General features: G+C 42.4%; 207 protein-coding genes, 13 pseudogenes and 1 CRISPR repeat array (2 of these 221 cut by a window edge). Of the genes and pseudogenes, 131 read left to right on the top strand and 89 right to left on the bottom strand.

All coding sequences use genetic code 11. The features are described from left to right. A protein-coding gene (locus HEQ19_27675) for a PIG-L deacetylase family protein (protein ID WYM03662.1) crosses the window boundary here: on the bottom strand, positions 1-149 show its 5' portion. 634 nt of this gene lie to the left of the window's left edge; 149 of the gene's 783 nt are visible here — the first part of the coding sequence; its start codon is at positions 147-149; its stop codon lies beyond the left edge, outside the window. 332 nt (positions 150-481) lie between these two features. Further along, entirely contained in the window at positions 482-2,683 is a 2,202-nt protein-coding gene (locus HEQ19_27670) for a hypothetical protein (protein ID WYM02693.1), read from the bottom strand. 774 nt (positions 2,684-3,457) lie between these two features. Between HEQ19_27670 and HEQ19_27665 the strand changes: the two genes are divergently transcribed. Next, the gene (locus tag HEQ19_27665; GenBank protein ID WYM02692.1) at positions 3,458-4,627 is read left to right on the top strand and encodes a glycosyltransferase family 4 protein; all 1,170 of its coding nucleotides are present in this window, start codon (positions 3,458-3,460) and stop codon (positions 4,625-4,627) included. 34 nt (positions 4,628-4,661) lie between these two features. Here the strand turns inward: HEQ19_27665 and HEQ19_27660 are convergent, their stop codons facing one another. Further along, positions 4,662-4,919 (bottom strand): hypothetical protein, encoded by a 258-nt coding sequence (locus HEQ19_27660; protein WYM02691.1) that lies wholly within the window; start codon positions 4,917-4,919, stop codon positions 4,662-4,664. Between the two features lie 8 nt (positions 4,920-4,927). Between HEQ19_27660 and HEQ19_27655 the strand changes: the two genes are divergently transcribed. After that, positions 4,928-6,109 (top strand): glycosyltransferase, encoded by a 1,182-nt coding sequence (locus HEQ19_27655; protein WYM02690.1) that lies wholly within the window; start codon positions 4,928-4,930, stop codon positions 6,107-6,109. A gap of 276 nt (positions 6,110-6,385) precedes the next feature. After that, the gene (locus HEQ19_27650; protein ID WYM02689.1) at positions 6,386-7,237 is read left to right on the top strand and encodes a DUF3050 domain-containing protein; all 852 of its coding nucleotides are present in this window, start codon (positions 6,386-6,388) and stop codon (positions 7,235-7,237) included. 156 nt (positions 7,238-7,393) lie between these two features. Here the strand turns inward: HEQ19_27650 and HEQ19_27645 are convergent, their stop codons facing one another. Then, positions 7,394-7,657 carry a hypothetical protein gene (locus HEQ19_27645; GenBank protein ID WYM02688.1) on the bottom strand — a complete coding sequence of 88 codons (264 nt, stop codon included), beginning with the start codon at positions 7,655-7,657 and terminating at the stop codon, positions 7,394-7,396. 362 nt (positions 7,658-8,019) lie between these two features. Continuing rightward, a complete protein-coding gene (locus HEQ19_27640; GenBank protein WYM02687.1) occupies positions 8,020-9,636 on the bottom strand; it encodes a mechanosensitive ion channel family protein in 1,617 nt (538 codons plus the stop codon). Between the two features lie 484 nt (positions 9,637-10,120). Here HEQ19_27640 and ahcY point away from each other — a divergent pair, with 484 nt between their 5' ends. The 5 genes from ahcY (at position 10,121) to HEQ19_27615 (ending at position 14,373) form a co-directional block, all read left to right on the top strand. After that, a complete protein-coding gene (gene ahcY / locus HEQ19_27635) occupies positions 10,121-11,398 on the top strand; it encodes an adenosylhomocysteinase (protein WYM02686.1) in 1,278 nt (425 codons plus the stop codon). A 93-nt stretch (positions 11,399-11,491) separates the two neighbouring features. Next, the gene (locus HEQ19_27630) at positions 11,492-11,827 is read left to right on the top strand and encodes a hypothetical protein (protein ID WYM02685.1); all 336 of its coding nucleotides are present in this window, start codon (positions 11,492-11,494) and stop codon (positions 11,825-11,827) included. A 257-nt stretch (positions 11,828-12,084) separates the two neighbouring features. Further along, positions 12,085-12,351: a type II toxin-antitoxin system HicA family toxin gene (locus HEQ19_27625; protein WYM03661.2), complete on the top strand. Its 267-nt coding sequence runs from the start codon at positions 12,085-12,087 to the stop codon at positions 12,349-12,351. Beyond that, positions 12,348-12,569 carry a type II toxin-antitoxin system HicB family antitoxin gene (locus tag HEQ19_27620; GenBank protein ID WYM02684.1) on the top strand — a complete coding sequence of 74 codons (222 nt, stop codon included), beginning with the start codon at positions 12,348-12,350 and terminating at the stop codon, positions 12,567-12,569. Before HEQ19_27625 ends, HEQ19_27620 begins: the two co-directional genes overlap by 4 nt. Positions 12,570-12,813: 244 nt before the next feature. Further along, positions 12,814-14,373, top strand: coding sequence for an NAD-binding protein (locus HEQ19_27615; GenBank protein ID WYM02683.1), 1,560 nt, complete (start codon positions 12,814-12,816; stop codon positions 14,371-14,373). Here HEQ19_27615 and HEQ19_27610 read toward each other — a convergent pair. Next, positions 14,370-15,842, bottom strand: coding sequence for a transposase (locus HEQ19_27610; protein WYM02682.1), 1,473 nt, complete (start codon positions 15,840-15,842; stop codon positions 14,370-14,372). The two genes, HEQ19_27615 and HEQ19_27610, sit on opposite strands and share 4 nt — an antisense overlap. An 83-nt stretch (positions 15,843-15,925) precedes the next feature. Between HEQ19_27610 and HEQ19_27605 the strand changes: the two genes are divergently transcribed. The 3 genes from HEQ19_27605 (at position 15,926) to HEQ19_27595 (ending at position 17,683) form a co-directional block, all read left to right on the top strand. Further along, positions 15,926-16,102 (top strand): helix-turn-helix domain-containing protein, encoded by a 177-nt coding sequence (locus HEQ19_27605; GenBank protein WYM02681.2) that lies wholly within the window; start codon positions 15,926-15,928, stop codon positions 16,100-16,102. Positions 16,103-16,180: 78 nt separating this feature from the next. Next, a CRISPR array of direct repeats spans positions 16,181-16,582; the repeat unit is 36 nt; unit sequence GTTTCCAACTAATCCGATTTAACCTAATCGGTAGGG. Between the two features lie 346 nt (positions 16,583-16,928). After that, positions 16,929-17,348 (top strand): XisH family protein, encoded by a 420-nt coding sequence (locus HEQ19_27600; protein WYM02680.2) that lies wholly within the window; start codon positions 16,929-16,931, stop codon positions 17,346-17,348. Further along, on the top strand, positions 17,336-17,683 hold the full coding sequence (locus tag HEQ19_27595; GenBank protein ID WYM02679.1) for a XisI protein: 348 nt from the start codon (positions 17,336-17,338) through the stop codon (positions 17,681-17,683). Before HEQ19_27600 ends, HEQ19_27595 begins: the two co-directional genes overlap by 13 nt. A gap of 119 nt (positions 17,684-17,802) precedes the next feature. On the opposite strand, the gene aroF (HEQ19_27590) is transcribed toward HEQ19_27595, so the two are convergent. Continuing rightward, positions 17,803-18,672, bottom strand: a complete 870-nt coding sequence (gene aroF / locus HEQ19_27590; protein WYM02678.1) for a 3-deoxy-7-phosphoheptulonate synthase — start codon at positions 18,670-18,672, stop codon at positions 17,803-17,805. Positions 18,673-18,699: 27 nt separating this feature from the next. Here aroF (HEQ19_27590) and HEQ19_27585 point away from each other — a divergent pair, with 27 nt between their 5' ends. Then, complete coding sequence (locus tag HEQ19_27585) at positions 18,700-18,909, top strand: hypothetical protein (protein WYL98136.1); 210 nt, start codon at positions 18,700-18,702, stop codon at positions 18,907-18,909. Between the two features lie 130 nt (positions 18,910-19,039). Here the strand turns inward: HEQ19_27585 and HEQ19_27580 are convergent, their stop codons facing one another. After that, positions 19,040-20,299 carry a transposase gene (locus tag HEQ19_27580; protein WYM02677.1) on the bottom strand — a complete coding sequence of 420 codons (1,260 nt, stop codon included), beginning with the start codon at positions 20,297-20,299 and terminating at the stop codon, positions 19,040-19,042. 75 nt (positions 20,300-20,374) lie between these two features. Between HEQ19_27580 and HEQ19_27575 the strand changes: the two genes are divergently transcribed. The 9 genes from HEQ19_27575 to rpmA all read left to right on the top strand — a co-directional run bounded on the left by HEQ19_27575 (position 20,375) and on the right by rpmA (position 28,969). After that, the gene (locus HEQ19_27575; GenBank protein ID WYM02676.1) at positions 20,375-20,524 is read left to right on the top strand and encodes a hypothetical protein; all 150 of its coding nucleotides are present in this window, start codon (positions 20,375-20,377) and stop codon (positions 20,522-20,524) included. Positions 20,525-21,103: 579 nt separating this feature from the next. Further along, positions 21,104-21,628 (top strand): hypothetical protein, encoded by a 525-nt coding sequence (locus HEQ19_27570; protein ID WYM03660.2) that lies wholly within the window; start codon positions 21,104-21,106, stop codon positions 21,626-21,628. A 209-nt stretch (positions 21,629-21,837) separates the two neighbouring features. Then, a complete protein-coding gene (locus HEQ19_27565; GenBank protein ID WYM02675.1) occupies positions 21,838-22,485 on the top strand; it encodes a pentapeptide repeat-containing protein in 648 nt (215 codons plus the stop codon). 312 nt (positions 22,486-22,797) lie between these two features. Continuing rightward, positions 22,798-23,871 (top strand): ATP-binding protein, encoded by a 1,074-nt coding sequence (locus tag HEQ19_27560; GenBank protein WYM02674.1) that lies wholly within the window; start codon positions 22,798-22,800, stop codon positions 23,869-23,871. Between the two features lie 407 nt (positions 23,872-24,278). Next, positions 24,279-25,103: an NAD-dependent epimerase/dehydratase family protein gene (locus HEQ19_27555; GenBank protein ID WYM02673.1), complete on the top strand. Its 825-nt coding sequence runs from the start codon at positions 24,279-24,281 to the stop codon at positions 25,101-25,103. 47 nt (positions 25,104-25,150) lie between these two features. Further along, a complete protein-coding gene (locus HEQ19_27550; protein ID WYM02672.1) occupies positions 25,151-26,047 on the top strand; it encodes an alpha/beta hydrolase in 897 nt (298 codons plus the stop codon). Positions 26,048-26,163: 116 nt separating this feature from the next. Beyond that, a complete protein-coding gene (locus tag HEQ19_27545) occupies positions 26,164-26,895 on the top strand; it encodes a glutathione peroxidase (protein ID WYM02671.1) in 732 nt (243 codons plus the stop codon). Between the two features lie 1,159 nt (positions 26,896-28,054). Further along, positions 28,055-28,453: a 50S ribosomal protein L21 gene (rplU, locus tag HEQ19_27540; GenBank protein WYM02670.1), complete on the top strand. Its 399-nt coding sequence runs from the start codon at positions 28,055-28,057 to the stop codon at positions 28,451-28,453. A gap of 234 nt (positions 28,454-28,687) precedes the next feature. Further along, entirely contained in the window at positions 28,688-28,969 is a 282-nt protein-coding gene (gene rpmA, locus HEQ19_27535; protein WYM02669.1) for a 50S ribosomal protein L27, read from the top strand. Between the two features lie 106 nt (positions 28,970-29,075). Here the strand turns inward: rpmA and HEQ19_27530 are convergent, their stop codons facing one another. Further along, a complete protein-coding gene (locus tag HEQ19_27530) occupies positions 29,076-29,516 on the bottom strand; it encodes a hypothetical protein (protein ID WYM02668.1) in 441 nt (146 codons plus the stop codon). A 320-nt stretch (positions 29,517-29,836) separates the two neighbouring features. After that, positions 29,837-30,010 carry a hypothetical protein gene (locus HEQ19_27525; GenBank protein WYM02667.1) on the bottom strand — a complete coding sequence of 58 codons (174 nt, stop codon included), beginning with the start codon at positions 30,008-30,010 and terminating at the stop codon, positions 29,837-29,839. Positions 30,011-30,090: 80 nt separating this feature from the next. On the opposite strand from HEQ19_27525, the gene HEQ19_27520 reads away from it, so the two are divergent. The 3 genes from HEQ19_27520 (at position 30,091) to cruG (ending at position 33,868) form a co-directional block, all read left to right on the top strand. Continuing rightward, positions 30,091-31,374: a transposase gene (locus tag HEQ19_27520; protein ID WYM02666.1), complete on the top strand. Its 1,284-nt coding sequence runs from the start codon at positions 30,091-30,093 to the stop codon at positions 31,372-31,374. Between the two features lie 228 nt (positions 31,375-31,602). Beyond that, a complete protein-coding gene (gene cruF / locus HEQ19_27515; GenBank protein WYM02665.1) occupies positions 31,603-32,511 on the top strand; it encodes a gamma-carotene 1'-hydroxylase CruF in 909 nt (302 codons plus the stop codon). A 199-nt stretch (positions 32,512-32,710) separates the two neighbouring features. Next, on the top strand, positions 32,711-33,868 hold the full coding sequence (gene cruG / locus HEQ19_27510; GenBank protein WYM02664.1) for a 2'-O-glycosyltransferase CruG: 1,158 nt from the start codon (positions 32,711-32,713) through the stop codon (positions 33,866-33,868). Positions 33,869-34,038: 170 nt separating this feature from the next. Here the strand turns inward: cruG and HEQ19_27505 are convergent. Further along, positions 34,039-34,365, bottom strand: a pseudogene (locus tag HEQ19_27505) (transposase). 125 nt (positions 34,366-34,490) lie between these two features. Here HEQ19_27505 and HEQ19_27500 point away from each other — a divergent pair. Beyond that, positions 34,491-35,507, top strand: coding sequence for a sulfate/molybdate ABC transporter ATP-binding protein (locus HEQ19_27500; GenBank protein WYM02663.1), 1,017 nt, complete (start codon positions 34,491-34,493; stop codon positions 35,505-35,507). A 121-nt stretch (positions 35,508-35,628) separates the two neighbouring features. On the opposite strand, the gene HEQ19_27495 is transcribed toward HEQ19_27500, so the two are convergent. The 4 genes from HEQ19_27495 to purS form a co-directional block, all read right to left on the bottom strand. Beyond that, positions 35,629-36,213 (bottom strand): Uma2 family endonuclease, encoded by a 585-nt coding sequence (locus HEQ19_27495; GenBank protein WYM02662.1) that lies wholly within the window; start codon positions 36,211-36,213, stop codon positions 35,629-35,631. A 73-nt stretch (positions 36,214-36,286) separates the two neighbouring features. Beyond that, entirely contained in the window at positions 36,287-36,868 is a 582-nt protein-coding gene (locus tag HEQ19_27490) for a Uma2 family endonuclease (GenBank protein WYM02661.1), read from the bottom strand. A gap of 559 nt (positions 36,869-37,427) precedes the next feature. Then, positions 37,428-38,096: a phosphoribosylformylglycinamidine synthase subunit PurQ gene (gene purQ / locus HEQ19_27485; protein WYM02660.1), complete on the bottom strand. Its 669-nt coding sequence runs from the start codon at positions 38,094-38,096 to the stop codon at positions 37,428-37,430. Between the two features lie 45 nt (positions 38,097-38,141). Further along, the gene (gene purS / locus HEQ19_27480) at positions 38,142-38,420 is read right to left on the bottom strand and encodes a phosphoribosylformylglycinamidine synthase subunit PurS (protein ID WYM02659.1); all 279 of its coding nucleotides are present in this window, start codon (positions 38,418-38,420) and stop codon (positions 38,142-38,144) included. A 423-nt stretch (positions 38,421-38,843) separates the two neighbouring features. Between purS and HEQ19_27475 the strand changes: the two genes are divergently transcribed. Then, positions 38,844-39,251, top strand: coding sequence for a Fur family transcriptional regulator (locus HEQ19_27475; GenBank protein ID WYM02658.1), 408 nt, complete (start codon positions 38,844-38,846; stop codon positions 39,249-39,251). A 216-nt stretch (positions 39,252-39,467) separates the two neighbouring features. After that, entirely contained in the window at positions 39,468-41,276 is a 1,809-nt protein-coding gene (locus tag HEQ19_27470) for a porin (GenBank protein ID WYM02657.1), read from the top strand. 281 nt (positions 41,277-41,557) lie between these two features. Here the strand turns inward: HEQ19_27470 and HEQ19_27465 are convergent, their stop codons facing one another. Then, positions 41,558-43,621: a tetratricopeptide repeat protein gene (locus tag HEQ19_27465; protein WYM02656.1), complete on the bottom strand. Its 2,064-nt coding sequence runs from the start codon at positions 43,619-43,621 to the stop codon at positions 41,558-41,560. A gap of 723 nt (positions 43,622-44,344) precedes the next feature. Here HEQ19_27465 and HEQ19_27460 point away from each other — a divergent pair. The 3 genes from HEQ19_27460 (at position 44,345) to HEQ19_27450 (ending at position 48,776) form a co-directional block, all read left to right on the top strand. Continuing rightward, a complete protein-coding gene (locus tag HEQ19_27460; GenBank protein WYM02655.1) occupies positions 44,345-45,793 on the top strand; it encodes a DUF2157 domain-containing protein in 1,449 nt (482 codons plus the stop codon). Between the two features lie 101 nt (positions 45,794-45,894). Beyond that, on the top strand, positions 45,895-46,572 hold the full coding sequence (locus HEQ19_27455; protein WYM02654.1) for a GDYXXLXY domain-containing protein: 678 nt from the start codon (positions 45,895-45,897) through the stop codon (positions 46,570-46,572). A 173-nt stretch (positions 46,573-46,745) separates the two neighbouring features. Next, positions 46,746-48,776: an FAD-dependent oxidoreductase gene (locus HEQ19_27450; GenBank protein WYM02653.1), complete on the top strand. Its 2,031-nt coding sequence runs from the start codon at positions 46,746-46,748 to the stop codon at positions 48,774-48,776. Positions 48,777-48,853: 77 nt separating this feature from the next. Here the strand turns inward: HEQ19_27450 and HEQ19_27445 are convergent, their stop codons facing one another. Both HEQ19_27445 and HEQ19_27440 read right to left on the bottom strand, forming a co-directional pair. After that, positions 48,854-49,255: a hypothetical protein gene (locus tag HEQ19_27445; protein ID WZI67037.1), complete on the bottom strand. Its 402-nt coding sequence runs from the start codon at positions 49,253-49,255 to the stop codon at positions 48,854-48,856. 256 nt (positions 49,256-49,511) lie between these two features. Next, a complete protein-coding gene (locus HEQ19_27440) occupies positions 49,512-49,997 on the bottom strand; it encodes a hypothetical protein (protein WYM02652.1) in 486 nt (161 codons plus the stop codon). A 91-nt stretch (positions 49,998-50,088) separates the two neighbouring features. Between HEQ19_27440 and HEQ19_27435 the strand changes: the two genes are divergently transcribed. After that, complete coding sequence (locus HEQ19_27435; protein WYM02651.1) at positions 50,089-51,123, top strand: metallophosphoesterase; 1,035 nt, start codon at positions 50,089-50,091, stop codon at positions 51,121-51,123. Between the two features lie 77 nt (positions 51,124-51,200). Then, positions 51,201-51,695 carry an NB-ARC domain-containing protein gene (locus HEQ19_27430; GenBank protein ID WYM02650.1) on the top strand — a complete coding sequence of 165 codons (495 nt, stop codon included), beginning with the start codon at positions 51,201-51,203 and terminating at the stop codon, positions 51,693-51,695. Between the two features lie 96 nt (positions 51,696-51,791). Here the strand turns inward: HEQ19_27430 and HEQ19_27425 are convergent, their stop codons facing one another. Further along, complete coding sequence (locus tag HEQ19_27425) at positions 51,792-53,216, bottom strand: serine/threonine-protein kinase (GenBank protein WYM02649.1); 1,425 nt, start codon at positions 53,214-53,216, stop codon at positions 51,792-51,794. Positions 53,217-53,470: 254 nt separating this feature from the next. Between HEQ19_27425 and HEQ19_27420 the strand changes: the two genes are divergently transcribed. After that, positions 53,471-55,045 (top strand): ammonium transporter, encoded by a 1,575-nt coding sequence (locus HEQ19_27420; protein WYM02648.1) that lies wholly within the window; start codon positions 53,471-53,473, stop codon positions 55,043-55,045. A 670-nt stretch (positions 55,046-55,715) separates the two neighbouring features. Here the strand turns inward: HEQ19_27420 and HEQ19_27415 are convergent. Then, entirely contained in the window at positions 55,716-56,993 is a 1,278-nt protein-coding gene (locus HEQ19_27415) for a glycoside hydrolase family 10 protein (protein WYM03659.2), read from the bottom strand. Between the two features lie 543 nt (positions 56,994-57,536). Between HEQ19_27415 and HEQ19_27410 the strand changes: the two genes are divergently transcribed. The 10 genes from HEQ19_27410 to aroF (HEQ19_27365) all read left to right on the top strand — a co-directional run bounded on the left by HEQ19_27410 (position 57,537) and on the right by aroF (HEQ19_27365) (position 67,714). Further along, on the top strand, positions 57,537-58,037 hold the full coding sequence (locus HEQ19_27410) for a hypothetical protein (GenBank protein WYM03658.1): 501 nt from the start codon (positions 57,537-57,539) through the stop codon (positions 58,035-58,037). A 403-nt stretch (positions 58,038-58,440) separates the two neighbouring features. Further along, positions 58,441-59,304: a hypothetical protein gene (locus HEQ19_27405; protein WYM02647.1), complete on the top strand. Its 864-nt coding sequence runs from the start codon at positions 58,441-58,443 to the stop codon at positions 59,302-59,304. Between the two features lie 859 nt (positions 59,305-60,163). Beyond that, positions 60,164-60,874, top strand: a complete 711-nt coding sequence (locus HEQ19_27400) for an NYN domain-containing protein (GenBank protein WYM02646.1) — start codon at positions 60,164-60,166, stop codon at positions 60,872-60,874. A gap of 217 nt (positions 60,875-61,091) precedes the next feature. After that, entirely contained in the window at positions 61,092-61,802 is a 711-nt protein-coding gene (locus tag HEQ19_27395) for a response regulator transcription factor (GenBank protein ID WYM02645.1), read from the top strand. Positions 61,803-61,807: 5 nt separating this feature from the next. Continuing rightward, a complete protein-coding gene (locus tag HEQ19_27390) occupies positions 61,808-62,896 on the top strand; it encodes a HAMP domain-containing sensor histidine kinase (protein ID WYM03657.1) in 1,089 nt (362 codons plus the stop codon). 977 nt (positions 62,897-63,873) lie between these two features. Beyond that, on the top strand, positions 63,874-64,098 hold the full coding sequence (locus HEQ19_27385) for a hypothetical protein (GenBank protein ID WYM02644.2): 225 nt from the start codon (positions 63,874-63,876) through the stop codon (positions 64,096-64,098). Between the two features lie 312 nt (positions 64,099-64,410). After that, positions 64,411-65,544: a transposase gene (locus tag HEQ19_27380; protein ID WYM02643.1), complete on the top strand. Its 1,134-nt coding sequence runs from the start codon at positions 64,411-64,413 to the stop codon at positions 65,542-65,544. Positions 65,545-65,659: 115 nt separating this feature from the next. Further along, positions 65,660-65,929 (top strand): 30S ribosomal protein S15, encoded by a 270-nt coding sequence (gene rpsO, locus HEQ19_27375; protein ID WYM02642.1) that lies wholly within the window; start codon positions 65,660-65,662, stop codon positions 65,927-65,929. A 12-nt stretch (positions 65,930-65,941) separates the two neighbouring features. Then, a complete protein-coding gene (locus HEQ19_27370; protein ID WYM02641.1) occupies positions 65,942-66,412 on the top strand; it encodes a PAM68 family protein in 471 nt (156 codons plus the stop codon). Positions 66,413-66,655: 243 nt separating this feature from the next. Next, positions 66,656-67,714, top strand: a complete 1,059-nt coding sequence (aroF, locus tag HEQ19_27365; GenBank protein ID WYM02640.1) for a 3-deoxy-7-phosphoheptulonate synthase — start codon at positions 66,656-66,658, stop codon at positions 67,712-67,714. 137 nt (positions 67,715-67,851) lie between these two features. On the opposite strand, the gene HEQ19_27360 is transcribed toward aroF (HEQ19_27365), so the two are convergent. The 4 genes from HEQ19_27360 to HEQ19_27350 all read right to left on the bottom strand — a co-directional run bounded on the left by HEQ19_27360 (position 67,852) and on the right by HEQ19_27350 (position 71,280). Continuing rightward, positions 67,852-68,733, bottom strand: coding sequence for a hypothetical protein (locus HEQ19_27360; protein WYM02639.1), 882 nt, complete (start codon positions 68,731-68,733; stop codon positions 67,852-67,854). A gap of 110 nt (positions 68,734-68,843) precedes the next feature. After that, the gene (locus HEQ19_31420; protein WZI67036.1) at positions 68,844-68,987 is read right to left on the bottom strand and encodes a hypothetical protein; all 144 of its coding nucleotides are present in this window, start codon (positions 68,985-68,987) and stop codon (positions 68,844-68,846) included. A 17-nt stretch (positions 68,988-69,004) separates the two neighbouring features. Continuing rightward, complete coding sequence (locus HEQ19_27355) at positions 69,005-69,598, bottom strand: DUF1517 domain-containing protein (GenBank protein ID WYM02638.1); 594 nt, start codon at positions 69,596-69,598, stop codon at positions 69,005-69,007. 119 nt (positions 69,599-69,717) lie between these two features. Continuing rightward, on the bottom strand, positions 69,718-71,280 hold the full coding sequence (locus HEQ19_27350; GenBank protein WYM02637.1) for a pentapeptide repeat-containing protein: 1,563 nt from the start codon (positions 71,278-71,280) through the stop codon (positions 69,718-69,720). An 83-nt stretch (positions 71,281-71,363) separates the two neighbouring features. On the opposite strand from HEQ19_27350, the gene HEQ19_27345 reads away from it, so the two are divergent. Both HEQ19_27345 and HEQ19_27340 read left to right on the top strand, forming a co-directional pair. Next, complete coding sequence (locus tag HEQ19_27345) at positions 71,364-72,203, top strand: prephenate/arogenate dehydrogenase (protein WYM02636.1); 840 nt, start codon at positions 71,364-71,366, stop codon at positions 72,201-72,203. 762 nt (positions 72,204-72,965) lie between these two features. Further along, on the top strand, positions 72,966-73,712 hold the full coding sequence (locus HEQ19_27340; GenBank protein ID WYM02635.1) for a THxN family PEP-CTERM protein: 747 nt from the start codon (positions 72,966-72,968) through the stop codon (positions 73,710-73,712). A gap of 20 nt (positions 73,713-73,732) precedes the next feature. Here the strand turns inward: HEQ19_27340 and HEQ19_27335 are convergent, their stop codons facing one another. Further along, positions 73,733-75,064 (bottom strand): transposase, encoded by a 1,332-nt coding sequence (locus HEQ19_27335; protein WYM02634.1) that lies wholly within the window; start codon positions 75,062-75,064, stop codon positions 73,733-73,735. Between the two features lie 79 nt (positions 75,065-75,143). Here HEQ19_27335 and tnpA point away from each other — a divergent pair, with 79 nt between their 5' ends. Continuing rightward, positions 75,144-75,551: an IS200/IS605 family transposase gene (gene tnpA / locus HEQ19_27330; GenBank protein WYM02633.1), complete on the top strand. Its 408-nt coding sequence runs from the start codon at positions 75,144-75,146 to the stop codon at positions 75,549-75,551. Positions 75,552-75,807: 256 nt separating this feature from the next. On the opposite strand, the gene HEQ19_27325 is transcribed toward tnpA, so the two are convergent. Next, positions 75,808-77,034 carry a transposase gene (locus HEQ19_27325; protein WYM02632.1) on the bottom strand — a complete coding sequence of 409 codons (1,227 nt, stop codon included), beginning with the start codon at positions 77,032-77,034 and terminating at the stop codon, positions 75,808-75,810. Beyond that, entirely contained in the window at positions 77,012-77,656 is a 645-nt protein-coding gene (locus HEQ19_27320) for an IS607 family transposase (protein ID WYM02631.1), read from the bottom strand. The genes HEQ19_27325 and HEQ19_27320 overlap by 23 nt, the downstream gene beginning before the upstream one ends. A 302-nt stretch (positions 77,657-77,958) precedes the next feature. Between HEQ19_27320 and HEQ19_27315 the strand changes: the two genes are divergently transcribed. Beyond that, positions 77,959-78,228: a hypothetical protein gene (locus HEQ19_27315; GenBank protein ID WYM02630.1), complete on the top strand. Its 270-nt coding sequence runs from the start codon at positions 77,959-77,961 to the stop codon at positions 78,226-78,228. Between the two features lie 170 nt (positions 78,229-78,398). Here the strand turns inward: HEQ19_27315 and HEQ19_27310 are convergent, their stop codons facing one another. Beyond that, positions 78,399-78,581, bottom strand: coding sequence for a hypothetical protein (locus tag HEQ19_27310; protein WYM02629.1), 183 nt, complete (start codon positions 78,579-78,581; stop codon positions 78,399-78,401). A 51-nt stretch (positions 78,582-78,632) separates the two neighbouring features. On the opposite strand from HEQ19_27310, the gene psbU reads away from it, so the two are divergent. The 3 genes from psbU (at position 78,633) to HEQ19_27295 (ending at position 81,032) form a co-directional block, all read left to right on the top strand. Then, entirely contained in the window at positions 78,633-79,058 is a 426-nt protein-coding gene (gene psbU / locus HEQ19_27305; GenBank protein ID WYM02628.1) for a photosystem II complex extrinsic protein PsbU, read from the top strand. 157 nt (positions 79,059-79,215) lie between these two features. Then, positions 79,216-80,895 (top strand): L-aspartate oxidase, encoded by a 1,680-nt coding sequence (gene nadB / locus HEQ19_27300; protein ID WYM02627.1) that lies wholly within the window; start codon positions 79,216-79,218, stop codon positions 80,893-80,895. Beyond that, positions 80,892-81,032 carry a hypothetical protein gene (locus tag HEQ19_27295; protein ID WYM02626.1) on the top strand — a complete coding sequence of 47 codons (141 nt, stop codon included), beginning with the start codon at positions 80,892-80,894 and terminating at the stop codon, positions 81,030-81,032. Before nadB ends, HEQ19_27295 begins: the two co-directional genes overlap by 4 nt. 58 nt (positions 81,033-81,090) lie before the next feature. Here HEQ19_27295 and HEQ19_27290 read toward each other — a convergent pair whose 3' ends face one another. From HEQ19_27290 to HEQ19_27270, 5 genes are all read right to left on the bottom strand, one after another. Next, complete coding sequence (locus tag HEQ19_27290) at positions 81,091-81,357, bottom strand: hypothetical protein (GenBank protein ID WYM02625.1); 267 nt, start codon at positions 81,355-81,357, stop codon at positions 81,091-81,093. A gap of 577 nt (positions 81,358-81,934) precedes the next feature. Then, entirely contained in the window at positions 81,935-84,136 is a 2,202-nt protein-coding gene (locus HEQ19_27285; GenBank protein ID WYM02624.1) for a CHASE2 domain-containing protein, read from the bottom strand. 396 nt (positions 84,137-84,532) lie between these two features. After that, entirely contained in the window at positions 84,533-84,703 is a 171-nt protein-coding gene (locus tag HEQ19_27280) for a hypothetical protein (protein ID WYM02623.1), read from the bottom strand. Positions 84,704-84,773: 70 nt separating this feature from the next. After that, the gene (locus HEQ19_27275; protein ID WYM03656.1) at positions 84,774-85,763 is read right to left on the bottom strand and encodes a vitamin K epoxide reductase family protein; all 990 of its coding nucleotides are present in this window, start codon (positions 85,761-85,763) and stop codon (positions 84,774-84,776) included. A 158-nt stretch (positions 85,764-85,921) separates the two neighbouring features. Further along, positions 85,922-86,770 (bottom strand): BtpA/SgcQ family protein, encoded by an 849-nt coding sequence (locus tag HEQ19_27270; GenBank protein WYM03655.1) that lies wholly within the window; start codon positions 86,768-86,770, stop codon positions 85,922-85,924. A 657-nt stretch (positions 86,771-87,427) separates the two neighbouring features. Here HEQ19_27270 and rimO point away from each other — a divergent pair. The 4 genes from rimO to HEQ19_27250 all read left to right on the top strand — a co-directional run bounded on the left by rimO (position 87,428) and on the right by HEQ19_27250 (position 91,634). Beyond that, complete coding sequence (rimO, locus tag HEQ19_27265) at positions 87,428-88,789, top strand: 30S ribosomal protein S12 methylthiotransferase RimO (protein WYM03654.1); 1,362 nt, start codon at positions 87,428-87,430, stop codon at positions 88,787-88,789. 37 nt (positions 88,790-88,826) lie between these two features. Beyond that, positions 88,827-90,326, top strand: a complete 1,500-nt coding sequence (locus HEQ19_27260; GenBank protein ID WYM02622.1) for a DEAD/DEAH box helicase — start codon at positions 88,827-88,829, stop codon at positions 90,324-90,326. A gap of 242 nt (positions 90,327-90,568) precedes the next feature. Next, complete coding sequence (locus HEQ19_27255) at positions 90,569-91,129, top strand: Uma2 family endonuclease (protein WYM02621.1); 561 nt, start codon at positions 90,569-90,571, stop codon at positions 91,127-91,129. A gap of 235 nt (positions 91,130-91,364) precedes the next feature. Next, the gene (locus HEQ19_27250; protein ID WYM02620.1) at positions 91,365-91,634 is read left to right on the top strand and encodes a hypothetical protein; all 270 of its coding nucleotides are present in this window, start codon (positions 91,365-91,367) and stop codon (positions 91,632-91,634) included. A gap of 15 nt (positions 91,635-91,649) precedes the next feature. Here the strand turns inward: HEQ19_27250 and HEQ19_27245 are convergent, their stop codons facing one another. Together HEQ19_27245 and HEQ19_27240 are read right to left on the bottom strand one after the other, a co-directional pair. Beyond that, a complete protein-coding gene (locus tag HEQ19_27245; GenBank protein ID WYM02619.1) occupies positions 91,650-92,597 on the bottom strand; it encodes an aldo/keto reductase in 948 nt (315 codons plus the stop codon). A 121-nt stretch (positions 92,598-92,718) separates the two neighbouring features. Next, positions 92,719-92,979, bottom strand: a pseudogene (locus tag HEQ19_27240) (hypothetical protein). 366 nt (positions 92,980-93,345) lie between these two features. Between HEQ19_27240 and HEQ19_27235 the strand changes: the two are divergent. Further along, positions 93,346-94,362, top strand: coding sequence for a tetratricopeptide repeat protein (locus HEQ19_27235; GenBank protein ID WYM02618.1), 1,017 nt, complete (start codon positions 93,346-93,348; stop codon positions 94,360-94,362). A 125-nt stretch (positions 94,363-94,487) separates the two neighbouring features. Here the strand turns inward: HEQ19_27235 and HEQ19_27230 are convergent, their stop codons facing one another. After that, a complete protein-coding gene (locus tag HEQ19_27230; GenBank protein ID WYM02617.1) occupies positions 94,488-95,369 on the bottom strand; it encodes an Rpn family recombination-promoting nuclease/putative transposase in 882 nt (293 codons plus the stop codon). Between the two features lie 160 nt (positions 95,370-95,529). Continuing rightward, positions 95,530-96,387 (bottom strand): Rpn family recombination-promoting nuclease/putative transposase, encoded by an 858-nt coding sequence (locus HEQ19_27225; protein WYM02616.1) that lies wholly within the window; start codon positions 96,385-96,387, stop codon positions 95,530-95,532. Between the two features lie 362 nt (positions 96,388-96,749). On the opposite strand from HEQ19_27225, the gene HEQ19_27220 reads away from it, so the two are divergent. The 3 genes and pseudogenes from HEQ19_27220 to HEQ19_27210 all read left to right on the top strand — a co-directional run bounded on the left by HEQ19_27220 (position 96,750) and on the right by HEQ19_27210 (position 98,752). Further along, positions 96,750-98,183, top strand: a complete 1,434-nt coding sequence (locus HEQ19_27220) for a BCD family MFS transporter (GenBank protein WYM02615.1) — start codon at positions 96,750-96,752, stop codon at positions 98,181-98,183. A 174-nt stretch (positions 98,184-98,357) separates the two neighbouring features. Next, positions 98,358-98,633, top strand: a pseudogene (locus HEQ19_27215) (4-Cys prefix domain-containing protein). Continuing rightward, positions 98,618-98,752 carry a WD40 repeat domain-containing protein gene (locus HEQ19_27210; protein ID WYM03653.2) on the top strand — a complete coding sequence of 45 codons (135 nt, stop codon included), beginning with the start codon at positions 98,618-98,620 and terminating at the stop codon, positions 98,750-98,752. The pseudogene HEQ19_27215 and the gene HEQ19_27210 overlap by 16 nt, the downstream one beginning before the upstream one ends. Before the next feature lie 218 nt (positions 98,753-98,970). On the opposite strand, the gene HEQ19_27205 is transcribed toward HEQ19_27210, so the two are convergent. Continuing rightward, on the bottom strand, positions 98,971-99,597 hold the full coding sequence (locus HEQ19_27205) for a type I restriction endonuclease subunit R (GenBank protein WYM02614.1): 627 nt from the start codon (positions 99,595-99,597) through the stop codon (positions 98,971-98,973). A gap of 281 nt (positions 99,598-99,878) precedes the next feature. Here HEQ19_27205 and HEQ19_27200 point away from each other — a divergent pair, with 281 nt between their 5' ends. From HEQ19_27200 to HEQ19_27185, 4 genes are all read left to right on the top strand, one after another. Then, on the top strand, positions 99,879-100,148 hold the full coding sequence (locus HEQ19_27200) for a type II toxin-antitoxin system Phd/YefM family antitoxin (GenBank protein ID WYM02613.1): 270 nt from the start codon (positions 99,879-99,881) through the stop codon (positions 100,146-100,148). After that, entirely contained in the window at positions 100,135-100,416 is a 282-nt protein-coding gene (locus HEQ19_27195; GenBank protein ID WYM02612.1) for a type II toxin-antitoxin system RelE/ParE family toxin, read from the top strand. Before HEQ19_27200 ends, HEQ19_27195 begins: the two co-directional genes overlap by 14 nt. A 375-nt stretch (positions 100,417-100,791) precedes the next feature. Next, positions 100,792-101,091 carry a hypothetical protein gene (locus HEQ19_27190; protein WYM03652.2) on the top strand — a complete coding sequence of 100 codons (300 nt, stop codon included), beginning with the start codon at positions 100,792-100,794 and terminating at the stop codon, positions 101,089-101,091. After that, positions 101,091-101,381, top strand: coding sequence for a hypothetical protein (locus HEQ19_27185; GenBank protein WYM02611.1), 291 nt, complete (start codon positions 101,091-101,093; stop codon positions 101,379-101,381). Before HEQ19_27190 ends, HEQ19_27185 begins: the two co-directional genes overlap by 1 nt. A gap of 3 nt (positions 101,382-101,384) precedes the next feature. Here HEQ19_27185 and HEQ19_27180 read toward each other — a convergent pair whose 3' ends face one another. From HEQ19_27180 to HEQ19_27170, 3 genes are all read right to left on the bottom strand, one after another. Then, on the bottom strand, positions 101,385-101,963 hold the full coding sequence (locus tag HEQ19_27180) for a Uma2 family endonuclease (GenBank protein WYM02610.1): 579 nt from the start codon (positions 101,961-101,963) through the stop codon (positions 101,385-101,387). Positions 101,964-102,228: 265 nt separating this feature from the next. Continuing rightward, the gene (locus HEQ19_27175; protein WYM02609.1) at positions 102,229-102,903 is read right to left on the bottom strand and encodes a hypothetical protein; all 675 of its coding nucleotides are present in this window, start codon (positions 102,901-102,903) and stop codon (positions 102,229-102,231) included. Between the two features lie 409 nt (positions 102,904-103,312). Continuing rightward, on the bottom strand, positions 103,313-103,711 hold the full coding sequence (locus HEQ19_27170; protein WYM02608.1) for a transcriptional regulator: 399 nt from the start codon (positions 103,709-103,711) through the stop codon (positions 103,313-103,315). Positions 103,712-103,820: 109 nt separating this feature from the next. Here HEQ19_27170 and HEQ19_27165 point away from each other — a divergent pair, with 109 nt between their 5' ends. The 3 genes from HEQ19_27165 (at position 103,821) to HEQ19_27155 (ending at position 105,841) form a co-directional block, all read left to right on the top strand. Beyond that, entirely contained in the window at positions 103,821-104,627 is an 807-nt protein-coding gene (locus HEQ19_27165; GenBank protein ID WYM02607.1) for an inositol monophosphatase family protein, read from the top strand. 394 nt (positions 104,628-105,021) lie between these two features. Continuing rightward, the gene (locus tag HEQ19_27160; GenBank protein WYM02606.1) at positions 105,022-105,573 is read left to right on the top strand and encodes a hypothetical protein; all 552 of its coding nucleotides are present in this window, start codon (positions 105,022-105,024) and stop codon (positions 105,571-105,573) included. 13 nt (positions 105,574-105,586) lie between these two features. Then, the gene (locus HEQ19_27155) at positions 105,587-105,841 is read left to right on the top strand and encodes a hypothetical protein (protein ID WYM02605.1); all 255 of its coding nucleotides are present in this window, start codon (positions 105,587-105,589) and stop codon (positions 105,839-105,841) included. Here HEQ19_27155 and HEQ19_27150 read toward each other — a convergent pair. Next, positions 105,787-106,710 (bottom strand): ChaN family lipoprotein, encoded by a 924-nt coding sequence (locus HEQ19_27150; GenBank protein ID WYM02604.1) that lies wholly within the window; start codon positions 106,708-106,710, stop codon positions 105,787-105,789. The genes HEQ19_27155 and HEQ19_27150 overlap by 55 nt on opposite strands. Before the next feature lie 167 nt (positions 106,711-106,877). Between HEQ19_27150 and HEQ19_27145 the strand changes: the two genes are divergently transcribed. Then, positions 106,878-107,837, top strand: coding sequence for an alcohol dehydrogenase catalytic domain-containing protein (locus HEQ19_27145; protein ID WYM02603.1), 960 nt, complete (start codon positions 106,878-106,880; stop codon positions 107,835-107,837). 434 nt (positions 107,838-108,271) lie between these two features. Here HEQ19_27145 and HEQ19_27140 read toward each other — a convergent pair whose 3' ends face one another. From HEQ19_27140 to HEQ19_27115, 6 genes are all read right to left on the bottom strand, one after another. Then, positions 108,272-108,520, bottom strand: coding sequence for a toxin-antitoxin system HicB family antitoxin (locus HEQ19_27140; GenBank protein WYM02602.1), 249 nt, complete (start codon positions 108,518-108,520; stop codon positions 108,272-108,274). Next, positions 108,517-108,945, bottom strand: coding sequence for a putative toxin-antitoxin system toxin component, PIN family (locus tag HEQ19_27135; protein ID WYM02601.1), 429 nt, complete (start codon positions 108,943-108,945; stop codon positions 108,517-108,519). The genes HEQ19_27140 and HEQ19_27135 overlap by 4 nt, the downstream gene beginning before the upstream one ends. A gap of 179 nt (positions 108,946-109,124) precedes the next feature. Further along, complete coding sequence (locus HEQ19_27130; GenBank protein WYM02600.1) at positions 109,125-109,412, bottom strand: hypothetical protein; 288 nt, start codon at positions 109,410-109,412, stop codon at positions 109,125-109,127. A 70-nt stretch (positions 109,413-109,482) separates the two neighbouring features. After that, positions 109,483-110,529: a chlorophyll synthase ChlG gene (chlG, locus tag HEQ19_27125; GenBank protein ID WYM02599.1), complete on the bottom strand. Its 1,047-nt coding sequence runs from the start codon at positions 110,527-110,529 to the stop codon at positions 109,483-109,485. A 902-nt stretch (positions 110,530-111,431) separates the two neighbouring features. Continuing rightward, positions 111,432-112,532 carry an ArsA family ATPase gene (locus tag HEQ19_27120; protein WYM02598.1) on the bottom strand — a complete coding sequence of 367 codons (1,101 nt, stop codon included), beginning with the start codon at positions 112,530-112,532 and terminating at the stop codon, positions 111,432-111,434. A gap of 131 nt (positions 112,533-112,663) precedes the next feature. Then, entirely contained in the window at positions 112,664-112,858 is a 195-nt protein-coding gene (locus HEQ19_27115; GenBank protein WYM02597.1) for a DUF2862 domain-containing protein, read from the bottom strand. A gap of 217 nt (positions 112,859-113,075) precedes the next feature. Here HEQ19_27115 and HEQ19_27110 point away from each other — a divergent pair, with 217 nt between their 5' ends. From HEQ19_27110 to HEQ19_27095, 4 genes are read left to right on the top strand one after another with little or no spacing between them, the layout of a single operon-like run. Continuing rightward, complete coding sequence (locus HEQ19_27110) at positions 113,076-113,873, top strand: Uma2 family endonuclease (GenBank protein ID WYM02596.1); 798 nt, start codon at positions 113,076-113,078, stop codon at positions 113,871-113,873. A gap of 12 nt (positions 113,874-113,885) precedes the next feature. Continuing rightward, a complete protein-coding gene (locus HEQ19_27105) occupies positions 113,886-114,623 on the top strand; it encodes a Uma2 family endonuclease (protein WYM02595.1) in 738 nt (245 codons plus the stop codon). Positions 114,624-114,635: 12 nt separating this feature from the next. Next, entirely contained in the window at positions 114,636-115,310 is a 675-nt protein-coding gene (locus tag HEQ19_27100) for a Uma2 family endonuclease (protein ID WYM02594.1), read from the top strand. A 12-nt stretch (positions 115,311-115,322) separates the two neighbouring features. Next, on the top strand, positions 115,323-115,976 hold the full coding sequence (locus tag HEQ19_27095) for a Uma2 family endonuclease (protein ID WYM02593.1): 654 nt from the start codon (positions 115,323-115,325) through the stop codon (positions 115,974-115,976). Between the two features lie 504 nt (positions 115,977-116,480). On the opposite strand, the gene HEQ19_27090 is transcribed toward HEQ19_27095, so the two are convergent. Next, positions 116,481-117,587, bottom strand: a complete 1,107-nt coding sequence (locus HEQ19_27090) for a glucuronosyltransferase (protein WYM02592.1) — start codon at positions 117,585-117,587, stop codon at positions 116,481-116,483. Between the two features lie 447 nt (positions 117,588-118,034). Between HEQ19_27090 and HEQ19_27085 the strand changes: the two genes are divergently transcribed. The 3 genes from HEQ19_27085 to HEQ19_27075 are packed head-to-tail and all read left to right on the top strand — an operon-like array spanning position 118,035 to position 120,910. Then, positions 118,035-119,363: a nucleotide sugar dehydrogenase gene (locus HEQ19_27085; protein ID WYM02591.1), complete on the top strand. Its 1,329-nt coding sequence runs from the start codon at positions 118,035-118,037 to the stop codon at positions 119,361-119,363. Positions 119,364-119,373: 10 nt separating this feature from the next. Then, positions 119,374-120,336 (top strand): Gfo/Idh/MocA family oxidoreductase, encoded by a 963-nt coding sequence (locus HEQ19_27080; protein ID WYM02590.1) that lies wholly within the window; start codon positions 119,374-119,376, stop codon positions 120,334-120,336. Further along, on the top strand, positions 120,329-120,910 hold the full coding sequence (locus HEQ19_27075) for an acyltransferase (GenBank protein ID WYM02589.1): 582 nt from the start codon (positions 120,329-120,331) through the stop codon (positions 120,908-120,910). The genes HEQ19_27080 and HEQ19_27075 overlap by 8 nt, the downstream gene beginning before the upstream one ends. Positions 120,911-121,387: 477 nt before the next feature. Here HEQ19_27075 and HEQ19_27070 read toward each other — a convergent pair whose 3' ends face one another. Both HEQ19_27070 and HEQ19_27065 read right to left on the bottom strand, forming a co-directional pair. Next, complete coding sequence (locus tag HEQ19_27070; protein ID WYM02588.1) at positions 121,388-121,801, bottom strand: Imm1 family immunity protein; 414 nt, start codon at positions 121,799-121,801, stop codon at positions 121,388-121,390. A 257-nt stretch (positions 121,802-122,058) separates the two neighbouring features. Beyond that, positions 122,059-122,388 carry a hypothetical protein gene (locus HEQ19_27065; protein WYM02587.1) on the bottom strand — a complete coding sequence of 110 codons (330 nt, stop codon included), beginning with the start codon at positions 122,386-122,388 and terminating at the stop codon, positions 122,059-122,061. Positions 122,389-122,787: 399 nt separating this feature from the next. Here HEQ19_27065 and HEQ19_27060 point away from each other — a divergent pair, with 399 nt between their 5' ends. The 17 genes and pseudogenes from HEQ19_27060 (at position 122,788) to proC (ending at position 139,175) form a co-directional block, all read left to right on the top strand. After that, positions 122,788-123,168: a hypothetical protein gene (locus HEQ19_27060; protein ID WYM02586.1), complete on the top strand. Its 381-nt coding sequence runs from the start codon at positions 122,788-122,790 to the stop codon at positions 123,166-123,168. Positions 123,169-123,601: 433 nt separating this feature from the next. Further along, on the top strand, positions 123,602-124,408 hold the full coding sequence (locus HEQ19_27055) for an ABC transporter permease (GenBank protein WYM02585.1): 807 nt from the start codon (positions 123,602-123,604) through the stop codon (positions 124,406-124,408). A gap of 63 nt (positions 124,409-124,471) precedes the next feature. Then, positions 124,472-125,206, top strand: coding sequence for an ABC transporter ATP-binding protein (locus HEQ19_27050; GenBank protein ID WYM02584.1), 735 nt, complete (start codon positions 124,472-124,474; stop codon positions 125,204-125,206). A 208-nt stretch (positions 125,207-125,414) separates the two neighbouring features. Continuing rightward, a complete protein-coding gene (locus HEQ19_27045) occupies positions 125,415-126,329 on the top strand; it encodes a class I SAM-dependent methyltransferase (protein WYM02583.1) in 915 nt (304 codons plus the stop codon). A 104-nt stretch (positions 126,330-126,433) separates the two neighbouring features. Then, positions 126,434-128,296, top strand: a complete 1,863-nt coding sequence (locus HEQ19_27040; GenBank protein WYM02582.1) for a glycosyltransferase family 2 protein — start codon at positions 126,434-126,436, stop codon at positions 128,294-128,296. Positions 128,297-128,322: 26 nt separating this feature from the next. Next, positions 128,323-129,294: a glycosyltransferase family 2 protein gene (locus HEQ19_27035; protein WYM03650.2), complete on the top strand. Its 972-nt coding sequence runs from the start codon at positions 128,323-128,325 to the stop codon at positions 129,292-129,294. A 4-nt stretch (positions 129,295-129,298) separates the two neighbouring features. Next, entirely contained in the window at positions 129,299-130,405 is a 1,107-nt protein-coding gene (locus HEQ19_27030; GenBank protein WYM03651.1) for a glycosyltransferase family 1 protein, read from the top strand. Between the two features lie 397 nt (positions 130,406-130,802). Next, on the top strand, positions 130,803-131,204 hold the full coding sequence (locus HEQ19_27025) for a hypothetical protein (GenBank protein ID WYM03649.2): 402 nt from the start codon (positions 130,803-130,805) through the stop codon (positions 131,202-131,204). A gap of 51 nt (positions 131,205-131,255) precedes the next feature. Next, the gene (locus HEQ19_27020) at positions 131,256-131,843 is read left to right on the top strand and encodes a Uma2 family endonuclease (protein WYM03648.1); all 588 of its coding nucleotides are present in this window, start codon (positions 131,256-131,258) and stop codon (positions 131,841-131,843) included. A gap of 365 nt (positions 131,844-132,208) precedes the next feature. Beyond that, positions 132,209-132,559 (top strand): hypothetical protein, encoded by a 351-nt coding sequence (locus HEQ19_27015; protein ID WYM02581.1) that lies wholly within the window; start codon positions 132,209-132,211, stop codon positions 132,557-132,559. 266 nt (positions 132,560-132,825) lie between these two features. Next, the gene (gene der / locus HEQ19_27010) at positions 132,826-134,190 is read left to right on the top strand and encodes a ribosome biogenesis GTPase Der (protein ID WYM02580.1); all 1,365 of its coding nucleotides are present in this window, start codon (positions 132,826-132,828) and stop codon (positions 134,188-134,190) included. 161 nt (positions 134,191-134,351) lie between these two features. After that, complete coding sequence (locus HEQ19_27005) at positions 134,352-135,275, top strand: CbiQ family ECF transporter T component (GenBank protein ID WYM02579.1); 924 nt, start codon at positions 134,352-134,354, stop codon at positions 135,273-135,275. Between the two features lie 161 nt (positions 135,276-135,436). Then, positions 135,437-135,589, top strand: a pseudogene (locus HEQ19_27000) (chorismate-binding protein). A gap of 321 nt (positions 135,590-135,910) precedes the next feature. Further along, positions 135,911-136,189, top strand: a complete 279-nt coding sequence (locus HEQ19_26995; GenBank protein ID WYM02577.1) for a PipX family protein — start codon at positions 135,911-135,913, stop codon at positions 136,187-136,189. After that, on the top strand, positions 136,186-136,854 hold the full coding sequence (locus HEQ19_26990; protein ID WYM02576.1) for a YggS family pyridoxal phosphate-dependent enzyme: 669 nt from the start codon (positions 136,186-136,188) through the stop codon (positions 136,852-136,854). Before HEQ19_26995 ends, HEQ19_26990 begins: the two co-directional genes overlap by 4 nt. 459 nt (positions 136,855-137,313) lie before the next feature. Continuing rightward, a complete protein-coding gene (locus tag HEQ19_26985) occupies positions 137,314-137,910 on the top strand; it encodes a cell division protein SepF (GenBank protein WYM02575.1) in 597 nt (198 codons plus the stop codon). Between the two features lie 452 nt (positions 137,911-138,362). Then, on the top strand, positions 138,363-139,175 hold the full coding sequence (gene proC / locus HEQ19_26980; GenBank protein WYM02574.1) for a pyrroline-5-carboxylate reductase: 813 nt from the start codon (positions 138,363-138,365) through the stop codon (positions 139,173-139,175). A gap of 3 nt (positions 139,176-139,178) precedes the next feature. Here proC and HEQ19_31415 read toward each other — a convergent pair whose 3' ends face one another. Then, positions 139,179-139,307, bottom strand: a complete 129-nt coding sequence (locus HEQ19_31415; protein ID WZI67035.1) for a hypothetical protein — start codon at positions 139,305-139,307, stop codon at positions 139,179-139,181. Between the two features lie 183 nt (positions 139,308-139,490). On the opposite strand from HEQ19_31415, the gene HEQ19_26975 reads away from it, so the two are divergent. Continuing rightward, the gene (locus tag HEQ19_26975; GenBank protein WYM02573.1) at positions 139,491-142,160 is read left to right on the top strand and encodes an RNA helicase; all 2,670 of its coding nucleotides are present in this window, start codon (positions 139,491-139,493) and stop codon (positions 142,158-142,160) included. A gap of 78 nt (positions 142,161-142,238) precedes the next feature. Here the strand turns inward: HEQ19_26975 and HEQ19_26970 are convergent, their stop codons facing one another. The 4 genes from HEQ19_26970 to HEQ19_26955 form a co-directional block, all read right to left on the bottom strand. Continuing rightward, on the bottom strand, positions 142,239-142,907 hold the full coding sequence (locus tag HEQ19_26970; protein WYM03647.2) for a Uma2 family endonuclease: 669 nt from the start codon (positions 142,905-142,907) through the stop codon (positions 142,239-142,241). Positions 142,908-142,965: 58 nt separating this feature from the next. Further along, on the bottom strand, positions 142,966-143,646 hold the full coding sequence (plsY, locus tag HEQ19_26965) for a glycerol-3-phosphate 1-O-acyltransferase PlsY (GenBank protein WYM02572.1): 681 nt from the start codon (positions 143,644-143,646) through the stop codon (positions 142,966-142,968). Between the two features lie 122 nt (positions 143,647-143,768). Next, positions 143,769-145,049 carry a DUF3086 domain-containing protein gene (locus HEQ19_26960; GenBank protein WYM02571.1) on the bottom strand — a complete coding sequence of 427 codons (1,281 nt, stop codon included), beginning with the start codon at positions 145,047-145,049 and terminating at the stop codon, positions 143,769-143,771. Positions 145,050-145,415: 366 nt separating this feature from the next. After that, entirely contained in the window at positions 145,416-145,802 is a 387-nt protein-coding gene (locus tag HEQ19_26955) for a DUF3119 family protein (protein ID WYM02570.1), read from the bottom strand. Between the two features lie 182 nt (positions 145,803-145,984). On the opposite strand from HEQ19_26955, the gene HEQ19_26950 reads away from it, so the two are divergent. Beyond that, the gene (locus HEQ19_26950; GenBank protein WYM02569.1) at positions 145,985-146,317 is read left to right on the top strand and encodes a hypothetical protein; all 333 of its coding nucleotides are present in this window, start codon (positions 145,985-145,987) and stop codon (positions 146,315-146,317) included. 17 nt (positions 146,318-146,334) lie between these two features. On the opposite strand, the gene HEQ19_26945 is transcribed toward HEQ19_26950, so the two are convergent. After that, positions 146,335-147,132 (bottom strand): MlaE family lipid ABC transporter permease subunit, encoded by a 798-nt coding sequence (locus tag HEQ19_26945; protein WYM02568.1) that lies wholly within the window; start codon positions 147,130-147,132, stop codon positions 146,335-146,337. A gap of 546 nt (positions 147,133-147,678) precedes the next feature. Here HEQ19_26945 and HEQ19_26940 point away from each other — a divergent pair. From HEQ19_26940 to HEQ19_26920, 5 genes and pseudogenes are all read left to right on the top strand, one after another. Then, positions 147,679-147,975: a hypothetical protein gene (locus HEQ19_26940; protein ID WYM02567.1), complete on the top strand. Its 297-nt coding sequence runs from the start codon at positions 147,679-147,681 to the stop codon at positions 147,973-147,975. A 532-nt stretch (positions 147,976-148,507) separates the two neighbouring features. Further along, complete coding sequence (gene sppA, locus HEQ19_26935) at positions 148,508-149,329, top strand: signal peptide peptidase SppA (protein WYM02566.1); 822 nt, start codon at positions 148,508-148,510, stop codon at positions 149,327-149,329. 104 nt (positions 149,330-149,433) lie between these two features. Further along, complete coding sequence (aroH, locus tag HEQ19_26930; protein WYM02565.1) at positions 149,434-149,829, top strand: chorismate mutase; 396 nt, start codon at positions 149,434-149,436, stop codon at positions 149,827-149,829. 193 nt (positions 149,830-150,022) lie between these two features. After that, a pseudogene (locus tag HEQ19_26925) lies at positions 150,023-151,169 on the top strand (transposase). A 102-nt stretch (positions 151,170-151,271) separates the two neighbouring features. Continuing rightward, positions 151,272-151,496, top strand: a complete 225-nt coding sequence (locus HEQ19_26920) for a DUF433 domain-containing protein (protein WYM02564.1) — start codon at positions 151,272-151,274, stop codon at positions 151,494-151,496. Between the two features lie 146 nt (positions 151,497-151,642). Here the strand turns inward: HEQ19_26920 and crtR are convergent, their stop codons facing one another. Further along, on the bottom strand, positions 151,643-152,533 hold the full coding sequence (crtR, locus tag HEQ19_26915) for a beta-carotene hydroxylase (GenBank protein ID WYM02563.1): 891 nt from the start codon (positions 152,531-152,533) through the stop codon (positions 151,643-151,645). Between the two features lie 337 nt (positions 152,534-152,870). Here crtR and pyk point away from each other — a divergent pair, with 337 nt between their 5' ends. Together pyk and HEQ19_26905 are read left to right on the top strand one after the other, a co-directional pair. After that, positions 152,871-154,637, top strand: coding sequence for a pyruvate kinase (pyk, locus tag HEQ19_26910; protein ID WYM02562.1), 1,767 nt, complete (start codon positions 152,871-152,873; stop codon positions 154,635-154,637). Positions 154,638-155,196: 559 nt separating this feature from the next. Continuing rightward, a complete protein-coding gene (locus HEQ19_26905; protein WYM02561.1) occupies positions 155,197-155,811 on the top strand; it encodes a hypothetical protein in 615 nt (204 codons plus the stop codon). Positions 155,812-156,019: 208 nt separating this feature from the next. Here the strand turns inward: HEQ19_26905 and pheS are convergent, their stop codons facing one another. Beyond that, positions 156,020-157,012 carry a phenylalanine--tRNA ligase subunit alpha gene (gene pheS / locus HEQ19_26900; GenBank protein WYM02560.1) on the bottom strand — a complete coding sequence of 331 codons (993 nt, stop codon included), beginning with the start codon at positions 157,010-157,012 and terminating at the stop codon, positions 156,020-156,022. 21 nt (positions 157,013-157,033) lie between these two features. On the opposite strand from pheS, the gene HEQ19_26895 reads away from it, so the two are divergent. From HEQ19_26895 to HEQ19_26865, 7 genes are all read left to right on the top strand, one after another. Next, positions 157,034-157,201, top strand: coding sequence for a hypothetical protein (locus HEQ19_26895; GenBank protein WYM02559.1), 168 nt, complete (start codon positions 157,034-157,036; stop codon positions 157,199-157,201). A gap of 241 nt (positions 157,202-157,442) precedes the next feature. Beyond that, entirely contained in the window at positions 157,443-158,240 is a 798-nt protein-coding gene (gene surE / locus HEQ19_26890) for a 5'/3'-nucleotidase SurE (protein WYM02558.1), read from the top strand. Positions 158,241-158,521: 281 nt separating this feature from the next. Continuing rightward, the gene (locus HEQ19_26885; GenBank protein ID WYM02557.1) at positions 158,522-159,418 is read left to right on the top strand and encodes an MBL fold metallo-hydrolase; all 897 of its coding nucleotides are present in this window, start codon (positions 158,522-158,524) and stop codon (positions 159,416-159,418) included. 275 nt (positions 159,419-159,693) lie between these two features. Continuing rightward, positions 159,694-160,800 (top strand): bifunctional riboflavin kinase/FAD synthetase, encoded by a 1,107-nt coding sequence (locus HEQ19_26880; GenBank protein ID WYM02556.1) that lies wholly within the window; start codon positions 159,694-159,696, stop codon positions 160,798-160,800. Positions 160,801-160,969: 169 nt separating this feature from the next. Continuing rightward, the gene (locus tag HEQ19_26875; GenBank protein ID WYM02555.1) at positions 160,970-161,878 is read left to right on the top strand and encodes a MoxR family ATPase; all 909 of its coding nucleotides are present in this window, start codon (positions 160,970-160,972) and stop codon (positions 161,876-161,878) included. A 294-nt stretch (positions 161,879-162,172) separates the two neighbouring features. Further along, complete coding sequence (locus tag HEQ19_26870; GenBank protein ID WYM02554.1) at positions 162,173-162,430, top strand: hypothetical protein; 258 nt, start codon at positions 162,173-162,175, stop codon at positions 162,428-162,430. Further along, positions 162,420-162,782, top strand: a complete 363-nt coding sequence (locus HEQ19_26865; GenBank protein ID WYM02553.1) for a type II toxin-antitoxin system RelE/ParE family toxin — start codon at positions 162,420-162,422, stop codon at positions 162,780-162,782. Before HEQ19_26870 ends, HEQ19_26865 begins: the two co-directional genes overlap by 11 nt. A 320-nt stretch (positions 162,783-163,102) precedes the next feature. Here HEQ19_26865 and HEQ19_26860 read toward each other — a convergent pair whose 3' ends face one another. The 8 genes from HEQ19_26860 to HEQ19_26825 form a co-directional block, all read right to left on the bottom strand. Next, positions 163,103-165,109, bottom strand: coding sequence for an AAA family ATPase (locus HEQ19_26860; GenBank protein WYM02552.1), 2,007 nt, complete (start codon positions 165,107-165,109; stop codon positions 163,103-163,105). Further along, positions 165,106-166,392 (bottom strand): hypothetical protein, encoded by a 1,287-nt coding sequence (locus HEQ19_26855; protein WYM02551.1) that lies wholly within the window; start codon positions 166,390-166,392, stop codon positions 165,106-165,108. The genes HEQ19_26860 and HEQ19_26855 overlap by 4 nt, the downstream gene beginning before the upstream one ends. A 15-nt stretch (positions 166,393-166,407) precedes the next feature. Beyond that, the gene (locus HEQ19_26850; GenBank protein WYM02550.1) at positions 166,408-167,043 is read right to left on the bottom strand and encodes a 4Fe-4S single cluster domain-containing protein; all 636 of its coding nucleotides are present in this window, start codon (positions 167,041-167,043) and stop codon (positions 166,408-166,410) included. Positions 167,044-167,126: 83 nt separating this feature from the next. After that, positions 167,127-167,687 (bottom strand): IS630 family transposase, encoded by a 561-nt coding sequence (locus tag HEQ19_26845; GenBank protein ID WYM02549.1) that lies wholly within the window; start codon positions 167,685-167,687, stop codon positions 167,127-167,129. Further along, the gene (locus tag HEQ19_26840) at positions 167,648-168,073 is read right to left on the bottom strand and encodes a transposase (protein WYM02548.1); all 426 of its coding nucleotides are present in this window, start codon (positions 168,071-168,073) and stop codon (positions 167,648-167,650) included. The genes HEQ19_26845 and HEQ19_26840 overlap by 40 nt, the downstream gene beginning before the upstream one ends. Positions 168,074-168,086: 13 nt before the next feature. Continuing rightward, a complete protein-coding gene (locus tag HEQ19_26835; protein ID WYM02547.1) occupies positions 168,087-169,979 on the bottom strand; it encodes a hypothetical protein in 1,893 nt (630 codons plus the stop codon). A 14-nt stretch (positions 169,980-169,993) separates the two neighbouring features. Continuing rightward, on the bottom strand, positions 169,994-171,778 hold the full coding sequence (locus HEQ19_26830; GenBank protein WYM02546.1) for an Hsp70 family protein: 1,785 nt from the start codon (positions 171,776-171,778) through the stop codon (positions 169,994-169,996). A 75-nt stretch (positions 171,779-171,853) separates the two neighbouring features. After that, positions 171,854-172,462, bottom strand: coding sequence for a VWA domain-containing protein (locus HEQ19_26825; GenBank protein ID WYM02545.1), 609 nt, complete (start codon positions 172,460-172,462; stop codon positions 171,854-171,856). Between the two features lie 884 nt (positions 172,463-173,346). On the opposite strand from HEQ19_26825, the gene HEQ19_26820 reads away from it, so the two are divergent. After that, complete coding sequence (locus tag HEQ19_26820) at positions 173,347-173,880, top strand: cytochrome C (protein WYM02544.1); 534 nt, start codon at positions 173,347-173,349, stop codon at positions 173,878-173,880. 687 nt (positions 173,881-174,567) lie between these two features. Next, a complete protein-coding gene (gene secA, locus HEQ19_26815) occupies positions 174,568-177,360 on the top strand; it encodes a preprotein translocase subunit SecA (GenBank protein ID WYM02543.1) in 2,793 nt (930 codons plus the stop codon). Positions 177,361-177,622: 262 nt separating this feature from the next. Here the strand turns inward: secA and HEQ19_26810 are convergent, their stop codons facing one another. The 3 genes from HEQ19_26810 to HEQ19_26800 all read right to left on the bottom strand — a co-directional run bounded on the left by HEQ19_26810 (position 177,623) and on the right by HEQ19_26800 (position 182,637). Then, complete coding sequence (locus HEQ19_26810) at positions 177,623-178,384, bottom strand: DUF3226 domain-containing protein (GenBank protein WYM02542.1); 762 nt, start codon at positions 178,382-178,384, stop codon at positions 177,623-177,625. Then, positions 178,381-179,523 (bottom strand): AAA family ATPase, encoded by a 1,143-nt coding sequence (locus HEQ19_26805; GenBank protein ID WYM02541.1) that lies wholly within the window; start codon positions 179,521-179,523, stop codon positions 178,381-178,383. Before HEQ19_26805 ends, HEQ19_26810 begins: the two co-directional genes overlap by 4 nt. Positions 179,524-180,186: 663 nt before the next feature. Continuing rightward, positions 180,187-182,637: an ATP-dependent Clp protease ATP-binding subunit gene (locus tag HEQ19_26800; GenBank protein ID WYM02540.1), complete on the bottom strand. Its 2,451-nt coding sequence runs from the start codon at positions 182,635-182,637 to the stop codon at positions 180,187-180,189. Between the two features lie 297 nt (positions 182,638-182,934). Between HEQ19_26800 and HEQ19_26795 the strand changes: the two genes are divergently transcribed. After that, the gene (locus HEQ19_26795; GenBank protein WYM02539.1) at positions 182,935-183,231 is read left to right on the top strand and encodes a DUF3288 family protein; all 297 of its coding nucleotides are present in this window, start codon (positions 182,935-182,937) and stop codon (positions 183,229-183,231) included. A gap of 170 nt (positions 183,232-183,401) precedes the next feature. Here the strand turns inward: HEQ19_26795 and HEQ19_26790 are convergent, their stop codons facing one another. Continuing rightward, positions 183,402-183,686 (bottom strand): peptidase, encoded by a 285-nt coding sequence (locus tag HEQ19_26790; protein ID WYM03646.1) that lies wholly within the window; start codon positions 183,684-183,686, stop codon positions 183,402-183,404. Positions 183,687-183,830: 144 nt separating this feature from the next. Further along, positions 183,831-186,419 (bottom strand): cation-translocating P-type ATPase, encoded by a 2,589-nt coding sequence (locus tag HEQ19_26785; protein WYM02538.1) that lies wholly within the window; start codon positions 186,417-186,419, stop codon positions 183,831-183,833. An 875-nt stretch (positions 186,420-187,294) separates the two neighbouring features. On the opposite strand from HEQ19_26785, the gene HEQ19_26780 reads away from it, so the two are divergent. Further along, complete coding sequence (locus tag HEQ19_26780) at positions 187,295-188,038, top strand: DUF928 domain-containing protein (GenBank protein ID WYM02537.1); 744 nt, start codon at positions 187,295-187,297, stop codon at positions 188,036-188,038. Positions 188,039-188,131: 93 nt separating this feature from the next. Here the strand turns inward: HEQ19_26780 and HEQ19_26775 are convergent, their stop codons facing one another. Then, entirely contained in the window at positions 188,132-190,891 is a 2,760-nt protein-coding gene (locus tag HEQ19_26775; GenBank protein WYM03645.2) for a CHASE2 domain-containing protein, read from the bottom strand. A gap of 223 nt (positions 190,892-191,114) precedes the next feature. Here HEQ19_26775 and HEQ19_26770 point away from each other — a divergent pair, with 223 nt between their 5' ends. Continuing rightward, positions 191,115-193,064, top strand: coding sequence for an amino acid transporter (locus HEQ19_26770; protein ID WYM02536.1), 1,950 nt, complete (start codon positions 191,115-191,117; stop codon positions 193,062-193,064). A gap of 455 nt (positions 193,065-193,519) precedes the next feature. Here HEQ19_26770 and HEQ19_26765 read toward each other — a convergent pair whose 3' ends face one another. Then, a complete protein-coding gene (locus HEQ19_26765) occupies positions 193,520-193,957 on the bottom strand; it encodes a hypothetical protein (protein ID WYM02535.1) in 438 nt (145 codons plus the stop codon). Between the two features lie 293 nt (positions 193,958-194,250). Here HEQ19_26765 and holB point away from each other — a divergent pair, with 293 nt between their 5' ends. Further along, complete coding sequence (gene holB / locus HEQ19_26760) at positions 194,251-195,219, top strand: DNA polymerase III subunit delta' (GenBank protein ID WYM02534.1); 969 nt, start codon at positions 194,251-194,253, stop codon at positions 195,217-195,219. A gap of 12 nt (positions 195,220-195,231) precedes the next feature. Here holB and HEQ19_26755 read toward each other — a convergent pair. Further along, positions 195,232-195,603 (bottom strand): annotated as a pseudogene (locus tag HEQ19_26755) (hydantoinase). A gap of 106 nt (positions 195,604-195,709) precedes the next feature. Here HEQ19_26755 and HEQ19_26750 point away from each other — a divergent pair. Next, a pseudogene (locus HEQ19_26750) lies at positions 195,710-195,802 on the top strand (nuclear transport factor 2 family protein). A gap of 130 nt (positions 195,803-195,932) precedes the next feature. On the opposite strand, the gene HEQ19_26745 reads toward HEQ19_26750, so the two are convergent. The 7 genes and pseudogenes from HEQ19_26745 to HEQ19_26720 all read right to left on the bottom strand — a co-directional run bounded on the left by HEQ19_26745 (position 195,933) and on the right by HEQ19_26720 (position 201,393). Further along, a complete protein-coding gene (locus HEQ19_26745) occupies positions 195,933-196,397 on the bottom strand; it encodes a hypothetical protein (protein WYM02533.1) in 465 nt (154 codons plus the stop codon). Between the two features lie 221 nt (positions 196,398-196,618). Then, the gene (locus HEQ19_31410; GenBank protein WZI67034.1) at positions 196,619-197,098 is read right to left on the bottom strand and encodes a transposase family protein; all 480 of its coding nucleotides are present in this window, start codon (positions 197,096-197,098) and stop codon (positions 196,619-196,621) included. 165 nt (positions 197,099-197,263) lie between these two features. Beyond that, positions 197,264-197,470: a hypothetical protein gene (locus HEQ19_31405; protein ID WZI67033.1), complete on the bottom strand. Its 207-nt coding sequence runs from the start codon at positions 197,468-197,470 to the stop codon at positions 197,264-197,266. Positions 197,471-197,824: 354 nt separating this feature from the next. After that, a pseudogene (locus tag HEQ19_26735) lies at positions 197,825-198,400 on the bottom strand (ATP-binding protein). A 293-nt stretch (positions 198,401-198,693) separates the two neighbouring features. After that, positions 198,694-199,959 (bottom strand): tetratricopeptide repeat protein, encoded by a 1,266-nt coding sequence (locus HEQ19_26730; GenBank protein ID WYM02532.1) that lies wholly within the window; start codon positions 199,957-199,959, stop codon positions 198,694-198,696. A 29-nt stretch (positions 199,960-199,988) separates the two neighbouring features. Beyond that, the gene (locus HEQ19_26725; protein WYM02531.1) at positions 199,989-200,285 is read right to left on the bottom strand and encodes a hypothetical protein; all 297 of its coding nucleotides are present in this window, start codon (positions 200,283-200,285) and stop codon (positions 199,989-199,991) included. Between the two features lie 439 nt (positions 200,286-200,724). After that, on the bottom strand, positions 200,725-201,393 hold the full coding sequence (locus HEQ19_26720; protein ID WYM02530.1) for a 2OG-Fe dioxygenase family protein: 669 nt from the start codon (positions 201,391-201,393) through the stop codon (positions 200,725-200,727). A 339-nt stretch (positions 201,394-201,732) separates the two neighbouring features. Between HEQ19_26720 and sfsA the strand changes: the two genes are divergently transcribed. Further along, a complete protein-coding gene (gene sfsA / locus HEQ19_26715) occupies positions 201,733-202,482 on the top strand; it encodes a DNA/RNA nuclease SfsA (protein ID WYM02529.1) in 750 nt (249 codons plus the stop codon). 133 nt (positions 202,483-202,615) lie between these two features. Here sfsA and HEQ19_26710 read toward each other — a convergent pair whose 3' ends face one another. Next, positions 202,616-203,482, bottom strand: a complete 867-nt coding sequence (locus HEQ19_26710; protein WYM02528.2) for a class I SAM-dependent methyltransferase — start codon at positions 203,480-203,482, stop codon at positions 202,616-202,618. A gap of 508 nt (positions 203,483-203,990) precedes the next feature. On the opposite strand from HEQ19_26710, the gene rnhA reads away from it, so the two are divergent. Next, positions 203,991-204,899, top strand: a complete 909-nt coding sequence (rnhA, locus tag HEQ19_26705) for a ribonuclease HI (protein WYM02527.1) — start codon at positions 203,991-203,993, stop codon at positions 204,897-204,899. A 539-nt stretch (positions 204,900-205,438) separates the two neighbouring features. On the opposite strand, the gene HEQ19_26700 is transcribed toward rnhA, so the two are convergent. Both HEQ19_26700 and HEQ19_26695 read right to left on the bottom strand, forming a co-directional pair. After that, positions 205,439-207,001: a metallophosphoesterase gene (locus tag HEQ19_26700; protein WYM02526.1), complete on the bottom strand. Its 1,563-nt coding sequence runs from the start codon at positions 206,999-207,001 to the stop codon at positions 205,439-205,441. A 23-nt stretch (positions 207,002-207,024) separates the two neighbouring features. Further along, positions 207,025-207,123: pseudogene (locus HEQ19_26695) on the bottom strand (lipid kinase). A 316-nt stretch (positions 207,124-207,439) separates the two neighbouring features. Between HEQ19_26695 and HEQ19_26690 the strand changes: the two are divergent. The 6 genes and pseudogenes from HEQ19_26690 to HEQ19_26665 all read left to right on the top strand — a co-directional run bounded on the left by HEQ19_26690 (position 207,440) and on the right by HEQ19_26665 (position 214,299). After that, a complete protein-coding gene (locus HEQ19_26690; GenBank protein ID WYM02525.1) occupies positions 207,440-207,862 on the top strand; it encodes a lysozyme inhibitor LprI family protein in 423 nt (140 codons plus the stop codon). 605 nt (positions 207,863-208,467) lie between these two features. Next, on the top strand, positions 208,468-209,001 hold the full coding sequence (locus tag HEQ19_26685) for a hypothetical protein (protein ID WYM02524.1): 534 nt from the start codon (positions 208,468-208,470) through the stop codon (positions 208,999-209,001). 457 nt (positions 209,002-209,458) lie between these two features. Continuing rightward, on the top strand, positions 209,459-211,072 hold the full coding sequence (locus tag HEQ19_26680; GenBank protein ID WYM02523.1) for a DEAD/DEAH box helicase family protein: 1,614 nt from the start codon (positions 209,459-209,461) through the stop codon (positions 211,070-211,072). Next, a pseudogene (locus HEQ19_26675) lies at positions 211,002-212,215 on the top strand (DUF790 family protein). Before HEQ19_26680 ends, HEQ19_26675 begins: the two are co-directional and overlap by 71 nt. Positions 212,216-212,339: 124 nt before the next feature. Next, positions 212,340-213,479 (top strand): hypothetical protein, encoded by a 1,140-nt coding sequence (locus HEQ19_26670; protein WYM03644.2) that lies wholly within the window; start codon positions 212,340-212,342, stop codon positions 213,477-213,479. Positions 213,480-213,660: 181 nt separating this feature from the next. Then, on the top strand, positions 213,661-214,299 hold the full coding sequence (locus tag HEQ19_26665; protein WYM02522.1) for a fasciclin domain-containing protein: 639 nt from the start codon (positions 213,661-213,663) through the stop codon (positions 214,297-214,299). A 194-nt stretch (positions 214,300-214,493) separates the two neighbouring features. Here the strand turns inward: HEQ19_26665 and HEQ19_26660 are convergent, their stop codons facing one another. Continuing rightward, positions 214,494-214,748, bottom strand: a complete 255-nt coding sequence (locus HEQ19_26660; GenBank protein ID WYM02521.1) for a hypothetical protein — start codon at positions 214,746-214,748, stop codon at positions 214,494-214,496. A 78-nt stretch (positions 214,749-214,826) separates the two neighbouring features. On the opposite strand from HEQ19_26660, the pseudogene HEQ19_26655 reads away from it, so the two are divergent. After that, positions 214,827-215,340 (top strand): annotated as a pseudogene (locus HEQ19_26655) (transposase). A gap of 36 nt (positions 215,341-215,376) precedes the next feature. Beyond that, positions 215,377-215,544: pseudogene (locus tag HEQ19_31400) on the top strand (RNA-guided endonuclease TnpB family protein). Here HEQ19_31400 and HEQ19_26650 read toward each other — a convergent pair. The 3 genes from HEQ19_26650 to HEQ19_26635 all read right to left on the bottom strand — a co-directional run bounded on the left by HEQ19_26650 (position 215,541) and on the right by HEQ19_26635 (position 218,496). Further along, positions 215,541-215,963, bottom strand: coding sequence for a hypothetical protein (locus tag HEQ19_26650; protein WYM02520.1), 423 nt, complete (start codon positions 215,961-215,963; stop codon positions 215,541-215,543). The pseudogene HEQ19_31400 and the gene HEQ19_26650 overlap by 4 nt on opposite strands. Positions 215,964-216,307: 344 nt before the next feature. After that, positions 216,308-216,769, bottom strand: a complete 462-nt coding sequence (locus HEQ19_26640) for a BON domain-containing protein (protein ID WYM02518.1) — start codon at positions 216,767-216,769, stop codon at positions 216,308-216,310. Between the two features lie 140 nt (positions 216,770-216,909). Next, on the bottom strand, positions 216,910-218,496 hold the full coding sequence (locus HEQ19_26635; protein ID WYM02517.1) for a general stress protein: 1,587 nt from the start codon (positions 218,494-218,496) through the stop codon (positions 216,910-216,912). A 514-nt stretch (positions 218,497-219,010) separates the two neighbouring features. Here HEQ19_26635 and HEQ19_26630 point away from each other — a divergent pair. From HEQ19_26630 to HEQ19_26600, 8 genes and pseudogenes are all read left to right on the top strand, one after another. Further along, entirely contained in the window at positions 219,011-219,157 is a 147-nt protein-coding gene (locus HEQ19_26630; protein WYM02516.1) for a hypothetical protein, read from the top strand. A gap of 111 nt (positions 219,158-219,268) precedes the next feature. Further along, positions 219,269-220,039: a pentapeptide repeat-containing protein gene (locus HEQ19_26625; protein ID WYM02515.1), complete on the top strand. Its 771-nt coding sequence runs from the start codon at positions 219,269-219,271 to the stop codon at positions 220,037-220,039. 203 nt (positions 220,040-220,242) lie between these two features. Continuing rightward, positions 220,243-220,431, top strand: a pseudogene (locus HEQ19_26620) (Uma2 family endonuclease). Positions 220,432-220,685: 254 nt separating this feature from the next. Further along, entirely contained in the window at positions 220,686-220,790 is a 105-nt protein-coding gene (locus HEQ19_31395; protein ID WZI67241.1) for a hypothetical protein, read from the top strand. A 164-nt stretch (positions 220,791-220,954) separates the two neighbouring features. Next, positions 220,955-221,194: a hypothetical protein gene (locus HEQ19_26615; protein WYM02514.1), complete on the top strand. Its 240-nt coding sequence runs from the start codon at positions 220,955-220,957 to the stop codon at positions 221,192-221,194. Beyond that, positions 221,191-221,604, top strand: a complete 414-nt coding sequence (locus tag HEQ19_26610; GenBank protein WYM02513.1) for a putative toxin-antitoxin system toxin component, PIN family — start codon at positions 221,191-221,193, stop codon at positions 221,602-221,604. Before HEQ19_26615 ends, HEQ19_26610 begins: the two co-directional genes overlap by 4 nt. Before the next feature lie 519 nt (positions 221,605-222,123). Further along, positions 222,124-223,809: a dihydroxy-acid dehydratase gene (gene ilvD / locus HEQ19_26605; GenBank protein WYM03643.1), complete on the top strand. Its 1,686-nt coding sequence runs from the start codon at positions 222,124-222,126 to the stop codon at positions 223,807-223,809. 793 nt (positions 223,810-224,602) lie between these two features. After that, positions 224,603-230,686: the 5' portion of an ExeM/NucH family extracellular endonuclease gene (locus tag HEQ19_26600; protein WYM02512.1), read on the top strand. It continues 1,749 nt past the right edge of the window; the window shows 6,084 of its 7,833 coding nt (coding positions 1-6,084); its start codon is at positions 224,603-224,605; its stop codon lies beyond the right edge, outside the window.

Here is a 230,686-nt window from a genome sequence, read left to right as displayed (position 1 = left end):
ATCGCTGATTTATGGCTCAATGTTAGCGGCTTACTGCCATTTCCTAAAATCCACCTAAATAGTAAGCTGGCGTGCATATCCTGCATTTGCTCAAGCCAGGTATTCGGCACTAATGTTTGGATTTTTTGTAATTGTTTTTTGATATTCATCATTATCTATTGATAAAATAGTCAGCAATAAATCTTTCACCAAAATGAAGTAGAGTAACTGCCAGTTTTTCCTTGATTATCTAATTTTAGAATACCAGGCAATCAAAGTTACAATTAAAGAGTAGAGTATGTTCTTCGTAACATTGATAGATTTACCATATTTTGCTATGCAAAAATGTTATTTTAAAATCATATCATTATCTGGAATGCAATTGAGCTTTCGCTCCCATCTATTTTAGATAATAAATCATGATGATTATCATAGTTTATTATCTAAAACACGAATTACGAATTGGTATAAATCTAAAATCCAAAATTCAAAATTTATTACCTCACAGATGCAGCCGATACATAATTACCTTGGCTTTCCAATCTTCTTCTACAAATACTAGGTATTCACCATTGGAACGCTTCATGGCGCGGATACCATAGGGAATATCAATCCAGCCGCTTTCCCCTGCAACTTCTGGTCCTGGTTTTAATTTTTGTACAGAGGTTCCCGTCGCGGCTTTATAGATGTATACTTCTGCTGTTTTGACAGTAACAGCAAATACATAATCTCCCGCCACACTCATGGCTGCGGTTGAAATTTCGCGCTTACCAGTGGTGTCGTGAGGAACAACAATTCGCCAGCGGGGTGTGGAATTTCCCCGACTCCAATTGTCAAAACGTGCAATCTCAGAACCAACGACTCCAGTATCATCGCCTGTTGGGGGGTGATCTACAGTAAAGCCCGATAAATACATCGTATCGGTTGCGGGGAAATACTCGATTCGGCGCAAATCGGTAAAGAACTTTGGAGTCTTTTGTTTTTGCATGGAACTATAGTTATAGATGGGGTTCCCATTGCTATCTAGTCCCTGTAAAGGATAGCGACGGATACCAATCCCATCTTGAGTTCGCAAGGTTTTCCAAACATCGCCTTTGCTGTCTACCCACCATCCCCCCATGTAAGGATAATCTTCACTGCGATCATATTCACCCTTGTCAAAGGCGCCGTTACCATTGCGATCGCGCCAGATCCATTCGCCTTTTTCTGGTTGATGGGGTGGCCAATTACCACCGATAGATTTTTTACCTTCAGCATTGGTAGCGACAAACATTCCTGCTGGAATCGCAATTTTGCCATCTTTAGCTGAATTGAAACGATAAATTTGCAAATAACTACCATACATATCTGTCAGGAATAAAAAAAGCTGACCTTGAATGCGGCGAACAAAAGGCGCATCTGGAGATGTATGAAGACGTGGATCTTGAGGATATTTGAAAGTGTTTAAAGTGTAGCCTTTGTAAGTCCATTGCTTACCAGCAGGCCGACTGTAGTCCATCAAAAAGTGTTCTTGTTTGGTAAATAACTCTACTCCATCAGTTTTAGGGTCTGCATCAGCATTATCTATAAATAGTAATCCCAACAATTGCCACAGTTGTTTTGCTGACGGTGAAAATTTTCTTAAATCTGTTCCTGATTTATTGAAACCATTACTATTTATATAAAAATTACCATTCCCATCTGTACCCACTCCGGTAATCCCATAAAATTTCAAAGGTTTAACTTCACCAGGAATACCTCCATAAATACCGTTCTTGCTGCCGAAAGTCCCAACCTGCACAGGTTTATCTGTAATTTTGTAAATCAATATTTGCTGACTTACTCCATTTTCTGCCACCAAAAGTCTGCCTTGATTATCCACTGCGATCGCTGTTGGTTCAACAATATTTGTAATTTGTCGTGGCAATTTTTTTCCTGTTGGAGAATAATGCAAAATCTTGGCACTTTTCCCACCATTTTTTGTTTGAATAATCCACAGATTTCCTTGTTTATCAATAGTTATCGCTCCCGGATTAGCAACGCTAAAGTTGCGTAGTTCCTGCATCGTCTCAGTATTGTAGACGCGAATGCTATTGGTAACAGAATTACTCACATATAATTCTTTTCCCACTATTGCTAAACCAGTCACTTCACCTTGAGTGCTGGTAATTAACATACTTTTATCCCAACCACGACCCCCTTTAAACGGCGCAGGTTTTCCAGACAATTCATAGCGCCTGACACAGTACCAATTTGTTCCTTCTAGGGGATAGTCTTGATCTGTTTTGCCAATCGGTCCCTGGGTGATAGCAATGTAAATATAGTTATTATGAACCGTTACAGCTTTACCGCCAGTACGACTCCATCCGTGAGTATCATCAAGCATACCAATAGGTTTACCATCTTTATAGATTCCAGCTTCTCTTCCAGCTTCATCCCAGATGCTATTGGTATATACTGTGCCGTTGGGGGTAACATACATCGCCTCTATATTGTTTTGCACCCACTGTTTTCCGCCACCAAAACTATTACCTATCCAAGATGTTTTGTAGGTAAAAGTAGATTTTCCATTTACAGTCCAAGGCGGTGTAATACAAATACAAGTAATAATTATCCCAATGATCAGAAAAATGAAAAATCTAAAATATTTGATATTTTGAAATAACTGAATATTATTAATACTGTAGATGCTTCTTGGTACTTTCGGTAGCAATTTAGGCTTCATGACACTCCCTAATTTATTTATGGTGACTTTCAATCAATTTTGCTTTTATAGATAACCAATAATCATGATTTTTCAGATCTGCCAAACAGAACCTACATAAGCTTGGTATTGCCTAGCCTACGTATATTTCAAAGCATATAAGGAAATGGGGGTTCAAAGCCTCTTTCTGTGAACGGTTAGAGGTTTGGAGAGGGGTTATTCGCTAAACTTGGCAACTTGACAAACATCCTCCAAGAAGTCGCAAATCTTGTTTTCACAAATGATTTATGACGCCTATATATAAATGATAAACACTGAATGTAAAAATTTTAGTCTTCACAAAAATTTTATAAAAAAGTATGTTTTTTTGAAGTTTCTTATGGAATTTGTATTTTTATACATTAATAAGGCGTGAATATTTACTTATCTTTCACGCTAACTGTAAACTATCATACATTTTTATAAAAAAACTACTGATTTTTACTAATTAAAAAGCAGAAAAATCGGCAAATCCGTTAGAAATACATCAACACTTAATGATGAGTATATTATCTATCATTTATTGTAAGTAATAGTAAAAATAAACACTTATTATAAATAATTATTGACAGTAAATAATAAATGGTTTATAACAGAAACTCTGCCTAGACATAAGACTTTTTGGTGTGGTGTATCGTAATTTGGATTTAGTTATATTTAGGTTTTATTAGGTTGACACCAGGGAGCAAAAAAAGCTGTTGAGTTTGATGTGGAGACAAATATAACCACATTCAATTAACTATAGGAGAAAAATAGGTGGAAGGTAATAAAAAAAAATGTGTTCCAACATCCGCATCTATTCTCACACTAGGAATCGGCTGGTTTCCCAAAAATCCAGGAGGACTGGAACGGTATATTTATGAACTAACTCATAAATTAGCAGCGAATCAAGACCAGGTAGAATTATGTGGAGTTGGCTTACCAGAAGCTGAAGAAAATTCGCCCATAAAACTGACTAATTTAGCTTCTCCAGATAGCGCAATTTGGCAACGGATGTGGTCAATTCGTAATAAATTCAAAAACACAAGAGCAGGTAAACCAGACGCAATTAATCTGCATTTTGCATTATACAGCTTGCCAATTTTGGATCTTCTGCCCAAGGATGTACCAATTACCTTTAACTTTCATGGACCTTGGGCTTCTGAAAGTCAGCAGGAGACGGTTAATAATAAACTGAGTTTTTTGCTCAAGCAAAGGCTGATAGAACAAAGCACTTATAACCGCTGCGATCGCTTTATTGTTCTCAGCAAAGCATTTGGCAATGTTTTGCATCAAAAATATCAAGTTCCTTGGAGCAAAATTAACATTATACCCGGTGGAGTTGATATTAATCGATTTCCAGCTAACTTATCACCGCAAGAGGCGCGGACAAAGTTAGGCTGGCCTAATAATCGTCATATCTTATTTACATCTCGCCGCTTAGTGAATCGAGTCGGAGTTGACAAATTATTGCAGGCTTTAGCAATAATTAAGCCGAGAATTCCTGATGTTTGGTTAGCAATTGCCGGTCGTGGTCATTTACAAGCTACACTACAACAGCAGGCTAAAGAATTAGGACTAGATGACAACGTTAAATTTTTAGGTTTTCTACCAGATGAACAGTTACCATTGGCTTACCAAGCTGCTGAATTGACAATCATGCCCAGTCAATCTTTTGAAGGGTTTGGATTAGCAATTTTAGAATCTCTCGCCTGTGGTACTCCCGTTTTGTGTACTCCTGTAGGTGGAATGCCAGAAATTTTAACACCATTCTCACCAGATTTAATTACTACCTCACCTGAAGCTTCAGCTATTGCGGAAAAATTAGAACAAGCGCTGTTAAGACAGATACTTATACCTTCACGACAAACCTGTCGCCAGTACGCTACGACAAATTTTGACTGGCATAAAATAGCCCAGCAAGTGCGCGATGTTCTCTTAGCCTAAAAGGGATTAGGGATTAGGGACAGACCAATATACCTCAATCCGTTACAAATGACAAATGACAAAGAGTAATGAGTAATGAGTAATGAGTAATGAGTAATGAGTAATGAGTAATGAGTAATGAGTAATGAGTAATGAGTAATGAGTAATGAGTAATGAGTAATGAGTAATGAGTAATGAGTAATGAGTAATGAGTAATGAGTAATGAGTAATGAGTAATGAGTAATGAGTAATGAGTAATGAGTAATGAGTAATGAGTAATGAGTAATGAGTAATGACCAATGACCAATAACAAATGAATTTATGAAAATTCTATTTTTAGACCAAAGCGGTAAACCAGGCGGTGCAGAATTATGTTTAATAGATATTGCTAAACCCTATCGCGATAGCTCTCTTGTCGGCTTATTTGCAGATGGGGATTTTAAAAGTTTACTACAACAGAATCACATCCCCGTTGAAGTTCTCACAAATCAACCCATCCAAGTTCGTAAAGAAAGCAGTTTACTCAAAGGCTTAGGTAGTTTAGGACAACTAGTACCTTTAATTATTAAAGTAGCAAAAAAAGCTAGAGAATACGATTTAATCTATGCCAACACGCAAAAAGCATTAGTCATTGGCGCAATAGCTAGTTTTTTTGCCCGTCGTCCTCTAGTTTATCATTTACACGATATTCTTTCAACAGAACATTTTAGTCAAACTAATCTTCGCATTGCTGTTACCTTAGCTAATCGATTCGCATCATTAGTAATTGCCAATTCCCAAGCCAGTCAAACAGCCTTTGTGCAAGCGGGAGGACGCCCAGAAATTACTACTGTGGTTTATAACGGCTTTGAACCAAAAATTTATCAAACTTGTGAACCAGATGTCAAGCAATTGCAGCATAAATTAGAAATAGAAGGACAATTTGTAGTTGGACACTTCAGCCGGCTTGCACCTTGGAAAGGGCAGCATATTTTAATTGATGCACTTGCTAAATGTCCGCCAAATGTCACAGCAATTTTAGTTGGTGATGCCCTATTTGGTGAACAAGATTATGTCCAAAAACTGCACCAACAAATTGCAGCATTAGGACTGGAAAAACGCATCAAATTTTTAGGATTTCGCTCAGATATTCCTCAGTTAATGGCAGCTTGTAATTTAGTTGTCCATACCTCCACCGCTCCCGAACCCTTTGGTAGAGTAATTGTTGAAGCTATGTTATGCGGAAAACCTGTAATTGCAGCCAAAGCTGGCGGTGCAATTGAACTAGTAGAACATGGAATTAATGGTTTTCTAGTTACACCAGGAGAGCCGCAAGAACTGGCACAAGTGATTAATACCTGTTATCAAGAAATAGAACAAACTAAAATTATAGCAAATCATGCCAGGATTACAGCCAGTCAGCGCTTTGATGTCACAGCTATTAATCAGCAAATAGCCCAATTGCTCAAATCATTGGTCAAGGTAAATCAGATACTTGAGATATCACATCTTGATATGATGTGAGCCTTTTTTTGCTCTATTAAAAAAATATTTTACTTATTTTTTTAATAGAGAATTTTAGGAAAATATTTTAGTTATTTATTCCGTTTTAATTCCCGCATAAAATATCTAATATAGTAATATATATAGCAACTAGCTAAATGAAAAAATGCTTACCACGCTTTTGTGGTCAGCATCTTCCATACACCTACAGGTGAGCCAGAGGCTCGCCCTAGCCTTGTTTTGGCAAAAGTGGGATGCATCTGGATCAATTGTCCTTCATTTAATGAGTGAGCAATAATGACTATTTTTGATCTAGACCAGTTTCCCAGTGAAAAATCAAATACAAATCCACAGTCAGATATAGATGAAATAAACTCTCTGTATCTGCAACTTATAGACAATCTTGACTCCGCTCGTATTGCTCTTGTCAATCACCCAGTTTATCAACGATTGAATTCTCGTGCATCTTTACAGTTGTTTATGGAATCCCATGTATTTGCTGTTTGGGATTTCATGTCACTGATTAAAACTCTCCAAAACAGATTAACTTGCGTAGATGTGCCTTGGCTTCCACCAACAGATATTCTTTCAGCTAGGTTAGTAAACGAAATTGTTCTGGCTGAAGAAACTGATGAAATTTATCCAGGGTATTACATCAGTCATTTTCATCTATATCTCGAAGCCATGAATGAACTTGGTGCTGATACCAGTCAAATCCAAAATTTTATTTATGCTGTAAAGCAAGGATTTACTGTAGAACAAGCGCTGACTGATCTTGCAATACCTGAATCTACAAAAGCTTTTGTGATATCGACTTTAGCAACCACAAGTAAGTCAACTCACGAAGTAGCAGCAGCCTTTTTACTGGGACGAGAAGATATTATTCCGGCTATGTTTCGGAAAATTTTGGCAACTTTATCAAATTCTGATGGCTTTACTTTCGATGCTTTACATATTTACCTAGATCGACATAGTAATCTAGATGAACAACAACATGCTCCAATGGGACAGCAGTTGTTAAAAAATCTTTGTGGTAAAGACATCACCAAGTGGAAGCAAGCTCTAGATTCGGCGTTAAATTCACTCAAAGTACGTTATGCTCTTTGGGATGGTGTATTGCATTTGATGGAAGTACAACATGTTCGCTAATCTTGTTTGGCGCGAATAAACCTTAGTGGTAAGGGTCGTCATTTGTCATTGTTTTATGTAGTAGATTCTACATTCTATGTTTTTGGCGTTGTTCCATAGTCTGTAGGGGCGCAAGGCCTTGCGCCCCTACTTTATTTACGCTGACCTACGGAGAAACTACGCCGCTTCCCGCAGTTGCGAGGGGACAGATACCTCTGAAAATGACAGCGATAGTTGCTCTGCTGGCGCTACTGTAGCTTGTTCCAAAACTTTGACTTCGATATTAACACTCACCAAATAACTCCCCGTATCAGCATCCACCACCTCGGCGATTAATTTCGCAATGTCTGGGCGTTTTGCGGTCAATGGGTCACGTAAAATGCACCGATCCCATTCATGTTTAGCTGTCGGATTGAGGCTGAGAATGTAGTGCTTGAGCATAGGAGTAACCTTTAAATCCATCTTTGAGGGGCTGTCACAGAGTGGACGTTATCCTTATTTATAGTACATATGTACCAAGTTGGCAAGTGCATAGCTGTCAATTTGACCGAGTTATCCGCGCCGGGTAAGCCCCTAAATTCTATTTATGGGGGCTAGTCCCGCGATTTCAAACTATTTGTTTAGCCGGATAAATTTTCAGATACCCCTAAATCCACACGATATGATACCATCTGTAGGGGCACGGCAATGCCGTGCCCCCACTCGCTCCTACATGTGTCAGCGTTTTAGTGGTATTGTATAAGACTTTGAAAACACGTCCTAGGCGCGGGCGATTTTAATCGCCGTCCCCATTCCTCAACTAACTAATTTGTATTGCCATTATCTGGCAAATTCAACAAGTGATTATCATTAATCCAATTCGCTTGTTGAGGTACAGGAATGTGAATACCTGCGCGGTCAAAGACGACTTTCAGGCGGCGGCGATATTCTCGCGCTACATCCCATTGTTTGAGGGGTTGGGTTTTAATCCACAACCGAATCATTAAGCCGCGATCGCCAAAGGTTTCTATTCCTAAAACTTTAGGTGTTTCCAGGATTTTATGTTGCCATATGGGGTCTTGATTCATCTCTAAAGCGACATTTTCAATCAATTTCCAAGCTTCGTCTACATCGGTTTGGTAGGAAACTGGAATTGTTAAATCTGCTCGTGACCAGCGACTAGAAAGATTGGCGACAATTTTAATTTCACTGTTGGGAATTGTGATTAAACGCCCTTCAGAATCTCTAACTTGGGTCATCCGCAAATTGAGATTTTCGACTAAGCCGCCGACGGTACCGACGGTGATCATATCGCCTAAAGCGTACTGGTCTTCGAGAATAATTAAAAACCCGTTAATCGCATCTTTAATTAGGTTTTGTGAAGCCAGAGAAACCGCAACACCGACTAAACCTGCACCAGCTAGTAAGGGAACGATATCTATCCCCAATGATATCAAGGCTAGCAAAATTCCAACTCCCACAAAGCTGATCGTAGTAATACTTTTGGTCACGCCAGAAAATGTGGAAACTCGCAGTTGCAAACGTTCAGAGGTTTCTGGAGTTAGCAAAGCACTACTGCTGACGATAGTGGAGGTAAAGCGGTCAATCAAAGCATAACTCAAACGCACAGCTACATAAGTTCCCAGTCCGACGATACACAATTTCAAAGGAATTTGGGCGGCTGAGAGAATTCCAACTTGGAGCGCTCGCGTATATGGAAAAAGACCTAAAATCATAAAGGTGCCGCTTCCCCAAATCCCTGTTTGAGTTAGCTGAAACAGTCGTTTTTTGACTTCTTGTAAATGCTGATGTTGTTGTTGATTCAGTTGTTTTGTAATTAGTTTAGCTGTCGGTGAAGTCGAGGGTATGGGCTGTAATAAATCATATTTTAAGTGTCGTTGCCAACGACGTAACCCCCAACTTAGAAGCATCATCGCCAATAGACTCGCAGCTGCAATTGTACCTTGTTGGATTAAAAACTGAGTTTGTCGCTCTTGCTTTCCTAGTTGCAAATCTTCTTGCAAGACATTGGTGATTTGATTGGCTGATGTTAATAGACTCCCCTGGCGTAGTCTAGCATCTTCGGGAGTGATGGTCATTAAGTAGCGATTGTTGACGTAAATTACTGGTAATTCGTTTAGCGTCCGGACTTTAACCTTGATTGATGGTTCAGATGAGCGAAAGAAATTTTGGGTAATTTCATGCAAATTTTGTTGGATATTTTGTAAGCGCTCAGAAAAATTATTTTTCGAGTCCGCTATCTGAAACAACCGACGACCATCTAAATAAATCCAGCCAGAAACAATTTTATTGTCTGAGTCATTACTCAAACTGCTGGGAGTTTCCAAGTGAGGTAAAAAGGGAATTTGGGCTGTAGCTTTTGGTACAGACGCAATAGCAAACACCATTGAACCTGCGATGGCCAAAAATTTTAAGCGCACTAAAGCACCTCCTTGAGCAAAACTAACATTGAGTACTTCTTGAGCCGTCCTCGAAAATAAATTTGATAACTCTCTACCTTTAGACAGATGACATTTGATTTTATTTACTCTAACAACAAATGGCTAGAAGCATCTGAGATTATTCTCTAATCAAAGATAAAATAAAAATAAAAAAGCTGCAGACAAAGTTTACCAAAAAAACTGGGTCTAGAGCCGCCGTCCTTCTAGGACGGCTTTTTGGTAAAATAGTGGCAACAGGCAGGGCATTGTCTGTCGGGCTAGGTGATGTAAGACGGGCTATGCCTGCTATTGCTGTTTGAATCCAGAATCCCTGAACTTTCAGATCAGGGAGTATGTCAATGATATCCATAAATCATGGACTAAGTGTTTGGAGATTACAGCCAAAAATTGCTAGCCGTGGAATAATCTAGTAAAGTGCCTAAGAGATTAGGTACCTTTTGTGACTTTTTAGAGGTAATTTTTGATGACCGCAACTTCTCCCCGATTAAAGCACGAGGTTAAAGACCTCGCCCTAGCTCCCTTGGGAAGACAGCGTATTGAATGGGCCGGACGCGAAATGCCAGTATTAAAGCAAATCCGCGATCGCTTTGCTCAAGAAAAACCCTTTGCGGGGCTACGCCTTGTCGCTTGCGCCCACGTGACTACAGAAACAGCACACCTAGCCATTGCGCTCAAAGCCGGCGGTGCTGATGCTGTGTTGATTGCTAGTAATCCCTTGTCAACTCAAGATGACGTAGCTGCTAGCCTCGTCGTCGATCATGAAATTCCTGTCTTTGCTCAAAAAGGCGAAGATAACGCCACCTATAATCGCCACGTTCAAATAGCTTTAGATCATCGCCCCAATATCATTGTTGATGACGGTAGCGACGTGGTTGCAACTTTGGTACAACAACGCCAACACCAAATCGCTGATTTGATTGGTAGCACCGAAGAAACTACCACCGGTATTGTGCGGTTACGCGCCATGTTTAAAGAAGGCGTTCTCACCTTCCCCGCAGTCAACGTTAACGACGCAGACACCAAGCACTTCTTTGATAACCGCTATGGTACTGGTCAATCTACCTTAGATGGAATTATCCGCGCTACAAATATTTTGTTAGCTGGTAAGAACGTTGTCGTTGTCGGTTATGGCTGGTGTGGTAAGGGTACAGCCCTCCGCGCCCGTGGTATGGGTGCTAACGTCATCGTCACCGAAATCGACCCCATCAAGGCTATTGAAGCCGTTATGGATGGTTTCCGCGTTCTCCCAATGGCGGAAGCAGCACCCCAAGGTGATATTTTTATCACTGTGACTGGTAACAAGCACGTCGTCCGTGGTGAACACTTCGATGTGATGAAAGACGGGGCGATTGTTTGTAATTCTGGTCACTTTGATTTGGAACTTGATTTGAAATACTTGGCTGCTAATGCTAAGGAAATCAAGGATGTCCGTCCTTTCACCGAAGAGTATAAATTGACAAATGGTAAATCCGTTGTCGTTCTCGGACAAGGACGTTTGATTAATTTGGCTGCTGCTGAAGGACACCCCAGCGCAGTTATGGATATGAGTTTTGCTAACCAAGCTTTGGCTTGTGAATACCTGGTGAAGAATCACGGTAAGTTGGCTCCTGGTTTGCACTCTATTCCTGTTGAAGTTGATCAAGAAATTGCTCGTTTGAAGTTGCAAGCTATTGGTATTACCATTGATAGTTTGACTGCAGAGCAAATTGAGTATATCAATTCTTGGACTTCTGGTACTTGATACTTTGATTAGTTGATTTTTTGGGGGATAGGCGTTTTGCTTATCCCTAATTTATAATGGTGTAATCAATTTATAGAGTTTAATTGTCTTCTTATGAAGAAGAGACTTGTTGACTATGTTCAAAAAATTGAAGCTGGTTCTGAAGAAATTTTAAGCTGTGAATCTTCTTCCAAAAACACAACTGATGGTACAGGCAGCAATATAAATACTACAACTGTGATTTACAAATTTAAAGATGGAGTATCAATTGAATATGAACGAGAACATGATGATGGAAGTCCTTATCCAGGATGTCAAACATTTTTCTATACCTATAGGGTAATAAATACTAATAATTTTATTTTTGATGGAGAAACTACAGAAGTTTTTAGTAGTAAATCAGAATTTTGCACTTGGTTAGATAAAGCAAACAATAGCCAGACAATTTAGTGATGTAGTGATGTAGGTTGGGTTGAGGAACGAAACCCAACATCTTTATAATTTTATTGCGTTGGGTTGCGCTTTGCTTAACCCAACCTACGAATTATTACTAGGTAAAGAATAATGATAGTAGGATAAAATTTGATCTGAAAAAATGATAAAATACAGTAATGTCAAAAAAGCGTAAGTTATACCGTTTCACTTTAAGTATGATACAAATACGTTGCTAGGGGCACGGCAATGCCGTGCCCTTACGGGAAATCTATATGTATCAGAGTTTTGGTGAAATGGTATTACTAGAAAAAGTCCTTTCTGGCTCTAGAAATATTCAATTCGATGATTTGGTGACTTTAGTTGAAGCCTTTGGTTTTTCGTTATCACGTATCAACGGTAGTCATCACATTTTTACTCATCCAACTATCCCTGAACTTATTAACTTACAAAATCGCAATGGTAAAGCTATTCCTTATCAGGTTCGTCAATTTTTGATTTTGATTGAAGAATATGCACTCACTTTGGAGGATGAGCAATGAAGCACTATCACATTAATATTTTCTACAGTAAAGAAGATGAAGGTTATATAGCTGATATTCCTGATTTAAAATATTGTTCAGGATTTGGTTTAACTGAAGAAGAAGCACTGCAAGAAGTTCTGAAAGCTAAAGCTGTTTGGTTAGAAGCTGCGGAAATAGAAGGTAAACCGATTCCAGAAGCCAGATATAAACCTGTAATTTATCAGATAGCTTCATAGTAATTTTTCATGATTCATTCCTATTAGGACTTACGCATTGACAAAAAACACAAAATATGTGGCTCCAAAAAACCGGAGATGTCGTAGGGGTTTAGCATTGCTAAACCCCTACAACGCGGGTCTGTTTACCATCAAAGTAATAATTAATCAATACAAATGTACTATACTACAGGTAGTTTGAGACAAAACAGAGTGAATAAATGGCAACTTCTTCTGTACAATAAGTAATTATCAATGAGTGAAGGTGAACACTCAAGCAACTGACAAATCTGAACAGTCTTGTTTTTTAGTCTGTGGACTCGGCAGACTAGGACAGCATTGTGTATCTGTACTGAAAGAGTTTGATGTGATTGTCAATGCAATCAATGTCACGGATAACCCTCACTGGGAAATCCCAGAACTCCTTGATTTAATAGATCGGCTGATAATTGGTGATTGTCGTCAGCCGAAGGTTTTGCAACAAGCTAATATTGAGCAGTATCGAGCAGTCCTCATAGTCACCAGTGACCAGCGTGTGAATATTGAAGCGGCTTTCACAATTAGAAGGTTGAATCCCTATGCCCGTTTGGTGGTACGCTCAGATCAGGAGAGTCTCAATGAGTTGCTGCAGGAACATCTGGGTAATTACATTGCTTTTGAAGCTTCCCAACTCCCAGCAACTGCTTTTGCACTGGCTGCTTTAGGGGGCGAAATTCAGGGATTTTTCACCCTGGAACATTCTGTTGTGCGGGTAGTCAATGTCCAAATTCATGATAAGCATCGCTGGTGCAATATCCGCCTGCTGCATGAACTTAACAGTTTTAACCAGCGGATTCTGACCCACAATGGTCATACTACTGCAGATGTTGATTTTTATGAATGGGAGCCGGACTCCCGTCTCGTGGCTGGGGATACTGTGACTTATATTGAGATCACTGGACAAGTGACAAGCGTCTCGACCACAGTCGCCAAAGCCAATCGTCGTCAATTTTGGCAGGAAATTATCGGTAATTTGGAGTTGGTAAGGCTCAAGGGTCGGTTGCAGCAGGTTTGGCAAAGTATCCACCAAAATCAAACCCAGCAGGTGGCAATTCTCTCTGCGGGAATTATGGTCAGTCTGTTTTTGCTGGGTACTGTGCTGTACAAGTTGCAATACCCACATATTAGTATACAGGATGCTTTGAATGTGTCTCTAGTGCTAGCAATTGGTGGTTATGATAACTTGTTTGGGCAACTCAAACTACCTTTTCCTATTCCCTGGTGGCTACATCTTTATAGCATCAGCCTCACTGTAGGTGGTACAGTATTTGTGGGCATTTTTTACGCGATGTTAACTGAGCGTGTCCTATCTACCCGATTTCAACTTTTGAAACGTCGTCCCCCGATACCACGACAGGATCATGTGGTGCTGATCGGTTTGGGGCGATTGGGTCGCCGGGTCGCAAAGCTGCTGCAAGACCTGAACCAACCCTTAGTTGCTATTCATAGCAGCAGTACTGATGCCGATGTCCTACCCGAGTTGCCTTTGGTCATTGATCATTCTATCCCAGGCTTGATGAAGGCGAACATCGCCACGGCTAAAAGTGTCATGGTCTTGACTGATGATGAAGTGGCAAACCTGGAAATTGGATTACGCACAAGTACAATGAATTCTGTAGCGAATTTGGTGATTCGTACTTTTGATCCACTGTTCACCAAGAATATCTCCCGGTTACTTCCCCATGCCCGAATATTGCAAGCTTATCCGCTGGCTGCAGAAGCTTTTGCAGGATCTGCGTTTGTTGACACTCCCACACCTAGAAGGTGTGGGATTCTTGAAGACTAAGCCAAGTCCCCAATATCCCATAAACTCAATTGAGTTGGCGGGTTCCCAGGCACACTGCGTTTGCTCTTAAGAGCGCGGTGTTGTATCCTTTTACCCGTTGTTGATTCAACGGTGGGCGTTTCAAACAGTGTTAACTGTTTGGGTTTCGCAGAGTAAGAGCGTACCTTTTTAATTTTTTTGATAACAAGCTGGTTGTCTTTAACGGCTCTAATCTTGACGTTAAGAGCAGCTTGTTTGTCCGCGTGTGCTTCATGTCCGCATGATGTGCAAACAAACTTTTCTCCAAAGCGAGACAAGGCATCAACAACACCGCACTTAGAACAGGTGCGGCTTGTATTTTTCGGGTCTACCTTGAAAAAACTTTTTCCCGACTTTGCAGCCGCGTACTGAATTTTTTCTATCAAAGTTCCCCATGAAGCATCCGAAATGGAACGGTTCAATCCGCGTTTAGCAGATTGACCATTTTTGAGAAATCGACCTTGTTTGACATCATCAGGTTTGGGTTTACACTTTGCCTTCATCCCTTTGATGTTCAAGTCTTCTACGCTAATGGCATCAGCCTTATTGACTATCTTGTTGGCTACAAACCATTGATAAGCACTACGTTTATCAGCATGTTTTTTGTGGAGTCGAGCAACTTTTTGCGCTTGTTTGTGACGATTAGCGCTACCTTTTTTTTTCCTGGATAATCGTCGCTGCCTGATTTTTAAAGTACGCTTTCCCTTTTTGGAGGTACTAGGACGGGGATTGTCAAAGTCAGAACCATCTGAGCAATGAACAAGCTTTGTTAATCCCATGTCCAACCCCACAACAGTATTAACTTTTTTTGGAGTTGGATAATCGGGAACTGAATCATCCCTAATTAATATACTCGTGTACCAACCATCTGCTTTTTTTCGTAGGGTGACTGTACGAATTTGAAAGCCTTGGGGAATGGGGCGAGAATTGTAAAAACGCATCCACCCTATTGATGGCAGATATATTTTGTTGCCATCAAGCTTAACGTCACCTGGCTTGTACTGGAAAGAACGAAAGTTAGACCTGTTTTTGAATGAAGGAAAGCCACGACCATGTTTAAAGAAACCTTCCATCGCTGCATCAAGACGCTTAACCAGCATCTGCAACACGTTTGAGTGGATTGTTTTATACCAAGGTCTAGCTTGCTTCATTTCTGCCAGATAAGCATCTTGCATTAAACTGGCAGAACGCTTTTTAACTACTCCGTTTTTGTCTGGATTTTTCCAAGGATTGTGCAGGCTTGAGTTTTTGTTCAACGAACAAGTTAATGGGCATCGCTCAGATTTTGTTCTGATATCGCAATACTCACCCATGATAAAGGTTTGATAATAACCGTCAATGCGGTCAGCTAAAAACCAGTTGTACAAACTACGCTGCATATCTAGCCAAGAATCCATGACTTTTAGTTGACCTTGGTGAGGGCGCAATTTGTACTGGCAGCTAACTTGCATCTTGACTTATCTTGTTTATAGACCTAGTATTAGCTTAGTGTATCCAGCTAAAAATGTCAACACCAAGACCTAAAAAGAAAGCAATGAGAAACGAGCCTTTGTTTTATGATGAAGCAAAGGTTAGAAAAGCGATTTGGCTAACTCCTTCTACTTGGGATACTTTAAAACAAGTAGCCGAATCTGAAGGAGTCAGTGTTAGCGAATTAGTTGAAAGATGGGGACGGCACTTAAAAGTGCCTGCGGCTTCCTCCCACGCCTAAAGGACGTATGTGGGTTCCTTAGTCACCCACATACTCGTGGGCTTCCGCCTTTAACTATTGTGAATTTTCCATTAACAAGTTTCCAACTAATCCGATTTAACCTAATCGGTAGGGTCATGAAAAAACCAATCGTCAGTGGTTTGTTCGGTCTGTTTCCAACTAATCCGATTTAACCTAATCGGTAGGGGTATTTCAGGAAAAATCAGTAGCTTCCTCAATAGTTTCCAACTAATCCGATTTAACCTAATCGGTAGGGACGGCAGTAGAACCAACAACAGCAGCAAAACAGACTAGAGTGTTTCCAACTAATCCGATTTAACCTAATCGGTAGGGCAAGCAGACCCAGCAGGGTTTGCTTCAGATCGACTGCCTCGTTTCCAACTAATCCGATTTAACCTAATCGGTAGGGTTACTATTGAAGGAACCCAGATAGGCACCTTCAACGTTTCCAACTAATCCGATTTAACCTAATCGGTAGGGAGTTCGTCTAGCAGCCCAAGCCCCGTAAGGGTTTTAGCCTGCAAATCGACACCACTCAAAAAAAACTATAACAACTTGCGCCAAAAAGCACAACACACATACCTCAAATACTTGCTGTGTAAGCAATCGACACCACTCAACGAAAAATATAGGGTTTCAGCGATTTGGCGAGTGGTGTTGATAACGTTGATACAAAATCGCTCCTCAAAACTAACTTTGGGAAATAGCCATCACTTCTGTTACCACGGGGATATTGTAGCGCGATCGCGCGGAGCGCAGTGCCGTAGGCAATCGCTCTTTTGCTTGGTGTGATAGGTTTGAATAACACCTCTAGCTCGGATAATCTATTGTGGCCAAGGATCGTTTTCATCAAGTTGTTAAGACTGCTCTTGCTAAGGATGGGTGGAAGATTACTCACGATCCGCTTCAGATTAAAGTAGGTGGTGTAGATATGGAAATTGACTTGGGGGCAGAACGATTACTGGCGGCAGAGCGAGGAAATGAGAAAATTGCAGTGGAAGTCAAAAGTTTTTTGGCTAGTGCTTCGGCAATTTCTGAGTTTCATACAGCACTGGGGCAGTTTATTAACTATCGGGCTGCATTGCGTCGTGAAGAACCCGCTCGCATTCTCTATCTAGCCGTACCCGATCTAGTCTATAACAGTTTCTTTCAACTTGATTTTCCCGCCTCAATGCTGCAAGAAAATTCCGTAAAAATAATTGTTTACGATATTAAATTGGAGCAAATTTCACTATGGAAGGAGTGACGGATAAATTAACTCACTATCAGCAAATTGTGCAGCAATTGTTGATGGGTTATGCCCAAAGTAAGCCAGCTTATGGAGAGATTGAAGTTGAAACTATTTTTGATACGCAGCGCCATCACTATCAAATTGTGCATCTAGGTTGGCAGCATAAGCGCTGGGTGCATGATTGTGTAATACATCTTGATATTCGCAACGAGAAAATCTGGATTTTTTACAATTCAACAGAGCATGATATTGCAGCAGAGTTAGTCGAGTTGGGCGTACCAAAACAAGATATTGTGTTAGGTTTTCATCCTCCTTTCATGCGGGAAATGAGTGACTATGCAGTGGGTTAAAAGCAGAAGGTTGAAAGAGGCGATCGCGTTGTGGTAAAAATGGCTGTGATGAAAAATAAGCGATCGCACTCTTGCTTGTTGCTACCCCCTGCTTTTTCAAACAGGGAAATTAATTACATTCAAGCTGCACAATAAATGGGGGTAGATTTAAAACCTACCCCCATTTCTGATATATTCCGCCCAACGGCTGCAGCTAAAGGCTTTAAACTATCAACCAAATTCACCATATCTTCTAAAGACAAAGCTTGACGAGCATCAGAAACAGATTTTTCTGGTTCTGGGTGACATTCAATAATTAACCCATCTGCACCACAAGCCACAGCGGCTTTAGCCATTGGTGCTACCAGTTCCCGTTTACCGACGGCATGGGATGGATCTACAATCACTGGTAGGTGAGTAATCTGCTTGAGAGCTGCTACTGCGCCTAAGTCCAGCACATTGCGGGTGTAATTATCGAAACTGCGGATACCCCGCTCACACAGAACCACATCAGGATTACCGTGGCTTAAAATATATTCGGCTGCCATGACGAATTCTTCAATTGTCGCCGCGAAGCCACGTTTGAGCAATATCGGCTTACCAGCTTGTCCCAAGGCTTTAAGCAAGTCGAAGTTTTGCATATTGCGGCTACCAACTTGCAGCATATCAGCATGGGCAGCAACTACTTCAATTTGGGAAATTGTCATCACTTCAGTTACCACGGGGATATTATAGCGCGATCGCACTGCAGCCAAAATTTCTAATCCTTCCTCTCCCATTCCACCGAAGGCGTAGGGAGAAGTCCGGGGTTTGTAGACTCCACCACGCAAGGCCTGTACAGGTGCAGCAGCTAGGTTTTCGGCTACTGTCTCCATTTGTCCTAAGCTTTCTACTGTGCAAGGACCACCAATAATTACCAATTCTTCGCCACCGAAGGCGACTTTTTCTGTCAGTTTGACAATTGTCTGATGCTGAGGATGAGATTGTACTGTCAGTTTGGCATTAATCATGGTTCGATTCTCCTGAAAAATTAGATATTGGGGATTGGGGATTGGGGATTGGGGATTGGGGATTGGGGATTGGGAATTGGGAATTGGGGATTGGGAGTTGGGGATTGGGAGTTGGGAGTTGGGAGTGAGGAGTTGGGAGTTGGGAGTGAGGAGTTTGGAGTTATTATTCTCCCCAGTCCCCAGTCCCTAGTTCCCAGTCCCCAGTCCCTACTAACAAAAAAGCCCGGAAACTTTTAGTTCCGGGCGCGTTATGATTTATCGGCATGACGCTATTTACCCGGAATTTGCTCTGGGCCAAAAGTAAAAGCTTTGACACTCCCCCGACTGAACAAGTTTCGCATTGTCTAACGACACGCTTCGCGTTCGCTCACTTGTTCGGAAAGTCGGGGGATTCTTCATTCATCGTCAGAATTTGCTCTAGCAGGTTTACACCAACTAGCGTAGTGATTCCAACTCCTGAAGCGTTACTTTGCTTGTGCCCCAAGCTAGCTTTTGCAAGATTCAGAATATTTTTTGCAGCACTAACATCCCTCTGCAAACTACAGCCACAACTACATACATGGCTACGAGTTGAGAGGGATTTTTTGACAATTGTTCCACAATCCGAACATTTTTGAGATGTCATTCTAGGATTGACAGCAACAACAGTGCTGTTAAATTTAGCTGCAAAATATTCTAGCCAACGACGGAACAGTGCCCAAGAAACATCATTAATGCTCTTGGCTAAACAGTGATTTTTTACCATGCCTTTAACATTTAAATCTTCATAAGCTACTAAGGCGTTAGCCTTGCATACGCAGCGTCCTAATCTCTTAGAATGCTCATTACGTTGCCTACTTACTTTTAAATGCTTCCGTGCATATCTGGAGCTAGCTATCCGTCGTTTGTTTTTACCTTTCTCTTTTTTGTAAATTTGGCGTTGAGCGTGTTTAATTGCAATCTGTGCTTTTCTTAAAAATCTAGGGTTTTCTACATGATTACCATTTGAATCTGAGTAGAAAAACTCTAAACCAACGTCTAGACCTATTTCACCGTCAGCAATTCTAGACTCAGAGTCAACATCTACATCAATGCAGAATTGACAATAGAATCCATCGGCTTTTTTGAGAAGTCTAACACGCTTAATCAGTTTAACTGGGTAAGTTTGGATATCCCATTTACCAAGTAACTTGACTTCACCAATACCTTTTTTATCAGTAAATGTGATGCGTCTTTTAGTTGGATTTAACGACCATCCAGAGGTTTTATATTCCACCGAACGGTTATCTTTTTGAAATCGGGGATAGCCCTTTTTACCTGCTACTACGGCAGTTGCTCCACTTGGGGAGACCCCAAGACCGCACTGCCTCTTCTTCTTACAGTTCTGGTAGAACCTATCAATGGCAGACCATGCTCGTTCAGTTGCAGCTTGGCAAGCCATTGAGTTTAATTCCTCAACAAATTTAAACTCTTTGCGTAACGCTGTTGAGTAATTGTTTAAAGCAATTTTATTAATTTTGGCTTCTTTTGGGGAATCCATCCAGTAGCGTATAGCTTTATTTCTGATGAATTGAGTTGTACGGATAGCCTCATTAATTGCATCGTATTGATGCTTTTTAGCTTTGACTTTGTACTCTAAAACCAGCATTACTTAATCACCTCCTTGATGATTTTGTTAACTGTATATATGATAGGATGATTGTGTACACATAAAGTACATGATATGCCAAAAAAGCAATTACATATACTTTTACGCGAACGCAGAATTAATAAACTACGCTTATTAGCGGTGGAAGAAGATAAAACTATGACTCAAATCATAGAAGAATTGATTGATTCTGTACCTGAACCAAAAAGAAAAAATCACGTTTAATAAATTAAACGTTGGCGCTACATCCGGAGTCTAAAAGACACAGGGTTTTGCGCCTATCGGGTTACTTCTATGACGATGAAATTCTCCTGAAAACACAAAAACCGCAGAGTTTGCTCTGCGGTTCACCGGGCGGTCTCCATTAGGAAACTTAATTCACCCCCGGTGAACCGCCTTAAACCAAAAATAAAAGTAGGAACTGCTGCTGTACATTTCGTGGCGCGTTTAGTTAGTAAATTGAATGTAGACTTTATATGAAGCTACCATAACAGAGGCAGTCGGTTACGTCAAGACCCCCACAGCACGCAAAAAAGCGTTAAACTCAGTAATATTGTGGCAATCAAGACATATTCCTGAGTTGCGAAATTTTACATAAGTTTACATTCTCAGGTCATAATTTACACATAGACACGCAATCATCAGGGTTTCAGGGTAGTAACTCTAGGTAGAAACGACGCTTATTTCTAATATTCCCGGTTTTCAGGTCATTTTATATAGGGTATAGGGTTTTCATCCTGCCTTCTTTATAATTCATGATTGATAATTCGTAACTAGAACAATTTTTTAGTACCACTGAGCTTTATGTTGTCCAGTTCAAAAATCTTAGCCACATCTTTTAACGATCAAGGGGCTTATCCTTGCCCTGTGTGTCGCATAGGTAAAATTACTCATATGCCATTGATGGAAGCTATGGCTTGTGATTTCTGCCAAGAGATTTTTACTGTTAATCTAGAACAACAGCAAATTAAGATGCCTTCTAGGCAACCTCCTCTGATTTGGCGCTGGAATGGCTTTCATTGGACAGAAGCCCAGTTAGAGGGTGTGGAATTGGGTTGGGGTTATGGGTTGGCGGCGATCGCTTTTATCATTCTACCCACTACTCTGATTGGTATAGTAGCTTGCAATTTTCCCCCTAGTCTAGATGCTCCCATTACCTGGCTGCCATCTATCTGGACTATTTTAACTTTTTTGTTGCATTTAGCAATTATTCTTTGGATTTTTGTGGAGATTTATCAGATTCCACTGGCGGCTTATTTGCGGGCTATGAATCGATGGAGAAATGGGGAGACTGGTAGTGAGCGGAGCCGTTGGCGTACTGGTAGATAAGTATGGGGAGATAGTTGAATTCAGCTACGCCATATATTAAAGTATAGTTTTAATTTGGTGATATTTCTCAAATCATCACAAATTGTACAGAAAAATACCGAATTATATCTTATATGAAATTGCCCAAAATTACAGAGATTTAATTAAGGATTAAGTCCCTAGGGGGCGGTATGACTCATAATTAAGTTGATTGTCCACGAAAACATCCTATGAGCGAGTTGGAGCGGTATTATAGAATCTTGGAATTAGAGCCTGGTGCAACACTTGAGGAAGTGAACCAGGCTTATAAAGATTTGGTGTTTGTTTGGCATCCTGATCGCATTCCCAAGGAAAATCTCCGCTTACAAAATAAAGCACAAGAAAAGCTCAAAGCTATTAATGAAGCTCGTGATAAATTGCGTTCTTTTAAAGCCAACTATCAAACCACCTCTGATTCACAATCGTCTCAAGCAAAACAAACATCTCAAGCGACCTATCAATCACCAAATAATAACCCAGATTTAAGTGGGAAAGACTACAGTCGGGCAAATTTGAGCAACAAAGACTTATCTGGTAGAAATTTGAGTTATGCCAACTTGACTGGTGCTAATTTGAGTGATACTTTTATGCATAAGGTTAATCTTAGAGGTGCAAATTTATCAGAGGCAAATTTGTTTAGAGCCAACCTACTTTTAGCCGATTTAAGAGAAGCGAATTTGCGCTCTGCTAATTTGATTGGAGCTGATCTCAGTGGAGCCGACTTGCGGGGTGCGGACTTGACGGGAGCGCGTATTCGCTCTGGCGATCGCTTGCTTGTTAAACTGATTGGAGCTAATTTAGCTGGTGCAATCATGCCTGATGGTATGATTCATCGTTAGGTACTTCTTAAATAAAAAATAGTTGACCGTGCCAATTTTAGATTTTAAATTTTGGATTTTGGATTGTTATTTCGGTGCCTTGCAGATCCGGCTCTTCCGTACTTAGCGTGCTGAATTTATTAAAAAATCAGCTTGAAACCCTTGCAGAGCTAAGATAATAGCCATTATTTTCTGTATTTTATATCATATTGCTAAAAATTAAATTATGAACGCCTGTAAGCCTTACTTTTAAAGCAAATTTATAAACTTTAATTAATAATTAAGCACGCTAAGTACGCAAGAACCATAAGAGAAGAGATTATTAGTGTTAGTATGTTGCTGTCAGTGGCGATCGCTATTTTGTTAGCGACTTACACTAGTCGGATAATCGCTCGTCCACTAAAAGCTGTTACCAATATCGCCCGAAAAGTTACCCAAGAATCTAACTTTCATCTGCAAGCACCAGTAACCACCCGCGATGAGGTGGGAATATTAGCAATCTCTCTCAATCAACTAATTCAACGGGTAAACACTCTTTTGGAAGAACAAAAAGCGGAGAGTTCCCAACAGTTGATTCAGAGTGAAAAAATGTCCAGTCTGGGACGGATGCTAGCAGGGGTGGCACATGAAATCAACAATCCAGTTAACTTTATCTACGGCAATATCCAACATACTACCGCCTACTTTCAAGATCTCCTAGCCCTACTAGAAGCCTACGAAGCAAAAGCCAGCGATGATGTCATTCAAGCTCAATCTGAGCAAATCGATCTGGAATTTTTGCGACAAGACTTGCCTAATCTCTTACAATCTATGCAAGTAGGGGCTACCCGCGCACGGGAAATTGTCTTGAGTCTAAAGAACTTTTCTCGCTTAGATGAAACCGCACTTCATCCAGTAGATATACACGCTTGTATTGATAGTAGTTTACTAATTCTGAATAACAGAATTAAACAAGGTATAAAAGTTATTTGTAACTACGGTATATTACCAAATATTGACGGTTATGCAGGTTCGCTCTACCAGGTATTCATGAATATTTTATGCAATGCAATGGATGCTTTAGATGAGCAAACAAAAATCCATAAATCCAAAGAAATTGTTATTACCACACAACGTTTAGAAGAAACCTGGGTGCTGGTCAAAATAACAGATAACGGTTCTGGTATCTCTAAAGAAAATCTTGCCAAAATATTTGACTCTTTCTTCACCACCAAACCTGTAGGAATTGGCACCGGTTTGGGTTTATCGATTAGCTACCAGATTGTGGTAGAAAAACATGGTGGTAGACTAACTTGTGAGTCTGAGGTAGGTCAGGGGACAACATTTGCGATCGCACTCCCTATCAAGCAACCAAGTATTAGCAAAATATCTGCTCCCATACCCGTACTAGCTACTAGCTTACGTTGAACTGGGGATTGGGAGATTTGGGTTAAAGATCCGCCAGTAATTACGTTAGCTCCTATCTTGCACCAGATAGATCATGCACAACTTTAATCACTAAATATTTATAGATTTTCGCGGAAAAACAAATCCGCCAGGGACTGAAAGTAAGTAGGCAGAAATAAACCAAACTATGTTAAGAAAAGTAAACAAGCCTGAAACTCTTACTAATGACCAATGACAAAGGACAAATGACGACCCTCGACCGTACGGTTTATTTGCGCTGACCTACTTAGGTTGATCTGTCTAGAAACTAGACTTCAATGTGCAGTTTCACATAGAATTGGTATAAGTGCTTTTTCAGTCTGGGTCTAAATCCCCGTCTGATTTGAATTTTGAATGTTGAATTTTTTCTGATGGCTGTCTCAATACTCATGAATATAGCAATCATTGGTTGTGGTTACGTCGGTTATGCTGTTGCCAAATATTGGCAAGAAAAAACTAATTTTGTTGTCACTGTAACCACAACTACCCCTGAGCGTGTACCAACACTAAAAGCAGTAGCAGCAGAAGTTATAGTCACCCAAGGTAATGACCCAGAGGGACTAAAAGCCGCATTACAAAATCAAGATGTTGTGCTATTGAGTGTTGGTGCAAAAGGTGCAAATACTTATGAAGAAGCCTATTTGCAAACTGCCAAAACTTTAGTTTCTATTTTACCACAGATTACCAGTGTACGACAATTAATATATACAGGCAGTTATTCTGTTTATGGTGACCGAAATGGTGCGTTTGTCGATGAAGAAACACCAGTAGCACCTAGCAATCGCAACTCAGAAATTATGCGAGAAACTGAAGAAATTTTGCTATCGATATCAAACGCCAATCTCCGCATTTGTATCTTGCGCTTGGGAGGAATTTATGGACCGGGTAGAGAACTGGTAAAAATATTTGGTCGAGTCGCTGGTACAACCCGTCCGGGTAATGGCGACGATATCACGAATTGGATTCACCTGGATGATATAGTTGGTGCTATCGAATTTGCTCGTCAACAGGAATTGCAAGACATTTACAATGTAGTAGATGATGGTCATCTCATCAGTCGAGAATTGATTGATGGTGTGTTGAAAAAACACGATTTACCGCCAATTATTTGGGATGCTTCCCTCAAAAGTAACCGCCCATATAATCCTTGGGTATCAAATCAAAAAATCAAAGATGCTGGATACAAGTTAATATATCCACAGATAATTTTTTAGTTAGGCAGTGTCGTATTCTGATCCATAACGCACCCTACTTACCCGATATGACAACAGCTTCCACTCAGTTTTACACTTGGCAGAATTATCGCTGCGCCTACGAAGTTCATCACCCAACTGATTCAACGGCTGAGGGGATTCCTCTACTGTTAATTCATCCCATTGGTGTGGGATTATCACGGCAATTTTGGCAGCGATTTGTCCGCGAATGGTATAATACAGGGAATCGTCGTCCAATTTACAATCCAGATTTACTGGGATGCGGTGATAGTGATATGCCCCATGTGGCTTATACTCCTAGTAATTGGGCAGAACAATTGCATTACTTTTTACAAAAAGTGGTGCAACAACCTGTAATTGTCGTAGTGCAAGGTGCTTTATTACCAGTAGCATTAGAATTAGTTCAAAAAGCACCGAATTTAATTCATTCTCTCGTATTTGCAGGGCCGCCAGCTTGGGCTGTGATGACAAAAAAATCACCAACATGGCAACAAAAACTTACGTGGAATCTGTTAGATTCACCTTTGGGTAATGCTTTTTATCGCTATGCACGCACCCCAAAATTTTTGCGGTCTTTTTCCACTCGCCAACTCTTTGCGTCAGGCGATAGTGTCGATAGCTTGTGGTTAAATACTTTGGTCGCAGGTGCAGAAAAGACCGCCAATAGATATGCAGTGTTTTCTTTTTTAGCTGGGTTTTGGCGTCAAGATTATAGTACCGCGATCGCCGCTATTAAGCAAGCAACACTTGTAGTTGTCGGAGAAACAGCATCGAGTATTAGCCAAGAAGGTAAACGAGAGACACCAGATCAACGGTTGGCTGACTACCTCGCCCATTTACCTCACGGACGTGGAATTAAGTTACCGGGGCGAAATGTTTTACCCTATGAATCCACCGCTTTTTTTGTCGGGGCGATCGCGCCTTTTGTTAATGAAGTTGGTTAAAAGTTTGACTACATAGAAACGGTAATTTTTCATCCCCATCAACTCAACTGGTTGACAATTAGACCAGTTCTCCCCTCATATTAGCAATAGATTGACTACCTAAAAGAGGAAAATTCATGCTGCCCAATCGTCGAGGACAAAGAGTCCCCAGTGTTACTTTTCATACTCGTCAAAACAACCTGTGGGTCGATGTGACGACTGAAGATCTGTTCGCTGATAAGACAGTCGTGGTCTTCTCCTTGCCTGGTGCTTTTACTCCGACTTGCTCATCAACTCATCTCCCTGGTTATAATGAGTTGGCTAAGGCTTTTAAGGAAAACGGCGTAGACAACATTATTTGTATTTCTGTCAATGATGCTTTTGTGATGAACGAATGGGCAAAGGATCAAGAGGCAGAAAATATCACACTCATTCCCGATGGTAACGGTGAATTTACTGAAGGCATGGGGATGTTAGTGGATAAATCAGCAGTCGGCTTTGGTAAACGCTCATGGCGCTATTCTATGCTGGTGAAAAATGGCGTCATTGAAAATATGTTTATTGAGCCAGATGAGCCAGGAGACCCCTTTAAGGTATCCGATGCGGAAACCATGCTCAGATATATCAACCCCCAAGCTGTGAAACCTCAACTGGTGTCCCTATTTGCCAAAGTGGGTTGTCCCTACTGTGCCCGTGCGAAAGCTATGCTCAAAGAACATGGCATCGACTACGAAGAAATTACCTTGGGTAAGGATGTTACCACACGCTCGTTACGGGCAGTTACAGGTGCGACCACAGTTCCCCAAGTTTTTATCGATGGTAAATTAATTGGTGGTTCTGAGGCGTTAGCTGCTTACTTTGGCGTCTAGTAGGTGTATTAGTTCGTAGTAGCGTTTTAGCTTTCCCGACAGAAGCCCCACGCTCACTCGAATGAGCGTGGGATGAATGGCGCGTGAGTGACGAATTGACCAACGAGCGAAATTGAGCATAGCGAAATCAGCAATGTTGGTCGGTGAGGAATGAACACTTTCTTGTTTTTTTTTCAAAATAAATATTTGATATAATTTTAACCAGTAGGTGTAATCCAATTAAATGCTGAAAAGCAGCCTATTAAAATAAAAGCTAATTGTTTGGCTTAACCAAAGAACCGTGGTTAGCACAGTCTTAAAGCTCAGTCAATGTCTTCATAGAAGAGTCGCACAGAAGCCCACACTCACCTGAAAGGGAGTGTGTGGAGTACGTCACTGCTATCTTCATCATTAAAGCAGGGGCGCAAAGCCTTGGGCCCCTACTAGCAACCGCATGAATTTTTGGTTCTTGCGTACTTAGCGTGCTGAATTTGTTAAAAAATAAGTTTGAAACCCTTGCCTGGCTCCGATAAAAGCCATTATTTTTTGTATTTGAGCTACTGTTACTAAAAATCAAATTATAAACGCCTATAAGCCTTGTTATTAAAGCAATTTAATCGACTTTCATTAATAATTAAGCACGCTATACACGCAAGAGCCCAAAATCGTTCTTTCTTCAACTTCCCTTCTTTTCATATAAATTAAAATATCGGCATCTTAACTATAGTTTTTTCGTAAATTTTGTCAATGATCAAAAGTCAAGAGTCCAAAAGATCTTGACTTTTGACTCTTGACCAGCATAGCGGAAAATATATGTGCCCCCAGAGTAGGTCCTGCTTTATTTGCGCCCGACGTAATTAATAGAGAAAATCTGAACAACCGAATATTGTTGCTCAGATTTTTAGGTGCTGTTCTGTGTCTCAACTAACTACACCAGTACCAATTGACATTCCGCAAATCAAGTCGAATTTATTTGAGATTTAAAGACTAAATAGCTGAAACTGTTAATAACCTAAGATTTAAGCATCCAAATTTTATTATGGGTTGACTTAACACCAGTCAATGCAGTATCATCTTAGATCGTCTGTCTAATTCCTGCTCGGATCAGGTAGACATACTGCAAAAGCTGGCAAAAAACATCAAAGTCAGCTACCTGTACGGCAACCTCAAGGACAATTCCATGACTTACGCAATTATTGAAACTGGCGGCAAACAAATACGGGTGGAACCGGGTCGTTTTTACGACATCGAGCTGCTAACTGCCGCAGAAGACGAAAAAGTTACAATAGACGCAGTATTACTAGTGCAGCACAACGGCGAACTATCAATTGGACAGCCGCGAGTAGCTGGGGCGACTGTAGAAGGGACAGTGGTGCGGCATTTTAGAGGTCGCAAAGTCCTGGTATACAAAATGAAGCCGAAAAAGAAAACCCGCAAAAAGCGCGGACATCGCCAAGAAATCACTAGACTGATGATTGATTCTATTAATCTCAATGGTCAGGTATTTGTTGCTGAAGCAGGGGTAACCGCTGAAACTCCGGTCGATGATAACACCCCTGTAGAAGTCGCTGCTGAATAATCAAGCGGTCAGATTGACCGTGTTAGCCTGTGGACTGGATAGTACCGACACTTCCTAGTCGTTGCAGGAAGAAAAAGCGGACATTTGTTAGCATTTGTTAGCTTTTTTGGATCGGAAATTCCTAACAACCAATCGCCAAGAGTTCGGCGAGGCTCACTCAATCCGCTCAGTACAAATCCCCAATCCCTGTGATCAAGAAAAGTAGAGCAATCTCAAGCGAAACAAGAGGAAATTATGGCTCATAAGAAAGGAACAGGTAGTACACGTAACGGTCGTGATTCTAACGCCCAGCGTCTGGGTGTCAAGCGCTACGGCGGTCAAACTGTGCGGGCGGGAAATATTCTCGTGCGTCAGCGTGGAACTAAAATGCACCCTGGTAACAACGTGGGTATTGGTAGCGATGACACGCTATTTGCCTTAGTTGACGGCGTTGTTACCTTTGAAAGAAAGGGTAAAACCCGTAAAAAAGTCAGCGTTTATCCAGTTGTTGCTGTTGTTGAAGCAGTAGCTGGTTAGTAGTTAGGGTTGTTTGTAGTTGCGCTACCCTCCGGGAAAGCTGGGCTAATAGCGCTCTTAATTTTTGCAGCGCTAAAGCGGAACTACAAACAATCATGTGAATTATTCACCAGAAATGGCGGATAAATCCCAGATGTAAAGCTGCACCCAAGCCTAAACCCGCCAATGAGAAGATAGAAGTCATCCAAAAAGTGTGTACTTCTCTGAATCCTGCTGCTTGAAAGTCGATTCTCGCCAAGATAGCCGCAGAAATTACGAGTAAGCCATCAAGAAATACTCGAAACCAAGCAACCATCACAAACAACATGAAAGCTGCGAAGACAGCGACAATAAAAGTTCTGGTATTTGATTTAAACAGGACATTCCGAAACTGTGTCATACTCGACGAGGGAGTAGCCAAGCTGAAAAGCAAAAACAAGACAGCAAACACAACCGCCAGCCATACAACCCCAGATGCTTTAGTTTCAGATAGCACCCAGCCTAGGGTGCTGTAACTAAGCAGAACTAACACCAGGGAAACCCAAGGAACTCTTGGTAAAATCGACATGGGTTGGATTTCCAGTAGTGGATAAAGCTATTATTCCACAAATCATCAACATCAAGCTAGTTGGACTGTAACTGTTCCCAAGGATAAAACGGTGTTAGGGGACTGCCAAATTCAAAAATATCCAATCTGTAGGGTGCGTCAGGAGCGAGAAACCCTGGAAATGCCAATAACTTACTGGTACTGATGCAGCGTATCGCTAGTTCACACTATAAGTATGATAAAACTTTAAACAAAATATAGTCTAGCATAGTCAGATATAGTCTAAAAGACAGTCCTAATGAAATTATCTGATTATGCTAAAACCTTGGAGATTTCCTACCTTACCGCTTGGTGACATGACAAAGCAGGTAAAATACCATATCCAACAGAGCAACTTCCCACGGGTACGGTAATTGTTGATTACGACCCGAAAAAGATATCAGGGCAAAGCGCAAAACCGAAAAAATTGTAGAAGCCTTAAATTCTCCAACAGATTGATTAAGTTTTCTAGTCAAGCATATCTTACTGTATCTTGAATGATATACTAATTTCATTGCCAAAGTTGATCAATACTTTGACTACGCTCAGTATAAATATGCGTCAAGTAGAAAAGCACATAATCAAAGAAGGACATGACTGGTTTGATTATTGTAGTGACATTACCACTATTTCTCGGCAGCTTTACAACACTGCTCAATTCACTCAGCGTCAAGGTTTTTTTTACGGATGGGGAACTCAATCACAAGCTAGCTTAGACACTTTATTTAAACAAAACGAGAACTACAAAGCAATAAGCGCAAAAGTAGCTCAACTCGTATTAAAACAGAATGCAGATGCGTGGATTGCTTACTACAAAGCATTAGTGGCTTATAAACTTGAACCAACTAAGTTCACTGGTAGACCAAAACCACCTAATTATGTTGATGATAAGAACCTGATTAAGTTTAACAATCAAGCCATTGGCAAAAAAGAATTTAGTAAAGGTTCGGTTGTCCCGTCAATGTCGCCAATCAGAATCCCGATAAAGCCTGGACTAAGATTTGACGACTTGTGCGAAGTGCGAATTGTCCCAAAGACGGGATGTTTTGTGATCGAGGTAGTCTATGAAATTCTGCAAAAAAATGAGTTCTTCTGTAGTTTGAATCCTGAACTTAATGCGGCGATAGATATTGGTTTAGATAATCTAGCGACGATTGTTTTCAATGATCTAGCAATACAACCAATTATTGTAAATGGTAAACCATTGAAATCAGCCAACCAGTTTTATAACAAGCAGATTGCCAAGTTTCGAGGTTTTCTGCCTCATGGTAAAGGTAAATCAAGGCGAATCGCAAACATCGTCCGCAACCGTAATCAATTTATAGATTCATATTTGCATCAATCCACAAAAATGATTGTGGATGAACTTCTATCTCTTGGTGTAACTCACGTCTCAATCGGGAAAAACGAACAATGGAAAACACGTCTTAATTTAGGTAAACGTACAAACCAAAATTTTACTCAGATACCACACGCAATATTTATCGAAATGCTGACTTATAAATTAGTTAGAGTCGGTATTACCGTTAAGGTAGCAGAAGAATCTTACACAAGTAAGGCTTCAGCGATTGATTGGGACATCATCCCAACTTATCAACCTAACAACAAGATCAAGCATGTATTCTCAGGAAAACGTGTCAAACGTGCGTGGTATATCAGTAAAGATGGTTTGAAGATTCATGCCGACGTGAACGCAGGGTACAACATCGGCAGAAAAAGTAATCCTGAAGGGTTTGACTGTCTCCAGTCTATTCTAAGGGATAGGGGGTGTCTGGTAGTACATCCAAGGCGGATAACTCCACTATTTAAGCGTGTCCATGCTGAAAGTAGAGTCGCTTAAAGCTAAATTGCATAAGTCTGACTATATTTGACTATGTGATTTGGAACTATATAATTTTATCATTTATAGCGGCAATTAATCGGCTATGATGGTCTGTCAATCAAAAATAAACAACGAAAGCAGAGAATCACGGCACAAATTAGCATCGATTAGTTAAATTTGTTCTTAAACATTTGTAAACTATTAGCAGCCGAGTAGCCGCGTGTCACATCTTGTTAAGGAATTATCATGAGACAACTTGTTATTGCTGAACGCGTATGCATCATTGGTCATATTGTGTCAATGGTGTTCGGGTTGGTAGGGATACTGCTGGTCATACCTAACGCCGAAGTAATTTTGAACTTATCCGAAGTTGGCCAGACCGCCATGCAGTGGAGTATGGCTGGAGGCGGTGTAGTTTATATGATTTTGGGTGCAGCAGGGGTATTCCTTTATGGATTAAGGACATTAGGCTTGGGTCGCACCTTAGCGTTTATGCTCCCCTCAGTGTTTATTTCCTTAGCCAGTGAACTATCGGGAACCAGCACAGGGTTTCCTTTTGGTCACTATAGTTATTTGAGTGGCTTGGGCTATAAAATTGCCGGCTTAGTGCCATTCACAATTCCCTTGTCGTGGTTTTATGTGGGATGCGTTTCCTACTTGCTGGCGCGTGCTGGTTTAGAAGTTGACAAAAAACCCAACTTGTGGCGTCACATGGTGGCGATCGCCTTGGGTGCTTTGTTATTGACTTCCTGGGATTTTGTCCTTGACCCCGCGATGAGTCAAACCGCTCTCCCCTTCTGGTATTGGCAACAACCAGGGGCTTTCTTTGGTATGCCCTATCAAAACTTTGCTGGTTGGCTGGGTACTGGCTCAGTATTTATGACTGTAGCTGCACTGTTGTGGAAAAACAACCCTATTACATTAACGCGATCGCAGCTAAATGTACCCTTAGTAGTTTATTTAAGTAACTTCGGCTTTGCTACAGTTATGAGCTTGGCCGCTGGGTTTTCCATCCCTGTGTTACTTGGCTTATTACTGGGCGTAGCTCCCGCTGTGACACTATGGTGGAAAGGCACAACTATACAAGCCCCTGTGGCTGTGGAACCAGCAACCCAAGAAATTGCCGTAGCAAATGTCAAAGTTGCTTTGAAGTAAACTTGGGGAATGGGGAATGGGGAATGGGGACTGGGGACTGGGGACACTTCGGCAAGCTCAGTGCATCGCTGGGGACTGGGGAATGGGGACTGGGAGGACCAATGACAACTCCCAACTCCCAACTCCTAACTCCTAACTCCTAACTCATTACTCATTACTCCTAACTCATTACTCATTACTCCTCCACTCCCCAGCCCCCATGTCCTATTTTGCCGCTAGCCTATCGCTGTTATTACTACTTCTCCAACTTCCAGCAACGGCGATTTTGCTTTCACGCTTATTCAAGGGGCCATTCCGTCAACCCCCGATTCAACCACAACAGCCAACACCAGATATGTTGGGTATTGTTAGCGTTGTCGTTCCCACCCTCAACGAAGCGCTTCGGATTAGCCCCCTGTTGGCTGGCTTGAGTCAACAAAGCTACGAAGTCCGGGAAATTGTGGTTGTCGATAGCAACTCTCAAGATGGCACCCCCGAATTAGTCAAAGCGACACAGCAGCAAGACCCCCGCTTTCGCGTGATGACCGATGATCCCCTACCCTCTGGTTGGGTGGGGCGTCCTTGGGCGTTGCATAACGGCTTTTTGCATAGTTCAGAGGCGAGTGAATGGTTTTTGGGGATGGATGCAGATACAGTACCCCATCCTGGTTTAGTTGCTGGTTTGGTGCAGACAGCCGCAGCCCAAGGGTATGATTTGGTTTCCCTTTCACCCCAGTTTATCCTCAAATCTCCAGGGGAATGCTGGCTACAACCAGCGCTGTTGATGACTCTGCTTTACCGATTTGATCCAGCGGGTATAAATACAGACCAGCCAGAAAGAGTCATGGCCAATGGGCAATGCTTTTTATGTCGTCGCTCCGTTTTAGCCGCTGTCAATGGTTATACAAGTGCCCGTGGTTCCTTTTGTGATGATGTCACCTTAGCACGATATATTGCGGCTCAGGGCTTTAAGGTAGGCTTTTTAGACGGCGGCAAGGTGTTGAAAGTACGGATGTATGAAGGTGCAATAGAAACCTGGAAAGAATGGGGGCGCAGCCTCGACCTCAAAGATGCATCACCCCGCGCTCAAATTTGGGGTGATTTATGGCTACTTTGTGCAGTTCAAGGTTTACCTCTGTTAATCGTCCTCACCTACCTCTTCTTTTCTCCCTCACTCCTCTTACTGGGATTGAATTTATTTTTGCTAGTCATTCGCTTTGCGATGCTATTGGCGATCGCACCTGCTTATGATCGCCAAAGTGCTAAAGGCGGCTGGTTGTTTTGGCTTTCACCCTTCGCGGACCCTTTAGCTGTGCTGCGAATTTTCTTATCTGCATTCCGCACTCCACGACAATGGCGGGGGAGGGAATATAGTTAGGAGGAATCCCCACAGCACAGGGTAAAAAAGCTTAATCGTCACCGCGCAAGAACTTTTGATGCAACAGACAGCTTTTGATCTCTAGGATATCCCTATCGATGGTATCCAGTGGTCGATCCAACTCTTCCATTGACATCCTCACCGCCCTAAAAGTGCGGTGATTCCAAAGATCACTCTTTGGGTTTCCTCTTTCCGCGACTCGGCTTACATTGGGGAGTTTCCCCACCAATGCAGAGGTCGATGTCTCCAGAGGCGTTAAGCGTTCCCGTGTGCCCCACGGTACGTAGTCCAAGCTCTAATATATTCCGAGCAGCGTTCCAGTCTCTATCCAACACAAACCCACAATGGTGACATTTATGAGTTCTTGTACTCAAAGACTTTTTGACGACTTCCCCACAGTTAGAGCAATTGGCACTGGTGTAGTGGGGTGGAACAGCAATAGTTGCTACCCCGAACACTTTGCCGAAATACTCCAACCAATCACGGAAAGCCGACCATAGTGAAGGTGGGGACTTCCGCGATAGGTTAAATATTGTTCATCTACCAAACCATTATCTATGATATATGTACAAAACGGTAATCCTAGCAATTACTAGTAGATTAGTTGCAGAGGTAGGCGACAGTGGGCATATTAGTAGAGAATGTATCCAAGCAATTCGGCAGTTTTAAAGCGGTTGATCAGGTTAGCCTGGAAATACAGAGTGGTTCACTTGTTGCTTTACTCGGTCCGTCGGGGTCTGGTAAATCTACCTTGTTGCGGTTAATTGCGGGTTTGGATATGCCAGACACCGGCAAAATCTTCCTGACTGGTAAGGATGCGACAAATCAAAGTGTGCAAGAGCGGAATATTGGGTTTGTGTTTCAGCACTATGCTTTATTTAAGCATTTAACTGTGCGGCAAAATATTGCTTTTGGTTTAGAAATTCGCAAAGTAGCGAAAGCTAAAATCAAGGGGCGGGTAGAACAGTTGCTAGAATTGGTGCAATTGAGTGGACTAGGCGATCGCTATCCATCACAACTTTCTGGTGGTCAACGACAACGGGTAGCTTTAGCCAGGGCTTTGGCAGTAGAACCCAATGTATTATTGTTGGATGAACCCTTTGGCGCACTCGATGCCAAAGTCCGCAAAGATTTACGGGCATGGTTACGCCGCCTCCATGATGAAGTTCATGTTACCACAGTTTTTGTCACCCATGACCAAGAAGAAGCGATGGAAGTCTCTGATGAAATTGTGGTGATGAATCAAGGACGTGTGGAACAGGTGGGGACACCAGCCCAAATTTATGACCGTCCCGCCAGTGCATTTGTGATGAGCTTTATTGGTCCGGTCAACGTTTTACCCAGTAGTTCCAAAATTTTCCAAACTAGCGGCTTCGATTCGCCCAACCCGGAAACGTTTTTGCGTCCGCAAGATGTCATTGTCGAAAAGTCTGCTAACGGTGCCACTACCCCCGCTACAGTCAGTCGGGTAATACATTTAGGTTGGGAAGTTCAGGTAGAATTAATCTTCGATGATGGTCAAGTAGTGACGGCGCATTTAACGCGGGAACGGTTTGACGAGTTGCAGATCGAACCTCGAGAACGGGTGTATGTGAAGCCGAAGGATGCGAAATCTTTCCCACTTGATTATTCCATTTAGTCAGAATTTGGAAAAATATGCAAAGGATCGCTAAACCTGTCTGGACATCCAGTGGCTACGCGATCCCATGCTCCCGATGAAACGTCAAGTTCAAATTCAAACAGATACGAAAGATATTCATCTACAACTTGCTCACCAGTGGTAGCATATCAAATATCGCAATCTGCAAATCAGGAAACTGTAGTGGCGAAATAGTCCCATTTTCACCCAAAATCATTTCATTTTGATAACCATCTTCAGTGGGTTCTCGGAAGATATGTAGTTGACGATTAACCACATCTAATACCCAATAATCTCTAATTCCTGCTTGGGAATAAGCTTGAGCTTTAGTTTCACAATCTACTTTCAAACTGCTATCTGCTACTTCAATAATTAGATAAATTTCCCCAGGTGTAGGATGATGGTCTGCATAGTCCAGGGGGTCTACTTTTACCACAGCAATATCCGGTTCTGGTTCAGAGCGTTCATTTAACTTTACTGGGTCTTGAATGGATACCCAGGCCCGATCTCCTAACCGATTTTTCAGTAAATAATCTGTCCTCCCGACGGCTGACCGATGGGCTGTTCCTTTAGCACTCATCCAAATTATCTTTCCTGTTAACAGTTCCACTCGTTCATCACCACCAAAAATCCCAGCCTCCGCCATCCGATGGTATTCGTCAACTGTCCACAGGCGAAGTTTTAAGGTTGTTTCTGTGTTTTGCATGGCTGATTTCCCGTCAGGGGTAATTCAAATCCTAGCATTTTGACGCCCCCTGTAACCCTACTTTTAAGGTGGGCTAGTTTAGGTTTAGTGGTAGCATATCAAATATCGCAATCTGCAAATCAGGAAACTGTAGCGGCGAAATAGTCCCATTTTCACCCAAAATAATTTCATTTTGATAACCATCTTCAGTGGGTTCTCGGAAGATATGTAGTTGACGATTAACCACATCTAATACCCAATAATCTCTAATTCCTGCTTGGGAATAAGCTTGAGCTTTAGTTTCACAATCTACTTTCAAACTGCTATCTGCTACTTCAATAATTAGATAAATTTCCCCAGGTGTAGGATGATGGTCTGCATAGTCCAGGGGGTCTACTTTTACCACAGCAATATCCGGTTCTGGTTCAGACCGTTCATTTAACTTTACTGGGTCTTGAACACATATCAGAGCTAGATTCCTTAAACTATTTTGCAGTAATCTATCTGTCCTCGCGACGGCTGACCGATGGGCTGTTCCTTTAGCACTCATCCAAATTATCTTTCCTGCTAACAGTTCCACTCGTTCATCACCACCAAAAATCCCAGCCTCCGCCATCCGATGGTATTCTTCAACTGTCCACAGGCGAAGTTTTAAGGTTGTTTCTGTGTTTTGCATGGCTGATTTCCCGTCAGGGGTAATTCAAATCATAGCATTTTACCAGTTCAAATGGGTTAGAAGATTACCCAGTAAGCTTTATAGGGGCGCAAGGCCTAGATCCGCTACTTTAGGTATTAGCAATCAATTTATTGCAGATAGGACTTACGCACTGTACAAATTTGGCATGGTATGATTTTACCAAAATACGTTGTTTCAGGCTCAATACAGTTCAGTTAGACTCCAGTGGTATACAGTGTAGGGGCACGGCATCCAAAATCTTTTCTTCTAATGACAATTTTATTCGTGCCGTGCCCCTACGACAATTTTCCTTAACTGAACTGTATTGGTTTCAGGCTTTGATTAATTATTACTTTAATGGTAAACAGACCCACGTTTTAGGGGTTTAGCAATGCTAAACCCCTACAACATCTCCGGTTTTTTGGAGCCACATATTTTGTGTTTTTTGTCAATGCATAAGTCCTATCAGAGCGGAATTTCGGGCAAAACCTACGTAGTATTGCCACGGTACTGATTCCGATTCTCAAAGTGTTCATAGCCGCCCTAGAAGGAGGGGGTTTTAGACCCAAATTTCTAATAAACCCTGGAACAACCTCAAGCCGTCGCTACCGCCTAATATTGTATCAGACGCTCTCTCTGGGTGGGGCATCATTCCTAAAACATTGCCTTGACGGTTACAAATGCCTGCTATGTTGTTGAGTGAGCCATTGGGGTTATCCCCCTCATAGCGAAATACAACTTGCTCGTGATCTTCAATTTCTGTAAGAGTGACTGCATCAGCGTAAAATCGTCCTTCTCCGTGGGCTATGGGCACTGTGATAATTTCACCAGTGCTATAAGCTTGTGTCCAAGGGAGATTGGTACGCTCGACTTTGAGGGGGAGGCGATCGCAGATAAAATGCAAATCCCGATTTCTCGTTAATGCTCCTGGTAATAGTCCCGCTTCAGTTAATACCTGAAATCCGTTACAAATACCGATGACAAATTTACCCTTTTGGGCATGTCCGATCACCTGCTGCATCACAGGCGAAAATCGAGCGATCGCACCACAGCGGAGATAATCCCCGTAACTAAAGCCACCAGGGATGACCACCACATCCACATCAGCAATGTCCGTTTCTTGATGCCAAATCATGCGAGTTGGTTGCTCCAGCAAGTCTCTGGTAACATAAGCAACATCGCGATCACAATTAGAACCTGGAAAAACCAAAACGCCGAATTTTGTCATTTGTCAGTTGTCATTTGTCATTTGTCAACAGTTAACCGTCAACCATCAAAACACGCCGGTCTGTGTTTCGACTTCAATCAAATCAAAGCGATAATTTTCAATTACCGGATTTGCTAACATTTGGTCACAGATGCTATTGAGGTTTTGACGGGCTTTGGTTTCATCAGTCGAGATGATGGTCAATTCAATGTACTTACCAATCCTCACCTGCTCTACGTTGTCGTATCCGAGCTGCACTAGACCAGATTGTACAGCTACACCAGCAGGGTCTAAAACTGAAGGACGAAGAGTGACGAAAATTTTGGCTAAATACTTCCTTTGCACGGGCTTTTGCTGAATGCTGCGATCGCTATATTATAACTTTCTGTTCCAACTAAGTGAAAATAAAATCAGGAAACAGTTAAAGTTAATTTATTGGGACTGACGCATGAGCAACTCTAAATCAAGGGTTTGGGTCAATACAGTTCATTTAGACTCAAATGGTATACAGTGTAGGGGCACGGCATCCAAAATCTTTTCTTCATAATGACAATTTTATTCGTGCCGTGCCCCTACGACTGAACTGTATTGGGGTTTGGGTTGGATATAGGGTATGGGACATAGGGAGCGAAAAATTAACCAATGTCCAATGCCCACTTGCCCGATCTCCACAAATAGCCTAGTGCGTAAGTCCTATTTATAAGACAATATACTAAGAAACAGTTCCAAACCCTTATCCTTCAAACATGGGAATTTAAATCATTGCCTATGAGAGCCATACGCACCCGCAGTCAAGAGCGGATTTTGAACCTGCTGAAAACCATTAAACAAGGCATTTCCGCCCAGGATATTTACGTTGAATTGCGTAATCGGAATCAGAGCATGGGTTTAGCAACAGTGTACCGCTCCTTGGAAGCCTTAAAAATGGAAGGACTGGTGCAGGTAAGGACTTTGGCTAATGGTGAAGCCCTCTATAGCCTATCGCAACAAGATAAACACCACCTCACTTGCCTGCAATGTGGTGTCTCAATTCCGATTAATCAATGTCCTGTCCATGACCTGGAAGACCAGTTACAGGACAGACATAAGTTTAAAATTTTTTACCACACTCTTGAGTTTTTTGGTTTGTGTCGCCAATGTCAGCTTCATCAAGCGGCTGAGATTGGTCATCAGTAATTAGTCAGTTGTCATTTGTCAAAGAAACTTCCTGATCGCTTTGATGGAAATTGTCACCTTGAGCTTTTGATAAATCAAAAGTTTTATAGGTATATTAACTGAACTTATTGAGGCACTACAAGCTTAAACGAGTCTGTCCGAGGTTTTCATAGTTTTCAGTTAATAGTAGCTTCTTATACAAAATCAGGGATTAGAGCGATCGCCCCAGAAAAAAATATGCATACAATCAAAATCATTTCCTGTGCTTTGCTTTCTATCGCCTTTGGGAGTCTAAGTTATGCATCTGAGGGGGTGGAGTTAGTTTCTGCTGAGGAACCGGTAATTCCAGAAGTTTTGCAACAGCGATCGCCTGTGAGTACTCAAGCCAAAGATTTGCAGACAGAGGCGCCGCTAGTTGTTACTTCGGAAACCGCCAAAAAAATAGTACAACAACCATCGCCTGGTAGCACTCCCACCAAGGTAGAATCAGACAGACCGCTTTCCCCATTGCAACAACCACCAACCCAATTACATAATTTAGAAACAGCCAATCAGCTACCAAAGGGTGCATTTCAGGCGGAAGCGGGTTGGCTACAAGTTCTACCAACGGATGATTCTGTTTCGGGGACAGGTTTGGAAACCTATCAGTTGAGTTTTGACTGGGGAGTAACAGACAATCTGCAGATAGGTTTCACAGGTGATATATTCGATGATTATATACGATGCTCCGTCAGAAGTGAGTGTGTTGACTTTACAACTGTAAGTTATGGAACTAAATTAAAATATCGATTAATCAACGAAAATCGTTGGTCTGTAGGTGTTGCAGGCACAGCGCAGTTATTGAACGTATCTGGTAATGGTAAAATTTTTAACAATAGCCCCAATAAATCATTTTTAGCCGTTAATCCCGTCGGCGCTTTACATTTCCCCACTACCTATAAAGCATCTCCAAGTCTGCAACTGCATTTCACTCCTGGAGTTGTGTTCTTTCCTGATAAAATTGAGGGAGGGGATTTTTTTGGGACTTTTTTCAACATTGGTACAGGATTTAGCTGGCAAACCACAAAAAGAGTCAACTTATTTGCTAATATTCAAGCACCCTTGGGACCGGGAGGCAATGCTTATAGTTCCAAAGACGCCTCTATCTATCGCAAGTTATTGTGGACTTTTGGTGTAGATTACGCCCTGAATCCCAGAATGGCCGCCGAACTTTACGCTACCAACAGTTATGGTGCGACACCAACCACAGGCTTATTGGCGTTTATTCCTGATGGAAATGATTTATTGTTGGGAATTCGCTTTAAGCATGTTTTTGATTTTGGACAAGGGTATGCAGCAAATTTTACTGATAGTCCCCAAGCACCATTATCTGACCGCGACCGCACATTGCTTTTTGATGGATTGACACTTGCGAGTGCTAACACTCTCCAAACCAGCAAATTCCAAGTTAGAGGAGGACTACAGACACATGGTGGTTCTAGTTTCGCCCTAGCCTATGGCTTGACAAATGATGCACAGTTTGAACTGATTGTTGATCAATTTGCATCAAGCGGACGCTTTTCTATTCAAGATATATCAGGGCCTGGAGTCAAAATTGGCGGTGCGATCAAACTGAAGTTTTTAGATCAAGCACGAGGCGATCTTGTCACCCTTGGTTTTAAATTAGCAGGAATCAGCGACACAGCTTTGCAAGGAGGTGGTATCGTCGGTTCTGTGTATACAGAGTTACCTATCACCTATCAATTCAGTCCCCAAACTGCGATATTTATGAATCCCAAGGGAGGATTTTTTGGCAAAACTACCCGCAGTGGGGTGGGAATTGGAATTAACCAAGCTATCGGGGATAAGTTGCAATTGATTGGCGAATTTACGCCGATCTTTGAAGGAAAAACAGGTATTTGGAGTACTGGCTTGCGGTATTTACCAAATTCGGGATTAGGATTTGACCTGTTTGCTGGTAATGCAATTGGACGAAGTGGCTTAGGAACGGTAACAGCAGACCCCGCAGGTACTAATGTCGGATTCAGCATCAATTGGGGAATTTGAAAAAATATGTCTCTAGGTAGATGAACTCTATTCGATTAAGTTATATTCTTTTTTCAAGACAATGACACACTGCTAAACAATGCAACTGTGTCATTGTCGAAGGCTTTGCTCAGAGGTTGTTTGAAAAGTGGTAGCCTGTATCTTTGCACTAATAGATCCCTCCTAGCCCCCCTTAAGAAGGGGGGAACTGGAATCAAAGTCGCCCTTTTTAAGGGGGATAATGGCGGATATAAATCTGTCAGATACATCACTAAGGACTTTTAAAACATCCTCTCAAGTAATTAGGTGTCGGAAGCAATCAACTGTAGGAAGAGCGGATCAGCAGCAATATCATCGAAATCTATATCAGTTGCTGCTTCGTCTTTGTATCTGGGATTCAGGTTAATTGCCTGTCGCAGATTTTTTAAAGCTAATTCAACTTGTTTTTGCAGTGCATAACAGGCGGCTGTGTTATAATAGGCGCTGGCATGTTTTGGATTAATTTCTAGTGTTTTCTCAAAACTAGCGATCGCCTCTTCATCGCGCCCCAAGCGAACTAAGGTATAGCCTCGTTTATCCCAGATTTTCGCCGATTCTGGTTGGAATTGCAGCGCTTGGTCAAAGGAGTCTATTGCCTCTTCATATCGTTCTAATTCTAGCAGAGACAGACCACGATTTAACCAAGCAACGGCATCATCAGGTTTAATTTGGCTGGCTTGATCGAAAGCAGCAAAAGCTTCTTGATGTTTTCCTAAATTACCGAAAGCTACACCGCGATCGCACCAAGCTTGATGATAATCTGGTTTAATTTGAATAGCCTGGTCATAGGATGCGATCGCCTCTTTGTAGCGTTGCAATCTTACCAGACTTAAGCCCCGTTTTAACCAAGCAACAGGTAGATTAGGCTGGATTTTAACGGCTTTGTTATAAACGGCGATCGCTTCTTCATAGCGCTTTTGCGAGAATAGCATATCTCCCTGATTGACATAATCATCAGCAGTGACTTCCACCAGTGGGGATTCGGCTATTTTTTCAACAACTTCAGGGGTTACATCCTCCCGCATCGATGTAGATGTAATTTCCGCCAGTTCTTGAACAATTTCATCACTTCGTTGTTGAGCATCTATTTGTAAATCCGAGAGATGGGATACAAATTCTGTCTCTAATTTTTCTAATTTTTCCAGAATTTTAATTTTTTGTTGTTGAGCATGTAATTGCAATTCAGAAAATTGGGATGTAAACTCAGAACCAAATTTTTCTAAATCTTCAATAATTAGCTCTTTGCGTTGTTGAGCATCTATTTGTAATTCTGATAATTGCATCGCAAATTGTGACTGTAATCTACCTAAATCTTTAATAATGTTATCCTTTTCTTGTTCGGTCTCAGCTTGTAACCCAGATATTTGTGATTTAAATAAAGCCGCTAATTCTCCGAGATTTAACAGCGTTATCTCTTGGCGTTGTTGAGCATCTACCTGTAATTGAGAAAGTTGTGTAGCAAATTCCCTCTGCAATTTTTCTAAATTTCCTACAACTGTATCCTTTTTCTGTTGAGCATCTCCCTGAAATTGTGAAAGTTGATAACTAAATTCAGACCTGGATTTTTCCAGACTATCAATTTCTTGTTCAGCAGTTGACTCGTATTCAGACAGTTGAGATTTAAATTGCGCTGCTAATTTACCCAGATTGCTGACGGTTAAATTCCTTTGTTCTTCAGCATTTAACTCGTATTCAGCTAGTTGAGATTTAAATTGCGCTTCTAAATTTAATATATTATTTTGAATATTTCTAATTTCTGTTTCTAATTGTCGGCTGATATTCTCCTTAGATTGGGATAACTCAGATGTCAGTGTAGATATATTTTGCTGCTCAGTTTTTAACTTTTCTTGCAGTAAATTCGCTTCGGTTTCTAATTCATGGGAGATGTTTCTCACCTCTTGAATAGCATTTTCAGCATCTTGCTTAACCAGAGTTAGCTGATTTTGTAAATTTTCTAGCCCCTGTAGCTGTTCCATTGCTCGATCAACAATTTCCCGAATCGCGACACGGCGTAATAACCAAAATAAAGCAATTACAGCCACAGGAAATAAACTTAATATCACGAGCCAGACATTGAGTAACATCGTTGTCCGACCGAAAGCGCGATCAAAATCAGTTTGTACTTGCTCGCGGATGCGCTTTTCTTCTCGCAGTCGTCCCAATTCTTCCCGTTCCCGATTCGAGATTACCGTAGTAGAAGTCACCAGGGGGGAAACTGGCGGAGTTTGTCCACTACTCATCCCAGCAGACAACAACAAGGGCGAAAAGACAAGGGCGCTTTTCAAAATTAAGGCGAAGACGACTGGATTTTTGCTCTTTAAAACCATAACTCTCTGTTGCTCAGTTTTTCCAGCGGCGTGTCTATCTCCAATCTATACCAGAATTCTGTTTTAATAAGTTTTAAAATCTAGGACAGCGGTAGTCAGCAACGAATTCTCAATTTGTGTGTATAATTTTGCTTGACAAAAGCAACACTTTCGATATCTAATTAATTTTAGCCAAGACTTACTTACCAAAAAAACTGGGTCTAAAGCCCCGTCCTTCTAGGACGGCTTTTTGGTAAAATAGTGGCAACAGGCAGGGCATTGTCTGTCGGGCTAGGTGATGTAAGACGGGCTATGCCTGCTATTGCTGTTTGAATCCAGAATCCCTGAACTTTCAGATCAGGGAGTATGTCAATTATGTATCACATTTAAAGAATGGTGCGTGACGCCACAAGTCCTGGCGTTCAATATTTATCGAAGCGTCACGCACTCTAGGATTAGACCTATTGCAAAATTGTTTCTATGGTATAATTGAGGGTTTTAGATATGTTTGGTGTTCTTGGCGATAGCTACACTCGCCGTTCGCGGAGAGTCTCGTAGAGAAGGCATCGCTAATTCAAGCATCACCATGTAACTCTAACTTTTGGCTAAAACAAAGGCAAGCGCCTATTTTAACACAAAATTAATTCTGCAAGAGGTCTATTATTAATGTGCTTATTTCCCTGTTCCCTTTCATCAATGACTATCTGATTCCATGTCTTCCTCTATACCTACCCGGAAAATGTGATGTTATTTGATAATTTTCGCCGCCAGTTGCGACAAGAAGCACGAATATGGCAAGACGAAGGTATTATTGATGAGGAATTATACCAGCAACTCGCCCAACGCTATCAATTTAATTATCTAGAAACCGCTGCTCGTGAACGGTTCGTTTTTATTCTGATTGCAGTCGGAGTCATATTATTAGGCTTAGGTGTTATTACTTTTGTCGCAGCAAACTGGCAAGCTTTAAGCAGGGAAGTTAAGTTAACACTATTATTAAGTATATTCCTAGTCACAAATATTGCTGGCTTTAGCTTGTGGAAACAACCTAGAAGTAATAATATTGCCTCCAATAGCCAAAAACGCCGCCAACATATTTTGGGAGAAGGCTTGCTAATTTTAGGAGCGTTGACAATAGGCGCAAATATGGCGCTGTCGTCGCAGATATTTCATATTAGCGGTTCAATTTACGAACTGTTTGTAGCTTGGGGATTAGCTGTTTTGCTCATGGCGTACAGTTTGCGGTTAAGTTCCTTGGGTCTGCTGTCTCTGATATTATTGATGATAGGCTATTCCACATCATCCTCCTTTGGTTGGTCGGTGGGACTAGATGAATTTAACTGGACAAAGCTAGTAATGGAACATCTACCCCTAGTCTCAGGATTACTGTTTGTCCCCCTAGCTTACTGGTGTCGTTCCCGGTGGATTTTTAGAATAGCCGCGATCGCATTTATCATCTCATGGCAATTCCAGTTTAGATCCTTAGAAGTCCTGCAATATAGAGATGCTCCCTCCTGGCTGGTTATAGCCACTTTCACTATTCCCCCAGCATTATTATGGAGTTATGATGACTTGCTGTTTGGGCAAATCACTTCTAGGTTGTTTCAGCCTTTTGCACGGGCTTTAGCCTCAGTGGTTTTCAGCATCACGTTTTATCTACTGTCTTACCGTTGGTTGTGGGAAACTCGCTCTTCTGATTATCAAACAAGATTCGCCAGCAGTCCCCTAGCAACCTGGCTTCCCTTGATCGATGTAAGTATATTCGCCGTTGTAGCCCTATGGCAATGGTGGCATTTGCTACGCCAAACCCGCAACCGAGAAGCCAGGGGGATGGATATTAAGACTATAGTCATTGCTGGCTTAATTGTCACCACCGCTGTAATTATCTTCCTCCATCAAGCCATCACCCCCATTGCGATCATTCCCATCATCGCTTTTAACGTCCTTTTGGCAGTGTTCAGTTTCGGAGTGATTCTGGAAGCCCTAGAGTTAGGAAAAAGACGCGGCTTTTGGTGTGGTATGGTATTATTAACTCTACAAATTATGACGCGAATGCTGGAGTATGACACCAGCTTACTCTTAAAATCCCTTGTTTTTGTCTTGTGTGGTGTGGTTGTAATTGTTGCGGGACTATGGTTTGAACGCTATGTAGCATCATTAGGAACTACAACAAGTAATGGGAATCAGCGGTAGTTCCGGAGTTAGCAAGTAACTTTAGACGCAGAGGCGCCCAGACGCAGAGAGTAAGAGTTTGAGAGGTTGCGTAAGTCCTATTATTTTAAACATGAGATTTTATGGAAACTAACCAACTATTAGGGTTACAAACAGAATCTTCAATCAAGCCCATAGCCTGGTGGCGATTTGTTGTTCCCCTGGTAATTCAAGCAGGATTAATCTTAGCAGTACCAGCCCAATCGATTTACACATTAGTGACTGGTAAAACGCTGATTTTGCAAACAGTACCTGTAGATCCTTACGATTTGTTGCGCGGTTATTCAGTCACCCTCAATTATGAAATCTCGGATATAGATAAATTGAGAGAACTTCCTGGCTGGAATGAATTGGTGAAACAACATCCAGGTGGCAAAGAATATAATTCTACTACCAACAAACAATATCAGTCTTTGGCGCAAGGAACCAGCTTGTATGTCATTCTCCAACAGCAGAAATCTTCTGCTAAAACACCTACAGCTTGGAAACCAGTGGGAGTCAGTGGACAAACCCCCACGAACCTAAGCGCAAATCAGATTAGTTTGAAAGGTTGGTACCGTGGTTATAATCCCATAGATTACGGCTTAGAAACTTACTATATTCCAGAAGATCAACGGAACGATATTAATAACGATATTTCTAACGCTAGACCAATCAAACGAGGAGAACAGCAACCAATAGTAGTAGAAGTGAAAGTCAACGCCCAGGGTAATGCTATACCTGTAACTATGTGGGTACGCGATCGCCAATACAAATTTTAACAGGAACGACGTAGGCGGAGCCTTCCCGAAGTCTGGCAATCCCAGTGACAGTACACAGATTAATCAGGGTTTGAGAGGTTTTTTGCGTAAGTCCTCTGACAAAAACTTGAGACTATTGATTTGCAAATGCTACCGTCTACAACATAACTAGAAATTGTAGGTATTTTTCCACTATGCAGTGTAGACACACAGTAGCTCATAACCAGAAATCCCTGATTAGTCTGAGTTTAATATCTATCTTGCTTGTACCTGATTTAGCGCTAGCTACACCACCCAGAACCCCAGATAAAACCATCAGCTGTGAGATTTTAGTTGTCGGTGGTGGACTTTCTGGCGTCGCTACGGCTTATGAGGGGTTACTCGCAGGAAGAACGGTTTGTCTGACAGAAATTACCGACTGGTTGGGGGGACAAATTTCTTCTCAGGGAACATCAGCATTAGACGAAAGACCAACCCAGCGTGCGCGTCAATTCTATTCTCGCGGCTACCTGGAATTACGAAACCGCATTCAACGCCATTATGGTAGAATAAATCCTGGTGAGTGCTGGGTAAGTGACTCCTGCTTTCTTCCCCGTGATGCTCACACCATTCTTGCCCAGATGCTCAAAGATGCGGAAAAACAAGGCAGAGGTAAGTTGCAATGGTTTGGGAATACTGTAATTAAAGATTTAGAAATTAGTGCAGATGGGAAAATAATTAATAGTGCGATCGCCATTCAACATCAACCCGCAAAAGGCGCACCACCCCTCAACACCGTTCCTCTATCTCAAACCATTGACGATAGCTATCGTTACGAAAACTCCTCTCAGTTTACCAAAAATATCATCCGCTTCATCCCCAAACAAAGTCAAGGCAACGCCCCCAAATGGTATGTAATTGACGCCAGCGAAACAGGCGAAATTATTGGACTGGCTGATGTTCCCTACCGCTTAGGGATTGATCCTCTTTCCTACCTCGAACCTTCAGCTTCCAGCACCCAAAACGACGCTTATTGTACTCAAGGTTTTACCTATACCTTTGCAATGGAGGCAACTAAGGAGCCGCAACCGCAGACAATGCCCCCATTTTATTCAGAGTATTCACCATATTTTAGCTATGAATTAAAAAGATTAGCAAGCTTTGACCTAGTTTTCACCTATCGTCGTATCTGGAATCCCCAACCAGGTCCAAAAACCCTATTTGGCGGAGTGAGATTTACCGCTCCCACACCAGGGGACATCTCCATGCAAAACTGGACTTGGGGGAACGATTACCGCCCAGGCACCGCTGCCGATAATTTAGTTTATACTCAACAACAATTGCAAGCCACTGGACAGTTACAGCCAGGAGGCTGGATGGGAGGACTGCGGACAGAAACCCTCCGCAAAGGTGAAGAAAAATCCCTGTCTTATTATTACTGGCTGGTTGCGGGAACTACAGATTCTCAACTAGGGAAAGATGTCAAGCAGCCACAAACCAATAACCGCTTTTTAGCTGGTTTAAATTCCCCAATGGGGACAGTACATGGCTTATCGAAATATCCCTATATGCGCGAAGGACGGCGCATCATAGGTCGCCCAAGTTGGGGACAACCCACAGGCTTTACGATTTGGGAAATTGATATTTCTCGCCGTGACTACAATGATGAATATTACCGCAAAACCTTGCCCGCAGACATGTATCGCCAGTTAAAAGCAGCACTATCTGGATTGGAGGCAATATCAGTACTCACAGGTAAAACCTCACCAGAAACAGCCTTACGGCGGACTCGTTCTACCATCTTCCCCGACGCTGTAGGTATCGGTCACTACGCCATAGATTTCCATCCCTGCATGGAAAAAAGCCCACCAGAAGCCCCGGGAAACAAAGAACGTGCGGGAGAAAGACGCGGTGCTGGTCAAGCTTATCCCTTCCAAATAGCCTTGAGGGCGATGATTCCCCAAAAAATTGATAATTTAATAGTAGGTGGTAAAAGCATTGCTACTAGCCACATCGCCGCTGCAGCTTATAGAGTCCACTCCTTTGAATGGTCTGCAGGCGCCGCTGCGGGAACTGTAGCAGCTTTCGCCCTCAAAAATGCGATCGCACCCTATCAATTGGTAGATGAGTTACCCCAAGCGGAACCGCAACTCGAAGCCCTCAAGCGTCTATTAGAGCAAAATGGCAATCCTACCGCCTTTCCTGATACGTCGATTTTTAACCAAAATTGGAACGATTGGAGATAGATACAGCATAGCTTAGTGAGGCAGAGATTATTGTCAGTATTGTAGGGTGCGTTAGACGGAAGTCGTAACGCACCATCTCATCGGGTTTGGTGCGTTACGCTGTCGCTAACACACCCTACTACTTCTCTAAATCCTGCTTCAATTTCTACCTGTAGTTGATCAACATCTGAACTTTTATCGCGCTGTTTAAACTCATCCAATAAACTAAAGAAATATTCAAAACCAGCTTTTTCATCGTGACAGTAAAGCATAATCATCTTTGACCACGAACTTACCGTGGTTATTCCTAACTTTTTCTGCAACCAAGGTTGAAATTCTCCATAAAAATCATCTTCCTCTACAGTCGGTTCAATTCCTAACTCACTTCTGGAACATTCATAACCCACCAAAAACATAAATAAATCGCTCACTGAAGGACGACCCAGATACATTCCTGGCTTAGTTTTGATTTTTTCTAAAATCTCAAAAATTGCGCTCATCCTCTTGTTTTCCTAGGATATTCGTTGCGAATCGCACGCGCTACAAACTCATTGCGACTTTTTGCTTTTCCTTCACTAACAGTGCGATCGCCAGCAAGTCACAGCGATTTTCATTCATTTGAACCACAGATATTCGTAGGGGCGCAAGGCCTTGCGCCCCAAAAGCACAGATATTGGTAGGGGCGCAAGGCCTTGCGCCCCAAAAGCGTGGTCTATTTACCTGAAAATGGCTGTAAGTATTTATGGGAAAATGATATCACAGATGCTTGGCGATCGCCGCCAGTATTACCAGGAAAATAATTTCTAACAGATAACTGACAAAAACCGTGGGATTGAGGATACCATCCCAGAGGTAGCCTCGGCGCCTGGGTGTAGGGTTACGCTGCAAATAATGAGTCCAGCCGCCGTATATTTTGGGACTGCGTAGACCATAATCCTTGGTGAGAATTGACTCAATTTCGGCGACACGGGGATAAAAACCCCGCTGAAAGTGTTTCCACTGACTTTCTAGAATCCAAAAGAACACGGGAATTGAGCAACCAATTAAGGCGATCGCTCCTAATTTTTGCTGTATTGTTAAAGCTATCACCGCCCCAGTGCCGCTAATACCAAGGGCTTTGATAATCCAGATTTGCTTGTTGTAGTCTTCAATAGTAGTTTGCAGAAAAAGGTATTCTTTTTCCAACATGTTTAATTCAAATTCTTCTAAGGTATTAAATTTCTGGTTTTGTTGTAATTCCATATACAAATAATTTGGTTTAATTTACTTATACTAAAAAAGTATAAAGCAGAAAAATTTTCTACACCTGTAAAATAAAATCCTCATCCTGCGGATGTATATTCTTCACCTGTCTGATTTACATTTTGGTACTACCGATAATGCCAACCGCTGGCAAAGTCAGTTAGCAGAGGATCTGCGGTATGGACTCAACTGTGAGCATTTGGATGCGCTGCTTATCTCTGGTGATATTGCCAACAAATCAACCACTGAAGAATACGCTGCTGCGAAAGAGTTTTTAGACAACCTCCGCGAAGAATTTCCCATCAATCAGGAGAATATTGTGATTGTTCCTGGAAATCATGACCTCAACTGGGGACTGTCTGAAGATGCTTACACACCAGTAAAACGCAAGAACTATCCAGGTCAGCTAGATAATAGAATTATTGATAAAGGTGGAGATTATATAGAAGTTCGCAATGAGGAAAAATACCAACACCGATTTGACTATTTCAGTAAATTCTATGAAGATATCAAAGGAGAACCCTATCCTTTAAGAGATGACCAGCAAGGCATACTTTATCCTCTCACAGAACAAAAAATACTTTTTTTAGGGCTAAATTCTGCTTGGCAACTGGATCACAATGACACAAGAAGTGCCAGCATCAATCCCAATGCTCTAAGTAATGCCCTGACTAAAATTCGTAGAAATACAGAATACAATAATTGCTTAAAAATTGCGGTTTGGCATCATCCTCTTAACAGCAACTCAGAAGATCGCATTAAAGATCATGGTTTCATGGAACAGTTAGCAAAAGCTGGATTCCGTCTGGCTTTACACGGTCATATTCACCAAGCTGATAATAGTTTATATCGTTATGATCGCAGCGTTGGCGGCAGGAAAATAGAGGTGATTTCTGCTGGTACTTTTGGCGCTAATACTAGTGAATTAGTAACAGCTTATCCCTGGCAATATCAGCTGTTGAAGTTAGAAAATGAAAACAGCAAGCTAACAGTTTATACACGCAAACGCGAAAAGGCTAATGGTGCTTGGAAGCCTGATGGTCGCTGGACAACAGGAGATGAAATGACCACCTTGGCTTACTATGAAGTCCCTCTGGGGTCTGAAGAAAATATAAAAAAGTTCTAGCCCCCCAGCCACCTGGGGGTGACGTTAATGTTTTCGTTGGACGCACAAAAGAACTAGCCACATTAAAGAAATGGATTGTGAAGGACAAGTGCCGAGTAGTAGCATTGGTTGGTATGGGCGGTATTGGCAAGACTTCCCTGGCTGTTAAATTAAAAGAACAGATTCAAGGTGAGTTTGAGCATGTGATTGAGGAATCCTTAAAAAATGCCCCACCACTTCAAGAACTTCTGGGATCTTGGCTTAAAGTCTTCTCGAATCAGGAAAATAAAGATATACCAGACAGCATCGGTAATAGAATAGTTAGTGTGATGGATTTTTTAAGTAAAAATCGCTGTTTGTTGTTGCTATATGATGTTGATAAAATTTTGCAAGCTGGAAAATTGGTAGGGCAATATCGAGAAGGATATGAAGAGTATGATCAACTGTTTAAACGTGTAGCAGAAAGATCTTATGAAAGTTGTTTACTGCTGATCAGTCGTGACAAACCTCAAACTATAGAATCTTTGGAAAAGACTCAACTATTGGTTAAATGTTTGCAGCTACAAGGTTTAGATGATGTAGCAGCCAAGTAAATATTTAAGAGAAAAGGCTTTTTTTGCTTTTGGCTCAGAATCCCGATTGACCGAATTAATTAATCTTTACCAAAGTAATCCCTTCAAATTCTCCTTTCATGGAAACTGTTCCACTCTCATATTACCAACATAACTAATGCGATTCTGAATTAGCATCTGAATTTTATTTTCTAGCCTAGGACTGAGTGACGTATTACCTGGCAACTTTATATATATATTTAAGTTGCACTTATCCTGTGTCACCCGTACATATTGAATTTGCCGAATTTCTAGATCTTCACTGACTACCCTTTGATCGTTCAAAATTTGACGCGCCTCTTGGGCTAGTGCGTTTTCATCTGATACACCTCTGTCGGGACTGATTTTACATTTTAGATCGAATGTGGAAGTCGATGTAGGTGTAGGTGTAAGTGTAGGTGTAGGAAGATTTATTGGACTGCTATTCTGTCCATCTGGTCGTATGGTAATGCCTTTGTAAAACACAAATGCAGCTGCTAAAAACACTATAAACCCAAAAACTGTTTTAAAGTTTAGCAATTTTTTGACCTGTTCTTTACGTTTTAATTTGGCCTGTTCTTTACGTTTTAAATTGCTCTCAATTTTTTCTAGGCGTTGTAAAATTTCTGGTGCATTTTTAGGTCTATCCTTTACATCCCAAGCTATCAGGCTATCAATAAAATATGCAAAAGGTTTGGATAGGTTGTTCGCACTAGAACGCCAATGCAATGTGCTATTCCTGTCTTCATATAATTTATTTGGATTTTTACCTGTTAACAGATGCACAAATGTACGCCCCAAAGCATAGAAATCAGATTGTGGTACAACCCTACCTTTTTTTTGCTCTGGAGCCATGTAACCATCAGTACCAATTATTGTTGTAGTCTTTCCCTCCAAAACATGTTGAGTAATAGCCCTGACAGCATCAAGATCAATCAATACTAGTTCTGCATTATTTTCTCTCAGCATGATATTTGATGGTTTGATATCACGATGAAAAAACGGTTTTTTATGCAGGTTGCCTAAAATTGTTGCCAGTTGTTTTAACCAATTAATTGCTTGTTTTTCGGTGATAGGCTGATTATTTCGACTTTCTAGCCATTGCTGTAAATTGCTGCCTTCAATTTTCTCCATTACCAAACAATACACTAGCTTTTGAGTCGAAAGCTCAATATCGAAGTATCCATGTTTATCAACCCTAGGAATCCCTGGAACCCAATAATTAATTAAAACATCTGCCCCTCTATTAAAATGGGTAATTGCTTCAGGATCATCTGTGTACAAAACTTTTATAACTTTTGGCTTACTGTTCTCTTGAATATCAATAGCATTATAAAGGGTACACTCTCTATTTAGTCGTTGATTCAATACACCAATTACCCGATATCGCCCATTCAAGAGCAAAGGAGAACCACAAGCTTGGCAAGGATGCTCATCTCCAGGTCTTTCGCGATGTGGACAGTTTAGATTGATGCATCGGCAATTTTGCATATCGTTAGAGTGTTTAGGGTTTGAGCTTGCCATTCTTCTGCAAATAAACGAGTAGTAAAGTCTACTTATGAGGTCAGAATTTAACCAAAATTAAATCGATTTTAAATATATTTTTTATCTCTACAAAAAGAAAATAAAAAACTTTTATATGCCGATATTTTCCTTAAATTCTATAATTAATTCTGCAATTTTGATGTGCTTTATATTACTTTTAATTTACCAATAAAAGTATAAATTAGGTTATACGTAATTTACGTATATTTTCTTGATCAAAAAAAATATTCTCTATGCCTAAGACAAAATTTGAGCAAGTCAGGCTACAAAAATATCAATCATTAAGATATGTTTGCTTACCCCTTGTAGCTCTCATCATGCTGGTCTGGATATCTACTGCTCAAGCTGCTTCCCTAGAGACTCTGGAAGTTAGTCAAAATACCCAGTGGGTACTATTAACAGGGTCTTTAGTGTTCTTTATGAATGCAGGCTTCGCAATGTTAGAGTCTGGTTTTTGCCGCAGCGCCAATGCTATCACTGTCTTAGCCAAAAACCTAATTGTGTTTGCCATTGCTACCGTAGCCTTCTGGGTTTTAGGCTTCGGTTTCATGTTTGGTAACGGTGATCAATTCATCGGCTGGAGTGGTTTTTTGTTACAGGGTGCTGACAATAGCCCCTTAACAAATGATGCTTACCAAGGAGTCTTCAACTCATTAAACTGGACAGCTATTCCGCTTGCGGCTAAATTTTTCTTCCAGTTAACATTTGCTGGCACCGCCGCTACTATTGTTTCTGGAGCCGTTGCGGAAAGAATCAAATTTGGCGCATTTATCACGTTCAGTTTTTTCTTGGTGTTGAGTTATTCCATCACAGGTCACTGGATTTGGGGAGGTGGATTTCTCAAAGATTTGGGCTTTAGAGATTTTGCAGGTTCAACTGTGGTTCATTCAGTTGGTGGCTGGGCTGGTTTGATGGGAGCAGTATTATTAAAGCCACGTCTGGGAAAATATCGCAAGTTTAAACCACATGAAAAGCGCTTACCAAAGGAGACAAGTTTTTACGGCAAAAAAATCATTTCTATGCCGGCACATAACCTCAGCACTGCAACTCTCGGTTGTTTTATTCTTTGGCTTGGTTGGTATGGTTTTAACGCTGGCTCAACCCTAACAGCCAATTCCCAAGCTATAGCCCATATTTTATTAGTAACTCTCATGGCTGGTGCAATGGGTGGAATTGGTGCCACTTTTTGGGCTTGGCAATTTTATGAGAAACCCAGTCTCTCATTTATGATTAATGGCATCCTCGCTGGTTGTGTCAGTATTACCGCTTCTTGTGCTTTCGTGAATATTCCCAGTGCAGCTGTTATCGGTTTTGTGGGTGGGGCGCTGGTTGTTTATGCCACAATTTTATTAGACAAGTGCGAGATTGACGATCCCGTAGGTGCTGTTCCTGTTCACCTTGTTTGCGGAATCTGGGGAACACTGGCGGTAGGTTTGTTTAGTCGAGACCCTAGCACTTATGTTTGGTCTAAGGAATTTTTTGATCTTGATAAAGGTGGCTTGTTGTTTGGTGGTGGAGCAAATCTTTTATTTGCTCAACTCGTGGGAATTCTTTTGGTTGGTGCGTTCACAGTTGTATTTAGCGTGATTACCTGGATTGGCATTAGTTATTTCATGTATCGTATTTCTGATGCTCCTCACCCTGAATTTAAGGTGTTCAAATTTCTAAGAGTGTTACCTCAAGAAGAAATTATTGGTGTTGATAGTTTGTTTGCTGAAGGTAATGACATCGGTCAGCTAAAGCGAGAATACATCGAGAATCATAGACGCAAACTTTCTTCGCAACGAAAGCGCAACACCCGCAAATGATATCAAATCCGTTTCTATCGGAATTATTCCTCTTTCTAACTCGGCCTTCGCTTGGCCCCTTCGGGTCTACGTTCCTCAACCCAACCTACGTGGGTTAAGGTTTTTGGGCTTAACCGAGCAGTATTGGTTCCCCTCCTTAATAAGGGGGGCTAGTCCCGCGATTTCAAACTATTTGTTTAGCAGGATAAATTTTTAGATACCCCTAAATCCACACGATATGATACCAGCTGTAGGGGCACGGCAATGCCGTGCCCCCACTCGCTCCTACATGTGTCAGCGTTTTAGTGGTATTTCATAGGACTAGGACTTACGCATTGACAAAAACTACTAAATATGTTTTTCAGGAAAATTACATCTGTCGTAGGGGTTTAGCACTGCTAAACCCCAAAAGCGCGGATCTATAGCGGTTCTCGGTTGAGTCCAATACACTCGTAAGGGCACGGCAGTGCCGTGCCCCTACACGCGACAATATAATTTTGTATTGCATTCAATTGAGAACCGCTATATTTACCATCAAGCAATTATTCATCAAAGCTGGAAATGACCTATTTTGGTGACAGCATATCATGATTTATTTGTACAGTGCGTAAGTCCTAAAGACTTTGAAATCGCGGGACTAGGGGGGATCGAATTCTATGTAGCTTCATAAAAAATTGCTATCAGCACTCCCCTAGGGCTTCCACCCTGTGAGCAAATTTGGGTATCCTACTGGTGTGGGAAAGATTTTTTGGAAGGCTGTTTGACGCTCTTGGGGTTTTTCTTGGCTGATATTCCAGAGGGTTTCATAGAAAAAGAATGATACCCCGGCGAAGTTGCGATCGCGCACTTTTTGCACTTGTGTTTGTATCTGTTGCATTGGTACAGATCTGTTCTTCAGTCCTGTCAAAATACCGATGCTGACGGGAATATGACTCTTTGCTGCTTTTACTTCTGGGTACTCTAATTCGCTGATAAAGACATTGAGATCATTGCGATATACTTGTAACACCAAGTCTTCTACCAGTCCTAGGCGTTCCCATTTCTGCCAGTCTGCTAAAAAATAGTTGTAGGAGAATCGCTGGGGGTTAGGCGCAACGGAAACTAGGCAATCTTTTTTACTCGCTTTGATGGCTCTAAATACTCGCTTGAAAAATCCTGTGATTTTAGCAGCCCTCCACCGCAACCATTCTGGGTTTTGCGGGTTTTGGGATGGTGATTGACCACGATGTTCTTTTTTATATAGCGCCACTGTATAGGCATCGTAGCCCAATTCTGCTGGTAAGCCAAAATGGTCATCTACTTGAATGCCGTCGATATCGTAGTTTTTGACGATTTCAACAATTAAATCTTGCATGAATTGTTGCACATCTGGGCGAAAGGGATTTAGCCAAACTCTTTCATGGACGCCTTCTTTAACAATTTGCTTACCGTTACTCAGACTGGTTAGCCATTGGGGATGACGTTTGGCTAATTCGGAATCAGCAGGGGCCATAAAGCCAAATTCAAACCAGGGAATGACTGTTAATCCTTGTTTATGTCCCTCTTGGACAACTTCCTTGAGCATGTCTCGCCCTTGGAGTCCGGGTGTGGGGTCGAGCGATCGCCCGATCACATTGGCAGCAACTTTGCTAGGATATAATGTGTAGCCCCAATTCCACACCGTAGGATAGACGGTGTTGAAGTTGAGAGATTTGAGCCTTTGCAAAGAATTTTTCAGGCGATCGCGCTCAAATAGGACATCGCTATCAATATTAGTTAACCATACCCCCCTTAACTCCGATGCAGGCGATCGCGCCAGCCCTGACTTGTCAGTTCCTGCAGGAGAATTTTGAGCATACAAGGGAAACGATAGCATCAGTGTAGCTGTCATACTCAAGGCCAGCATGACGAAAAATAATACCCACTTTCTGCTTTGGCGAAATTGCCACCAACTCAACTCAACACACCATTCTACAAATCTTTTCATCATTGGGTACAGGCATCCTTACACACAAACTATGACTAGGATACCCGGACATAAGTTGCATTATACCCCTGGGAGGTAGGGAAGTGGGAAGTTGGGAGTACTCCTGTTACAGCCATTTTCAGGTAAATAGACCACAGGGTAGGGGCGCAAGGCCTTGCGCCCCTACGAAGATCTGTGGTTCAAATGAGTGAAAATTGCTGTAAGGTGAACATTTGTACTTTAGTACTTTGTTAGTACAAGTTAACGGGAGTAAAAAAAATTGGGAGTTGGGAATTTGGCGTTATTATTCTCCCCATTACCCCGTTACCCTATCTCCCATCACCCTTTCAGGCGATTTGAGTTTTTATTATTACAACATTATTTCACTATTACCGTAAATGTGGGGTGATACACCACATCCTTACTCTAGAAATCTTGCGTACCATTACGGCATGGACATTGATCATAACGTCATCGTAATTACTCAAAAATACTTTTGATTACTAATGTACGGTGCAATTAAACTTAAAGGACTCAGATAATTTTCAAAGCAAAGGTAGGTTGGAAATGCTTGGCTTGAGTAATTCGCAAGACAACATGGTAAGCACCGTAGCAGCCACTAAGAGATTAGCAAGGGCAATGATGGTTTCTACAGGCGAATTTTCGCTGATTTTGGCTTGTTGTAACTCTGTTAAGAAGCAACAGCAAATACTAAATTTGTTAACGGAATTTTCTTCAGCTAATATCCAAGAGGTACATCTCGCTCCTAGCGCTGAAACGCTGTATACCACAATTACAACTACAATTGATGTTTCTCAACCTGATGCTTTGATGATCAGGGGTTTAGAATCTGTTGTGGCGATTAATCAACTGATTATCAGCACCAATCTTATGCGAGATGAGTTTCGCAAAAAACTGCACTTTCCGCTGGTATTGTGGGTGAATGACGAAATTCTCCGCAAACTAGTCTGGCTAGCACCCGATTTGAAAGACTGGGCAGCTAGTACTATTAGATTTGATGCACCTAATAATAATCCCCTAGTTGAACGTCAGCCCGTCAGTGCTTGATACTAGATTGCGTTTTGAAAATTATATTTCCCTAGGTATATATCTCATATCTATGATGTGGTTAAAATTAGTCAATCACTTCATTGGATGGGATGATTTAAGATAATGGTATATAAATTTATTAGCATTATTAGCAAAATTACTATAAAAATCTCATAAAAATTCAGGAACAAATAATAAGCACACAAGCGTCTATATTCTCATCTCCCTGAGAATACGGGCGCTTTTGTGTTTACCATATATTTAGTACCTATATAATTACCGTTTTATCTGGGAAAAAACTCCGTATACCCAGACGCAAAATGACCAATGAAAAATGAGAAACAACTAGGAAGGTTTATTTGCACCGACCTAATTTAGTAGCTCATCAGTGCTGAATCATCATTTATCTTATTACTTGACTATGAAAAACCTAATGAGAGATTATTTGACCACCAATCAAGCAAAAATTATCACTGCTTTAGTGTTAACTGGAATTTTATCTGTTAGTAGCGGATTAACACTAATCAATAACTCCACTGCAAATGCAAATCCGTTACCAGAAACAACAAATGAGGTTATCAAAGAAAATCTCCGCGCCAAGGGCTTACCACGTCCAATAGTTAACGCAGTGTTACAAGATTTATCCCAGAAACAGGGAATTTCCCGAAAAAAACTGCAAATTGTTGACTATCGCCAGCAAACTTGGCGTAATGGTTGCTTAGAATTACCTCAACCCGATGAAATCTGTACCCAAGCATTAGTTCCTGGTTGGCTAGTTGTGGTATCTAATGGCCAAGAAAAGTGGATTTATCACACCAATGAAACAGGTTCCATCGTCAGACTAAATCAAAAGCCTAGCGGAATCACAACAAATACGATTGAACCTGTAAAAATTCCGCCAAATGAGTTACCACCACCTTTAGATAAAGGTGTAGTATTTCGCCAAATTTCTAGTGGTGGCTTAACTGGTAGAACTTATCAAACTGTCTTGCTCAATGACGGGACTTTAATTCGCGTGCGGATTGGTGATGCAAATGATTCTGAGCGCAGCGTTCACCGGATTTCTGTACAACAAGTAGAACAGTTTCAGCGATTTTTACAACGCTCCCGATTTGGTGATTTCAAGAATCTGAGTTACCCCGCACCCAGCGGTGCTGCTGATTACATTACCTATAGCCTCACTAGCCGAGAGGGTACAGTTCAATACAACGATATTTCCCTAGATAAACTACCCAAGAATTTACGGTCAGTCGTCAAAGCCTGGGGTCAAATTAGTAAAACTTAGGGACTTCCAAAAAATAACAAGACCTACTCTCGGTCCACATATATTTTCCGCTATGGTGGTCAAGAGTCAACAGTCAAGGGTCAAAAGTCCAGGTTTTTTTGACTCTTGACTTTTGACCCCTGACAAACTTCACGAAAAAACTATAACAGTCGGGGCGCAAGGCCTTGCGCCCCTACCCCCATAAATACTATCTTACAGCAGTTTTCAGGTATTTAGACCACACCCCGATATCTGTATTTCTTTGTTCCTTCCCTACGGGACGCTCCGCGAATGCGCCTTCTCTGCGAGACGCTCCGCGAATGCGCCTTCCCTACGGGACGCTCCGCGAATGCGTGAGATATAAAAATGTGGTTCATTTACCTGAAAATCGCTGTAATGTCTACTATAGATTTAAATCTATCCTCAACGAAATAGTTATTAATACTTGCGGTTAAATCCTTAAGAAAATCTTTTATTTGCTACCCACAATAGTCAGAAGAAACTTTTGATGATGCAAGGCTTACGCCCCATTATTTGCGCCAAATATCAAGGCATCAATATGTAAAAATAGTTTTGATGGAAGCTTATTTAAATATAGATGTACAATAAAAATATATGCCTCAGATCACTCAACTGCCTACCTGTGCTGGAATCTGCTTGCGTTTAGCCTGTACCTGATCAAAAGTCAATGAGAGTAGGTAACGAGTGGTATATCTGTAGGTGGCGGGAATATGGCGTTAAATCTGCACTGTCAACATGAGTTAAGTTCATTTGCAGCAAATCACCGAATACCACTGGCTGCTAGGCTGATTTATCAGCACGGATTTTCCATGACCTAGTTCCCAAGAGTTTTTTGAGATTTAAAATACCGAGGAATCTAATGACTATTTCTCCTTTTAGCAAAGAAAAAAATGAAGATAAACGTCTGAGCCAAAAACCGCATTGGCAAAGACCAATCTTAATGAAGAATAATATGGGGGGTGAAGGGACAAAAAAGCCAAACCCTGTAAACTATAGTGCCATTTTTGAGGGCATACATCGTGGGCGAATTGCAATTTTTATTGATGGTTTAAGCCTATTTCAAGCAGCTAGCCAACTGGGAATTGAAATTGACTATCTGAAATTTCTTTGTTGTTTAACTGATAGTTCCCGACTGCTACGTGCTTTTTTTTATACCATAACTGATATCTCACGACCACCATCTACACGTCTACGCTCCCATGAAAAACAACAGGGTTTTTTATTCTGGATGCGTCGGAATGGCTATCGTGTCGTCACTAAAGAATTTTCAGCTGTAGATAATTCTAAAAAACCCAATCTAAATGTAGAAATTGCTGTAGATATGATTACTTTATCTCCCTACTACGATACTGCGATTTTAGTTAGTGGAGATGGAGATCTAGCTTATGCTGTCAATGCTGTCACCAGTAAAGGAGCGCGGGTAGAAGTTGTCAGTCTGCGAACAATGACCAGCGATAGCTTGATTGATGTTGCTGACTATTTCATTGACTTAGATAGCATTAAAAAATATATCCAAAAGGATTCCACTGTAGGCTATAATTACCGCACGCTGTCTAATTCCAGTGTTTAAATGTCAATTGTCATTGGTAAGGATTTGGGGGATTTTTACGTACAGTAAATAGTTTTGTTAATTCGCGCTGACGGAGCGAGAATGACAAGATAGTTCCCCGTCTACTTCGCCGACAAGGAGGGGATAAAAATATTGCGGCTTCTACTCACAACTCAGAAATTAGTGCTATTTTCAAGTTAGGAAATTTCTCTGCGTATTTCGCTCACTCTTAATCAAGATGGATATTTTAATTGTTGAGGATGAACCAGAAATTGCTCAATTAATCCAACTTTCTTTACAAAAAGAAGGATTTGTCTGTCGCATTAGCCGTGATGGTGTGAATGCGTTGCGGATGTTTCAAGAGCAACCACCAGATTTAATTATTCTCGACTTAATGATTCCTAATTTAGATGGGTTGGAGGTTTGTGCCAGAATACGTCAAAAACCAGGTGCAAAAGACCCTTATATATTAATGCTCACAGCTAAGGGTGAAGAAATTGATCGGGTGATTGGTTTGTCTACTGGTGCTGATGATTATATGGTTAAACCCTTCAGCCCCAGAGAATTGGTAGCTAGGGTACGGGCTTTGTTGCGGCGTAGTCTCCGTCAAGGGGGACAATATCAGGTGAATCGTACTCAACATTTTATAGTAGATATAGACCAGCGCACTGCTAACCGCCAAATAAATTCCCAACCTCCAGAAATTTTGGATTTAACTACCTTAGAATTTAATTTATTAAGCACCTTTGTCAGCCATCCTGGTCGAGTGTGGAACCGTACACAGTTAATTGATAAACTTTGGGGCGATAACTTTTTTGGAGATGAGCGCGTGGTGGATACTCATGTAGCCCGGTTGCGGAAAAAAATTGAGCCAGACCCGGCTAATCCCACTTTTATTAAAACCGTTGTTGGGGTAGGCTATAAATTTGAAGATTCGCCGGTGATGTGAGCATGATGAAAATTGGCTTGCGATCGCGCTTATTATTCTCCCACCTAGTAGTAATGATTGTGGGATTGGTTAGTCTTGTAATTATCAGTAAAATCTCTTCTCCCCGTCTTTTTGTCTTGCATTTACAAAGACTAGAAAATGAAGGATTAGATTTAATTAATATCCGCACTGAATTAGTCGAAGGATTTGAAACTGCTTGGCGACGAAGCACTCTCTGGTCAGTGATAGTTGGTACAACCGCTGCTGGAGGATTAAGTTATTGGGTATCCAAACGGATCATGCTGCGGTTGACTGAAATGGAACAAATCACCCAAAAGTTTGCTGCTGGTAATCTTCAAGCACGACTACCCATGTCTGACATTCCAGAACTCAATCGATTAGGTGTTAGTTTCAACCGCATGGCCGCAAGTTTAGAAGGGGTGGAAGCGCGACGACGGGAACTAATTGGCGATATGACTCATGAACTACGAACACCGTTGACAGTTGTTCGTGGTTACTTAGAAGAACTCGCTGATGGCGAAATTGAACCTTCTGCGGAAATTTATCGGCGATTAGCAAAAGAAACTAAGCGCTTAGAGCGTTTAGTAAATGATTTGCAAGAACTTTCAAAAGCAGAAGCCGGTTATCTCCCAATTAATATCCAGCGGGTGAATTTGCGTCCTTTGTTAGAGTCGTTGGTGGAAAAATTTACCGACCAGCTCTTAGAAGATGGCCCAGTTCTGGGCTTAGAATGTCCATCCCCAATGCCAATGGTATCAGCCGATATGGAACGCACAGAACAGGTGCTGATAAATTTACTTGGTAATGCAGTACGTTACACTATTCAAGGCTCAATTACTATCCGTGTTTGGACGGAAGCATATCAACTCTGGATTGCAGTTATTGATACAGGTATTGGTATTGCCCCAGAGGATTTACCCCATGTATTTGAGCGCTTCTGGCGATCCGACCAATCCCGCGCTCGTCAATCTGGTGGCACAGGTATTGGTTTAACTATCTCTTGTCGGTTGGTGGAATTGCAAGGTGGTAAGATTCAGGTAGAAAGTGAGAAGGGATCTGGTAGTACGTTTCGCTTTTCCTTGCCTTTGGCTTAAATCGAATAAAAATCAGTGTATATACAAAGGATTGACACAAGGTAGTCATAGTTTTGTCATATCCACTTGTTAGTCTGAAATTACGACAATATGGTTTTGCTAATGTCTACTGTTTTCCTGGCAGGATTATTGGTTAGTTTACTAACTGTATCTGGTTACGCGGCGATCGCCTACCTTTTCCCTCCAAATCATTCCCAAGACTAAGTACAGGTTTTCATTACTTGGTAGCGTTCATTTTTGTAGTAGCACTAAAGCACTACTATAAGGGATAAATTTCATTTTCTCAAGATACGAACTTACGAAATCTTGTACTAGGTCAATCCCTATCAAGTTCTACCATCAAGCGTCATCCGTTGACCCTTGATGGTTTTTGTTTGTGATTTTACAGCTATTTACTTTCATATAGACCACAATCAAAGGATGTTACAGGTAAGGTTTATTCATATGTTTGAATTTCAGATATAGCAGTCCTAAATAATTTGATCAACTGTATACAGGCTATCAAGCCTGTCAATAATTTTACATATATTATTACCTTACCTGGGTACAAATTTATAGCAGTTCTCGCTGGAATCCAATACACTGGTAGGTACACGGCACTGTTCCCTAAGCCCCACAATATGATTTTTTATTGTATCCAACTCGGAACGGCTATATCTGCATCCATGTGCGTCCTACTATGGTTAATTCTTGATTCCTGTACCTCACCAGTGCTTGGGAATTTTGCTTAACATTTATTTTATTGCTAACTATCTCTATAATCTCGTATTTATTAAAGATATCAGCCGCCTGATAAAAAAATCTTCCATCGCCACAGTCAACCCTCAACTCAAATATATAAATTTCCCCAGATAAAACTATGTAAGACTTACATAAAAATATTGCCAGTAAATCCTCATACAACTTAAGGAGTGTTTTCAGTGAATCACATGCAATTGACTTTGGTGATTAGTTATCTAATAATGACATGCTATTTTTTGAGCAATTGGTTAATATTTTCCTTGCGCCATCCTAGTTCTCAGCCAGAAGATAAATTTTTATCTTTTGTCATGTGTTTGATCACAATCATGTTTTGGCCGTTGATTATTCCCATATCTTGCTTAGATATGCTCAAGAAGCAGAAACTCGAATTTAGCAGCGTCATTCCTGTTCTTTTAGCCATATTTTCCTTGAGCATCTCGTTCTATCTAAGTTATTTGTAAGTAGCTTGGCACAAATAAACAGTACAGGCTTTGGTCGTCATTTGTCATTGATAATGGTTTGGTAGGTAATATCAGATCCGGTTAAGTGAACACACAAACGGTAGGGGCGCAAGGCCTTGCGCCCAGGTCAGACCTACCTCTATATCCCGAAGGGGCTAGTTATTTGACAGTGAAGCCGATTCTACACAAGGCTTGAGGGTTAATCAACAGTAGCTGAAAAGCTAACAATTACTACCAATTAATCACTTATGCTCCGACGCCAAATCATCTGCTATGAGTAACTACTTTGGCATTTGGCTGTAAAATACAATCATGATACTAGGATTCAAGACACAACTGAAGGTAAACAAGCAACAACGTCTACTACTGGCACAACACGCAGGAGTAGCCAGACACGCTTGGAATCAAGGTTTAGCATTATGTCAACAGGTACTCATACATAATCGGACAAACCCTGACGAGAAAATTAAATTTCCTACAGCCATAGATTTACATAAATGGTTAGTAGCAGCAGTTAAATCTACCCATCCTTGGTATTATGAAGTATCAAAATGCGCTCCTCAGTACGCATTAAGATATTTGTCAGATGCCTTTAAATCTTTTTTCAACAAAGTTAAAGGGTTTCCCAACTTCAAGAAAAAAGGTAGAAATGATTCTTTTACATTAGATGGTGCAATTCACATTGACCATAAGAAGGTAAGAGTTCCAGTAATTGGGTGGTTGAAAACCTATGAAATTTTACCGTTTGGATATAAACCAAAATCAGTCACAATCAGTAAACAAGCTAATAAGTGGTTTATTTCCTGGAAAATAGAATTAGAAACCAGCGAAACCCCGAAAAAGGAAGAATTTGTCGGAGTTGACTTAGGTATAAATCATCTGGCAATATTATCAACAACAGAAGTATTTGATGGAGCAAAAAGTTATAAGAAGTCTGAGCAAAAACTAGCAAAAATGCAATACTTGAATCGACATAAACAAGTGGGTTCAAGTAATTATAGAAAAGCCCAAATAAAAATAGCCAGACTACACCAAAAAATAGCCAACATTCGGAAAGACACATTACATAAAATCACCACCTATATCAGCAAAAACCACGCAGTCATAGGGATAGAAGATTTAAATGTATCAGGGATGTTAGCTAATGGTAAGTTGTCTAAAGCTATAGCTGATATGGGTTTTTATGAGTTTCGTCGTCAGTTAGAATACAAAACTCAACTATATGGAAGCAAATTAGTCATTGTGGATAGATTTTATCCTAGCAGTAAAACTTGCTCTAATTGTGGTGAGAAAAAATCATCTTTGTCACTGTCTCAAAGAGTGTTCCAGTGTGATAACTGCGGTTTTGAGTGTAATAGAGATTTGAATGCTGCTATTAATTTAAGAAAAGAAGCGGTCAGATTGACCGTGTTAGCCTGTGGACTGGATAGTGCCGACACTTCCTAGTCGTTGCAGGAAGAAAAAGCAGACATTTGTTAGCATTTGTTAGCTTTTTTGGATCGGCTGTGATATTATGGGTGACTGCTGCATAAATTTAGAAAAACTACAAATTGAATCGATCATGGCTCTGACGCAACAGCGGAAACAAGAACTAATTTCCAGCTTTCAAGTTCACGAAACCGATACCGGCTCGGCCGATGTCCAAATTGCTATGTTGACTGAGCGCATTAACCGCCTCAGCGAACATCTCCAGGCGAATAAAAAAGACCATTCTTCCCGCAGGGGATTGTTGAAGCTGATTGGTCAGCGCAAACGTCTGCTATCCTATATCCAGCAGGATAGCCGGGAAAAATATCAAGCTTTGATTGCTCGCCTCGGGATTCGTGGTTAGGGACTACCGCTTATGCCTGCTGAAGAATCTGAACGCAGACCCTTGCCTTTTGAACCGAACAAAAAGCGCCCAAAACCAGTAAAGGCGACAACTCAACCACCAGCACCGGCAAAGACATCTGGGAAACAGTCCGACAAGCAGCCACCTTTCTCTAAACAAGAGATGGCCATTCCTCAGGTGGTCAGCCAGCGGATGATCCGACGAGTGGCTGGGTTCTGTGGCATACCAACGGCTTTAGGTATTACCACCTTGGTTGCTAGTTATCTGCTAGCCACCTATACCGACATCAAACTACCTCCCATCGCCGTGTTATTGGTGAACATGGGATTATTTGGTTTGGGGGTGTTAGGGATAACCTATGGGGTTCTCTCCGCCTCTTGGGATGAGGAAAGAGTCGGTAGTCTGCTGGGTTCAAGTGAGTTCAGCACTAATTGGGGACGGATGGTAGAGGTTTGGCGCGAAAGTCGCGAAAAGAAGGTTTGACTATCAGCGCTCAGTTATCAGAAGACTGCGATATTGGGTAGATTTCACAGTAAATGTTGAAGTTTAAATATAACTTTATAACTTCAACATTGCGAATTTAAAATTTATCATTCTTTTCTACACCCAATATGCAGTAATAAAACCACTGAGCGCTATATTTTTGATTCAATAGATTTTCGGATTGATCCATTCGCAATCAATATCTCGCTGAAGTATCCACTTTAAATAAATAGGAACTTTAACATGATTGTGGTAATGAAAATCGGTTCCCCGGAAGCGGAAATTAACCGCATTAATGAGGAACTAGCTAACTGGGGACTGACACCAGAGAAAATTATTGGTAAGCACAAAGTAGTAATTGGTCTAGTCGGTGAGACTGCTGATTTAGACCCCCTGCAAATTCAAGAAGTTAGTCCTTGGATTGAACAAGTATTACGGGTAGAACTACCTTACAAACGTGCTAGCCGCCAGTACCGTCACGGGGAAGCTTCTGAGGTAGTGGTTAACACTCCCAATGGTAGCGTTGTGTTTGGTGAACACCACCCCTTAGTAGTTGTGGCTGGGCCTTGCTCGGTCGAAAATGAAGAAATGATTGTGGAAACGGCTGTGAAAGTAAAAGCAGCTGGAGCCAAGTTTTTGCGCGGTGGCGCATATAAACCCCGGACTTCTCCTTACGCCTTCCAAGGACACGGCGAGAGTGCTTTGGAGTTGTTAGCAAAGGCGAGGGAAGTCAGCGGATTAGGCGTGATTACAGAAGTGATGGACGCCGCTGACTTGGATAAAATCGTAGAAGTTAGCGATGTGATTCAAGTTGGCGCCAGAAATATGCAGAATTTCTCCCTGCTGAAGAAAGTAGGGGCACAGCCAAAACCAGTATTGCTAAAACGGGGAATGGCTGCTACAATAGAAGATTGGTTGATGGCAGCAGAGTATGTGTTAGCTGCAGGCAATCCAAATGTGATTTTGTGTGAGCGGGGAATCCGCACCTTTGACCGCCAGTACACTCGCAATACCTTAGATTTATCGGTAGTGCCAGTATTGCGAAAGCTGACGCACCTACCAATCATGATTGACCCCAGTCATGGTACAGGTTGGTCAGAATTTGTACCTTCAATGGCAATGGCGGCGATCGCAGCTGGAACTGATTCTCTCATGATCGAGGTTCACCCCAACCCGAAAAAAGCTTTATCAGATGGACCACAATCTCTCACACCAGAGGCCTTTGACCAATTAATGCAAGAATTAGCAGTGATTGGTAAAGCCGTGGGACGCTGGCCGCAACCATCTGTAGCTGTGGCTTAGTACTACAGCTTTTTATGTTTGTAGTAGTAGGGGCGCAAGGCCTTGCGCCCCTACAGATCATCGAGCGCCGCCAAAAACCCCCACTATACACCTGATAACTGTTCGTTGACTACTGATTTCATAGGTGGGAGTGTCAATTAGCGGCGTCTGCTACCAAAGCCAGTTGAGCGACGACCTGAAGAACGTCCTCCACTACCAAAACTACTACCACTAGGATTGCGGTTGCTAGAATTGGAACTACCAGAGGGTCTAAGTTCACTGCTACCAAAACCAGAACCACTAGGACGGTTTCCCGTGGTGGTACGTGGTGTATTGCGTGTAGTAGAATCCCCAGGATAAGACCTAATATTCCCTGTAGTGCGGAAAGCCGTACGATTTCTCACGGCTGCAGGTGGCTCATTGTAGCGGCTGCGGTAGCTTTGAACCGCTTGGTCATAGTTGCTACCATATCCACCGTAGCCGGTTAACACTTGTCCGGGTTGATAGACAGGAGGTACATAGTACTGGGGTCTAAATAACAGACTACCAATGGCTTGACCCGCCAAGTTACCAGCCACAGCGCCAGCAAAGGGTGTCCAGAAGTTAGATTCTTGGCGAACTACTACTGTTTCTTGCTGTCCGGTTTGAGGATTAGTTTTTTGTTCGGTGACGTTATGGACGTACTCGATTTTAAAGTCTTCCGTCAGATATAGGCTTGGCTGTCCATTTTCCACATTCAGGTAAGTTTTCTTACCCTCCTTGATTTCATCATCCGTCAGCCGTGCCATTTGCAAATTCTCGGTTATGAAGGTTGGGGGCTTACTGTTGAGTAAAAACAGCGTATAGTCCCCAGTACCATCATTGTAAGTGGCTTGTTGTACCGGATACTGACCATCACTCAACTTAGTGGTGACAGAGTTTTGGTTAACGTTTCTAGCTGAGGGTGTAGTTTGGTTTGAACCCCCACAGGCGACAGTTGTCAAGCACAAACTTAGGGCTAAAAAAACAACTGTAAATCTACGTAATATGGTCATGATCATTGCACTAGTTTCCTATCTTTGAGCTTAACAAGTTCCCGATATACGTAGTAAGTACGGACTACCGACCAGTAAAACTAAGGGGATTGGGGATTGCACTTCTCTGCGAGACGCTACGCGAACGGCTCCGCTCTGTTACCAGGGATTGGGGATTCGGGATTGGGGATTAGCGATTGGGGATTGACAAATGACAAATGACAACTGACAAATGACAAATGACAAATGACAACTGACAACTGACAAATGACAACTGACAACTGACAACTGACAAAGGTTATAAAGGAATTAATTCTGGGTAATATTGTAATAACTGATCATTAGCCAGATCATCACCTAACTGTGCTGGTGAGAAATGGACTTGAATTGCCTTTAGTTTATGTTTGTAGTGTAAATTGATTAAGGCTTTGAAAGCTTCTTTCAGTGCCTGAATATTAGACAGATCAGTTTCTAGGTCTGCTACTTCTCCTTCATAAGCGACTGTAATCATTACAATTACGTTGCGCGTCACAGGTATAGATAAAGGCTCATTGGCTCCACGAGATGAACTTAAATCTAGTTCAGCCCCATATCGTTGAGCAGAGTCACTAAATAATTCATTGACATAATCTCCAGCCTCACCTTCATCCCAAAATACATCGCCTTCATTGGCTGCAGAAAGCCAGTATTCATCAGAACGCAACAAACTTTCACTGATTTCTACCAATGCTTCTCCCAAAACTTCTAACTCGCCATCAGCATCAATCGCTGCGCGTGCAGCACGATTTAATACTCCCAAAATTGGTGCTACATCGCTCCCCCCTAAATGTAGAAATAAGCGAAACACAACATAGCGAGTCCGTCCTATCATTCTATTAAATGTATCGCGCATTTTTTTCCTCCATAAATTTGTCAGTTGTCGTTTGTTAGTTGTCAGAAGTTCGGCGAAGCTCAGTCGAGCCGTTGTCAGCTACCAATGATGAATGACCCATGACCCATGACCCTTGACTATTATTCAAGGTAATGAAAAGTTTTGACAAAATCAATCACCATATTTAACGAAGGCAGTATCAAGTTGGCAGATTTATTAGATATATCATCAATTAAGGATGTATTGCTATCAGGGCGGTTAATAAATCGTTTACCAAAGCTGGGGTGATCATAGATAATCAAAGTTTGCGCTCTGGAATTTGTCAATATTGTCTGGGTGGGTGCCTTGAAGAAGTTTAATTTTGCTGTTATTGCCAAATTTTTTTCCATTTGTTGAATCATCTGAGCTTGATTCTTAGCTTGCTCGATCAAAGTATTTAATTCCTGCACCAGATGGGGTGTTTTTAGCCCCAATTGAGATATATCTTCGCTGGTGATCATTTCCAGCACGGCGTGAATATTTTGTTGTGTGTTAGCGCTATCTCGAAAGGGTAGAATCGCCAGATAAGCACTGGGAAATAAAGCTTCGTCGCTATCCACGCGGAAGGTAAATATAGTCCGACGACGCCCGATTTCAGTGGTGGGCGGTTGTCTCAGCCTCGAGTATTCGCGGAAAATTTGGTAATATGCGCCAGCAAGGGCAAAATTTGCTTCGTGTTCTAGGGCGGCATCAACGATAATGCGGATTGTGGGCGGGGTCTCATTAAAAAAGTCTCGTGAGTCTTCTGAGTTAAACTTTTGGATGATGGAGCGATCGCCTGTGGGACTGAGGTCAACCCATTCACAAGTTATACCTTCGGTTTTTAAGCCAAATCTGGAGGTGGCGTAAAGTTTGGCTCCAGTTAAAACTGCGCCAGTTAAGTCGGCGCCTACCCATTCGGCTTTAATTAATTTTGCCTGAGTTAAATTGGCGTGTACTAAACTGGCATTGGTTAAATTCGCATTGCTTAAATCTGCTCCAATTAAGTTAGCTCCACTTAATTTAGCACCGCTTAAATCTGCCCACCTGAGATTTGCTCCCACCAAATCTACCCACCGGAGATTGGCGCCACTCAGGTCTGCTCCACTGAGGTTAGCATGGCTGAGATTTGCCTGTCTGAGTTCAGCATCTCGCAAATTTGCCCCACTGAGGTCTGTACGACCTAGGTCAGAGACGTTTAAATTAGCTTGTTCTAAGTTGGCTCCTGTGAGGGAAGCGCCTCTCAAGGTTGCTTCACTCAAGTTGGCGCGTCGGAGATTTGCTTGGCGCAGTGTTGCTTCTCGCAGGTCGGCGCTGCTGAGGTTAGCCTCGAATAGATCCGCGCGACTGAGGTCAGCGCGAATTAACTCCGACCGGATTAATGAAGCACCCCTAAGTTGGGCACGATTAAGATCGGCGCGAATTAAGTTAGCTACATTGAGACTAGCATTGTTCAGGTTGGTGTTGGCAAGATGTGCGCCACTCAATCTAGCTACATTCAGCTTGGCATAGCTCAAGTTGGCTTCGGTGAGATTCGCACCACTGAGATTGACCACACTCAAATTGGCTTCACTGAGATTGGCTCCAGAGAGTTTGGCACTACTGAGATTGGCTTCAGAAAGGTCAACACCAGTAAAGTCTAACATTCCTGCCGCGTATTGTTCCAGCAATTCTTCTACAGTCATGAATGCTACCCCTCAGATGCCAACTTTAAAAGTTGGTAAATTATGCAAAAAATATGTAAGAGATGGACTAATCAAAATCAAAAATGAAAATTGGTATTTTAGGACTGGGACTGATAGGTGGATCTTTGGGCTTTGATTTGCGATCGCAAGGACATCAGGTCTTTGGGGTTAGCCGCCGACAATCAACCTGTCAAAAGGCGATCGCCCTTGGCAGTGTCGATCAGGCATCTGTGGATCTTAGCCTGTTAGCTGCTGCTGAGATCGTATTTATTTGTACACCTCTATCACTTATTGTGACCCAAGTTGAACAGTTAATCACTTATTTGTCTCCCACAACGATTTTGACTGATGTCGGTTCAGTAAAAGCACCGATAGTTAAGGCGATTTCTCCCCTTTGGGATCATTTTATCGGTGGACATCCAATGGCGGGAACCGCAGATAGTGGTATAGAAGCTGCACAACGAAATTTATTTGTGGCGCGGCCTTATGTACTTACACCCATTCCCACAACACCAACTGATACAATTGCCGTTGTCGAGAACATTGTGCGATCGCTTGGATCTAATATCTACCATTGTGAACCAGAACAACATGACCGCGCTGTTAGCTGGATTTCACATTTACCTGCAATGGTCAGTTCTTCATTGATTGCAGCTTGTATGAATGAAACCGACCTGGAGGTTTTAAAGTTAGCACAACAGCTAGCTAGTTCAGGGTTTCGCGATACCAGCCGTGTCGGTGGCGGTAATCCAGAGTTGCGCCTGATGATGGCGCGTTACAATCGTCAAGCATTGCTGGGGTCACTGCAACAATATCAGCAAAATTTGGCTGAATTGATTGACTTAATTGACCAGGAAAATTGGCCGGTTTTAGAACACAAGTTGAAATTAACTCAACAGGCGCGTCCTGATTTTGTTGATTAGCTAAGTAGGTCGGCTATTGAGTTGTTTTGTTTTTTCGCGCCGACTTACTTAGGGCGTTTCATTTTGCTCTGCTGCGAGATTAAGGATACAGAGTCGCGAATGGTAGGTATGACCCCTCACGGCACGCGAAAATCAGGGTTTTTGGCGTTGTTCGACGAGCTGTAGGGGCGCAAGGCCTTGCGCCCCTACCCCCTATCGTCCTCACAGAGCCGATAAAATTGGTCTTCCCCCCTGCGACAAATAACACCTATATTTATTAGACCTACAGGATTTTTTGTATAAAAATTTTCAAAATATCCTGATCTTTCTGCGTAAAAACTATGCAACTTCATGGAAGCTTAACATTTCCCATAAATTTGAAGAGGTAAGTATAAACATTGACGGATAAAGGTTTGGGATTTTTACTCAACTAAAAGTAAAAAAAGGCACTATGTGTTTTTGTGAAGAAAGCTAATAATGGTTGATTTTTGATTGATTTACAGGCATATTTAATCCTGTTAATACAACAAGTTTACCTGCGTCAAGCTACTTACGGGTTAGTCCAAGCCATATATATTGACGTTAAGTACATACTGTTGTTTATCTATTGCTAACAGTAATTACGGGTATTGTTAAAGACTGGATTAATAATCTCAGTGCCTACGTAAAACACTAATGCAATTAGTGTCAGATGTTGGTGCTATTGTACTGACAACCATACCCTTGATAACTGTTAACAGTTAAGTGATTTAACCTTTCGCTATTTCATTGAGAGATTAACTAATGAACAAAAAATTGAACGTTCTGGGCGTAGCTGCCACCTTGGCAATGTCCATCGGCTATACTGGTATGGCACAAGCTGCAACTGTCACCACTAGCGGTACTTGGACTTCCGCAGTTGGTACTCAAAGTCCTATCGGTGGGATTGGTACTAACCAGATTAGCTGGGGTACGGCTGCTACTGGGAATGGACAAAGCGGATACAACTTTACTGGTGAAAGTAATGTAACTGCGCCATTAAACGGTAGTTCTTTTTTACTAGGGACATTTACACACTTCAACTGGCCTATCACCGGTAACACTCTTGCCAACGCCAATTTAGGGGTCAATTTTACTGGTGCTTTCAATAAAACCTTCAACTTCGCGTTTAGCCACAACGAGACCCCTAATAACGTCCCAGGAACTGTGTGTCCTGCGACCCCTGGATATTCCGAACCCTGTCCTGATGTCGTTTCCATTCCCTCTCTGAGTTCTACAGAGTTGGTCAGCATTGGTGGGTTTGATTATAACCTGACTATCGAAGGGTTCAAACCAGACGCTAGCTCCAGCCCAGTCTCTCAATTCATCACCATAGAACAACGGGCAAACAGCGCTGGACTCTATGGTAAGTTGGTGCAAGTCCAAGCTACTCCTCCTTCTCCTAACGTTCCTGAACCTATGACCATTCTTGGTTCAGCTACAGCTTTGGTATTTGGTGGAGTTCTCAAACGCAAGCAGTCTCAGGCTCAAAAAGAAAAGGTTAATGCTTAAAAAGGTGAGAATTAAATGAACTACCCACAGTTGGCTTCGCCTGAACTGTGGGTTTCTACGTCCCTCAGTTCGTTTCTAGCAAAGCTTTCTGTAGATTTTTGACGCTTCTTTGCCCCTAGTTGCTTCATGCTTCCCGCTTTTTTACGAGTACATGAAGTAGAGCTAGATGGCTCTGCGCCTACGAAGCCAGTTCCTGACTCCGGTAGAGTGCCTTTAGCCCAGTAAAGCATTACCTCGGCAGCGGCGATATCTCGGTCTTGACGATATCCACAAACACTACACTCGTGAACTCTAACATCGAGTGTTTTCTTGTGCTGATGACCGCATTTGGGGCAGGTTTGACTAGGCCTTACCTTCAGGGTTGGAACTTCAACAAATACACCACCAATTTGCTCAACTTTGTACTTGATGGCACTGCGTAGCATTCCAAAACCTACGTCAAGTATTGACTTATTCAAACCTGCTTTTTGCTTTTTACGCTTACCTTTCTTAGCCGAACTTGTCATGTTCTTTACTTCTAGTTTCTCAGTTGCAATGAAGCTATTACCGCTGACAATTTCTGCTGCAACTTGATGTACCCAATTTTGACGCTGGTTAGCAACTTTACGAGTTAGTTTACTAACTTTATTTTGGGCTTTTTTCCATCTTCTAGAAGCCTTAATCTTCTTTTTTCTATTTGGTGCGCGTTTACGCCTCTTCTCCTTAGACGCTTTTTTGATTTGATGTTCTGCATTTCTCAAAAACTTGGGAGCTTCAATCTGTTGATGATTTAGACCATCAGTAATTGACAATGCTGAAATACAACCTAAGTCTATACCAATAGCACCTGTTGGTAAATTTTCTGGTTTGAGAACTTGGTCTAAAACATCAACGGTAATAGATGCGTACCATTTGTTATTTCTAAAAACAATGGTGCAAGTAGTAGGTGTTCCCCAATACTTAGCCTGACCTCGCATTTGAATGCGTCCAATCTTAGACAGATTCAAGTAACCGTTTTCGCCGTTAGATTCCACAGAATACCCAGTTTTAGCTGGATATGTCCAGCCAGAATAATGGCGAATTGACTTGTATTTAGGGCGTTTACCCAATCCTGCAAACCAGCGTTGGAAAGCAAAATCAACACGTTTCAAAGTTGCTTGTAGAGCTTGAGAATTGATTTCTTTATACTCTGTCCAAACTTCTTTGAACTCTGGCAAACAATTCTGTTGTTCAAAATAATCAACCTTGTGGTTGAACTTTTGATATTGAGTGAATCTGTTATAAATAGCAGCATTATACAAGTCTTTATGGAGCTTTCGGTGATACCGCAAAGACTGCTCTATCTGCTTATTTGGGTATAACCTGAAAGTCATCCGTCTTGTAGCCACTGATTTATTTGCCTCCTTTTTACATTTATTCTATTATATTAGAGTTGACCTATAGGTTTGTCAAGTGGTTCCCAGAAAAAGCTCTCATTCTGTTTTCTCTATTCACCTACATTTTGTGTTTGTAACCAAGTACAGACGCAAAACAATAACCGCTTCAATGTTGGAACGGTTGCAAAAAATATTTGCAAATGTCTGTATAAAAACCAAGTGCAGACTAATCGAGTTTTCAGGCGAAGTGGATCATGTTCATTTGCTAGTTGATTTCCACCCAGATAACAACTTATCCGTTCTTGTAGGTAGTCTAAAATCAGCATCAAGCAGAATTATTCAGAAAGAATTCTCAGAACATCTATCTAATTTTTATCGTCAACCTGTTTTTTGGTCTAGTTCATATTATGTCTCTTCTACTGGCGGCGCACCAATTGAAAAAATTAAGCAATATATACAATCTCAAGAATCCCCAAATGAATGAATGGCTACTCCTCATACATCCATTCCCTTATCAACCTTGCGGTCGATTTTGGTCATAGATGCAATCGTCGCAGCCCGCTATTCATCCCCACCTTGCGAGTACGCTGAAGGTGGGGACTTTCGCGCTTCGTTAACGAGGATCAAGAAAGTTAGGGGACGGCAATCCACTATCTATTCATTAAGTGATCGGTTAATTTTACTCACCGGGTTTATTTTACCACTGATATTATGTGCAACTTTTAAGCTAATCAAAACGCCTAAACGTGATTAACTATGGCATCCGTCAATTCCGTTCGCGTAGCGTGTCGCAGACACGAATCGGAAAGCACGATAGAATCATACGTCACGGTGAAGGCAGTTGCTTGCAAAGCACGCAATAAAATATTACGTGCGCCGTTCACATCGCGGCTAATTTGTATTCCGCAGTGAGGGCATTTAAATACTTTGTTTCCACCTAATTTATGGTGAATATGACCGCAATTACCGCATGTTTTAGAAGTGTAGGACTCGTTACATAAAACGATTATTACGCCTTTCTTTGATGCAGCTTGTTTAAGATGTTGCTCAAATTTGTAATGAGAAAGGGTAAGCATTTGGCGTACAGACTTACTGTTAATTTTACGTCTCTTCCCATTACGTTTTTTAATTACCATCTGACTAGAATCAAATGTTGGTAAGTAAATTACCTTGTAGGCATTAACAAGTAAATTAACAGCTTTGTTGTGTAAATCCTTAATTAAATTTTGGATTCTTTCTCTCACACGGTTAGCGGCAATACGCATCTTTCTACGTTTACGGCATGTTGTTTTGGTGGAACGACTAATTAGATTATCAAGGTGCTGACACAATCTTTGTATGCGTCCGATATCTCCCTTACCAATCTCTAAGACATTCTCTCCATCAAAACCAGTTAAGAAAGTACGATTACCAGGGTCAAGTGCTATCACCCTATCACTACCAGATGGGGTAACATCTTTGTACTGGGGAAAGCAACCAAACCATTTACCACGACGGTATACAAGCTCTGTACCATATTCACATTGGAAAGGAGTAGTTTGACCAATCGTAGTAAATTTCAAACCTTTGGTTGTATTGCAATACCAAGTGCCATTCTTGAAATTACCAACTTTAAATTGGATAGCTTGGCTTGTTGCTTTACAGCTTTTGAACTTAGCATTGCCACCCTGACTACGAGCTTGTTTAAATGCGTCAAATGCTTCAAAACACGCCTCTTGACGCTGATGTCCTGGTAATGTCTTGACCCATGCTGGCACATCCATTTTTTGAGCTATTTTATCCAACTCTTGGGCAGATATTTTAACTTCTTTTTCTTTGTTGGTTTTCTTGACAATAATTATTCGAGTCTGGGCATCATAATTCTTGTGAAGAAAACTAATACATTGATTGAAGTAATAGCGATAAGCAGCAAGCCAACGCTTCCAAACTTGATGTAGTTCTTTGCTAGGAAATAGCCTGATTTTCAATACACTGTTCGGTGACTGCTTTGTCGATGCTTTGTGCCTCGCTTTCTTTTTGTAACTCTTCAAAGATTGTTGATTTGTATTTTCTAAGTCCGTATAACCTGCTAGAGAAACAGTGAATGATGGACAACATATCTTGTACGAGTTCTTGCTCTGGAGAGAGTTTGCGGTCATTGAGAACCAAGAGTTCGCACTCAAATTTTGTGCATAACCACTTAACCAATTCAAATCCGAACCGGACAAGTCGGTCAGGGTGGGCAATGACAAGACGTTGGATATCGCCGTCGATGATTCGTTCCAAAATTGCGAGGAATTTTTTCCGTTTAAAATTGAGTCCGCTTCCAACTTCTGAAATGATTTCTGCCTCTGGGTGTCGCGTGCGTAAGTGTTCAAGTTGTCGTTGCAAATCGTCTTGCTGTCCATTAGTCGAGACTCGCCCGTAGCAAACAGTTCTAACTGTCCTGGACACTCCCGCGACTTTTTCAACTTCTTCGAGGACGAATCTCCTTTGACCGCCTGGTGTACGGATTGCTCTAAGCTTTCCTTCGTTCTCCCACCTTCTAAGACTGGAGACGTGGACACCAAGGATTTTAGCTGCTTCCTTGGGGGTGACATGTTGCATCAAAACCTCATTAACTCAACTACTTTTAGCATAGCGCGAGTTAATAAGGTTTACTCGTTTTAAGCAAATAATTTACAATTAGTTACACGTCCTATCCCCTGAGTTGTTCGCAAGGCGACGACAGGGGATTTTTTATGGAAAACTAACTAGCTGGGCGTAAAAAACTGTACTTTTGAGGTGGTTTCAACCTCTAGCGACAACTTAATACGTTTAGTGGTACAATGTTATATAATTTTAAGCAATATTGCTGCTGCTGTTTTAATAAATGTTTTGGAAACTAGACCAAAGAAAGACTTGGAGGTAGGATGAGCCAAGCCAGCCCCGACCGCCTAGACCGCATTGAAGCTATCCTTGAGCAAGTAGCACGGCAACAAGCTACCAATACTACCGCAATTGCTCAACTGACAGTGAAAGTTGATGGACTGACTGAAGATGTCGCCAGCGTCACTGACATCCTTATGCACTCCATCCAAATCGCTGAAGCCGACCGCGAAGTATTCCAGGCGGAAATTCGTCGCATCTGGGAATACCTGCTAGGACAACAGCGCAACGGGAAAGGACGGGGTGAAGGATGAAAAACGTCGCCATGTTAATCGGTCAATAGTTCTGGTAGAGTGCGTTAACCGCAAGTACGGTACCATGTTTATCGATTTATCGCGGTGCCGTAGTTTCAGCTAGAATCTTCTTCCCGAATTTTGAACTTAACAAAGAAAATTTTTCTCTTGTTGCTGGACACCGAGACAATTTACCAGGAACAGGAGAACTGCTGTAAAGTGAAACGGCTTTCTTCATTCTCTACGAAAGACTTGGCATTTGGTACTTCACAACGCTGTATATTAGTTTGTGATGACTGCTGTGTGTTGATTAAGCGAGCAGCTTGTGTCCAAAGTCCTTGGTATTTTCGCGAATGACCAATGACTCGTGACATCTGTCAGCTTAAAACTTTTATTTCATTTTGATTGAAAGAGGTACAAAAATCGTGAAAGGATTGGTACGTTTATTAACAGTATTTAGTTTGTTGCTGGGCTGCTGGGGATGGTTAGGCACAACTGGGCCAGCCCAAGCTGTCAGTTTCAACACTTTGGCGTTTCCTCAAGTCCCCGTGTTGGCGGTTGGTCAAAATAAGGCTGACGCCAAGCTAGGAACGGAATTCGGTAAAAAAATTGATTTGAATAACACCAACGTCCGCGCTTTTCAACAGTATCCAGGGCTTTATCCCACCCTGGCTAAGAAAATCATCAAAAATGCTCCTTACAAAAAGGTGGAGGATGTATTGAATATTAAGGGATTGAAGACTCGCCAAACAGAACTCCTCCAAGCTAACCTAGATAACTTCACGGTGACGGAAAAAGCACCTGAGTTCAACGAGGGAGACGATCGCTTTAACAACGGTATCTATAGATAACTGCATCGCCAGTTAATCTGCTCAATCAAAACGCACTCCTTTATCTAAGGAGCGAATTAATATATCATAAATGGGGATGGGTGACAAGGATAAAATGGGAAATATCTCCCCCTATCTCCCTCTCCCCCTCTCCCCCTCCCCCCCCCTCCCCCAGACTTTGCCTCAGATAAATATTCCTAACCAGTTTGATGTATTAGTAGTTGGTGCTGGTGCTGCTGGACTGTACACGGTGCTTTGTCTACCACAAAACTTACAAGTCGGTTTAATTACTAAAGAATCTGTTTCTTTGTCGGCTAGCGATTGGGCGCAAGGTGGTATTGCGGCGGCAATTGCCCCAGAAGATTCACCTGCAATGCATATTCAAGATACAATCAAGGCAGGCGCTGGTTTGTGTGATGTCACAGCGGTAGAATTTCTTGCCCAAGAAGCCCCTAAATGTATACAATCTCTGGTAAACTTGGGGGTAGCTTTTGACCGTCATGGTCAAGCTTTAGCTTTAACTTTAGAAGCAGCCCATTCTCACCACCGAGTTCTCCACGCAGCAGACACCACAGGTAGGGAAGTCATCACCACTCTGACAGCGCAAGTCCTACGACGCCAGAATATTCAAGTCATTCAACAGGCTTTGGCCTTGAGTTTGTGGATGGAACCCCAAAGTGGGCGCTGTCAAGGAATTAGTCTATTTTATCAAGGGGAAATTACATGGATTAGGGCTGGTGCTGTGGTACTAGCAACCGGTGGTGGTGGTCAGGTATTTGCCCAAACGACTAATCCTGCTGTGAGTACAGGCGATGGAGTGGCGATCGCTTGGCGTTCGGGGGCTATCCTCCGCGACTTAGAATTTATCCAGTTTCACCCCACAGCCCTCACCAAACCAGGCGCTGATCGCTTTTTGATTAGTGAAGCTGTACGCGGCGAAGGGGCACACCTAATTGATGACCAAGGACGCCGTTTTGCCTTTGACTACCACCCAGCCGGTGAACTCGCACCTAGAGATATAGTCAGTAGAGCAATTTTTAGCCATTTGCAACGCACCACCACAGATATTACCACAGCCAATGTGTGGTTGGATATGCGCCCCATACCCGCCGACAAAATTCGTCATCGGTTTCCCAATATTATCAAAGTTTGTCAGCGTTGGGGCATTGATGTTTTCACAGAACCCATTCCCGTTGCACCTGCAGCCCATTACTGGATGGGAGGAATTGTTACAGATCTTCAAAATCGCACGAATATTCCCGATTTGTACGCGGTGGGAGAAAGCGCTAGTACGGGCGTACATGGAGCAAATCGTTTAGCGAGTAATTCCCTACTCGAATGTATTGTATTTGGGGCACAGATGGCTAATATTAAGTTGGCCCCTGTAGCTTTAGAGTCAGAGACACCAGCGCTACCATTGCGGAAATATATCGCCGATGTCAGTGAATGGCACAAGCAACAAGCACAACTAGAAGAAATACGGTTGAAATTACCCCGTCTAGTGTGGCAAACTGCGGGAATATGTCGAGAACAAACTGGGTTAGAAACAGCGATCGCGACAATAGAATCTTGGCAACAAGATTTTGCTGCCTTACCTTTAACTCAATTTTTGCTGAGTTTAAGTCCCACAGAACCAGCTAGTTTAGATCTACCAGAGGTAGAACAACAATTGCGACTTTGGGCGCAAACCCGCAATTTAATAGATGTAGCCGCCTTAATTCTCAAAAGTGCTGCTTTTAGAACCGAAAGCCGAGGTGGACACTACCGCCTAGATTATCCTCACCCAGACCCTGATTGGCAAGCCCACACACTTATACAAAAATACCATTGGTGGAAATCCTCACTCTTGAATAAATGACGGTTGTCATTTGTCATTTGTCATTTGTCACTTGTCATTTGTCATTTGTCATTTGTCATTACTCATTACTCATTACTCATTACTCATTACTAATTACTCTTTGTCATTTGTCATTTGTTAGTGGTAACTACTATTGACTGTGGGCTCTGGACTCTGGATTCTGGATTCTGGATTCTGGACTCTTGCCTAACGATATTAGCGCGTGCCACTACCATGCTGACTATCAGGACCACCATAGTTTGGTGGGATATAAACTTTTAAACCCTCATGATTCAGCTTGGGGGTGGTTAAGCTTTGGTTGCTAGTAGTGCTGAACCCATTAGCGGTAAAAGTGTTGATAACCGCTGTCGCATCAGTAATTTTGGGTAGTAGCAAATACGCACTGACACACAAGATCACAACGCTTGTGATTCTCAAGTGAGTTTCCATAACCCTCGGTAAATTACCATGTGTGGTTTTCATGTAAGTACCTTGTTCCATATACGCATAATTACTTAAATAATTGCCGAAATAGATTAAATCTTTATGAAAGTTTTGGTGTTACGAGTTCAATAATTGAGCAAAAAATTGTTGTAACTCGGTTGTAAATCAGGCAGGAGGGTATTTTGGTTGAAACTGCTTAATGTATTAGGTATATAAACACTAATAAATTCTAAACATCTATCTAGAGATATATATTTTTGTTAATTCCCATAAGTAAATTGTCTTAATCAAAGTTCCTTAATTAAATTTTAATGTTTGAGCGTATAAATACTGTGTCAGCTAAAGAAAGAATCATGTACGACTCCGCTATTTTCGGAAGGATAACAGGGAAAATAACTAAATTTCACACAGCAAAGTTGCAATATTGTAGTTTTTGTATAATTTTACAATTTAGCAAATCCAGTAAAAATTACCAAATGTATAAGTTGTATACGAAATATACTTTTGATAAATATATATACTTAAGAATAACTCCAAGCTAAAATATGTCAGCTAGATGACTAATCAGGCGAACACTTAAGAATTATTACTGAAGTAAAGCTAATCAATGGACTAATCAAGCAAACTCATAACGGTTTTTACCGAGGCGCTTGGCAGTATACATGGCGGTATCTGCTTGTTTAATTAAAGTTTCAGTGTCTTGACTATTGAGTGGGTAGATACTGATGCCTATACTGGCGGAGACAGACGTAGTATATCCATCCAAAACAATTGGTTCGGTAATCGTGCATAAGATTTTTTCGGCAACTTTAGCAGCTACTTGCACGTTGGGAATAGACCGCAAAATAACGGTAAATTCATCGCCACCCAAGCGAGAAACCGTATCACTACCACGTAAAGAATTGCTGAGTCGTTGAGCGATAGTCACCAGCAAGCGATCGCCCATTTCGTGGCCAAGGGTATCATTGACTTGCTTAAAGCCATCGAGGTCAATAAACAGCAGAGCTAGCAACAAATTGTTAATTTGCGCCCAATGGAGGGACTCATAAATTTGTTCAGCAAAAAATTTGCGATTGGATAGACCGGTCAGGGGGTCGTGATATGCTATATAACGCAAGTGGTCTTCTTTGCGTTTTAATTCATTGTTAGAACGGAATAAATCGGCAGCAGTGCGCTTGAGTTGTTGTTCGATCAGCTTGCGCTTAGTAATATCGCGAATGACCCCAACTAAAAAGTAATTACCAGCAGCGTCTTTGTGGAGCGATCGCTTAGTCGCAATCAGATAGGTAATACCATTAGCATCAGTGAATTTTTCTTCATGTTCTCGCGATTGCTGAGTCTTGAAAACCAGCGAATCTTGTTGGCGAAACACATCAGCTTCATGTTTTGGGAAGAAGTCATAGTCTGATTTTTCAATTAACAGGCGATTTGGATAACCAATAAATTGACAATAGGCCTCATTTAAAACAATCCATTGATGTTGTTCATTTTTGACAAAAACTGGGTCAGCAATCGTATTGATCACTTGATGCAGAAACTCTTTGGAACGTTTTAACTCTTCCTGCATGTAGGCAATATAACAGGTCATCCAAATAGCGGAAGTACCAAAGGTAAGTAATGAAGGAATAATTGGTATCCACCAACCGGAGAGAAACGCTAGGTAAGAACTCCCAGCCAGCAACAAGCAAGAAAGCACAACCGTGAGAATACTCTTTTTTGGGTGTCTGATGCGCCAGGTTGTGACCGCACCTACATAAGACCAAGTAAAAATCCACAAATATTCCAGTAACTTAGACCAGACTTTGAGTAACGGTCGGCCTTGGACGGCAGATGAAATTAATTCACTGATAAAATAAGCTTGCAGCTCAATGCCAGCAACAGGCTTTGCCGTACCGATTAACTTGCTTGAGTGTGGGATAAAGACAAAATCTTGCAGACTGGGAGCGGTGGAACCAATCAATACAATGCGATCGCTGATCCAGCTTTTTGGTACTCTATTAGCTAGGACATCCCTCATGGATACCTGGCGATAATGAGAGGATTCTGTACATGACCTGCGACAGATGGGTTTGGGAAAGTTAGACAAAATTTGGTAGCCTCCAGCATCAGCTCCCACATAGGCACCATCTGCAGCGCGAAACGGAGTAAACACGGCCTTTCCCAACTGCAAATACTCAGGGTTGCTGGCTGCTGTTTTCGGAGTAATTCCGTAAGACTTTAAATACAATAAAGCTAGCTTGAGGGCAAAACTTTCGTGAGCCTGATTATCAATGTGCCAATACAACAAGCTGCGACGGATTTTACCATCAGGATCATACAACACATTGTTAAAACCCACTTTGTCAAGTTGATTCAGGACTGGTGGCGGTAAAACGCTGGCGTTCTTGTTATTTGCCAATTGTTCAATCCCAATCAAGTTTGGCATTGACCTAAAAGCATTCTCTAGCTCTTCATGACCAGGCTCTACTGGTAAATCTCGGTAGATATCTAAACCAAGAGCGCGGGGGTTTTGGGCTGTTAATTTTTGCAACAACTGGGCAATAACGCCATCTGGTATCGGCCAGGAACCTACTTCGCGTAAAGAAGCTTCATCAATCGCTACAATAGTAATACGTTCTTCTGGTGGTTCATTTGGACGCAAGCGAAATAATTGATCCAAAGCTGCCAACTCTAGAGATTGCAACAATCCAATAGAGCGTAAAAGTAAGATGCAAACTGCAACGCTGGTGGCCGTAATGAATTCTCTGTTACCTCTACCAAGCGGTTGTTTGCGTCCAAAAAAGAATTTCAGAAAAAACTTACCTAGCTGCTTACTCATTCCCATAACCTAATTGGGACAAATATTCTTGATTTTCTCTACCCAGCCATCGGGAGTCCTCCTCTAGCCACGAAGTCAGCAGGGAGTGAAAGGCGAGGGAATTTTGAAGATTAATTAACCGCATAGCGATTAGGGGTAAGTAAGAGAGTTGAGCAATTTTCAATATTTGCCTTGACCTCTGATGATCACCAATGATGATCAAATCACATAGCAACTAGGACTTGAATGCGTATTCACACAAGTTAAGTATAAATATTGTGTACAGATTTAAGCGTCAAGGGTCAATAGTTGGAAAGAAAATTAGACTCTAAACTCTGTTTTTGTCAGTAAAGCAAGGGTATCGCTTCATTTTATAGCAACCGCCAAAGTGCTTAGGACATTAACTGATGATAAAACCTAGACACAATCAGACTTGTAACCCAGTCCCCAGCGATGCACTGAGCGGTCGTTGTGTCCCCAGTCCCCTGCTATATCTAGACAAAACTTCCCCGGACTGCTAGCAGTCCGGGGATTAAGGGGTGGAGTAAAATGTTTGTGGGGCAAGCGTTGGAACTGAAGTTGATACAAATGGCGTCTGTCCCACCCATTAATCAGAGCGGGCTAAACGCCCACCGCACAAGAAAGTCGGAATTATTTTTTATTTGAAATATTTGAAGTTCCGAGAACCTGTATAGCCAGAAACTTTCGCCAGTTCTTCTAGGTTTTGGACTCCACCATAACTTTTACCATTGATAATCCAAGTCGGGAAGCCTTGTATTTTCGCTGCCTTACACAGTTCTGGTTGAGCCTTGAGTCCATCAGGAGCGCATTCTACCTTAACATTCTTGTTAATTATCTCGGCAGCTTCTTTACCAAATATCAGCTTTTGTTCGTGACAGTGAGGACACCAATAAGCAGAATATTCCTTAGCGCCAATTTTGACCAGATGATTTGCGAGGGCTATTTCCGCTTCACCAGAAGTGGTGGTGACTTCCCAACCAAATGCTGGGTTAGGCTCTACCTTGGGAGTAAAGCTAATTTGCACTGGTTTGCCAGAATTTGATTCCCCCGTCGAGCCAGCATTCACATTGGCAAAAATGGCTAATGTGCCAATCAGGGTAATCATCCCCACAATAATCGCGGTAAAGAAAATTTGCCCCAGATCTTCCCATTCATGACCGACAATTGTCAATACCAACAGACTCAGGGAAAATAAAGCCGAGGCAATACAGTAAGGACATAAAGCTTTGATTTGGAACGCCAGCAAATACATCAAGTAGCTGCTGAAGATCGACATAGCGATCGCCCCTACCAACAGCAACCACCTAGTTCCAGTTTCCAGCTGTTTGCGCTGATTATTGTCCTCTAGTTTCAATGCCAAAGGGGCTACAGCAAATATCAGTATACTTGTGTAGGCTAAAAACCCAAACAAAGCTAATGGCTGACCAAAAATCGTTGCCCAAGGACTGGAAAGTACATCATTACAGCCCCTAGCGCCAGCCTGTGCGACACAAGCTGCACTACCGCCCGTTAACTTTTCGTAGGTCAGATAACCTGTTGTCAAGGCACCAAAAGAGGCGATCGCGCCTATCAACGGACGCGACCATTTATGAATCCAAGGAGTAGGAGTAGAACGGCGGCGAATCATAAACTGCAATTGGGGATTGGGGATTGGGGATTGGGGATTGGGGATTCGGGATTGGGGATTGGGGATTGGGGATTGGGGATTGGGGATTCGGGATTGGGGATTCGGGATTGGGGATAACAAGGATTTCCTAGTCCCTAGTCCCCATTCCCCATTCCCCATTAAGAATGTACACTCATCGAAGAAATTGATTTAGTTTCACCCTTAGAGTTCCAAGTGCGACGTGCGGCTTCGACAAATTGACTAACGCGAATGGGGTCAATTGGTTGCTCGATCCGACCGTGGCGTTTGAGGGAACTGGAAACAATTACACCATCTGCTGCCTGCATAAGTGTACCAACATTTTCCCAATTTGCTCCACTACCAATGAACACGGGCGTGCCATTGGCCGCACCACAGGCCAGTTCTAAATCTTCTTGGTTAGGAGGACTACCAGTAGCCCAACCTGACAAGATTACCGCGTCTGCTAAACCCCGCTCGATGGTGTCTTTGACGGCGACCGTGAGATTTGGCGAACTTAAAGGACGGGCGTGTTTAACCAACACATCGGCAAAGATTTTGACATCACAGCCTAACTCCCGTCGATAACGAAGTAATTGATAGGCTTCTCCCTCAATTAATCCTTGGTCTGTAGCCATCACTCCTGTGAGGACGTTGACGCGGATGAATTGTGCCCCTACACAACTGGCGATCGCCATTGCACTTTTGCCGTCATTCCGCAATACATTTAAGCCAATCGGCAACGTGACCAGATTCTGTATTCGTTGCACTACCACAGTCATGGCACTCACAACTGCTGGATCGACTTGGTTTTTTGTAAACGGCGCGTCAAAAAAATTCTCTACAATAATGCCGTCAACCCCTCCACTTGCCAAGGCTGTTGCTTCTTGTTCGGCGCGGTCTATCACTGCTTTGAGGCTACCTCCCCAACGGGGCGAGGTAGGGAGTGGGAGTAGGTGAACCACTCCAATAACTGGTGTTCGAGTTTTAAATAACTGATATAATTCCACTTCTTTCATCCGCTGCAGGGAGCCAACAGTCTCTTGCCTCTTGCCTACTTCCTTGACCCTTGACTTTTGACTATACTAGTCAAGGTTGTTTTGTATGGGTTGTTTTTTTACCTCCCCCCTAAGGTGGAAATTAGCGTAAAACCTCCCATAAGATATGTTAAGATAAAACTTGGCTACAATAAGAGGAGTTTGCCACTCACAAGACGCGAGGCATCTTCCCAGATTTTAGGCGTGTCACTTACGCATCGTCGTAAACCAAGCCTGATTGCCTGGGTAGCATTACTGCTTGATTAGGCGTAGTCGCAAGTGCGATTTCCCTGAGGGTAGCGACTTCTCACAACCAGCCCTTTGGGCGGCTTCCCGATGGGTAAATTAACAAAAGACACGCTGCGGTAATGTAAAATACCAACAGGCGAATTGTTAAAAAAACATAAAAAGTGTCAAATGTACCCAAAGACACTTCATTTAACCCTGGGAAATTAATAAAGATATCATAGCATGACCTGAAATTGATTAAGGTTATGAGTTTTGGGACGGTTGCTAGCAGTGGTAATCTATCACGTGATGACTGTCTGGATAAGGGTGCTAATCACAAAAGAGCCAAGCAAGCACATTTAATGTTTGCCAAAGAGAAAAAACCGAAGATTTTTTGAAAATATGGGTGACAAGCCAACAATTGCCATTTCTCACCTGGGCTGCGAGAAAAATCGCATTGATACAGAACATATGTTAGGACTGCTGGTAGAAGCAGGGTACGGCGTAGATACGAATGAAGAGTTAGCAGATTACGTAATTGTCAATACTTGTAGTTTTATTGAAGCCGCAAGAGAAGAATCTGTCAAAACTTTGGTAGAGTTGGCAGAGGCAAATAAAAAAATCGTGATCACTGGCTGTATGGCGCAGCACTTCCAAGAGCAGTTATTGGAGGAGTTGCCAGAAGCAGTGGCCGTGGTAGGTACAGGAGATTATCACAAAATTGTAAATGTAATTGAGCGGGTAGAAGCAGGAGAGCGGGTCAAGCAGATTAGTGCCGAACCAACCTACATTGCCAACGAAACTACACCGCGCTACCGCACTACAACTGAGGGCATAGCTTACCTGCGAGTGGCCGAAGGATGTGATTATCGATGTGCGTTTTGTATTATTCCTTATCTACGAGGAAACCAACGATCGCGTACTATTGAATCCATCGTGGCTGAGGCCGAACAGTTAGCTAGTCAAGGGGTAAAAGAAATTATCCTAATTTCGCAAATCACCACTAATTACGGTTTGGATATTTACGGAACGCCAAAGTTAGCCGAATTACTTCGGGCTTTGGGGAAAGTAGATGTCCCGTGGATCAGAATGCATTATGCCTATCCCACCGGACTGACACCAGATGTCATAGCGGCGATTCAAGAAACACCTAACGTCTTACCCTACTTAGATTTGCCCTTACAACATTCTCACACAGAGATTCTCCGGGCGATGAACCGTCCCTGGCAAGGACGGGTAAATGATGGGATTATAGAGCGCATCAAAACCGCGCTACCATCAGCGGTGCTGCGAACAACATTTATTGTTGGCTTCCCTGGAGAAACAGAAGAGCATTTTGAGCATCTACTACAGTTCGTCCAGCGTCATGAATTTGACCATGTTGGTGTCTTCACCTTTTCACCAGAAGAGGAAACCCCTGCCTATAAGTTACCAAATCAGTTGCCCCAATTAGTGAAGGATGAGCGGCGACACCGACTAATGGAACTCCAACAACCGATTGCATGGCAAAAGAATCAACAGGAAATCGGCAAAATTGTGGATGTCCTGATTGAGCAAGAAAATCCTGAAACAGGAAAATTAATCGGTCGTTCAGGGAGATTTGCTCCCGAAATCGATGGACAGGTCTATGTCGTCGGGGTTCACGTTGGCGAAGCATCTGGTAGAGAAGCGTCTGGTAGAGAGGCGAAGTTAGGCACAATCGTGCCAGTAGCCATCCAAGACGCTGATACATACGACCTTTATGGTCAAATTGTCAATAACTAATCCAAAAATCCAAAATAAATAAAATCGAGGAGACTTGATGAATCTTTTGTTTCAAGAACTAGGTATTTCCCCAGAACGCGCTGATCAACTAGAAAAAATCGGCTTTACCACACCCACTAACATACAAGTGCAAGCAATCCCCCAACTGCTGGCGGGTCGTGATGTTGTTGGTCAATCACAAACGGGAACAGGTAAAACAGCAGCATTTTCATTACCGATTCTAGAGCGCCTGGATATTAATCAAAAGGCAGTACAAGCCCTAGTTTTAACCCCAACTCGTGAATTAGCAATGCAAGTTCACGACGCTATCGCCCAATTTATTGGTGACGAAGGATTACGGGTGTTAGCAATCTATGGTGGTCAATCAATTGACCGCCAAATTATGCAACTCAAACGCGGCGTTCACATGGTTGTGGGTACGCCAGGACGGGTGATTGACTTACTAGATCGGGGCTGTTTGAAGCTTGATCAAGTCAAATGGTTTGTGTTAGATGAAGCCGATGAAATGTTGAGCATGGGCTTTATCGACGATGTGATTAAAATCCTGTCGCAAGCACCTAACGACCGTCAAACAGCTTTATTCTCGGCCACAATGCCGCCATCGATTCGCCAATTGGTGAATAAATTTTTGCGATCGCCTGTGACAGTCACCGTCGAACAGCCGAAAGCCGCACCCAATAAAATCAATCAAGTAGCTTACTTGATTCCCCGTCACTGGACAAAAGCTAAAGCTTTACAGCCAATTCTGGAAATGGAAGACCCAGAAACAGCTTTAATCTTCGTCCGCACCAGACGCACAGCCGCCGAACTCACCAACCAATTACAATCCGCTGGACACAGTGTAGATGAATACCACGGTGACTTATCCCAACAAGCCAGAGAGCGCTTATTGAGCCGATTCCGCAATCGTCAGGTGCGCTGGGTGGTAGCAACTGATATAGCCGCACGGGGGTTAGATGTCGATCAACTGTCTCATGTAATCAACTACGACCTACCCGATAGCGTTGAAACCTACGTTCACCGAATTGGTCGGACTGGTCGCGCTGGTAAAGAAGGCACCGCAATCTCCCTAGTGCAGCCCTTTGAACGCCGTAAACAGCAGACATTTGAACGCCATAATCGCCAAAACTGGCAATTACTGACAATTCCCACAAGGGCACAAATTGAGGCGCGACACATTCAGAAACTGCAAGAACAGGTAAGAGAAGCTTTAACAGGCGAACGCCTAGCTTCATTTTTGCCGATAATCAGCGAACTGATTGAAAAATATGATCCGCAGGCGATCGCCGCTGCTGCATTACAAATCGCTTACGATCAAACCCGTCCCGCTTGGCTAAGTGCCGAAATTGACATTCCCCAAGAAGAAAACCTCCCCACCCCCAAACCCAAACTAATGAAGCGTCGCGACTCTGGTGGTGAACGTACCCGCTCCTGGGGGGGCAAATCCGACAGTAACAATGGCGACGACGAAAGACGTGGTAGCCCTAAGCCCAAACTGAAAACAAGCCATCGTGAGTCTTCACACAAGCTAGGTTAAGTTAATTAGTTACGAGTTAGGAATTAGGAGTTCTGTAGGGTGTGTCAGTCATACCTCAATTATGGCAACCATATCGGTGGATTCGTTTACTGACGCACACTACAAATTTAATCTAGCAGTTCTGTAGGGTGTGTCAGTCATACCTCAATTATGGCAACCATATCGGTAGCCTCGTTTACTGACGCACACTACAAATTCAATATTTGTGGGAAAATCGATAAAGATACATTCTTGGTATTGTTATGTTCACCATCACAGACTTAGAGCATCTTCAAACAGAGCATCCAGAATGGCAGATGGAATTGGTAGATGGGAATATACTTGTTATGGGTCCGTCAGATTTTGTTTCTGAAGAAATAGGTGTAGAGTTGGCGCGTCAGCTCGCCAATTGGGTACGTCCACGCAAATTAGGCAGAGTCACTGGTTCCAGCGCTGGGTTCATTTTACCTAGCTTAGAACCGGAAACCGGAAAAAGAAATCTTCGCGCTCCTGATGTGTCTTTTGTTCGTGCGGATAGACTCAAAAAAAGTCAGCGGGACTTTGTGGAACTAGTACCTGACTTGATGGTAGAAATTAGATCTAAAAGCGATCGCCTCAAACCACTAATAGAAAAAATTGAACTATTTCTACAGCTTGGCTCTACAGTTGGTATTATTATAGACCCGGATAAATTAACTTTAACAGTTTATCGACTTAATCAAGAACCAATAATCCTGCAAGATAACGACAAACTGACATTACCCGATTTACTACCAGGCTGGGAACTGACAGTATCCGAACTTTGGCCTCCTGTGTTTGAGTAATGTGAAGACTATTTTAAAATAAATCTTACAGCAATTTTCATTTCTTTGAACCACAGATACTCGTAGGGGCGCAAGGCCTTGCGCCCCTACCGCGTGGTCTATTTACCTGAAAAACGCTGTAAGTAGGGTGCGTTACAGCTTTAGCCTAACGCACCATGTTACGTGGCGGTGCGTTAACGAATCGCGGAAGTCCCCACCCTCAACTCGTGAGTTCGGTGGGGATAGGGAGTGGGGGATGAGGATTACATCTGGAATTGATTTTTTACCAGGTAAAAACAAATTCTGGATGGATGACGAATCCCTAGGATTTTCTGCTAATATATTTACTGTCTTGACCATCAATGCCATAAGCGAAAACCAAGCTAATAGGTATATGTCGCAAGAAGAAGATTTGGGTCTTGGGAATCAGGACTCCTGCCCTTGGAGGGAATGTCAGACCAAGAGAACTGCGGAGTTTTTGAGGCTATTCCTGATGAATTGGGAGAGCTACAGACTTCAGCCGTAGGCAAGTCTGAGTAGTTCACGTAAACGGACGGCTAACTTGTTCTAACTTGCTAACCTCATCATCACTCAATCTCCAGCCCAAAGCGCCTGCATTTTGTCGCACTTGTTGGGCTGTTTTTACCCCAGCAATGGGAATCACATTCCCCTGAGCAATTAACCAGTTAAGAGCAACTTGGGCTGGAGTACGTTCGTATTTATCTCCAAATTGTCGTAGCAAAGATATCACAGGCTCAATTTTTTGCAGCCCATCTTTACTAAATCGTGGGTCTATTCTTCTAGCACCACTAGGTGTTTGTTTACCATCGGTGGTGTATTTACCTGTGAGTAATCCCTGAGCCAAAGGACTATAGGCTAAGATGGTCACGCCTAATTCACGGGCTGTTTGGAAAATACCATTGCTTTCAATTTGGCGAGTTAGCAAAGAGTAGCGTACCTGATTCACCGCCAAAGGAACACCACGGGCGGCCAATATTTTCTGTACCTCTCGCATTTGCGCTGCCGAGTAATTACTGACACCAACTGCAGCAATTCTACCCCGTTTCACCTCATCCGCTAGGGTATTCAACAGCGTTTCTTGACTTAACAAGAATGTGAAAGGCCAATGGACTTGATACAGTTCAATGCGCTCTAATTGTAAGCGTTTGAGGCTATCTGTTAAAGCATCAGCTACAGCTTGACCTGTAAATCGCCAAGGCCAACCCCAATACTTGGTAGCAATTTGCACTGGTTGCTGCGTCTGTTGCAAAAATTGCCCCAAAAGTTCCTCACTCTTTCCCAGTCCATAAACTTCCGCTGTGTCAAAGAAAGTAACACCAGCCTCTAAAGCGGCTGTAAAGGCTGCTCGTAAATCTTCTTGACCGTAGCCATCGCCATAATTCCAAAACAGTTTATCACCCCAAGCCCAAGTACCAATGCAAAGAGGTGTAACTGCTGGACCATTTTGTCCCAATGTAATAGTTGTCACGTTTGTTAAAGTTAAATTTGTTTACATTTCTTTACTTTTATAGTGTACAGATATTCGTAGGGGCACAGCAATGCTGTGCCCCGGATGCATGGTATATTTGCTGGAAAATTGCTGGTCGATTCTATGTGCTTTGCTGTGCGGCGAGTTGGACTGCTTCTACATCAACCTTAAGCTGTTGAGCAATCTGCTCTATGGTCATCCCTGTTTTGAGTAACAAAGGTACGGTAAGTTTCAACATTTCAGCTTCCCGTTCTTCTCGACCTTGTTCTAGCCCTTGTTCTAGCCCCTCGGCTTTCGCGTCCTGATAAACCCTGGTTTGCTCTAAAGTTAGTCCTAGCATGGCTTCAACTTCCTCTCTACTCAACGAAGAAAATTTATAAACGAATCCTAACTTGGTTGATGCCTACTTGAACCGAGGTTTTTTAGCGTTGAGGGGAATATGAGCTTTTAATCCATGACAACGCTTCCCATTAAGATGGGGTACAACATTATATCGTGGGGCTAGGGGCACGGCAGTGCCGTGCCCCGGAGGGTGTACTGTTTGAACTCGATGAATGAGGCTTTGAACTCGGTGAATGAGCCTTTAAGCCACTACACAAATTGTAATTCTTTCGGGCGAGATTAATAAAATTTAATTAAGCACAAACTCACGACCCCGGTTTCTCAAAAAAATTTTTCATAAAATCGCTTTCACCCTACTGATAAGTAAATAGAGAAATCAAAATTCAAGATTTATTCAGAGGGTATTATGAGACAGTTTTCTAAATTTGTAGCCACAATTTCTGCGTTATCTTTAATTGCTTGCACTCCAATTTTGTTATCAGGTAAACCAGCAGGCGCTGTAGAGTCTACAGTTTTAGCATCAATTGTAATAGACATCTCAGGTACCCACTCAAATAAAGTAAATCCCTACATCAATCAGGGTTCTTTCCGCTTGTTGTCAGGAGATTATAAGGGAGCAATTGAGGATTTCACTCAAGCCCTGCGGATTGATCCTAAATCAGCAATAGCCTACAATAACCGCGCTTTTGCCCGCGTTCAGTTGGGAGATTATAAAGGGGCGATTGAGGATTATAACCAAGCTCTGAAGATTGATTCCCAAGATGTTGTTGTCTATATAAATCGGTGTTCTGCCCGCTCTCACTTGGGAGACTATAAGGGGGCAATTGAGGATTGCAACCAAGCTCTGAAGATTAATCCTAAAGAACGTGGTGCTTACCATAATAGGGGCATTGCTCGCTCTGAGTTCGGAGACCCTAAAGGAGCAATTGAAGATTTTAACCAAGCCTTGCAGATTGATTCCCAATATGCATCAGCTTATAAAAACCGAGGTCATGCCCGCGCTCGTCTAGGAGATGATAAAGGAGCAATTGAAGATTTTAACCAAGCTCTGCGGATTGATTCTGACTCTAGCAAAACCTACTTATTGCGAGGTGGTAGTCGCGCTCGTCTAGGAGATGATAAAGGAGCAATTGAAGATTTTAACCAAGCTCTGCAAATTCATTATAACTCTGCCTTAACCTCCTCAAAACTGAATCTCGGTGGGCGGGAAGATTATCGAGGCGTAATTGCGGATTCTAACAAAGTTCTACAGATCAACCCCAATGATGCTGATGCTTACTTAAATCAGGGAGTTGCTCGTTATCTGTCGGGAGATAAGCAAGGAGCGATCGCTGATTTGCAAACAGCGGCTAATCTATTTAAGCAAGAAGGAAAAACACAAGATTACCAGGATGCACTCGCAATGCTGACAAAGCTCAAATGAACTTCAGTAGTTATTTTGCACAAATCTGACAACAGACATCAGAGCAATTTTCAGATATTCGTAAGGGCACAGCAATGCTGTGCCCCGGATGCATGGTATATTGGCTGGAAAATTGCTGGTCGATTCTATGTACTTTGCTGTGCAGCTTGCTGGACTGCTTCTACATCAACCTTAAGCTGTAGAGCAATCTGCTCTATGGTCATCCCTGTTTTGAGTAACAAAGGTACGGTAAGTTTCAACATTTCAGCTTCCCGTTCTTCTCGACCTTGTTCTCGACCTTGTTCTCGACCTTGTTCTCGACCTTGTTCTAGCCCTTGTTCTCGACCTTGTTCTAGCCCTTGTTCTAGCCCCTCGGCTTTCGCGTCCTGATAAACCCTGGTTTGCTCTAAAGTTAGTCCTAGCATGGCTTCAACTTCCTCTCTACTCAACGACGAAAATTTATAAACGGCGATTGTGGTGATGATGTCTAGGATTTCGGTTTTCAGCAGTGTGTCCGTTGACTCTAATTGTACCCGTTCAATTAATAGACGGGCTTGCTGCGCCATTACCTCATCAGATGCTACAGTCAACTGCATCAAGTTGATACCTATTGGCTGCTGGTTAGCTTCGCCTAACTCGTCGAGATAAATTCGCTGTACTTGGTTGCTGTTGAGATATATTCGATGAGTTTTGCGATCGCTTGGTTCCAAGGAACGGGAGGGAAAAATTACCACACAAAACCAGTCATCATACCCAGAGCGATTCCGGTTCAGGTACATCATCGCCTCGGTAAAGAATCGATGATACAGTCCTTCATCTTTTTGGAATTGAACTTCCGCAAAATAGATTACTCTGGATGTTGCATCCTTTGGCGGTAAAAATACACCATCGATGCGAAACGCGGTTTCTTTTACCTCGACTGATTCAAATCGATAGTTTTGTGCTTGTTGTGGTGGGTGATCAACCAGTTGAAACAGTAACCCTGGAAAGCGTTTAAAAATTTGATAATAAATCGAGTCTCGTTTCACGAAAATATCCTAAAATTCTCTGGTCAAATGAATGAACTCCACTAGTTATTTTGCCAGAATCTGACAACAGACATCAGAGCAATTTTCAGATATTCGTAGGGGCACAGCAATGCTGTGCCCCGGATGCATGGTATATTTGCTGGAAAATTGCTGGTCGATTCTATGTGCTTTGCTGTGCGGCGAGTTGGACTGCTTCTACATCAACCTTAAGCTGTTGAGCAATCTGCTCTATGGTCATCCCTGTTTTGAGTAACAAAGGTACGGTAAGTTTCAACATTTCAGCTTTCTGTTCTTCTCGACCTTGTTCTCGACCTTGTTCTCGACCTTGTTCTCGACCTTGTTCTAGCCCTTGTTCTCGACCCTCGGCTTTCGCGTCCTGATAAACCCTGGTTTGCTCTAAAGTTAGTCCTAGCATGGCTTCAACTTCCTCTCTACTCAACGACGAAAATTTATAAACGGCGATTGTGGTGATGATGTCTAGGATTTCGGTTTTCAGCAGTGTGTCCGTTGACTCTAATTGTACCCGCTCAATTAATAGTCGAGCTTGCTGCGCCATTACCTCATCAGATACTACAGTCAACTGCATCAAGTTGATACCTATTGGCTGCTGGTTAGGTTCACCTAGTTCGTCGAGATAGATTCGCTGTACTTGGTTGCTGTTGAGATATATTCGATGAGTTTTGCGATCGCTTGGTTCCAAGGAACGGGAGGGAAAAATTACCACACAAAACCAGTCATCATACCCAGAGCGATTCCGGTTCAGGTACATCATCGCCTCGGTAAAGAATCGATGATACAGTCCTTCATCTTTTTGGAATTGAACTTCCGCAAAATAGATTACTCTGGATGTTGCATCCTTTGGCGGTAAAAATACACCATCGATGCGAAACGCGGTTTCTTTTACCTCGACTGATTCAAATCGATAGTTTTGTGCTTGTTGTGGTGGGTGATCAACCAGTTGAAACAGTAACCCTGGAAAGCGTTTAAAAATTTGATAATAAATCGAGTCTCGTTTCACGAAAATATCCTAAAATTCTCTCGTTATCCACTTTTTACTGGCTCGTTTAACTAATCCTAACTTGGTTGATGCCTACTTGAACCGAGGTTTTTTTAGCGTTGAGGGGAATATGAACTTTTAATCCATGACAACGCTTCCCATTAAGATGGGGTACAACATTATATCGTGGGGGTAGGGGCACGGCACTGCCGTGCCCCTACGGATGTACTGTTTGAACTCAGTGAATGAGCCGTTGACACTCGCGAAGCTCAAAGACGAAACTTAAACCAGGGCGGTTTGCTCGCAATTTGTCGCTGTCAGTCGCTGATTTCGGTTTATCGTTAGTTAATGAGAGACTAAGATTCCAGAGAAAAAAATTAGCTATGGCAAGCGGTGATGCATTTAATTCCCGAATAAACTCTATCGCTGTACCAAAGGTCAATCTGCTGACCATGTTCCAGCTAGGCTTGTTTCAAATGGGGTTGAGCATGATGTCTATCTTGACTCTGGGGGTATTAAACAGAGTCATGATTCAGGAAATAGCAATTCCGGCGACGTTGGTGTCATTAGTTCTAGCACTACCGGCGTTTGTGTCTCCTTCGCGGATCTGGTTTGGTCAGATATCCGACGCCAAGCCGATGTGGGGCTATCATCGTACAGCTTATGTCTGGGTAGGAGCAGCAATATTTGCGATCGCGGCGTTTTTAGCTGTACAAGTAATGTGGCAGTTAAATTTTGCTGCAAATCTTGCTGGTGGTTGGGCTTGGACTCCCGCAACAATTGGCTGGACTGCGGTTTTAGCTTTGGTTTTTGCTGTTTACGGTCTCGCACTTTGTGCTAGTGGTACTGCTTTTGCGGCGTTGTTAGTGGATATATCGGAAGAAGACAACCGTTCCAAAGTTGTTGGTGTGGTTTGGTCAATGCTGATGGTGGGGATTATTGTTGGGGCGATTATTAGTTCGGGGTTGCTGAAACAATTAACACCAGAAGCGACTACAGCCAGTTTGCAAGCTGCAGTTAACCAACTGTTTATGATTGTCCCAGCAATTGTGTTTGGCTTGGCAATCATCGCCACTTTGGGCGTCGAGAAAAAATATTCTCGATATACCAGTCGTTCTTCCTTGGTTAACCGAGATGACAGCATTAGCTTGGGTAAAGCTTGGAAAATCTTAACCGCTAGTCGGCAAACAGGTTTGTTTTTCACCTTTTTATTGGTGATGACTCTGTGCTTGTTTATGCAAGACCCAATTATGGAACCCTATGCAGGGCAGGTATTTAAAATGCCTTTAGCGGAAAGTACCAAATTGAATGTTTTTTATGGTACTGGCTTGCTGATTGCTTACGGCGTCACTGGCTTTTTGATTGTACCACGCTTGGGTAAACGCAGAACTGCACGCCTAGGCTGTGTATTGGTGGCATTCTGTTCCATATTATTGGGTTTATCGGGATTCTCTGCTAATCCAGTGCTGTTGAAAGTGGGTTTAGTTATGTTTGGTTTAGCTGCTGGTTTCTTAACTACAGCCGCAGTTAGCTTAATGTTAGATTTAACTGCAGCAGAAGCCGCAGGGACATTTATTGGGGCTTGGGGATTAGCTCAGTCTATGTCTAGGGGAGTAGCAGTAGTTATCGGTGGTGCTGTCTTAGATATAGGTCGTAAGCTACTACCCAGTTTGGAGTTAGCCTATGGGCTGGTATTTCTCCTAGAAGCCGTGGGGATGATTGTATCGATTTGGTTCCTGAATCGGGTCAATGTGACGGAATTTCAAACGAATACTAAACAGGCGATCACTTCTGTGTTGTCAAGCGATTTAGATTGAGGTCATGGGATATGGGGTATTGGGATTTCTCTATTCCCTATTCTCCATTCCCTGATTGTGCGGCGATCGCCACTGTATAATTATGTAATTTTTATTCATCAATAGTAATTAACTTGACATATAATTCTGAGCAAGCAAGTGATAATCAAGACATAAGCCACTCAAAGCAGAGTTATGACCCATATCTGCTGTCTAAATCCCGCTTGCTACAATCCCCAATCTCCTGATGGCACAAAATTTTGTGTTAACTGCGGTGTTCCACTGGTAATACTCAGAAACCACTATCGCCCGATAAAATATTTAGGCGGTGGGGGATTTGGCAAAACTTATCTGGCTGAAGATATTGACAAATTGAATCAAAAATGCGTTATTAAGCAGTTTGCGCCACAGGTACAGGGAACAGGCGCACTGCAAAAGGCTACAGAATCTGGAACTTGCAAACAGGAGAGTTGAAATCTACCCTCACTGGTCATTCCGACGCGGTTGGTTCCGTCGCCATCAGCCCAGATGGTCAGACTTTGGTGAGTGGGAGTAGGGACGGGACTATCAAAATTTGGCGGATGCCGTAGTTGCAGTACAATCTGCTTGGTGTTAGCGGATCGCAGTTAAGAATAATTGTAGGTTGGGTTGAGGCTCACCGCAAACCCAACAAATTCCGGAGGAATATTATAGCGCTTCTCAGTTGGATGCAATACAAAATTATATCTCGCATGTAGGGGCACGGCATTGCCGTGCCCCCACGAGTGTATTGGACTCAAACGAGAACCGCTATATCTGTAGGTGCTGACTACAACAAAATTAATTGACCAATGCGTTTTAATACACTTAGTACCTGTTGAAATTCTGCATCTCGTTCAATTGATAACGCATAAGAACGAGCATATTTTGGCTTTTCTTGCTGAACTAGCTTGACAAAAACAAACTCTCTACCGTTGACAAGTAATCCAAACGTTGGTTGTTCAATATTGGGAGTATCAAGCATATAAGCAAGTGCTTGAGGTAATGCGGTTAAGACATCAAATTTAGTGCTTTTAGATTCAATAACTAGTACCCAAAAACGTTTTTGAATTACTAAAACATCAATATTACCTTTGACTATTATGCTTTCATCTACAGCAGAAATCTCAGTAGATTTTTCAGTTTCAATTTCAAAAGGTGGCTGATAAAAACCTGCTAAATCTAGCAGTGGAGATAGCACTACCATCTTCACTGCTTCTTCTGACATTGGACGACGTTGACTTAAATTTAAATAGTTGCTTTTAACTCGTTCGAGCGATAAATTTTCTGCATCATTCAACGATGGTAAATCATTTGTCCATTCTGTGAAAAAATCAGCATTTGTAACCAATTGCAAACCAAATTTTTCTTCTAGTTCATAAAGGCTGATATCCCGCGCTGGGATTGTTTGCACCATAATTACCTTCGTCAATTATGAATATATACGTATTATAAGCAATACGGTTCAGTTAAGAAAAATTGTAGGTTAAGGTTTTTGGCTCTAACACCAAGCGTATTGATTTATTTGGTCCAAATGGGGAAGAAGTATTTGAAGCATACGTAGAGAATAAAACACCAGCCGCATTTAGAATGTTTTGGTACTACAGTCCTGGTCAAGGAGTGATAACAATCTTAGCAATTACTCCTCATCCTTCATGTTAAAATATAGTCAAAATGTCCAAAATAGTCAAAATTATTATGCAGACCTACACTCTCACAGATGCTCGTAACAAACACGGTGAGGTTTTTGACAAGGCTGCTATTGAGCCGGTGCTATTAACCAAGCAATCACGGCCTAGTCATGTAATTATCTCAGCAGAAAGCTATCAAAAATTAATTAATCGGCTGCAAGAATTAGAAGACATGCTTTTTGGTCAAGCGGCGGAAGCTGCTTTGAGTCAGTCGCAAATGGTTGGTACAGAAGCTTTTACCTCTGCATTGGAGCAGTTTGCTAATGGCGAGGCTTGATGGTCTAGGAACTGTTCTTGATTTTCTGAATGGTTTACAACCTAAAATAGCAGCACAGATTGCAAAAAAGGTTTTGGCTTTGAATGTTGAACCTTTACCAGCTGATAGTGAGCAGCTATCTGGTTATCAGGGTTTCTATCGAGTTGATAGTGGTGAATATCGAATTATTTACAGGTACTTTCCTGAGCAAGATTTAGTAGAAGTGATTTTAGTTGGTAAACGCAATGATGATGATGTATACAAAAGATTAAAGCGTTTATTGGGATAAATTTATTAGTTGCGTAGCTTTGTGTAGACACAAAGTGGTTCAATACGGTTCGATTAAGCCTGTCTACTACTCTTTCTCAGATACAAATGATCGCTTGACTTTTGAGACAGTCGCTACGATTTGATTCGCAGTCGGGAATTCAGATACGTAGATACGTAGGGTGCGTTAGCGCGGAGATTACGGCACCATCATCAAGGATTTGGTGCGTTACGGATTTCATCCTAACGCACCCTACGATACCTAATTTTGTTCAAAAATCAAATAGTAGTCCTATAGCAATACGGTTCAGTTAAGAAAAATTGTATCAAGGTTTTTGGCTTTAACTGAACCCTATTGAGTTATAATAGTAAAATGTAGATTTTTCACCATCAAATTATGATAATTACCAATCAAAACTTTCATGTAGTAAAAGAAGCTATCTTAACTACAGAAGAAGGAAACTTAACATTACCAGAAGTAGCCAAGGCAAAAGTTTACCGAGTTCTCACAAACGATGCTGGACAGATTCTATTAGACCCTGTGGACATAGAAAAGATTCCAGAAGAACAGCGCTGGTTGTGGCAAAATCCAGAAGCGCTGGGAATGGTACTACGTGGTATTGAACAAGCCGCGAGGGGAGAAGTTCATGATTTAGGTTCATTTGCTCAATACGCAGATCTGGAGATTGATGATTAATGCAATTTCATCTGCAATATTCGACTGAAGCCAGGGATGCATTGAACAATTTAGAGCAAACTGACCCCAAAAAGTATCGGAAAGTAGCCAAAACGCTGGCTTTGATGGAAAATAATCTGCGTCATCCCGGTTTGCAAACTCATAAATTTGATGATTTATGTGGTCCAAATGGGGAAGAAGTATTTGAAGCATACGTAGAGAATAAAACACCAGCCGCATTTAGAGTGTTTTGGTACTACGGTCCAGATCAAGGAGTGATAACAATCTTGGCAATTACGCCTCATCCTTAATATTTATCCCCAAATTTTTTGCATATTTAGTACAAAACCGGGTAAAACATTTTCCCCGGAAATAGTTTGAGGTAATTTTAAAAGTTCCACATCTTTTCCGGGACGATAAATTTCTACTTCCTGTTTTTTTCGGTTGAGCAACCAACCTAGACGACAACCATTTTCGATATACTCTTGCATCTTCATCTGAGTTTTTTTCAAGCTGTCATTAGGTGACATTATCTCGATAACAAAATCGGGACATAGGGGAATAAATTTTTCTTTTTGTTCTTTAGTCAAAGCATCCCAACGAGATTTTTCTACCCAAGAAACATCAGGAGAACGGTCAGCCCCTGAAGGTAACGTAAATCCAGTTGATGAATCAAAAACTTCGCCCAATTGATTTTGGTCGTTCCAGAACCATATTTGAGCGTTAATAGTAGAATTACTTTTTCCTGTTTCTCCTCCTGTTGGTGGCATTATAATTAATTCTCCTTGGGCATTGCGTTCTAATTTTAAATCTGGATTTTCTGCACACAATTGATAAAACTGGTCTTTTGTCAGTTTAATTACAGAATTGAGGTTTAATGTCAGTGCTGTCATAGGAGTATCTCCCGTTTTTGTTCGCGGACTGGGCTACAAACCTATATCCATTTTCACACTTTTGGGCGAAATATTTGGGTCTGATTTTTAGCGATGTCTATCACGGGCGTAGCTGCAGCATAAAAAACTCCACCCCCTTGTAGGTGGAGTTTACCAGTGCTTTCAATAAACCAGCCATAAAAACTGGAATTAAATAGCCCTGATATTTTCCCTTAGAACATTTTGCTTCTACTCAGCACAGAAGAGTCAAGTTTTCAAATTATAACTACCAAGGATTTGCATTTTGATCGTTAATCCTCACCCAATAGCGCATATTGGCAATGGGAGTGAGATTATCAGCTGGATGCGGACTCAAACCATTAAATTGCGAAGCAGCTTGCGCCCAAAAATTCCATCCTGGCCATGCACCAGTCCCATCATGAAACTCTGCCATTCTGAACCCAGATAAATTATAAGCACGTAGACCTTCTGTCTGGCATAGGTTATCTGCATATGCTTGCGATACCAAAGATGTACCGACAACGTTAGGAATAGCGAAGACTTGTCCACCAGACCAAGTGTTGGTAGATGCACCACCAGGGCTAATGATGGTGTAAGCATAAGATGGAATTGGATTGATTGTCAGGTCTGGTGATTTACGAATGCAAAGGAGTGATCTGGCTTCAGTTACATTTGTATCACCAATGTATCCATTTGATATATAATCAGTTCCAACAAAAATGTAAGTTTTTCCGCCAGATACGACGGGCGCATGTTTACTCGTCCAAGTCAAGGCTTTCTTTGCCTGAGCCGGGTATACAAATAGACCTGCATCCACTGTCTTATTAATATAGACAGTTCCTAATTCCAATTGCTCGGAGAAGTCTTGCGCTTGGGACGGGGATGCAACTGTTATCGTCAATAAACCCATAACAGCAACGAAAGCTAGTTTGTTTAACACAGGTAGATCCCTCTATTTGTTGGTGGATTACAATCTCATAAATTTTACGTTATTTGCAAATATGGCAAATAACTACTTGTTAGCTACGTAACCATAATAAGCTTGTGCTATTTTTGTTATTTGTAAACTTTAGCTTTTTAATTAAAACTTGATTTATTGAAATTACTCCAATGAAATAAAAATAAAAAGTTTACTAAAATTAATTTTTGTTTAATTACTGTCGATCCCACCATAAGCAGGATAAGGTGGGCATAGCCCTAACTACGGATACTTATATTTTTTCAAACAAAAATGGTTGCTACAGAAGCTTTTACATCTGTATTGGAGCAGCTTGCTAATGGCGAGGCTTGATGGTCTAGGAACTGTTCTTGATTTTTTGAATGGTTTACAAGCTAAAATAAAAGTCAAGCTAGGTAAATAAGCTAGCATCTACGTGAAAATAGTTTGCAAGTGCTTCTACTTCAGATTTGTTGATGGGGCGTAAGCCATTAATAATTTCTCGCACATCTTCCAATGAGCCAATTACCTCAGCTAATGCTTCGATTGTCATATCCCGTGCATCCATTAGATGCATTAGCATTAAATGGGGCGTACCTTGAGGGATTGGGTAATTACTTTCTTCAAATTTTTCGATTAATGTCACCAACAGTTCCAAAAGCATATCCTCTTCTGGTGTACGATTGGGGCGATGCTCTAAGTTTTGGGCGAGTGCGATCGCTTGTTCGTTTTCTTGGGCGTTAGTAATTGTTTTTGGTTTATATTCGGCTAGCAGTTTACCGTAAGATTCAGGATTAAAAGTACTGGTCATTTTTCCATATTAAAAAAGTGCAAGATATAAGGTAGGCAATTCAGTGCGGGACGAGGAGCGGGAATTAGTTAAGATATTTGAAGCCGCAGAACAACCCTGATAAACGCAGATGACTGATTTTTGGACAACGGTGCTTGAGTTTGCCCAAACTACTACTACCAGAGTGGGTAAGCAATTGATGCAGGATTTTGGACAGGTACAGCCTTCGCTCAAAGCTGATGGTAGTTTGGTGACGCAAGCCGATAAATGGGCCGATCAGGAAATTCGGGATGCGATCGCTTCTAATTTTGCAGGTTACGGAATTCTCACCGAAGAAAGCGAACGGGTGTTTCCGGGGACAGAATGGTGTTGGGTGCTTGACCCTGTGGACGGTACAACTAACTTTACACGGGGGCTTCCCATTTGGTCGATTTCCCTCGGCTTACTGTATCAAGGTACGCCGATTTTTGGTTATATTTACGTACCACCACTAGACCAAGCCTTTTATGGATTTTGGCAAGGTACATCTGGATTAGTAACGCCAACTGGGGCTTTTCTCAATCATCATCCCATCCACACTAGCAAAGATGCTCCCAGTAATCATCACTTTTTTAACCTTTGTTCCCGCAGTACCGGAGTGATCCAACCAAGCTTTCCCTGCAAAATTCGCATTTTGGGAGTTGCTAGCTATAACTTCCTGACTGTTGCGACTGGCGCCACCCTAGGGGGAATTGAAGCGACACCAAAAGTATGGGATTTCGCAGCAGCTTGGGCGATTGTCCAAGCTGCTGGTGGTACTTGGGTATGGTTGAAATCAGACCCATTTCCCTTAACACCAGGAGAAGATTATAGCGATCGCCCTTTCCCCACCCTTGTTGTCAGTCGCCCAGAATTGGTGTCTGTGTTTACACCATTTCTCGAAGGAGTAAAAATTTAAACCGGAATTGAAAACCGAAAATCGCCTGGGAAAGACAAAAAATTTTCCGGGCTATTTTGTCGATCTATCAGGAAATAAATTATTTCAACCGTATATATAAATACACAGTGTAAATTATCTCAGGCGGCGGGAAAGCTTTTTGTCTTTACACAGGCGATTAAAGTTACCAGCCGCCGTCAGTGGTTAATAGTCAATGGTTAGTTTTATTTCTGACCGTTGATAAATGACAACTGATTTTCAAGGGATGGGATGAGCTTATCTGTGGACTTAGGGAATTCCAAATAAAAAATATTTCATCGCAACTGTTGACGGTTGATCGTTGACAGATTCTAGTGGCTATTTTTCTTCTTGGGAGTTCCCTGATTAACTAATAGGTCATCTATTCTAAATAGCCATGTTGTCTAATTCATCATTGATCGAAGAATTTGTGAGGGACTCTATCGACAAAAAAGAAGTTTTATTATCTAACACTTCTTTAACAGCCGAAATGGTATATGATACCAACCAGCTAATAGCCAAAAAAGAGGGGGTAATTGCCACAAAAAAACTGACTAATAAAATATCTGAATTCTGGATTAATTCCAATTCATCATATAGAGACTTGATGAATGAAGCCTTAGCAAAATTCGGGTATGTATTTACAGCAGAAATAGATCAGCGAGGCTTCTGCAAATATCAATCTTGCTCAGTGCCTAAAGGTTATACAATGCAATGTACCAAATCAGTTTTATTGTGGCAAACTTGGTGGAAATATCGGAAATATCCATTAAGATTGGGAATCCCTTTGGAAGTTCTAATTCAAACAAGAGATTCATGGTATGGGATTAAAGATTTAACAATTAGCGATGGACTGTTCTATATCAAAACCTTGGTAAATGAGGTAGTATTTCACGCAGAAGATATGGTAATTTGGTTAAGTCGAATTGAGAGTAATCCTAAATTATGACAGGTATTTGCGCTTGAGCGGTGGGGTAATCAAGAGCGCTAAAGCGCAACTACAAACATCATTACTCATTACTCAACTCATTACTCATTACTCATTACTCCTTACTCATTACTCATTACTCATTACTCATTACTCATTACTCCTTACTCCTTACTCCTTACTCATTACTCATTACTCATTACTCCTTACTCCTTACTCATTACTCATTACTCATTACTCATTACTCAACTCATTACTCATTTGGAAAATAAAATCAGCGATCGCCTGATCTACTTTTGCAGAAATATCAGTTGGTGGACTGAGCAAGACAGAACGCTGAATCAGTTTTTTATCCTGAAGACGACGAGCGACACGGCTGGGAATACCGTAACCATAAATAATGTGTCCCTGACCAGCTAAAACGACAACTTGATAATCTGGATTAGCCCTGATAAACTTAGCAATAGAATCAGCCATTGTTTCATCCCACAAAACTTGCGCCTCAAAAAAGCGGGATGCATTAGCACTGTTACCATGACCAGCAGCTTGATGATTTTGAAAAGCTGCTAAAACCAGTTGGCGATATTGCTGATTATCTGTGCGAATTTCCGATATTGGCGGAATTTGCTCTCTTTGCGATGCTGTCAAACTGTTTAAACCTTTACGTGCAACTTGGCGAGTAATTTCGCTAGGAGTATTTAAAGCTAAAACCGCGAGTTGTTTTTCTTGAGCAAATCGCAAGATAGGGGCGTAATATTCCCAAGGAAAACCCCAGCGTTTTGCATACTCGCTTTGTTCTATAAGTTCTTCCTCAGTGATTTTTCCTGCGAGATATTGATTAATCACACCTTGATAGGGACGCTGAAACATTTCTAAAGCGATGACAATTTTTGAATTACCCTGATAAAGTTGCTGAATAATTTTGAGTTGATTTTGGTGGTCTTCGAGACTATCGTGAGTTTCACCCAAATACACCACATTCGCCTTTGCCAGTTCTGGTAAAATTTGTGCTAAACTATTAACGCATTTACTGGCAACAAAGACAGCACAGGGATTTTCTACTTCTTGAGCATAACTTGGTAACATCCAAAATAAAAAAATACCCAGAGACAAAGTAAAAACCTGGGTGGAAACGGAGTTGAGAAAATGAATTTTCATCTTTGTTCCAACCTAATTCATAATTCAATACAGGGATGTTAGACTCCAATGGTATACATTGTAGGGAACATCCAAAATCTTTTGTTCTAATGACAATTTTATTCGTGCCGTGCCCCTACGACAATTTTCTTAACTGAACTGTATTGATTCATAATTCATAATTAAAAATGAAAGGAATCTGGCTCGAAAACAACCAATTGCAATTTTGCACAGATATATCCATTCCCGAACCAGCGCCAGGAGAAGCCCTGGTGCGCGTTTTGCGTGCAGGTATCTGTAACACTGACCTAGAATTGCTCAGAGGCTACTATCCCTACACTGGCATTTTAGGACATGAATTTGTCGGCGTTGTCGAACAAGGTCCAGAAAACCTAATAAACCAGCGAGTAGTCGGCGAAATTAATGCTGTCTGCGGTCATTGTCGCTTCTGTCGTCGGGGACAACCGACACATTGCGAAAACCGTACAGTTTTGGGAATTGTCAATCGCCACGGCGCCTTTGCAGACTATCTCTGTTTACCTGTACAGAATCTGCATATTGTACCCGATAATGTCACCACAGATGTAGCGACTTTTACCGAACCTGTAGCAGCAGCCCTAGAAATTCAACAGCAGGTGGCGTTGAGTGCAGATGACCGGGTGGTAGTAATTGGCGATGGTAAACTGGGACAATTAGTAGCCCAGACATTAGCTTTAAGCGGTTGTGAACTGCTGGTAGTCGGGCGTCATCGAGACAAACTGGCTAACCTAGAAGCCAGGGGTATTAAAACTGGACTAGCCGACGCTGTAGTTGATCGCTATTTCGATATCTCCGTTGAGTGTACAGGAAATCCCGAAGGATTTGCGATCGCCCGCCGCGCCCTGCGTCCCCGTGGTACATTAGTCTTGAAAAGTACCTATGCAGGCAATCTCAGCCTAGATGCTTCTTCTTTAGTAGTCGATGAAATTACACTCATTGGTTCTCGCTGCGGTCCCTTTGCGCCAGCACTCCAGCTACTAGCTACAGGACAAGTGGATGTAAAACCCTTGATACATGCTCATTATCCCCTCAGCGAAGGGTTGGCTGCTTTTGAGTTGGCGCAGAAACGAGGAGTTTTAAAGGTTTTGTTGGAGATGGAAACAGCATAGTTTGTATTAGCCCGTAGGGTGCGTCAGAATGGTTAATTTTCGGATAAAGTTACTAATTTTCGGCTGCTGACGCACCCCACTTGATCCAATACTGCTCGGTTAACGAATGTAGAGACGTTACATGTAACGTCTAGACTTGGGTTTCACGCTTTGCGATTTTCAAAACCTACGCAGTATTGCCACTTGATCTAACTAGCAACTTAGGTTATTACAGCGTTTCTCGCCCTAGTGAGGTACATCGGTAAGGGCACGGCAGTGCCGTGCCCCTACATCGCGTGATACAATTTTGTACCTCATCTGAATAGGAAGTGCTATAGCAATTTATCATAACTTTTTTAATTTGCCTTTCATTCAAATTGTAGTGAGCGAAAATAAATTAAAACTAATTGTCTATAACGTTGGAATCTGCTGAAAAAGCCGGGCGTTTTGCAGCATTATTCGGGTGTCGGTAACTGGTCATAAGCTTCTGGCTCAACATCTGGGACTTTCGCCAAGACAGCTTCATATTTTTCTCGACTACCCCGTTTTGCCAACTCTTCTAAATATGTTTCAGTTGTCAAAGCGGCGATTTTTTCTGCAACTGCTGTGGCAATAAACTGATCGACAGAAATACCATCTTTTTCTGCAAGCTCTTGCAAACTTTTGTACAAAGAATCAGGAAGTTGAACTTTGAGGTTACTCATGGCAATGCTCCAATAGATTGTAGAAACTCAGCTGGTGTAACTGTTCTGATTCCAAAACGCTCGATGCCAACAAAGTCACGAGTGTTGTACGTCACTACACTATCACATCCTGCCTTAACTGCCAGTTCTAACACCATATCGTCTTTTGGATCGGGCAGATATGGTCGCCAGAGAAAAAATATTCTATGTCGTTTCGCAACCGAACAGTGAAACTCAATTAGTTGTTCAATATCTGTTGCAGTGACATACAAATTTGAAAGTTCTCGTGATAAAACCTCTTGATATTCCAAAACCAGGGGAACAGAGAGATTGATGTCAAATTGACCTGTACCTACCAGCGTCAGTAGACGGAAAGCACTGCCACGTTTAGAACGCAACCCAGAAACAATAACGTTCGTATCAAATACAACTTGCGGAATTGGCATAAAAGCATTATGCAAGTTTTTGATTTAATAATCAATACTGACTCAGACATACAATAATTTTCATTTCTTTGCACCACAGATCCTCGTAGGGGCGCAAGGCCTTGCGCCCCTACCGCGTGGTCTATTTACCTGAAAACTGCTGTAAGGTGTTTTGACACTCCCACCATCTCAGCATATTTCTAGTACAGATAAGGGTTGGTTTTGGCTTGGAAATCACCACAATGGATCGCCTCTTCTGTATTGGCGATAGATGGGTGTACAGTACATTTGAGACGGTAATCGGCGGTAAAAAATTGGCAGTTAGTACAGGGGATTTGATGCATTTGCTTGGCTACGGCTACACTGTCTCGCGCCGTCGTCCACAGACTCCAAACGACAAGAATCATTAAAGTCCAAGCAGCGACAAAGCAAACTGGGACTAAAAGCGGTTGAATTCCCCGAAGTATCAAATAAATGAGTTCTAACACAACAAATCTTGATAAAAGTTAGGAGTTAGGAGTTAGGAGTTAGGATTTACTCCTAACTTCTCAGTATAAATTAAATGCCAGCATGACCGAGGGCTAAACCAGCAACTAGCATTCCCAAAACTAGGAATGGTTGGGCGCTGGCTTGGTATTTCACGTCATTCTTTAGGGGGTCACGCAGGAAATACATATCCTGGAAGGTGATTTGGGGGATAATTAACAGTACAAGAATTGCTGCGTACAAATTCTCATGGATACTGACGAGATATGCGGCAATCAGTCCTTGAAATAAATCAATCATCACTACACAAATCAACGCTGCAGTTTGGACGCCAAACATTACTGGTAATGATTGTAAACCTAATTGGCGATCGCCTTCAACACTTTTAAAGTCATTGACAATCGCAATACCCAATCCAGCCAAGCTGTAAATCAGGGTGAGAATGGCAATTTTCCAATTGAGTTCGCCAAACAAAGCATGACCAGCCCACCAAGGTAAGGCGATGTAACTGGCACCTAAAGCATAGTTCCCTAACCAGCCGTTTTGCTTGAGTTTCAGGGGAGGCGCAGAATAGATGTAGGCGATGAATGAACCAAATACGGCGAGGGCTGTGACGTTAGGAAAGTCATGACCCGCCCAGACATCGAGAGTAAATGCCACGCCTATACCAGCCAAGAATAATACTATAATCTGCGTAATTACTTGGCCTTCGGAAATTGCGCCGGAGGGTATGGGGCGATAAGGTTCGTTAATGGCGTCTATTTCGCGATCATAGTAATCATTGAGGGTTTGGGTATAACCAGTCAGCAGCGGTCCAGACAGCAACATACAAAGCGCTGCTTTGAGGACATTTTCTAGGCTCCAGATATAGTTACCAGAAGAAGCTGCGCCACAAACTACACCCCAGATTAAGGGAATCCACGTAATCGGCTTCATCAGCTGCAAGCGGATTTTCCAAATTGAGGTTTCGCCAGTTGCAGCACCTTTCATGCCTAGCATCTGCCGAGTTTTCCCAGTGCGATCGCTCGTGACAGTGGCTCCATCAGGGGAATTAATTGCTACTGAGTCGATAGCCTCAGCAGGGTGGGAATTTGGGTTAATGGGGGTTGAATCAGACATAAGTTAATTAAATACTCAGGAGTTATGAATGAGGAGTTATGAGTGATGTGAATTAACAAATCTTATTTTCCTACATGGTATTACGCTTGAGCAAAACTCTGAATATATGACCTACTCTGGGGGCACAAACAATAATAATCGTAGGGTGCGTGACGCTGCGATTATTATTGTACGTAGTCACAAGACTTGTGGCGTCACGCACCATTCTTTAAATGTGACACGGAAGTAAGTCCTGATATATCTTCTGTTAAGTAGGTCGGCGCAAATAAACCGTATAGGACTTACGCACTGTACAAATTTGGCATGGTATGCTTTTACCAAAATACGTTGTTTCAGGCTTTGATTAATTATTACTTTGATGGTAAACAGACCCGCGTTCTCGGGGTTTAGCAATGCTAAACCCCTACGACATCTCCGGTTTTTTGTAGCCACATATTTTGTGTTTTTTGTCAATGCGTCAGTCCTACCGTACTAGCTTTGGTCGTCATTTGTCATTGGTCATTGGTCATTGGTGAAAATTTGAGACATATTTATATTTCGTAATATAGTTTTGTTTTTCGCGCCGACTTACTTATGAGGAATACTTTGTTTTAAGTTTGATTTAAACTTAAGTAGTAACGGTATTTTGGCTACGTAACAATGGGTAAAAACAATTTGAACGTCAGGATTACTGACGAGGAAAGACAAATTTTAAACAACTACTGTGATGCAGTCGATAGAACTCAATCGGATATCATCCGTGAGTTCATTCGATCATTGAAAAAGAAAACTAAGAAGAATCAAGATGTAGCATTACTAGGAAATAACTCCTAACTCCCAACTCCTAACTCCTAACTCCTAACTCCCAACTCCTAACTCCCAACTCCCAACTCCCAACTCCCAACTCCCAACTCCCAACTCAATTAGAAGGAAATTATCAAATAATTCTGCTGAAATTTCGCACCAGCGACACGTCTACCACTCAAAGCTGGGGGTAGGAGGATATTGCGACGCTGGTCGCCTGCTTCCACAGTGACTTCTGGTCCATATTGGGTGAGTTTGACCTGTTTTTTGTCGAATCCAGGTAAGAATAAGCGTACCTGCTGATTGTGGACATCGATGTCAATTGGTTTAGGAGCTTGTACTGCTTGTTCGACAAAGTTGGGTAGGGCGTCAATTAGCGGTTCCCAATCTCCGGTTGGAGTGTCAGGAATGACACTCACGCTGAGGGGGATAAATTCTTCTTTTAGGCTGACATTTGTATCATCAGACACTTGAAGCACGCCACCTACAGTCAGACCAACTTGTTGAGCGCTACCCCATAAATAACGGGTACTGGCGATTTCAATTGGCTCTGAGGTAGTCACCAAAAAGGCTGCAACGCGCTTGGGGTCAGCAAGGGCTGCTTTACCCTTTTCTAAAAAATTGTTGATTTGGTTGGTAGGTTGGGCGAAGTTATCTGTAGTCCAATTGAAATTGAAAAAGGAGCTAATTAGTGGTTGAATCAAGGGTGATTCTGCAATTGCCTTTCCTAAATCAGAGTTAACAAATAATTGCCGAAATCGCCGCACATACCAACTCAGAGATTCTGGCATCCCTAACATCCGCAGGGTGGTAGAATCACCAGTGCCATTGTAAACAATCGCGTCATATTTGCCACTGGCATCATATTCGCGAATAGCATTCAAGGCGAGGGCGCTGTCCATTCCTGGTAATACTACCAGTTCTTGACCAAAAACCTCTTTAAAGATGGGCGTGCGGAGGTATTGCGCCTCAAGTTTTTTGGCTTCTTCCCAGTTGCGTTCTAGGAGTACAGATGCTTGGAACTGTACGACCTGCAAATTGGGAGCAATTTCCTGGGGGTCTGCAGTTAAGGTAGTACCTAGCAGGATGGGTAATGCTGGTTCTGCATGTCCTGCTAGGAGTACGCGCTTCCCTTGGCTAGCCAACAATTTGGCGGCGGCGATCGCTATTTTGGTACGAGCGGTGCCGCTTTTGCCCAAAAATGTCAATATCAGAGACATTACTTAATTTATTCCAATTACCGCCGGTGTTTTCAACTCCAACTTAGCACTTGGTCAATCATGAAAGCTTCTGTCTTGAGTTCTGCTACATAAAATCTGGACAAATTGTGACACTAGCGTAAGTCCTGACTCTATTGCACGGGTTTGATTTCATCATCAAAAAACCAAGTCGAAAAATTGTCGTCAAACTTGACCACCACACCAACACCGCTACCATCGGTGACTTTGTAGCCTGCGATAGTACCCACTGCTCCGAGTTTGTTCACGATACGGCCAGAGACGCGATCGCGCAAACGATACACCTTAACCTTTTGTCCGATTTCCATGCCTACTTACAACGCAATAAACCAAATCTCAGTTTACCGGAATGCGTGACCCTTCTGTCAGAGATTTAAAGGATTGAGGGATAAGGGAAAAATAAGAATTGACAAATGACCACTAACCTAACATTAAAATTAAATCAAAATATTTGGGTTGGAAGGCGATCGCTAATTTCCCAATCCCCAATCCCCAATCCCCAACCCCCAACCCCCAATCCCCACCATGTATCAACCCAATCCACCGCGTCCACCGCATGAAACCCTACCGACGATGTATGATTTACCCAGTGAATTAATAGGAGAATCAGGGTTGCCAGATGAATTTCACCGCATTCAGGCTGAGTTACTCAGTGAAACTTGTCAGCCTCCTCAATATTCCCGTGAAGAAATTTTACTTGCTAGCGATTTAAACTTGTATTATGATCCTCGTCATCCTTTGTGGTATAAGCGCCCAGATTGGTATCTCGTTTTGGGTGTTCCTGGTGCTAATCAACTGCAAGACTTACGCTTGAGTTACCTTGTTTGGCAAGAAGGAGTTGATCCATTTTTAGTAGTTGAATTACTGTCACCAGGAACAGAACAAGATGACTTAGGAAAAACATTGCGGGAGGTGAATCAACCACCGACAAAGTGGGAAGTCTATGAAATAATTTTGCGGATTCCTTACTATGTTGTTTATGACCGCTATGAAAATAATTTACGCGCTTTTCAAATTATAGGCACTCATTATGAGGCAATTTCCATCACAGAAAACCGTTTTTGGTTGTCAGATTTAGAACTAGGATTAGGGCTATGGGAAGGTACTTATCAGCAGACCACAGGTTTATGGTTACGTTGGTATAATGCTGATGGTTGGTTGCCAACTTTGGCAGAACGGGCGCAACAAGAACGCCAACGCGCCCGACAAGAAAGCCAACGCGCAGAACTTGAACGCCAACGCGCAGAACAAGAACGCCAACGGGCGGATAAATTAGCAGAATATTTGCGATCGCAGGGCATAGATCCTGATAACCTACCCTAGGAGGAAATAGCGATGACTACCAGCATCAAAATAGTCAATCCCCGTATCGAATATCCTAGTTCAGATGGTGAACCCTTGGCTGAAACCTACCTACATCTCTACGCAATTCTGACGACGCTAGAAGTCATAAAACAATACCTCAATGGTAGACAGGCGACAGTCCTAGCAGACCAGTTTCTCTACTATGCTCAAGGTTTCCCCCGGCTACGAGTAGCACCAGATGTGATGGTGATATTTGATGTGGCTCCAGGAGGAAGAGATAATTATAAAATCTGGGAAGAAGGTCAAGTTCCCCAGGTGGTATTTGAAATGACTTCTCAAGGAACGCAAAAACAAGACCAAGAAGAAAAGAAAAACCTTTATGAACAATTAGGAATTTTAGAATATTGGTTATTTGACCCCAAGGGAGAATGGATTGTCGAAAAGTTAAGGGGATATAGATTAGACGGTGAGACTTATCAACCAATTACTGATGGAATATCTCAACCATTGGAATTGAGCGTGATAGTTGAAGGGGAACTATTGAGATTTTATCGCCTAGATACGGGTGAGAAGTTACTCATACCGACCGAACTAGCAAAACTAGCCCGACAAGAAAGCCAACGCGCCCAACAGGAACGCCAACGCGCCGAAGAAGAAAGCCAACGCGCCCAACAAGAACGCCAACGCGCAGAACAAGAACGCCAACGGGCGGATAAATTAGCAGAATATTTGCGATCGCAGGGCATAGATCCTGATAACCTACCCTAGGAGGAAATAGCGATGACTACCAGCATCAAAATAGTCAATCCCCGTATCGAATATCCTAGTTCAGATGGTGAACCCTTGGCTGAAACCTACCTACATCTCTACGCAATTCTGACGACGCTAGAAGTCATAAAACAATACCTCAATGGTAGACAGGCGACAGTCCTAGCAGACCAGTTTCTCTACTATGCTCAAGGTTTTCCCCGGCTACGAGTAGCACCCGATGTGATGGTGATATTTGATGTGGCTCCAGGGGGAAGGGATAATTATAAAATCTGGGAAGAAGGTCAAGTTCCCCAGGTGGTATTTGAAATGACTTCTCAAGGAACACAAAAACAAGACCAAGAAGAAAAGAAAAACCTTTATGAACAATTAGGAATTTTAGAATATTGGTTATTTGACCCCAAGGGAGAATGGATTGTCGAAAAGTTAAGGGGATATAGATTAGACGGTGAGACTTATCAACCAATTACTGATGGAATATCTCAACCATTGGAATTGAGGGTGATAGTTGAAGGGGAACTATTGAGATTTTATCGCCTAGATACGGGTGAGAAATTACTCATACCGACCGAACTAGCAAAACTAGCCCGACAAGAAAGCCAACGCGCAGAACTTGAACGCCAACGCGCGGATAAATTAGCAGAATATTTGCGATCGCAGGGCATAGATCCTGATAACCTACCCTAGGAGGAAATAGCGATGACTACCAGCATCAAAATAGTCAATCCCCGTATCGAATATCCTAGTTCAGATGGTGAACCCTTGGCTGAAACCTACCTACATCTCTACGCAATTCTGACGACGCTAGAAGTCATAAAACAATACCTCAATGGTAGACAGGCGACAGTCCTAGCAGACCAGTTTCTCTACTATGCTCAAGGTTTCCCCCGTCTACGAGTAGCACCAGATGTGATGGTGATATTTGATGTGGCTCCAGGGGGAAGGGATAATTATAAAATCTGGGAAGAAGGTCAAGTTCCCCAGGTGGTATTTGAAATGACTTCTCAAGGAACACAAAAACAAGACCAAGAAGAAAAGAAAAACCTTTATGAACAATTAGGAATTTTAGAATATTGGTTATTTGACCCCAAGGGAGAATGGATTGTCGAAAAGTTAAGGGGATATAGATTAGACGGTGAGACTTATCAACCAATTACTGATGGAATATCTCAACCATTGGAATTGAGGGTGATAGTTGAAGGGGAACTATTGAGATTTTATCGCCTAGATACGGGTGAGAAATTACTCATACCGACCGAACTAGCAAAACTAGCCCAACAAGAACGCCAACGCGCGGATAGATTAGCTGAATATTTGCGCTCTCAGGGAATAGACCCCGAGAATCTTCCCTAAAAATCAAATTATTGTATCACGCTGTGTAGGGGCACGGCAATGCCGTGCCCCTACGGGTGTACCTTACTAGGGCGAGAGCGCTGTATAATTTGCAACAGCCAGCATTTCTAGGGAGCGCCTAACGCACCATCTTGTTTTTTAGTGCGTTATACCAACAGGACTGACTTGCTTGTCAAATTTAAATAATGGTGCGTGACGCCACAACTCTTGTAACTACGTACAATATTTATCAAAGCGTCACACACCCTACGATTATTAGGGTGTGTTAGGCGCATGTTTCGATATAGCACTTCCCATTCAGATGAGGTACAAAATTGTATCACGCTGTGTAGGGGCACGGCATTGCCGTGCCCCTACGGGTGTACCTTACTAGGGCGAGAAACGCTATATAATTTGCAACAACCAGCATTTCTAGGGAGCGCCTAACGCACCTTCTTGATTTTGAGTCAGATGTAAATAGATGGTGCGTGACGCCACAAATCTTGTAACTACGTACAATATTCATCAAAGCGTCACGCACCCTACGATTATTCTGACTAATTCGTCCCAAGAATATATGTCATCAGTTTTGATTTGGGAACGGTCATATTTATGTGCTGAAATTAAGGCGTTTTGGATGCTGCTGGCTTCTCCTGGCTGATAGTAAAAAATATGACTTCTGGGAGATGACATGTAAGCTGGAGCAATGATTGGCAATTTGGAGTAAGTATATTGAATAATTTTTAGGCTATCTGTTAAAGATTCTATTCCTGGACTGTACGAACGTATTTGAAGAGCTATATCTGCATATTTAATGTAAGGAATTGTCGCTTTAAAAGGTAGCTCTCCGTAAGCAATGATGTTTTTTCTTTGAGGTAAATTTTCAATCGGTCCGATGATATGAAATTGCCAATTAGGGAATAATTGACTGGCTTGATCTAAAAAATTATAATCAAAATAAGAATTCCCGACAAAAATGATGTTGGGATTGTCTGCGGCTGAATAAGGGTTGGTAAGTTCCCGATCAAACAAGTCTTTACGAATACCATGTAGGTGCAATTCTAAATTAGGCAATTCTCCAAAGAGACGGTAAATATGTTGGCTAGGGACACTAACTAAATCAAACTTGGGAGCCATTTGTTCCTCAGTTTCTATAACCACTGAGTGGTTGCGTAACAGTCGCAAATCGTCGGAAACTCTATAGATAAATTTAGCTTGGGGATTGAGGCGTTTGCATCTTTCAAAAAGCAGCAATGCTGGTGTACTCTCAAAGATGAAAATATCAGCATTAACAAGCAAAGATTCTACTGCACCTAATGGGAGTTGACCGTAAAATCGGAACAGGGGACGGCTAAGATAATTGAGTAAATTTAAGCGGAGATTAGCAGGGTGCCAAAGCGTGAACCAGACGTAACTCCATAAATTTGGCTGTACCTGTTGGAGTTGATTGGCCTCTTGTAGCACAGGATAAGCCAAGCGGTAGTCTCGACGAATTACAGATAGCCAACTCAGAGCAGCAGTGACAAATACAACTTCCCAGCCTTGACGCCAAAGAGCATCAGCTAACCAGTGAAAACCCGCCTTCCGTTTAGAGTTCCAATAGTGACCAGTAATCAAAACTACACGCTTCATAACTTGTTGAATATCAATAAGTGTCCCAAGACTGCTAGACTAATACACTAGTGAAAAAAGTGAACGGTAGGGTGGGCTATGCCTAACCTACGAAATAATAAGGTTAGGGACTTTTTTTGGCAATTATGATGATGGTGCAAGATATCAGGATACCCTTTTGGGCGATTTAGGCTTTTAAGTCATAAATAAGACTTATGATATTTGTAGTCCAGCAAGCTTGCCCTTAATAAGGCTTAGGAGTAAATTCTTCCAAGTTATAGCACTTCCTATTCAGATGAGGTACAAAATTGTATCACGCGATGTAGGGGCACGGCACTGCCGTGCCCTTACCGATGTACCTCACTAGGGCGAGAAACGCTATAAGCATCTGTCTAAATTTTTTCTCCATTTCTTTAGTTTGGCAAGTACGCCCATGTTGACTATAGTCCAAATTTAATCGTTAAATTCATGACTGACAAACTTCAAATTTTGATTAATTTACAAGAAAAAATTAGGGCGCATACTGCTGTTGTTGGTGTTGTGGGATTGGGCTATGTCGGTCTACCATTTGCGGTGGAAAAAGCCAAAGTGGGTTATCGGGTGCTGGGAATTGAGCAAAATCCCCGAAGAGTTGAACGAGTCAACATAGCTGATAATTACATCTCTGATATTAAAGATGAAGATTTAAAACAGGTCGTTAGCAGTGGAAATCTCCAAGCGATTTTGGATTTTGAACAAGTACCAGAGATGGATGTCATCGTGATTTGTGTCCCCACACCGTTGACTAAAAATTTGACACCGAACTTGAGCTATGTCGAAAATGTCACCCATGCTATTGCCACATACTTACGACCAGGACAGTTAGTAACTTTAGAATCTACTACTTATCCGGGAACTACGGATGAGGTGATGCGACCTGTACTAGAACAGATTAGTGGTTTGAAGCAGGGAGAAGATTTCTTTCTCGCCCATTCGCCAGAGCGGGTAGACCCAGGTAATCAACGTTACACTACCAAAAATACAAATAAGGTAGTAGGAGCATCGGATACAAATTCCCTGGAAGTTGCTACATTATTTTATCAGCAGACGATAGATCATGTAGTACCTGTGAGTAGTGCTAAAGCTGCAGAATTGGTAAAGGTATTTGAGAATACCTTTCGGGCTGTGAATATTGCTTTGGTGAATGAGTTAGCTTTGCTGTGCGATCGCCTCGACCTCAATGTTTGGGAAGTCCTAGATGCTGCTAATACCAAACCTTTTGGCATTATGCCCTTTTATCCTGGCCCTGGGGTAGGCGGTCACTGCATCCCCATTGACCCTCATTACTTAGAATGGAAGGCAAAAGAAGTTAATTTCAACACTCACTTTATTGCTTTGGCTGGGGAAATAAACCGCTCGATGCCTTTATTTGTGAGAGAAAAAGCCCGCCGAGTACTGAATAATTTGGGTATCGCTCCCGCCAAATCTCAGGTACTGGTCATTGGTGCTGCTTATAAAAAAGATATTGCTGACTGGCGAGAGTCACCGGCAATTATGGTAATTAACTATTTATTAGAAGATAAAATTACGATTAGTTATCATGACCCTTACGTACCACAAATTGAGGTAAAAGGCAAGACTTTTGTTAATTTGGAACTCACAGACGAGAACATTAGCGCTGCGGACTTGGTAATTATTGCCACAGAACATAGTCAAATTGATTATGTCAATTTAGTCGCCAAAGCCAAAGCAGTTTTAGATACGCGGGGTGTGACTCGACATTTAAATTGTGCCAGTGATAAAGTAACTCTGCTGTAGGGATAGATAAGTGGTGATAAATTCGACAAAAGAACAAGTAATTGTAGTTGGCGCGGGGAATTGGGGTAAAAACCTAGTGCGTAACTTCCACGCTTTAGGCGCATTAGCTGGGGTTGCAGAAGCGCATCCGGGACTGCGAGATGCGATCGCCACAACTTACCCAGATATTACTACTTATGCTGACTTTACAGCAGCCCTAGAGACAGATGTACCAGCGTTAGTGTTAGCAACACCGGCGCCGACTCATTATGAATTAGCGATCGCCGCTTTAGCAGCGGGTAAGGATGTATTTGTCGAAAAGCCGATGACCCTGCGAACTGACCAAGCCAGAAACCTGGCGGAATATGCAGACCAGCAAGGGCAAATTTTAATGGTCGGTCATCTATTGTTATATCAGCCCGCAATCGCTTGGATGCGCGAATATCTCGCCAGTGGTAAAGCAGGTCAGGTGTTACACGTTGCTACCAGGCGCTTGAAATTAGGTAAAGTCCGCAAAGAAGAAAATGTTTGGTGGTCATTTGCACCCCATGATGTCTCAGTGGTTCTCGACCTATTGGGAAATCCGCAATTGCAAAGCGTCCAAGCCCAAGGCAACGCTATTTTACAACCAAACATCGAAGATTACGTACAGGTTGACCTCCGGTTTAAAAGTGGTCAATCAGCCCAAATTAATTGTTCTTGGTACTGGCCGCTAACTGAACGTAGTACAGTAGTCATTGCCGAAAAACAAATCTTGGTTTACGACGAAGTGCTACAAACGGTGACAATTCACCAGAAATATATTGACCAAGATTTAAAGCATTATGACCAGGGAAGTGAAATTGTCGAAGTAGCCGCATCTGAACCCCTGAAAATTGAATGTCAACACTTTTTGGATTGTGTGAAAACTCGGCAAAAACCCCGTTCTGATGGCTGGAATGGCGTAGCAGTTGTAGAAATTTTAGAGGAGGCGGAGAAGTTTTTACATGGTTAATTATTTTGTGCATGAATCCAGTTATGTGGATGAAGGTGCCCAAATTGGCGAAGGTTCCAAAATTTGGCACTTCTGTCATATTTTCAGTAAAGCGAAAATCGGTCGCAACTGCATTTTTGGTCAAAATGTTTTAGTTTCTAACAACGTAATTGTCGGTGATTTCTGCAAAATTCAAAATAATGTCTCCCTTTACGAAGGAGTAATTTTAGAAGACTACGTTTTTTGTGGTCCGAGCATGGTGTTTACTAACGTCAAAACACCCCGCTGTGAATTCCCCCGCAACACCAGCAACGATTACCACAAAACTTTGGTGAAACGGGGTAGCAGTATTGGGGCGAATGCGACCATAGTTTGTGGTGTCACCTTACATGAATGTGCTTTTGTCGCCGCTGGTGCTGTGGTGACAAAAGATGTACCATCTTATGCAATGGTCGCAGGAGTTCCCGCGAAAATAATTGGTTGGATGAGTGCTTATGGTGATGTGTTAAAGTTTGATGCAGATGGCTATGCAATAGATTCGACAAACACTAAATATCAACAAATTTCCGCAACAGAAGTTATTAGAATTTCATAAGCCAAACTGGCAATGCTGAGGGAGGTTTGATGATAAAAAAATATACAATTGTAGGGTGCGTCAGCAGCGAGAAACTCAAAACGTAGCCCGAAATTATTGGTAGTGACGCACCTACCGTGGATAATTTAATTTCTGGAAGTCCCTTATAGCGCAATACAGTTCAGTTAGGCTCTAATGATATACACTGTAGGGGCACGGCACGAGTAAAATTGTCATTAGAAGAAAAAATTTTGGATGCCGTGCCCCTACGACAATTTTCCTTAACTGAACTGTATTGCCTTATAGCGGTTCTCGGTTGAGTCCAATACACTCGTAGGGGCACAGCACTGCTGTGCCCTTACAGGCGACGATATAATTTTGTATTGCATCCAACTGACAACCGCTATAGGGTGCGTCAGCAACCGAAAATTAGTCATCTTCTTTGAAAATTAACCTGTCCTACTCTGGGCTACAGGCTACTCAAAATCTGGTTTTCAATTAGACAAAAGCTAATGATTTATCCTGTTCCCAAGTCAGCAATTCATCCAGTTTTCCCGATTCTGTAAATGTTCTTGCTGCTAACAGACAGCGCAATAAATCCACACATTGATTTGCTGGGTAATTTCCCCTTTGTCCACCAACAACTAAGGTTTGTATTTGTTCTGATTTTGTAGAATCAATTAAAATGTAAAAATCCAAATTATCAAAAGTCACTGTCACAACATATTGATTTGTTCCTCCTCCAATACTCATATAGCTATCTTCATTGATACCTAATGTGATTAAAGTTTGGCTTTTACCATCTAATTCTCTAATAGCTTTTTCGATTTGACTCCAGTTGGGATTTTCAATCACATCACCTTCGTTTTTATTGCCCAACCATTTTTCAGTTGTCATCTCTACAACAAACATTGCTATCTGCTATTTGCAAGCTGCTTTATATCATAGCAGTAGGCAATACTGCAAGGGATACGAATGTAGAGACGTTACATGTATAGCGTTTCTCGCCCTAGTGAGGTACATCGGTAAGGGCACGGCAGTGCCGTGCCCCTACATCGCGTGATACAATTTTGTACCTCATCTGAATAGGAAGTGCTATAACGTCTAGACTTGGGTTTCACGCTTTGCGATTTTCAAAACCTACGCAGTATTGTGGCCGTAGGGACAGATCATATCTTGCACCAGGTCGATAATGCACAACAAAAAAACGTTATATTAACTTTTGTAACAAAAATAAGTGCTTTCGTTACCAAGACAACTACTTTCGTTACCAAGACAACTACTTTCGTTACCAAGACAACTACTTTCGTTACCAAGACAACTACTTTCGTTACCAAGACAACTACTTTCGTTACCAAGACAACTACTTTCGTTACCAAGACAAGTGCTTTCGTTACCAAGACAAGTGCTTTCGTTACCAAGACAACTACTTTCGTTACCAAGACAAGTGCTTTCGTTACCAAGACAAGTGCTTTCGTTACGAAAAATGCATTTCGCACTCTGCGGAAAGCCGCAGAAGCGTCTACAGGATGACAACAAAGCTTTTGCGTAAGTCAGGTTAATTTTTTTAGCAAAAGTCTACGCAGTATTACTTCCCGCCCACTCAATACGGTTCAGTTAGAGCCAAAAACCTTGACCCATGTAGGTTGGGTTGAGGAACGTAGGTGCAGCCTTCTCGGAGAGTAACCCAACATTTGGCGGGTTTGTTGGGTTTCGTTCCTCAACCCAACCTACAATTTTCCTTAACTGAACCGTATTGCCCGCCCACTTACTTAATTACTGAGCTACCAGTCAAATTTTATGCAAAAAACACCTTTTATTTGGAAATTTTACTGAACCACTTCATTGTTCTATTGAGCGACTCTAGAAAGGTAAAATTTAGTAAAAGGTGTGCATTGATGCCACGCAAAAAAAGAACCTCTGCCGTGCTAGAAAAAACTGAACAGCAGATCATCGGATTTCAATCGATTGATCCGAGTCTTAATTTTGGTGATGCCATCAGTTTGAAGCATTTGACCGAGTTAAATGGGCAACTCCGCGACCAGGTGAACCAGTATAACATGATGTTAACCGCCCTCGACTCGGCAAGAGAAAAAATAGAAACCCTGGAAAAGAGCATTCGCGAAACTTCAGAACGCTTAGTCAGTGGTGTGGCGTTAAAGCATGGTAAAGACAGCCGGGAATACGAGATGACAGGCGCAGTACGCAAAAGCGATCGCATTCGTAAAGCCACCATCACCAGGTTAAAATCGACTGTAGTGTCAAAAGCCGCTTCTTGACAGACGGCCTAACAGGCGATCGCTTTGAAACCCAGGTCGGTGGCAATACGGTTCAGTTAGCCTCGAATGATATACACTGTAGGGGCACGGCATCCACAATTTTTTCTTCTAACGACAATTTTATTCGTGCCGTGCCCCTACTACGACAATTTTCCTTAACTGAACTGTATTGAGGTCGGTGGGGATTTCGGGAAAAACCTCAGCAAAGCGTGAAACCCTTGTAGAGACGTTACATGTAACGTCTCTACATTCGTTAACCGAGCAGTATTGGTTTCCCACCGACTTTTGATCAAGAAAATCCCCGAAATGCCTAAATTGTATTGAGTAGGGCTTTTTACCACAAAATTTTGGTGGTAGGCTAATGCAGAAAAATGCACTCCTATAGTATAGAATGCGCGAGTAGGTAAGTTGTGATGTGTAGTGGTGTTTGAGGATGACGCTGACGCTGAAAGATCGTTCAATTTGGTTACAAGTACAACGCTATTGGGAATTGCTGTACGTTTTGGTAGCGCGAACTTTGAAGGTGCGTTATCGCGGCTCTGTGCTAGGGGTTTATTGGTCGCTGTTGAATCCGTTGATTATGACAGGATTGTATACAGCGATATTTGGAGCCACTTTTGCATCGTATTACAATAATTCTATCCTGAATTATGTATTAGCAGCGTTTACAGGATTGGTGGTAATCAATTTTTTCTCAGCTTCTACTGCTCAGGCGTTGGTCAGTGTAGTAGCAAATGGTGCATTATTGAATAAAATTCGTCTCCCAGTCAGCGTTTTTCCTGTTTCAATGGTTGCAGCCAATGTATTTCAGTTTGCCATCGGAACATTGCCCTTGTTGGCGGTGATGACTTTAGTTAATTCCCACAACATACTGAATGTCCTGTTTCTTGTGTTTCCCTTTGTGTCACTAATTTTAGTATGTACAGGAGTCGGTTTTTTAGTTAGTGCTTTATACGTGTTTTTTAGAGATTTGCCTTACTTTTATGAATTAGTTACATTTGTAATTTGCATTAGTAGTCCTGTTTTTTATCCAGCAGATATTGTACCAAAGCAGGTAAAGCCGTTTTTAGCCTTAAATCCCTTATCACCGATTATTGAAAGTCTACGTCAGATTACTTTATCAGGAACACTACCGGATTTATGGTTAGTTGGGACTGCCTTACTTAGTGGCATAATTATCTTTTCACTAGGATTGGCTTGTTTTCAGATGTGGCGACATCAATTTATGGATTTGCTGTAAAGTAAATTTAATTTACCAGCAGCAAGGACAGCGACATTTAGCTATTGTTCCAAGTAGTGTGTGATGGAAGTAATTCGTTTAGATCAAGTTTCGTTATGGCGTCGGACACAAGAAGAGTTTTCTTATGACCTGAAGAAAACACTATTATCTATTGTGGAAGGAAAATATCGGAAACCAGCGAAAAAATTAGTGTTAGATAACATTGATTTAGTAGTTGACAAAGGTGAAAAAATTGGTATTATTGGATCAAATGGATCGGGTAAATCTACAATATTAAAAGTTATTTCTGGGATTCTACAACCCACGAGTGGAACTGTCAGGGTGCGTGGTCAAGTCGCTCCGTTGATTGAATTGGGTGCAGGGTTTGATCCAGAGATTTCTGTGATGGATAATATTTGGCTTTATGGGGTGCTGTTAGGGTTTTCTCGGGATGAGATGCGAGAAAGATCGCAGTCGATTTTAGAATTTGCGGAATTGCAAGATTATGCATTAGTCCCGGTGAAGGGTTTATCTTCTGGGATGGTAGCGCGGTTAGGATTTTCGATAGCGACTGATGTTCAGCCAGATATTTTGATTTTGGATGAGGTTTTGTCGGTGGGAGATGAGAGCTTTAAGAATAAGTGTCAGCAGCGAATTGATAAGTTTTGGGATGGGGAGGTGACAGTTTTAGTGGTGTCTCATGATTTAGGTTTTGTAAAGCAGTCTTGTGAGCGTGGGATTTGGTTAGATCATGGAAAATTACGTTTTATGGGAAATGCTGATGAAACTGTAGACTGCTATTTAAAGGGATTAAATTAAATATAAAACTAGAGTAGCTAACACTAATTACTTATCCTACAATAGCAATCTCAGAAGGATAATAAACTTTTTCATTTAGCTAAAAAATTATCACAGTATAAGGTGTTCAGCCCATATTTGTCAAAGCGAAACAGCAACCTTTACTAAAAAAAACTAGGCTTACTAGTTTCAGTAAGCAATATAATAAAATTTTCCTGGATTTATAGCTATGAATACCGATTGGGTAAAAGACTATCCTTTAGTTGAATCGATTACAGAAGAAGCTCTCGATGAAAACAACAGTTTAAAAAAAATGTTGACTTTAATAGGAGCCAATAAGCGAGTAGTAGACTTTGGTTGTGCAACTGGCTACTTTGCTCAGTTAATGAATCAGAAGGGGTGTACTGTAACTGGAGTAGAGATTAATCCAGAGGCTGCGAAGATTGCTGAAAAATACTGTAAAGAGGTAATAGTTGCTGATTTAGATTATGTGTCTGTTATAGACATATTACCTACCCAGGAATTTGATGTAGCAGTGTTTGGAGATGTTTTGGAACATCTGCGGAACCCCTGGAAAGTTTTGGAAGAAATCAAGCCGATTTTAAAAGAAGATGGATATGTAGTTGCTTCTATTCCAAACATTGCTCATGGGGCAATTCGCTTGGCTTTACTTCAAGGTAGATTTGAATACATGGAGTTTGGTATATTAGATAATACGCATCTCAGATTTTTTACAAGGAAGACAATAGAAGATTTATTTGAAAGTTCAGGATATTTATTAAATGCTGTTGATCGCACGAAAATACCAATTTTTGCAGATAATCTCTTAATACCTAAAAATAATATATATGAATTTAATACTGAAACTATTAACCGAATTCAACAAGATCAAAATTCTGACACTTTACAGTTTATTGTGCGGGCAGTTCCTATCACTGGAAAAGGAAAAGAAGCTGTGATAAATCACGAGTATTCAAAACTGCTTGACGAGTTGCAGTTATTGAAATCTCAATGGCAACAATCCCAGTCCGCATTGCAACAATCCCAAGCCGCTATCGCAGCAATGACAAGTAGTAAATTTTGGAAGATGCGAACAATATGGTTAAATTTGAAACATGCTCTGGGTTTAGATAGAGAAGGATAGTCAAATGCATAGAAATTTTTTGTCGGATTTAAAACACTTGTGGTCTGTTTTCAGATGATCTCGTTATAAACCAAACTATGTAAATAGGACATCAGAAAATACACGTGGATACATTAGAATTAACTTCAAATTTACCTTTAATTGATATTTCTATAGTTACTTATAATTCTGCAAAATGGTTAGAGAAATTTTTTCTCAGTATCTTGGAACAAAACTATCCTAAGAAATTAATCACTATTTTATTAACAGATAATCAATCTACAGATGATACAGTAGAATTATGTAATTCGTTTTTAGAAAAATATGGCGATTATTTTTATGGATTTCAGATATTTCAACGTCCTAATCTAGGATTTGGTTGTGGGCATAACTACAACTTAGTACAAGGCAGTTCTCCCTATTTTCTTGTTTCTAATGTTGATTTAGAGTTTGAAAAAGATGCTATTTCAAAAGCAGTAAATACTGCAATCACGGACGATGATGATGTAGCTTCTTGGGAATTTCGTCAAAAACCTTTTGAACATCCTAAATATTATAATCCTGTTACTCTAGAAACCTACTGGTCTAGTCATAGTTGTACTCTTTTTCGACGCTCTGCTATTGAAAGTGTCAACGGATACGAAGAAAAAATTTTTCTTTACGGAGAAGATGTAGAGCTTTCTTATAGATTGCGAGATAAGGGTTTTCGTATTAAATATTGCCCTGCTTCTGTATGTTGGCATTATACCTACGAATACCCTAATCAAATTAAACGTCTACAGTTTTTAGGTAGTACTTTAGCCAATAGTTATATCAGACTACGTTATGGATCTATAAGGCAAATAGCTGCCATACCTTTAATGTATTTAAAATTATGGCTTGCACCATCTTGTATTGAAAATCAACGCCAAGGGTTGCTAGGAAATATTTGGAAAATTTTACAAAACTTTATATATTTTTTAAGCACTCGTAAACAGACTGATAAACTATTTCCAATTAATAAGTGGGATTATGGGTTTGTTAGGGATGGGGCATTTTATCCTTATCCTTATGCTCATAAATTTAATGACTTCCAACCTTTAGTGAGTGTGATTATTCGTACTTATAAAGGCAGATTATTCTATCTCAAGGAAGCCATAACTTCTGTTTTAAACCAAACCTACCCTAATATAGAGTTAGTAGTTGTAGAAGATGGCTCAGATCTGGCAAAAGATTATATAGAACAAATAGCCAAAACTAGTCATCTAAAAGTCATTTATAAAGCCGAACCAAAACGTGGGCGTTGTCATACAGGAAATGTTGGGTTAGCTCAAGCAACTGGTAAATTTATAGTATTTCTTGATGATGATGATTTATTTTTTGCAGATCATATTGAAGTTTTAGCTAATGAATTGTTAGCTCATCCAGAAGTTGCAGCTACATATTCCATATCTTGGGAAGTTGCTACAAAAATAGTTTCCTTAGAACCTTTGCATTATATAGAAATTTCCCATAAAACTATTTATAGACAACGATTTTCAAGAGCCTTAATGTGGCATCATAATTACATTCCTATACAATCAATTTTATTTGACAGAAAATTGTATGATAATTATGGTGGCTTTGATGAATCTCTCGAAAATTTAGAAGACTGGAACCTATGGACTCGTTACTGTTTAAATAATGATTTTTTATTTGTTGAAAAAACAACATCTATCTATCGAATTCCCGATAATCTTAATGAATGGATAGCACGTAAACAAACTTTAGACTCTTATTATACAGCTGCCGTAGAAAAGCAGAAAGCCTTAACAATCACTGCTACAATTCCAGAATTAATGGAATGTTATCAAGATTTAGCAAGCTATGAGTGCATAACTCTCAATTATCAACCACCATCTTTTTTGAAACGTAAATTAAAGAATATTTTATTAAAAATATTCTTTTTTAAATTGTTCTATTATCATTTCACTAATATGAAAAGGCAAAAAATAAAAATTAAATATTAAGTATTTTTCCTGTTAATAAGCTTAGTTTGAAGATAAAAAAATTAAAAATTAAAGATATCAAGTTGCAGGCAAAAAAAATCAGGATATTTAAAATCATGAGATCATTCTCTGCTCCACCAATAATGCTTTGTAATTCTGTATCAATTATTTTAGTTAACTATAATGGCATAGATATTTTACCTAATTGCTTAAACTCTATAGAAAAATTTATTCATACACCTAATTACGAAATCATTGTTGTAGATAATGCCTCTACTGATGGTAGTCCAGAACTAGTTGCAGAGAAATATCCTCATATATCCCTAATTAGAGAGTCAGAAAATCGTGGTTTTGGAGCAGGAAATAATGCTGGTGCCAAAGTAGCTAAAGGTGAGTTTTTATTTTTATTAAATACTGACACAATACTTACAAATAACATTTTACCCCATCTTATAGAATTAATATCTACAAATTCAAATATAGGAGTTATTGGACCTAAATTACTTTTTCCAGATGAAAGCTTTCAAATTTCTTTTTCACCTGAAATTGGCATTAAAGGAGAATTTAAAGCGAGAAAATTACATAAACATGCCGATAATAATAATTTGCATCTTATAGAACAAGATTTTCAAGATATTAAAGAAGTAGATATTGTCGTCGGAGCAGCATTTTTTATTCGGGCAAATTTATTTAATTTATTAGGTGGCTTTGACGAAAAATTCTTTATGTATTTTGAAGAGTCTGATTTGTGTCAAAGAGTCAGAAATCAAGGGTATAAAATTCTATATACTCCCCATGTATCCCTAATTCATATAAGAGGACATTCTGTCAAAAAAATATCGAATAAAATGGCTGTAGAATATAGACGTAGCCAGATTTACTACTATCATAAACATCGTCCGATGGGGGAAATATTAATTTTAAGAATATATTTAATATTTAAATTTTTCTATGAATATCTCAAAACATCCAATCCTTATAGTTGGGAAATTATCAAATTAATTTTTATTTATAAATAATTGAATTGTGTCTTTACTAATTAATCTCTCATTCCTCCTAACTAAACCTACAGGTACAACCACCTACGCCCTTAACCTGCTCCCGCACTTACAACAGCTTCACCCCACACTGCTCGCAGCGCAAAACATTCCTGGCTACAATTGCTACCAAACTCCCCCAAACCAAACCGCCCAACAAGGGATAAAAGGACATTTACGCCGCCTAATCTGGACTCAATTTCAATTACCGCAAATCTATCAACAGCTAAAATCAAAACTAGTATTTTCCCCGCTACCAGAAGCACCGATATATACCAACTGTCGCTTTGTCGTGATGTTTCATGACACAATCCCATTGCGCTTTCCCAAACCTTTCTCACCCCTGACGCCTTACCATCGCTATTACACTCCCCAAATCCTCAAGCAAGCACAACATATTATCTGCAATTCTCAAGCCACTGCTAAGGACATTACCGATTTTTACCAAATTCCCCCCAGCAAAATTACCCCCATCCCCCTAGCGCACGATCGCACTCACTTCCGCCCTCTTAATATATCTGGCACGGCACATATATCTGGTAGGGGCACGGCATTACCGTGCCCCTACTTCTTGTACATTGGACGACAAGACCCATACAAAAATATACACCGACTAATTACCGCTTTCGCTGCATTACCTAACTGCGAAGATTATGAACTGTGGTTAGCAGGCCCAACCGATGGGCGTTACACCCCGACTTTAAAAGCGCAAATTGAGGAACTGGGTATTACTAATCAGGTGAAATTCCTTGACTATGTACCTTACAGCGAATTACCGAAAATTATTAATAGTGCGATCGCTCTTGTTTTCCCTAGTCTGTGGGAAGGCTTTGGTTTTCCTGTCCTCGAAGCAATGGCTTGTGGTACTCCCGTCATCACCTCTAATGTTTCCTCTCTACCCGAAGTTGCTGGCGATGCTGCAATTTTGATTAATCCCTACAATATTGACGAAATTACAGAGGCAATGCAGACAATTGTAACTGATGCCGAATTGCGATCGCATCTTTCCCACCAAGGTATAGTTAAAGCTAATCAATTCAGTTGGGAAAAAACTGGACTAGCTACGCTGGAAGTTTTAAAGCAATATCTTTGATTAGCTACTAGTTAATTGATATCTATCATAGGGCGTGTTTTCAAACTATTTGTTTAGCCGGATAAATTTTTAGATACCCCTAAATCCACACGATATGATACCAGCTGTAGGGGCACGGCATTGCCGTGCCCCTACGCGAAATCTACATGTGCCAGCGTTTTAGTGGTATTGTATAAGACTTTGAAAACACGCCCTAGCCCCCTCCTCGCTTGCTCTTAGGGGGTTGGGGGTGGGGTTCTTCGATAACCGCTATATTTAATAATAAAATTAATATAGCACCTCCCATTCAGATGAAGTACAAAATTGTATCACGCGGTGTAGGGGCACGGCATTGCCGTGCCCCTACGGGTGTACCTTACTAGGACGAGAAACGCTATATGCACATAGGAGAAAAATTATGTTGATGAAGACAAATGTAGAACTTCCTAGTGGTAAAATATTGAATATTGCTCGTTTTATTGCATTACTCCCAGTAAGCAACGCTCTAGATACTGGTTATCAATTAATTTTAGAAGGATACCCTACCCCCATTGATCTGGAATTATCAGATGCTCAGACTTTGAAGCAAATTCTGAAATTAGATCAAGATAAAATAGTTAGCAATAGTCAATCAGGATGGGATAAAGACAAGCAATTACAAAAAAACCAACGCGCCATAGAACTTTTGGCAGAACGTATTGAACGACATAAGAATATGTCTGATACTGAATCATTGCAGCGCCAAGAATTATTTGATGAATTCAAAAAAACTGTTGATGCACAAAGACTTCCAGGACAGAAATTATATTCAGACTTATGATAGTTTTTATCGCCAGTTAAATTTAAATTTACACCCGAATAATCAACCATGATACTTGTAGAAACTCCTCCTCAACAATCTACTATAGAAGAATACTTAGCACAGGAAGAAACTGCTGAGTACCGTAGCGAATATAGTAATGGGGAAATCATACCAATGACAGGCGGATCTATCAATCACAATCAAATCATTGTTAACTTGATAATTGCTCTGACCCTGGGACTGAGGGAGCAAAATTACCAACTTTACACAAGTGACTTACGCCTATGGATTCCTCGTTATCGGGAATACACATATCCAGATATTCTCATCATCAAAGACGAAGCCATTTTTCAAGAAGGACGCACGGACACAGTGGTAAATCCTAGCATTATCTTTGAGGTGCTGTCTAAATCTACTAGTAGTCGAGATCGAGGAGATAAATTTACTTATTATCGTTCCATTCCCCAATTTCAAGAATATATTTTAATCGACCAATATCAAATTCATATTGAACAATTTAGCAAAACTTCAGAAAATAAATGGCTATTCAGTGAATCCGACGATGAAGATGGTATTTTAACTTTAACATCTGCCAATAGCCAAATTACCCACCGCCAGATTTACGAACGAGTGACATTTGAAAATCAATCAGATTGACAGCAATTTTTAGTTAACTAAGTCGCCGCGAAAAAATACAACTATATTAAGAAACGTAAAAAGGAAAATTAGAGGTAATCTTGGACAGGTTCGGTAGTAATCTGTAACCAGGAATATTAAATTTTTATTAAAAATACTATACAGCGCTGAATTTATGCCTGAAACTCTTTAATAATACATCACACAATTGAATAAAAATTAGCACTCACAGGTTGCAAGTGCTAATTCTTGACAAAAGTTAAATGCCTGAAGTTGTAGAAGCAAATTCTACTTTTTCTAGATGGCAATTTGGAACTTTTTCCTGCATAACTTAGTCTAAAGATCTCAAGCTTCCATATAACTGATTAACAATTGGGAGGACTGGAATGAAATACACTTTTGACCTTGTAGGGGTATCTCCAGTTTTGCATTTTTTTAATCACCAACAGCAGAGTTGGGAAAAGCCACAGCAGCAAGGGGTGGAATACCTAGGAACACAGACCTGTACGCTTGATGCATTCATCGAATCCGTAGAAACAGTTCCAGCACAGTGGGGTTGGAATCTGGATCAAGTCGTAGACACGGTGATTCAGTTTTGGTTAAATAATTCAGATAGTATTCGCTATTGGAAGCATCGTTTAAATGATGCTGGTAAGGATAACTTGCTGGTTGCCAGGGTAGCAGATTTTAACGCTTTACAGGCAGAATTTGAATCCCTCCTGGGCAGAAAATGGTAAAATTGGCATTGAAAGCCAAAATCAATATTATGCAAGTCTTCAAGAGTCAAGAGTGAAAACAATTCTTGACTCTTGACCAGAAGCGGTTGCATGAAGACTGCAAGTGGTTAGAATGTAGATATAGCAACCGCCAAAGTGCTTAGGACATTAACTGGTGATAAAACCTAGACACAATCAGACTTGTAACCCAGTCCCCAGTCCCCAGTCCCCAGTCCCCAGTCCCCTGCTATATATGATATATTACGTTTCTACATTATCCTGGTTTTATGGGACTGCCAATTGTTGCAATTATCGGACGCCCGAATGTGGGCAAATCCACCCTGGTTAATCGTCTCGCCGGGGAACAAACGGCGATTGTCCACGACGAACCAGGTGTGACACGCGATCGCACTTATCTACCAGCTTTTTGGGGCGATCACGAGTTTTCAGTGGTAGATACGGGCGGTTTAGTCTTTCATGATGATACCGAATTTTTACCCCTGATTCGCCAACAAGCAATGACAGCCTTGGCAGAAGCGAGTGCTGCTATCTTTTTGGTCGATGGTCAATTAGGACTGACACCAGCCGATCAAGAAATTGCTGAGTGGTTGCGTCAACAACCAGTACCCGTCCTGCTGGCTGTGAATAAATGTGAATCCCCAGAACAAGGCTTAATCCAAGCTACTGAATTTTGGGAATTGGGATTGGGCGAACCATACCCCATTTCGGCGATTCATGGTAGCGGTACAGGAGATCTCCTCGACGAGTTAATTAAACACATTCCTCACGTCACGGAAGTACCGGAAACTAACGAAATCAAAGTTGCCATTATCGGACGCCCAAATGTGGGTAAATCAAGTCTATTAAATGCTTTTGTGGGCGAAGAAAGGGCAATTGTTAGTCCAATTTCTGGCACAACACGCGATGCGATTGATACCGTAGTTGAACGGGATGGACAAACCTATCGCTTAATTGACACAGCCGGAATTCGCAAAAAGAAAAGCGTCGAATACGGCACAGAATTCTTTAGCATTAACCGCGCTTTTAAAGCCATCCGCCGCGCCGATGTGGTTTTATTAGTATTAGATGCCTTGGATGGCGCCACCGAGCAAGACCAAAAATTAGCTGGGCGGATTCTGGAAGAAGGTCGAGCTTGCATCATCGTCGTCAACAAATGGGATGCAATAGAAAAAGACTCATACACAATCTACGACTACGAAAAAACCCTAGAAGGACGCTTACATTTTACCGAATGGGCAGACACGATTTTTGTCAGCGCCTTGACAGGACAACGGGTAGAAAAGATTTTAGAATTAGTTAATCAAGCCGCTGAAGCACACAAACGCCGTGTCAGTACCGCAGTTATTAACGAAGTTCTCGAAGACGCTATTAGCTGGCATTCACCGCCAACCTCACGGGGCGGGCGTCAGGGTAAAATTTATTATGGCACCCAAGTGAGCGCCCAACCCCCAAGTATTGCCCTGTTTGTCAACGACGCCAAACGCTTCAATGAAAACTACCGCCGCTACATTGAACGCCAATTCCGGCAACAATTAGGATTCAAGGGCACCCCCATTCGCTTATTCTGGCGAAGCAAAAAAGTCCGTGATGTCGAAAGTGGTAATCTCAATCGAGCAACTCGCGTGAAATAGTAGTGAATTGGGAGTAATGAGTAATGAGTAATGAGTAATGAGTGAGGAGTTAGCACCCCCATGCCCCATGCCCCATGCTTTCATTGCGGTGAATTATGAGTTATGAATTATGAGTTATAGCCAAAACTCCTAACTCCTAACTCCCAACTTTTAATCTTCTCATGGATTTACTGCGATCGCTACCACTGGGACTTTACCTAGAACAACCCCAAACTTGGCTGCATAAAATTGACCCCCGTGTCAAGTTTGCTTGGTTGATGAGCTTTCTGACCAGCTACATTTTTGCTAACAATGAATGGCGTATACTGCTGGTAGCATTCTTAATTTTTGTTACCTTCATCGCCAAAATTCCTCGGCGAGTATGGCAACAGCAAATGGGTTGGCTATTGATCCTGTCTTTTTTAGTCTTAGTGATTGCAGCAGTTAGTCCTGATGGATTGGGTGTCAGTTATCAGCCCCGTTTACCAGCTAATGAACAGATTTTAACCCAGTCAGAATTTAATAACACCTCCCAAGTCGTCCCCAAGTCAGTAGATGATGACAAAGACTGGTACACGTTGTTTAACAAAGGTCCAGTAAAAGTAACTCGCCGTTCTTTAGATTTGGCGGTACGGCTGAGTACAATTTTGTTTACAGTGATTTACAGTACCAATCTGTATCTGCTGACAACCGGACCGGAAGAAATCACCTCTGGGATGGAAAGCTTAATGCAACCCCTGAAACGGCTGAATTTACCCATAACCGAACTGACTTTGACCTTAACGTTGTCCTTGCGGTTTATTCCCCTAGTTTTGGAAGAAATACAGAATTTAATCCGTTCTGTGATGACTAGGGCAATAAATTGGAAAAAGCTAGGATTAAAAAGAGGCGTCAAAGTTTGGATGATTGTCGCAGAGCGACTGTTAGAAAATCTACTACTACGAGCAGCGCAAATGGCTAGTGCGATGACAGTACGGGGTTTCACAAGTGCTGACGAACACCGAGTACCGTGGCATGACTTACAGCTAAAAACCTGGGACTGGCTCGCTATTGCTACTTTAAGCCTATTTTGGGGATTGCGGCTGGTAATTGGAACAGCAGCCTAAAGAAATTTGTCGCGTTTGTAATAAACTTTTTGCAAAAATCCCCTAACACCCAATACAGTTCAGTTAAGAAAATTATCGTAGGGGCACGGCACGAATAAAATTGTCATTAGAAGAAAAGATTTTGGATGTTCCCTACACTGTATACTGCTCCCCTGCTTTTTGATTTAGGGCGAATTTCTGACTGGGGCAGCGTTTGTGTTGATGAATCGCTGACAATTGAGCGATATAGTCACGTTATGCACCTTGTCAGTAACGTCAAAAGTCGCTTAAGATGCGATTGTACTACCATTGATTCACTTCGTCCCCTCTTCCCTAGTACTCTGTCAAGATAAAAATGATGGACTGTAGCATCTTGCCCGCGTGAGCGAGACGCTCACACTACCAAAAATCCCTCAAAACAAAATTGACAGACTACTAGAGGTAAAATCACAGGTTGTCCCAAAGTCCCTACATCACCCCATCCCCTCACCTTCATAAAAAGTAGATCAAGGTCGTCACCACCGTCTGTAAAGGGCAACAACTCCTGAGTTTCGCATAACTTTGTAGAAATATTCTGGCGAAACCGAGGTATTATCGTCTGAATGTTTGTAATCAAAGGCGAAAAGATAGATATATCCGCCTACCTTGACTATTAAATGAATCCAGAAAACCCAGAAACCTACATAAATCATCCTACTTGGGGTTTACTCTACAAAATCTGTATGGTTGATGAGAACCAAGATCTGTTCACAACACTGTATGCCCAACGCTTATTTTTTTTGGTAACAAATGACGTTAAAGGTCTGAAATTTCAATCGATAGGACGCACTGAGGCGAGAATGATGTTGGAAAATCGTTTACGGACTCTGCGGCGCACGGGACAGTCTCAGGAGTACGATCAGCTTCAGAGTGTTTTCCAACGCACCTTCCAATGATCAGTCCGATTAGCGAACGTATTGCTCAAATTCGCTCCTCATTACCACCTGCAGTTCAGTTAATTGCGGTTAGCAAGACAGTTCCTGCACAGGTGATGCGCTTGGCCTATGACGCCGGGATTCGTGATTTTGCCGAGAATCGCATCCAAGAAGCTGCTAGTAAACAAGCCGAGTTACAAGACCTAGGCGATATTACCTGGCACTTTATTGGGCATTTGCAAAGCAATAAAGCCAAAAAAGCCCTGGAACAATTTGATTGGATTCACTCCGTAGATAATTTACAGCTGGCACAGCGCCTAAATCAATTGGCGCAACAGCTAGGAGTAAGTCCTCAAGTCTGTCTACAAGTGAAAATTCTGCCTGACCCCAACAAGTCTGGTTGGAGTGTGTCAGAATTACTAGCAGATTTACCGGCTCTCAATCAATGCCTGAATTTACAAATTCATGGTTTGATGACAATTCCGCCTTTAGGACTAGATGAGTCGGAGACATTAGATGTATTCACTGCTACATCTAATCTTTCTAAACAAATCCAGGCACAACAGTGGTCGCATTTGTCAATGCAACAGCTATCAATGGGCATGTCAGGAGATTATAAACTAGCAGTGCAAGCAGGGGCAACGATGGTAAGATTAGGAACTATCTTGTTTGGCGATCGCATCTAGTAATCTGTCACAGCAACGTTTACGGCTTGTTTGTAGTTGCGCTACCCTGCCCGAAAGCTGCGCTAATAGCGCGCTTAATTATCGGAGCGCTATAGCGCAACTACAAACAGTCGCTGATGACTGATCAGCTTTGGGTTACTGCACAAAAACTCTCGGAAGCAAATTCAGAAGATTTATCTAGCCAGTTTGTTGAATAGGTGTCATAAAGATATAGTATTGACAAAGGCAAACGCCAAAAAAAATATAGTGATCGGAACTTCCTTTCGGATCGACATTAGGATATAATCTTGACTCATTATTACGTCTAGGTGGTGTCCAAACGTTAAAAGAAACGTGAGTTCATCACTAAACCTTGTAATACAAGCTACAACCAGCAATAACATTGCTGAATAAATCAGGCTGACTAAATTAATTTACGGCTAGAGCAGGATAAAGGTAATTTGCACAGGAGCGCAGACAATGAACAATATATTTTCCAAACTCAGAGACTTTGTAGGTCTAAATGAGCCAGTCGAATACGAGTACTATGAGGAAGAAACCGATAGAGATCGCTACGAAAATGTGTATCAGGAAGAGAATCCCCAACCCGCCCCACCACAAGAACCCCCAGCCCAGAATCGACGTTGGCGGGAACCCATGCCTACAATGGAAAATGAAGTAGCAGCAACAGGTTCAAAGCCAATGGGGAATGTGATTGGTATGCCAGGAGCAATTAACGGAATTTCCGAAGTATTAGTACTTGAGCCACGCACCTTTGAAGAAATGCCCCAGGCGATTCAAGCTTTGCGTGAGCGTAAATCTGTGGTATTGAATTTAACAATTATGGACCCAGATCAAGCCCAGCGGGCAGTTGATTTCGTCGCAGGTGGCACCTACGCACTCGATGGACATCAAGAGCGCATCGGTGAAAGCATATTTTTGTTTACCCCCAGCTGTGTGCAAGTTAGCACCCAAGGTGGAGTTCTTCATGAAGTACCTCAACCACCAGCCCGCCCCTCACGTACCCCCGGTGTTAGCCAACCTTGGGGCAATGAAGCGAATCGCATGGCACAATAAAGTTAAACTAGTAATTGGTCATTTGTCCTTTGCGCCTGTTCTTTAGCTTTCCCGACAGAAGCCCCACGCTCACTCGAATGAGCGTGGGATGAATGGCGCGTGAGTGACGAATTGACCAACGAGCGAAATTGAGCATAGCGAAATCAGCAATGTTGGTCGGTGAGGAATGAACACTTTCTTGTTTTTTTTTCAAAATAAATATTTGATATAATTTTAACCAGTAGGTGTAATCCAATTAAATGCTGAAAAGCAGCCTATTAAAATAAAAGCTAATTGTTTGGCTTAACCAAAGAACCGTGGGTAGCACAGTCTTAAAGCTCAGTCAATGTCTTCATAGAAGAGTCGCTGAGAAGCCCACACTCACCTGAAAGGGAGTGTGTGGAGTACGTCACTGTTGATACTCAGGACAACTGACAAATGACTAATGACCAGTGACTAATGACTATTAACTAATGACTATTAAATTTGGTTTAATTGGCGGTGGGGTAATGGGAGAAGCGCTGTTATCCCGCCTTATTGTGCGCGGAATTTATCAACCATCAGAAGTCATAGTCAGCGAACCACAACCCTCACGCCAGAATTTTTTAAAGCAGCAGTACGACGTAGCTGTGACGACAGATAATCACCAAGTTTTCACACTCGCCAACGAAGTTATATTTTTAGCAGTAAAACCGCAGGTCTTCAGCGCGATCGCTCAAGAATTATCAGATATTCTGATTACAGAACACTCGCCTGTAGTGATTTCTATCTTGGCAGGTGTGCCCTTAAGTCAGCTAGAAGCGGCGTTTCCCCAATTACCAGTAATTAGAGCTATGCCCAATACCCCAGCCACCGTAGGGGCGGGAATGACGGCGATTTGTTGCGGTGCATACACTAATCCCCAGCACCACCAAATAGCACAGCAACTTTTTTCAGCGGTCGGGGAAGTGGTAGAAGTTTCCGAAAGTCTAATGGATGCGGTGACGGGACTATCTGGTAGTGGACCTGCTTACGTAGCGCTAATGGTAGAATCCCTCGCCGATGGCGGAGTCGCCGCCGGCTTACCCAGAACAATAGCCCATCAACTAGCTTTACAAACTGTATTGGGAACAGCTCTGCTATTACATGAATCGAAAATGCACCCAGCAGAACTCAAAGACCGAGTTACCAGTCCTGGCGGCACAACCATAGCTGGGATCGCCCAACTAGAACAAGCAGCATTTCGTTCAGCTGTAATAGAAGCTGTCAAAGCATCTGCCCAACGCTCTCAAGATCTGGGAAAATAATTATTATTGACCAATGACCAATGACCAATGACCAATGACAAAAAGTAATGAGTAATGAGTAATGAGTAATGAGTAATGAGTAATGAGTAATGAGTAATGAGTAATGAGTAATGACCAATGACCCTTGACCAATGACCCTTGACCCTTGACCCTTGACCCTTGACCCTTGACCCTTGACCAATGACAAATAACTAAGTTGACAAATAGCCGTTAATATTATAATTAACAATCTGGTTGCAAATCTCAGATTTTAATGCACCTTACCCCCATACATGAATGTAGGGGCTTCCACAGCGCGAGGACTTTGGTGATTGAGTGAACTATCCCGTACCATCCCCAGAAGTTGACCTAGGGTCGGTATTTCCCTTTGATCTGGATCAATTCCAGAAAGAGGCGATCGCGTCCCTGAATGCTGGACGCTCTGTAGTTGTCTGTGCGCCCACTGGTTCGGGCAAAACGTTAGTAGGGGAATACGCCATTTATCGCGCCCTAGCGCGAGGAAGGCGTGTGTTTTACACTACTCCACTGAAGGCGTTATCGAATCAAAAATTACGTGATTTTCGAGAAAAATTCGGTTTTGATCTCGTCGGTCTGTTAACTGGAGACGCCTCCATTAATAGAGATGCACCGATTTTAGTCATGACCACAGAAATTTTCCGTAACATGCTCTATGGCACACCCATAGGGCAAATCGGCATCTCATTAGTTGATGTGGAAGCTGTGGTGCTAGATGAGTGCCACTACATGAACGATCGCCAACGGGGGACTGTTTGGGAAGAGTCAATAATCTATTGTCCCCGTGAAGTGCAATTAGTAGCCCTGTCGGCCACGGTTGCTAACAGCGATCAGCTTACCGACTGGCTCAATCGAGTTCACGGACCGACAGACCTGATTTACTCTGATTTTCGTCCCGTACCCTTGGAATTTCACTTTTGCAATCCCAAGGGGTTATTTCCCCTGCTGAATGAGAGTAAAACCAAAATTAACCCCCGGCTGTCAAATCGCGGTAAAAAGAAACAAGCCGACAGAGGTAGAGCTGGGAGACCAGAACCACCCAGCATCATTTATCTCCTGAGCCAACTAGAGCAACGGGATATGCTACCTGCCATTTACTTTATTTTCAGCCGCCGGGGATGTGATAAAGCTGTGGCGGAGGTGGGTGATTTATGGCTGGTAAATAATGAGGAAGCCTACCAATTACGGGTACAGATTGACGAATTTTTAGCCCGCAATCCCGAAGCTGGACGTTCTGGACAAATTGCGCCCCTTTACCGGGGAATTGCTGCTCACCATGCTGGGATTTTGCCTGCTTGGAAAGTGCTGGTAGAAGAACTATTTCAGCAAGGGCTGATTAAAGTCGTATTTGCTACCGAGACCCTGGCAGCCGGAATTAATATGCCTGCCCGCACCACCGTAATTTCCACCCTTTCCAAGCGCACCGACAGCGGCCATCGCCTGTTAAACGCTTCGGAGTTCCTGCAAATGGCGGGGAGGGCTGGTCGTCGGGGAATGGATTTACAAGGGCATGTAGTGACTGTCCAAACCCCCTTTGAAGGTGGTAAAGAAGCGGCATATTTGGCTACATCTAAACCAGACCCCCTGGTTAGCCAGTTTACCCCTAGCTACGGCATGGTACTGAACTTACTGCAAACCCACACCCTAGACCAAACCAGGGAACTGATAGAACGCAGTTTTGGGCAGTACATGGCCACCTTGCATTTAAGACCAAATTATGATGAGATTGCTATCGTCCAAGCACAATTAGCCCAACTACAGGCAGAAATCGTCGCCATTGATCAAAAGGAACTAGCTATTTATGAGAAATTACGGCAACGCCTAAAAGTAGAACGTCAGTTATTGAAAACCCTGCAAGAGCAAGCACAGGAAGACAGACAAGCCCAATTAGCGATGATGTTAGAGTTTGCAGTGTCGGGGACGCTGTTGAGTCTCAAGGGTCCAAACATCACGGTTCCTACACCGATCACGGCGGTGTTAGTCGGAAAAACATCCGCTGCAAGTCTTGTTCCTACCTTGGTATGCTTGGGACGAGATAACCGCTGGTATGTAGCAAGTTCGGTGGATGTCGTCGATTTGTATGCCGAATTACCACGGGTTGAGGTGCCACCAGAAATACTACCGCCGCCTGATTTACTGTTGAAACCGGGACAGTCAAAGCGTGGTGATGAAGAAACAGCAGTTATTTCCCGTCGCATTCCCGATGCTGGGGCGTCGCTGTATTTGTCACCGGAAGTAGCAGAACAACTCAGTCGCGTTACCGCCATCCAAGCGCAAATAGAAGCTCATCCTTTACATCAATTAGGTCCGGCAGCTATTGTCAAACGCGAAGCACGCTGCATCGAACTAGAAGCCGAAATCGAAGAATTGCAATCTCACGTAGAGCAACAGTCCCAACGTCATTGGGAAGAGTTTCTCAGTTTAATTGAAATTTTACAGCATTTTGGCGGTTTGGATCAGTTAGTGCCCACAGCATTGGGACAAGTAGCTGCAGCCATCCGGGGCGAAAATGAATTGTGGTTGGGTTTAGTTCTGGCCAGTGGTGAATTGGATAACTTAGATCCGCACCATTTAGCAGCATGTGCAGCAGCTTTGGTAACAGAAACCCCACGTCCCGATAGCAAGGTGCGCTTTGACCTCAGTGACGAAGTGGGAGAAGCTTTGGCAAAATTGCGGGGAATTCGTCGCCAGTTGTTCCAACTACAACGGCGGTATAATGTGGCACTGCCCATCTGGCTAGAGTTCGAGTTAATTGCCCTTGTGGAACAGTGGGCACTGGGTATGCCGTGGGTAGAACTCTGTAATAATACTACTTTGGATGAAGGTGATGTGGTAAGAATATTACGCCGCACACTGGATTTATTATCCCAGATCCCCCACGTTCCCCATTTACCAGATGGCTTAAAGCGCAATGCTCACCGTGCTATGCAGTTGATTGATCGCTTCCCTGTGAATGAAGTCGTTGAATAAACTGTCCTTGTAGGGGCGCAAGGACTTGGGGGGCGCAAGGCCTTGCGCCCCTACGACGATTGTCGTCATATACCCAAATCAAATTAATTCCGCCTCTTGAAAAATTTGCCTAACTGTTAATTCCAAACCAGGCAATAGCGGATCTACAATCAGCATATTATCTGTGTAGATAAGACTGGTATCAGGCGAGAAAAATACCCTGACGCTCATAGCTTGCGGATCGACAACCCAAACCCGTGACACTCCTGCTGCAAAATAATCCTGTGCTTTGTCTTCAAATTCCTTCATGGTTTGGCCTGGAGATATAATTTCAATTACCAATTCTGGAGGAACCGGACAAGCTTCATTAAGTTGCCAACTTTTAGGTAAGCGTTCATAGGAAATGTAAGTTAAATCAGGTATAGGTGCCCAATCTTTACCTTTAAACTTTAAGATAATTGCCCACTCTGCAGCAACTCTACCTTTGCCTTTGCACCATGCATAAATCAGGAATAATAAAGCTCTTTGTGAGGCAGAATGAAAGAATTTTGGGGACACTTTAGCTACTGCATAACCATCCACAAACTCATAGTTTACATCCCCTTGTGGCAGGGACAGAAATTCTTGTAGAGTGAGTTTGTTTTCTGCACTTGCCTTAATCATGAGAAATCCACATATAGCAGGGGACTGGGGACTGGGGACACAACGACCGCTCAGTGCATCGCTGGGGACTGGGTTACAAGTCTGATTGTGTCTAGGTTTTATCATCAGTTAATGTCCTAAGCACTTTGGCGGTTGCTATAAATAAATAGCCCTTGGGATTGCTCTAAGCAGGTTGTTCTGGTTCTGTTGTGACATTTTGCCCGATTTTTGGCTCAGTACCTGCAAGCAGCCGCTCAACATTACCGCGATGTCGCCAAATCACGTACAACCCACCGACAACAGCATACAGAATGTAAGGTAAGGGTTGATGGAGAATTACCATGAAAATAGAAACAGCGATCGCACCCGTGATTGAACTTAAAGAAACAATCCGCGATATGGCGATGATAATAGCAAATACACCCAATGTTGCCAATCCTACTTGCCAATTAATCGCCAACAAAGTCCCCAAACCCGTAGCCACAGATTTACCGCCAGTAAACCCCAAAAATATTGATTTACTGTGTCCCAGTACCGCCCCTAACCCAGCTAAAATTACTAACCACGATTGCCATAATTTGACATCTATCGTTGGGGGGATGAAATCTTGGATAGGGGCAAAGTTGAATAACCAATACACAAGGGCGATCGCTAATATTCCCTTCCAGCAATCAATGAATAAAACGAACGCTCCAGGAACTTTACCCAAAGTTCTTAAGACATTGGTTGCGCCTGTGGAACCGGAACCAACTTGGCGAATATCAATACCCTTTAACTGTTTGACAGCGATGTAGCCAGTGGGAAAAGAACCCAGTAGGTACGCTACGACTAAAATTGCTCCGCACAAAGTTAACCAAATAGCCATAAAAATTCAAAAGTCCAAAGTCAACAGTCCAAAGTCAACAGTCAAGAGTCAACAGTCCAAAGTCAACAGTCAAGATCAATGACTTTTGACCCTTGACCCTTGACCTTTGACCCTTGACTCATTTAAAAGTCATCATCATAGTTTCTCATTGTTTTGGGGTCAGGGGCAAAGGCTAACCACAGGGGAAATTGCAACAGTGCTAGACTAATTTGCTCTTCCGAATCGTCAATGATAATCAAAGGTAGTTGATTTGCTTTTACCAAGCGGTCTGCTTTCTGAGCTAAAGCTCCTGCTGCTTCAAATAATACTACTCCCCGGTCTGGTCCGAAATCTGGGCGACCAATCCCCAAGCAGTCTTGCAAACCGCGCCGCCATTCACCCAAACGTTCTGGTGTGCTTGCTAGTACCAGTGTACGCAGGCGATCGCCATACAGCTTGTATAATATAGAAGTCACTGCTGAAGAAATCAGGATATTCTGCAAGCGGCTACCCATTGTCCGTAAAGCACCCCGTCCCCCTTGGCTAAAAAACCAGTTAGAGACTCGTTCTGCGTGGACTGGCTCAAAGGTACGGCGCAATTGCCAAGTAGGTCCATAGTAATCCGGTTGGCTACGGTATTGGTCAATCAGACGGCGAATTTGCTTTGTATTATCTTGAAACTGTTGTGAGGCAAATTGTGGTATGCCTAGTTCAGGTTCAACTGGCTTGACCTCTTTAATAGATGGTCTTTCTCGTTCTTTTACAGGTGGAACCAATTGCAACTGCTCGGCAGCGGCGGCCAAATCTTGTAAACTACCCGTGAGATAGTCTTTAAAACCCTGCACCCGAATAGCCAAATCTTGGGATGTACCCGCGAAAGTGGTTCGCATTTCGTTGCGGATGCGTTCTTGACGGCGTTCAAGTTGTTCTACAGAAATTTGCAGCGTTTGTTTGCGTTGTTCTAACTGCGCCAGCGACTCTTGCACGAATCGTCCTAGGGTCAGTTGGGTTTCACTCAATTGTGCCTGAAGGGTATTATAAGTTGCTTGCAGGTTGGCTATTTCTGTTTTTAGCGCTTCTTTGGTGCTTTGTAACTCTGCTACTTGTTGCGCTGCTTGTGCGTATAGTGAATTATCTTGTGATTCTGCCCTCGGCGTTACAGTTTCTGGTACTAACTGCGTCACCAATTCGCCAGTTGACTCTACTATTGGTTCAGATGTAGTAGTTATTACTACTCGATTAGAGATGGGCTGTTCTAAAGATGCGTCCTCTAGTTTTGTCTCAACTAATAAACTATCCGCTTCTGTTTGCGCCACCGGCTTAACAGACGGGTTTTGTGGAACTTGAGATGAATTACTCTGTTCTTCTATTTGCTCTAACCACTCATCAATTTGTTCTGGGGTTTGAGATTCCTCTGGGTTCATAAATAATAGTGTAATCCCTATGGCGCGAATAAATAGCTTTCAGCAATATACAATTTTCAGTTGTCATTGGTCATTTGTCATTGCTCATTTACCGAAAGCTTGGGTCTAGAGCCGCCGTTTTTCTAGGACGGCTTTTTGGTAAAATAGTGGCAACAGGCAGGGCATTGTCTGTCGTTGCTCAGTGATGTAAGACGGGCTATGCCTGCTATTGCTGTTTGAATCCAGAATCCCTGAACTTTCAGATCAGGGAGTATGTCAACATTGAAACTCCAAACTCCTGTACGGGCGGGTCTATGAAGAATGTAGTCTACCCACAGATTTACTCGTTAAACCCGCCCCTACACACTCCAAACTGCAAACTCCTCACTAAATACGTGGACAACGTTGTTCCAGACAGCTTTGTAAGGTTTTGGGGTCAAATAAAATCGGTAAAAAGTGAATGCTTTTGATTTCTTTGAAGTAAAAGAGTATGGGAATACCATTCCAGAAGATCCGCCAGTTTTGCCATTCCTGATAGGGAAAGCGCCGAATTAATTTTTCGCCTCTATAAATATCTAAGTCGGTGGCGGTAAATTGCAAGCGCAGTGTTACAGCCTGAAACATGAGAAACAAGCCAAACAATCCAATCACACCTCCTACCACTGGTTGAACCAGCAGCAGTGGAATGGAGGCTATGACCAACACTACAGGGATATTGTAACTAGGTTTGAGTTCCACGGTTGATGTGGAATTAGGGGCAAATGAACTGGTCACAGTTTTACATCCTGCTTTATTTAGTAGACAACTAGTAGTCTGTCAATTTTGTTTTGAGGGATTTTTGGTAGTGTGAGCGTCTCGCTCACGCGGGCAAGATGCCCGCACTACAGTCCATCATTTTTATCTTGACAGAGTACTAGGAGATTGCTCTTATTTTAGGATTTGGCAGGAGTTAGGAGTTGGAAGTTGGTGTTCCGAAGGCGAATGTTGGTGTTCCGAAGGCGAATGTTGGTGTTCTGAAGGCGAATGTTGGTGTTCCGAAGGCGAAAGTTCGTGTTCCGAAGGCGAATGTTGGTGTTCCGAAGGCGAATGTTGGTGTTCCGAAGGCGAAAGTTGGTGTTCCGAAGGCGAATGTTGGTGTTCTGAAGGCGAATGTTGGTGTTCCGAAGGCGAATGTTGGTGTTCCGAAGGCGAAAGTTGGTGTTCCGAAGGCGAAAGTTGGTGTTCTGAAGGCGAAAGTTGGTGTTCCGAAGGCGAATGTTAACAATTTTTTTTCAACTCCTGATTCCTGACTCCTGACTCAGCCCTGTTATATCCCCGGTAGGAATGCACCACCGGCACCTTGAAACATTAGCCAAGAAAGAAAAAAGTTAATCACAAATATAATTAGCAAGGCGGTAACAACGGCACTTGTGGTTGATTGTCCCACACCTTTGGCTCCTCCTGTTGTTGTTAAGCCCCAACCGCAACCAATGACGGCGATTAGAACACCAAAGCAAAAGGCTTTAATCATGGCGCTACAAATATCCCAGAAGCCCAGGAAGTTACGGGCTGAGTCAAGAAATGCCGTATCGGCTAGGTTGTATATATTTGTTGCTACTATCAATCCTCCTAACATCCCTGTTACTAAACATAGGAGGGTCAAAATCGGCAGCATTAAGCAGCAAGCCAAGACGCGGGGAATAACTAGGTAATCTATGGGATCGGTTTTTAACATCAACATGGCATCAATTTGTTCTGTTACCCGCATAGTGCCGATTTCCGCTGCAAAGGCGGAACCTACTCGCCCTGCCAAAATCACTGCTGTTAAAACAGGTGTGAGTTCTCTTGTCAAGGCTAGCGCCAGCACGCCGCCGACGATATTTCCTGCTCCAAAGTTGATAAATTCCCGCGCCACTTGAATTGTAAACACCGCGCCGACAAAGACAGCCGTTAATAGGGCAATCAAGAGCGAATCAGGCCCAACTGCTGCCATTTGATCTTTGGTGTTCCGCCAATGGATTTTGCCCCTCAGTAGGTGAACTAGTACTTGCCCACCTAAGAAAATCGCCGCCAGCAACCGCTGACTCCATACTCCGAAACTGGTTTTGAATATAGTCTCGCTCAATGTTCTGCAGCTAACTCGGTAACTGCCTTAAGAATAGCGAAAGTTAATGGTCATTTGTCATTTGTCATTTGTCATTTGACGGTTCGTCTCGTTCCCAGCCTCCAGGCTGGGAATGCAGTCTCATAGGCTCTGCCTCTTGTCAAGCTACTGGAGGCCCTGACTGGTTAAGAGCCTAGAGGCTCTTAACCAGTCAGGGCAAAGGCTGGATCTTAACTTAGTGCTATTCGACTCTGGACTCTTGACCCTGTTAATTTGGATGAAATATTAACTTATTTTAAAAGGACTCTCACAAAATTAAGACCTTTTCCAGCGGTTCTTCATGGGTTAAACAAGGAGCTTATGAGGTGAAAGCTAGACGCTGCAAGGGTTTTGTCTATGTTGTCTCTTGTCCATGCTTACAGCATCTGGTTGAAGTATTTACCGATTTTTTTAATGAAAACTTAAGATTTTTGACATATTGACTATTCCGAAGCAATCACAAGTATTGTAGAAAATGACATCTAGCTTTCCAGCTATTATCCTGTTTACTCACGGAGCTTGCCTGAAATGACTCTTTTTACCAACTTTGTGCGTTCCTTGGTAATCACCATTATTTTTAGCTTTGTCGCCCCTATGTTTCTAGTCGGCGGCTTTTTGCTCTTAATCTCTTGCTTGGGCTACATTCCCTGTTTACAAGCAATGACTGAGGCGATCGCTACTCAGATTATGCATTTTCTTGCCACTTTTGGCAGCGGTACTCCCCTACGCGGCCTCTTGGTAATTAGTTTTACTTGCAGTTTTGTCGGTGCGCTGTTTGATAGTTACGCCTATTACAGGTATCAAATCTTACGGATTGATTCCTAGTAATGAAGATTATGATCTCAGGTGTTTACGGTCTACTAAAGCGATGAAAATCCATCTTTGCAAAACAGCAAGATACTATTAATCCTGACCTATATAGGAATTAGCATTGCTGTGTTTTGCATAATTTTACTTAAAATACAATTTATTATTTAACTAATTTTTGCTCAGTAGTCGTCATTGAATACGAACTATAAACTTTGCTTGTCAAGATTTTGCTTGCCAAGGAGAATTTCCTGAAAACACAAAGCAGACAACAGAGCATGTTTAGCCAATGCTCTGAAGACTCAGTTAGAGTTTTGCATTTTGTTGCGGCGGTGTTTTTTTAGCAATTACTTTGCTATGTGATGAGAATAGCAAATAAACATATACACAAAACCTAAAAAAATAATTAAAATTCATCATAGTGCAATGACTGCTCATTTATATAACGGTTGACAGTTGACGGTTATCTCGCCATCCCCCAAAGGCAATAGCAGTCATTTAAAGGTTTAGCATTTTATATTGAATGTATTATGAGGTTTTATAATTGCTTATGGTTTGGCCTTTTAAGCGGAAGTTTACTAAACAAATTGCTCGCATTGAAATTACTGGTGCGATCGGCAGTGGTACTCGGACACGTGTGTTAGAAGCACTGAAAACTGTAGAGGAAAAAAAGTTTCCCGCTTTGCTGCTACGGATCGATAGTCCTGGGGGTACGGTGGGAGATTCTCAAGAAATCTACAGTGCCCTGAAGCGTTTACGCGAAAAAATCAAAGTTGTCGCTAGTTTTGGTAATATTTCGGCTTCTGGGGGAGTATATATTGGTATGGGAGCCGAACACATCATTGCTAATCCAGGTACAATTACCGGGAGTATTGGTGTAATTTTGCGTGGCAACAACTTAGAGCGCTTGCTAGAAAAAATTGGTGTTTCCTTCAAAGTAATTAAGTCTGGTCCTTACAAAGACATTTTGGCCTTTGACCGGGAACTGACCGAACCGGAACAAGGTATCCTGCAAGAATTGATTGATATAAGTTATCAGCAATTTGTCCAAACGATAGCTGATGCACGTTCTTTGGCTGTAGAAACTGTGAAAACTTTCGCTGATGGTCGGATTTTTACAGGACAGCAAGCCTTAGAATTAGGAATTGTAGACCGTCTGGGAACAGAGGAAGATGCTCGTCGCTGGACAGCAGAATTAGTTGGTCTTGATCCCGAAAAAACACCCTGCTATACACTAGAAGAACCTAAACCTTTATTAAGTCGTATTCTGCCGGGGAGTCGTCAAGTGTCATCAGGACTTGGGGCTGGTATTGATTGGCTAGAATTTGAAATGTCTACCAGTGGTCTACCCCTGTGGTTGTATCGACCTTAGTAGGAGTTATAAGTTAGGAGTTAGGAGTTACAACTTCCGAATGTAACTCCTAAAATTTCATTTTTCTATTTCTATCTATTTCTATTTTATAGGAGGATTTTGGCGTGGAGTGGCAAATGCGGGCTATTCGTGGAGCAACAACCGTTTCCGCAAATACTGTGGAGGCGATACGAGAAGCGGTAACAGAACTGCTAGACGAACTGGAACACCGAAATCAACTCCAGCCAAAGGATATTATTAGTGTAACATTCTCAGTTACACGAGATTTGGATGCTATTTTTCCAGCGGCGATCGCCAGGCCACGTCCTGGTTGGGATAATGTAGCAATGTTGGATGTGCAGCAAATGCACGTTGAGGGTAGTTTACCACGCTGTATTCGGTTTTTAATCCACGTCTACCAGCCGACTTCTGTCCCCCTTTACCATACCTATTTACGTCATGCTGCTAACTTGCGTCCCGACTGGAGTTTTACCGAGTCGTTACCGAAAAACTGGGTCTAGAGCCGCCGTCCTTCTAGGACGGCTTTTCTTCCTGCATTCTATCAATCCAGTCTTCAATCAGTTGAGTCATTGTCTTGCGTTTCTGTTTGGCAACCCTTCTTAATTTTTCAAGCCTTTGGGGGTCAACTCGTACACTCAATCTTTCCTTCATTGTGCTATCCACTGGCTACCCGCTTATGGTATCATGGATGATATGAAAACACTGAAGTTCAAGCTATACAGCCATAAAAGAAATAGACACCTTAAGCGCACAATTAACGCTGCTGGGGTGATTTATAACCATTGCATTGCCCTACATAAGCGGTACTACCAGATGTTTGGCAAGCATTTGAATTGTGCAAAACTTGGCTAACGCCACGCTACGCGAACAGTCACATATTGCCAAGTGAAGGAAGCGTAATTCTTTCTGGCAGTCGGTAGGTTCTCAAGCAGTCCAAGATATTTGTCAACGCATCGAGAAAGTCTACCAATTATTCTTTAAACACAACAAGAAAGGAGTTAGACCACCGGGGTTTAAGAAGGTTAAAAAGTACAAATCTTTCACCCTTAAGCAAGCAGGTTATAAGTTTTTAGGTGGGAACCGAGTAAAAATTGGTAGTCGAATATATCAATTTTGTCAATCCAGAGAGATTGAGGGAACAGTCAAAACTCTAACTATTAAACGCAATCCATTGGGTGAATTGTTTATGGTTTTGGTTGTTGACGATGGTAGCAATCCAGAAGTTGAAATCAAGACAGGTAAAATCGCTGGTTTTGACTTTGGATTAAAGACATTTCTCACCTGCTCGGATGGTACTAAAATTGAGTCTCCCCAGTTTTTCAAGCTGTCTATAAACGCCATTAAAAAAGCAAGTAAGCAACACTCTAAAAAGCTTAAAGGCTCGTCCAATAGAGAACGAGCAAGGAAGAACTTAGTACGCAAGCATGAGGATGTTTCCAATCGTCGGCGTGACTGGTTCTGGAAGTTAGCCCATGAATTGACGTTAAAGTTTGATGTTCTCTGTTTTGAGACTTTAAACCTCAAGGGAATGCAACGACTTTGGGGGAGAAAAATATCAGACTTGTCCTTTGGTGAGTTTCTGCAAATCCTAGAATGGGTTGCCAAAAAGAAACATAAACAAATAGTATTTGTGGAGCAGTGGTATCCATCCACTAAAACCTGTTCTCACTGTGGGCATATTCTAGAAAAAATTGATTTGTCGGTTAGAGAATGGCGTTGTCCATCCTGTCAGTCGGTGAATGGTAGGGATGAGAACGCCGCACGTAATATTCAAATGGTTGGGGCATCAACCATCGGGTTAGGTGATGTAAGTCAGGCTACGCCTGCAATTGCCGTTTGAGCCTAGAATCCCCACCCTTCAAGGGTGGGGAGTATGTCAAAAGCATCACAACAAGTAATTGAGTCAAAAGTTTAAAAGTCGCTATCTTAAGACTAAATCCCTATGCCAGATTTACTTGAAAGAATTACAGTTAATCCAAAACAGTGTGGCGGTCGTCCCTGTATCCGGGGTATGAGAATTCGTGTATCAGATGTGCTGGACTTGTTTGCAGCAGGACTGAGTGCTGAACAAATTCTTGAAGAGATTCCCGATTTGGAAATGGATGATCTCAAAGCAGCACTTCTGTACGCCTCACGTAAACTAAATCATCCGGTTTTGGTAGCGTGATCATCTGGGTAGATGCACACCTATCTCCTGCTATTGCTGTCTGGATTAATCTTTTACGAACAGGGGAGACTTTAGTAGAGATTAGAGGAGATTAGCGCATTTTTCAGTAACAGTGCCAGCATTTTAGATTGATCATCGAAAATCGTCTATTCTTGATGCTGATGAAAGCGAATCCCTAAAAAGATGTCGTAGACGAACTCAAAGAAATCTTTTTTCTGCAATAACCCTGAAGTTTGATAACAGCCTTTCTCATCTAACAGGGGTTTCATTAGATAGTAAGTGGGCTGGTAATTATACCAGGGAATAGAAGGCCACAAATGATGAATTAGGTGGTAATTCTGCCCCAAAATCAGGATATTGAGAATTTTACCGGGATAAACACGCGCATTTTTCCAGCGATCGCGCTCTACAAAAGGACGATGGGGCAAATAATCGAAAAATAATCCCAGTGCTATGCCTACTATAAACGCCGGGATGAACCAAAAATTGAGAATGTATCCCAAAAAGTGGTACTGAACGGAAATATAAACAATTGAACCAATAATCAAGCGGCTGATGAACCATTCTAGTAGCTCATATTTACGCCACAGTCGCCGTTGAAAGAAAAATACCTCATGGTACAAAAACCGCACCGCAATTAGCCACAATGGACCACCAGTTGACACATAATGATCTGGGTCATCTTTGGGATGATTGACATGGGCGTGATGCTGTAAATGCACCCGTGTAAATACTGGAAAGGCAAAAGCTAATATCAAGGCGCTGCCATGACCTAACATGGCATTTATTACCCGATTGCGATGGGCAGATTGATGACAGGCATCATGAATTACTGTCCCAGAACAATGTAAAGCTAGAGTATTTACACTAAAGCATAGCCAGTGCGGCCATTCCCACATCCAGTAACCAAAATTAGATAACACCAGCATCGCCACAACTGTTAAAAACAGGAGCAGGGTGGGGTTGAAATCACCAGGAGGCGCTAAAAATTCCTTGGGTGGGATAGTCAGTTGCTTGGGTGCCTCCGACGTGAGCATTCTCAACTCCTTTTTTACCAATGATTACGAATATACGACAAAGATTAGGAAAGAGTAAACTTTTGTAAATTTTTGTATAGCAAGATTTATTAGCATTTTTGCTTTTGGGCAGTGGAATAACGGTATGATGCCAGGGGATTGGGCATTGGACATTGGGCATTGGGAAAATCATTTCCCCAGTCCCCAGTCCCCAGTCCCCAGTCCCCAGTCCCCAGTCCCCAGTCCCCAGTCCCGCACTCCAGGTAAACTACTTCAAATATTTGTATATCAGTGACAGAAAAATAAATGCCCCTTAAACTACGATGATTCCCTAGATAGCTCCCTAGAATCAGCCCCTATGCAATTAAGAGATTCTCTACGCCGGACAAAAATTGTCGCTACTATAGGTCCAGCCACTAGCAGCCCAGAAATGCTAAAGGCAATTATTGAAGCGGGTGCAACAACCCTGCGGCTCAACTTCTCCCACGGCTCTCATGCTGACCATCAACGTAATATCCGCTTGATTCGGCAAACCGCCTTTGAACTAAATCAGCCAGTGGCTATTCTCCAAGACTTGCAAGGTCCGAAAATTCGCTTGGGGAAGTTTGAAAATGGGTCGATAGTTTTGGCAAAAGGCGATCGCTTCACCTTGACAAATCGCCCAATTGTCGGTACACAGGAAATTAGTTGTGTCACCTACGATTATTTAGCCCAAGAAGTCCCCGTTGGCGCCAAAATCCTCCTTGATGATGGACGAGTAGAAATGGTGGTGGAGGATATTAACCGTGATAAAGGTGATTTGAATTGTCGCATTACAGTTGCAGGTAAACTTTCCAACAATAAAGGCGTAAACTTCCCTGGAGTTTACCTATCGATTAAAGCCATGACGGACAAAGACCGCGAGGATCTGATGTTCGGTCTAGATCAGGGCGTGGACTGGGTAGCGCTTTCCTTTGTCCGCAACCCCCAGGATATGATAGAAATTAAAGAACTAATTTCCAGCACAGGCAAGAATGTGCCAGTAGTTGCCAAAATTGAAAAGCATGAAGCCATTGAACAAATGGAAGCAGTTCTGGCTTTATGTGATGGCGTAATGGTTGCTAGAGGTGACTTGGGTGTGGAACTCCCAGCGGAGGATGTTCCCGTACTGCAAAAGCGGCTGATTGCGACAGCAAATCGCTTGGGGATTCCCATCATCACCGCTACCCAAATGTTAGACAGCATGGTGAGCAACCCCCGTCCCACTCGCGCCGAAGTGTCGGATGTGGCAAACGCAATTTTAGATGGCACGGATGCGGTGATGCTCTCCAATGAAACCGCTGTTGGTAGCTACCCAGTGGAAGCTGTAGCAACAATGGCACGAATTGCCGAGCGGATTGAGCAAGAGGAGGTGGAAAATTCAAAAGTACGTCAGTTGAGAGATACGCGGCGTTCCATTCCTAACGCCATCAGTCAAGCTGTGGGTCAAATTGCCGAGCAATTGGGGGCTGCAGCAATTATGACTTTAACCCAGACTGGGGCAACAGCGCGTAATGTTTCCAAATTCCGTCCGAATACACCTATTTTGGCAATCACGCCCCATGTGAATGTAGCGCGACAGTTACAGATGGTGTGGGGAGTAAAACCGCTATTGGTGCTAGAATTACCTTCTACAGGTAAGACTTTTCAAGCGGCGATAAATGTCGCTCAGGAAAATCATCTCCTAACGGAGGGGGATTTGGTAGTGATGACCGCTGGTACTCTCCAGGGGGTTTCTGGATCAACAGATTTGATTAAAGTCGAAGTAGTAACTGCAGTTCTCGGTCACGGAATTGGACTGGGACAAGGTGTGGTGAGTGGTCGCGCCAGGGTAGTTAACACTGGTATGGAAGCCAGTAACTTTAATCCTGGCGATATTTTGGTCGCCACCCACACCAGTGCTGATTTTGTCGAGGCGATTCGCAAAGCAGGCGGTATTATTACAGAAGATGAAAGTCTTACAAGTCACGCTGCGGTCATTGGCTTGCGTCTGGGTGTGCCGGTGATTGTCGGTGTCAAGAAGGCGACGCAAGTGATTCGCGATGGCGCAATTTTAACCCTAGATACGCAACGGGGTTTGGTTTACTCCGGCGCTGTGGGGACTTAAATTTAGGACTTACGCACTTGTGATGAAAAATCAGCCTTTGCGATTACGTCGCAGCGCACCCTTCCCTACGGGACGCTTCACTAGCTTGCTTCTCCTCTGGACTGCAGGTTCCGCCTTAGCGGTACGTAATGACATAAAATCCTAGTTCGTGCGTAAATCCTAAAAATATTCATAGGACTAGTAGTCCACCACACAAACTTTGCTGGGTGAAGGAATCAACCACGTTCCCTACGGGACGCTATGCGTAAGCGGAGCCTAAGAAGAGAAGACAAGGGATGCAATACTGCGTAGGATTTGCAGGGGAGGCAGGGGAAGCAGGGGAGGCAAAACTCAACGCCAGCCTCCATTTCTTCCCCTGCTCCAAGAGCTTGCCTCAACCAAGAAATTCCAAAACCTACGCAGTATTGAGAAGGGATGGGTTTTTCAGAGGAGAAAATCTGCTTTACCTGGTAAAGTTACTTTGGTGGACTACTAGCCCTTTCAAGGTGGGTAAAAATTTTCCTCAAAAAATCCATTTTTCATCTCTTATCTCTGTGTTACTTGTGTCTCCGGGGAAATTATGACTAAACAAAAAATTCTCCAAGAAGGACAATCTTATACTTTTCGCTCTTATTTTGAATTACCTTATGATCCAGAAGAAATATTAGCCGAATTAGGTTACTCCTTTACTAAAAAATCTCTTACTTTACCTCACACATCCAACCAGTTAGAAAACATCACGGCGCTCAAAAATAAAATTACATCTTTTTTACCCTTGGTAAGTTTAAACAATGAAACTGCAAGACGGGAGACCTTAGTTTCACCTCTATTGTTAGAAGTGATTACCCATTGTCAATGTCAGTTAAAAATTGAATATGCAGTTAATGTCAATAATTGGTTAAAAGGAAATCTTGATTATTTATTACGTTCTCACCAAAGTTTATTAGTAATTGAGGCTAAAAATGATGATTTAACCAGAGGATTTACACAACTGGCTATCGAGTTAATAGCTTTATCGGAGATTGAAGAAAATAAATCAGTTTTTTATGGGGCTGTAACTACTGGAGAAATTTGGCGATTTGGTAAATTACAAGTTGATAAAAGACAAATTACTCAAGATCTGACTCTTTTTACAATACCAGATGATATTGAAGACATTGGTCACATATTAGTGGGAATTTTGGAAACAGAATGAAAGTCGGAATAAAAGATCAGCAATCGCTTTGGTTTTCTAAGCAGGTGCTAACCCGGCAGAATCAGTTAGGTGTTACTATAAGCTCCAATTAGTGAAAATTAGGCGAAACATTCAGCAGGGGCAAAGCCTGCATTTGCAGGCTTTGTCTGTATAACCTCAAGTTGATAGTGTCAGGGAAATTAGTAAATTTACCATTGAAACCACAACCCTAAAACTGCTGTAAAAACCGCAAATCGCTGGTGTACAAGCGGCGGATATCATCCATTTGGTGTAGCACCATAGCAAAACGTTCTACACCAAAACCGGCAGCAAAGCCCGAATAAATTTCTGGGTCATAACCCACAGATTTAAGGACATTTGGATCGACCATACCGCAGCCCATAACCTCCAGCCAGCGACCATTCCACTGCAAATCGACTTCAGCGGAGGGTTCGGTAAAGGGGAAATAACTAGCACGGAAGCGAATTGGTAAATCACCAAATATTGCTTGCAAAAATACCTTAATAGTGCCCTTGAGGTCTGTAAAAGTCAGTCCCTCATCAATTGCTAAAAGTTCGATTTGATGGAAAACCGCTGAGTGTGTCGCATCTACATTATCTCGGCGATAGACTCGCCCGGGAGCGACGACCCGGATGGGTGGTTCCTCAGATTCCATGTAACGAATTTGCACTGAGGAGGTATGAGTACGGAGAAGATTACCGTCTGGGAGGTAGAAAGTATCCTGCATATCACGGGCGGGGTGGTCAGGGGGGGTATTGAGAGCCTCAAAATTGTAGTAATCTGTTTCCATTTCTGGACCCTGAGCCACGGTGTAGCCCATACCGACAAAAATATCTAACGCCTGATCAATAATGCCATTGAGAGGATGAATACGACCTTGGGGGCGGTAAATTCCTGGCATTGTCACATCGAGAGTTTCCGCCTCTAGCTGTGCCTGAATTTGAGCAGATTCCAGGGCGGTACGTTGCTGGTCTAGACTCGTTTGCAGGGATTCTTTAACGGTATTGGCGATCGCCCCAATTACCGGTCTTTCCTCGGCGCTCATCTGACCCATACTCCGCAACAGCGCCCCCAGTTGCCCTTTTTTACCCAAATAGCTGACCCTGAGTTCTTCTAGGCGTTCTAGGGTATCAGCGGCGGCGATCGCTTTTTCTCCTTCCAGTCGCAATGCTAAAAGTTGAGCCTCTAAATTGTTTGTCATTAGTCAGTTGTCATTAGTCAGTTGTCATTAGTCAGTGGTCAGTTGTCTGTTGTCAGTGGTCAGTGGCAAAACATCAATAACAACCGTGTCCGGACAATTAACCTTAGCAATGTGCCATTAATTGAGTCAACGGCACAAAAAATTCCAGCCATACCTCTGTTTACCAGTTTAGAGGGGATTTGGTGTTAATGTGTGTTTTTGTTTTCATGCTTGTGACCCCTGACATTGACAAATGAGGTAACAACACATAACTAATTATTAATAAGCTGTTCTAGATAAAACTTGCATACAGGCTGATAACTATTGACCAAGCCAATTTTAGATTTTAGATTTTAGATTGTTTCGGTTCAAGCCCCGCCCCTTGTGGGCAGAACAAATCCAAAATCCCAAATCCCAAATCCAAAATCGTTTGACCACCGACAACTAAATTATGAAATTACTTATTAGCAATGATGACGGAATTTCTGCCTTGGGTATCCGTACCTTAGCCAACTGCTTGGCAGAAGCTGGTCATGATGTATCTGTAGTTTGCCCTGATCGGGAGCGATCGGCAACGGGACATGGATTAACCTTGCACCAACCGATTCGCGCCGAAATTGTGGAGACAATTTTTCATCCTGCAGTCCATGCTTGGGCTTGTGATGGTACGCCTTCCGATTGTGTGAAATTGGCACTGTGGGCTTTATTAGATTCTCCGCCAGACTTAGTGCTTTCTGGCATTAATCACGGTGCCAATTTGGGCACCGAAATCCTCTATTCCGGGACTGTTTCGGCGGCTATGGAGGGCGTCATGGAAGGCATTCCTGGCATAGCACTGAGTCTTAATAGTTCTACCTCCAAAGACTTTCAACCTGGGGCTAACTTTGCCAAACAGCTAGTAGACCAATTGGCGGCGCAACCCTTACCAGAGTTGATGTTGCTCAACGTCAATATTCCTGCAGTCAAACAAGAAGAAATTGCTGGAGTCACCCTTACCCGCCAGGGAGTGCGGCGCTACGTTGATATTTTTGACAAGCGAGTCGATCCTCGGGGCAGAATTTATTATTGGCTAACCGGGGAAGTTTTAGAGGAAGTAGAACCAACAGCAGGCTTAAATCTACCTCAAGACGTACCGATAGATGTCCATGTTATCCGTGATAACTACATTAGTATTACGCCATTGCAATACAATCTTACTTACGCAACTGGACTGAATCAATTATCCAAGTGGGAATTCAAATTTGGCTGAAAATTTGCTCTACAGAAAAACCCCAGGAGTAGGTAAAATGCATCACAGTTAAATTTAGGCTATAAAGTAGGAGCTATTGAGATATCACTGATACTTATAGTTCTGAAAAATTAGGCTTTACTTAGCTTTATCTGAATCAGATTTACCAAATCAGGCTGAAACAGAGTATGCTGTTTTACCAAGAAATTGCCATCTACCAAAAACAGTAAGACAGCATAAACTGAACAAAATAAGTAACAATTTTTTGATTGATCGCCCGCTCAGTCCAGCAAACAACACCCATGTCTAGGATAGAGAATCAATTTACCGTGCAATTTTGGGGCGTTCGGGGTAGCATCCCCAGTCCAGGGCCACAAACCGTTCGATATGGCGGTAATACCCCTTGCATTGAGATGCAAGCGGGCGATAAACGCTTGATTTTTGATGGTGGTACAGGACTGCATGTTTTGGGGCAATCATTATTGCCCCAAATGCCCCTAGAAGCTCATATGTTCTTTACGCATTCTCACTGGGATCACATGCAGGGGTTTCCCTTCTTTAACCCAGGATTTATCAAGGGGAACCACTTTCATATATACGGGGCGATCGCTCCCGATGGTTCGACAATTGAACAGCGCCTCAATGACCAAATGCTGCACCCAAATTTCCCCGTACCCTTGCAAATCATGCAAGCAGATATGAATTTCTACAATATCGTACCGGGGGAACCAATCCACATCGATGAGGTGACTTTAGAGACAGCACCCCTAAACCATCCAGGGGAAGCTGTAGGATACCGAGTCAACTGGCGTGGCGGTGCGGCTGTGTATATTACAGATACTGAACATTTTCCTGACAGACTAGATGAAAATGTTTTGTGGTTATCTCGTAACGCTGACATCTTGATCTATGATTCCACTTATTCTGATGAAGAATACTATTCGCCAAGATCGCCAAAAATTGGCTGGGGACACTCCACTTGGCAAGAAGGTGTGAAAATCGCCAAAGCTGCTAACGTCAAGACTTTAGTAATTTTTCACCATGACCCCGCCCACAATGATGATTTTTTGGATCGGGTCGGGGAAGAAGCATTTGAAAAATTTTCTGGTGCAATCATGGCACGAGAAGGATTGATACTGGAGGTGCCTATTTCAGTTCCCTTATCGCCATCTTTTCCTGTCAGCAAATTTTCTATTTAAAGGTTGCAAACGGAGCGTTGTTAGATTTTAGATTAGATTGGTGATTAGAAGCTCTCAGCCAGAGAGCGTACCTGTGAAGGACGCCACGAAAACTGGAGGATATCCTTTCTAGTGTCACCAAAGGAGCTTAAACGCCCCCAGAGAATCTCTGTTAGGGCTGAATGCTCCGGTTTGCACTTGGTGGAGTCTCCACCAAGGGTGTTCTCCTAAGCGGTTACTCATAATGTAGTAGCTGACGACTGATAGCTAAATAAACCTAAAATCCCAGAATCCACGTGTTAAATTTGTCTCAAAATGGGTGTACTGTGTGGGTTGCTTCTTCGACTAAATTGGTTCTAACACCGACGGCTGTGGCTCTTGGCAAATTTGATGGTGTGCATCTTGGTCATCAAAGGGTAATTCAGCCAGTGTTGCTCTTAGCTAGAAAAGAGAGGGCGCGGAGGGGAGAGGGGGAGAATTTGCCAGAATGCTCACCCCACAACCCTACCACCTCAGCATCATCACAGAAACATATTTACTCGACGGTTGTGACTTTTCATCCCCATCCATTAGAATTTTTTACAGGGCAACCCCGTGCTTTGTTAACGCCATTGGATGAAAAAGTCGAACAATTGCGATCGCTTGGCATAGAACAACTGGTACTGCTACCCTTCGATAAAGAATTATCTAATTTGCCTCCTGAAGAATTTGTAGAAAAAATTCTGGTACAACAGCTACAATGTCAGCAAATTAGCGTTGGGCAAGATTTTTGTTTTGGCAAACAGCGCAGTGGTACTGCAGATGATTTGCAATTGCTCGCTGCCAAGTACAATATCCCCGTTACTATCGTGCCCTTAGAAACATCAAAAGACAATGACAACATACCTGTAGAGAGCAGTTGTGCTACCCTTCCTCCCACCCAAGAGCCACCCATTAGCACTTCATTGATTCGCCACGCCCTAGACAGTGGCGACATCAAAAATGCAAATCTACTATTAGGACGCCCCTACACTCTCTACGGTGTCGTCGTTCAAGGTCAACAACTTGGCAGAACCATTGGCTTTCCCACCGCTAACCTCCAACTACCATCTGACAAGTTTTTGCCCCGCGAAGGTGTTTATGCTGTCCGTATTTTTACGTTATATGAAACATTAAACGCTACTACTTCTCCTGTCCACTTAGGAGTGATGAATATAGGGAACCGCCCAACAGTAAATGGTGCAGATAAATCTGTGGAAGTACATTTATTCGATTGGACTGGCGATTTATACAGCACAAGATTGGCTGTGCAGCTAGTAGAATTTTTGCGCCCTGAACAAAAATTTCCTTCCCTAGAAGCCCTGAAAACACAAATTCAACTTGACTGCACTATTGCTAGACAAGTTTTGAGTCAGGAGTGCTGAATGATGCGTTCTGAGTTCTGAGTGGGAATACTGTTAATACGGGACTGGGGAATGGGGACTGGGGAGAGCGGGGACAAGAAACTATTTTCAGTTCGCTCTCTCAAAATTCAAAATTACTCCCAATCCCCAATCCCCAATCCCCAATCCCCATCCCCCATTCCCCTAACTCATGAGAGAAAAAATTGACGCTTTAACAGCAAATCTGGCTCGTACCATCGTTGGTAAAAGCGAAGCCATACGCTTAGTGCTAGTCGCCTTATTAGGTGGTGGACATGCGCTGCTAGAAGATGTCCCTGGTGTGGGTAAAACCCTCCTGGCTAAATCCCTGGCGCGTTCTGTTGATGGCAAGTTTCAACGGCTACAATGCACCCCCGACTTATTACCGACTGACATCACTGGTACTAACATTTGGAACCCAAAAAGCGGCGAATTTAGCTTTCTCCCTGGGCCAATATTTGCCAATGTCTTGCTAGCTGACGAAATCAATCGCGCTACACCCCGTACTCAGTCAGCTTTGCTGGAAGTGATGGAAGAACATCAGGTGACAGTCGATGGTGTCTCCCGTCCAGTTCCTCAGCCGTTTTTTGTCATTGCTACCCAGAACCCCATCGAGTACCAAGGAACTTTTCCCTTACCAGAAGCGCAGATGGATCGGTTCATGTTGTCGTTGAGTTTGGGCTATCCTTCAGAAGCAGAAGAACTGCAAATGCTGCAAAGTTTGCAATCTGGTGTGAAGGTCGCTGATTTACAGCCTTGTATTACTTTGGCAGAAGTGGAGGCATTGCGTGGTATCTGCTCTGGGGTAAAAGTTGATACTACATTACAACAGTACATTATCGACTTGGTGCGAGCAACAAGGCAGGATGAGGAAATTTCTCTGGGTGTCAGTCCGCGTGGTAGTGTGGCATTACAACGGGCTACCCAAGCATTAGCTTTTATTTTAGGGCGTGATTACGCTATTCCCGATGATGTAAAGTTTCTCGTTCCTCACATTCTTTGTCATCGCCTGATTCCTAGGGGTGGACGGAGTGGGAGAACTGTAGTTGAGCGGTTATTGCGAACGGTGCCAATTCCTTAAGATAGAGCTATTTTCAATTAATTCAACCACAGATCCGCTCCGGGGCACGGCATTGCCGTGCCCCTACCAATGCAATACTGCTCGGTTAAGGAAAATGGTAGGTTGGGTTGAGGCTCTGCGAAACCCAACAAAGCCCCGGAAATGTTGGGTTAGCCTACGGCAAGCAAGCTACGTTCCTCAACCCAACCTACGAATTTTAAGTTTTTTGAGCTTAACCGAGCAGTATTGCCTACCAATGTATTTGCATCTTGATTAAACTTAGATCAGGCTTATATCAAATAAGGTACGCAGCAGATGAAAGCAATTGAAGTTACTGGTAAGATTGATGCTCAGGGAAACTTGGTTTTAGATGAGCCGATTCAGGGAACGACTTATGCTCACCAAGTTCGGGTGATTGTGTTGGTTCCAGAAGCGTCAGAAGTAGAAGAAATTGACCCTGATGATACACCCGTTGAGGAGATTAAAGCTAGTTTGAGAAGAGCCTTACATCAAGCAAAAACGGGGCAAACTAGACCAATTAGTGAGCTATGGGACAGGATTGATGCAGAGTGATAACGCGGTTTCAATTCGATTCTCGGATGAGTTTGAGCAAGAACTTTACAGACTATCAAAGAGATTTCGCAATATTCGCTCTGATGTTCAACCGATTATTGAGCAATTACAACAAGGGAATGTTGTCGGAGATAGAATTGCGGGCATTGGTGAGGAGTATATTGTTTATAAGGTCAGGGTTCGCAATACTAATATTCAAAAAGGCAAGAGTGCTGGATATCGATTAATTTATCAAGTCGAATCACCTACAAGTATTTTGCTACTAACGATTTATTCTAAGTCTGACCGAGAAGATATTGATGTAAATGAAATCAGAGATATTGTGGCTGATTTTTATGATGAGGAAGGTTAAAGCAATTCGCAAATAATTGCGAATAATACCTCTTGCAAAGGCTTCGATACTCACCATCGCTGCACTTTTGACAAAGCGATCGCAGAGGGTTGGTGCGATAATCCCCCTGTCCTGTTTATCAACTCCTGCAAAAGTGGAGCCAAGGGTAAGAACACGACCACCGATGTCAGCACATGGTTCGAGTGGGCGCGGCGGAAGCTACTCGTGCTGGCGATCTTGGTTGGTGTTGTGTATACCCAGGATAGGGCGGCTGTTGAGTTGCGGGAGATGATGCGATGGTTTTCGGTTGTGGAAGTGATAGCACAAAAAACTGAAGAACCTCATTTGCTATTAAACATTTTTGGTATAAGAGAACCATCCTGGCTTAGTTCTATAGATAAAATCTGGTTAGAAAGCACACTTGTATCCGGAAATTTTTCAAAAAGCCAACTATTTAAAGGTTTTTCAATGAAAGTTTCTAAGAGCGATTTTATACGTCTACCACCCAAAACTAAATTTCTTTCTTCTTTCATACGGTTCAATATAAATTCTAGAACGGATGACAAAAAATTAATTTTTAAGTTGTACTTCTCCTTTGTAAAATCAGCATATTGCTGTAAGAATTTATTGGCAATTGAATTGACAAAATCTGATCGAAGTAAATCAAATACAACTATATTATCACCTAGCCTACCTAGTAATTCTGTCCGACCTATATAGTTGCTAAAATACCACCGAACTTCTTGGTCAAAATGCTCTTCAATCTGTGAGTAAAGTGGTATATTTCCCTCCTTAACTTGGCTCATAATACCAGAGCGAATGGTTTCTCCTGTATTGTGATTAGTGAGATCGGAAGCTCCAATGTTGCTTGTAAAAATAATTACAGTTTGATTAAAATAAACCGTCTGGCCTTTACCATCAGTTAGTCTTCCATCACTGAGTATTTGTAAAAACTTGTCGAGTACCTTTGGGGTAGCCTTCTCAATTTCATCAAAAAGGAGAATACTGTATGGCTGCTCCAAAACACGATTAGTCAATTGTCCACCTGCTTCAAATCCCACGAATCCTGGTGGCGCACCAGTAAGTTTTTCTGCAGCGTGTTCTTGAGCATATTCACTCATATCAAAGCGAATTAGAGATCCTTCGTCTGCAAACAAAAGTCTTGCTAGGGCTTTTGCTAACTCGGTTTTACCAACACCTGTGGGACCGACAAAGAAAAAGATCCCTTTGGGCTGAGTGGATAATTGTCTTCCACTCATACTTAAGCCGATTCTGGCACTAGATAGCATTGATGTAACAGCTTCAATAGCCTTGGGTTGCCCGATTACTGAGCGAGATAATTCTTGTTTTGCAGAAGCAATTCTTTCAGGACTAATTTGTTCCCAAGGATCATCTAGTCTTCCAAATTTGTAGAAATCAACAAGTTTTCTAACCTCCTTTTCTTTGAGGGGCATTTTATGTCGCAATGAGGTAGTTCTTAAAGCTTCTAAATCTACAGTATGGAATCCTTCTGTTAGATCGGCTAACTCTTCTGCTAAAATTTCCAATTGAGAAGGGGTGTTATTATTGGGGCGTCGTATGCTAATTTTATCGCCTTCATAAAATCCACTAAAGTGTTCACGAGGACGCAGAGATTTCAAAGCAAATTCACGGCGTTCATCTTTATTCAGTGAAGATACTTGAACTAACTCAACTAAAGGATTATCCTTATACACCCATTGAGGAATTCTTGCTAAATCACTTGCTACTAAAATAATTGTATTTCTATAACCACTAAGCTTTCCTTCTGTCAGAACGGTTGATTCCAGGGTACACATTTTGAGAAGCATTAAAAGGTTTCGCTCTTCAAGACTGTACTGGCTGGGATCGGAAGTCAGCATATCGACAGTATCAACAATTGCAGCTACTGAAGTAGTGCTTTGGGATAGTGCCATTCTGAGATTGCCAAAAGCTACCTCTGGTAAGATTCTGATATTTGCAGCTTGCCTAGTGCTAACCCCCGGATTGCGACGGGAGGGCGGTGCCATAGGGTTCGCAGGAGCTTCTGGGCTAGGTGGTTCTGTAGACGAAGGTTGAGTGTGATGCTCAACTGCACGTTCTTGAATTAGAGAACCAAATTGCTCTCTCATGGACTCAGAAAAGTAACTAAATCCATTTACAGGACTGTACCGCACAATTAGGTTAAAACCTAACTCATGCAAAAAAGTATTGATAATTTTGTAAACCGTTTGCCGCTCATCTCTCCATAGAAACTCATCATGGATATTTCCATACAGAATAATGTGTTTACGGCAGTGAATCTGCTTTTCAAACTCTGTCAGCCATCGGAAGTAAACTGGATTGCTCATCGGTTTCCTCCTTTAGCTTCTCTGGAATTTGTGGGTAAATCGTTTTCTCCTACAACCCTACGATTAGGATTTTTACCTTGCCATGAAATTTCACCCATCTGAACTCCAAATTCCTGCTGCAAAGCGCTGTGCATTTCTGTTAGCACTGCTTCTGCTTCGTCACAAATTGCTACTGGACTACCGTCAGCAACAGAAGCAACTGTATTTTTGGAGTAGCCATCAACGTCGTACCAAACTTGTCCTTCTACAGGAACGCTGACGCTAATTGCCCTGCCTGCTGCTGTTGCTGTAAAGACTTTAGCTGTGGACGGATGCCCTGCGTGTTCATCCTCAACAGAAAGGATGGAAAAACCCATATCTTGAAGCGTTGCAACAATCGATTGGGTGATGTAGTCTCTTTTATCTGCTTTCAGTTGTGCAAGATTCGCTTCTTCAATGATTTGCTTCTCTTTTTCCTTAGCTTTAGCCAGGATTTGGCTTGGCTGATCGAACTGTTCTGAGGCGAGGGCTTGATTGGCTTTTTGCAGTTCATTTTCTAGCTGGGCAATAGAATGGGAATGCCATCGCATTACCACCGGATCGGCTTTTAGCCCTGTCACCAAGTCTTGAATTTGCCCAACAACTTGTTCTGCTGCTGCTTTGCGTTTTTCCCATTCCGCACGGCGTTGGGCAACTACCTGAGCGTGCTGTTTGACAACTGTACTCGCGTTATTAATCGGCGCTTGTACATTTTGAGGATTACCTGTAGCCAAAGCAGATCGCACCACTGCAAGTGCCTGTTTTAGAGAATTTTGACCGTTTTCATCAAATTTACTGGCATCACCTGCGGGAATACGCCCAACTTCTCTTTCTAACTCCTCAAGCTCAAATTGCAACCGTTCGATTTCTTCCTTACGCTTTTTCTCTTCATCATCTCGACGTTTGCGGGTGACAGCTTGCTCGGTATCTTGTAAGATTTGGTTAAGTTCGGTCACTACATTTTGCAGTAGGGACTCGTCTTGCACTTGGCGAATGGTATTGGTTTGATTTTGGCATCGCTGTTGTAAGGTTGCGGCATCTTGGGGATACATAGCAGATTGCTGCTGCTGAATCTGTGTTGCAACTGACTGTTGCTGGGAATTGACTCTATTTCTAAGATTCTCCAGGCGTTGACGACGTTCTCTTTCCGCCGCTTCTGCTCTGAGTCTCGCTTCTTCGGCTGCTTGGCGGCGACGCTCTTCCTCTAGTTGTTGTTGTCGTTGGCGTTCTAACTCTGCCTGTGAATACTTGGGTGTGCCACTCATAGATATTCTCCTTGTTTACTTTGGGTTGACGATGATCGCTCGATTGGACATTCGGGATTCAAATTCTTGGCGGAAGTTTAACTGAGTGGGAACTCCTGAAAAGCCAATTTCACCGGCTTCTGTGAAGAAAAACTCTAGTCCAGCCGAGCGATCACTTTGAGCTTCTAAAAACTCTCGATACCGACTGCTCAAAAGCAATACTCTTTGATTGCTAGAACCACGCCAGAGCAAGTCATCTTGTAAATTTTCCACATATACTCCATCAATCAAAAGATCGATTTTTTTTAATAGAGTTTTTTGTGAAGCAGTACCTTGCTTTTGTAAATGCTCCAAGCGAAATCCCGTGTAACACATAACCCCCAAATCTTTCTTCGTTCTAATTTGATCGATGAGAGTAGATAGGGCTTCTGCCTGTAACATTGGTTCGCCACCAGACAAGGTAATTCCTTCTATAGCTGTCTGATTAAGTATCCAATCAACAAGCTCAGAAATATCAATTTCTTCTCCAGCATCTCGATCCCACGATTCAGGCACAATACAGCCTTTGCAACCGAAATCACAGCCTTGTACCCAGATTACAGCCCTGGAAAAAGGTCCAAGCACTTTGACTGGGGATCTACGCTCAAAAATCCTCAGCTTATTGGGCGTCATTATCACCTCCCCCGCTGTTCATAAGTGGTAAATCACTGGGTATCACTGGGTGGTTCTCCCTCTATATACAGCACTTTCCTGAATCATGAAGTACAGTAGCAGCAGTTAGCAAACCAATTTCGCAGATGCATAGGATTGATTAGATTTAAAGCAATTGCAATCAATACATCTACCATTTGAGTAGTTTTTGGAGAAAATGTTTTGATAAAAGCTTTAAGCTGTGACCACCAATGTTCAATGGGATTAAAATCTGGTGAATAAGAAGATAGATTGATGACACTGGCACCAACAGATTCAATTATGGGCGTAATTTCATCGATCTTATGGGCAAATAGGTTATCCATTATGACAACTGCACCTTTCCATAATTGAGGCACTAACAACTTTTCTATAAACACGCGAAAAGCATTACTATCCATTGAACCATCTAGTGTCATCACAGCCAATACTTTATCCATACTGATTGCGCCGATAATAGTGACTTTTTTACCTCGATAAAATGGTTTTACATCATATACTCTACTTCCTTTTTCACTACGAGCTTTTGGACGCATTAACCCAAGCAGTAAGCCTGCTTCATCCAAAAAAACCAGATTTTTCGGCTCTATATCTCTGACTTTCTCTCTGTATTCACACCTGAGCAATTGAACTCTATCGGTAGCTGCCTGACTGCTGCGAACCGTTTTTTTTTACGAGTTAGATTTAATTTTTGCAATTCTCTACACATCATGCTGGAACTCACTAGTTGCCCCTCAGTTAAGAGCCAATATTCACAATATTCAGAGAGAGTTGCATCTGGATACTTTTTTACCAATGCAACAAGTTGAGCCGCAGAATCTGCTAATACCGCTTTTTTTCTTGTCCCTTGCTTACCAGGATTAACATGTCCTTTCTCTTTATACTGTCTCAACATTTTTTGTACAAAAGCTTTACCAACACCAAAGTTTACAGCTAACTTTCTAACTGAAATATTTCCTAACTGATAAGCATTGACTATTTTTTCTCTCAGATCGACGGAATATGGTTTCATAATAATAATTTATCTATCTTACATATTGTACTTCACATTGCTGGAAAGTGCTGTAACAGGCGGGAACCCAATAATCTTGTCCCGCAAGTTTGTACCATCTGTTATCTGTTTTTCCGTCACCACCATCAACATTCTCACCGTGAGTCCAACCTTCAAAGTTTAATTTGTCACCAGATCCTGCTTGCGTTTGTGTGTGAGCATCCTTGCGCGGAGCAGTGTGGAAATTTACCCTACTATCAGATATTACCGTGCCACTGAAAGTTGTACCTATGCTGCTAGAAGTTTCTTTAGACTCTACATTTTGTTTATCTTTGGTACTCTCTGCTTGATGATTATTTGGTGAATCTAAAGATTGAATTTCTGTAGGATTTGACTCCTCTAGATTTGTTGGCTGTGACAGTGATTCTTGAAGATTTCCATGCTCATCATTTTGGTTGTTTTTATCTTCAATACCCTCAGAGTTTTGTTGCTCACTTTCTTGTTGAGAATTTTCAGAAAAATCCAAAGCAGTGTTCATTTCGTTTTTTTTTGACCGAGGTTCAGGTTCATAGGTAATCACATCAGCTTTTACTAAGACGTTTCCTGCTACGCGATACCCTGCATAGATGGTCATTTTGATTTGACCTCTAGGCTCATCTCTGGTTTCGTGAGAGCTTTCATCGAATGCAGCCCCATTCTCTGGCATAAAAAGCTCACCTGAGTTGGGATCGTTTACAATGTCTCGAACTAGCCTTAAACCTGACTCAGCAAACTTCCTGATTTCGTTTAAGGCTTCCCCTGTCGTTTTAAATTTGGCAATTTGCTGTAAATTTTGGTCGATAAGTTTTGTCACTTCTTCGACATATTTCATGAGTGCTTGATCCGAGTTATCTACGCCCTTGGAACGAAGCAAGCCGGCTTGGATTCTTTCCTGAATCTTCTGGAAGATTGCTGGCGTAGGACTAAAATCTTCAATGCCTGACAGTACGTCCATAATCAAATGCAATTCAGCATCAATTTCGCCTTTGTCTTTAGCAAAGTACACCATGCCGCCACAAAAGACTCGCTCAGACAAAATGGACTTGATCTTAGAAAACTCTTCAGATCTGAAAGTAAGTTGAGAACCTTGCTCTCTCCAGCCATTTAAGACTTTGCTACTTGCCTCGTGAAATAATCCCATTTTTAGTTGGGAAAATTCAATTTTGAGTTTATCGGAGCGAGAGCCACCACCAGCTAGATTCGAGTTGATGTTGAGACCGGGTAACCGAGATATCGCTACCGAGAGCTTTTGTTGAGTATCTTGAAGCTCCTGTTCAATCTCTTGAAATCGTTTTTCTAAATCCTGCTTAGACTTTTTCAGCTTCTCGTTGTCTTGTGTAATTTGAGGAATTCCAGCAACTTGATTCTGCAAAGCATTGTACTTAGTAACAAGAACATTATGCTCATTTAAAAGGCGGTAATATTCTGTATTGTTTTGTCGGTATTGACTATTCTGATTTTTCTCATTTGATAATTCACGCTTAAGTTGATTGTTCTGATAAGTGGCATTCTCGATCTCTCGTTTAAGTTTCTTAATTTCATCTCGTAACTTTCCGACCTCTTTGTTCGCGTTAGACTCAGATAATTCAGAAACTTTTCGCTCTAGCTCTTGCTTAACAGATCGCAAATGAGAATTATCTGACAACAACTCTTGGATTTTATCTAGAAGTTGATCATTACCAAGTTGAGAAAATTCCTCCGTTATATCTGTCTTTGAATCTGAAAAACAAGATATAAATTCTTTCAGAAAAAATACGATATTTTCTTGTTGTCCATAACGATCAGCTAGCTCGCGAACAAATTCGGAATTAATTGTTTCAAACTCAAGGCTATAAATAGCCACAGGGGAATATTTACGTTTAAACTGAATTTCAAAAATGGTCTTCATACATCCCTCCTGAATTAGTAACTAGAAGAAAATCTGAAATTGCATCTTTCTCGATTGCCACTGATGGGATCGATCGCATAAGCAACGACTTCCGAAAGACCAAAGTGCATTTCTATTTCCATAAGCTTAGATGACTTGTCTTTAGGTGCGAATGGCAAGCGCAACTCAGTTTGAGCAATCTCACTCACTCCTTCCTCATCCGTGTAGCGAACTCTAGGATTAGGCGTTGAGAGAAACGTTACCGTCAATTCTGTCTCATTAGGAGGGATTTGATAGCTGCGAGTCACAACAGCATCATTGGGAACGCGATCGTCAGCGGCAACAAAGATGTCAAATCTTCCATTACAATAATCGCAGTATTCTTCTTGCTGATAGATCTTGCTCACTATCTCTTTTGGTAAGCGCTTATCCTCTGGATCTTTGCCGTTTTCAAATGGCATCATACAGCCTTTGCCATAAGTCAGCCTAGATCGTCGAGCAATTACAACCCCTGGATTTACCCCAAAAGAAGCTGCACCGAGAAGAACAGCAGCACCAGGGCGATCAGGAATAACAACTCTTTTAACTCTGCTACCAAACTCTTCCTGAATACGTTTCTTGAGTAAAGGAGACCCGGCAAATCCACCTACCAAAAATAGAATGTCGCATTGACGATCTTCCAGGGCAGTAAATTGGTTTTTGACCTTACCAATTAGGTGATTGACGACAGAGTTAAAGATTGCCTCCATGTCTTGGTTAGTCAGCCGAATTACCGTATTATCGCCACCTTGAGCATTTGCCAACTGCTCCAAAATCTCTGGAAACTTATCCTCAAGAATTTTTTCCAGCCTACGCGGAAGCTCGATAGAAGTTCTCCAGTTAGGTGTTGCATCATAACCGCATTTAATATTCTCCCAAGTTTCGCTCATGAGCTTGGAATATTCTACAGGCCATTGAGCTTGGAATTCATCCATCGCCTCAGCAGATAGCTTTCGAGCCAGGAATTCTCGAAAGCTCTTGTCCACATACTTAGAACCATGCAATCCTCCCCCGCAGGGAATTAATTCATCTAAGCCCTGTCCTCCCTTGACTTCATGAACAGTAATATCAACTGTTCCTCCACCCGCATCAACAATCATGATTACTTTGCCATTTTCTAGGGCAGATTCGTTTTGCCGCATCATCACCTGCTGACAATGAACCGCAGCCGCTTCTGGTTCTAAAACTAAAAGTAATCTTTCTGCCTCTTGAGTTCCTTCCCCAATCAATCCAGCTAATTCGGCTGCACGACGCATAATCTGCTTACTATCTTCTCCCCAAACTGCTGGGACAGTTAAACACCAGCGAATTTCGTTTTCTTCCAACAAACCTGCTCCACCAAGAGTTTCTGAAATATCTTTGAGAGCAGTTTCTTTAACTAGCCTGAGAAATTCAGCGATCAATCTCAGTACAGAAAATTTCTTACCTTCCCTCATAATGAAAGGGCCATCTTGATCGCGATCTTTTCCTTCATGGAGTAGTGTCTTGAAATTGTCAATAAAGATGTAACCCTTCTCCGAAGCTTCTTCCCTTAGTTGAGTAAATCTTTTCCTTGCAGTATGCCCCCAAGCCTCCACAGTAGTACCGTCAGGACGAAATAAAATCTCAGTCAGAGTTTTAGGGTAAAACTCATTGGTATCTGGCCATTTATTGCGGAAGATAGGCTCTTTTACATCTTTGTCTTCAAAAAATTGATAGGCATAACCGGATCGGGCTGTACCAAAGTCGATAGCAATGGCAATTCGATAATTTCTCTCTCGTGAACTGAAGCTACTGACCACCTCTTATCCTCCATTTTTATGATGTCATCATGAAATAGCCAAATCGAGCGACAAACCAACTATGCACCGACTTACCTAATCATCCAAAGCCGCATTAAGTAACCCAATCACACCAATTTCTTCTAACTCTTCCATAGATTTAGTATTAACAATATCCAACTTGGTTTTATCAGTTAGATTGTTATCCAGATAGTCCAGGAATTCAGAAGCGCCCTTATCATATCCAACTTGAACAAAGGAGATACCCAAATCTTCATCTCGCTCAATATTGTTGGCGGCATTAACAATTACTTTTTCCAAAGCGTCTTGATCGTTTGGCTTACCATCAGTAAAAGCAATAATAATCAACGGCTTGCGAGTTCCACTCTTGCGCCCTTGAAACCATTCTGGTGTTAATAATGCTTCTAATGCTGAATCAGTAGCCGTGTTTCCTATAGGCTCTACCTCATCATAGATGTGCTGAATTGTCGCTGGTGTGGTGTTTTCATATACTTTGACCTTGCTTCCGAATACCACGACTGTAATCCCATCGGAGTCGAGTTTATTGGCACGGGCGGCTACAGCTTCAACATTTTCACGGGCATAGTCCCATCGAGACTTACCATTGGGACAATCCTCAATCACCATCGAGCCAGAACGATCTAGCAAGATGGCAATGTCATAGTTTCTCAAACGATCACTCATTTATTTTCTCCTAAACAAATCAGGACTTACGCATTGACAAATAAACCAAAATATGTATTATGGATTCCAGCCATTAAACCTTGATTTTTCGACCCCTTTTAGGCGATGCCTGGGTTGGGCTACGCCTACGCTATTTATCTAGGGATGATTCATGAAAGCCTGAAACGACGTATTTTCGTTGATTCACAAGATAATCAATTTGTACAGTGCGTAAGTCCTAAACAGGTTCCTTCACCAGCTTGATTGTGCCATTTAACATCAGCGCAGCGCTGGAGTTACAAGTGCCAAAATCAATACCAAGTAGCATAGTTTTCCAGACCATCCGGGTTTATCAGCGAGTTTAAGCGTTGTTGTAAAGCACTTATGGTGGCTTCGGCGAGGCTTTTAGACGTTATATGCGACCCTGTTCCAAAAGATTGGATACCTTTCAAGGTAATATTTACGTTTTAAGTTAGTAATTCTACTGAAATAGATTTAAATTGTATATGTCCATATTATAATGTAATACATATTATTAATGTAATTTATAATACTTATTTGCAAGTATTAATACTTATTTTTAAATGCTTTATAGCTCAATATAGCGGTTATCGGTTGAGTCCAATACACTCTTAAGGGCACCGCACTGTTCCCGGAACGCGACGATATAATTTTGTATTGCATCCAACTGAGAATCGCTATATTACAACTTACGCAAACCCCGCAACATCACCAACGCTGCGTAAGTCCTATGATTAGCTACTAGTAGTCTGTCAATTTTGTTTTGAGGGATTTTTGGTAGTGTGAGCGTCTCGCTCACGCGGGCAAGATGCCCGCACTACAGTCCATCATTTTTATCTTGACAGAGTACTAGCGCCACATCTAAATATCTGGGAATGTGAGGAATGTCAAATCTTGTTAAGCGTCCCACCCGCAAACTTAAACGCCGTCCCTTGGGTTTACTTTTGGTCATTTTGGCTTGGAGTCTGGCTATGGGCTGGCTTCTGGCTATGGCTAGCAATGTCCAAGGTGCTACTCCCACCTCGGAAGTTGGCACCGTTGATGTCGTCCCTGCACAATACCAATTTGGACAAGAACTGTATTTAGAAAACTGTGCCACTTGTCACATCGCCTTACCACCTGCAGTTTTTCCCACCCAAACTTGGAAAAATATCCTCCAAGACTCCCAGCACTACGGTGTACAACTCAAGCCTTTAGTTGATCCACCGCGTATTTTGGTGTGGAAATATCTTTCAACTTTCTCTCGTTCCCTGCGCCAAGACGAAGAAATACCCTATCGTCTCCATAATTCACGTTATTTTCAAGCTTTGCATCCTGGGGTCAAGTTACCACGTCCGGTACAGGCTAGCGGCTGTGTTACCTGTCATCCTAGTGCAAGTGACTTTAATTTCCGTCGTCTGAGCCGAGAGTGGGAGTGAGGAGCGGGAAATACACCCGTAGGGAACATTGCTGTGCTACTACACCGTGCGATATTATAATTTTTTACCGCATCTGAATGGGAAGGGCGATAAGGGAGTAGTGAAAAATTATGCTCCCCATCCCCCTCCTCCCAGATCGGGGCAAAATGATACTATAAAGAAGGTCAATATATTAAAGATCAGATAAAAGCAATTATTTAGTAGCCTGGCTGGCTAGCTTTTTTGCTGTTTTTAAGTTAAATCTCATTCCACACCCATTCAGAACTAAGACGGCTGGATTGGGTGAGGAACTGTAACTTAATTACTACCCACATGTAGACATTACTGGACAAAAATGGGGAGTATTTGCTCACGCTAACCGTATTCTGATATTCTGAGAGTAGGTAAAGCCGCCGTCAAATCGGATGGTAAGCAGTACTTTATCTATTTTTTAGCCAAGACAACTTCAACAGTTGAATCCATAGGCTTAATCCAGCAAGAATTGTAATCCCCAATTTGTTTGAGGGGATAGAGGGATTGCCGTTTATCCCTGTAGTTTTAGGACTTTGGACTTTGATTACAAACGTAGTTGTCTAGTATTGTCTATCCTTGGGTAGCTTTGTCCAGATTTCTATGAACGGTTACATTTTTATAATATATGTCAAAATTTTAATTCCCATCCCCCTTGATTGAGTGCCATAACCTGCCATGCTAAAAACTTTGTTGGGCGACCCCAACGCTCGTAAACTTAAAAAATACCAACCTTACATTACGGAAATTGACCTCTTAGAGGAAGAAATTAAAGCCCTTTCCGATGAAGAGTTAAAAGGTAAAACAGTAGAATTTAAACAGCGGCTAGCTAAGGGCGAAACTCTGGATGATATATTACCAGAGGCTTTTGCTGTTGTCCGGGAAGCTGGACGGCGTGTCTTGGGCTTGCGCCACTTTGATGTTCAACTGTTGGGTGGTATCATTCTGCACAGTGGGCAAATTGCGGAAATGAAAACCGGGGAGGGTAAAACCCTGGTGGCAACTTTACCGAGTTATTTAAATGCTCTGACTGGTAAAGGTGTACACGTAATTACGGTAAACGATTACCTGGCTCGTCGGGACGCGGAATGGATGGGACAGGTACATCGTTTCCTGGGGTTGAGTGTGGGGCTAATTCAGTCAAGCATGATTCCCAGTGAACGTCAGAAAAATTACGAGTGTGATATTACTTATGTCACTAACAGTGAAATAGGTTTTGATTACTTGCGGGATAATATGGCTACATCAATGGCTGATGTGGTACAACGCCCCTTCAATTACTGTGTAATTGACGAAGTAGACTCGATTTTGGTTGATGAAGCCCGAACACCGCTGATTATTTCTGGACAGGTGGAAAGACCTACGGAAAAATATCTGCAAGCAGCGGAGATTGCTTTCCGACTGCAAAAAGATGAGCATTACGAGGTGGATGAAAAAGCGCGAAATGTGCTACTGTCAGATGAAGGTTTTGCTCAATCAGAAGAACTTTTGGGCGTGACAGATTTGTTTGACCCGGAAGATCCCTGGGCGCACTTCGTTTTTAATGCGATTAAAGCTAAAGAATTGTTCCTCAAGGACGTTAACTATATCGTCCGCAATGGGGAAGTGGTAATTGTGGATGAGTTTACCGGTCGGGTGTTACCGGGACGGCGTTGGAGTGATGGCTTACACCAAGCGATAGAAGCTAAAGAACATGTAGATATTCAGCCGGAAACCCAAACTCTGGCGACAATTACCTATCAAAACCTGTTTTTGCTTTATCCTAAACTCGGTGGGATGACGGGAACGGCAAAAACTGAAGAACCAGAATTTGAAAAAATCTATAAGCTGGAAGTGGCTGTAATTCCCACCAACAGAATCAGAAAACGCCAAGATTTGTCTGATATGGTGTTTAAGACTGAAGCTGGTAAGTGGGGGGCGATCGCCAAAGAATGTGCCGAAATGCACGAACTCGGTAGACCAGTCCTGGTGGGGACAACCAGTGTGGAAAAATCTGAATATCTCAGCCGTCTACTCAAGGAATTGCAGATTCCCCATGAATTGCTCAACGCCAGACCAGAAAATGTGGAACGGGAAGCAGAAATTGTCGCCCAAGCTGGACGCAAGGGTGCTGTAACTATCGCGACTAACATGGCTGGTAGAGGTACGGATATTATTTTGGGTGGTAACTCCGAGTATATGTCCCGCCTGAAGCTGCGGGAATTCTTTATGCCTCGGATTGTTCAACCGGAAGATGAAGATAGCTTTGGTATCCAAAGGGCTGCGGGTCTACCTAGTGGATCTGGTGGTGGTCAAGGCTTCGTTCCTGGGAGAAAAATCAAAACTTGGCGGGCTTCTCCAGAAATTTTCCCCACTCAGTTGAGTAAAGAGGCTGAACAACAACTCAAAGAAGCTGTAGATTTGGCTGTGAAGGAATATGGCGATCGCAGTTTACCAGAATTGGAAGCCGAAGAAAAGGTAGCTGTGGCAGCGGAAAAAGCTCCTATCAATGATCCGGTCATTCAAAAATTACGGGCTGCTTACAACCGGATTAAGCATGAGTACGAACAATTTACCACCCGCGAACACGATGAAGTTGTCCAAATCGGCGGTTTGCACGTGATTGGTACAGAACGCCATGAATCACGACGGATAGATAACCAGTTGCGGGGACGTGCGGGAAGACAAGGAGACCCCGGTTCAACGAGATTTTTCCTCAGTTTAGAGGATAACTTACTGCGGATTTTTGGGGGCGATCGCGTCGCTGGGTTAATGAATGCTTTCCAAGTGGAAGAAGATATGCCTATCGAATCGGGGATGCTCACCCGCAGTTTGGAAGGCGCCCAGAAAAAAGTCGAAACCTACTACTATGATACCCGCAAACAGGTATTTGAGTACGACGAGGTAATGAATAACCAACGTCGCGCCATCTACGCCGAACGCCGTCGGGTGCTAGAAGGTCAAGACTTGAAGGAACAGGTAATTACCTACGCCGAAAAAACAATGGGTGAAATCGTTGATTACTACATCAACGTAGACCTACCCTCGGAAGAGTGGGAGTTAGACAAGTTGGCGGATAAGGTCAAGGAATTTGTTTATCTGCTGGCTGACTTGCAGCCCAATCAATTAGAGGATATGTCTGTAGGGGAGATTAAAGCCTTTCTCCATGAACAGGTGCGGATAGCCTACGACATCAAGGAAGCCCAAATCGACCAAATTCAGCCTGGGTTAATGCGCCAAGCCGAACGCTTCTTTATCTTGCAACGGATTGATACCCTGTGGCGAGAACACCTACAGCAAATGGACGCCTTGCGCGAATCTGTAGGGTTGCGCGGTTATGGACAAAAAGACCCGCTGATTGAGTACAAGAGCGAGGGATATGAATTGTTCTTGGATATGATGGTGAATATTCGCCGAGATGTGGTATACTCTCTGTTCATGTTCCAGCCCCAGCCGCAGTCGATGGTGGAAACTTCCTCTGAAATGGTGTAGGTAAGATTATTTCACGCAGAGGCGCAGAGAGTGTTTTCTGCGTCTTTGTGATGGGTTGGTGTCAGAGATCTAATGATAAGTAAGTAGGCAGAAATAAACAAAACTATGTTAAGAAAAGTAAACAAGCCTGAAACTCTTACCAATGACCAATGACAAAGGACAAATGACGACCCTCGACCGTACGGTTTATTTGCGCCGACCTACTTATTGCCACATCTTCAGGAGAAATAGATTTGTTAGAAGATGTAGACACTATTGAAGCTTAATTTAAATTTAAAAGCTCCTGTATAAAGTCCACAAAACTTGCAAGCGCAGCTACATTGCTTTGAGTGTCAATGCTTACCCAGTCATTGTCTTCAATACTCACCGTGTTAGTCTTACCTGGTTTGAGGATACTAACCACTGTAGCTATTAAAGCTTTCCTATGATCAAAAGGCTTCCAATCACGCTTGTATTCGTCACTAAATGCAGCTAAATAGGAGGAAGCTTGGTTCATATGGAGAGGATAAACATAATTTCCACAAGTGCAAAGAATAGTTTCAAGTACACCTTGCTGTGTATTATCTGGAAGTACATAAATACCTGTCCGAGGAGACCCTAAATCTATACTTCCTCCTACTGTTGGAAATCCAGGAAAATAAACTTGAAATGTCTTTTTATATTTTTCAACAATATTCCTCGGCAAATCATTATCAGCATCGGCAATAATTCCAAATGCAAGAATTTGTTTTTGGTATGGTGCATGATTTGCAAGAATCGCAGATAGACGTTCAGCTAAACTGCTTCCACCACCTGCATATATTGCAACTGAGAGAGTATCTGTCACAAAAATAGAGGGCATATCTAATCTTGCGTATAGATTCCCCCCTGTTTTTGGATATGTAGGAATAAATTTTTTCCAAAATGGATCTAAAGCTCGTTCCTCCCCGTTAAATTTTTTGAACCCAAGAAGTTTAAGAACTTTGCCTACAAATGCAACATCATGAGGACCTTCAACGCCAATAAGAGCATAGTTCCGATTCACCAACGAACCTCCTGTCCTAAGTCCTCCCGAAGCGTTTTGAGCATATTCCTATCAAGCCTCACTACATTGGTATTTGATTCTTCTGGTTCTAAGCGATAAACTACTAAATCATCCTCTGGACTGTTCGCAGACACTAGGGCATCAATAACTTCAAGACTATGGGTAGTCGCTAAAATTTGTACTTTCATTTTTCGAGACCAATCAACCAGCCACTGAAATAAACGTTGCAGGGCTTCAGTATGGATAGCTGTTCCTAATTCATCAATCAACAGAATTCCTGTTTGTACTCTGGCAAGCATTAAAGACATTAATAGCAAACGAGGTACACCATCACCAAAAGAACTTATTGGTGCAATACCTGTTTGTTGATGGCTAATGTAGATACTAGGACGGGATAACCTTTGTCCTGGAGGTACAAGAATCTCCAGATCAAGAATCCCTGAGTCCATATATTTAAGTAATTCAATAACTTCAGGTTTGAAGTCTTGAAATGTTGCTTCTGAAAGTAGTCGAATCTGAAACCGTTCTGCACGATGGGAAAATGGAGTAATAGTAGCAACAGGTAATGCTAAGTTTTTCTGTCCTCTTTTAGGAATAAATCTGTCATTCTCCCATATTTGAAACTGTTCAATAATTTCCTCTTGGCTCGTAAATAAGTTTCCTTGGTTAGTAGTAACTTTTAACTCTAACTCTGCGCCTTGTCGGGTTCTATCCAAATCGTCTTCAAGACTTTCATCGCTTTCATTAATTTCCTCATCACCAAGTGTTTCTTTCGTTATCCATGTTCCTTCTAATTCTTGGTAGGTGGCTTCTAGTCTCGTGACTGGAAAATCACCTGTTCCAGACATCAATATCTTTCCTTGGTAGTTTTGAGGGTATCTCCCTTGTTTATGCTGAGGAAATAACCACTTGAGAGCTTCCAGCCTGGAGCTACGGTTTGGACTGATCTCTCTTCTCCATGCTGTTGTTAACCACTCAGATAGGTCTAGTGGACGACAATAAGTTGAAATTGCCTCCAGTACACTGGTTTTACCTGCGTTGTTAACTCCTACAAGTATATTGATTTGTCCCAGCCCCTGTAATTCCAGGTTTTGTAAACCTCGAAACTGGTGGATGGTTAGACTATTAAGATTTTTCATAAGACCTCGCGGGATGCGGGAAACTCAGCGTCTTCAGACCGCTCGTGGTCAGCGGCACGAGCGACTTCAGTCGCAGTGTTATTTGTGTTAAAATTAGATCGTGAGTAAGAACAAAAAACATCTACGTGTTGAAGCATCCTAGTATCGGAGAAATCCCGGCTCCTATGAAACAACGGTTAGGTTTAAGTCCTGGCGCAGTATGACAGGAAAGAGCAAATAAAGGCTTGTTGCGGAGCGTACCGCGTCTTGGCTTAGTGATGGATTCACCAAAGCATTGGAAAAAATAAAAGTAGCTAGAAACCTAAGCTTGACTTAGAGTGACTAGGTAGACGGCGTTTGACGGTCGTAGCGAGAGTTTTACTCTGTCTGTAGAATCTCAGTGTCTTTAGACCTGAGAGTGTCAAAACCAACCTAAACTTGCATTATAGCCATCCTGATTGCTCTGATGGATATTTTTATCCTTGAGTTTATACCAATCTTTAATCTTAGCTTTTTTACAATTTAATTGATCAAAAAAATCCCCTGATAGAAGTACCAAGGGACTAAATAAGTAATACCATTTCACCTAATGTTTGTTGGATATGCTCCTGGTAGGCGACCCTGCCAATGGCAGGATACACCTTAGTTATCAAATTCTACACCAAAAATCAACTGGTATAAATATTAGCCAACATTAGCCAAGAGCAATTCTCGACATTCTGATTTTTGTACTTTCACCTGACCGTCATCGTCAATATCCACAATGGCTATGTCACCATCGGTGATTTGACCAGATAGCATCGCTTCAGCCAAGGAATCTTCTAACAGGCGCATAATAGCCCGGCGTAATGGTCTGGCGCCGTAGCTGGGGTTGTAACCTTCTTGGACTACGCGCTCCTTGAAGCGTTCTGTAACTTCTAAGGTGATTCCTTTTTCAGTCAAGCGGCTAGAAACATCTCTTAACATAATTTCCGCGATTTGCTTGACTTCATCCTTAGAAAGTTGGGTGAAGACGATAATGTCATCGAGACGGTTGAGGAACTCAGGACGGAAGTAAGCTTTGAGTTCTTCATTGACTAGATTGCGGATGCGCTGGTAACTAGCATCGGCTTGATTGTCGAAATCAAAGCCTAAACCGCCACCGCCTTTTTCAATCACTTTAGAACCGATGTTAGAAGTCAAAATAATCAAGGTGTTCTTGAAGTCCACCTTCCGACCTTTAGCATCCGTAAGATGACCGTCATCTAAGAGTTGCAGCAACATATTAAATACATCGGGATGCGCCTTTTCGATTTCGTCGAATAGCAGCACCGTGTATGGTTTGCGCCGCACCGCTTCTGTAAGTTGTCCACCTTCGCTGTATCCTACATAACCAGGAGGTGAACCAATCAGCTTGGATACGGTGTGGCTTTCCATGTATTCGGACATATCCAGACGAATCATGGCTTCTTCAGCACCGAAGAAGTAAGCAGCTAATGCTTTTGCTAATTCTGTTTTACCAACTCCGGTAGGGCCAGAGAAGATAAAGCTAGCAATGGGGCGATTGGGATGCTTTAAGCCGACACGGGCGCGACGGATGGCGCGAGAAACAGCGGTGACTGCTTGCTCTTGACCAATCAACCGTTTGTGGAGGGTGTCTTCTAGGTGCAACAGCAATTCTGACTCAGATTCTGTCAGTTTGTTGAGGGGTACACCAGTCCAAGAAGCGACGATTTGGGCGATGTCTTCCTCATCCACGATGGGGATATTGGCTTTTTTGCCAGTTTCTGATTCAGGATGGAGTTGACCAATGAGTTCTAATTCCTGGTCGCGCAACTTACCAGCTTTGTCAAAATCTTGGAGTCTGACGGCTTCGGCTTTGGCTTTGCTGACGCCAACTAGTTCACGCTTGAGTTCTTTATTGCTAGAAATCTGAGAGTTTCGCAGACGCACGCGAGAACCAGCTTCATCAATCAAGTCTATGGCTTTATCTGGTAAGAAGCGATCGCTAATGTAGCGGTCTGACAATTGCGCTGCGGCGATTACAGCAGCATCAGAAATATGGACTTTGTGATGTTGCTCGTAAGCGACGCGTAAGCCGTAAAGAATTTGGATGGTTTCCTCTACGGTCGGTTCCCCTACCAAAATTGGTTGAAAACGACGCTCTAAGGCTGCATCCCGTTCGATGTGCTGACGGTATTCATCGAGGGTGGTAGCGCCGATGCACTGGAGTTCACCCCGTGCTAAAGCTGGTTTGAGGATATTTGCTGCATCCAAACCGCCTTCTGTACCACCAGCGCCAACGAGGGTATGAACTTCGTCAATCACGAGGATGATATTGCCAACGGAGCGAATTTCCTCCATGATTTTCTTCAGGCGTTCTTCAAAATCGCCACGGAAGCGAGTGCCGGCGACGACAGAACCCATATCCAGGCTGATGACTTGCTTATTGAGCAAAACTTCAGGTACATCCTGGTTAATAATTCGTTGAGCTAAACCTTCGGCGATCGCCGTTTTACCAACTCCTGGTTCCCCAATCAAGACTGGGTTATTCTTGGTACGGCGACCGAGAATTTGGATAGCACGCTCAATTTCCTTTTCGCGACCGACTACAGGGTCGAGTCGGCCTTCTGCTGCCATTTTGGTCAAATTTCTGCCAAACTCTTCTAAACTGAGAGTTTGTTGGTTGCGCTTTTGACCACCTGCAGCGAAAACCGTTGCATCGTCACCTAATCGACGCATTACAGCAGCGCGAACACTCTTGAGGTCAACCCCCAGATGTTGCAGTACTTTAGCCGCGACACCTTCACCAGCCTCGGTTAATCCCAAGAGTAAGTGTTCGGTGTTGATGTAATTGTGTCCAAGACTATGGGCTTCTTTAAACGATTGCTCAAAGAGGCTTTTTACCTTCGGGGTAAAGGGAATTTCTGGCGGTACAAACCCAGAACCCCTACCAATAATCTTTTCTACTTCGCGACGTCCATCTTTGAGTGTAACGCCCAATTCGGTCAGCACTTTAGCAGCAACCCCAGTTCCTTCTCCCATCAAACCTAGGAGAATTTGTTCAGTTCCTACAAAATTGTGTCCCAGGCGACGAGCTTCCTCCTGAGCGAGCATTATTACTTTAATTGCTTCGGAAGTGAAGTGTTCAAACATAACGGGTTCTTGCTCCCTTGCTGCTTGGACTTTGGGGTGATATACTGTCCACCCTTATCTAAACTTTTTTGTATTTTCTATAAGGACAATGTAACTTTATTTAAATTTAAATGGCAGTAGTGACAGCCGTAAGATATAAGGTGTGGTTGCCGTCTGTGACAGGGCTGAGTTTTGAGTCTCATACTGACTGCATTTAAAGTCGCAAATCCCACATCCAAATTCTCGGTATTTGAGAATTTGTCTGTCTACCTCCCTGGGCTAAACTTAAAACTCAGGACTCGACATTCAGGACTCACGATGACAGAACAATCTGGGAGTAAAGACCAACAACATCCTCTCTACAACCGCGATCGCTCCTTTATTGATATTCTACTAGCTCAAGAGCCAACAAACTACAATTTGGCAGAATTAGCTAGACTGCGAATTCGCTATCTCGGCTTTCCAGGGGCGCGAGACATCCAACAGGATTTAGATAAAGTCTTACAGCACTGGGGTTTGAGCGAATCTGAATTATTTGAAAAGACTCGTCAATTGCACGATGTTGGGGGGATTTATACAAGTCGCGGTAAAAAAGAAGAGCAAGATTGGAATTAAGCACCTCAGTCCCAATCAAGTAGGGGCGCAAGGCCTTGCGCCCCTACGGTCAATAGCTGGGGACACAACGACCGCTCAGTGCATCGCTGGGGACTGGGTTACAAGTCTGATTGTGTCTAGGTTTTATCATCAGTTAATGTCCTAAGCACTTTGGCGGTTGCTATAACAGCTTAGTGATTAATGTTAGTCCGTTTTTTGCGATCAAATAATCCTGACATACTTAGTCCTGTTACCAGTAACCCAATCAGTCCCAATCCATTCAAAATTGGGTAAATAGCTTCTAAATGTACAATTTCTCCGGTATGAATTTTTAATAGTAGGTTAGACGAAAGTCCAGTACTAATCGGCCATTCTCGGACAATAGTCGTCAACATTCCCGTCAATACAGTTAATAATAGCGGTACACAAATGATAATGGACAGGGTGCGGTGATATTTACGAAATGCTCGTTTCATGGTATTTATCCCAAAATAATTATTTGATTTACCAAGTCCGTTTTGCCCCAATCCCCAATCCCCAGCGATGCACTGAGCTTGTCGAAGTGTCCCCAATCCCCAATCCCCAGCGATGCACTGAGCTTGTCGAAGTGTCCCCAATCCCTAACCCCCTTTTCTGGGCCAAATTTTCAGGACTTCAAACCACAAAATACTGAACACCCCAGAGGTGAGACTGACTACTAAATCATCAAAATGGAGAAAAGAAAAACGGAAAAGCTCGCGTAACAAAGGTACATAAAGTACTAGTCCCATAAAAACTACTCCACCACCCAATACCCACCACAGTGCTGTATTCGGAGTATGTAACATCTCTGGAATGGTACGCGACCAAGAACGATTGCTGAGAATCATGCTCAGGTTAGATATAATTAGGGTGGTAAATGCGAGAGCGCGGGCATCAAATTCTCCATTTCCAGAGTAAAAAGCAACACCGAATACAGCCAGCAGTACCACTAATACACTCAAGCCTTGTAGGACTGCTAATCTCAGAGTGCGCCGACTAAATAATGGCTCTTTGGGGTTGCGAGGTGGTCGCCTCATGACATTACTTTCTTCTGGCTCTGCCTCAAATACTACAGTACAAGCTGGATCGATAATTAAGTGTAAAAAGGCAATGTGAATAGGGAGTAACACCAAAGGCCAATGAAATATTACCGGAATTAAGGACATCCCGGCAATGGGTATATGAACTGCTAAAGTATAAGCCATACCTTTTTTCAGGTTGTCAAATACTCTTCGTCCTAGCCTGATGGACTGAACAATGGAAGAAAAATCATCATCTAGCAATACTAAGTCCGCAGACTCCCGCGCTACATCTGTACCCCGTTGGCCCATCGCAATCCCAATATGTGCCGATTTTAAGGCTGGGGCGTCATTTACGCCATCCCCCGTCATGGCTACAATTTCACCGCAGCGTTTTAAGGCGTTAACAATCAGTAATTTTTGCTCTGGAACAACCCGCGCAAAGATATTTACGGTTTGAATCCTGGAAAGTAACTCCCCTTCTATCATCTGCTCTAGTTCTGTGCCGGTGATGACTTGTGTAGCGGGTGTCAATCCGATTTGGCGAGCAATATTTTGGGCTGTTGCGGGATAATCACCTGTGATCATGACCACCCGAATACCAGCAGTGTAGCACTCAGCAATGGCTGGCGCTACTGTGGGACGCACCGGATCAGCCATACCTACCAGACCCAAAAATGCAAATTTAAAGTCATGTTGTTTCTCAGGAAGAGAGTTTAACTGGTTGTCAGTCTGATGTGTTCCGATTGCTTTGGCTATACCCAAAACCCGCAAGCCTGTGCTGGCCATTGTACCAATATGCTGTTCTAGATCCCGCATTTGTTGGGCGTTAAAATGACACAGATCAGCGATCGCTTCCGGCGCACCTTTGGTAGCAATCACCAATCTTTTCTCTGGAGATTCCCAAACACAAGACATCGCTAGTAATTCACCTGTGAGGGGATACTCGCGCAATATCTCCCAATCTTGATGTAAATGTTCGGTTCTGGCTAAATAGTCATCACCCACTTGTTTGAGGGCTTTTTCCATTGGGTCGAAGGGGTCTTTGCGACTGGCTAAAATCCCAAATTCGATTAACTCATGAAAATTTTCTGGGAGTGCTTCTCGTTCGTGCAAGGTGACATCATAAAAATTGGGAGATACGAATAATTGCTGAACTGACATGCGGTTAAAAGTCAGCGTCCCAGTTTTATCTACACAAAGAACGGTAGTAGAACCTAGAGTTTCCACTACGGGAATGCGACGAGTTAAAACCCTAGCCAGGGAGAATCTCCAAGCACCCAAAGCCAGAAAAATTGCTAAGACTACAGGAATTTCATTGGGCAAAATTGCCATCGCTAGGGCTAAACCTGCTAAAATTCCTTGTAGCCAATCGCCCCTAGTCGCACCGTAAATCACGATTACAGCCACACAGATGGCGATCGCCACAAACGTCAGCTTACTAACAATACGCCGAGTTTCCCGTTGCAAAACAGTATCTTCCTGTTCTACAGTCTGCAAAGCTTTACCAATCTTGCCCATTTCTGTCTGCATACCTGTAGCATATACTTGGGCAATACCCTGACCTTGGACTATTAGGGTTCCCGAATATACAAAAGGCAAATCCTCGCCACCAGGACGATGCTGTGTTGCAGTTTGTGTGGTACTTTCTATCTCTGTACTATTCTCTACCGCTTGCTTGCGTACAGGTAAGGATTCACCTGTTAACAGAGACTCATCAATGCTCAAATTATTAGACCAAATCACCACAGCATCCGCAGGAATTCTATCTCCTTCTGATAAAACAATTACATCTTCACGCACTACCTCCCGTCCCGCAATCCGTTGGCGTTCGCCATCACGGATAACTAATGCACGAGGACTGGAGAGGTCACGTAATGCTTCTAGTGATTTTTCCGTTTTTTGTTCTTGGTATAAGTTGATGCCGACAATGAAGAAGACAAAGCCTAGTAGAATTAAGGCTTCTTGAGCATCACCCAAAAACAAGTAAATCACACCACAGCCTAGCAACAGGAGGAAAATAGGCTCTTGGAACATTTCTAGGGCGATTCCCCAGATGTTGCGATGTTGGGTAGATGGTAGCTCATTGTACCCTTCTTGTTTCAGGTGAGTGGCAGCAGTGGATGCCGATAGCCCTGTGATAGATTGGAGTTCTATTTTCTGAGCCATTTTTTCCTCTGGGACTGTGGGACTGTGTTTAAATTAATTAGGACCTACTCTCCGGGCACAATAATAATCGTAGGGTGCGTGACGCAGCGATAAATATTTTACGTAGTTACAAGACTTGTGGCGTCACGCACCATTGTTTAAATGTGACACTAGTAGTCTGTCAATTTTGTTTTGAGGGATTTTTGGTAGTGTGAGCGTCTCGCTCACGCGGGCAAGATGCCCGCACTACAGTCCATCATTTTTATCTTGACAGAGTACTAGCGTAAGTCCTGTTAATTTTGGATTGACTACCAGCATGTAAAAAAACTCTCACTTCGCGCTATGATGGTCTTTTCAGTTGATTAGAAGTCGGCGCGAAGACTCCCATATTTGTAAAATTTTTTCACTATTTTGCTGAAGATGCTCAGAAGCTTGGTTAGACATAATTTGTTTAAAAGATTTTTCTGACCGTTGCTTTCTCTACGTCCCGAAGTCGTAGGGGGGGGGTCAATACTGCGTAGGATTTGCAGGGGAGGCAGGGGAGGCAGGGGAAGCAGGGGAGGCAAAACTCTTCCCTTGCCTCCATTTCTCCCCCTGCTCCCCCTGCTTGCCTCAACCAAGAAATCCCTTAACCGAGCAGTATTGGGGGGGGGTGAGCGCGATATCCTCGTTATGGGTTAGGTGATGTTAGACTGGCCATGCCAGCAATTGCTGTTTGACTCCAGAATCTCCGCCCTTTTAGGGCGGGGAGTATGTCAAAGATATCTCAGATCACCCCACCAGATCTTATGCCTACCGTACTATTTTGTAATTATTTTTGTATATCTTCCGGATATCAAGCGGGCTTATACGCAGAAGTTGAGTGATTATTTCTTCTTCATGGAACTTAAGTGCTGATGAATTTATCTCATATATTTAGATTCTTTACCCTGAGTCTATTCTGGCAACTCTTGCTCCTCCCTGGACTGGCTGTTAGAGCTCAATCCCAATTAGAAAGCAGACACACTTTACCAGAAGGTATTATTTTTCACGAGAATTTTGAGCCACCAGGGGACGACAAACCAAAGGGTTCTTCCGGTGCTGGTTCTCGTGATGGACTCAAGTGTTCCGAAGATACTCAATCGATTCGGCCTTTAATGCCAAAACGTAACTATGGCTTAACATTTGCCGAGCATCCAACTATCTTTATTAGCTTACCTAAAACCTCAGCACAGCAAGTTGTGTTGACGTTTCAAGATGAAGCCGGAAAATATTACCAGAGAGCATTTTTACCCATCACTGCTGACGAACAGATTGTGAGTTTTACTCTACCTGATGACAAACCACCCTTGGAAGTAGGTAAAAATTACCAGTGGTCTTTAATACTTGTCTGTGGAAAAACTGTACAACCTGATGATCCTGTTGTTAGAGGTTGGGTACAACGAGTAGCCAAAACCCCAAAAATCGAGAGCGAACTTAGGCAAAAATCTTTGATTGAGCAAGCAGAATGGTATGCTAACAAGGGTTATTGGTATGATATGCTCAGAGTAATCGTAGAAGCTAGGCGATCGCATCCCGACGATGCCCAACTAACTAAGCTGTGGAAAGATTTGTTAAATTCTGTACAACTCGGTGCAGTTGTTTCTGAAACTCCTGATTAAGCTCATTCCACATCATATCGCGATGTGTAGGGGCACGGCATTGCCGTGCCCCTACGAGTGTACCTAACTAGGGCGAGAAACGCTATAGTGGGTTTAATTACCAATTATCTGCTCAATTAAAGCCTGATTTTCCTGACTTTCTGCTTGCTTGAGATATTCAATCGCAATCTGTCCTGCAGCAGGTTGCTCCTGAGTGATAGCAATTAATAATTGTACAGTCTGACGGAGTTCTATTTTCTCTAACTGCTTAATAGTGACAATTGGTAATGTAATAGCAGCAATTACTAAAGCGATCATTGGCGGGATTAAAGGAATCCAGTAACCTAGTAAAAAGGCAAGGTAGGCAATTCCTACGACTCCTCCGCCAGCAATTATAATAATAATAACTAAATTTCTGCGTGATTTTATCTGCCAACTGAATGCTGCTCCCAGCCCAGACCAGAGCAAAATCCACAACCACTCAACTTGTTCTGACCAACAAAGCAGCATCGGTCGTCTTGACAAGGCTCCACCCAAAATCTGGCTGATGATGTTGGCGTGAATTAGCACCCCAGCCATTTGTTTTGGTTGGCCTTCTTTTTGTGTACTATAGGGGGTTTGAAATAAATCATTGAGACTTTCAGCCGTTGCGCCAATCAAAACGATACGTCCGGCGATCGCATCCTGCATCTTTTGTGTCGGGATTTTATTGTCTAATAAATCTGCGATCGCGAAGGTCTCAAACTGTTCCTCTGTACCATAAAAGTTGAGTAAAATTTGATATCCACCTGCATCAGCCCGAACATAACCCCCGTCATTAGGTCCAAAAGGAACAAGCACTGCTTTCCCCAATCGCATTTGATGATCCTTGGGCATGGGTTGAGGGATGATGCCTTCAGCTTTAAGATAATATAGAGCTAGTTTCAAGCCGAGATTTAGCCTAATTTTACGGTTTGGCAATCGCACTGAAAGTAAACCACGACGCACCTTACCATCTGTATCTAAAACCTGATCAGCAAGACCCACTTGATCTAATTGTGCTAAAACAGGCGGCGGAGAAATTTGGCTACCGACAACTTTCTCAATACCAACCAGATTCGGAGTTGTTTTAAAGACTTCTACTAATTCTTGATGACCTGGTTCTACAGGTAAATCTCGATATAAATCCAGTCCGATTGCTCTAGCTTTGTAACTTTTTAAGGTTTGAATTACTTGAGCCAAAACCTGATCTTGTAGAGGATAATGACCTATTTTCTGAATATCAGGCTCGTCAATTGTAATAATTGCAATCCGACGGTTAATTTCTGCTTTTGGACGTGCCTGAAAAAAATAATCTAGCATTGTCAACTCGATTCCCTGTAGTAGTCCGGTAAACCGAAAAAGAATAACTAAACTGGCTACTACCGCCGCAATGCTAGCTATCCAAAGTTTACCCAATCGTAATTTGTGGGAATTTCGTTTAGCTGTTTTTCTAGCATCTGTCAGAATTTGATTAGCTTGCTTGGCCGCTTGCAGAGCAAATTGTGCTTTTTCTCGTTCAATTTGTCTGGACTTTTTCTCGGCTGCTAAATAGGTTTCAATTTCTCGCTTTTCTAGTTCCTGACTTGCAGAGAGAAAGCGATAATCTAAGTCAGTGAGCCTTTTATTTTCTGACCAAGCCAGTGCTGCTTGCAATCTTATTCCTTTTAATAGCTGGGACTCATCTTGCTGTTCTGATGTTATCCAAGCCTGTAAGTTTTGTGCATAAGGACGCAGATTATCTAGTTGTTTAGCCACCCATTCTAAATTAAAAACTGCTTGATAAATTGGGTTTTTTACCTTCAGTTGTCCCTGCTTATTGACCACCAAACCCGATAGTAGTAGTTCAATCTGTTCTCGACTGTCATCGCTTGGTACTCCCTCTCCCAGCAGAATTTGCTGATAGATTCCCAATAACCGCCCTGCCATTTGTTCGTCATAAAGGAGGCGATTACGAATCGTCCGTAAATGCTCCGGCTCATCGTCAGATTCCCACTTTTCAATTATGCGTGACTTTACAATATTTTCTACCCAAATTTTTTCATAATTAGAGGGAATAGTCAAGGGATCACTGATTACATCTTGATTCGCACTCACCACTAATTTACACAACTTTTGCGTGAGAAAAGGCTGTCCTCCTGTCCAATATAATATCTCTTTAATAACTGCCTTTTCATTAACAGCTTTGTCCTTCAATCCCTGAGCTAATGGCTGGATTTTATCTAAGGTAAAACCTTGCAGTTCTATGGCTTGACCAATATTAAATGGAGTGCGCTTTTTATCGCGAATTAAATCAGATGGAGTGGCTACACCAAAAATGGCAAAAGTTAGGCGTTGATATTCTGGATTAGTGGCTCGTTGATTATAGCAGAAACGCAGCCAGGCAAAAAAATCATCTACTGAGAAATTAAGACCGAGAATACTATCAATTTCATCAAAAAATATCAACAATTTTTCGTTGGGAAACTGAACCAACAATACTTCCGAAATGAACCGATTTAGTTTCTGAACTAAAGAAAAGTCATCCTGTTCTTGCCACCAGGTTTTTAAGTTTAATTTCTCTAAAAGTTCAAAGCCCAACCACAACTCACCTACTAATCCCTTGTACCATTGAGTTGGGGTAATATTTTCACTACCAATGTTTGTCAAATCAACTGTGATACATTTAAAACCTTCTTTTTGCAGACGATAACTTGTTCTTACCATCAGTGATGATTTACCCATTTGCCGAGAGTTGAGGACGTAGCAAAATCCACCTTGTTTCAGGGCTTCATAGAATTCTACATCCGCTTGTCTTTCAACATAGCTGGGATCTTCACCAGTTAAAGTGCCACCAACTTGGTATCGATAGCGCACTAGAGTAATTTGTGATTAGGTGAGCAGTTTTAGTGAATTATACCCGTTTCTCAAAGTTTTGTAGAATTTTTCCAACATCCTCTAAGAAAGGCTGGGTGTGGTATCTTGGGAAAATTAAAAGAGAAATAATGTTAAAACTTGTCTTTATAGTTCAAAAATTTTTCATCAACCACAAAGGCTCAAAGAAATTACAAAGGCAATTTTACAATACAAGTGTGATTTGATGACTAAACCGATTGTTTTTTCCAGAAAACCACTCAATCAACGCTTAATCTCCTGGTTGCTCGAAGAAGATAGACGAGAGAACGCAGGCCCTTACCGCAAAGAAGAAGCGCACCGCCAGCATCCTTGGTGGCAGGTTATGTGCTTGACAGGTGTAGATTATTTCTCAACCCTAGGCTATCAACCTGGTATTGCAGCCTTAGCAGCAGGCGCGCTTTCTCCGATAGCTACCCTAATTCTAGTTCTGTTGACGCTGTTTGGTGCATTGCCAATCTATCGGCGGATTGCTGCCAAAAGCCCTCATGGGGAAGGGTCTATTGCCATGCTAGAGCATTTGCTTTCTTGGTGGCAAGGTAAATTACTTGTACTTTGCCTCCTCGGCTTTGTGGCAACCGATTTTATCATCACCATTACCCTTTCGGCTGCTGATGCGACAGCCCATATCATCGAAAATCCCCTAGCCCCAAGTTTACTACACAATCAGGCGATCGCCATCACCCTGATTTTAGTTGCATTACTTGGGGCAGTTTTTTTGCGAGGTTTCCGAGAAGCTATCGGTATTGCAGTATTTTTGGTTGGCGTTTATCTGCTGTTAAATTTTATTCTGATTGGTGTCGGTTTGTATCAGATTGTGATTCACCCAGAAGCGATCGCCAATTGGCAAACTGCACTTTTTGCAGGTCATTCCAACCCCTTGGTCATCCTGGGCATAGCTATCCTCTTATTCCCCAGGTTAGCACTAGGATTGTCAGGCTTTGAAACTGGCGTGACCGTTATGCCCCTCGTACAAGGTAGCAGTACCGACACCCAGGAGCAACCCAGAGGACGGATTCAAAATACACGCAAGCTGCTGACGGCTGCTGCTGTGATTATGAGCTTCTTTTTGCTCACCAGCAGCTTTATTACTACTTTACTGATTCCCACTGCAGAATTTGCCGCTGGGGGTAAAGCCAATGGACGGGCCCTTGCTTACCTAGGACATTTGTATCTAGGTAATGGTTTTGGCACAATTTACGACCTCAGCACCATGTCCATACTCTGGTTTGCAGGTGCATCGGCAATGGCAGGACTACTGAATATTGTACCTCGCTACCTGCCACGCTATGGCATGGCACCCAATTGGGCACGAGTAGGGCGGCCTTTAGTCTTGGTCTATACGGCGATCGCCTTTGTCGTCACAATTATCTTCCAGGCTAACGTCGAAGCCCAGGGTGGGGCTTACGCCACTGGTGTGCTGGTGTTAATCACCTCCGCCGCCTTTGCTGTGACTCTATCAGCCCAGCATCAGAGATCGAAGCGAAAAACACTCGCTTTTGGCATCATCACACTGTTGTTTTTATATACCACTATTGTCAATATCATCGAAAGACCAGAGGGGATTAAAATTGCCACATTTTTCATCGGTGCAATCATTATTACCTCCCTAATTTCTCGCGTTTGGCGTTCAACTGAACTGCGAGCAGAGCGAATTGAACTGGACGAAAATGCTCGCGAATTACTAGCAGAAGAGAGCCAAGGAGCAATTCGATTAATTGCAAATCGATTGAATACCGGCGATATTCAAGAGTATTTGATCAAAGAAAAAGAGGTGCGCGAAGACAACCATATTCCACCCGCCGATCCCATTTTATTTCTCGAAATTCTCGTATCTGATGCTTCGGAATTTGCGGATGTCATCAGAGTAAAAGGAGTCCAAGTTGGTGATTATCGCATCCTCCGGGCTGAAAGTGCAGCAGTACCCAATGCGATCGCCGCTTTACTTCTGTATATTCGCGACCAAACAGGTAAAATCCCCCACGCTTACTTCGGCTGGGTAGAGGGAAACCCCATACAATATTTGCTGCGTTTTATCTTGTTTGGTGAGGGTGATATTGCTGTAGTCACCCGTGAAGTACTACGTCGAGCGGAAAAGAATCCTCACCAACGTCCTGGTATCCATGTCGGTGGTTGACCCTCCGAATTTTAGATTTTGGATACTTCTCTACGAGAGGCTACGCCAACGACTTCGCTCAGTACAAGTTTTGGATTTTAGATTTTTGGGGTACCTTGCAGACCCCGCAGAATTTTAGATTTTGGATTTAATCCCACCCAAATCTAAAATTGTTTGCCCCTTGTGGTCGGGGTCAATCCAAAAGACGCTCCTACGTCGCTCTAAGCGCAGCTATGCCGTAGGCTTTACGCTACGAAGGACGCAAATCTAAAATCCGGGCATTGGTTGACGGACTACTAGTTTGTCTGATTTTACAGCAATTTTCAGGTAAATAGACCACGAGGTAGGGGCGCAAGGCCTTACGCCCCAGAAGATCATCGAAAGACGCCAAAAACCCTGATTTTACCGTACCGTGAGGGGTCAGACCTACCATTCGCGACTCGGTATCCTTTGAGGGGTGGGAATGTCAATTTAAGCTAGTTTTTAGCATATTTACCAATTACTTTAGCTAAGTCTGGTACCGCCTCCTCCACATGTTTCTTGGCGGAATTACGGAATTTATCATAGGTTCCTCGGACAATTTGGCGCTTCGTATTCTTGACCTTTGCGTCGGTAACACCCAGCAGCGCGTCTGCAGTCCGAGAGCTATTCGCTGTCAGGTATTCTACTGGTTCACCTTGTTGCACTCCCTCACTCCAGATGGGATCAAGTGCGGTGAAGCACGGAGGGAGGAGGGACTCGACGACATCGGGGATATACCCTGGTTTAACTCCCTTAAGGGCGGCGAAGGCGGCTTTAAGTGCCAAACCACTCACGCCTGACTTGGAAGCTAGCTGTTCATCTATCATGGTGCAGCAGTCTGCTACGATCGAAGCCTTATTGTTAGAATTCAACAGTTCGTCGCTCAGTCCCATTTCGATTCTCCTAAGTATCAAATTGCTTGATTTATCATCTCCTAATTTTTGTGACTAATGGAAGAACCTTTATTTCCTAACTTAAAGATTTGACCAAAATATCTTTTAAATACCATGAAGGTAGATTTTGGTATCCGTATTATACACCGCTAAAATTACAGCAGTTTTCAGATAAATAGACCACGCGGTAGGGGCGCAAGGCCTTGCGCCCCTACGAGGGTCTGTCGTTATTGCGTGAAAATTGCTGTAAACTAATTCATGACAAATGACAAATGACAAATGACAAATGACAAATGACAAATGACCCATTTGCATCACTGGTAGGACAACAACAAGCTGCAGAATTACTGACTCAGGCTGTCAGACAAAACAGGATTGCTCCGGCGTATCTGTTTGTCGGTCCAGATGGTGTGGGGCGGAGTTTAGCCGCACGCTGCTTTGTGCAATTGCTATTTTCGAGTAGTGTAGAGACAGAATTAATCGCGACCCTACAAAACAGGTTGCGTCAAGGTAATCACCCTGATTTATTCTGGGTGCAACCAACCTATCTTCATCAGGGACAACGACTTACACCAGCAGAAGCCGCAGAAAAAGGACTCAAGCGAAAAGCGCCGCCGGTGATTCGGCTAGAACAAATTCGGGAAATTACTCAGTTTCTGGGTCGTCCACCAATGGAAGCACCGAGAAATGTGGTAGTGGTAGAACAAGCTGAAACAATGGCAGAAGCTGCAGCCAATGCCTTACTCAAAACTTTAGAAGAACCAGGACAGGCAACGCTGATTTTAATAGCACCAACACCAGAGTCTATATTACCGACATTGGTGTCACGCTGTCAACGCATTCCCTTTTATCGCTTAGATGCATCCGCTTTGACCCTGGTACTGACCCAAAGCGGACATGGGGAAATTTTGCAAGATCCAGCAGTATTGAGGATAGCAGCTGGTAGTCCCGGCAGTGCGATCGCATCTTATGAGCAATTACAAACAATTTCTCCAGAGTTACTGGAAAAAGTCACAAAAGCGCCTCAATCCTACCGCAATGCTTTGGAATTAGCCAAAAAAATTGATCAGGACTTAGATACAGAAGCACAACTAGGGTTAGTCGATTATCTCCAACATTATTACTGGCACCAGTGGTATCAACCAGGTATGATTAACCAACTAGAACAAGCCCGCAAATTTCTACTTTGTTACGCCCAACCCCGCCTTGTTTGGGAATGCACACTTGTGTACATATATCAACAATTAAATATGCAAAATTGATTATCAATAAGCAGTGTAGGCGTTGAGAATTTCGGCTACTTCACAATGAAGACTGAGGCTCAGGCGATCGCTCGCTTCGGGATACAATTCTCTTAGCTTGGTTAGACCGCGCATAATGAATTCAAAATGAGCAAAGTCATACCTTTCTTCTTTGTTTATCATCAAGAAGAGGTTTTGTTGTTCAGAAAGACCATGCAAACCATAACCGCCGTAAAACATAAAAATTTTAAATGAGCCAATTCCATACTCCTCAAATAGCATTTGCATTTCATCAATATGCTGACCGCTAATTGGGGCGATATGATAGCCGTAATCAACAAAAAAATTACCTTGTGATAGTGCTAACACTTCTGGGAAAAAATCTTTGTAAGAGCCGCCTTTATTACAATACAGTTCAGTTAGCCTCGAATGATATACACTGTAGGGAACATCCACAATTTTTTCTTATAACGACAATTTTATTCGTGCCGTGCCCCTACGACAATTTTCTTACAAAAATCGGATTGCAGTTTCTTTTGATGTGCGTGGAGATAAAATTTGTAGCTATCGTGAATATTTTGGTAGCGATGGTAAATCGTATTAAGTTGGGTATCTGAAATTTGATTTGTAGTCAGTACTTTAGATAGGGTAGGGTGCGTCAGTACCAATAATATCTGGCGATGTCAAGGATTTCTCGCTTCTGACGCACCCTACAATGTACAAAAATATTAATATTAATTATTCTCAACATTTATTTGATTGATTTCTTTGCACTTAGCCTCTGCAGCTTGATAGGCTTGCAAGTAGTCTTGACCACCTAACATCACATCTCCATAATATTCATAAGGTGCGTCTCCGTAAATTGGTAGGGGGTCATCTTCTGGATAATCTTCTTTCGATTCTTCAATAATCGCTTTCAGTTTCTTTACTGACAAACTCTGTGCGGGAAAGTACCAAAGTTCTTGGGGGTTTTTCTGTAGGTATGGTAGGGTGGGGTCAATAATGCGATCGCTCAACTCAATCCAACCGTGTTCAATCAGTTGGTATGGTTGACCCGCAAAAACTAAAAATCCCTGGACATACTTTGCTCCTTCAGTAACCAGTGCTGCTCTGTAAGCATTATCAAATGGTTTACTAGCTTTGCTTTTGATACGTTCAGCAATTGTGATCGAAAGGGTTTCATCCAATGGTTTATTCATCACCAATGAGAATTAAAGCAGTGATAATCACATCGTAGCAGGATTGGGGACTGGGGATTAGACTCGTCCGAAAATTTACAACACGCTCTGAGCCTGGTTTTGGACAGCGTTGACTGTTAACCAGATCCAACGTAAGAATAAGGGTTTGGGATAATTACTGATAGCAACTATCTGTAAAACTGTTGATAGCTAATTCATAACTTACCTCATGTTTACAACTTTTATGAAAATGGCAAAATTAGCGCACCGATTCTGAGTCGAACCAATCCACAAATGGTAAGAATTACCTGCTCGTAAGTTCGAGAATGAAGTGGAAATCTTTCCCGTGCAATCTGGAAAATTTTGACGAGTCTAATTACGTGTTCAACAAAGATGCGTTTACTCGAAAACTCTTTGTTTTCTGCTTTTTGCTTTGTAGTTAATTCTGCTTTTCGTGGCTTCTTATGGGGAGTCGTAATATTCTCTCCTCCTTGATACGCCTTATCACCTTCAAACATTTGGTCGGCTTCAAACTTTTCTTGTTGCTCCCGAAACAAGCTAATGTCACTTGTCGGACCCTTCTCTCCCACCTCTACATCGACAATATCTTTTCCTTCTGGTAGGATAATAAATTGGTTTTTAAATGTGTGCTGTTTCTTCTTGACTGAGAAATATTCTTTCTGTTCCTGATTGTTGCAAGGGCGTTCCCGTGGTTGTTCCATGCTGTCCACGATTAATTGAAATTCTTTCAATAGTTCTAAGGCGATCGCGTAATCACTGTGATTTTTTTCAACTTGATCGAGCAGGCTAGCAGGTAATATCTCCCCTAATACCCCTAGCCAGTAATGAAACGTATCATTAGCCTCAGTTTTTGATATTCCAAATTGTCACCCTAAAACCTCAAATGTTGGCATTTGTCTCAAGTAAAATAAACATAAACATACCTCTTCCTTTATCTCTAGTTTCGGTTTACGTCCTCCTCCTTTCTGATTTATACGCACCTTATTACGTTCTATCTCAGCTTGAATTTGTTTATGATGGATCTCGGCTTGGGCTAATAAGTCTCGAAACTGGTCGTTGCTTATTCCGAGCATTTGTTTTGCGCGGTGCGGATATTGTTGAATATAATGAAGTGGATTTTTCATTTTGGTAGACGGTCAAAATTCCGTTCTACCATTTTTTGGGCACCCAGATAATATTCCGGACAGGTCTATTGGGGAGTATATTGTGGGTTTCACCTGCTATATAAATCCGGCTCTTGCGTGTGTAGCGTGCTTAATTATTAATGAAAGTCGATTAAATTGCTTTAATAACAAGGCTTACAGGCGTTTATAATTTGATTTTTAGTAACAGTAGCTCAAATACAAAAAATAATGGCTTTTATCGGAGCCACACAAGGGTTTCAAACTTATTTTTTAACAAATTCAGCACGCTAAGTACGGAAGAGCCAATCTCGCATCACTTTTCGTCTTCGTTGTGATTTCGCCAATACCAAAGGCTAAAGAAAACTTTTCGCCTTCATGAGACACACCAACATCACCAACCATCGGCAGCTTGAGTTTAACACCTGTAACATCAGCGTTCAACATCTTCAATGCACCTTGCAACAATTCCTTTAAAATCGTTGGTTCAGCAATGTTAATTTTATCCAAACTTTGACTGACACGACGAGCGATGCCGAAGGCGGGCGTAGCCATCGCCAACAGAAAATCACCAATATCCACATCAGCCATTTCTAAATCTTGACTCGATTCAAAATAAACTACATGGAAACCAGCTACTTCTAATTCTGCTTTTAATCGCAGCAATTCTGTAGATTTTCCACACCCAATATGTCCAGTAAATAAAACACAAGTTGGTTCATCAGGAGAGAAATAGGCAATATTATCTTTCAGTTCCTCAATAATCTTACCGCCGCGTACCGAAGAAAAATCAATATAATACTTCTGGTCTTCAATATTTTCTACCACCAGAGTTTTACTGGGATTCGTAGCTTGAAAAAATTTACGCAAATCTACAGCCATATTCATTCTCCTGTAGGTTTTATCACGTTAATTGCGAGATATATTTACCAGCAGATCAGAGAATTTTTTGAGCAAAAATACCTAAAAATAAAGATATATTCTTGACAATTAACCATCCAATATTAGTTTAGGAAATTACTCATTGTGAGTGATTTTAAATACAATTATCATTATTTGTAATCCATAATTCATAATTCATAATTTGTCATTACCTTTTCGTCAGGCTTTGTTCTGCTTTTCTCTATTCCCCAACCCCTGGTAACTGAGCGGAGCCGAAGTGCAATCCCCAATCCCTATTCCCGATCGCGTTCCCATTCCTCAATTACTTTTTGCACATACCACTCCTGTGACATCCCAGGATAGTAATCCTCCTGCTGCTGTATCATTCGTTCGGCGATTTCCCAATGTCCGCCAACTAGACGCAAAAGCTTTTGGCGTAGTAACTTATACTTTTGATTTTTGGTTTCTGGCGTAGATGTATGTATTTTCTGGAGGTTATCTAAAACTTCCTGGTAATTATCCCAGTCTTCTTGTTCACAAAAGATACTAGCGGCTTGCTGATAATCTGCTACTGCTTGTTGCATTTCTTCTAAACAAGTATAGGCAATACCACGATTGAAATAAGCTTGGGGATTCGCGGAATCAATTTGTAGGGCTTGGGTGTAATCTTGAATTGCACCGAGATAATTACCAGCTGCGCGATAGGCATTTCCTCTGGCAATATAGACTAAGGCATCCTGGGGTTGAATTTGGATAGCTTGGTTAAAATCGGCGATCGCGCCAGTATAATCACCCAAAACAGAACGTGCTTTACCTCGATTACGATAGACAATCGCATCTTGAAAATTCAATCCCAGTGCTTGGTTAAAATCGGCGATCGCTTCCCGATAATTCCCCATTTTGCAACGCACCACCCCACGACAGCAATAAGCTTGTGCATCTTGCGGATCGGTTTGCAACACCCAGTTTAAATCTTCCATAGCCTCACGGGTGTCTCCCTTTTCGGCCTTGTCTAATAATTGTCGGAAATATTCTTTTTCTGATTGGATCGGTACACTTATAGAAGTTGGAGGCTGAACAGCTGGTTTAACTACTGGTTGTAGCTGTTTCATCCTTTCAAGACATAGGCGACAATTTTCTTTATCTTTTTGCTGTAAATATAATTCTGCTGCTTGTTTAAAATTGGCGATCGCATCTTGAATATACCCCTGTTTACGCCGCACCATTCCCCGCAAACTATAAGCAGCAGCATAATTGCGATTCAGACGAATAGCGCGTTCCACATCCTCCAACGCACCCGGAAGATTTTTCAGCCCCACCCTAGCCAATGCGCGAGAATAATAAGCCTCTACACTTTCGGGATTCAGCTTCAGGACTTCGGTGAAATCTGACACAGCTTGCAGAATTGCTCCTGAATCATAATACGCCAAACCCCGTTGAAAATAAGCTGGGGCAAAGTCAGGTATCAAGACCAAAGCACGGCTAAATTCCTCAATAGCCCCAGCATAGTCCTTTTGCTTCGCCTTTTCCAATCCCCGATTGTAGAATTCGTCATTCATAGCCTTTGGTAAATCTTTAATAAGGTGCGTTACGGTTTTAGCCTAACGCACCCAGACAAAAAGTACCCAATCATAATATAAGTAGTAATCATATTAGGTATTAATTCCAATTCAATGAGTAATGAGTAATGAGTAATGAGTAATGAGTAATGAGTAATGAGTAATGAGTAATGAGTAATGAGTAATGAGTAATGAGTAATGAGTAATGAGTAATGAGTAATGAGTAATGAGTAATGAGTAATGAGTAATGAGTAATGAGTAATGAGTAATGAGTAATGAGTAATGAGTAATGAGTAATGAGTAATGAGTAATGAGTAATGAGTCATTACTTTTTGTCAATCCTACTAGAGATGCGCTTACCCTGTGCGGAATGTGGGATTAAAACCACAGATGCACACAAATAAACACCGATTAATTATCTGTATTAATCGGTGTTTATCTGTGGTTTTATTTTGACAGTACTTACGCAAATGGCACATTTATCTAAAAACTGTCACATATAACTAATTTGGCTCTAATGCTGATAAATCAAAGCTTACAAGCATTAAGTTTTAATTGAAATATATGTGCCAGTTGACATTCTTTTGTGACACTTGCGTAAGTCCTATTTGATTAGATTGACTCTATTCCCCCCAAACCCTAACCAATGACCAATGACAAATGACCAATGACAAATGACAAATGACAAATGACAAATGACCAATGACAAATGACAAATGACCAATGACAAATGACAAATAACCAGGTTTATTTGCGCCGATCTACTTACTCAACCAGCAAGCTAGGAGAAGTCAGCACAAAAACATCCCTGATTCCCTGAGCATCAGTCAGCGGTTTAATGGGATTAGCAAAGTGGAAAAACTCATGATCGTTGACCAATAAAAGCTCTCCCGGATGCAAAACTTTCTTAAAAATCGGCTTTTCTTTTTTAGCCGTGAACAATTGTGTTTCGCCGCCTTGAATATTTTCTCTAGCCACAGAGAATATCCCGATAAAATCAGTACCATCTTGATGAATACCTTCCGGTGCTGGATTACTGAAATTATCTGGCGAACAGCTAATTCTAATCTGATGCACTCCTATTTCCGCTTCTGGGTGCAGTTTACAGGAATCACTAAATGCCAAAATCATTTTTTGAAAGATATCTAGTTCTATCAGTGCATCATCTAATTCTGCAAACTCTCTTTTGACATCACCAACTAAGGGATTATATTCTTTACTTTGGAACAGATAGCCATGAGGTAGTTTAATTATCTTATCCCCAGAAACGGTGAAACGAGATAATCTTCTCAATCGATACTTACCTTTGATGTAAGGATCAAGAGGTAAATCGTTAAAAAATGGCTTAAACTCTTCTGTATTAATTGAATTTACCTTTCTCAGCGTAAATAGAAAGGCATATTCCAATTCCGTTGTTAAGCGAATTTGTTGCATAGGATTGACCTCCTTGCATGTTGCAACCCTCCCGAATTTTTTCTGATGGGAGGTTTATAACACCCACTATAGGCTAATTATTATTAAGTTGTTGTAAAAATAAGTACAAAAATTGTCAGTTTATGATATACAAGGCTAAAAATTTGAGGGTTGAAAGTATAGCAATCGCCAAGGCGGTTAGGATAAGGCATGAGTGAAAATTGGTGTAATAAGTTACAGCAATTTTCACGCAATAACCACAGATCTTCGTAGGGGCGCAAGGCCTTGCGCCCCAAAAGCGTGGTCTATTTACCTGAAAATTGCTGTAACTTAATAACTAACAACAGACAACAGACACAAATGATTGATTGGCTTTACCGCTACCCACAGCTTTATCCTGGTATTCTACACAAACGCTACAAGCGGTTTTTTGCCGATGTTGAACTGGCGACTGGGGAGATAGTCACAGCACACTGTCCCAATACAGGACCAATGACGGGAGTATCAACTCCTGGTAGTGCGGTACAGGTTTCTTTGAGTGATAATCCTCAGCGCAAACTCGCCTACACTTTAGAATTGATTCAGGTGGATGATCATCAACCGACTTGGGTAGGGGTGAATACTGCTTTGCCCAATCGGGTAATTAAGCTAGCTTTAGAGAAACATCTTTTCGCTGAATTGGGGAACTATACCCACATCAAAGGCGAGGTGGTTTATGGACAAGATAAAAAAAGTCGGGTGGATTTTTTCTTGACAGGAGAGGAACGCCCGATTTATTTAGAAGTAAAAAACACAACTTGGTCTGCAGGAACTCTAGCCTTGTTTCCTGACACAGAGACAACAAGGGGACAAAAGCACTTGCGGGAACTAATGGCGCTTTTACCTCAAAGTCGTGCAGTCATGCTTTATTTTATCAATCGTGGTGATTGTAAAGAGTTTACCTCTGGTGATAGTGCAGACCCTATATATGGTAAATTATTAAGAGAGGCTATATCCCTCGGTTTAGAAGTATTACCCTGCCGATTTGAAATTTCTCCAGAAGGTATCCGTTATTTGGGTTTGGCAAAACTGCGTATACCAATAATATCATGTCCGGTCAATTACCCATAATAAAACACCCCACCCCCAACCCCTAAGCGCAAGCGCTTAGGGGAGAAAAAGCACAGCTTTGGCGGGTTGGGGTTCTTCAGGTTTAGTAAGTAATTAAGCGGACATGATACAAGTGATGAACAAGGAGAACGCATTATTTAACGCCACGTCTGGCAATACACATTAATGATAATCCGCCAGCAGGTGAGTTAGGATTGAGGCCAGACAACCATTGACCGAGGCGATATTTGAACTCAGCGCGGCCATAATTGCCTTGCAACACCTCTGCCCCTACACTATGATTATGTGGATATACTTTTACTGTAAAGCCAAGAGGCTCCAAAGTTTGGTGGTACAGTTCTCGGACTACACCATCACCCGGTTTGTGGTGAATTTCACTCTTGATCATCGCACCATGTTCTGCTTGCGACATATATTTGCCACAATACATTAATCTATATAATGGTGCCCGGATTTTATACAAAAGCATTCCTAGACCTTTCCAGTTCCAGGCGGTATGCTGCGGATCATGGTCAGTAACCAGCAACCCACCAGGACGAACTAGACGCGCAGCTTCTGCTAAAACCATGGCCATATTTTCGCAATGGTGTAATGCAGCATTCATGACGACAATATCTGCAAATCCTTCGATAAATGGTAAATTGTGGGCGTCTGCCAAGATAGGTGTGTAGCCTATATTTTGCGCCATTTTTAGACAGGTGGGCGAGATATCCACACCAATCAATAGTCGTGGTGAACCACCCAGCGTTGCATACAGATTGCCAGGACCGCAGCCAATATCCACAACTATCTTATCATCCCAACTACCCGTCGCGGCCTGCCAGCATTCTTTGAAAATATTGTCCCGGTGTAAGTGATCGAAATAGGCTTTTGTCAATTGAGGGTTATCGTAGAAATTCAGATTAGCTTTGATTGCTGGACTAGCATCAGGAATCTGGGACATAGGAATGCTTCCTGCTTCCCAATTAATTACGGCATCCTTGGCAAGATATTTAGTCAATATTGAAACTGAGGTAATTTTTGTCATTAAAATCAGCCCTACAAATCTAGGTAAAAATTCTCAGACGTTTTGTTTTACAACTAGAATTATAAGGCATTTTTCAGTTAATAGCTAGTTTATATTATACTTGACACTTTATTTTTACTTAGGTATTAATACAAAAATTGTAGTATAATAAAATACATATAAATAAAAGATGCCAAACTAAGTAAGTCGGCGCGAAAAAACAAAACTATATTACGAAACTTAAATATGCCCCAAATGTTTACCAATGACCAATGACCAATGACAAATGACGAAGAAAGCCAGTATGGTTCAATATTTGAATATCTTGAATCAGGAATGCCCTGTATTCTAGACCTAGGGTGTGTTATACCATAGGCTAACGCACCCTTGAATTCATTGGTAACGCAGGTATAATAAGGTGCAGATTATTTGCTAAAATTCGTCCCTAATAACTATTTTCTCTGCGACCTCTGCGTCTGAAGCGGTTCAATAATTTTAAACCATGCCCACCCAACGCACAATTCAAAGTATATACACCGATGGCGCTTGCACCGGCAACCCTGGCCCTGGGGGTTGGGGAGTAGTCGTCTACTTCAATGATGGCACAATTCATGAAATGGGGGATGGAGCCAGCCACACCACCAATAATAAAATGGAAATGCAAGCAGCGATCGCCGCCCTGCAATTCCTGAAAGAATCAAAACAAACAGAACCCATCACCCTCAACACCGATAGCGAATATGTAATTAACTGCGCCACCAAATGGGTCAAAGGCTGGAAAAAGAAAGGCTGGAAAAAAGCCGATGGGAACCCAGTCCAGAATCAAGAATTGTTGGAAACCCTAGATGAACTTAATAGCCGCCTGGTCAATTGGCAACATGTGCGGGGACATTCTGGTAACATAGGCAACGAACGCTGTGATGCGATCGCTCGTGCCTTTGCGGCTGGTAGTATACCATATCTCAAACAATTATCTTCCAGCAATTGTGATCAATCTTTACCATCCATAAGTCAAACAAATGTAGCAAAAGTATCTGATATTGACACAACCTCGACAATAATTAACAGAAGCAAACAAGAAATCAGTACAGTTGCAACAGAAATTACCATGACGGAGCCAAATATCCCGCCTACACCCGCTACAATCGAAGATAAACCAGCTGAGATGAGGGTAGCGCAACTCCGCAACTTAATCGAAACACTACATATTGCCGACGAAATCGCCGAAAAAGGCTACTTAATCACCAGTTCCGAACTAGCAGACCTCATGGACGTTCACGCCAGCGCCGTCACCAGTCGCGGAGACGAATGGCGCTGGCGAAACTGGATAGTTTCACGGGTACGACGTGAAGGTAATCAAATTCTCTGGGAACTGGAACGCGCTGACCAAATAGCAGGTGAAAATGAGTGAGAAATAGGGATTGGGGATTGGGGATTGGATTAATTTACTCTGGACCCCTAACTCCTAACTCCTAACTATATTTGCCTTCCCGTAGGGTACGAAGTGTTTGCGTTAGCGTCCCGTAGGCATTAATTACTACCGGGAAGCCGCTCCGCGTCTACGCTGCACTACGTTTGACTCAGTTTGCGTAAGTACTGTCAATAAAACCCGCTCTGTAATATTTATTTACCAGGTGTATTATTTTGCCTGTCTTGTAGGCTGAAACCCATATAGCTCGCTGGTTTTAGCACCTTACCAAATCGCGTTGCTCCCTGAAAAAAGACCTCTAACTCGAAAAGTTCAGGAATCGCCTTCCAGAATCGTCATATAGAACCCATTTGACATCTAAGAAGGTGCTGCAAGCCTCTTACAGCGATTTTCAGGTAAATGAACCACATTTTTATATCTAATGAACACAGAAACGGTAGGGGCGCAAGGTAGGGGCGCAAGGCCTTGCGCCCCTACGGTGTGGTTATGTCCTGAAAACTGCTGTAAACGCCTAAAATTTGTTAAATAACAAAGGGTTCAAGTTCATAATTATGCCACTGTCGCTGATACCATTCGGCAATCAAAGGGCGGATAATAAATTTGGGTTGGTTTCCGCCCTTGACATCAATGCGTAAACATGAATAGGGTCTTCGCTTCTGAGAACCTTGACCATTGCGACCGATGAAGAATTGCGATCGCGCTATTAATTTATCTGCATTCCCAATATTCTCGATCAAATCTGGTCCCTCAGTCCGCTGGCGTCGGAGACTAAACCCACTACCACCACAAATCAGCCAGTGCATATGAGCATCAGCGTGTCCTGTGTCCAATGTTTGCAGGTATTCTAAACAATGTGCGTGACCATTTAACACCAAATTAACTAAAGGACGCCCCTGAGTCAATCCACCTAGTACTTCTGCAACCTCATCCAACACACCGCGTAGGTGGCTACGAATTGCTAAGGTTTGGGACTGTTGCCATTTTGTGGCTTCGGTGACATAAGGTGGATGATGGAAATAAATTACCCTTCCCCGCACTTCAGGGGTATTCCAAGATTCTATAAGTCTGTGCTTGAGCCATTCCAGTTGTTCTGTATCAGTTTGGGTTGTTTGTTGTGAAGTGAGTTGTTTGTTGATATCAACAATAATTTCTTCAATTTGCGACAATTTAGCCTGTAAGTCGTCCAATTCCTCAGCTTGACTGGGGTTATCAGGATTAATCTGCGCTGAAGTCTCCAGGATTTGTTGCTTCTGGTGTTCTAAATCTGCACGTCGCTTGATTAATAGATGACGTTGAGCAACGCCATCTTGTGTAGTTGGCAGTGGTGACGGATCGTTAAATGTATTAGAATCCAAAGCAAAGAAGTCAATACCACCATAACGAAAGGTATAATAGCGATTTGGCAGACGGGTAAAGCGTCCAGGCTGATAAGCAAGACAAATACCTGTGTCTGTTTTGGCAGTGTAGTATTTATTTATATGCTCGGCTAGTTCTGTCGGCTGTTGATACGCCTTGAGATAATCCAGAAAAGCCCTTGCATAGGCGTCACCGCTTCTGGAACCATGTAAACCAACATTCAGTTCTAAACGCGATCGCAATAGCCGCCGAATTGGTAAAGTTGTCAAAGACAGCAAGCTCAATAAAATCGGCAGGTCATAGTAATCATGATTTCCCGGTACTGGTAAAATAGGCAGAGTGAAAACCATCTGGTCATAAGCGATCTGTTGCGGATGTTCTCCACCCACCAGAAACTCTCGGTAAGGGTTAATAAAATTTTTTTGGTAGAACTCACTCGACCCCACCAAATAAATTACATCCCCCGTATGCAACATAAAACGGCATTGATCGCGATGAGGTAGCATCAGTTCAGCCACTCGTCGTTGGGGATTATGTCTGGGATGTGTTCCTGAACCACTATCACCGATAACCAAAAACGAAAACTCATCATCATCCCCTTGACCATCATCCAGCATTAGCCGAGTCTGGTCAATGCCCCGTTCCAGAATTAACGGGTTTTGCCATTGTACCCGCTGTTTCATCTTGTGAATTTTTTTGGCGATGGACGGTTCTGACACAAGTTTCAAAGCTACTAACTCCTGAATTTTGCGATTTCTGGCTCTAATATTGCTCGAATCTGTACTAATTGTTGTTCTGGGTCTCCCTGATCTGCAACTGGATTAAAAATCAGGTGAGCGGAACGTTTCATAAGTATAAAAAGTGAATTAGGAAAAATAAAATAGGTAGTTAAACTTAAAAAACGCAAAATGTTTGTAGTTGCGCTACCCTAAAGGTAAAGTTTCTCTACCTTCCCTGCGTGACGCGGAGCGTGTCGTAGACAGAGGCTACGCCATCGCTAATAGGGCTATTACGATCATTTTATATTTAATTACTTACTCATCAAATTATTCTTAACAACTTTGTAAGATATAAACTTCTCCCTAGCGATAGGTTTTTTGATGTTTGACACTCCCACAGCCAGATTTTCTGCTATTGTTTGGCTATACATAATTTGATTTATTACTATGCGTCAGTTATTACCTACTGTTATCTCTATGCTAACCTTCAGCAGTTTATCTACCGCTGCTGTGACAATGGCAAACTCAACGCCTGATATGCCAAAAATCTACTTAAGTCAAAAGCTCAACTGTAATAATGCTCAAACTCAGTTAGAAATCAATCAATGCGCTTTGTTCTCTTATCAAAATGCCGATAAAAAATTGAATCGAGTTTATCAACAACTCTTGCCAAAGTTAGACAAATACAGAAAACAAAAATTAATTAATGCACAGCAGACCTGGATTAAGTTCCGCGATGCGAGTTGTGAGTTTGAAAGAAGTGGATATGAAGGGGGAAGTATCGCTCCGACAATTTATTTTGGTTGTTTAGAAAAGACTACACAACAGCGCACACAACAATTACAGGAATATCTTAAATCTGATACTTAATTAGATTTATTGGAAGTCGGCGGTTTATCCATCCCCAATGAGTACTCATTACTCATTACTCATTACTCATTACTCCTTACTCCTTACTCCTTACTCCTTACTCCTTACTCCTTACTCCTTACTCCTTACTCCTTACTCATTACTCCTTACTCCTTACTCCTTACTCCTTACTCCTTACTCCTTACTCATTACTCATTACTCATTACTCATTACTCATTACTCCTTACTCCTTACTCCTTACTCCTTACTCCTTACTCATTACTCCTTACTCCTTACTCCTTACTCCTTACTCCTTACTCATTACTCATTACTCCTTACTCATTACTCATTACTCCTTACTCATTACTCATTACTCCTTACTCCTTACTCCTTACTCCTTACTCCTTACTCCTTACTCCTTACTCCTTACTCCTTACTCATTACTCCTTACTCATGACTTAAGTCAACTGAGAACCGCTATATGGCCTTAATTGCAAAATTTAAGATTATCTTAATGTTATATTGTCTATTTATTTTGCTTAACTGGAGCAGAAATGATTGACTAGGTAAGTATATGGTAATCCAATTAATTCTGGATAGTGTAAGTTATCATTGGTTTTAACATCATGAAAAAATCCTTGTTAATAGTAATAGGCTTCCTCACGTTTATTGTATGTACTACCCTGACTATACAATTATCCAAAGCAGCTCCAGCAGTTAACGAGTGGTCAGATTACACAACAGCAACAGCAGCAGCTTATTGTCTAGCGAAACACCCTTATCGGACGACTTACACAGGCCCATATACGCCAGACGGCTATGAGATTGCTGCTGCTCCTGGAATTGTCGGCGCTGTTCGTCGTAATTTTGTCTTTAACAGAACATCAACCTTGACGGATCAAGGAAATGGTCAAACCTGCGCTCAAGCCTGTGGGGAATTTGGAAAACTTTACGGTGCTTCCTTAACAGGGAAATCACTTACCCAAAAGGTGGGTACAACAACATTCGCAAGTGGTATAGGAGACATTGCTGCATTAGCAGTCAAAGACAATGATTTTTCTTTAAGTACCACAGTCGTTGCTGGTATATGGTCGAGAGCCAATACCTTTCAGGAATCCGATGTTGCTCAGGCAGACTTTTGTTGTTGTCAAGCTCAGTAATACCAATTTAATGTGAAGTTGCACATATCTCGATCCTCCTAAATCCACACGATATGATACCAGCTGTAGGGGCACGGCATTGCCGTGCCCCTACGCGAAATCTACATGTGTCAGCGTTTTAGTGGTATTGTATAAGACTTTGAAAACACGCCCTAGGGGGGATCGAATTCTATGCAGCTTCATAAAAAATTGGTATAAGTAGATCAACTACTGAACCTTACTTGCTTGGGTCGTGATTTGTCAAAAGTCATTGGTAATCAATACGAAAATTTCTTGTGCTGTCAAGGGGTTCCCTGGCTGACGTACCCTTCATATGCTACTGCTCAAGAAACAACTTCTCAAAACCTACGCACTATTGGGGGGTGGGGTTCTTGTTTGGCGAAAACAAAATTGATATTTGTAACACATTTTGCGCTATGAGTAGATAAATGTGAAACAATTAGGAGAGAGCTAATACATGGCTCGCACCCCCACATTAAATTTTGATCGTGGCACATTAATTTTACACCCACCGCCACGGGGCAAGGCCTGGATGGACTATGCCACATGGGATGATAGAGTGGAAAAATTCCGCATTCCGGCGATGAGATATCGTGCTGTGGTGGAAGCGTTGCAATCTGAAGAAATTAATTTTATTGATGAGGCTAAGGAATTTTATCCGGTAGAGTTGGTTCCTAGTCTGGAAATGACTCCCTATCCCCACCAGAGTGAGGCGTTAGCGGCTTGGAAACTGGCCGGAAGACAGGGGGTTGTGGTGCTTCCCACTGCAGCGGGTAAGACTTATTTAGCACAAATGGCGATGCAGGCGACACCCCGCACTACTTTAATTGTGGTGCCTACTTTGGATTTGATGCATCAGTGGTATGCTCATCTAGTGGCTGCCTTTCCTGATGCTGATGTGGGGTTGCTGGGGGGTGGTTCACGGGATAAAACGGCGATTTTGGTTGCAACTTACGATAGTGCGGCTATTCACGCCGAAAGCTTGGGAAATAAATATGCTTTGGTGATTTTTGACGAATGTCACCATTTACCGACGGATTTTAGTCGGGTGATTGCTGAATATGCGATCGCACCCTATCGTTTAGGACTGTCGGCTACACCAGAACGTACCGATGGTAAACATGCTGACTTAAATATCCTCATTGGTAGAGAAGTATATCGCAAACGGGCTGAAGATTTAGCGGGGAATGCCTTAGCAGATCATGAAATTGTCCAAATTAAGGTGAAATTATCGCCCCATGAGCGCCAAAGATACAACCAATTAATTCAAGTCCGCAATGATTTTCTACGGGAATCCAGAATTTCTTTGGGGAGTATTCAAGGTTGGCAAAGTTTTGTACAAATGAGTGCTAGGTCGCAAACTGGACGTAGAGCTATGTTAGCTCATCGCGAAGCCAAGGAAATCGCTTTGGGTACTGATGGTAAGTTAAGAATTTTGGCGAATTTGTTGGCGGAACATTATCCTGCAAGAATTTTAATTTTTACGGCTGATAATGCTACGGTTTATCGCATTTCTCAAGATTTGCTAATTCCTTCTATTACTCATCAAACGCCGGTGAAGGAACGTCATGAAATTTTAAGTAAGTTTCGGGAGGGTGAATATAATACTTTGATTGCTTCTCATGTGTTGAATGAGGGTGTTGATGTGCCTGCGGCTTCTGTTGCTATTATTTTATCTGGTACTGGTTCGACGCGAGAATATATTCAGCGTTTGGGGAGGGTTTTAAGAAAGGGAAATATTGAAAATAAGCAGGCGATTTTATATGAGGTGGTGGCTGAGGATACTAGTGAGGAGGGAACTTCGGCGCGGCGTCGCGGGGAACAGAAAAGTAATGAACCGCAGAGGCGCCCTGAACGCAAAAGGGAGAAGGAAAAGAGGGGGAATTTGCATATTGTGCAGCCGATTTATGGGGTTGAGAAGGAAAGGAGTTATCGGGCTGCTGAACAGTTAGAAATTAAGTATTCAGTGGAAGATAAAAAATCGAAACCGGGAAGTTCAGATGTTACCGACAGATTTACTGATGCATCGCCACAATGGGGAGGAAATAATTCCCAAGAGGCTGAAGATTGATGATAAAGAGTTGGCGTTGGCGACGGAGTTGATTAATTATTTTCAAGGTGCTGTGGGGAAGTCTCAAGGTGTTTTGGAACGTCAATTGGCTGAGTTTGAGGGGGATACGACTGATTATCGGGTGAAGCGGGGTTTGGCTTATATTTTGAAAAGCAGTTTTTGTACTTTTGAGGTGGTTAGTCCAATGGAGCCACCAATGTTAAGAGAAAGGGTGTTTGCATTGTCTGCAAAATCTGTTCCAAGTCAGGAATCTACCCTAGTTACTTTGAGTAAAGTTGCTGATGAGTTAAGTCGGGAATTGGAACGGGAAGTTTTACCGGAACAGGTGCTTCAAGGTATATATGCTGATTTGGCTGAAAATAAAATTTTGACGGTTTTTGAGGCACCACCAGCCAAAGATTTATTAAATCGCTATAATTTATCGCAGGTGCAGGTGTGTTTTATAAGGCTAGTAAATTAGTATTAAATGCTCATCGGAATGTTCCGGGAGAATATAAGTTGTTGTTTCGTTATCTTAAGTTATTTCAATTGATGGCTTATATTGAAGGGGATGCTGACCACGGGTTTACAATTTCTATTGATGGACCGACGAGTTTATTTAATTCTAGTACGCGCTATGGGTTGGCGATCGCTAAACTCATCCCCGCCTTACTCCACGTTACCAGATGGAGTCTGGCGGCGACATTACAAACTCGCGACGCCTACACCAATGCTTGGCGAACTGGACGTTTTACTCTCAATTCTGAATGTGGTTTAGTATCTCACTATCCCCCAGGTAAACCTTACGATAGTATGTTAGAAGCATCTTTTGCCGATAAATGGGACGCCCTCAAATCTGACTGGGTATTAGAGCGAGAAGTTGATTTAATCCCCATTCCTGGAAGCGTGATGATTCCCGATTTTCGCTTAGTGCATCGTGATGGTCGCAGCTTTTTATTAGAAATTGTCGGTTATTGGCGACCAGAATATTTACAAAAGAAATTTTATCAGGTGCGACGTGCAGGGTGTGATAACTTAATTTTGGCAATTTCTGAACGGCTAAATTTAGAAAAAGCCGGCGTCAAATTAGATGATGTCCCCGCCAAAATCATTTGGTTTAAAGATAAATTATTACCCAAATCCGTCCTCGCAGTTCTAGAATAATTCAGATGTTTTTCTCAAGTAAAAATAAAATTACTGTAGGGGAGCCAGTAGCAACTGGCGGTGCGTTAGGCTGAAGCCATAACGCACCCTACTAAAATATGATTACTATATTTTTATGATACAAATGGTAAAAATAAATTCAATAAAATTACTAATTCAAAATATAAAACTTCCAGCCAACGGATTTATATTTGTAATCGCCATGTGGCTAATCAGCCGATTGGTAATTATAATTGCCATGCAGGTTGTTACACCTTTAACCTATACATCACCTTTAGAAATATATTGGCGTCCTCTAGGCTTCACACCGGGATTTATCCCTCAACCCAGCTGGGAACTATTCTCCCATTGGGACGGTAAATGGTATCAAACAATTGTCATAAATGGCTATGACTATGCAAATGATGGTAATCAGCATTCTATCGCCTTCTTTCCCCTATTTCCCTTAATCATCCGTGGGGTAATGCTGTTAGGCTTACCCTTTGCAGTCGCAGGGACAATTGTCAATAATCTAGCTTTTCTTGGTGCCCTACTGCTGTTATATTATTGGGCAAAAGAGCGTCATGATACTAATGTTGCTAGATGGGCAACTGCTATCATGGCTTGGTGTCCGTTGTCTTTATATGGTACGATTATTTATACTGAAGGTTTATTTCTGTTTCTCACTACAGCAGCTTTGCGAGCATTTGATAACCGTCAGTATGAATGGGCTGCTGTTTGCGGAGCATTGGCTAGCGCAACTAGAGCAACAGGAATTACACTACTACCAGCATTTCTATTTACGGCTTGGAGAGAACGAAGACCACCAATAGCCTATGCTGCGAGTTTATCTGTAGGACTAGGATTGCTTTCATTCTCCATCTATTGCGCCATTCGTTTCCAAGATCCCTTAGCATTTGCTCATGCACAGAAAGCATGGGCGCAACCGACTTGGTGGGATATATTTCAGGATGCGATATCTGTAGGTAAGGATGGTTTAATTAAAGTTGTGATGGTTTTTGGTGGCGGTTATCTGTTGTGGTACTTCCGCAGCAAACTTACTACTGTTATTGTAGCCTACGGCTTTTGTTCATTGTTACTATTGATATTTTCCGGCGCTTTGCTGTCTGTCCATCGCTACGCTTATGGTATCGTGTCCTTATCACTGGCATTAAGCTTGTTGTTTTGTGAACAGCGCCGTTGGGGATATCTAATTTTAATCTGGTTTGCGATATCCCTGTATTTGTCTGCCATCAACTTTACCATCTGGAACTGGGTAGCGTAGGATTTACAGCGCAATCCGGTGTATTTAGCGCCAAAAATCCTAAATTGTGTGGTTTATTGGCGCTAAGTGAAGCATATTCAGTTTTAAACTTAATTTACCTCTAATGTCAGAGGAAGCATTGATAACTCTTCAATAAGGTTAATAGGTAATTAAGTTTTGACGATCGCAAACAACGGAAATCATGAAAACTAATTACCTGAATCAGCTATCTCAAAAAATAGCTGTGATTGCTGCTATTATCGGCGTGAGTGTTGTCGTTGGCGTTCCAGTCATGGCTCAACCCCATGCTCAACAAACACCACCAACCCAGAGGAGACCCGAACCTAGACAATCTCCACCTACTGGGCAAAGTAACAGATCAAACATCCTCGATATCTTACAAGCTAATACTCCCTTTAGCACCCTAACACAAGCTATACAAGCAGCCGGACTGACAAATACTCTTTCTAAGGGGACTTACACCGTCTTTGCACCCACAGATGAAGCTTTCCAAGCTTTACCTCAAGGTGCGCTAGAATTCCTCACGAAACCAGAAAATAAAAATTTATTGCGCCAAATTTTGCGTTATCATGTAGTACCTGGCAATTTAACTTCTAAAAAATTAAAATCTGGGAGACTCAAAACCCTTGGTGGCGATGTAACTGTTCGTGTGACATCCCAAGGGGTGACTATAAATGATGCAAGTCTCCTCCAAGCAGACATTCCTGCTAAAAATGGAGTGATTCACGCAGTTAATCGTGTAATACTTACCCCACAGCTGCGCCGAACTCTGGAATCTAAATTAGGTACATCACAGCCAACTCCAGGGAGAACTCCTTGATCAATATAGGAAAATAGGTCGTTTCAGGCTTTTATTCATCGTTTTTGGATGGTAGATAGATCTCGAAAGCGGGGTTTAGCATTGCTAAATCCCTAGGACGAATCCCCAGTAAGTAAATTTGCCCCAATCGGCTAAGTTAGCAGTCCGCTCTACCTTTTGGAGAGAAATGTAGGTGCAAACCCTACTTGTGGGCTTTATCCTTTACCGCTTAACGCCTTCACATCTGTCTGCAACTGCTGCAAGTCGCCATGAAGCCGAGAGAATTTATGATTGATTTTTTCGTCTAGGGCATGAATTAGATAATCAATCATTTCCTTTTTTTCTTGAAAACTGGTTAAGTAGACATCAAACCTACTCTCTAAACGGAAAATACGCTCCATCAGGGCATTATTCTGGGAGTCAATGGCTTCGTAGATTTTGGATTCACTTCTGGCGATGCGATAAACCATAGCCAAAAGCGCAAGAGCAAAGCTAAAAAAGGCTATTAAAGTGGGTTCTTGCGTACTTAGCGTGCTTAATTATTAATTTCGGAAGCGATCATCGATAGTCAAAGTGTAAAAAGTGCAGCGATGGTGAGTCAAGACGTAGGTTTTGATTCAGGTAAGAAAATCAAAGGGCGTAAGCGATTTATCACAGTCGATACCTTGGGATTAGTGCTACGAGTCTTGGTTACATCTGCCAATGTGGGTGAGCGCGTTCGCGTTAGCGTCCCGCAGGGAAGGGGGGAAACAAGTTCTCAAACGAGTCAAACAGTCTCAGCCACAATCTCGCTTAACCACCATTTGGGTTGATGGTGGGTTTGATTCTGAGCCTTTCATGCAATGGGTCATGAATTTTTGTCGCTGGATTGTCCAGGTGGTGCTGCGACCAAAGCAAACTAAGGGCTTTATTTTGCTCAAAAAACGTTGGGTGGTGGAACGCACTTTTGGTTGGTTCATGGGATGTCGCCGATTGGCCAGAGATTATGAATTATTGCCCGAAACTTCAGAAACCTTTATCTACCTTGCAATGATCCGTATTATGGTGAAGCGATTGGCTTAATTTTTGACTCCCTAAAACTTAGAAAACATCCTCTAAGACCGTGACCATAATGCAGCGCTGAACATACTTGAGATTGGACTCCGTACCGTGGGGCACACGGGAACGTTAATCGTCTCTGGAGACATCGACCTCTGCATGGGTGGGGAAACTCCTCCGGGTAAGTCGAGTCGTGGAAAGAGAAAGCCTAAGAAGGTAACTTCTTAGAATCCCCTCCCTTTAGGGATGGGGTAGATGTCAACCCGTTTATCACCTTCTGCTGTTAACTGATCTTGGTAATCCTGATTCAATTCAGCTAGTTCTTGATGACGTTCTGCTAAATCTTCTGCAGTTTCTTCCCACGCATCCCCAGGTACTTCGTAGTACATTTCCGGTTCAACTGCGTAGTTGTTCAATAAACCTTCTCTGTCTATCGTATAGCCGTCGGTGGTGCGTATACTGTAAAGATTTGTTTGGTCATCGGTAGGCGCATCTGAAAGACTTTCTTCTGTAGGGACTGTTTTGTACTTATCTCCTTCTCTTTCTCTACGAGCCGCAGTTTCCGCAGGTACAATACCGCGATCATATGTATCTTCTTCAACTCTCTCGGATGAATCTATCGGTTTATTAACAGCTTCATTAGCCATAAATTATGCCCTCATGAAAAAGTTTTTTGAATAACTTTGAAAACTTGATTAGGCTGTTGACAATCATAAATCTACTATCTTTAGACGGTAATTTATTTGCAAATACTGCTAACCGTCAAACGATTTGGGATTTGGGATTTGGGATTTTGGATTGACCCCGACCACAAGGGGCAAACAATTTTAGATTTGGGATACTTCGACTTCGCTCAGTACAAGTTTTGGATTTTGGATTAAATCTAAAATCTAAAATCTAAAATTCTGCGGGGCCTGCAAGGAACCGAAAGAATCTAAAATCTAAAATCTAAAATCTAAAATTGGCTTGGTCAACCGCCAACATTTCTACCCTATCTTTTGGCTGGAGCAACTTGTGCCTTCACTACTACATTTTTCACACCTTTAATTTCCTTAGCTAAAGATTGAATTTTAGCCAATTGTTCCTGATTTGTGACAGTTCCTGATACAGTTATCGTGCCATCTTTGACGGCAGTAACTGTTAGTTGACCATTGGGTATATTCGCCTCTAACTTCGAGCGAACTTCACTAGCTAAGTCGGCTGTAGCTCTATCTGTATCACCGCCAGAGGCATTATTTCGCTGTTCACGGGCGCGAATATCCTCATTTAGTTGTCTTCTGCGGACTTCACTTTGAGCGTCTTTTTGAGCAGCTTCTGTTGCTTCGGGACTCGGTGCTTGTACAGCTTGATTAGGATTATCGGGTGCCGAATCGGCTGTTTTGGAAGGATTTTGACAAGCAGATGCACCAAAAACTAAAAAGCAACTAATTAATAAAGGAGTTAGTTTTTTCATTTGTTTAATTGTTGATATCAATTTGTAAATTATCGACTTGCTTGATGTCTATGGAAATTATTTAATCGAATGGCACAAAGTTTAAGTGAGGAGGATTTTGAATAATTTTTGGCTACTCTCTTATCTTCGTGCCATTTGGATTAGACTTTTTCGTCCCGGCGGTCAATAATCAGTACAGGAGAACTTTCTCTTTGAACTTCTGCAATCGGTGTTTCCTGACGAACACCTCGGTTAAAAGCTGGGCGATTTAAGTTATCTATATCACTGGGGTTATAGATGGCAAATTCTTGGATACCACGATTTTTCAGAATAATTTCAGCTTGCTGAATTTGAACGTCTGTACCATCAACCATGACTAGATAATCGCCTCTTTGGAAGCGATCGCTATAAATTCGCGCCCGATTTTCGGGAATCCCTAAGCCAACGAGTCCCCCAGCAATACTTCCAGCTGCTGCTCCTATTACACCACCAGTCAGCGCTGTCGCCAAAGCCGTCGCTGCTGCGCCACCTGCGATCACAGGACCCACACCAGGTATTGCTAAAGCGCCAAGACCAACTAATAAGCCTCCTAAACCACCTAAAGCACCACCTGTAGCGGCGCCTGCTTTTGCTCCTTCGTCTACCTTCTTCCCTGTGGGTAAATTTTTATCTACACCAGAAACACGACTACCGTTGGTATCTTGAGCAATGATTGAGATTTGGGACATCGGGAAACCAGCATTTCGCAGCTCAGTTAGTGCTGCTTTTGCTTCTGTCCCATGAGAAAATACACCGATAGCCCTTTTAGTTGTTTGTAAAGATGCAGTGGTCGAACCGTTTAGCTTGTAAATTTGCCACTGTTTAATTCCATGACCAGTGAGTATTGCAGCAGCACGCTGGATTTCGGTATCTGTGCCACTAACAATCACGATATATTCGCCTTCATTGATGCGCTCATTGTAGAAGCTAACCCGATGATCTGGAAGTACCCATCGACTAGAATCAAGGCGATCGCCAACATTAATACCTGCAAAACGTTCTCTTCGCAAAGGCTCCCGATTAATTAAAGTAATTTTACTTAAGGGAAAGCCTGCATTTCGCAAATCATTAATTGCTGATTCTGCATCTTCGATATGAGAAAAATAACCAACCGCGTATTCATTCTCAGCCACATTAGTAACATTATTGGTCACATTTTTGCCATCTGGGTGATGATAAACCCCATAGTCTTCGATACCCCGTCGATGGAGAACTTCTTCCGCCTTAGCAATTTCTGCATCATTGCCATCAATGATAACTAAATAGTCTCCTTTTTGCACTCGTTCGTCATAAACTTTCGCTCGTTCTTCGGGAATTCCTAACCCAATTAATCCACCAATTAAACTACCCGCTGCTGCACCAATACCGGCTCCTGCTAACGTCGTAGCTAGAGCAGTTGCTGTGGCTCCCGCAAGCATTATTGGTCCAATTCCCGGAATTGCTAAAGTCCCAAGACCAACTAATAAGCCAGTCAAACCACCCAAAGCACCGCCAGAAAGCGCCCCAACTTTTGCACCTTCATCGGCTAAATCACCAACTTTTTCTCGCACTTGAGTACCAGCAATATTCTCTTGGTGGTCTGCATCCCGTGCGATAATAGAAACTCTGTCCATTGCAAAGCCGGAATCTTTCAATTCCTGCATCGCTTTTTCGGCATCTGGACGATTAGAAAATACGCCTGCAGCACGCTTATGCACACCTACAACCATTTTTTTATTCTCCCAGTTATAAAAAGGAAATATTCGACTGATTCACACTTTTTCTTGAGCGTGGTAAATCTATTTACCCTTATTTCTTGGTATGCTTCATCACTCATGCGGAGTAAGTTTTATCTCTATCAATAGGTAGAGTTAGTATTGGCAAATTACCTATAGCTATCCTCAATTGGTTATAAAAATGGTTGTGAAAAATATTAGTGAATGAATGAAATCACAGGGCGGTTAGAAACCGCATCTACACAAACAAAACCCGCCTGCGCGGGTTTAAAACCAATAAATTCCGTCTTTTTTTCAATTTCATTGACGGGTATTGGGTTTAAAATTTCAATCAGACTGCCATATCACCATCAAGAACTCAAAAATGTGTGATCAAGATCACTGTTTTTCTCAATACACATCACTTTCAAGAAGCGCGGTTATCACGTATGGTAAATGGAAAGTGAAATTATACTGCAAGAGAAAAAACATTGTGGTTATCACTTGACGGTTGTGGGGAGTGATTATTATGTTAGAAAAACTCTTGTTGGCAGCTATATTAACATTTACCCTAAACTTATTTACAGAAATGAGTTGGTCTAATTCCAGTCAGACCAATGTAAAAATCAATTCGCACAATGATGCAGTTTTCACTGTTACCCAAGTAATTAAGTAATATAGGCTACAATAGAGGGCAAGCAGCACAAGTTTCGCATATCATAGGCTGAAGTATAAATACATCTCAGTTAAGTCTGAGGATTGAGCAAAAGATATTGCGAAAACGATTATGAAAAGCCAAATTCTAGCCACAGCAGCATTTTTAACCACAATTAGCCTGACAACCACCGTCCAAGCCGCTAATTCTGAACATATTAGACAGTTATTGGCAACCAAGGAATGTCAAAACTGTGACCTCACTGGCGCTGGTTTCGTATTGGCTGACTTAACTGGAGCAAATTTGAGTGGTGCTAATCTCGCAGGTGCTAACCTCAGCCGCGCTAATTTAAGCGGTGCTGATTTGCGGGGTGCGAACTTGAGCGGCGCTGGATTATTTGGTGCCAACCTCACTGGTGCTAAACTCAGTGGGGCAAATCTGGTGGGTGCTGATTTGAGAAATAGCTATTTAGGGAATGCACAACTTACAGGTGTTGACCTCAACAGTACTAACCTCCAAGGCGCAATTGGTATACCATTACAAATTGCTAAACCAGAAGAATTTTATGCTTGGGGTATTGCAGAAGCACAAAAAGGCAACCAACAACAAGCTATAGATTATTTTAATCAGGCGATCGCCATTCAGCCGGAATATGCAGGGGCTTACCTCGCCCGTGGTATAGCCCGTTACCAAATTTTAGACCGCAAGGGTGCCTTTGAGGATGCCCAAAAGGCCGAAAAACTATTTACCTCCCAAAGCAATACTTCTGGAATCCAAACAGCACAAGCTTTTCTCAAAGAATTGCAAATACCTCAAGATGGTAAAATCAGCGCTGGTAAACCCAGTTTATTTGATTTTGTAGGCAGTCTTGGCTCAGTGTTGCTGCAGTTCTTTCCCTTTTAATTTGACCTTAGTCTCACCGAGAACTTTGTTTATGCTGTCAGGACTTACTCTGCGGGCACATATATTTTCCGCTATGGTGGTCAAGAGTCAAAAGTCCAGGTTTTTTGGACTCTTGACTTTTGACCCTTGTCTGCGACACGCTGCGCGATGACAAGCTCTCGCGTTAAAACTATAGATATCAACTGCTGCTGGGAGTGGAGATGATGTTGTTGGAATTAAAGCGCATCCATGTTCCACCTGGACAAAGAGTGCTGCTACAAGATGTTACTTGGACAGAATTGGAAACAATTATCGAGGACTTAGGAGAACATCGGGCAGCACGAATTGCTTATGATCAAGGAACATTGGAGATTATGGCACCATTGCCTGAACATGAAGACGATAAAGAAATTATGGTTCTTGCGTACTTAACGTGCTAAATTTTTAATTACAGTCGATAACTTTGTTTTAAAATCAAGGCTTACAGGCGCTTATAGCCAAAATTTTAATCATCAGACCTAAAAGGCAGTAAATAATGGCTGTCATCTTATCCCAGCAAGGATTTCAAGCTTATTTTTCAACATATTTAGCACGCTAAGTACGCAAGAACCGAAGGGCGAGGCTTTAAACCCATTTCTTTGGTAAAGTAGAGGGTACAGGACTAGGACTGAGCCTAGCGCGGGAAATTACTCTGGCTCACGATGGTAAACTTACCCTTGACCCCACCTTGCCTAATCAGACTGCTTTTACTTTAAGTTTACCAAGCGGTTGAGTGAGGAACAATGCTGTCGTAACGCACCGTAATTTGTGGTGCTTTGCGCTTCGTTTTAACGCACCCTACATACTGGAAGCGAGGGAATTAGAGGAGAAAATTGCAGAGAATGTGGCGATGCTGTTAGAACAAGGGTAGATAAAAGTTAAGTCACTGGATAAATTATGAACGCTTATAAAACCTACATCACAATTGCAGATCCAAAGCAGTTAGTATTATCTGATTTACCATTTCAAGCAGGACAGAGAGTTGAGGTGATTATTTTAGCAGAGGATAATCAAAGGGCTACTTTAGCAGCAGAATTAAAAAAGTTATTCAAAGAAATACAAGCGATACACGCAGATAATCCCTTGACTGATGAAGAGATAGCAGCAGAAATTGAAGCTTATAGGCAGGGAGAATGAAAATTATTATTGATACTAATATCCTAGTATCTGCTGTGATCGCTGATAAAAATCCAGAGGCAGTAATTTTATTTGTGATTGCTAATTCTGATTTTGAGTGGGTTGTATCGGCAGAGATTATAACAGAGTATAAAGAAGTTTTAAAGCGTCCTCGTTTCAAGTTAACTGAGGCACAATACCAAAGATGGGTTTATTTGATTGATTCAGTGACAACACTAATTAATGTGGATGTGGAGGTTGATTTTCCCAGAGATAGGAAAGATGCAAAGTTTTTAGCTTGTGCTATTGCAGCAGGGGCAGATTTTTTTATTACGGGTGATGCTGACTTTAATGAAGCGCAAACTTTGTTAAATACAACTATTATTTCTCTGTCTTTATTTAAAAGGTTAGTTTGTGATGTGAGAGAATAAGCTTTTTCAGCGCTTCAGGCGGAATTGCATTGGACATATTTTTTCCCCAATTTCACAAATAAACTATAATGCTTGTAAGCTTTGATTTATCAGCATTAGAGCCAATAATTCAGGCGATCGCAATAATCCATTAGTTGGAGAGATGGATAAATTAGAAACCTTCCACAATCAGCAACGCCGGTTAAGAAAATAGGACTTACGCACTCGTTATGAAAAATCAAGGGTTTGGGTTGGGCATGGGGCGACAGGCGCCGGGCAGGAAAAATTCACCAATGCCCCATGCCCTATGCCCTATGCCCCATGCCCGATCTCCACGAATAGCCTAGTGCGTAAGTCATAACTTCATTATTTATCTAATTTGTCAATGCGTAGACACTAGATAAATTTGTGTAATATTTTACTACATTTTATAACTAATCATTAATGAGTCCATTCTTATCTTTGATTGTGTGCCGTATGAGTGCGAAAATGAATGAAGAAAATCGCAACAGTTGCGATGATCGCACGGAAGGAAAAAAAATGTCGGAGAATTTAAGAAGCCAAGTTGTGACACAAGGGGTGCAGCGATCGCCTAATCGCGCTATGCTGCGTGCAGTTGGTTTTCAGGATGAGGATTTTAACAAGGCCATTGTGGGTGTTGCCAATGGTTACAGTACGATTACCCCCTGTAATATGGGGATAAATCAACTGGCGCTCATAGCAGAAGTTGGCGTCAAAACCGCCGGGGCAATGCCCCAGGTCTTTGGTACAATTACAATTAGTGATGGGATTTCGATGGGAACCGAAGGGATGAAATATTCCCTAGTTTCGCGAGAAGTCATTGCTGACTCGATTGAAACCGCCTGTACAGGCCAAAGTATGGATGGGGTAATTGCCATTGGCGGTTGTGATAAAAATATGCCAGGGGCAATGATTGCGATGGCTCGGATGAATATCCCGGCTATCTTTGTTTATGGTGGCACAATTAAACCCGGAAAATACAACGGTAAGGATTTAACTGTTGTCAGTTCCTTTGAAGCGGTTGGTCAATACAGCGCCGGCAAAATTGACGAAAACGAACTAACAGAAGTCGAACGCAACGCTTGTCCTGGTGCTGGTTCCTGTGGGGGAATGTTTACGGCTAACACCATGTCTTCGGCTTTTGAAGCAATGGGTATGAGTTTACCATATTCTTCGACAATGGCAGCAGAAGATGCCGAAAAAGCTGAGAGTACCGAAAAATCGGCGTTTGTCTTGGTGGAAGCAATTCGTAAGCAAATCTTACCCCGCCAAATTATCACCCGCAAATCTATAGAAAACGCCATTTCGGTAATTATGGCAGTCGGTGGTTCCACAAATGCCGTATTGCACTTTTTGGCAATATCCCGCGCTGCTGGTGTAGAACTCACTATCGATGACTTTGAAACTATTCGTGGCCGTGTTCCGGTTTTGTGCGATTTAAAACCGAGTGGTAAGTATGTTGCCACAGACTTACACAAAGCAGGTGGCATTCCCCAAGTAATGAAAATGCTACTGGCGCATGGCTTAATCCACGGTGATGCTCTGACCATCACGGGTGAAACCATAGCCGAAGCCTTGGCAGATATACCAGAAGAACCAAACCCCAACCAAGATGTAATCCGTCCTTGGAACAACCCGATGTATGCTCAAGGACACTTAGCCATCCTCAAAGGGAATCTGGCGACAGAAGGGGCTGTAGCTAAAATTACCGGAGTGAAAAAGCCAGTCATTACCGGACCGGCACGGGTATTTGAATCTGAAGAAGCCTGTTTAGATGCAATTCTGGCGGGTAAGATTCAAGCAGGTGATGTGATTGTCATCCGCTACGAAGGGCCAAAAGGCGGTCCAGGGATGCGGGAAATGTTGGCGCCCACCTCAGCAATTATTGGTGCGGGTTTAGGAGATGCAGTCGGATTAATTACCGATGGGAGATTTTCCGGCGGTACTTATGGTATGGTAGTTGGTCACGTTGCACCAGAAGCAGCCGTTGGCGGTGCGATCGCCCTAGTTGAAGAAGGTGATAGCATTACTATCGATGCTCCAGCTCGCCTATTGCAGTTAAATATATCTGATGACGAATTAGCTCGTCGTCGTGCCAATTGGCAACCCCCCGCACCGCGTTACACTAAAGGCGTATTGGCGAAATATGCCAAATTAGTAGCTTCTAGCAGCGTTGGTGCTGTCACCGATTTAGCTTTGTTTTAGTGAACTACCGACACTATAGCACTTCCTATTCAGATGAGGTACAAAATTGTATCACGCGATGTAGGGGCACGGCACTGCCGTGCCCTTACCGATGTACCTCACTAGAGCGAGAAACGCTATAGTAGTCCACCAAGTTAACAATGCTTGGTGAATTGATTTGTTCGTAGTTGCGCTAATATCGAATTAATGCAGCCCTCACCAGTAGTAATATTACTGTGATTGCATAGCTCAAAGACTTGCATTTTGGAATCTTTAACCATCCCACGGTTGATGGTATCAGCGTCACCGTGGGATTGAAAGTTTCTCTGATTTTCTCTAATTTATTTATTACAGCCATTTTCAGGTAAATAGACCACAGGGTAGGGGCGCAAGGCCTTGCGCCCCTACGAAGATCTGTGGTTATTGCGTGAAAATTGCTGTAATAAAAGCTTTAAACAACCTATTTTACTTAATCTGCAAAATAATCAATAAATTTTTCCAATAAGTATTTTCTATTATTAGCATGTGATTTTTCTCAGTTATAAACATCTTGTAAATTTACTTTTACGTAGTCTTGCCTTAACCTTAACCAAATATCATAAATAGTGTTAACTAACACTAGTTATACTTCATTTTGCTTGCCAACTTACACAATCCCTAAGCGGTGGGGCGGCTTTGGGATCACATCTACAAGGGAATGAGTTTTCCCTTCAGTGTGAACAAAAAGCCCTGGAAGTTCTCAACAGTCAACAGTCAACCGTCAACAGTTAGAAGTTTAGATACACATCACAAAAACTTGAAAGGATGATAATGTATGGCAGCGACAACTCTGACTGCTGGTGATATTGCGATAATTGGTTTTAATACATCTGGAACTCCTGACACATTGGCAATTCTCTTCCTGAATACCGTTGGTTCAGGAACTAAATTCTTCATAAATGATAATGAAGTGACATCTGATGGAGGTAATAGCTTTGCTGACTTCAACGAAGGAGCATATGAGTTTGTAGCTAATCAAGATATTGCTGCTGGAACAGTTATCAATCTTGGATACGGTACAAATCAAAATGTGACAAACACACAATATACTTACACGCAGAAATCCAGTGGTTCTCCTGGATTGACTAATGCGAGTGAGGAGCTATATATCTACCAAACCAGCACAGGTGTATACAACACGGGAACAAACAATTTTGTTTATGGACTGCGAACAGGAAATACTACTGGTCTACGTCCTTCCGGACTTACTAATGGATCAACTTGGCTGACGATTTCTGCAAATGCTTCTCTGAGCTATAAAACGAGTGGAGCAGTCTATTCTGGTGATAAGACATCTCTGTTAAGCGCGATCGCCAATACTTCTACAAATTGGGTATCTGGTGCGCCACCATCTTCTAATTCTTATAGCTTCAGTGTGACAAGTGGAATTCCCACAGTTAACTTATCCCTCAGTAGCAATACAGGAACTGAAGCGGGGACAACAGTCATCACCGTCACCGCTACAGCCTCCAGTGCAGTTTCTGGTAATCAGACTGTTAACTTAGGAGTATCGGGAACTGGTATCACCACAGGAGATTACAACCTCAGCAATACTACAATTACCATCCTGAGCGGACAAACCACAGGTTCTGTCACCTTCACAGTTGTAGATGATGCTTTAGTTGAGGGTACGGAAACTGCTACATTGACCATTACTAACCCCTCATCAGGTATTGCCTTAGGTAGCACCATTACCCAAAACATTATCATAACAGATAATGATGTTGTCAACACAGCCCCCACCATTCAGGCTGATAATGAAACAATCATAGACCCAGACAAAGTTACAGCTTTCCTGAATATTCCTGATAACAGCCTTGCTGGTAGCCCTGCTGCTTATATTAGTGGTGTAATTAACGACCCCACCGACCCTGCAAGCACCATTGGGATTGAGTTTAACGTCGCCGACGCAGAAACAGCAGCTGGTTCCTTAACTGTAACAGCAACCAGCAGCAACACGGGAGTTGTGACCAACACCAACCTAACAATTACGGGAACTGGAAATAGCCGCAACCTAAAAATTACGCCTACAGGTGTAGGTTACAGCGATATCACCGTCACCGTTAGTGATGGTACACTCAGCAATTCTTACGTTATCAAATATGCGGCTTCAGCGGCGGGTACAAATAACACCCGCTTCCTGACTGGGACTTCTGACGCTTCCACAGCGATCGCCATTGACTCAAATTATCTGCTGGTGGGAGACGATGAAGACCAGACAATTAGACTCTATGACCGGAATAATTCTGGTTTACCTCTAGCCAGCTTTGACTTCACCTCAAGTCTTGGGTTATCAGGTTCCAGTGAGGTTGACATTGAAGCTTCAACTAAGGTAGGTAATACCATTTACTGGATGGGTTCCCACAGTAATTCTAGTGGGGGTAGCGACAGACCCAATCGCGAACGCATCTTTGCTACCCAGATTTCTGGTACAGGTGCTAACACAACGCTGACATTCCAGGGATACTATCAATATCTTGAAGATGACCTAATTGCTTGGGATAATGCCAACGGTCACGGTTTAGGTGCTGGCTACTTAGGACTAGGGGCTAGTGCAGCTAATAATGTTGTACCAGAACAAACAAACGGCTTTAACATCGAAGGCTTGACAATAGCCCCCGATGGTACTACAGCTTACGTTGGCTTTCGTGCGCCTAATGAACCAACAAGCGATCGCACCAAGGCGCTGATTGTTACGGTGACAAACTTTACTAGTATCCTGAATGCCTCTGGTGGGACATCAGGCTCTGCTACCTTTGGCGCTCCCATTTTACTTGACTTAGGCGGTCGAGGAATTCGCAGCATTGAGCGTAATGCTAATAATGAATATATCATTATTGCCGGGTCTAGCGGTGCGGCTGGCAGCGCTCCCAATGATTTCCGCCTTTACACTTGGACTGGCAATGCAGCTGATACCCCTGTACTACGTGCAACCGATTTAACAGCGTTAAATGCGGGGGGTAGCTTTGAGACCATTGTAGAAGTACCTAGTTCCCTGACCGACAGCACCCAATTCCAGGTATTGATAGATAATGGCGATAACGTCTGGTACAACGACGGTATAGCCTCCAAGGATCTGGCGCAGGATAACTTCCAGAAATTCCGCAGCGAGACCATCACCCTAGGGTCTGCGGTGACATTACCAATCATCACTATAGCTGCCACAGATACCGCCGCCGCTGAAGCAGGCACAAACCCAGGCACTTTTAGGATCACCCGCACAGGTAGCACAGCTACAGACCTGACAATTAACTACAGCATTACCACAGGTGCAGGTCAAGCAGCCAATGATGGTAGTGACTACACCCCAACCTTAACAGGTACTGCCACCATTGCGGCTAATAGCTCATTTGTTGATATCACCATCACCCCAGTTGATGATACAACCCAAGAAGCCAGTGAAAACGTTACTCTCACCTTGGGAAGCGGCGCTAACTACACCTTGGGTGGAACAACCACAGCCACAGTCACCATTACAGACAATGATACTGTCACACCACCTGCAACCCTGGCTGTAGGAGACATCATCTTTAATGAGTACGCCGCAGATAATGATGCTAACGGCAATGATTTCTTTGAACTACTAGTTCTCAAAGATAACGCTGACCTGCGTGGTTTACGGGTTAGTGATAATGAATTTGTCGGTGGTGTCCTGAATAATAATGAATCAGTCTTCGTCTTTGGCAATGATTCATTTTTGAGCAGTGTTCCCAAAGGTACAATTATCACTGTTTGGACTACTACACTAGGAGTCACCACAGATACTGATACCAGTGACTGGAAAATGGTTCTCGCGCCAGGAACAGGTGTGACAGTCAGCGTGGACGGCTTAGGCGGTAGCACGAATACAGGATTATCTACTAGTGGGGAAGCCCTCTACCTCTACTTACCCGGAGCCGATGGTAACAGTGGTGGTACGGACAATATCTACCTAGACTTTATTTCCTCTGAAGGCGGAGGAAATGCACCTGATGGTTTGGTTAACCTCAACTTGCCTAGTGTTGCCGATAACGCCTACTATACAGGTAACACCGCCGCTGGTAACGACACAGCTAGTAACTGGGTGCGGTATGACTTCCCAGCCACTGCATCTAATTACCCCACCCCTGGGGATGCTAACCCCGGTCAAGATTTAAGTGCTTTACGTGGTGGAACAACAGCTTCCCTCAGTTTGAGCATTTCACCTAACACATTCTCCGAGGCTGCAGGAACATCAGTCGCTACAGGAACTGTTACCCGCACTGGTAGCACCACCAGTGACCTGATAGTAACATTAGTCAGTAACGATACATCAGAAGCAACGGTTCCTACTACTGTCACCATTGCGGCTGGACAAACCTCAGCTACCTTTGCAGTCACAGCTATAGATGATGCGGTAGTAGATGGTTCCCAAAACGTCACCATCACCGCCAGTGCGACTGGCTTTAGTAATAGCACCGCTAGCGTGACAGTAACAGATGACGAAGTTGTCGTTACCAAAATCCACGATATTCAAGGTAGCGGTTCCACCTTTAACTCCGCCTTTAGTGGTACTCGTACCATTGAGGGTATTGTCGTCGCTGCTTTTGCTGGCTCTACTAAACTCAACGGCTTCTACGTCCAAGAAGAAGACGCCGACGCTGATGGTAACTCTGCAACCTCAGAAGGTATCTTTGTTTTTGACCCATCAGGACTGTTTTCTGGTAACGTTGGCGATAAGGTGCGGGTAACTGGAAATGTTGCCGAATTCACTAGCACTAGTAGTGGTAATACCAGCAGCTTGACGCAACTCTCTAATGTAACAACTGTTGTCAACCTGGGCGCTAGCACCTTACCTACAGTCACTAACATCCAGTTACCTGTAACTAGTGTGACAGACTTAGAAAGCTACGAAGGGATGTTAGTCAATGTTAGTGCTGCGAGTGGTAACTTGACAGTCACCGAGTATTTTCAGCTAGGACGTTTTGGACAGGTTCTGCTCTCAGCCACAGGCGCCAGCAACCAACCTGGTACTGACGCCAGACTCGACCAGTACACCCAATTCAACGCACCGAGCGTCAGTGGCTATTCTGCTTATTTAGCTGAGATTGCCAAACGGGAAATCTACTTAGATGACGGTAGCAGTACGCAAAACCCTAGCACCATTCTTTTTGGTCGTGGTGGTAATCCTCTAAGCGCATCTAACACATTGCGCGGTGGTGATACCGTTACCAGCATCACTGGTGTTTTAGACCAACGTTTTGAAGGGTATCGCGTTCAAACCTCCACAGGAGTTAACTTTACACCAACTAATCCCCGTCCCACCTCAGCACCTGATGTCGGCGGTAGCCTCAAAGTAGCTAGCTTTAACGTTCTCAACTATTTTAACGGTGATGGCGCTGGTGGTGGCTTCCCCACTGCACGGGGAGCAGAGAACGCCTCAGAGTTGACACGTCAGCGTAACAAGATTATCCAAGCCATAATTGGCACAGGCGCTGATGTCCTCGGACTGATGGAAATCGAAAACGATGGCTATGGTTCTACCAGTGCAATTCAAGATTTAGTTAACGGACTGAATGCAGTAGCTGGTGCGGGAACTTACACGTTTATCAATCCCGGAACCAGTTTGGGAACTGACCAAATTGCAGTGGGATTAATCTACAAGCCTGGTAAAGTTACTGCAGTAGGTGCAGCTGCAACCATGCCAAATGGATATGGTACTGGTGCATTTGACTTAGTTGGACGTAAACCACTGGCGCAGACTTTCCAACAAAACTCAACTGGTGAAAAATTCACTGCAGTTGTTAACCACTTCAAGTCTAAAGGTTCCAGTTCTGGTGGTGTTGGCGATGCTGACGCTGGCGACGGTCAAGGTTTCTCGAATGGAACACGTACCCGTCAGGCTCAAGATTTGGCACAATGGTTAGCGACAAAACCCACAGGTACTACTGACTCTGATTACCTGGTTTTGGGCGACCTCAACGCCTACGCCAAAGAAGATCCATTAACAACTCTCGCAGGTGCCGGGTATAATAGCCTAGTCCCGGATACTTCCTACTCCTATGTTTTCGATGGACAGTTGGGTTCCCTTGACCATGCCCTAGCTACTAGCAGTTTAGCTACACAGGTAACTGGTGCAGATAAATGGCACATTAATGCCGATGAACCCAGTGTTCTAGATTACAACACTAACTTTAAGTCAACAGGTCAAGTCAGTAGCTTATACAATGCTGACCAATACCGTTCCTCTGACCACGATCCGGTGATTGTGGGACTGAACCTGAACACTGCGCCTGTAGCTGGTAATGACACTGCAACTACTAACGAAGACACTGCAATTAACATCAACGTTCTCGGTAATGACAGTGATGTCAATGGTGATGTGCTGCAACTGAGTCTGGTATCGGCTCCAGTTAATGGTACTGCGATTGTGAACAACAATGGCACTACTGACAACTTTGCTGATGACTTTATTATCTACACCCCAAATTCCAACTATAACGGCAGCGATAGCTTTACTTACTCCATTAACGATGGTAAGGGCAAAACTGCAACAGCAACGGTAAACATCACGATTACTTCAGTGAATGACCCAGCCATCATCAGCGGGAACATCACAGGCGCAGTTACAGAAGATGCAGCCCAAAATACCGTCACTGGTAGTCTGAGTGTCACCGATGTCGATTCTCCTGCTACCTTTGTCGCCCAAACCAACAGCAGCGGCACCTACGGTAGCTTTACCATCAGTAACAATGGTAACTGGAGCTATAGCCTCGACAACAGCAACTCAGCCACCAATGGCTTGACAGCAGGTCAAACAGTCAACGATACTTTCACGGTGCAGACTGCAGATGGCACCAGCCAAACAGTTACCATCACTGTGACAGGTGCTAATGACTCA

Origin of the sequence: Gloeotrichia echinulata CP02 (assembly GCA_038087035.1) — a bacterium.
GTDB lineage: Bacteria > Cyanobacteriota > Cyanobacteriia > Cyanobacteriales > Nostocaceae > Gloeotrichia > Gloeotrichia echinulata.
Note: the sequence above shows the minus strand (reverse complement) of the source record. Positions and strands in the feature narration are given on the sequence as shown.

Excerpts from the sequence above, each read along its gene's own strand:
- HEQ19_27670 (WYM02693.1), bottom strand. The coding sequence starts at position 2,683 with ATGAAGCCTAAATTGCTACCGAAAGTACCAAGAAGCATCTACAGTATT.
- HEQ19_27655 (WYM02690.1), top strand. The coding sequence starts at position 4,928 with ATGAAAATTCTATTTTTAGACCAAAGCGGTAAACCAGGCGGTGCAGAA.
- HEQ19_27650 (WYM02689.1), top strand. The coding sequence starts at position 6,386 with ATGACTATTTTTGATCTAGACCAGTTTCCCAGTGAAAAATCAAATACA.
- HEQ19_27645 (WYM02688.1), bottom strand. The coding sequence starts at position 7,657 with ATGCTCAAGCACTACATTCTCAGCCTCAATCCGACAGCTAAACATGAA.
- ahcY (WYM02686.1), top strand. The coding sequence starts at position 10,121 with ATGACCGCAACTTCTCCCCGATTAAAGCACGAGGTTAAAGACCTCGCC.
- HEQ19_27630 (WYM02685.1), top strand. The coding sequence starts at position 11,492 with ATGAAGAAGAGACTTGTTGACTATGTTCAAAAAATTGAAGCTGGTTCT.
- HEQ19_27625 (WYM03661.2), top strand. The coding sequence starts at position 12,085 with ATGTATCAGAGTTTTGGTGAAATGGTATTACTAGAAAAAGTCCTTTCT.
- HEQ19_27620 (WYM02684.1), top strand. The coding sequence starts at position 12,348 with ATGAAGCACTATCACATTAATATTTTCTACAGTAAAGAAGATGAAGGT.
- HEQ19_27610 (WYM02682.1), bottom strand. The coding sequence starts at position 15,842 with ATGCAAGTTAGCTGCCAGTACAAATTGCGCCCTCACCAAGGTCAACTA.
- HEQ19_27605 (WYM02681.2), top strand. The coding sequence starts at position 15,926 with ATGAGAAACGAGCCTTTGTTTTATGATGAAGCAAAGGTTAGAAAAGCG.
- HEQ19_27595 (WYM02679.1), top strand. The coding sequence starts at position 17,336 with ATGGAAGGAGTGACGGATAAATTAACTCACTATCAGCAAATTGTGCAG.
- aroF (WYM02678.1), bottom strand. The coding sequence starts at position 18,672 with ATGATTAATGCCAAACTGACAGTACAATCTCATCCTCAGCATCAGACA.
- HEQ19_27580 (WYM02677.1), bottom strand. The coding sequence starts at position 20,299 with ATGCTGGTTTTAGAGTACAAAGTCAAAGCTAAAAAGCATCAATACGAT.
- HEQ19_27575 (WYM02676.1), top strand. The coding sequence starts at position 20,375 with ATGCCAAAAAAGCAATTACATATACTTTTACGCGAACGCAGAATTAAT.
- HEQ19_27570 (WYM03660.2), top strand. The coding sequence starts at position 21,104 with ATGTTGTCCAGTTCAAAAATCTTAGCCACATCTTTTAACGATCAAGGG.
- HEQ19_27565 (WYM02675.1), top strand. The coding sequence starts at position 21,838 with ATGAGCGAGTTGGAGCGGTATTATAGAATCTTGGAATTAGAGCCTGGT.
- HEQ19_27560 (WYM02674.1), top strand. The coding sequence starts at position 22,798 with ATGTTGCTGTCAGTGGCGATCGCTATTTTGTTAGCGACTTACACTAGT.
- HEQ19_27555 (WYM02673.1), top strand. The coding sequence starts at position 24,279 with ATGAATATAGCAATCATTGGTTGTGGTTACGTCGGTTATGCTGTTGCC.
- HEQ19_27550 (WYM02672.1), top strand. The coding sequence starts at position 25,151 with ATGACAACAGCTTCCACTCAGTTTTACACTTGGCAGAATTATCGCTGC.
- HEQ19_27545 (WYM02671.1), top strand. The coding sequence starts at position 26,164 with ATGCTGCCCAATCGTCGAGGACAAAGAGTCCCCAGTGTTACTTTTCAT.
- rplU (WYM02670.1), top strand. The coding sequence starts at position 28,055 with ATGACTTACGCAATTATTGAAACTGGCGGCAAACAAATACGGGTGGAA.
- rpmA (WYM02669.1), top strand. The coding sequence starts at position 28,688 with ATGGCTCATAAGAAAGGAACAGGTAGTACACGTAACGGTCGTGATTCT.
- HEQ19_27530 (WYM02668.1), bottom strand. The coding sequence starts at position 29,516 with ATGTCGATTTTACCAAGAGTTCCTTGGGTTTCCCTGGTGTTAGTTCTG.
- HEQ19_27520 (WYM02666.1), top strand. The coding sequence starts at position 30,091 with ATGCGTCAAGTAGAAAAGCACATAATCAAAGAAGGACATGACTGGTTT.
- cruF (WYM02665.1), top strand. The coding sequence starts at position 31,603 with ATGAGACAACTTGTTATTGCTGAACGCGTATGCATCATTGGTCATATT.
- cruG (WYM02664.1), top strand. The coding sequence starts at position 32,711 with ATGTCCTATTTTGCCGCTAGCCTATCGCTGTTATTACTACTTCTCCAA.
- HEQ19_27495 (WYM02662.1), bottom strand. The coding sequence starts at position 36,213 with ATGCAAAACACAGAAACAACCTTAAAACTTCGCCTGTGGACAGTTGAC.
- HEQ19_27490 (WYM02661.1), bottom strand. The coding sequence starts at position 36,868 with ATGCAAAACACAGAAACAACCTTAAAACTTCGCCTGTGGACAGTTGAA.
- purQ (WYM02660.1), bottom strand. The coding sequence starts at position 38,096 with ATGACAAAATTCGGCGTTTTGGTTTTTCCAGGTTCTAATTGTGATCGC.
- HEQ19_27475 (WYM02658.1), top strand. The coding sequence starts at position 38,844 with ATGAGAGCCATACGCACCCGCAGTCAAGAGCGGATTTTGAACCTGCTG.
- HEQ19_27470 (WYM02657.1), top strand. The coding sequence starts at position 39,468 with ATGCATACAATCAAAATCATTTCCTGTGCTTTGCTTTCTATCGCCTTT.
- HEQ19_27465 (WYM02656.1), bottom strand. The coding sequence starts at position 43,621 with ATGGTTTTAAAGAGCAAAAATCCAGTCGTCTTCGCCTTAATTTTGAAA.
- HEQ19_27460 (WYM02655.1), top strand. The coding sequence starts at position 44,345 with ATGTTATTTGATAATTTTCGCCGCCAGTTGCGACAAGAAGCACGAATA.
- HEQ19_27455 (WYM02654.1), top strand. The coding sequence starts at position 45,895 with ATGGAAACTAACCAACTATTAGGGTTACAAACAGAATCTTCAATCAAG.
- HEQ19_27450 (WYM02653.1), top strand. The coding sequence starts at position 46,746 with ATGCAGTGTAGACACACAGTAGCTCATAACCAGAAATCCCTGATTAGT.
- HEQ19_27445 (WZI67037.1), bottom strand. The coding sequence starts at position 49,255 with ATGAGCGCAATTTTTGAGATTTTAGAAAAAATCAAAACTAAGCCAGGA.
- HEQ19_27440 (WYM02652.1), bottom strand. The coding sequence starts at position 49,997 with ATGGAATTACAACAAAACCAGAAATTTAATACCTTAGAAGAATTTGAA.
- HEQ19_27435 (WYM02651.1), top strand. The coding sequence starts at position 50,089 with ATGTATATTCTTCACCTGTCTGATTTACATTTTGGTACTACCGATAAT.
- HEQ19_27425 (WYM02649.1), bottom strand. The coding sequence starts at position 53,216 with ATGGCAAGCTCAAACCCTAAACACTCTAACGATATGCAAAATTGCCGA.
- HEQ19_27420 (WYM02648.1), top strand. The coding sequence starts at position 53,471 with ATGCCTAAGACAAAATTTGAGCAAGTCAGGCTACAAAAATATCAATCA.
- HEQ19_27415 (WYM03659.2), bottom strand. The coding sequence starts at position 56,993 with ATGATGAAAAGATTTGTAGAATGGTGTGTTGAGTTGAGTTGGTGGCAA.
- HEQ19_27410 (WYM03658.1), top strand. The coding sequence starts at position 57,537 with ATGCTTGGCTTGAGTAATTCGCAAGACAACATGGTAAGCACCGTAGCA.
- HEQ19_27405 (WYM02647.1), top strand. The coding sequence starts at position 58,441 with ATGAAAAACCTAATGAGAGATTATTTGACCACCAATCAAGCAAAAATT.
- HEQ19_27400 (WYM02646.1), top strand. The coding sequence starts at position 60,164 with ATGACTATTTCTCCTTTTAGCAAAGAAAAAAATGAAGATAAACGTCTG.
- HEQ19_27395 (WYM02645.1), top strand. The coding sequence starts at position 61,092 with ATGGATATTTTAATTGTTGAGGATGAACCAGAAATTGCTCAATTAATC.
- HEQ19_27390 (WYM03657.1), top strand. The coding sequence starts at position 61,808 with ATGAAAATTGGCTTGCGATCGCGCTTATTATTCTCCCACCTAGTAGTA.
- HEQ19_27380 (WYM02643.1), top strand. The coding sequence starts at position 64,411 with ATGATACTAGGATTCAAGACACAACTGAAGGTAAACAAGCAACAACGT.
- rpsO (WYM02642.1), top strand. The coding sequence starts at position 65,660 with ATGGCTCTGACGCAACAGCGGAAACAAGAACTAATTTCCAGCTTTCAA.
- HEQ19_27370 (WYM02641.1), top strand. The coding sequence starts at position 65,942 with ATGCCTGCTGAAGAATCTGAACGCAGACCCTTGCCTTTTGAACCGAAC.
- aroF (WYM02640.1), top strand. The coding sequence starts at position 66,656 with ATGATTGTGGTAATGAAAATCGGTTCCCCGGAAGCGGAAATTAACCGC.
- HEQ19_27360 (WYM02639.1), bottom strand. The coding sequence starts at position 68,733 with ATGATCATGACCATATTACGTAGATTTACAGTTGTTTTTTTAGCCCTA.
- HEQ19_27355 (WYM02638.1), bottom strand. The coding sequence starts at position 69,598 with ATGCGCGATACATTTAATAGAATGATAGGACGGACTCGCTATGTTGTG.
- HEQ19_27350 (WYM02637.1), bottom strand. The coding sequence starts at position 71,280 with ATGACTGTAGAAGAATTGCTGGAACAATACGCGGCAGGAATGTTAGAC.
- HEQ19_27345 (WYM02636.1), top strand. The coding sequence starts at position 71,364 with ATGAAAATTGGTATTTTAGGACTGGGACTGATAGGTGGATCTTTGGGC.
- HEQ19_27340 (WYM02635.1), top strand. The coding sequence starts at position 72,966 with ATGAACAAAAAATTGAACGTTCTGGGCGTAGCTGCCACCTTGGCAATG.
- HEQ19_27335 (WYM02634.1), bottom strand. The coding sequence starts at position 75,064 with ATGACTTTCAGGTTATACCCAAATAAGCAGATAGAGCAGTCTTTGCGG.
- HEQ19_27315 (WYM02630.1), top strand. The coding sequence starts at position 77,959 with ATGAGCCAAGCCAGCCCCGACCGCCTAGACCGCATTGAAGCTATCCTT.
- HEQ19_27310 (WYM02629.1), bottom strand. The coding sequence starts at position 78,581 with ATGTCACGAGTCATTGGTCATTCGCGAAAATACCAAGGACTTTGGACA.
- HEQ19_27295 (WYM02626.1), top strand. The coding sequence starts at position 80,892 with ATGACGGTTGTCATTTGTCATTTGTCATTTGTCACTTGTCATTTGTCA.
- HEQ19_27290 (WYM02625.1), bottom strand. The coding sequence starts at position 81,357 with ATGAAAACCACACATGGTAATTTACCGAGGGTTATGGAAACTCACTTG.
- HEQ19_27285 (WYM02624.1), bottom strand. The coding sequence starts at position 84,136 with ATGAGTAAGCAGCTAGGTAAGTTTTTTCTGAAATTCTTTTTTGGACGC.
- HEQ19_27275 (WYM03656.1), bottom strand. The coding sequence starts at position 85,763 with ATGATTCGCCGCCGTTCTACTCCTACTCCTTGGATTCATAAATGGTCG.
- rimO (WYM03654.1), top strand. The coding sequence starts at position 87,428 with ATGGGTGACAAGCCAACAATTGCCATTTCTCACCTGGGCTGCGAGAAA.
- HEQ19_27260 (WYM02622.1), top strand. The coding sequence starts at position 88,827 with ATGAATCTTTTGTTTCAAGAACTAGGTATTTCCCCAGAACGCGCTGAT.
- HEQ19_27255 (WYM02621.1), top strand. The coding sequence starts at position 90,569 with ATGTTCACCATCACAGACTTAGAGCATCTTCAAACAGAGCATCCAGAA.
- HEQ19_27250 (WYM02620.1), top strand. The coding sequence starts at position 91,365 with ATGAGGATTACATCTGGAATTGATTTTTTACCAGGTAAAAACAAATTC.
- HEQ19_27235 (WYM02618.1), top strand. The coding sequence starts at position 93,346 with ATGAGACAGTTTTCTAAATTTGTAGCCACAATTTCTGCGTTATCTTTA.
- HEQ19_27220 (WYM02615.1), top strand. The coding sequence starts at position 96,750 with ATGGCAAGCGGTGATGCATTTAATTCCCGAATAAACTCTATCGCTGTA.
- HEQ19_27205 (WYM02614.1), bottom strand. The coding sequence starts at position 99,597 with ATGGTGCAAACAATCCCAGCGCGGGATATCAGCCTTTATGAACTAGAA.
- HEQ19_27200 (WYM02613.1), top strand. The coding sequence starts at position 99,879 with ATGCAGACCTACACTCTCACAGATGCTCGTAACAAACACGGTGAGGTT.
- HEQ19_27195 (WYM02612.1), top strand. The coding sequence starts at position 100,135 with ATGGCGAGGCTTGATGGTCTAGGAACTGTTCTTGATTTTCTGAATGGT.
- HEQ19_27190 (WYM03652.2), top strand. The coding sequence starts at position 100,792 with ATGATAATTACCAATCAAAACTTTCATGTAGTAAAAGAAGCTATCTTA.
- HEQ19_27185 (WYM02611.1), top strand. The coding sequence starts at position 101,091 with ATGCAATTTCATCTGCAATATTCGACTGAAGCCAGGGATGCATTGAAC.
- HEQ19_27180 (WYM02610.1), bottom strand. The coding sequence starts at position 101,963 with ATGACAGCACTGACATTAAACCTCAATTCTGTAATTAAACTGACAAAA.
- HEQ19_27170 (WYM02608.1), bottom strand. The coding sequence starts at position 103,711 with ATGACCAGTACTTTTAATCCTGAATCTTACGGTAAACTGCTAGCCGAA.
- HEQ19_27165 (WYM02607.1), top strand. The coding sequence starts at position 103,821 with ATGACTGATTTTTGGACAACGGTGCTTGAGTTTGCCCAAACTACTACT.
- HEQ19_27160 (WYM02606.1), top strand. The coding sequence starts at position 105,022 with ATGTTGTCTAATTCATCATTGATCGAAGAATTTGTGAGGGACTCTATC.
- HEQ19_27150 (WYM02604.1), bottom strand. The coding sequence starts at position 106,710 with ATGAAAATTCATTTTCTCAACTCCGTTTCCACCCAGGTTTTTACTTTG.
- HEQ19_27145 (WYM02603.1), top strand. The coding sequence starts at position 106,878 with ATGAAAGGAATCTGGCTCGAAAACAACCAATTGCAATTTTGCACAGAT.
- HEQ19_27140 (WYM02602.1), bottom strand. The coding sequence starts at position 108,520 with ATGAGTAACCTCAAAGTTCAACTTCCTGATTCTTTGTACAAAAGTTTG.
- HEQ19_27135 (WYM02601.1), bottom strand. The coding sequence starts at position 108,945 with ATGCCAATTCCGCAAGTTGTATTTGATACGAACGTTATTGTTTCTGGG.
- chlG (WYM02599.1), bottom strand. The coding sequence starts at position 110,529 with ATGTCTGATTCAACCCCCATTAACCCAAATTCCCACCCTGCTGAGGCT.
- HEQ19_27120 (WYM02598.1), bottom strand. The coding sequence starts at position 112,532 with ATGTCTCTGATATTGACATTTTTGGGCAAAAGCGGCACCGCTCGTACC.
- HEQ19_27115 (WYM02597.1), bottom strand. The coding sequence starts at position 112,858 with ATGGAAATCGGACAAAAGGTTAAGGTGTATCGTTTGCGCGATCGCGTC.
- HEQ19_27110 (WYM02596.1), top strand. The coding sequence starts at position 113,076 with ATGTATCAACCCAATCCACCGCGTCCACCGCATGAAACCCTACCGACG.
- HEQ19_27105 (WYM02595.1), top strand. The coding sequence starts at position 113,886 with ATGACTACCAGCATCAAAATAGTCAATCCCCGTATCGAATATCCTAGT.
- HEQ19_27100 (WYM02594.1), top strand. The coding sequence starts at position 114,636 with ATGACTACCAGCATCAAAATAGTCAATCCCCGTATCGAATATCCTAGT.
- HEQ19_27095 (WYM02593.1), top strand. The coding sequence starts at position 115,323 with ATGACTACCAGCATCAAAATAGTCAATCCCCGTATCGAATATCCTAGT.
- HEQ19_27090 (WYM02592.1), bottom strand. The coding sequence starts at position 117,587 with ATGAAGCGTGTAGTTTTGATTACTGGTCACTATTGGAACTCTAAACGG.
- HEQ19_27085 (WYM02591.1), top strand. The coding sequence starts at position 118,035 with ATGACTGACAAACTTCAAATTTTGATTAATTTACAAGAAAAAATTAGG.
- HEQ19_27075 (WYM02589.1), top strand. The coding sequence starts at position 120,329 with ATGGTTAATTATTTTGTGCATGAATCCAGTTATGTGGATGAAGGTGCC.
- HEQ19_27070 (WYM02588.1), bottom strand. The coding sequence starts at position 121,801 with ATGTTTGTTGTAGAGATGACAACTGAAAAATGGTTGGGCAATAAAAAC.
- HEQ19_27060 (WYM02586.1), top strand. The coding sequence starts at position 122,788 with ATGCCACGCAAAAAAAGAACCTCTGCCGTGCTAGAAAAAACTGAACAG.
- HEQ19_27055 (WYM02585.1), top strand. The coding sequence starts at position 123,602 with ATGACGCTGACGCTGAAAGATCGTTCAATTTGGTTACAAGTACAACGC.
- HEQ19_27050 (WYM02584.1), top strand. The coding sequence starts at position 124,472 with ATGGAAGTAATTCGTTTAGATCAAGTTTCGTTATGGCGTCGGACACAA.
- HEQ19_27045 (WYM02583.1), top strand. The coding sequence starts at position 125,415 with ATGAATACCGATTGGGTAAAAGACTATCCTTTAGTTGAATCGATTACA.
- HEQ19_27025 (WYM03649.2), top strand. The coding sequence starts at position 130,803 with ATGTTGATGAAGACAAATGTAGAACTTCCTAGTGGTAAAATATTGAAT.
- HEQ19_27015 (WYM02581.1), top strand. The coding sequence starts at position 132,209 with ATGAAATACACTTTTGACCTTGTAGGGGTATCTCCAGTTTTGCATTTT.
- der (WYM02580.1), top strand. The coding sequence starts at position 132,826 with ATGGGACTGCCAATTGTTGCAATTATCGGACGCCCGAATGTGGGCAAA.
- HEQ19_27005 (WYM02579.1), top strand. The coding sequence starts at position 134,352 with ATGGATTTACTGCGATCGCTACCACTGGGACTTTACCTAGAACAACCC.
- HEQ19_26995 (WYM02577.1), top strand. The coding sequence starts at position 135,911 with ATGAATCCAGAAAACCCAGAAACCTACATAAATCATCCTACTTGGGGT.
- HEQ19_26990 (WYM02576.1), top strand. The coding sequence starts at position 136,186 with ATGATCAGTCCGATTAGCGAACGTATTGCTCAAATTCGCTCCTCATTA.
- HEQ19_26985 (WYM02575.1), top strand. The coding sequence starts at position 137,314 with ATGAACAATATATTTTCCAAACTCAGAGACTTTGTAGGTCTAAATGAG.
- proC (WYM02574.1), top strand. The coding sequence starts at position 138,363 with ATGACTATTAAATTTGGTTTAATTGGCGGTGGGGTAATGGGAGAAGCG.
- HEQ19_26970 (WYM03647.2), bottom strand. The coding sequence starts at position 142,907 with ATGATAAAACCTAGACACAATCAGACTTGTAACCCAGTCCCCAGCGAT.
- plsY (WYM02572.1), bottom strand. The coding sequence starts at position 143,646 with ATGGCTATTTGGTTAACTTTGTGCGGAGCAATTTTAGTCGTAGCGTAC.
- HEQ19_26960 (WYM02571.1), bottom strand. The coding sequence starts at position 145,049 with ATGAACCCAGAGGAATCTCAAACCCCAGAACAAATTGATGAGTGGTTA.
- HEQ19_26940 (WYM02567.1), top strand. The coding sequence starts at position 147,679 with ATGACTCTTTTTACCAACTTTGTGCGTTCCTTGGTAATCACCATTATT.
- sppA (WYM02566.1), top strand. The coding sequence starts at position 148,508 with ATGGTTTGGCCTTTTAAGCGGAAGTTTACTAAACAAATTGCTCGCATT.
- HEQ19_26920 (WYM02564.1), top strand. The coding sequence starts at position 151,272 with ATGCCAGATTTACTTGAAAGAATTACAGTTAATCCAAAACAGTGTGGC.
- crtR (WYM02563.1), bottom strand. The coding sequence starts at position 152,533 with ATGCTCACGTCGGAGGCACCCAAGCAACTGACTATCCCACCCAAGGAA.
- pyk (WYM02562.1), top strand. The coding sequence starts at position 152,871 with ATGCAATTAAGAGATTCTCTACGCCGGACAAAAATTGTCGCTACTATA.
- HEQ19_26905 (WYM02561.1), top strand. The coding sequence starts at position 155,197 with ATGACTAAACAAAAAATTCTCCAAGAAGGACAATCTTATACTTTTCGC.
- pheS (WYM02560.1), bottom strand. The coding sequence starts at position 157,012 with ATGACAAACAATTTAGAGGCTCAACTTTTAGCATTGCGACTGGAAGGA.
- surE (WYM02558.1), top strand. The coding sequence starts at position 157,443 with ATGAAATTACTTATTAGCAATGATGACGGAATTTCTGCCTTGGGTATC.
- HEQ19_26885 (WYM02557.1), top strand. The coding sequence starts at position 158,522 with ATGTCTAGGATAGAGAATCAATTTACCGTGCAATTTTGGGGCGTTCGG.
- HEQ19_26875 (WYM02555.1), top strand. The coding sequence starts at position 160,970 with ATGAGAGAAAAAATTGACGCTTTAACAGCAAATCTGGCTCGTACCATC.
- HEQ19_26870 (WYM02554.1), top strand. The coding sequence starts at position 162,173 with ATGAAAGCAATTGAAGTTACTGGTAAGATTGATGCTCAGGGAAACTTG.
- HEQ19_26865 (WYM02553.1), top strand. The coding sequence starts at position 162,420 with ATGCAGAGTGATAACGCGGTTTCAATTCGATTCTCGGATGAGTTTGAG.
- HEQ19_26860 (WYM02552.1), bottom strand. The coding sequence starts at position 165,109 with ATGAGCAATCCAGTTTACTTCCGATGGCTGACAGAGTTTGAAAAGCAG.
- HEQ19_26855 (WYM02551.1), bottom strand. The coding sequence starts at position 166,392 with ATGAGTGGCACACCCAAGTATTCACAGGCAGAGTTAGAACGCCAACGA.
- HEQ19_26850 (WYM02550.1), bottom strand. The coding sequence starts at position 167,043 with ATGACGCCCAATAAGCTGAGGATTTTTGAGCGTAGATCCCCAGTCAAA.
- HEQ19_26840 (WYM02548.1), bottom strand. The coding sequence starts at position 168,073 with ATGAAACCATATTCCGTCGATCTGAGAGAAAAAATAGTCAATGCTTAT.
- HEQ19_26835 (WYM02547.1), bottom strand. The coding sequence starts at position 169,979 with ATGAAGACCATTTTTGAAATTCAGTTTAAACGTAAATATTCCCCTGTG.
- HEQ19_26825 (WYM02545.1), bottom strand. The coding sequence starts at position 172,462 with ATGAGTGATCGTTTGAGAAACTATGACATTGCCATCTTGCTAGATCGT.
- HEQ19_26820 (WYM02544.1), top strand. The coding sequence starts at position 173,347 with ATGTCAAATCTTGTTAAGCGTCCCACCCGCAAACTTAAACGCCGTCCC.
- secA (WYM02543.1), top strand. The coding sequence starts at position 174,568 with ATGCTAAAAACTTTGTTGGGCGACCCCAACGCTCGTAAACTTAAAAAA.
- HEQ19_26805 (WYM02541.1), bottom strand. The coding sequence starts at position 179,523 with ATGAAAAATCTTAATAGTCTAACCATCCACCAGTTTCGAGGTTTACAA.
- HEQ19_26800 (WYM02540.1), bottom strand. The coding sequence starts at position 182,637 with ATGTTTGAACACTTCACTTCCGAAGCAATTAAAGTAATAATGCTCGCT.
- HEQ19_26795 (WYM02539.1), top strand. The coding sequence starts at position 182,935 with ATGACAGAACAATCTGGGAGTAAAGACCAACAACATCCTCTCTACAAC.
- HEQ19_26790 (WYM03646.1), bottom strand. The coding sequence starts at position 183,686 with ATGAAACGAGCATTTCGTAAATATCACCGCACCCTGTCCATTATCATT.
- HEQ19_26785 (WYM02538.1), bottom strand. The coding sequence starts at position 186,419 with ATGGCTCAGAAAATAGAACTCCAATCTATCACAGGGCTATCGGCATCC.
- HEQ19_26780 (WYM02537.1), top strand. The coding sequence starts at position 187,295 with ATGAATTTATCTCATATATTTAGATTCTTTACCCTGAGTCTATTCTGG.
- HEQ19_26770 (WYM02536.1), top strand. The coding sequence starts at position 191,115 with ATGACTAAACCGATTGTTTTTTCCAGAAAACCACTCAATCAACGCTTA.
- HEQ19_26765 (WYM02535.1), bottom strand. The coding sequence starts at position 193,957 with ATGGGACTGAGCGACGAACTGTTGAATTCTAACAATAAGGCTTCGATC.
- holB (WYM02534.1), top strand. The coding sequence starts at position 194,251 with ATGACAAATGACCCATTTGCATCACTGGTAGGACAACAACAAGCTGCA.
- HEQ19_26745 (WYM02533.1), bottom strand. The coding sequence starts at position 196,397 with ATGAATAAACCATTGGATGAAACCCTTTCGATCACAATTGCTGAACGT.
- HEQ19_31410 (WZI67034.1), bottom strand. The coding sequence starts at position 197,098 with ATGGAACAACCACGGGAACGCCCTTGCAACAATCAGGAACAGAAAGAA.
- HEQ19_31405 (WZI67033.1), bottom strand. The coding sequence starts at position 197,470 with ATGCTCGGAATAAGCAACGACCAGTTTCGAGACTTATTAGCCCAAGCC.
- HEQ19_26730 (WYM02532.1), bottom strand. The coding sequence starts at position 199,959 with ATGAATGACGAATTCTACAATCGGGGATTGGAAAAGGCGAAGCAAAAG.
- HEQ19_26725 (WYM02531.1), bottom strand. The coding sequence starts at position 200,285 with ATGACTCATTACTCATTACTCATTACTCATTACTCATTACTCATTACT.
- HEQ19_26720 (WYM02530.1), bottom strand. The coding sequence starts at position 201,393 with ATGCAACAAATTCGCTTAACAACGGAATTGGAATATGCCTTTCTATTT.
- sfsA (WYM02529.1), top strand. The coding sequence starts at position 201,733 with ATGATTGATTGGCTTTACCGCTACCCACAGCTTTATCCTGGTATTCTA.
- rnhA (WYM02527.1), top strand. The coding sequence starts at position 203,991 with ATGCCCACCCAACGCACAATTCAAAGTATATACACCGATGGCGCTTGC.
- HEQ19_26690 (WYM02525.1), top strand. The coding sequence starts at position 207,440 with ATGCGTCAGTTATTACCTACTGTTATCTCTATGCTAACCTTCAGCAGT.
- HEQ19_26685 (WYM02524.1), top strand. The coding sequence starts at position 208,468 with ATGAAAAAATCCTTGTTAATAGTAATAGGCTTCCTCACGTTTATTGTA.
- HEQ19_26680 (WYM02523.1), top strand. The coding sequence starts at position 209,459 with ATGGCTCGCACCCCCACATTAAATTTTGATCGTGGCACATTAATTTTA.
- HEQ19_26670 (WYM03644.2), top strand. The coding sequence starts at position 212,340 with ATGGTAAAAATAAATTCAATAAAATTACTAATTCAAAATATAAAACTT.
- HEQ19_26665 (WYM02522.1), top strand. The coding sequence starts at position 213,661 with ATGAAAACTAATTACCTGAATCAGCTATCTCAAAAAATAGCTGTGATT.
- HEQ19_26660 (WYM02521.1), bottom strand. The coding sequence starts at position 214,748 with ATGGTTTATCGCATCGCCAGAAGTGAATCCAAAATCTACGAAGCCATT.
- HEQ19_26650 (WYM02520.1), bottom strand. The coding sequence starts at position 215,963 with ATGGCTAATGAAGCTGTTAATAAACCGATAGATTCATCCGAGAGAGTT.
- HEQ19_26640 (WYM02518.1), bottom strand. The coding sequence starts at position 216,769 with ATGAAAAAACTAACTCCTTTATTAATTAGTTGCTTTTTAGTTTTTGGT.
- HEQ19_26635 (WYM02517.1), bottom strand. The coding sequence starts at position 218,496 with ATGGTTGTAGGTGTGCATAAGCGTGCTGCAGGCGTATTTTCTAATCGT.
- HEQ19_26630 (WYM02516.1), top strand. The coding sequence starts at position 219,011 with ATGTTAGAAAAACTCTTGTTGGCAGCTATATTAACATTTACCCTAAAC.
- HEQ19_26625 (WYM02515.1), top strand. The coding sequence starts at position 219,269 with ATGAAAAGCCAAATTCTAGCCACAGCAGCATTTTTAACCACAATTAGC.
- HEQ19_26615 (WYM02514.1), top strand. The coding sequence starts at position 220,955 with ATGAACGCTTATAAAACCTACATCACAATTGCAGATCCAAAGCAGTTA.
- HEQ19_26610 (WYM02513.1), top strand. The coding sequence starts at position 221,191 with ATGAAAATTATTATTGATACTAATATCCTAGTATCTGCTGTGATCGCT.
- ilvD (WYM03643.1), top strand. The coding sequence starts at position 222,124 with ATGTCGGAGAATTTAAGAAGCCAAGTTGTGACACAAGGGGTGCAGCGA.